203 protein-coding genes and 1 pseudogene (1 of these 204 cut by a window edge) are annotated in these 224,167 nt (G+C 73.1%); 95 read left to right on the top strand and 109 right to left on the bottom strand.

Annotated elements, in window-relative coordinates; genetic code table 11:
- The 3 genes from ABD343_RS18545 to ABD343_RS18555 all read left to right on the top strand — a co-directional run.
- Window positions 1-639: bacterioferritin-associated ferredoxin (locus ABD343_RS18545; protein WP_344529527.1), on the top strand; the 639-nt coding region annotated here is incomplete at its 5' end.
- Window positions 639-1,577 carry a dihydrodipicolinate synthase family protein gene (locus ABD343_RS18550; protein ID WP_344529529.1) on the top strand — a complete coding sequence of 313 codons (939 nt, stop codon included), beginning with the start codon at window positions 639-641 and terminating at the stop codon, window positions 1,575-1,577. The genes ABD343_RS18545 and ABD343_RS18550, both read left to right, overlap by 1 nt.
- Entirely contained in the window at window positions 1,577-2,578 is a 1,002-nt protein-coding gene (locus ABD343_RS18555; RefSeq protein WP_344529531.1) for a proline racemase family protein, read from the top strand. The genes ABD343_RS18550 and ABD343_RS18555 overlap by 1 nt, the downstream gene beginning before the upstream one ends.
- Here the strand turns inward: ABD343_RS18555 and ABD343_RS18560 are convergent.
- Entirely contained in the window at window positions 2,530-2,955 is a 426-nt protein-coding gene (locus ABD343_RS18560) for a winged helix-turn-helix transcriptional regulator (RefSeq protein ID WP_344529533.1), read from the bottom strand. The two genes, ABD343_RS18555 and ABD343_RS18560, sit on opposite strands and share 49 nt — an antisense overlap.
- A gap of 98 nt (window positions 2,956-3,053) precedes the next feature.
- Here ABD343_RS18560 and ABD343_RS18565 point away from each other — a divergent pair, with 98 nt between their 5' ends.
- A complete protein-coding gene (locus ABD343_RS18565) occupies window positions 3,054-3,461 on the top strand; it encodes a RidA family protein (protein ID WP_344529535.1) in 408 nt (135 codons plus the stop codon).
- A gap of 12 nt (window positions 3,462-3,473) precedes the next feature.
- On the opposite strand, the gene ABD343_RS18570 is transcribed toward ABD343_RS18565, so the two are convergent.
- The 5 genes from ABD343_RS18570 to ABD343_RS18590 form a co-directional block, all read right to left on the bottom strand.
- Window positions 3,474-5,633 (bottom strand): MGH1-like glycoside hydrolase domain-containing protein, encoded by a 2,160-nt coding sequence (locus tag ABD343_RS18570; protein ID WP_344529537.1) that lies wholly within the window; start codon window positions 5,631-5,633, stop codon window positions 3,474-3,476.
- 323 nt (window positions 5,634-5,956) lie between these two features.
- A complete protein-coding gene (locus ABD343_RS18575) occupies window positions 5,957-7,963 on the bottom strand; it encodes a beta-galactosidase (protein ID WP_344529539.1) in 2,007 nt (668 codons plus the stop codon).
- Between the two features lie 2 nt (window positions 7,964-7,965).
- Entirely contained in the window at window positions 7,966-8,829 is an 864-nt protein-coding gene (locus ABD343_RS18580) for a carbohydrate ABC transporter permease (protein ID WP_344529541.1), read from the bottom strand.
- Window positions 8,826-9,752 (bottom strand): carbohydrate ABC transporter permease, encoded by a 927-nt coding sequence (locus tag ABD343_RS18585; RefSeq protein WP_344529543.1) that lies wholly within the window; start codon window positions 9,750-9,752, stop codon window positions 8,826-8,828. The genes ABD343_RS18580 and ABD343_RS18585 overlap by 4 nt, the downstream gene beginning before the upstream one ends.
- 11 nt (window positions 9,753-9,763) lie before the next feature.
- Complete coding sequence (locus ABD343_RS18590; protein WP_344529545.1) at window positions 9,764-11,092, bottom strand: ABC transporter substrate-binding protein; 1,329 nt, start codon at window positions 11,090-11,092, stop codon at window positions 9,764-9,766.
- A 144-nt stretch (window positions 11,093-11,236) separates the two neighbouring features.
- Here ABD343_RS18590 and gcvPA point away from each other — a divergent pair, with 144 nt between their 5' ends.
- From gcvPA to ABD343_RS18615, 5 genes are all read left to right on the top strand, one after another.
- On the top strand, window positions 11,237-12,613 hold the full coding sequence (gene gcvPA, locus ABD343_RS18595; RefSeq protein ID WP_344529547.1) for an aminomethyl-transferring glycine dehydrogenase subunit GcvPA: 1,377 nt from the start codon (window positions 11,237-11,239) through the stop codon (window positions 12,611-12,613).
- The gene (gene gcvPB / locus ABD343_RS18600) at window positions 12,610-14,214 is read left to right on the top strand and encodes an aminomethyl-transferring glycine dehydrogenase subunit GcvPB (protein WP_344529549.1); all 1,605 of its coding nucleotides are present in this window, start codon (window positions 12,610-12,612) and stop codon (window positions 14,212-14,214) included. Before gcvPA ends, gcvPB begins: the two co-directional genes overlap by 4 nt.
- A complete protein-coding gene (locus ABD343_RS18605) occupies window positions 14,211-15,596 on the top strand; it encodes an ATP-NAD kinase family protein (RefSeq protein ID WP_344529551.1) in 1,386 nt (461 codons plus the stop codon). The genes gcvPB and ABD343_RS18605 overlap by 4 nt, the downstream gene beginning before the upstream one ends.
- 8 nt (window positions 15,597-15,604) lie before the next feature.
- On the top strand, window positions 15,605-16,351 hold the full coding sequence (locus tag ABD343_RS18610; protein ID WP_344529553.1) for an SDR family NAD(P)-dependent oxidoreductase: 747 nt from the start codon (window positions 15,605-15,607) through the stop codon (window positions 16,349-16,351).
- A 75-nt stretch (window positions 16,352-16,426) separates the two neighbouring features.
- The gene (locus ABD343_RS18615) at window positions 16,427-17,086 is read left to right on the top strand and encodes a GntR family transcriptional regulator (protein ID WP_344529555.1); all 660 of its coding nucleotides are present in this window, start codon (window positions 16,427-16,429) and stop codon (window positions 17,084-17,086) included.
- A gap of 113 nt (window positions 17,087-17,199) precedes the next feature.
- Here the strand turns inward: ABD343_RS18615 and ABD343_RS18620 are convergent, their stop codons facing one another.
- A complete protein-coding gene (locus ABD343_RS18620; RefSeq protein ID WP_344529557.1) occupies window positions 17,200-17,628 on the bottom strand; it encodes a hypothetical protein in 429 nt (142 codons plus the stop codon).
- 107 nt (window positions 17,629-17,735) lie between these two features.
- Here ABD343_RS18620 and ABD343_RS18625 point away from each other — a divergent pair, with 107 nt between their 5' ends.
- Complete coding sequence (locus ABD343_RS18625) at window positions 17,736-18,545, top strand: class I SAM-dependent methyltransferase (protein ID WP_344529559.1); 810 nt, start codon at window positions 17,736-17,738, stop codon at window positions 18,543-18,545.
- 85 nt (window positions 18,546-18,630) lie between these two features.
- On the opposite strand, the gene ABD343_RS18630 is transcribed toward ABD343_RS18625, so the two are convergent.
- Both ABD343_RS18630 and ABD343_RS18635 read right to left on the bottom strand, forming a co-directional pair.
- A complete protein-coding gene (locus tag ABD343_RS18630; RefSeq protein ID WP_344529560.1) occupies window positions 18,631-19,596 on the bottom strand; it encodes a M28 family metallopeptidase in 966 nt (321 codons plus the stop codon).
- An 11-nt stretch (window positions 19,597-19,607) separates the two neighbouring features.
- Window positions 19,608-21,173: a M4 family metallopeptidase gene (locus ABD343_RS18635; protein WP_344529962.1), complete on the bottom strand. Its 1,566-nt coding sequence runs from the start codon at window positions 21,171-21,173 to the stop codon at window positions 19,608-19,610.
- A 280-nt stretch (window positions 21,174-21,453) separates the two neighbouring features.
- Here ABD343_RS18635 and ABD343_RS18640 point away from each other — a divergent pair, with 280 nt between their 5' ends.
- Window positions 21,454-22,635: an acyl-CoA dehydrogenase family protein gene (locus ABD343_RS18640; RefSeq protein ID WP_344529561.1), complete on the top strand. Its 1,182-nt coding sequence runs from the start codon at window positions 21,454-21,456 to the stop codon at window positions 22,633-22,635.
- Between the two features lie 199 nt (window positions 22,636-22,834).
- On the opposite strand, the gene ABD343_RS18645 is transcribed toward ABD343_RS18640, so the two are convergent.
- From ABD343_RS18645 to ABD343_RS18675, 7 genes are all read right to left on the bottom strand, one after another.
- Window positions 22,835-25,645 (bottom strand): condensation domain-containing protein, encoded by a 2,811-nt coding sequence (locus ABD343_RS18645; RefSeq protein WP_344529563.1) that lies wholly within the window; start codon window positions 25,643-25,645, stop codon window positions 22,835-22,837.
- Complete coding sequence (locus tag ABD343_RS18650; RefSeq protein WP_344529564.1) at window positions 25,642-27,543, bottom strand: amino acid adenylation domain-containing protein; 1,902 nt, start codon at window positions 27,541-27,543, stop codon at window positions 25,642-25,644. The genes ABD343_RS18645 and ABD343_RS18650 overlap by 4 nt, the downstream gene beginning before the upstream one ends.
- The gene (locus ABD343_RS18655) at window positions 27,540-29,465 is read right to left on the bottom strand and encodes an amino acid adenylation domain-containing protein (protein ID WP_344529566.1); all 1,926 of its coding nucleotides are present in this window, start codon (window positions 29,463-29,465) and stop codon (window positions 27,540-27,542) included. The genes ABD343_RS18650 and ABD343_RS18655 overlap by 4 nt, the downstream gene beginning before the upstream one ends.
- A gap of 51 nt (window positions 29,466-29,516) precedes the next feature.
- Window positions 29,517-30,686, bottom strand: a complete 1,170-nt coding sequence (locus ABD343_RS18660; protein WP_344529568.1) for an acyl-CoA dehydrogenase family protein — start codon at window positions 30,684-30,686, stop codon at window positions 29,517-29,519.
- Entirely contained in the window at window positions 30,683-33,880 is a 3,198-nt protein-coding gene (locus ABD343_RS18665) for a non-ribosomal peptide synthetase (RefSeq protein ID WP_344529570.1), read from the bottom strand. Before ABD343_RS18665 ends, ABD343_RS18660 begins: the two co-directional genes overlap by 4 nt.
- A 70-nt stretch (window positions 33,881-33,950) precedes the next feature.
- Complete coding sequence (locus ABD343_RS18670) at window positions 33,951-35,291, bottom strand: non-ribosomal peptide synthetase (protein ID WP_344529572.1); 1,341 nt, start codon at window positions 35,289-35,291, stop codon at window positions 33,951-33,953.
- Window positions 35,292-35,376: 85 nt separating this feature from the next.
- Window positions 35,377-36,786, bottom strand: a complete 1,410-nt coding sequence (locus ABD343_RS18675) for an MFS transporter (RefSeq protein ID WP_344529574.1) — start codon at window positions 36,784-36,786, stop codon at window positions 35,377-35,379.
- Between the two features lie 366 nt (window positions 36,787-37,152).
- Here ABD343_RS18675 and ABD343_RS18680 point away from each other — a divergent pair, with 366 nt between their 5' ends.
- From ABD343_RS18680 to ABD343_RS18705, 6 genes are all read left to right on the top strand, one after another.
- On the top strand, window positions 37,153-38,127 hold the full coding sequence (locus ABD343_RS18680) for an acetylxylan esterase (RefSeq protein WP_344529964.1): 975 nt from the start codon (window positions 37,153-37,155) through the stop codon (window positions 38,125-38,127).
- Between the two features lie 54 nt (window positions 38,128-38,181).
- A complete protein-coding gene (locus ABD343_RS18685; RefSeq protein WP_344529576.1) occupies window positions 38,182-38,307 on the top strand; it encodes a hypothetical protein in 126 nt (41 codons plus the stop codon).
- 263 nt (window positions 38,308-38,570) lie between these two features.
- The gene (locus ABD343_RS18690) at window positions 38,571-39,089 is read left to right on the top strand and encodes a cysteine dioxygenase (protein ID WP_344529578.1); all 519 of its coding nucleotides are present in this window, start codon (window positions 38,571-38,573) and stop codon (window positions 39,087-39,089) included.
- Window position 39,090: 1 nt separating this feature from the next.
- Window positions 39,091-39,465, top strand: a complete 375-nt coding sequence (locus ABD343_RS18695; RefSeq protein WP_344529580.1) for a rhodanese-like domain-containing protein — start codon at window positions 39,091-39,093, stop codon at window positions 39,463-39,465.
- Window positions 39,466-39,487: 22 nt separating this feature from the next.
- Window positions 39,488-40,696 carry a hypothetical protein gene (locus ABD343_RS18700; protein ID WP_344529582.1) on the top strand — a complete coding sequence of 403 codons (1,209 nt, stop codon included), beginning with the start codon at window positions 39,488-39,490 and terminating at the stop codon, window positions 40,694-40,696.
- 58 nt (window positions 40,697-40,754) lie between these two features.
- Window positions 40,755-41,477, top strand: coding sequence for a hypothetical protein (locus ABD343_RS18705; protein WP_344529584.1), 723 nt, complete (start codon window positions 40,755-40,757; stop codon window positions 41,475-41,477).
- Window positions 41,478-41,657: 180 nt separating this feature from the next.
- Here ABD343_RS18705 and ABD343_RS18710 read toward each other — a convergent pair whose 3' ends face one another.
- The 15 genes from ABD343_RS18710 to ABD343_RS18785 all read right to left on the bottom strand — a co-directional run bounded on the left by ABD343_RS18710 (window position 41,658) and on the right by ABD343_RS18785 (window position 58,298).
- On the bottom strand, window positions 41,658-42,470 hold the full coding sequence (locus tag ABD343_RS18710; RefSeq protein ID WP_344529586.1) for an SAM-dependent methyltransferase: 813 nt from the start codon (window positions 42,468-42,470) through the stop codon (window positions 41,658-41,660).
- Window positions 42,471-43,256: 786 nt separating this feature from the next.
- Entirely contained in the window at window positions 43,257-44,060 is an 804-nt protein-coding gene (locus ABD343_RS18720; protein ID WP_344529588.1) for an SAM-dependent methyltransferase, read from the bottom strand.
- Window positions 44,061-44,126: 66 nt separating this feature from the next.
- Window positions 44,127-44,936, bottom strand: coding sequence for a maleylpyruvate isomerase family mycothiol-dependent enzyme (locus tag ABD343_RS18725; protein ID WP_344529589.1), 810 nt, complete (start codon window positions 44,934-44,936; stop codon window positions 44,127-44,129).
- 42 nt (window positions 44,937-44,978) lie between these two features.
- Window positions 44,979-45,356: a hydroxyphenylacetyl-CoA thioesterase PaaI gene (gene paaI / locus ABD343_RS18730; protein ID WP_344529591.1), complete on the bottom strand. Its 378-nt coding sequence runs from the start codon at window positions 45,354-45,356 to the stop codon at window positions 44,979-44,981.
- Between the two features lie 72 nt (window positions 45,357-45,428).
- On the bottom strand, window positions 45,429-48,170 hold the full coding sequence (locus ABD343_RS18735; RefSeq protein WP_344529593.1) for a glycoside hydrolase family 38 N-terminal domain-containing protein: 2,742 nt from the start codon (window positions 48,168-48,170) through the stop codon (window positions 45,429-45,431).
- Window positions 48,167-49,312, bottom strand: a complete 1,146-nt coding sequence (locus ABD343_RS18740; protein ID WP_344529595.1) for a Gfo/Idh/MocA family protein — start codon at window positions 49,310-49,312, stop codon at window positions 48,167-48,169. Before ABD343_RS18740 ends, ABD343_RS18735 begins: the two co-directional genes overlap by 4 nt.
- Window positions 49,309-50,217 (bottom strand): TIM barrel protein, encoded by a 909-nt coding sequence (locus ABD343_RS18745; RefSeq protein ID WP_344529597.1) that lies wholly within the window; start codon window positions 50,215-50,217, stop codon window positions 49,309-49,311. Before ABD343_RS18745 ends, ABD343_RS18740 begins: the two co-directional genes overlap by 4 nt.
- Window positions 50,218-50,534: 317 nt before the next feature.
- The gene (locus ABD343_RS18750; protein WP_344529599.1) at window positions 50,535-51,755 is read right to left on the bottom strand and encodes a CehA/McbA family metallohydrolase; all 1,221 of its coding nucleotides are present in this window, start codon (window positions 51,753-51,755) and stop codon (window positions 50,535-50,537) included.
- Entirely contained in the window at window positions 51,752-52,831 is a 1,080-nt protein-coding gene (locus tag ABD343_RS18755; protein ID WP_344529601.1) for an ABC transporter ATP-binding protein, read from the bottom strand. Before ABD343_RS18755 ends, ABD343_RS18750 begins: the two co-directional genes overlap by 4 nt.
- Complete coding sequence (locus ABD343_RS18760) at window positions 52,831-53,667, bottom strand: carbohydrate ABC transporter permease (RefSeq protein ID WP_344529603.1); 837 nt, start codon at window positions 53,665-53,667, stop codon at window positions 52,831-52,833. The genes ABD343_RS18755 and ABD343_RS18760 overlap by 1 nt, the downstream gene beginning before the upstream one ends.
- Entirely contained in the window at window positions 53,664-54,680 is a 1,017-nt protein-coding gene (locus ABD343_RS18765; protein WP_344529605.1) for a carbohydrate ABC transporter permease, read from the bottom strand. Before ABD343_RS18765 ends, ABD343_RS18760 begins: the two co-directional genes overlap by 4 nt.
- Entirely contained in the window at window positions 54,655-56,058 is a 1,404-nt protein-coding gene (locus ABD343_RS18770) for an extracellular solute-binding protein (RefSeq protein WP_344529607.1), read from the bottom strand. Before ABD343_RS18770 ends, ABD343_RS18765 begins: the two co-directional genes overlap by 26 nt.
- 150 nt (window positions 56,059-56,208) lie before the next feature.
- Window positions 56,209-56,388, bottom strand: coding sequence for a DUF397 domain-containing protein (locus ABD343_RS18775; protein WP_344529609.1), 180 nt, complete (start codon window positions 56,386-56,388; stop codon window positions 56,209-56,211).
- Window positions 56,385-57,161: a helix-turn-helix domain-containing protein gene (locus ABD343_RS18780; protein WP_344529611.1), complete on the bottom strand. Its 777-nt coding sequence runs from the start codon at window positions 57,159-57,161 to the stop codon at window positions 56,385-56,387. Before ABD343_RS18780 ends, ABD343_RS18775 begins: the two co-directional genes overlap by 4 nt.
- A gap of 216 nt (window positions 57,162-57,377) precedes the next feature.
- A complete protein-coding gene (locus ABD343_RS18785) occupies window positions 57,378-58,298 on the bottom strand; it encodes a LysR family transcriptional regulator (protein WP_344529613.1) in 921 nt (306 codons plus the stop codon).
- Between the two features lie 114 nt (window positions 58,299-58,412).
- On the opposite strand from ABD343_RS18785, the gene ABD343_RS18790 reads away from it, so the two are divergent.
- Window positions 58,413-59,348, top strand: a complete 936-nt coding sequence (locus ABD343_RS18790) for a dihydrodipicolinate synthase family protein (protein ID WP_344529615.1) — start codon at window positions 58,413-58,415, stop codon at window positions 59,346-59,348.
- 426 nt (window positions 59,349-59,774) lie between these two features.
- On the opposite strand, the gene ABD343_RS18795 is transcribed toward ABD343_RS18790, so the two are convergent.
- Window positions 59,775-61,310, bottom strand: coding sequence for an alpha/beta hydrolase (locus ABD343_RS18795; protein ID WP_344529617.1), 1,536 nt, complete (start codon window positions 61,308-61,310; stop codon window positions 59,775-59,777).
- A 224-nt stretch (window positions 61,311-61,534) separates the two neighbouring features.
- On the opposite strand from ABD343_RS18795, the gene ABD343_RS18800 reads away from it, so the two are divergent.
- The 5 genes from ABD343_RS18800 to ABD343_RS18820 all read left to right on the top strand — a co-directional run bounded on the left by ABD343_RS18800 (window position 61,535) and on the right by ABD343_RS18820 (window position 65,243).
- On the top strand, window positions 61,535-62,368 hold the full coding sequence (locus ABD343_RS18800) for a helix-turn-helix domain-containing protein (RefSeq protein WP_344529966.1): 834 nt from the start codon (window positions 61,535-61,537) through the stop codon (window positions 62,366-62,368).
- Window positions 62,365-62,643 (top strand): DUF397 domain-containing protein, encoded by a 279-nt coding sequence (locus tag ABD343_RS18805; RefSeq protein WP_344529619.1) that lies wholly within the window; start codon window positions 62,365-62,367, stop codon window positions 62,641-62,643. Before ABD343_RS18800 ends, ABD343_RS18805 begins: the two co-directional genes overlap by 4 nt.
- 67 nt (window positions 62,644-62,710) lie before the next feature.
- A complete protein-coding gene (locus ABD343_RS18810; RefSeq protein ID WP_425578225.1) occupies window positions 62,711-62,884 on the top strand; it encodes a hypothetical protein in 174 nt (57 codons plus the stop codon).
- Window positions 62,885-63,001: 117 nt separating this feature from the next.
- Window positions 63,002-63,289: an SAM-dependent methyltransferase gene (locus tag ABD343_RS18815; RefSeq protein WP_344529970.1), complete on the top strand. Its 288-nt coding sequence runs from the start codon at window positions 63,002-63,004 to the stop codon at window positions 63,287-63,289.
- A 124-nt stretch (window positions 63,290-63,413) separates the two neighbouring features.
- A complete protein-coding gene (locus ABD343_RS18820) occupies window positions 63,414-65,243 on the top strand; it encodes a bifunctional metallophosphatase/5'-nucleotidase (protein ID WP_344529621.1) in 1,830 nt (609 codons plus the stop codon).
- Here ABD343_RS18820 and ABD343_RS18825 read toward each other — a convergent pair.
- Window positions 65,230-65,874, bottom strand: a complete 645-nt coding sequence (locus ABD343_RS18825; RefSeq protein ID WP_344529623.1) for a TetR family transcriptional regulator — start codon at window positions 65,872-65,874, stop codon at window positions 65,230-65,232. The two genes, ABD343_RS18820 and ABD343_RS18825, sit on opposite strands and share 14 nt — an antisense overlap.
- Before the next feature lie 109 nt (window positions 65,875-65,983).
- Between ABD343_RS18825 and ABD343_RS18830 the strand changes: the two genes are divergently transcribed.
- Window positions 65,984-67,423, top strand: coding sequence for a DHA2 family efflux MFS transporter permease subunit (locus tag ABD343_RS18830; protein ID WP_344529625.1), 1,440 nt, complete (start codon window positions 65,984-65,986; stop codon window positions 67,421-67,423).
- Between the two features lie 131 nt (window positions 67,424-67,554).
- Here ABD343_RS18830 and ABD343_RS18835 read toward each other — a convergent pair whose 3' ends face one another.
- Window positions 67,555-68,343, bottom strand: a complete 789-nt coding sequence (locus tag ABD343_RS18835) for an SAM-dependent methyltransferase (RefSeq protein WP_344529627.1) — start codon at window positions 68,341-68,343, stop codon at window positions 67,555-67,557.
- A gap of 197 nt (window positions 68,344-68,540) precedes the next feature.
- Between ABD343_RS18835 and ABD343_RS18840 the strand changes: the two genes are divergently transcribed.
- The 3 genes from ABD343_RS18840 to ABD343_RS18850 all read left to right on the top strand — a co-directional run bounded on the left by ABD343_RS18840 (window position 68,541) and on the right by ABD343_RS18850 (window position 71,458).
- On the top strand, window positions 68,541-69,578 hold the full coding sequence (locus ABD343_RS18840; RefSeq protein WP_344529629.1) for a baeRF2 domain-containing protein: 1,038 nt from the start codon (window positions 68,541-68,543) through the stop codon (window positions 69,576-69,578).
- A gap of 63 nt (window positions 69,579-69,641) precedes the next feature.
- Entirely contained in the window at window positions 69,642-69,974 is a 333-nt protein-coding gene (locus ABD343_RS18845) for a DEAD/DEAH box helicase (protein ID WP_344529631.1), read from the top strand.
- Between the two features lie 83 nt (window positions 69,975-70,057).
- Window positions 70,058-71,458, top strand: a complete 1,401-nt coding sequence (locus tag ABD343_RS18850) for an NADP-dependent succinic semialdehyde dehydrogenase (RefSeq protein WP_344529633.1) — start codon at window positions 70,058-70,060, stop codon at window positions 71,456-71,458.
- Here the strand turns inward: ABD343_RS18850 and ABD343_RS18855 are convergent.
- Window positions 71,424-72,152, bottom strand: coding sequence for a 2OG-Fe(II) oxygenase family protein (locus ABD343_RS18855; RefSeq protein ID WP_344529635.1), 729 nt, complete (start codon window positions 72,150-72,152; stop codon window positions 71,424-71,426). The genes ABD343_RS18850 and ABD343_RS18855 overlap by 35 nt on opposite strands.
- A 329-nt stretch (window positions 72,153-72,481) precedes the next feature.
- On the opposite strand from ABD343_RS18855, the gene ABD343_RS18860 reads away from it, so the two are divergent.
- Complete coding sequence (locus tag ABD343_RS18860; protein ID WP_344529637.1) at window positions 72,482-73,771, top strand: cytochrome P450; 1,290 nt, start codon at window positions 72,482-72,484, stop codon at window positions 73,769-73,771.
- A 19-nt stretch (window positions 73,772-73,790) separates the two neighbouring features.
- Here ABD343_RS18860 and otr(A) read toward each other — a convergent pair whose 3' ends face one another.
- The 3 genes from otr(A) to ABD343_RS18875 form a co-directional block, all read right to left on the bottom strand.
- The gene (gene otr(A) / locus ABD343_RS18865; protein ID WP_344529639.1) at window positions 73,791-75,692 is read right to left on the bottom strand and encodes a tetracycline resistance ribosomal protection protein Otr(A); all 1,902 of its coding nucleotides are present in this window, start codon (window positions 75,690-75,692) and stop codon (window positions 73,791-73,793) included.
- A gap of 301 nt (window positions 75,693-75,993) precedes the next feature.
- Window positions 75,994-77,178: a sensor histidine kinase gene (locus tag ABD343_RS18870; RefSeq protein WP_344529641.1), complete on the bottom strand. Its 1,185-nt coding sequence runs from the start codon at window positions 77,176-77,178 to the stop codon at window positions 75,994-75,996.
- 58 nt (window positions 77,179-77,236) lie between these two features.
- On the bottom strand, window positions 77,237-77,890 hold the full coding sequence (locus ABD343_RS18875) for a response regulator transcription factor (RefSeq protein ID WP_344529643.1): 654 nt from the start codon (window positions 77,888-77,890) through the stop codon (window positions 77,237-77,239).
- A gap of 86 nt (window positions 77,891-77,976) precedes the next feature.
- On the opposite strand from ABD343_RS18875, the gene ABD343_RS18880 reads away from it, so the two are divergent.
- Genes ABD343_RS18880 through ABD343_RS18895 form a run of 4 tightly spaced genes read left to right on the top strand, consistent with a single transcriptional unit; the run spans window position 77,977 to window position 81,717 of the window.
- Window positions 77,977-78,567 carry a hypothetical protein gene (locus tag ABD343_RS18880; protein WP_344529645.1) on the top strand — a complete coding sequence of 197 codons (591 nt, stop codon included), beginning with the start codon at window positions 77,977-77,979 and terminating at the stop codon, window positions 78,565-78,567.
- The gene (locus ABD343_RS18885) at window positions 78,564-79,811 is read left to right on the top strand and encodes a peptidoglycan-binding protein (RefSeq protein ID WP_344529647.1); all 1,248 of its coding nucleotides are present in this window, start codon (window positions 78,564-78,566) and stop codon (window positions 79,809-79,811) included. Before ABD343_RS18880 ends, ABD343_RS18885 begins: the two co-directional genes overlap by 4 nt.
- The gene (locus ABD343_RS18890) at window positions 79,808-80,524 is read left to right on the top strand and encodes an ABC transporter ATP-binding protein (protein ID WP_344529649.1); all 717 of its coding nucleotides are present in this window, start codon (window positions 79,808-79,810) and stop codon (window positions 80,522-80,524) included. The genes ABD343_RS18885 and ABD343_RS18890 overlap by 4 nt, the downstream gene beginning before the upstream one ends.
- 20 nt (window positions 80,525-80,544) lie before the next feature.
- Window positions 80,545-81,717, top strand: a complete 1,173-nt coding sequence (locus ABD343_RS18895) for an ABC transporter permease (RefSeq protein WP_344529971.1) — start codon at window positions 80,545-80,547, stop codon at window positions 81,715-81,717.
- 43 nt (window positions 81,718-81,760) lie between these two features.
- On the opposite strand, the gene ABD343_RS18900 is transcribed toward ABD343_RS18895, so the two are convergent.
- Together ABD343_RS18900 and ABD343_RS18905 are read right to left on the bottom strand one after the other, a co-directional pair.
- Window positions 81,761-82,990, bottom strand: coding sequence for a serine hydrolase domain-containing protein (locus ABD343_RS18900; RefSeq protein WP_344529651.1), 1,230 nt, complete (start codon window positions 82,988-82,990; stop codon window positions 81,761-81,763).
- A gap of 236 nt (window positions 82,991-83,226) precedes the next feature.
- Window positions 83,227-85,881 (bottom strand): PA14 domain-containing protein, encoded by a 2,655-nt coding sequence (locus ABD343_RS18905; protein WP_344529653.1) that lies wholly within the window; start codon window positions 85,879-85,881, stop codon window positions 83,227-83,229.
- A gap of 164 nt (window positions 85,882-86,045) precedes the next feature.
- Here ABD343_RS18905 and ABD343_RS18910 point away from each other — a divergent pair, with 164 nt between their 5' ends.
- From ABD343_RS18910 to ABD343_RS18930, 5 genes are all read left to right on the top strand, one after another.
- Complete coding sequence (locus ABD343_RS18910) at window positions 86,046-87,065, top strand: LacI family DNA-binding transcriptional regulator (RefSeq protein ID WP_344529654.1); 1,020 nt, start codon at window positions 86,046-86,048, stop codon at window positions 87,063-87,065.
- Between the two features lie 104 nt (window positions 87,066-87,169).
- Window positions 87,170-88,255, top strand: a complete 1,086-nt coding sequence (locus tag ABD343_RS18915) for an ABC transporter substrate-binding protein (RefSeq protein WP_344529656.1) — start codon at window positions 87,170-87,172, stop codon at window positions 88,253-88,255.
- Window positions 88,255-89,817, top strand: coding sequence for a sugar ABC transporter ATP-binding protein (locus ABD343_RS18920; protein WP_344529658.1), 1,563 nt, complete (start codon window positions 88,255-88,257; stop codon window positions 89,815-89,817). The genes ABD343_RS18915 and ABD343_RS18920 overlap by 1 nt, the downstream gene beginning before the upstream one ends.
- Window positions 89,810-90,778, top strand: coding sequence for an ABC transporter permease (locus tag ABD343_RS18925; RefSeq protein ID WP_344529659.1), 969 nt, complete (start codon window positions 89,810-89,812; stop codon window positions 90,776-90,778). The genes ABD343_RS18920 and ABD343_RS18925 overlap by 8 nt, the downstream gene beginning before the upstream one ends.
- Complete coding sequence (locus ABD343_RS18930; protein ID WP_425578214.1) at window positions 90,775-91,863, top strand: ABC transporter permease; 1,089 nt, start codon at window positions 90,775-90,777, stop codon at window positions 91,861-91,863. Before ABD343_RS18925 ends, ABD343_RS18930 begins: the two co-directional genes overlap by 4 nt.
- Here the strand turns inward: ABD343_RS18930 and ABD343_RS18935 are convergent.
- Both ABD343_RS18935 and ABD343_RS18940 read right to left on the bottom strand, forming a co-directional pair.
- Window positions 91,796-92,893: a M23 family metallopeptidase gene (locus tag ABD343_RS18935; protein WP_344529661.1), complete on the bottom strand. Its 1,098-nt coding sequence runs from the start codon at window positions 92,891-92,893 to the stop codon at window positions 91,796-91,798. The two genes, ABD343_RS18930 and ABD343_RS18935, sit on opposite strands and share 68 nt — an antisense overlap.
- 150 nt (window positions 92,894-93,043) lie before the next feature.
- Window positions 93,044-93,625: a rhodanese-like domain-containing protein gene (locus ABD343_RS18940; protein ID WP_344529663.1), complete on the bottom strand. Its 582-nt coding sequence runs from the start codon at window positions 93,623-93,625 to the stop codon at window positions 93,044-93,046.
- A 98-nt stretch (window positions 93,626-93,723) separates the two neighbouring features.
- Here ABD343_RS18940 and ABD343_RS18945 point away from each other — a divergent pair, with 98 nt between their 5' ends.
- Window positions 93,724-94,011 (top strand): metal-sensitive transcriptional regulator, encoded by a 288-nt coding sequence (locus tag ABD343_RS18945; RefSeq protein WP_344529665.1) that lies wholly within the window; start codon window positions 93,724-93,726, stop codon window positions 94,009-94,011.
- A 140-nt stretch (window positions 94,012-94,151) separates the two neighbouring features.
- On the opposite strand, the gene ABD343_RS18950 is transcribed toward ABD343_RS18945, so the two are convergent.
- The gene (locus ABD343_RS18950) at window positions 94,152-94,943 is read right to left on the bottom strand and encodes a sulfite exporter TauE/SafE family protein (protein ID WP_344529667.1); all 792 of its coding nucleotides are present in this window, start codon (window positions 94,941-94,943) and stop codon (window positions 94,152-94,154) included.
- The gene (locus tag ABD343_RS18955) at window positions 94,940-96,319 is read right to left on the bottom strand and encodes an MBL fold metallo-hydrolase (RefSeq protein WP_344529669.1); all 1,380 of its coding nucleotides are present in this window, start codon (window positions 96,317-96,319) and stop codon (window positions 94,940-94,942) included. The genes ABD343_RS18950 and ABD343_RS18955 overlap by 4 nt, the downstream gene beginning before the upstream one ends.
- A 190-nt stretch (window positions 96,320-96,509) precedes the next feature.
- Here ABD343_RS18955 and ABD343_RS18960 point away from each other — a divergent pair, with 190 nt between their 5' ends.
- From ABD343_RS18960 to ABD343_RS18975, 4 genes are all read left to right on the top strand, one after another.
- Window positions 96,510-97,292, top strand: a complete 783-nt coding sequence (locus ABD343_RS18960; protein ID WP_344529671.1) for a sulfite exporter TauE/SafE family protein — start codon at window positions 96,510-96,512, stop codon at window positions 97,290-97,292.
- A gap of 75 nt (window positions 97,293-97,367) precedes the next feature.
- Window positions 97,368-97,718 (top strand): hypothetical protein, encoded by a 351-nt coding sequence (locus ABD343_RS18965; RefSeq protein WP_344529673.1) that lies wholly within the window; start codon window positions 97,368-97,370, stop codon window positions 97,716-97,718.
- A gap of 39 nt (window positions 97,719-97,757) precedes the next feature.
- Window positions 97,758-98,483 carry a bleomycin resistance protein gene (locus ABD343_RS18970; RefSeq protein ID WP_344529675.1) on the top strand — a complete coding sequence of 242 codons (726 nt, stop codon included), beginning with the start codon at window positions 97,758-97,760 and terminating at the stop codon, window positions 98,481-98,483.
- Window positions 98,484-98,526: 43 nt separating this feature from the next.
- Entirely contained in the window at window positions 98,527-99,411 is an 885-nt protein-coding gene (locus ABD343_RS18975; protein WP_344529677.1) for an LLM class flavin-dependent oxidoreductase, read from the top strand.
- 324 nt (window positions 99,412-99,735) lie between these two features.
- On the opposite strand, the gene ABD343_RS18980 is transcribed toward ABD343_RS18975, so the two are convergent.
- The 3 genes from ABD343_RS18980 to ABD343_RS18990 are packed head-to-tail and all read right to left on the bottom strand — an operon-like array spanning window position 99,736 to window position 102,517.
- The gene (locus tag ABD343_RS18980) at window positions 99,736-100,314 is read right to left on the bottom strand and encodes a hypothetical protein (RefSeq protein WP_344529678.1); all 579 of its coding nucleotides are present in this window, start codon (window positions 100,312-100,314) and stop codon (window positions 99,736-99,738) included.
- Between the two features lie 12 nt (window positions 100,315-100,326).
- Window positions 100,327-100,902 (bottom strand): TerD family protein, encoded by a 576-nt coding sequence (locus ABD343_RS18985; protein WP_344529679.1) that lies wholly within the window; start codon window positions 100,900-100,902, stop codon window positions 100,327-100,329.
- Between the two features lie 55 nt (window positions 100,903-100,957).
- Complete coding sequence (locus tag ABD343_RS18990) at window positions 100,958-102,517, bottom strand: MFS transporter (RefSeq protein ID WP_344529681.1); 1,560 nt, start codon at window positions 102,515-102,517, stop codon at window positions 100,958-100,960.
- 219 nt (window positions 102,518-102,736) lie between these two features.
- Between ABD343_RS18990 and ABD343_RS18995 the strand changes: the two genes are divergently transcribed.
- The 5 genes from ABD343_RS18995 (at window position 102,737) to ABD343_RS19015 (ending at window position 108,435) form a co-directional block, all read left to right on the top strand.
- Window positions 102,737-104,038: an ABC transporter substrate-binding protein gene (locus tag ABD343_RS18995; RefSeq protein WP_344529683.1), complete on the top strand. Its 1,302-nt coding sequence runs from the start codon at window positions 102,737-102,739 to the stop codon at window positions 104,036-104,038.
- Window positions 104,038-104,991, top strand: coding sequence for a carbohydrate ABC transporter permease (locus tag ABD343_RS19000; RefSeq protein WP_344529685.1), 954 nt, complete (start codon window positions 104,038-104,040; stop codon window positions 104,989-104,991). Before ABD343_RS18995 ends, ABD343_RS19000 begins: the two co-directional genes overlap by 1 nt.
- A gap of 13 nt (window positions 104,992-105,004) precedes the next feature.
- Window positions 105,005-105,880 (top strand): carbohydrate ABC transporter permease, encoded by an 876-nt coding sequence (locus ABD343_RS19005; RefSeq protein ID WP_344529687.1) that lies wholly within the window; start codon window positions 105,005-105,007, stop codon window positions 105,878-105,880.
- Entirely contained in the window at window positions 105,877-107,319 is a 1,443-nt protein-coding gene (locus tag ABD343_RS19010; RefSeq protein ID WP_344529689.1) for an arylsulfatase, read from the top strand. Before ABD343_RS19005 ends, ABD343_RS19010 begins: the two co-directional genes overlap by 4 nt.
- Before the next feature lie 90 nt (window positions 107,320-107,409).
- Window positions 107,410-108,435 carry an oxidoreductase gene (locus ABD343_RS19015; protein WP_344529691.1) on the top strand — a complete coding sequence of 342 codons (1,026 nt, stop codon included), beginning with the start codon at window positions 107,410-107,412 and terminating at the stop codon, window positions 108,433-108,435.
- 183 nt (window positions 108,436-108,618) lie between these two features.
- Here the strand turns inward: ABD343_RS19015 and ABD343_RS19020 are convergent, their stop codons facing one another.
- The 13 genes from ABD343_RS19020 to ABD343_RS19080 form a co-directional block, all read right to left on the bottom strand.
- Complete coding sequence (locus tag ABD343_RS19020) at window positions 108,619-109,653, bottom strand: BTAD domain-containing putative transcriptional regulator (RefSeq protein WP_344529693.1); 1,035 nt, start codon at window positions 109,651-109,653, stop codon at window positions 108,619-108,621.
- A gap of 312 nt (window positions 109,654-109,965) precedes the next feature.
- The gene (locus tag ABD343_RS19025; protein ID WP_344529695.1) at window positions 109,966-110,340 is read right to left on the bottom strand and encodes a DUF6479 family protein; all 375 of its coding nucleotides are present in this window, start codon (window positions 110,338-110,340) and stop codon (window positions 109,966-109,968) included.
- Window positions 110,341-110,410: 70 nt separating this feature from the next.
- Window positions 110,411-110,692: a gas vesicle protein K gene (locus ABD343_RS19030; protein ID WP_344529697.1), complete on the bottom strand. Its 282-nt coding sequence runs from the start codon at window positions 110,690-110,692 to the stop codon at window positions 110,411-110,413.
- A gap of 5 nt (window positions 110,693-110,697) precedes the next feature.
- On the bottom strand, window positions 110,698-110,880 hold the full coding sequence (locus ABD343_RS19035) for a gas vesicle protein (RefSeq protein WP_344529699.1): 183 nt from the start codon (window positions 110,878-110,880) through the stop codon (window positions 110,698-110,700).
- Entirely contained in the window at window positions 110,877-111,719 is an 843-nt protein-coding gene (locus ABD343_RS19040) for a GvpL/GvpF family gas vesicle protein (protein ID WP_344529701.1), read from the bottom strand. Before ABD343_RS19040 ends, ABD343_RS19035 begins: the two co-directional genes overlap by 4 nt.
- The gene (locus tag ABD343_RS19045; protein WP_344529703.1) at window positions 111,709-112,026 is read right to left on the bottom strand and encodes a gas vesicle protein; all 318 of its coding nucleotides are present in this window, start codon (window positions 112,024-112,026) and stop codon (window positions 111,709-111,711) included. The genes ABD343_RS19040 and ABD343_RS19045 overlap by 11 nt, the downstream gene beginning before the upstream one ends.
- Entirely contained in the window at window positions 112,023-112,889 is an 867-nt protein-coding gene (locus ABD343_RS19050; protein WP_344529704.1) for an SRPBCC family protein, read from the bottom strand. The genes ABD343_RS19045 and ABD343_RS19050 overlap by 4 nt, the downstream gene beginning before the upstream one ends.
- Window positions 112,882-113,451 (bottom strand): DNA primase, encoded by a 570-nt coding sequence (locus ABD343_RS19055; RefSeq protein ID WP_344529706.1) that lies wholly within the window; start codon window positions 113,449-113,451, stop codon window positions 112,882-112,884. Before ABD343_RS19055 ends, ABD343_RS19050 begins: the two co-directional genes overlap by 8 nt.
- Window positions 113,448-113,684, bottom strand: a complete 237-nt coding sequence (locus tag ABD343_RS19060; RefSeq protein ID WP_344529708.1) for a gas vesicle protein GvpG — start codon at window positions 113,682-113,684, stop codon at window positions 113,448-113,450. Before ABD343_RS19060 ends, ABD343_RS19055 begins: the two co-directional genes overlap by 4 nt.
- Before the next feature lie 18 nt (window positions 113,685-113,702).
- Complete coding sequence (locus tag ABD343_RS19065) at window positions 113,703-114,413, bottom strand: GvpL/GvpF family gas vesicle protein (protein ID WP_344529710.1); 711 nt, start codon at window positions 114,411-114,413, stop codon at window positions 113,703-113,705.
- A complete protein-coding gene (locus tag ABD343_RS19070) occupies window positions 114,410-114,820 on the bottom strand; it encodes a gas vesicle structural protein GvpA (RefSeq protein ID WP_344529712.1) in 411 nt (136 codons plus the stop codon). Before ABD343_RS19070 ends, ABD343_RS19065 begins: the two co-directional genes overlap by 4 nt.
- A 118-nt stretch (window positions 114,821-114,938) precedes the next feature.
- Window positions 114,939-117,044 carry a catalase gene (locus tag ABD343_RS19075; RefSeq protein ID WP_344529975.1) on the bottom strand — a complete coding sequence of 702 codons (2,106 nt, stop codon included), beginning with the start codon at window positions 117,042-117,044 and terminating at the stop codon, window positions 114,939-114,941.
- A 29-nt stretch (window positions 117,045-117,073) separates the two neighbouring features.
- Entirely contained in the window at window positions 117,074-117,583 is a 510-nt protein-coding gene (locus ABD343_RS19080) for a hemerythrin domain-containing protein (RefSeq protein WP_344529714.1), read from the bottom strand.
- 343 nt (window positions 117,584-117,926) lie between these two features.
- Between ABD343_RS19080 and ABD343_RS19085 the strand changes: the two genes are divergently transcribed.
- Window positions 117,927-118,109 (top strand): hypothetical protein, encoded by a 183-nt coding sequence (locus ABD343_RS19085; RefSeq protein ID WP_344529716.1) that lies wholly within the window; start codon window positions 117,927-117,929, stop codon window positions 118,107-118,109.
- Between the two features lie 123 nt (window positions 118,110-118,232).
- Here ABD343_RS19085 and ABD343_RS19090 read toward each other — a convergent pair whose 3' ends face one another.
- Entirely contained in the window at window positions 118,233-118,622 is a 390-nt protein-coding gene (locus tag ABD343_RS19090; protein WP_344529718.1) for a DUF2267 domain-containing protein, read from the bottom strand.
- A gap of 121 nt (window positions 118,623-118,743) precedes the next feature.
- Here ABD343_RS19090 and ABD343_RS19095 point away from each other — a divergent pair, with 121 nt between their 5' ends.
- On the top strand, window positions 118,744-119,055 hold the full coding sequence (locus ABD343_RS19095) for a gas vesicle protein GvpO (RefSeq protein WP_344529720.1): 312 nt from the start codon (window positions 118,744-118,746) through the stop codon (window positions 119,053-119,055).
- Here ABD343_RS19095 and ABD343_RS19100 read toward each other — a convergent pair.
- Entirely contained in the window at window positions 119,016-120,278 is a 1,263-nt protein-coding gene (locus ABD343_RS19100; RefSeq protein WP_344529722.1) for an FUSC family protein, read from the bottom strand. The genes ABD343_RS19095 and ABD343_RS19100 overlap by 40 nt on opposite strands.
- Before the next feature lie 187 nt (window positions 120,279-120,465).
- Here ABD343_RS19100 and ABD343_RS19105 point away from each other — a divergent pair, with 187 nt between their 5' ends.
- The 3 genes from ABD343_RS19105 (at window position 120,466) to ABD343_RS19115 (ending at window position 122,080) form a co-directional block, all read left to right on the top strand.
- Window positions 120,466-121,011 carry a hypothetical protein gene (locus tag ABD343_RS19105; RefSeq protein ID WP_344529724.1) on the top strand — a complete coding sequence of 182 codons (546 nt, stop codon included), beginning with the start codon at window positions 120,466-120,468 and terminating at the stop codon, window positions 121,009-121,011.
- A gap of 474 nt (window positions 121,012-121,485) precedes the next feature.
- Window positions 121,486-121,659 (top strand): hypothetical protein, encoded by a 174-nt coding sequence (locus tag ABD343_RS19110; protein ID WP_344529726.1) that lies wholly within the window; start codon window positions 121,486-121,488, stop codon window positions 121,657-121,659.
- Window positions 121,660-121,675: 16 nt separating this feature from the next.
- Complete coding sequence (locus ABD343_RS19115; protein ID WP_344529728.1) at window positions 121,676-122,080, top strand: RNA-binding S4 domain-containing protein; 405 nt, start codon at window positions 121,676-121,678, stop codon at window positions 122,078-122,080.
- Between the two features lie 13 nt (window positions 122,081-122,093).
- Here ABD343_RS19115 and ABD343_RS19120 read toward each other — a convergent pair whose 3' ends face one another.
- Together ABD343_RS19120 and ABD343_RS19125 are read right to left on the bottom strand one after the other, a co-directional pair.
- Complete coding sequence (locus ABD343_RS19120; protein WP_344529730.1) at window positions 122,094-122,417, bottom strand: L-rhamnose mutarotase; 324 nt, start codon at window positions 122,415-122,417, stop codon at window positions 122,094-122,096.
- An 87-nt stretch (window positions 122,418-122,504) separates the two neighbouring features.
- Window positions 122,505-123,215 carry a response regulator gene (locus ABD343_RS19125; protein ID WP_344529976.1) on the bottom strand — a complete coding sequence of 237 codons (711 nt, stop codon included), beginning with the start codon at window positions 123,213-123,215 and terminating at the stop codon, window positions 122,505-122,507.
- A 301-nt stretch (window positions 123,216-123,516) separates the two neighbouring features.
- Between ABD343_RS19125 and ABD343_RS19130 the strand changes: the two genes are divergently transcribed.
- On the top strand, window positions 123,517-125,277 hold the full coding sequence (locus ABD343_RS19130; protein ID WP_344529732.1) for a GAF domain-containing sensor histidine kinase: 1,761 nt from the start codon (window positions 123,517-123,519) through the stop codon (window positions 125,275-125,277).
- Window positions 125,278-125,538: 261 nt separating this feature from the next.
- On the opposite strand, the gene ABD343_RS19135 is transcribed toward ABD343_RS19130, so the two are convergent.
- Window positions 125,539-126,129, bottom strand: coding sequence for an Rv1733c family protein (locus ABD343_RS19135; protein WP_344529734.1), 591 nt, complete (start codon window positions 126,127-126,129; stop codon window positions 125,539-125,541).
- Between the two features lie 339 nt (window positions 126,130-126,468).
- On the opposite strand from ABD343_RS19135, the gene ABD343_RS19140 reads away from it, so the two are divergent.
- The 3 genes from ABD343_RS19140 (at window position 126,469) to ABD343_RS19150 (ending at window position 131,139) form a co-directional block, all read left to right on the top strand.
- Window positions 126,469-128,442: a M4 family metallopeptidase gene (locus tag ABD343_RS19140; protein WP_344529978.1), complete on the top strand. Its 1,974-nt coding sequence runs from the start codon at window positions 126,469-126,471 to the stop codon at window positions 128,440-128,442.
- Window positions 128,443-128,599: 157 nt separating this feature from the next.
- Complete coding sequence (locus tag ABD343_RS19145; RefSeq protein WP_344529735.1) at window positions 128,600-129,538, top strand: hypothetical protein; 939 nt, start codon at window positions 128,600-128,602, stop codon at window positions 129,536-129,538.
- A gap of 65 nt (window positions 129,539-129,603) precedes the next feature.
- On the top strand, window positions 129,604-131,139 hold the full coding sequence (locus tag ABD343_RS19150) for an APC family permease (protein WP_344529737.1): 1,536 nt from the start codon (window positions 129,604-129,606) through the stop codon (window positions 131,137-131,139).
- A 24-nt stretch (window positions 131,140-131,163) separates the two neighbouring features.
- On the opposite strand, the gene ABD343_RS19155 is transcribed toward ABD343_RS19150, so the two are convergent.
- From ABD343_RS19155 to ABD343_RS19165, 3 genes are read right to left on the bottom strand one after another with little or no spacing between them, the layout of a single operon-like run.
- Window positions 131,164-132,231 carry a sulfotransferase gene (locus ABD343_RS19155; protein ID WP_344529739.1) on the bottom strand — a complete coding sequence of 356 codons (1,068 nt, stop codon included), beginning with the start codon at window positions 132,229-132,231 and terminating at the stop codon, window positions 131,164-131,166.
- A gap of 17 nt (window positions 132,232-132,248) precedes the next feature.
- Window positions 132,249-132,872 carry a mycothiol-dependent nitroreductase Rv2466c family protein gene (locus tag ABD343_RS19160; protein ID WP_344529741.1) on the bottom strand — a complete coding sequence of 208 codons (624 nt, stop codon included), beginning with the start codon at window positions 132,870-132,872 and terminating at the stop codon, window positions 132,249-132,251.
- A 7-nt stretch (window positions 132,873-132,879) separates the two neighbouring features.
- A complete protein-coding gene (locus ABD343_RS19165) occupies window positions 132,880-134,535 on the bottom strand; it encodes an FAD-binding dehydrogenase (RefSeq protein WP_344529743.1) in 1,656 nt (551 codons plus the stop codon).
- 96 nt (window positions 134,536-134,631) lie between these two features.
- Here ABD343_RS19165 and ABD343_RS19170 point away from each other — a divergent pair, with 96 nt between their 5' ends.
- Genes ABD343_RS19170 through ABD343_RS19190 form a run of 5 tightly spaced genes read left to right on the top strand, consistent with a single transcriptional unit; the run spans window position 134,632 to window position 137,414 of the window.
- Entirely contained in the window at window positions 134,632-135,177 is a 546-nt protein-coding gene (locus ABD343_RS19170; protein ID WP_425578215.1) for an NUDIX domain-containing protein, read from the top strand.
- Window positions 135,178-135,186: 9 nt separating this feature from the next.
- Window positions 135,187-135,585: a YidH family protein gene (locus ABD343_RS19175; protein WP_344529747.1), complete on the top strand. Its 399-nt coding sequence runs from the start codon at window positions 135,187-135,189 to the stop codon at window positions 135,583-135,585.
- Window positions 135,582-135,920 carry a DUF202 domain-containing protein gene (locus ABD343_RS19180; protein ID WP_344529749.1) on the top strand — a complete coding sequence of 113 codons (339 nt, stop codon included), beginning with the start codon at window positions 135,582-135,584 and terminating at the stop codon, window positions 135,918-135,920. Before ABD343_RS19175 ends, ABD343_RS19180 begins: the two co-directional genes overlap by 4 nt.
- 29 nt (window positions 135,921-135,949) lie before the next feature.
- Window positions 135,950-136,459: a gluconokinase gene (locus tag ABD343_RS19185; protein WP_344529751.1), complete on the top strand. Its 510-nt coding sequence runs from the start codon at window positions 135,950-135,952 to the stop codon at window positions 136,457-136,459.
- Window positions 136,452-137,414, top strand: coding sequence for an MBL fold metallo-hydrolase (locus ABD343_RS19190; protein WP_344529753.1), 963 nt, complete (start codon window positions 136,452-136,454; stop codon window positions 137,412-137,414). Before ABD343_RS19185 ends, ABD343_RS19190 begins: the two co-directional genes overlap by 8 nt.
- Before the next feature lie 12 nt (window positions 137,415-137,426).
- Here the strand turns inward: ABD343_RS19190 and ABD343_RS19195 are convergent, their stop codons facing one another.
- Window positions 137,427-138,290: a polysaccharide deacetylase family protein gene (locus tag ABD343_RS19195; RefSeq protein ID WP_344529755.1), complete on the bottom strand. Its 864-nt coding sequence runs from the start codon at window positions 138,288-138,290 to the stop codon at window positions 137,427-137,429.
- Between the two features lie 136 nt (window positions 138,291-138,426).
- Window positions 138,427-139,647 carry a Cmx/CmrA family chloramphenicol efflux MFS transporter gene (locus ABD343_RS19200; protein WP_344529757.1) on the bottom strand — a complete coding sequence of 407 codons (1,221 nt, stop codon included), beginning with the start codon at window positions 139,645-139,647 and terminating at the stop codon, window positions 138,427-138,429.
- A 405-nt stretch (window positions 139,648-140,052) separates the two neighbouring features.
- On the opposite strand from ABD343_RS19200, the gene ABD343_RS19205 reads away from it, so the two are divergent.
- The 3 genes from ABD343_RS19205 to ABD343_RS19215 all read left to right on the top strand — a co-directional run bounded on the left by ABD343_RS19205 (window position 140,053) and on the right by ABD343_RS19215 (window position 142,799).
- Entirely contained in the window at window positions 140,053-141,090 is a 1,038-nt protein-coding gene (locus tag ABD343_RS19205) for a phosphotransferase family protein (protein WP_344529759.1), read from the top strand.
- Between the two features lie 3 nt (window positions 141,091-141,093).
- A complete protein-coding gene (locus ABD343_RS19210; protein ID WP_344529761.1) occupies window positions 141,094-142,308 on the top strand; it encodes an acyl-CoA dehydrogenase family protein in 1,215 nt (404 codons plus the stop codon).
- Window positions 142,309-142,436: 128 nt separating this feature from the next.
- Entirely contained in the window at window positions 142,437-142,799 is a 363-nt protein-coding gene (locus ABD343_RS19215) for a YbjQ family protein (RefSeq protein WP_344529763.1), read from the top strand.
- A gap of 98 nt (window positions 142,800-142,897) precedes the next feature.
- Here ABD343_RS19215 and ABD343_RS19220 read toward each other — a convergent pair whose 3' ends face one another.
- The 4 genes from ABD343_RS19220 to ABD343_RS19235 all read right to left on the bottom strand — a co-directional run bounded on the left by ABD343_RS19220 (window position 142,898) and on the right by ABD343_RS19235 (window position 147,146).
- Window positions 142,898-143,878 carry an NADPH:quinone oxidoreductase family protein gene (locus ABD343_RS19220; RefSeq protein ID WP_344529765.1) on the bottom strand — a complete coding sequence of 327 codons (981 nt, stop codon included), beginning with the start codon at window positions 143,876-143,878 and terminating at the stop codon, window positions 142,898-142,900.
- 47 nt (window positions 143,879-143,925) lie between these two features.
- Window positions 143,926-144,633: a TetR/AcrR family transcriptional regulator gene (locus ABD343_RS19225; protein WP_344529767.1), complete on the bottom strand. Its 708-nt coding sequence runs from the start codon at window positions 144,631-144,633 to the stop codon at window positions 143,926-143,928.
- 66 nt (window positions 144,634-144,699) lie between these two features.
- Window positions 144,700-146,370, bottom strand: coding sequence for a class I adenylate-forming enzyme family protein (locus ABD343_RS19230; RefSeq protein ID WP_344529769.1), 1,671 nt, complete (start codon window positions 146,368-146,370; stop codon window positions 144,700-144,702).
- A complete protein-coding gene (locus ABD343_RS19235) occupies window positions 146,367-147,146 on the bottom strand; it encodes an SDR family oxidoreductase (RefSeq protein WP_344529771.1) in 780 nt (259 codons plus the stop codon). The genes ABD343_RS19230 and ABD343_RS19235 overlap by 4 nt, the downstream gene beginning before the upstream one ends.
- A 374-nt stretch (window positions 147,147-147,520) precedes the next feature.
- Here ABD343_RS19235 and ABD343_RS19240 point away from each other — a divergent pair, with 374 nt between their 5' ends.
- From ABD343_RS19240 to ABD343_RS19250, 3 genes are all read left to right on the top strand, one after another.
- Window positions 147,521-148,042 (top strand): hypothetical protein, encoded by a 522-nt coding sequence (locus tag ABD343_RS19240; RefSeq protein ID WP_344529773.1) that lies wholly within the window; start codon window positions 147,521-147,523, stop codon window positions 148,040-148,042.
- A 67-nt stretch (window positions 148,043-148,109) separates the two neighbouring features.
- Entirely contained in the window at window positions 148,110-149,564 is a 1,455-nt protein-coding gene (locus ABD343_RS19245) for an amidase (protein WP_344529775.1), read from the top strand.
- 141 nt (window positions 149,565-149,705) lie between these two features.
- Entirely contained in the window at window positions 149,706-150,170 is a 465-nt protein-coding gene (locus ABD343_RS19250) for a MaoC family dehydratase (protein WP_344529777.1), read from the top strand.
- On the opposite strand, the gene ABD343_RS19255 is transcribed toward ABD343_RS19250, so the two are convergent.
- The 6 genes from ABD343_RS19255 to ABD343_RS19280 form a co-directional block, all read right to left on the bottom strand.
- Window positions 150,151-150,783, bottom strand: coding sequence for a TetR/AcrR family transcriptional regulator (locus ABD343_RS19255; RefSeq protein WP_344529779.1), 633 nt, complete (start codon window positions 150,781-150,783; stop codon window positions 150,151-150,153). The genes ABD343_RS19250 and ABD343_RS19255 overlap by 20 nt on opposite strands.
- 39 nt (window positions 150,784-150,822) lie before the next feature.
- Window positions 150,823-151,341 (bottom strand): proline dehydrogenase, encoded by a 519-nt coding sequence (locus tag ABD343_RS19260; protein ID WP_344529781.1) that lies wholly within the window; start codon window positions 151,339-151,341, stop codon window positions 150,823-150,825.
- Between the two features lie 171 nt (window positions 151,342-151,512).
- Window positions 151,513-152,016 carry a GNAT family N-acetyltransferase gene (locus ABD343_RS19265; RefSeq protein WP_344529783.1) on the bottom strand — a complete coding sequence of 168 codons (504 nt, stop codon included), beginning with the start codon at window positions 152,014-152,016 and terminating at the stop codon, window positions 151,513-151,515.
- 6 nt (window positions 152,017-152,022) lie between these two features.
- The gene (locus ABD343_RS19270; RefSeq protein ID WP_344529785.1) at window positions 152,023-153,117 is read right to left on the bottom strand and encodes a Zn-dependent alcohol dehydrogenase; all 1,095 of its coding nucleotides are present in this window, start codon (window positions 153,115-153,117) and stop codon (window positions 152,023-152,025) included.
- 54 nt (window positions 153,118-153,171) lie between these two features.
- Window positions 153,172-154,599 (bottom strand): aldehyde dehydrogenase family protein, encoded by a 1,428-nt coding sequence (locus tag ABD343_RS19275; RefSeq protein ID WP_344529787.1) that lies wholly within the window; start codon window positions 154,597-154,599, stop codon window positions 153,172-153,174.
- Between the two features lie 61 nt (window positions 154,600-154,660).
- Entirely contained in the window at window positions 154,661-156,169 is a 1,509-nt protein-coding gene (locus ABD343_RS19280) for a CitMHS family transporter (RefSeq protein WP_344529789.1), read from the bottom strand.
- Window positions 156,170-156,450: 281 nt separating this feature from the next.
- Between ABD343_RS19280 and hmgA the strand changes: the two genes are divergently transcribed.
- Together hmgA and ABD343_RS19290 are read left to right on the top strand one after the other, a co-directional pair.
- Window positions 156,451-157,773 carry a homogentisate 1,2-dioxygenase gene (hmgA, locus tag ABD343_RS19285; RefSeq protein WP_425578216.1) on the top strand — a complete coding sequence of 441 codons (1,323 nt, stop codon included), beginning with the start codon at window positions 156,451-156,453 and terminating at the stop codon, window positions 157,771-157,773.
- A gap of 32 nt (window positions 157,774-157,805) precedes the next feature.
- Window positions 157,806-158,564 carry a GntR family transcriptional regulator gene (locus ABD343_RS19290; RefSeq protein WP_344529793.1) on the top strand — a complete coding sequence of 253 codons (759 nt, stop codon included), beginning with the start codon at window positions 157,806-157,808 and terminating at the stop codon, window positions 158,562-158,564.
- Window positions 158,565-158,636: 72 nt separating this feature from the next.
- Here the strand turns inward: ABD343_RS19290 and ABD343_RS19295 are convergent, their stop codons facing one another.
- A complete protein-coding gene (locus ABD343_RS19295) occupies window positions 158,637-158,906 on the bottom strand; it encodes a hypothetical protein (RefSeq protein ID WP_344529795.1) in 270 nt (89 codons plus the stop codon).
- A gap of 174 nt (window positions 158,907-159,080) precedes the next feature.
- Here ABD343_RS19295 and ABD343_RS19300 point away from each other — a divergent pair, with 174 nt between their 5' ends.
- From ABD343_RS19300 to ABD343_RS19330, 7 genes and pseudogenes are all read left to right on the top strand, one after another.
- The gene (locus ABD343_RS19300; RefSeq protein WP_344529797.1) at window positions 159,081-160,802 is read left to right on the top strand and encodes a serine/threonine-protein kinase; all 1,722 of its coding nucleotides are present in this window, start codon (window positions 159,081-159,083) and stop codon (window positions 160,800-160,802) included.
- A 49-nt stretch (window positions 160,803-160,851) separates the two neighbouring features.
- Window positions 160,852-161,241 carry a hypothetical protein gene (locus ABD343_RS19305; RefSeq protein WP_344529799.1) on the top strand — a complete coding sequence of 130 codons (390 nt, stop codon included), beginning with the start codon at window positions 160,852-160,854 and terminating at the stop codon, window positions 161,239-161,241.
- A 1-nt stretch (window position 161,242) separates the two neighbouring features.
- Complete coding sequence (locus ABD343_RS19310) at window positions 161,243-162,352, top strand: GNAT family N-acetyltransferase (protein ID WP_344529801.1); 1,110 nt, start codon at window positions 161,243-161,245, stop codon at window positions 162,350-162,352.
- Window positions 162,353-162,676: 324 nt separating this feature from the next.
- Window positions 162,677-163,579: a glycosyltransferase family 2 protein gene (locus tag ABD343_RS19315; protein ID WP_344529803.1), complete on the top strand. Its 903-nt coding sequence runs from the start codon at window positions 162,677-162,679 to the stop codon at window positions 163,577-163,579.
- Window positions 163,580-163,629: 50 nt separating this feature from the next.
- Window positions 163,630-164,529: pseudogene (locus tag ABD343_RS19320) on the top strand (glycosyltransferase family 2 protein); the annotation flags it as partial.
- Window positions 164,530-164,667: 138 nt separating this feature from the next.
- On the top strand, window positions 164,668-165,447 hold the full coding sequence (locus ABD343_RS19325; protein WP_344529980.1) for a polysaccharide deacetylase family protein: 780 nt from the start codon (window positions 164,668-164,670) through the stop codon (window positions 165,445-165,447).
- Window positions 165,448-165,472: 25 nt separating this feature from the next.
- Window positions 165,473-169,111 carry a lipopolysaccharide biosynthesis protein gene (locus tag ABD343_RS19330; RefSeq protein WP_425578217.1) on the top strand — a complete coding sequence of 1,213 codons (3,639 nt, stop codon included), beginning with the start codon at window positions 165,473-165,475 and terminating at the stop codon, window positions 169,109-169,111.
- A gap of 179 nt (window positions 169,112-169,290) precedes the next feature.
- Here ABD343_RS19330 and ABD343_RS19335 read toward each other — a convergent pair whose 3' ends face one another.
- On the bottom strand, window positions 169,291-170,694 hold the full coding sequence (locus ABD343_RS19335) for a xylan 1,4-beta-xylosidase (RefSeq protein WP_425578218.1): 1,404 nt from the start codon (window positions 170,692-170,694) through the stop codon (window positions 169,291-169,293).
- A 102-nt stretch (window positions 170,695-170,796) separates the two neighbouring features.
- Between ABD343_RS19335 and ABD343_RS19340 the strand changes: the two genes are divergently transcribed.
- The gene (locus ABD343_RS19340) at window positions 170,797-171,948 is read left to right on the top strand and encodes a DUF5925 domain-containing protein (protein ID WP_344529807.1); all 1,152 of its coding nucleotides are present in this window, start codon (window positions 170,797-170,799) and stop codon (window positions 171,946-171,948) included.
- Window positions 171,949-171,954: 6 nt separating this feature from the next.
- Here ABD343_RS19340 and ABD343_RS19345 read toward each other — a convergent pair whose 3' ends face one another.
- Window positions 171,955-172,368 (bottom strand): nuclear transport factor 2 family protein, encoded by a 414-nt coding sequence (locus ABD343_RS19345; protein WP_344529808.1) that lies wholly within the window; start codon window positions 172,366-172,368, stop codon window positions 171,955-171,957.
- A gap of 87 nt (window positions 172,369-172,455) precedes the next feature.
- Between ABD343_RS19345 and ABD343_RS19350 the strand changes: the two genes are divergently transcribed.
- Window positions 172,456-173,274 carry a helix-turn-helix transcriptional regulator gene (locus ABD343_RS19350; RefSeq protein WP_344529810.1) on the top strand — a complete coding sequence of 273 codons (819 nt, stop codon included), beginning with the start codon at window positions 172,456-172,458 and terminating at the stop codon, window positions 173,272-173,274.
- On the opposite strand, the gene ABD343_RS19355 is transcribed toward ABD343_RS19350, so the two are convergent.
- The 5 genes from ABD343_RS19355 to ABD343_RS19375 are packed head-to-tail and all read right to left on the bottom strand — an operon-like array spanning window position 173,175 to window position 181,144.
- Window positions 173,175-174,428, bottom strand: a complete 1,254-nt coding sequence (locus ABD343_RS19355) for a nitrate/nitrite transporter (protein ID WP_425578219.1) — start codon at window positions 174,426-174,428, stop codon at window positions 173,175-173,177. The genes ABD343_RS19350 and ABD343_RS19355 overlap by 100 nt on opposite strands.
- Window positions 174,410-175,126 carry a respiratory nitrate reductase subunit gamma gene (gene narI / locus ABD343_RS19360; protein WP_344529812.1) on the bottom strand — a complete coding sequence of 239 codons (717 nt, stop codon included), beginning with the start codon at window positions 175,124-175,126 and terminating at the stop codon, window positions 174,410-174,412. Before narI ends, ABD343_RS19355 begins: the two co-directional genes overlap by 19 nt.
- Window positions 175,123-175,740: a nitrate reductase molybdenum cofactor assembly chaperone gene (gene narJ / locus ABD343_RS19365; RefSeq protein ID WP_344529814.1), complete on the bottom strand. Its 618-nt coding sequence runs from the start codon at window positions 175,738-175,740 to the stop codon at window positions 175,123-175,125. Before narJ ends, narI begins: the two co-directional genes overlap by 4 nt.
- On the bottom strand, window positions 175,737-177,410 hold the full coding sequence (gene narH, locus ABD343_RS19370) for a nitrate reductase subunit beta (RefSeq protein WP_344529816.1): 1,674 nt from the start codon (window positions 177,408-177,410) through the stop codon (window positions 175,737-175,739). Before narH ends, narJ begins: the two co-directional genes overlap by 4 nt.
- A complete protein-coding gene (locus ABD343_RS19375) occupies window positions 177,410-181,144 on the bottom strand; it encodes a nitrate reductase subunit alpha (RefSeq protein WP_344529818.1) in 3,735 nt (1,244 codons plus the stop codon). Before ABD343_RS19375 ends, narH begins: the two co-directional genes overlap by 1 nt.
- 279 nt (window positions 181,145-181,423) lie before the next feature.
- Here ABD343_RS19375 and ABD343_RS19380 point away from each other — a divergent pair, with 279 nt between their 5' ends.
- Window positions 181,424-182,155: an SAVMC3_10250 family protein gene (locus tag ABD343_RS19380; protein ID WP_344529820.1), complete on the top strand. Its 732-nt coding sequence runs from the start codon at window positions 181,424-181,426 to the stop codon at window positions 182,153-182,155.
- Here ABD343_RS19380 and ABD343_RS19385 read toward each other — a convergent pair.
- Entirely contained in the window at window positions 182,147-182,524 is a 378-nt protein-coding gene (locus ABD343_RS19385) for a GntR family transcriptional regulator (protein ID WP_344529822.1), read from the bottom strand. The two genes, ABD343_RS19380 and ABD343_RS19385, sit on opposite strands and share 9 nt — an antisense overlap.
- Before the next feature lie 78 nt (window positions 182,525-182,602).
- Here ABD343_RS19385 and ABD343_RS19390 point away from each other — a divergent pair, with 78 nt between their 5' ends.
- The gene (locus ABD343_RS19390; protein ID WP_344529824.1) at window positions 182,603-183,541 is read left to right on the top strand and encodes a GNAT family N-acetyltransferase; all 939 of its coding nucleotides are present in this window, start codon (window positions 182,603-182,605) and stop codon (window positions 183,539-183,541) included.
- 60 nt (window positions 183,542-183,601) lie between these two features.
- Here ABD343_RS19390 and ABD343_RS19395 read toward each other — a convergent pair whose 3' ends face one another.
- Window positions 183,602-184,798: a MarP family serine protease gene (locus ABD343_RS19395; RefSeq protein WP_344529826.1), complete on the bottom strand. Its 1,197-nt coding sequence runs from the start codon at window positions 184,796-184,798 to the stop codon at window positions 183,602-183,604.
- A 274-nt stretch (window positions 184,799-185,072) separates the two neighbouring features.
- Here ABD343_RS19395 and ABD343_RS19400 point away from each other — a divergent pair, with 274 nt between their 5' ends.
- From ABD343_RS19400 to ABD343_RS19410, 3 genes are all read left to right on the top strand, one after another.
- The gene (locus ABD343_RS19400) at window positions 185,073-185,648 is read left to right on the top strand and encodes a DoxX family protein (RefSeq protein ID WP_344529828.1); all 576 of its coding nucleotides are present in this window, start codon (window positions 185,073-185,075) and stop codon (window positions 185,646-185,648) included.
- 304 nt (window positions 185,649-185,952) lie between these two features.
- On the top strand, window positions 185,953-186,900 hold the full coding sequence (locus ABD343_RS19405; RefSeq protein ID WP_344529830.1) for a lytic polysaccharide monooxygenase: 948 nt from the start codon (window positions 185,953-185,955) through the stop codon (window positions 186,898-186,900).
- Window positions 186,901-187,009: 109 nt separating this feature from the next.
- Window positions 187,010-187,660, top strand: coding sequence for a pyridoxamine 5'-phosphate oxidase family protein (locus tag ABD343_RS19410; protein ID WP_344529832.1), 651 nt, complete (start codon window positions 187,010-187,012; stop codon window positions 187,658-187,660).
- A 13-nt stretch (window positions 187,661-187,673) separates the two neighbouring features.
- On the opposite strand, the gene ABD343_RS19415 is transcribed toward ABD343_RS19410, so the two are convergent.
- Together ABD343_RS19415 and ABD343_RS19420 are read right to left on the bottom strand one after the other, a co-directional pair.
- Window positions 187,674-188,534: an esterase/lipase family protein gene (locus tag ABD343_RS19415; protein WP_344529834.1), complete on the bottom strand. Its 861-nt coding sequence runs from the start codon at window positions 188,532-188,534 to the stop codon at window positions 187,674-187,676.
- An 88-nt stretch (window positions 188,535-188,622) separates the two neighbouring features.
- A complete protein-coding gene (locus ABD343_RS19420) occupies window positions 188,623-189,570 on the bottom strand; it encodes a hypothetical protein (protein WP_344529836.1) in 948 nt (315 codons plus the stop codon).
- 194 nt (window positions 189,571-189,764) lie between these two features.
- On the opposite strand from ABD343_RS19420, the gene ABD343_RS19425 reads away from it, so the two are divergent.
- The 4 genes from ABD343_RS19425 (at window position 189,765) to ABD343_RS19440 (ending at window position 194,618) form a co-directional block, all read left to right on the top strand.
- Window positions 189,765-190,079 (top strand): heavy-metal-associated domain-containing protein, encoded by a 315-nt coding sequence (locus ABD343_RS19425; protein ID WP_344529838.1) that lies wholly within the window; start codon window positions 189,765-189,767, stop codon window positions 190,077-190,079.
- Window positions 190,080-190,174: 95 nt separating this feature from the next.
- Window positions 190,175-192,454 carry a heavy metal translocating P-type ATPase gene (locus ABD343_RS19430; protein WP_344529840.1) on the top strand — a complete coding sequence of 760 codons (2,280 nt, stop codon included), beginning with the start codon at window positions 190,175-190,177 and terminating at the stop codon, window positions 192,452-192,454.
- A gap of 226 nt (window positions 192,455-192,680) precedes the next feature.
- Window positions 192,681-193,727: a S66 family peptidase gene (locus tag ABD343_RS19435; protein WP_344529842.1), complete on the top strand. Its 1,047-nt coding sequence runs from the start codon at window positions 192,681-192,683 to the stop codon at window positions 193,725-193,727.
- A 54-nt stretch (window positions 193,728-193,781) separates the two neighbouring features.
- Window positions 193,782-194,618, top strand: coding sequence for a maleylpyruvate isomerase family mycothiol-dependent enzyme (locus ABD343_RS19440; protein ID WP_344529986.1), 837 nt, complete (start codon window positions 193,782-193,784; stop codon window positions 194,616-194,618).
- On the opposite strand, the gene ABD343_RS19445 is transcribed toward ABD343_RS19440, so the two are convergent.
- On the bottom strand, window positions 194,608-195,498 hold the full coding sequence (locus ABD343_RS19445) for an NmrA/HSCARG family protein (protein WP_344529844.1): 891 nt from the start codon (window positions 195,496-195,498) through the stop codon (window positions 194,608-194,610). The two genes, ABD343_RS19440 and ABD343_RS19445, sit on opposite strands and share 11 nt — an antisense overlap.
- Before the next feature lie 57 nt (window positions 195,499-195,555).
- Here ABD343_RS19445 and ABD343_RS19450 point away from each other — a divergent pair, with 57 nt between their 5' ends.
- On the top strand, window positions 195,556-196,134 hold the full coding sequence (locus tag ABD343_RS19450; RefSeq protein ID WP_344529846.1) for a TetR/AcrR family transcriptional regulator: 579 nt from the start codon (window positions 195,556-195,558) through the stop codon (window positions 196,132-196,134).
- 44 nt (window positions 196,135-196,178) lie between these two features.
- On the opposite strand, the gene ABD343_RS19455 is transcribed toward ABD343_RS19450, so the two are convergent.
- The 3 genes from ABD343_RS19455 to ABD343_RS19465 all read right to left on the bottom strand — a co-directional run bounded on the left by ABD343_RS19455 (window position 196,179) and on the right by ABD343_RS19465 (window position 201,910).
- Window positions 196,179-197,177, bottom strand: coding sequence for a DNA polymerase Y family protein (locus tag ABD343_RS19455; RefSeq protein WP_344529848.1), 999 nt, complete (start codon window positions 197,175-197,177; stop codon window positions 196,179-196,181).
- A complete protein-coding gene (locus ABD343_RS19460; protein WP_344529850.1) occupies window positions 197,174-200,617 on the bottom strand; it encodes a DNA polymerase III subunit alpha in 3,444 nt (1,147 codons plus the stop codon). The genes ABD343_RS19455 and ABD343_RS19460 overlap by 4 nt, the downstream gene beginning before the upstream one ends.
- A 522-nt stretch (window positions 200,618-201,139) precedes the next feature.
- Window positions 201,140-201,910 (bottom strand): SDR family NAD(P)-dependent oxidoreductase, encoded by a 771-nt coding sequence (locus tag ABD343_RS19465; RefSeq protein ID WP_344529852.1) that lies wholly within the window; start codon window positions 201,908-201,910, stop codon window positions 201,140-201,142.
- A gap of 128 nt (window positions 201,911-202,038) precedes the next feature.
- Here ABD343_RS19465 and ABD343_RS19470 point away from each other — a divergent pair, with 128 nt between their 5' ends.
- Window positions 202,039-202,671 carry a TetR family transcriptional regulator gene (locus ABD343_RS19470; RefSeq protein WP_344529854.1) on the top strand — a complete coding sequence of 211 codons (633 nt, stop codon included), beginning with the start codon at window positions 202,039-202,041 and terminating at the stop codon, window positions 202,669-202,671.
- A 224-nt stretch (window positions 202,672-202,895) separates the two neighbouring features.
- Window positions 202,896-203,921 carry an aspartate-semialdehyde dehydrogenase gene (locus tag ABD343_RS19475; RefSeq protein ID WP_344529856.1) on the top strand — a complete coding sequence of 342 codons (1,026 nt, stop codon included), beginning with the start codon at window positions 202,896-202,898 and terminating at the stop codon, window positions 203,919-203,921.
- A 113-nt stretch (window positions 203,922-204,034) separates the two neighbouring features.
- Here the strand turns inward: ABD343_RS19475 and ABD343_RS19480 are convergent, their stop codons facing one another.
- From ABD343_RS19480 to ABD343_RS19500, 5 genes are all read right to left on the bottom strand, one after another.
- Window positions 204,035-205,105, bottom strand: a complete 1,071-nt coding sequence (locus ABD343_RS19480; RefSeq protein ID WP_344529858.1) for a S1 family peptidase — start codon at window positions 205,103-205,105, stop codon at window positions 204,035-204,037.
- Window positions 205,106-205,557: 452 nt separating this feature from the next.
- The gene (locus tag ABD343_RS19485; protein WP_425578220.1) at window positions 205,558-206,634 is read right to left on the bottom strand and encodes a S1 family peptidase; all 1,077 of its coding nucleotides are present in this window, start codon (window positions 206,632-206,634) and stop codon (window positions 205,558-205,560) included.
- 294 nt (window positions 206,635-206,928) lie between these two features.
- Window positions 206,929-207,951, bottom strand: coding sequence for a slipin family protein (locus ABD343_RS19490; protein ID WP_344529860.1), 1,023 nt, complete (start codon window positions 207,949-207,951; stop codon window positions 206,929-206,931).
- 151 nt (window positions 207,952-208,102) lie between these two features.
- Complete coding sequence (locus tag ABD343_RS19495) at window positions 208,103-209,014, bottom strand: S1 family peptidase (protein WP_344529862.1); 912 nt, start codon at window positions 209,012-209,014, stop codon at window positions 208,103-208,105.
- A 168-nt stretch (window positions 209,015-209,182) separates the two neighbouring features.
- Window positions 209,183-210,022, bottom strand: coding sequence for a DUF1684 domain-containing protein (locus ABD343_RS19500; protein WP_344529864.1), 840 nt, complete (start codon window positions 210,020-210,022; stop codon window positions 209,183-209,185).
- A gap of 267 nt (window positions 210,023-210,289) precedes the next feature.
- Between ABD343_RS19500 and ABD343_RS19505 the strand changes: the two genes are divergently transcribed.
- Entirely contained in the window at window positions 210,290-210,745 is a 456-nt protein-coding gene (locus ABD343_RS19505; RefSeq protein ID WP_344529866.1) for a cell division protein SepF, read from the top strand.
- Window positions 210,746-210,799: 54 nt separating this feature from the next.
- Here ABD343_RS19505 and ABD343_RS19510 read toward each other — a convergent pair whose 3' ends face one another.
- Both ABD343_RS19510 and ABD343_RS19515 read right to left on the bottom strand, forming a co-directional pair.
- Complete coding sequence (locus ABD343_RS19510; protein ID WP_344529868.1) at window positions 210,800-211,984, bottom strand: acyl-CoA dehydrogenase family protein; 1,185 nt, start codon at window positions 211,982-211,984, stop codon at window positions 210,800-210,802.
- A gap of 107 nt (window positions 211,985-212,091) precedes the next feature.
- Entirely contained in the window at window positions 212,092-213,705 is a 1,614-nt protein-coding gene (locus ABD343_RS19515; protein WP_344529870.1) for an MFS transporter, read from the bottom strand.
- Window positions 213,706-213,891: 186 nt separating this feature from the next.
- Between ABD343_RS19515 and ABD343_RS19520 the strand changes: the two genes are divergently transcribed.
- A complete protein-coding gene (locus tag ABD343_RS19520) occupies window positions 213,892-215,049 on the top strand; it encodes a hypothetical protein (protein ID WP_425578221.1) in 1,158 nt (385 codons plus the stop codon).
- A gap of 240 nt (window positions 215,050-215,289) precedes the next feature.
- Window positions 215,290-216,159 (top strand): phosphatase PAP2 family protein, encoded by an 870-nt coding sequence (locus ABD343_RS19525; RefSeq protein ID WP_344529874.1) that lies wholly within the window; start codon window positions 215,290-215,292, stop codon window positions 216,157-216,159.
- Between the two features lie 84 nt (window positions 216,160-216,243).
- Here the strand turns inward: ABD343_RS19525 and ABD343_RS19530 are convergent, their stop codons facing one another.
- Window positions 216,244-216,459, bottom strand: a complete 216-nt coding sequence (locus tag ABD343_RS19530) for an I78 family peptidase inhibitor (protein ID WP_344529876.1) — start codon at window positions 216,457-216,459, stop codon at window positions 216,244-216,246.
- A gap of 348 nt (window positions 216,460-216,807) precedes the next feature.
- Between ABD343_RS19530 and ctaD the strand changes: the two genes are divergently transcribed.
- Window positions 216,808-218,505: an aa3-type cytochrome oxidase subunit I gene (ctaD, locus tag ABD343_RS19535; RefSeq protein WP_344529877.1), complete on the top strand. Its 1,698-nt coding sequence runs from the start codon at window positions 216,808-216,810 to the stop codon at window positions 218,503-218,505.
- Here the strand turns inward: ctaD and ABD343_RS19540 are convergent.
- From ABD343_RS19540 to ABD343_RS19560, 5 genes are all read right to left on the bottom strand, one after another.
- Window positions 218,450-219,424: a helix-turn-helix transcriptional regulator gene (locus ABD343_RS19540; RefSeq protein ID WP_344529879.1), complete on the bottom strand. Its 975-nt coding sequence runs from the start codon at window positions 219,422-219,424 to the stop codon at window positions 218,450-218,452. The two genes, ctaD and ABD343_RS19540, sit on opposite strands and share 56 nt — an antisense overlap.
- Window positions 219,425-219,512: 88 nt before the next feature.
- Window positions 219,513-220,673 (bottom strand): hypothetical protein, encoded by a 1,161-nt coding sequence (locus ABD343_RS19545; RefSeq protein WP_344529881.1) that lies wholly within the window; start codon window positions 220,671-220,673, stop codon window positions 219,513-219,515.
- Entirely contained in the window at window positions 220,670-221,926 is a 1,257-nt protein-coding gene (locus ABD343_RS19550) for a glycosyltransferase family 4 protein (protein WP_344529883.1), read from the bottom strand. Before ABD343_RS19550 ends, ABD343_RS19545 begins: the two co-directional genes overlap by 4 nt.
- A gap of 202 nt (window positions 221,927-222,128) precedes the next feature.
- Window positions 222,129-223,460: an ABC transporter substrate-binding protein gene (locus ABD343_RS19555; RefSeq protein ID WP_344529885.1), complete on the bottom strand. Its 1,332-nt coding sequence runs from the start codon at window positions 223,458-223,460 to the stop codon at window positions 222,129-222,131.
- Window positions 223,435-223,983: an MTB12 C-terminal domain-containing protein gene (locus ABD343_RS19560; protein ID WP_344529887.1), complete on the bottom strand. Its 549-nt coding sequence runs from the start codon at window positions 223,981-223,983 to the stop codon at window positions 223,435-223,437. The genes ABD343_RS19555 and ABD343_RS19560 overlap by 26 nt, the downstream gene beginning before the upstream one ends.
- A 142-nt stretch (window positions 223,984-224,125) precedes the next feature.
- Between ABD343_RS19560 and ABD343_RS19565 the strand changes: the two genes are divergently transcribed.
- On the top strand, window positions 224,126-224,167 hold the start of the coding sequence (locus tag ABD343_RS19565; protein ID WP_344529889.1) for a hypothetical protein. Its footprint extends 486 nt past the window's final position; 42 of the gene's 528 nt are visible here — the first part of the coding sequence; its start codon is at window positions 224,126-224,128; its stop codon lies off the right edge, out of view.

A 224,167-nucleotide genomic window follows, 5' to 3' on the forward strand; every position in this document is an offset into this window, starting at 1 on the left:
TGGCGCGCGGGCGGCGGCGACCCGGCGGCCCGCGTGCTGGGCCCGCTGCGCCGCGCCCGCGCCCAGGCGCGCGCCTTCGCGGCCCGCCTGGCCCGCGCCCACCCCGTCGGCCCGGGCTGGTCCGGCGACGCGGGCTGGCTGCGGGACGGGACGGTGGTGTGCCGCTGCGAGGGGACGACGTACGGGGCGCTGCGCGCCGCCGCCGCCGACCCCGCCACGGGCGACCCGCGCGTCACCAAGCTCGTCACCCGGGCGGGCCTCGGCCCCTGCCAGGGGCGGGTGTGCGGCGCGACGGTGGCGGAGCTGACAACCCGCCTCACGCCCCCGGCCACGGGCATGGGCGGGGGACGCCCCGGCCACGCCGGCGCGACGGCCGTACAGGGAACTCCCGCCCCCGGACCGGACGGCCGCCCCGACCACCCGGCGCCGGAAACGGACGTCGGGACGGCGGCCGTGCCCGGAAATCCCGTGCCCGGGGCCGATGGGCAGGACGGATTCGCCGCGTACCGGCGGCCGGTCGCGCAGCCCATTCGGTTGGGGGAGCTGGCCCGTGAACCCGAGGCCGTACCCGAGTCCGTACCCGAGGCCGTACCCGAGTCCGGCCCGTCGTACGGGCCTTCACCTGAGGAGAGTGCCTGATGCAGAGCAATTCGCTGGGCGGCGTGGTCGTCGCCACCCCGCTCCCCTACCACCCCGACCCCGCGGCGCCCGCCGGACTCGCGGTCGATCACGAACGGTTCGCCGAGCACTGCCGCTGGCTGGTGGAGAACGGCTGCGCGGGCGTGGGCCCCAACGGCTCGCTGGGCGAGTACTCGTCGCTGACCGACGAGGAGCGGCGCGCCGTGGGCCGTACCGCGATCGAGGCGGTCCGGGGCACGGGCGACGGGACCGGCACGGTCGTCCTCGGCGTGCACGGGGTGGGCTGGCACCAGGCCGTGCGCTGGGCGGAGGCCGCCGCCGAGGACGGCGCGGACGGCGTGCTGTGCCTGCCGCCGACCCTGTACCGGGCCAACAGGGGCGAGATCGTGGCGCATTACGAGCGCGTCGCGGCGGTCGGCCTGCCGGTGATGGCGTACAACAACCCGCTCGACACCAAGGTCGATCTCACCCCCGACCTGCTGGCCGAGCTGGCGCAGATCGACAACGTCGTCGCGGTCAAGGAGTTCTCCGGGGACGTCCGCCGCGTCCTGGAGATCCGCGAGAAGGCCCCGGACCTGGCCGTGATCAGCGGCGCGGACGACGTGGTGCTGGAGAGCCTGCTGATGGGCGCGACGGGCTGGTTCGCCGGGTTCCCGAACGTCTTCCCGGCGGAGTCCGCCCGGCTCTACGAGCTGGCCACGGCGGGGCGCCTCGCGGAGGCCCGCGCGCTGTACGAGCCGCTGGTGGCGGCGTTCCGCTGGGACTCGCGCACGGAGTTCGTGCAGGCGATCAAGCTGGGCATGGAGCTGGTCGGCCGGTACGGCGGCCCGTGCCGGCCGCCGCGCGGCCCGCTCGTCCCGGACCACCGCGAGCAGGTCGAGGCCGCGATGAAGCAGGCGATCGCCAGCCTGCGCGAAGGACGGGAGGTGGGCGACTGATGCGCTCCGTACGGACGCTGAGCGCCGTCGACTCGCACACCGAGGGCATGCCGACACGGGTGATCACCGGCGGCCTCGCCCCGATCCCGGGCGCGACGGCGGCCGAGCGCCGCCGGTACGCGGTCGAGCACCTCGACGGGCTGCGCCGCTTCCTCGTGGACGAGCCGCGCGGCCACCCCGCGATGAGCGGCGCCCTCCTCCAGCCGCCGCTGCGCGAGGACGCCGACTGGGGCGTGGTCTACGTCGAGGTCAGCGGCTTCCTCCCGATGTGCGGGCACGGCACGATCGGCGTGGCGACGGTGCTCGTGGAGACGGGCATGGTCGAGGTCCGCGAGCCCGAGACCGTGGTGCGGCTCGACACCCCGGCGGGGCTGGTGGAGGCCCGGGTGGCCGTGCGCGACGGGGTCGCGGAGCAGGTGACGCTGCGCAACGTCGACGCGTTCGCGCTGGAGCTGGACGCGGTCGTCCAGGTCCCGGGCCTGGGCGACGTCCGTTACGACATGGCGTACGGCGGCAACTTCTACGCGATCACCGAACTCGCGGACCTGGGCCTGCCGTTCGACCGCGCCCGCAAGGACGACATCCTGCGCGCGGGCCTCGCGCTGATGGACGCCGTCAACGAGCGGAACCGGCCGGTGCACCCCGCCGATCCGGCGATCGGCGGCTGCAAGCACGTCCAGTTCCTGGCGCCCGGCTCCACCGCGAAGCACTCGCGGAACGCGATGGCGATCCACCCGGGCTGGTTCGACCGCTCGCCCTGCGGCACGGGCACGTCCGCGCGCATGGCCCAGTTGCACACGCGCGGCGAGCTGGGGCTGGGCGAGGAGTTCGTGAACGAGTCGTTCATCGGTACGAGGTTCACGGGGCGGCTGGTGGACACGGCCGAGGTGGCCGGTCTCCCGGCGGTCGTCCCCGAGTTCTCGGGCCGCGCGTGGATCACGGCCACGGCCAACTATCTGCTGGACCCGCGCGACCCGTTCCCCGAGGGCTTCGTGCTGTAACGGCCGCGGGCGGCCTCGATGTCGGCCAGATAGCGGTGGGTCCAGGCGCACATGGCGTCCACCGTCGCCCGCAGGCCCCGCCCCGGTTCGGTCAGGGTGTACTCGACCCGGGGCGGGACGGTGGGGTGGACGGTCCGCTCGACGAGGCCGTTGTGCTCCAGCATCCGCAGGTTCTGGGTGAGCATCTTGTGGCTGATGCCCTCGATGGCGTCGCGCACCTCGCCGAAGCGCAGGGTGCGCTCGCCCAGCGTCTCGATGATCAGGAACGCCCACTTGTTCGCGACGTCCGAGAAGATCTCCCGCGCCAGGGAGTCGGCCCGCGTCAGATCGGCCTCGTCCACCGCGCCCGTACCGTCCTTGACCTGCTTGGTCACCATGAGGTTCCCCAGTCACCGAAAAGTGCGTTCTTCCATGTCAGCGCACACTCTCCTACGGTTCCCGAGTAACCACAAGTGACTACGAACGAGGGAACCGTATGTCCATCACCCTGGTGAACCCCGAGGGGCTGCCGGAGGTCGGCGCCTACCGTCAGGTGGCGGTCGCGAGCGGCTCGCGCCTGGTCTTCGTCGCCGGGCAGGTCTCCTGGGACGCCGACGGCGTCACCGTCGGCGAGGGAGACCTGGCGGCGCAGGTCGAGCAGTGCTATCTCAACGTCGCGACCGCCCTGGCCGGGGTCGGGGGCACCTTCGACGACGTGGTGAAGCTGACCGTCCACGTCGTCGACTGGACCCCCGACAAGATGCCGCAGTTCATGGACGGCGTCTCCCGCGCCGCCGCGAAGCTGGGCACCTCCCCGGTCCCGCCGGGCACCCTGCTGGGCGCCGCGGCGCTCGACGTGCCCGAGCATCTGGTCGAGATCGAGGCCACGGCGGTCCTGGACTGACGCCCCGCAGGGCTACAGCAGGGGCAGGAGCAGCGCCGCCGACCAGGAGAAGTTGGCGGCGTTGAGGCCCTTGCCCGTCGTCGGGTCGTAGTTCTCGCGGATCGGGTCCTTCGTGGAGCCCACGCCCGTCGCGTCGATGAGCCGCGACATCAGCTCCCGCGCGTCGCGCCCGTAGCCGTAGCGGCGCAGGCCCTCCGCCGCGTAGTACGCCTGGTCGAGCCAGACCGGGCCCCGCCAGTACTTGGTGGGGGCGAAGTACGGCGAGCTCTTCGCGACCGTCGGGAACGGCACCTTCGTGGCGAACTCGTCCGGGGAGACGAGGAGTTTCCGCGCCTGCCGGGCCTGGTATCGGCTCGCGGTGCCCGTCCACAGCGCGATCGCGCCCTCGATGCCCCGGCCGCGCGCGGTGAGCCGCTCGCCGCCGAGCGAGGTGTCATAGAACCAGCCGGTCTTCGGGTCGTACATCGTCTCCCGTACGGCGCGGTGGGTCTTCGCCGCGCGAGTACGCCAGGACGCGGCCTCCCTGCCGTGCCCCGAGGCGGCGGCGATCTTGGCCAGGTGGTCCTGGTCGGCGGCGAGATAGGCGTTGAGGTCGACGGACTCCTGGTTGACGGAGAAGCCGAGCTTCTTCCCGTCCGGGCCGGTGTTCTCCAGGGCCTTGGTGCCGAGTGCGGCGTCGAAGCGGGGCGCGTTGTCCATGCCGCTCTCCCAGGCCGCCGCCAGCCGGGCGTCCTCGGGCGTCTTGTTCGCGGGGTCGATCGTCGCGCCGTACTCGGCGAGGCCGTCGCGGTCGTGGTCCCGGTTGCGGTACCACCACTCCTGGTACGCGGTCAGCTTCGGGTACATCTCGCGCAGGAACGCGCGGTCGCCCGTCTGCCGGTAGACCTCCCACACCGCCCAGGCGGCGAGCGGCGGCTTGGAGTTGCGCTCGTTCCAGTTGCCGCCGTCGCGCGCGGCGTCGTTGTAGAACACGGCGTCGGGCACCATGCCCGCGTCCTGCGGCCGGTCCTTGTCACCGGGGCGCACCTGGTGGTCGAACATCGAACGGATCTGGTCCTTCGCCAGCCCCGGCGCGAAGCGCGCCGTGCCCACGGCCTGCTTCCAGGAGTCCCAGGCCCAGAAGCCGCCCGCGAACCACTTGTCCGAGACGGACGGCGTCACGCCGTCGTGGCGCAGCATCCCGGCGGCGCTCCGCCAGTTGGAGATCAGCGTCTCCACGGACTTCACCGCGAGGCGGCGCCGGTCGGCGGGGACGCCGCGCGTCGCCTTCCGCACGTAGCCGTCCCAGCGCTCCTCGCCGCGCGCCGTGACCTCAGCGGGCCGGTGCAGCGCCCGCGCCGCCCGCGCCTTCTCCCGCTGCCGCTCGGCGCGGGTGAAGGTGTACGACTCGGTCCAGTCGAGGGACGCGTGCCCGCCCGGGCGTACGCGCAGGGGCCGTTCGAGGTCCGTGCGGTACGAGTCCTTCTCGACGGACGTCCGTACGGGCTCGGCGTGCCGGACCTCGAAACGTTCGGTGCCGTCGGTGAGGTAGTCCCAGGTCTCGCGCACGCGGGCGAAGTCGACGCCGACGCCGGTGTCCGTGGCCTTGAGGGACGGCGCGTCCCGCATCGGCTTCTTCGCCGGCCGCAGCAGCTTGCCGCTCCAGCCGGCGCGGAGGGTGCGGGCGCTGTGCCCTGTGTTGGTGACGCGGGCCCGGACGAGGGCGGTGCGGTCGGTGGCGTACCGCAGGTCGAGGGTGAGGCGGAGGCCGCCGTCGAGCCGGTAGCTCTGCCGCAGTACGCCGGGCAGGCCCGTGAACTCCGGCTTGCCGCCTGCCGCGAGGTCCAGGGGCTTCCCGTCCTCGGTGAGCCGGAGCCGGCTGAACGCGTCGCTCAGCCACCACGGGTACTCCTGCGCGATGTAGAGGGGCCCGCTGAACCCTCCCCAGCTCTCCTTCTTCTTCTCGTCGGGCAGGGCGTAGGCGTGCCAGGCCCCTTGGTCGGCGAAGACGTTGACGGGGTTGCCGTCGTCTTCTTCCTTGCCGCCGGGGTGGGCGGTCTCCGGGACGCCGCGCATGTCGAGCACGTCGCCGTACGACGGTGGCTTGACCGCCGGGTTCGCCGTTGCCGTGGCCGGCGCCAGTAGTGCGGCGACGGCCGCGACGACGACGCAGGCGGTGAGGGCACGTCTCATGTCGAGTGGTTCACCTTTCGTTACGGTGACTTGACGCAGGGGGCTTGCCCCTCCAGGGGCACGGGGCTGTATTCGATGTGCGGCTCCGCCGCGTGGGCGCACAGCCTGTCGGCCTGAGGGGCGCGGGGAACTGCGCGACAAGCCACGGCGCAGCCGCAGCCTGCGAAGCACAGCCCGGGGCACCCCGAACCCAGCCCCCGTCGCGGGGCACCCGGCGAAGAGGGCTGCGCTTGCCGGCCCTGCTCCCCCGAGCTCTTCGAGCAGGGGGTATCCCCCATGGCAGACCTCCCAAGCGCAGCGGGGAGAAGCGGGGGCAAGCCCTGTCAGGGTTGGCCAAAAGCGTGGCGGATTACTGCTGCTCCTGATGGGGGGAGGGAAAGGGAGGGACCCGTGGGGTCGCCGGAGACGAGGTCCGTACCCGGCGGCACCGGCACGGAGACGGCACCCTCTCCATGGTTGAGGAGAAAGAGGTACGCGGCGTCCGGCCCCCGGCGGACCGTCGCCTCCACGCCCACGGGGAGCCCGGGGGCGACGGGGCGGACGCCGGACTCCGCCAGCACCGGGTCCAGGACGGCCCCGATCGCGGGTCCCAGGTGGCAGCTCACGTACCAGGCCCGGCCCCGCCGGGTGACCGCCGGGAGCCCCTTCAGTTCCCCGGCCGCGTACTCCGCGACCGTCTCGACGTCGTCCACCGGCTCCAGCCACTCGCTCCACCGCGTGGCCTCCGCCTCCCCGTCCGGGAGGCGGACCGGCACCGACTCCTCGTCCGGGATCGGCCACCACTCGTCCACCGCCACGCCCAACAGCTCCCGCAACGGGCCCGGCGCGCCCCCGGGATGGACGTGGTCGTGCTCGTCCACGACGCCGCTGAAGCCGCCGCAGACCAGGTGGCCGCCGTCGGACACGAACCGTTCGAGCAGCGCCGCGTGCTCGGCCCGGAGCACATACAGATTGGGGGCGAGCAGAACTCGGTAGGCGTCCAGCGAAGCGCCGGGGTGGACGAAATCGACGGTGACGTTCCGCTCCCACAGCGCCGCGTACCAGTCGGCGAGCAGCTCGCGCCAGCGCATCCGCGCGGAGGGGTGGTCGTCCAGTTCGAGGGCCCACCAGGAATCCCAGTCGAGGAGGATGCCGACCCCGGCGCTCGCGCGCGAGCCCGCCAGCTCGCCCAGCCGGGACAGCTCGGCGCCGAAGCGCACGGTCTCGCGCCAGCCGCGCGAGGCCGTGCCCCGGTGGGGCAGCAGCGCGCTGTGGTACTTCTCGGCCCCGGCGACGGAGGCCCGCCACTGGAAGTACATGATCCCGTCGGCGCCCCGGGCGAGCGCCTGGAGGGACCAGAGGCGTTGCAGTCCGGGGCGTTTGGGGACGTTGACCTCGCGCCAGCTCACGGCCGACGGCGCCTGCTCCATCAGCAGCCAGGGCCTGCCGCCCTTGAGGGAGCGCATCAGGTCGTAGTTGAGGGCTGCGTTGACGTGGGCGCGGGGGTCGGCGGGGTCGGGGTAGGCGTCGTCGGAGACGAGGTCCTCCTCGGCCGCCCACGTCCAGTAGTCCAGGGCCTTGAACATCGACATGAAGTTGGTCGTCACCGGAGTGCCCGGCGCGAGTTCGTCCAGGACCGCCTTCTCGTTCCGGTAGCACTCCAGGAGCGCGTCGGAGGAGAAGCGGCGCCAGTCGAGGTTCTGGGTCGGGTTGACGGGGCCCGGCGCGGCGCGCGGCGGCTCGATCTCGTCGAACGAGCCGTACCGCTGGGCCCAGAAGGCGGTGCCCCAGGCGTGGTTGAGGGCCTCGACGGTGCCGTACCGCGCACGCAGCCAGCGGCGGAAGTCGGCGGCGGACTCCTCGCAGAAGCACTCGGTGACGTGGTCGCCGTACTCGTTGTGGATGTGCCAGAGGGCTACGGCGGGGTGGCCGGCGTACCGTTCGGCGAGCTTCCTGGTCAGTTCGGCGGCTGCCGACCGGTAGGCGGGCGATGAGGGACAGTAGTGCTGCCGGGAGCCGAACTCCAGGCGTACGCCCTCGGCGGTGACCGGCAGGATCTCCGGGTGGGCGCGCACGAGCCAGGCGGGCGGCGAGGCGGTGGCCGTGGCGAGGTCGGCGGCGATGCCGTGCTCGTGGAGGAGGGCGAGGAGCCGGTCGAGCCAGGCGAAGTCCCACTCCCCCGGGCCCGGCCGGAGGCGGGCCCAGGAGAAGACGCCGAGGGTGATCATGGTGACCCCGGCCTCGCGCATGAGCGCGGCGTCCTCGGCCCAGACGGACTCGGGCCACTGCTCGGGGTTCCAGTCACCCCCGTAGAGCAGCCCGGGGACGCGGGTCAGGGTGTCGGAGTGCATGGTCATCCTTTCAGTGCGCCGCCGAGCAGCCCGGCCACGAACTGCCGCTGGAAGAGCAGGAAGACGATCATCAGCGGGAGCGTGGCGAGGAGCGAGCCGAGCATCAGCCCGGAGTAGTCGACGCGGGAGAGTCCGGTGAGGGTGTTGAGGGCGACGGGGACGGTGTACTTGTCCTCGGTGTTGAGCATGAGCAGGGGCCAGATGAAGCTGTTCCACTGCGTCATGAACGTGAAGATGACGAGCGCGCCCAACTGCGGCCGTACGCAGGGCAGGACGACCGTGTAGAACGTGCGCAGCTCGCCGGAGCCGTCGATGCGCGCGGATTCCAGCAGCTCGTCGGGGAAGTCGAGGAAGCCCTGGCGCATCAGCAGGATCCCGAAGGAGTTGGCCAGGAACGGGATGATGATCGCCTGGTAGGTGTTCACCCAGCCGAGGCTGGCCATCATCTGGAAGAGCGGGACCAGCAGCACCTGGAGCGGGATCATCATCGTGCCGAGGATCGCGCCGAGCAGCAGCCCCCGGCCCCGGAAGCGGAACTTGGCCAGCCCGTAGCCGCACATCGCGGAGATCAGCGAGCTGAGCACCGTGTGGACGACGGCGATGCCGAGGCTGTTGAGCATCACGCGCCCGAAGCCGACCGAGTCCTGGAGCCGCTGGAGGTTCTGCAGGAGTTCGCCGCCGGGGAGGAAGGGCGGCGGGGAGTGGAAGAGGTCGCCGGTCTTGTGGGTGGAGGCGACGGCCATCCAGAGGAACGGGATCAGGCTGATGACGCCGCCCACCAGCAGCACGAGCCGCAGCAGCCAGCGGCCCGCCGTGGCGGGGTTCAGCAGGGCGGCCTGCCGGGGGGCCGTACGGGGCGCGCTCATCGCTTGCGCTCCCTTCCGAAGAAGCGGAACTGGAGGAAGGAGATCACCGCGATGACGGCGACCACGACCCAGGCGATGGCGGCGGCGTAGCCGAAGTCCATCTGCTGGAAGCCGACCTTGTAGAGGTAGAGGACCGGGGTGAGGGTGGCGTCGTCGGGGCCGCCGCGGGTGAGGGTGTAGTTCTCGTCGAAGAGCTGGAGCGTGCCGATCGTCGAGGTGATCACGCAGAAGAGGATCACGGGCCGGAGCTGCGGGAAGATCACCTTGGTGTACGTGGTGAACGTGCCCGCGCCGTCGATCGCCGCGGCCTCGTGCTGCTCGCGGCCGATGGACTGGAGCCCGGCGAGCAGGATGACGGCGTTGTAGCCGACCCAGCGCCAGGTCATGGAGCCGATGAGGGAGATCCGGGCCCAGGTGGGGTCGTTGAGCCAGTCGACGGGGGCGAGGCCGAGCGCGTCGGCGGCCTGGTTGACGAGGCCGCCGTCGGTCTTGAGGAGCACCTGGAAGACGACGGCGTAGGCGACGAGCGTGGTGACGGCGGGCAGGAAGTAGACCGCGCGCCAGGTGCCGCGGAAGCGCAGCCAGGACTGGTTGAGCAGCACGGCGAGGATCAGCGCGAGCCCGATCATCAGCGGGACCTGGACGACCAGGATGAGCCCGGTGTTGACCATGGAGTCGAGGAACGAGGGGTCCTGGAACATCCGCGTGTACTGGTCGAGCCCGACCCAGGTGGTCTTGCCGTTCTCGGTGCTGGTGAAGCTCTGGTAGAAGCTGGCGCCCAGCGGATAGGCGAAGAAGACGGTGAACAGGACGGTCGCGGGCCCGGTGAAGAGCCAGTGGGTGAGCCGGGGCCTGCGCCGCCCCGCGGTGGCGGCCCGGTCGGGGGCACGGACGGCGGGTGCCGTCGGGGTCTGTACGGCCATGGCGGGGCGCCCTATCCCGCGACGGTCTCGCGGCCGGTGGCGCCCGCGAGCTGCTCGGCGGAGTCCCGGAGCTGCCGCTTCGGGTCGTTGCCGCGCAGCACCGCGCCGGTGAGGGCCTTCTGCGCGATGTCCCCGGCCTTGGCGCCGTCCTTGTTGTACTCGACGGGCGGGATGTGCGGCGCGAGGTCGGCGAAGACCTTCCAGGCGCGCTGCCCGCCGTAGTAGGCCTGGGGCGCGTTCAGGTACGGGTCCTTCAGGGCCGGGAGGTAGGCGGGGAAGAGCCCCTCGCGCTTGAGCATGGACACCTGGTTGTCCTTGTCGGTGAGAAGGAATTTGATGAAGGCCCAGGCCAGGCGGGGGTTCTTGCTCTGGGCCGGGATGCAGAGCGTGGAGCCGCCCTGGTTGGACGTACGGGCGCCGCCGGGCTCGAAGGCGGGCAGCGGGACGACGCCGAACTTGCCCTTCAGCTCGGGCATCTCGGCGGTGAGCGTGCCGCTCCACCAGGCGGCGGTCGGCAGCGTCGCCGACTTGCCCTCCTTGGTGGCGGTGACCTGGCCGTCCCAGCCGCGCTCCCAGCGGATCAGGCCCCGGTCGCCGATGGCCTTGAGGAGTTCGAGGGCGCGGACGGCCTCGGGGGTGGCGAGCGCGACCTTGCCGCCCTTGAAGTGGCGCTGGCCCTGCTGCTGGAGCAGGCAGGCGAAGAACGAGTCCTCCGCCGGGTCCATGATCAGCAGCTTGACGCCGGTCTTCTTCTTGAGGGCGACGCCGGCCTTCACGTAGTCGTCCCAGGTCTTGAGGGACGCGGCGTCGACCCCGGCCTTCTCGAAGAGGTCCCGGCGGTAGTAGAGCGCCAGCGGGCCGATGTCCCAGGGCAGCGCGAAGACCCGGCCCTCCTCGGAGGTGACCGTCTGCCACGCCGCCCGGTCGAAGTCGCCGGTGAACGGCTTCACCAGCGGCGTCAGATCGTGCATCCCCTGCGGGAAGTTGCCGATGTAGCCGGGCATCTTGGGGCCGTCGACGGTGACGACGTCGGCGAGCCCGGTGTCGGCACGCAGGCCCACGGTCATCTTGTCCGCGGCGTTCTCGTAGCCGATGTCGACCACGCTGATCCGCGTGCCCGGGTTCCGGGCCGTGAACTTCTTGGCCAGCCGGGTCAGCGCGACGGCCGCCGAGTCCCAGGACCACACGGTGATCGCGCCCTTGACGGGCGTCGTCGCCCCCGGCGCGAGCCGCACGGCCTCCCGGTTGGTGACGCCGCCCGTGGCGCATCCCGTGACGGCGGAGAGGGCCGCCGCGCCCGTTCCCGCGAGCAGTGCTCTGCGGGTCAATTCTCTGCGCACTCTTGCCTCCTGCGGCCACAGCGCTTAATTCTGTATACAGAACACGGAATACGGACCCTGTGCGTCAAGGGGCGTGCACGGAGCAACTTCCGCGACAGCCACCCCCGATCCCCCGACCAGCCCGTTCACCACGGAAGGCGGCCCATGACCGCGACTCCCCCACCGGCCCACCCGTACATCCCGAACTCCGCGCCCGACGTGAAGCGGGCCATGCTCGACGCCGTCGGCGCCAAGAGCGTCGAGGACTTCTACGCCGACATCCCCGCCTCGCTCCGCCTCGACCGCCCCCTCGGCCTGCCCGCGCCGCTGCGCTCCGAGGCCGCCCTCGTCCGGCACATGGACGGGCTGCTGGCGGGCGGCCGTTCGGCCCGCGACACGCTCTCCTTCCTCGGCGCGGGGTGCTACGCGCACCATGTCCCCGCCGTCGTGGACGAGGTCGTGAACCGCAGCGAGTTCCTGACGGCCTACGCGGGCGAGCCCTACGAGGACCACGGCCGCTTCCAGGCCATGTGGGAGTACCAGTCGCTGATGGCCGAGCTGCTGGAGGCCGAGGTCGTCAACGTGCCCGTGTACGACGGCTTCCAGGCCGCCGGCACCGCGCTGCGCATGGCCGGGCGCGTCACCGGGCGCCGCCGGGTGCTCGCCGTCTCCGACACCTCGCCCGACAAGCTCTCCAAGGTCGTGGACTACGTCCGCCCCGAGCACGAGGTCACCCTCGTCCCGCCGCGCGCCGACGGCCGCGCGGACCTCGACGCCGTACGGGCCGCGCTCGCGGCGGGCGACGTGGCGGCGGTGTGGGCCGAGGCCCCCGCGTACTCGGGCCTGGTCGACGAGGGCCTGCCCGAGCTGGCCGGACTCGCCCACGGGGCGGGCGCGCTGTACGTCGTCGCCTGCAACCCCGCCTCGCTGGGCGTCCTCGCGCCGCCCTCCGCTTACGGCGCGGACATCGCCTGCGGCGACATCCAGCCCCTCGGCGTCCACATGAGCTTCGGCGGCGGCAACGCCGGGTTCCTCGCCACGCAGGACGACGAGAAGCTCGTCGCCGAGTTCCCCACCCGCCTCTTCGGGCTGGTGCCCACGGCCGTCGAGGGCGAGTACGGCTTCGGGGACGTCGCCTTCGAGCGGACCTCGTTCGCGGTACGCGAGGAGGGCCGCGAGTGGGTCGGCACCGCCGCCGCGCTGCACGGCATCGGCGCCGGGGTCTACCTCGCGCTGATGGGCCCGCACGGGATGCGGGAGCTGGGCGACACGATCCTCGCCCGTACCGCGTACGCCAAGCGGCGGCTCGCGGACGTACCCGGCGTCGAGATCCCGCACGCCGACGCCACGCACTTCGCCGACTTCCCCGTCCGCTTCACCGGCTCCCGCACCGCCGAGGAGGTGGGCGCGGCGCTGCTGGAGCGCGGCATCTTCGGCGGCGCCGTCCGGAGCGAGCGCGAGGCCCTGTACTGCGTCACCGAGCTGACGACCGCCGCCGACATCGACCTGCTCGCCGACACGCTGAAGGAGACCGTCCAGTGAGCGCCCGTACTACCGGGGCAGACCCCACCGTCGAGGACGCGCGGATCGCGCCCAAGCCCGTGCTGCGCCGGTTCCATCAGGCGCGCTGGGACGAGAAGCTGATCTTCGAGCTGGGTACGCCCGGCGAGCGCGGCGTCTCCGTGCCCGCGCCCGAGCCCGAGGTCGTCGCGGCCGTCGGCGACCCGGCCGCCGCGCTCCCGGACGCGCTGCGCCGTACGAGCCCGCCCGCGCTGCCCGAGCTGGGCCAGCAGCAGGTGCTGCGGCACTATCTGCGGCTCTCGCAGGAGAACCTGGGCGCCGATCTCAACATCGATGTCGGCCAGGGCACCTGCACCATGAAGTACAGCCCGAAGGTGAACGACACCTTCACCCGCGACCCGCGCGTCGCCGAGGCGCACCCCCTCCAGGACGAGTCCACCGTGCAGGGGCTGCTGGAGATCATGTACCGGCTGGAGGGGCTGCTGAAGGAGATCTCCGGCATGGACCGGGTCTCCCTCCAGCCGGCCGCCGGCTCCTCCGCGATCTGGTCCAACGTCGCGATGATCCGCGCCTACTTCGAGGCCCGGGGAGAAGGCGAGCAGCGCGACGAGGTCATCACCTCCTCCTTCTCGCACCCCTCCAACGCGGCCTGCGCCAAGACCGCCGGGTACAAGGTCATCACCCTGCCGCCGGACGCCGACGGCTACCCCGACATCGAGGCCCTGCGCGCGGCCGTCGGCCCGCGCACGGCGGCGCTCCTCATCACCAACCCCGAGGACACGGGGATCTACAACCCCCGCATCGAGGAGTTCGTCCGCCTCGTCCACGAGGCGGGCGGCCTGTGCGCGTACGACCAGGCCAACGCGAACGGCATCCTCGGCATCACCCGCGCCCGCGAGGCCGGGTTCGACCTGTGCCACTTCAACCTGCACAAGACGTTCTCGACCCCGCACGCCTGCGGCGGCCCGGCGGCGGGCGCCTGCGGGGTGACGGAGGCGCTGGCGCCGTATCTGCCGAGCCCGACCGTCGAGTTCGACGGCGAGCGGTACCGGCTGGAGCGCGACCGCCCGGAATCGGTCGGCTCCGTCCGCCCGTTCTACGGCGTCGTCCCGAACCTCGTCCGCGCCTACGCCTGGATCATGTCGCTCGGCGCGGAGGGCCTGCGCGAGGCGGCCGAGATCGCCGTCCTCAACAACAACTACCTGCTGTCGAAGATCCGGGAGATACGCGGCGTCTCCGTGCCGTACGCGGAGGGCCGCCCGCGCGTCGAGCAGGTCCGCTACTCGTGGGAGCAGCTCCACGAGGACACCGGGGTGCACAGCGAGGAGATCGGCCTGCGCGCCGCCGACTTCGGCACCCACTACTGGACCAGCCACCACCCCTACGTGGTGCCCGAGCCGATGACGCTGGAGCCGACCGAGTCGTACTCGCGGGCCGACCTCGACGAGTACGCGGCGATCCTCACGGAGGTCGCGCGCGAGGCGTACGAGGAGACGGAGGTCGTCCGTACGGCCCCGCACCGCTCGACCATCCACCGCACGAAGGAGGAGACGCTGGAGTCCGCCGCGACCTGGGCGGTCACCTGGCGCGCGTACCGCCGCAAGATCCTGGGCGACGCGTGACCCCGTTCCGTATCGGGCTCGTGGTCAACCCGGTCGCCGGACTCGGCGGCCGGGTCGGCCTCAAGGGCAGCGACGGCGCGGACGTGCAGGAGCGGGCGCGTGCCCTGGGCGCCGTCCCGCGCGCGGGCGAGCGCGCGTCCGCCGCGCTGACCGAACTCCGCGCGCGCGGCGTCGAGTTCGAGCTGCTGACGGTCCAGGGGCCGATGGGGGCCGGGGCGGCGGCGGACGCGGGGGTACGGTGCGTGACCCTCCACTCCCTGCGAGGCGGCACAGCCGCCTCCGGCGCGGACCGCGACCAGCGCGAATCGGCCCGACCCGGCGCGGGCGGCAGCTTGCGGGACGTGGCCGGGACCGGTCGAAGCGCCGCCGGGTCCGCTCCGCACGGCGCGGCGGGCGCCGCGCTCCGCGGGCGCGCGTGCGCGACCTCCGCTCGTGACACCGTCGCGGCGGTCCGCGCGCTGCGGGCGGCGGGAGTGCGGCTTCTGCTCTTCGCCGGGGGCGACGGGACGGCGCGGGACGTGCACGACGCGCTGGGCGGCGACACCTCGGACCTGCCGGTGCTCGGCATCCCCACGGGCGTCAAGATGCACTCGGCGGTCTTCGCCGTGAACCCCCGTGCCGCCGGGGAGGTCGCGGCGGCGTACGTCCGTGACGCGGGCGGCGTACGGCTGCGCCGGGCCGAGGTCATGGACCGGGACGAGGCGGCACTCCGGGAGGGGCGGGTCACGGCCCGGCTGCACGGCTGGCTGACCGTCCCGTTCGTTCCGGCGCGTGTGCAGCAGCGGAAGACGGGCAGCTCGGCCGTGGACCCGGAGGCGGTCGGGGGCCTCGCCGCTGAGCTGGCGGAGCGGGTGGCGCCCCCGGGGAGGGGCTGCCCCTCCCCCGACGTCGCGGGCCGCGAGCCCATCGTGGCCGGGCGCGCAGTTCCCCGCGCCCCTTCGGGGCGCCTCCCTGCGGGGCTCGTTCTCGGGCCCGGCACCACCACGCAGGGCATCGCCGCCGCGCTCGGCGCCGACGTGTCGCCCACCGGCGTCAACGTCCTCGCCCTGTACGGGCGTTCGGCGATCGTCGTCGCCCATGACGCGACCGGCGACGAGCTGCTGAAGCTCGTCGAGGGCCGGGCGGTCCTCATCGTCCTCTCCCCCATCGGAGGCCAGGGCTTCCTCCTCGGGCGGGGGAACCAGCAGATCGGTCCCGAGCTGATCCGGGCCGTGGGGCTCGAGCGGCTCGTCCTCGTCGCCACCGAGGGCAAGCTCGCCGCGCTCGGCGGCAGGCCCCTGCTCCTCGACAGCGGGGACGCGGCGCTCGACGCCGCGCTCACCGGGTACCGGCCCGTGCTCACGGGACGCGGGACCAGCACCATGTACCGCATCACGACCTAGGAGTGTTCATGATCGACCTCACCGGCAAGCGCGCGATCGTCACGGGCGCGGCCTCCGGCATCGGGCGGGCGACCGCCGCCGTCCTCTCCGAGCTGGGCGCGTCCGTCGTGCTCGCCGACCTCGACGCCGAGAAGGGGGAGGAGGCGGCGAAGGAGACGGGCGGGACGTTCGTACGCTGCGACGTGTCGCGGCGCGAGGACTGCGAGGCGGCCGTCGCCACCGCCGTGGAGCGGTTCGGCGGCGTGGACGTGCTGTTCAACAACGCGGGGATCATCCGCCGCTCGACCGTCCTGGAGATCACCGAGGAGGACTGGGACCTGGTGATGGCGGTGAACATCAAGTCGGTCCTGCTCCTCAGCCGCCTGGTGATACCCCACATGACCGCGAACGGCGGGGGCAGCATCATCAACGCGGGTTCGGGCTGGGGCATCAAGGGCGGCGGGCAGGCCGTCTCGTACTGCGCGTCGAAGGGCGCGGTCGTGAACATGACCCGGGCCATGGCCATCGACCACGGCCCGGAGAAGATCAGGGTGAACTGCGTCTGCCCCGGCGACACGGCGACGGGCATGCTGGCGGACGAGGCGGCGCAGCTCGGCGAGAGCGCGGACGCGTTCTACGACGACGCGGCCGACCGCCCCCTGGGACGTATCGGGCAGCCCCGCGACATCGCCCAGACCGTGGCATTCCTCGCGAGCGACGCCTCGGCGTTCGTGAGCGGCGCCGTCATCGCCGTGGACGGCGCGGGAACCGCCTGAGAGAGCAGATAATCGAGGCGTCGTGGCGGGAACCGCCCCACGCGGGACCGACCAACCGAGAAGGGGAAGCGTCAGATGGGTATCGAGCGGCGGCCGCTGCGCGAGCAGGTGAAGGACGAGATCCTGGAATTGCTCGGGCAGGGCCGGCTCGACACCGGCGAGCCGATCAACGAGATCCAGCTCGCCGAGGAGGTCGGCGTGAGCCGTACGCCGCTGCGCGAGGCGCTGATCTCCCTCGAACGGGAGGGGATCATCACCAGCGAGCGCGGCAAGGGCTTCCGCTTCGCCCCGATCGGGGCGCGCGAGCTGCGGGACGTGACGGCGATCCTGATCTCGCTGGAGTCGCTGGCCCTGGAGCTGTCGTCGCCGGAGCACCTGGCGTCGATCGCGCCCAGGCTGCTGGAGGAGGCCCGCGCCTTCTCGGCCCCGCAGGCCCCGCACGGCACCATCGAGCGGTACGACGACGCCTGGCACGACCTGCTGCTGTCCGGCTGCCGCAACACCCGGCTGATGGACATGATCAGCTCGCTGAAGCTGACGGTGCACCGCTACGAACGGGTCCTGATCGCCGACGAGGAGATCCTCCAGCGGGCCGCCGAGGAGCACGAGCTGATCGCCCAGCACCTCCTCGACGGCCGCCTGGAGGACGCCGTCGCCGCGCTCAAGGCCAACTGGACGAGCGGCATGAACCGCATCCTGGAGCGGCTGGAGAGCGACCAGGAGCGGGAGGTGTAGAAGCCGCCGGCGTGGTACTCGCTCCGGCGGACCGCCGCGGCGGCCGGCGACGGGTCACCGGGCTCTCACCCGCTCACCGGGACGTCGCTCCCGAACGGCCGCCGCGGCTCGCCTCACACCGGGACGAGCGCGACCGCGCCCGGGAGGAGCGTGACCTGCTGCGGCGTCCAGCAGTCCGACTGTTCGGTCGCCATGTCGGTGCCGCAGGTGGCGCAGACGAGGTTGGGGCCGTCGCAGCCGTCGAGCCCGCAGCAGCCGTTGCGCCGCCCCCTGCCGGGGTGGAGGCGGACGCCCCGGACGTCGGCGCGGGCCAGCACGACGCCCGCGAGCCCGGCGGGAAGCCGGACGGTGCCCGTGGCGCGCGGCTCGCGCGGCGGGTCGAGCGCGAAGACGCCGGGCCCCACGCGCGGCGGGCACTCCTCCTCACCGTCGGGGCGGGAGTACGGCACGGGCGCGTCGTCGACGTCCGGCAGCCGCACCTCGCGCACGGGCCCGGTCACCTCGCCCTGGCAGCGGACGCAGCGGAAGACGTGGACGGTCATGGCCCCATCCTCGCCGCGCCGCCGCGGGCACGCACCCCGTTTCCGCCCTGCGCGATCGCGGGCCCCGCGATCTTCCCCGTACGGGCGGGAGCGCGGATCGTGGCCGTATGACAGTGGGATTCGCGGGATTCGCGGGCGAGGTGGCGGAGTTCTACGCACGGTTCCGGCGGGGCTATCCGCCGGAGGTCTTCGACGCGCTGCGGGACGTCTTCGCGCTGACGGAGCGCGACGCCGCGCTCGACCTGGGGTGCGGCACGGGGCAGCTCGCGGTGCCGCTCGCGGGGCTCGTCGGGACGGTCGTCGGCATGGACCCCGAGCCGGACATGCTGCGGCTGGCGCGGGAGACGGCCGCCGCGCGCGGCGTGGACAACGCGGTGTGGGCGCTGGGCTCGGACGCCGACGTGCCCGCGCTGGGCGCGCTGCTGGGCGGGCCCGGCGGGCGGCAACTGGCGGTGGCGACGGTCGGGCAGGCGCTGCACTGGATGCGGCACGAGGAGCTGTTCCGGGCGCTGCTCCCGCTGCTGCGGCCCGGCGGCGGCGTCGCGGTGGTCGCCAACGGGGCGCCGCTCTGGCTCCAGGACAGCGACTGGTCGCGGGCGTTGAAGGGCGTGCTGGAGGAGCACTTCCGCACGGAGCTGAAGGCGTCGTGCGGCACGGGGCCCGAGGACCGCGCGCGGTACGCGGCGGCGCTGGAGGACGCGGGGTACGGCGGCGTGCGGGAGACGGTGACGGAGTACCGGGCCCCGCTGACGTTCGAGGAGATCGTCGGCGGGGTGTGGTCCGCGGTCCCCGCGTCCGCGCTGCCGCCGCCCGAGGGGCGCGCGGCGTTCGCGGAACGCCTCCGGGCGGCGCTGCCCGCCGGGGAGGGGTTCACCGAGGACGTCCGGCTCTCGGTGCTGCTCGCGCACGCGCCGTAGGCGTCCGGGAAAGGGGACGGGCCCATGCCGCGGGTGGCGGCACGGGCCCGTCGTCACGCGTCAGTGCACGGGGCCGCTGCTTCGGCTACTTCGACAGCTCCCAGACGGACTTGGCGATCGCGTCGGCGTTGGTGTTCAGCGCCTTCTCGTCGATGTTCTCCGTCGTGTCGCACGTGGAGTGGTAGCACGGGTCGAAGGCCTCGCCCGCCTTGCCGCCCCACTTGTCGGCCTGCTCCTGGGACTTGGTCTCCTCCGCGCCGGAGAAGATGCCCCCGTTGGCGATGCCCGCCTCGGAGAACGCGGCGTGGTCGGAGCGGCCGTTGATGTCCTGCGGCTCGGCCTCGACCTTGCCCTCCTTGAGGGAGGCGGTCAGGGAGTCCTGGATGGCCTTGGAGCCCTCGGGCTCCTTCGCGCTGTCGTAGACGAAGTAGCCCGGGTTCGGGGAACCGGTCATGTCGAAGTTCAGGTAGCCGGAGATCTTCGACTTCTCGTCGTCGGACAGGCCCTTGACGTAGGCGGAGCTGCCCAGCAGGCCCAGCTCCTCGCCGCCCCACCAGGCGAAGCGGAGGTGCTTGCCCGGCTCGTACTTGCCCTCGGAGACCGCGAGCGCGGTCTGGAGGAGCGTCGCGGAGCCGCTGCCGTTGTCGTTGATGCCGGGGCCTTCCTCGACGCTGTCGAGGTGGGCGCCCGCCATCACGGTCTTGGCCTCGTCGCCGCCCTTCCAGTCGGCGACGAGGTTGTAGCCCTTCGCCCCTTGGCCGTCGAACTCCTCGACCTTGGTGGTGAAGCCGGCGGCGTCCAGCTCCTTCTTGATGTAGTCGATGGACGCCTTGTAGCCCTCGGAGCCGTGGGCCCGGTGGCCGCCGTTCGCCTCGGCGATCTTCTGCAGCTCGGAGAGGTGCCCCTGCACCTTCTCCACCGGGATGTCCGGCGCCTCGGCGCGCGGCTGGGACGGCGCCGTGGTGGCGGTGGCCTGCGCGATGCCCAGCCCGCCCGCGGCGAGCCCGAGGGCCGCGGCGGAGGCCAGGGATATGCGGGTGCGCTTCTTCATCCGGACCTCCGCTACTTGACGTTGACGCCGGTCCAGGCGGCGGCGACCGCCTTGGACTCGGTGCTGTCCTTGCCGAACAGGTCGTCGGCGGCCTTGAGGGTCGCCGTGCGCGCGTCCTTGTAGTCGGTGGTGGAGGTCATGTACGCGGTGAGCGCCTTGTACCAGATCTTGGCGGCCTTGTCCCGGCCGATGCCCTTGACCTTGCTGCCGTCCTTGGTCGGGCTGTCGTACTCCACGTCGCCGATCTTCTTCTTCCCGCTGCCCTCGGACAGGAGGTAGAAGAAGTGGTTGGCGATGCCCGAGGAGTAGTGGACGTCGACGTTGCCCGCGTCCTCGGACCAGTAGTCGAGCGACTGCTTGTCCTTGCTGGGCTTGTCCATGTAGCGCAGCGGGGAGCCGTCGCCGTTGATGTCGATCTGCTCGCCGATGAGGTAGTCGCCCGCGTCCTTCTTGTTCTTCGCGGTGAACTCGACGTCGGTGGCGAAGATATCGGACGTGGCCTCGTTCAGGCCGCCGGACTCGCCCTCGTAGTTGAGGTTCGCGGTGGCGGAGGTGACGCCGTGCGACATCTCGTGGGCCGCGACGTCGAGCGAGGTGAGCGGCTTCTTGTCGCCCTCGCCGTCGCCGTAGGTCATGGCGAAGGAGGCGTCGTCCCAGAAGGCGTTGACGTAGCCCTTGCCGTAGTGGACGCGGGAGAGGGCGCCCTTGCCGTCGTCCTTGATGCCGTTCCGCTTGTGGACGCTCTTGTAGTAGTCCCAGGTGGTCTCGGCACCGTAGTGGGCGTCGACGGCGGCCGTCTGGCGCTTGCCGCCCCACTTGTTGTCCTCGTCGGTGAAGGGCTCGCCCTTGCCGGTGTCGTCTTCCTTGTTGCCGAGGTCGGTGGTCTGGCCCTTGCCGCGCTCGCTGTCCGTGAGGGTGTAGCCGTTGCCCTCCTTGGTGGTGGTGAGCTTGACGTCGCCGCTGTACTGGCTGGCGCCGGTGCCCTCCTCCGCGGCGGCCTTCGTCCGCGCGGCAGCGGCGGCGGCCTTCTTGGACTGCCCGGCCGTCAGGAAGCCGCGGTTCTCCTCCAGCGACGCCAGCTTCTTGCCGGACTCGGCGTCGGTGATCACGTGCAGCTCGCTGGGCGTGCCGTCCTTCTGGGTGCCGTGGACGACGGTGCGCAGCGCCAGGCGCGGCTTGCCCTCCGAGGCCCAGACGATACGGGTGGACTTGCCCGCCTTCGCCCCGGTCACCTTCTCGGACTTGGCGGCGGCGAGGGCGGTGGCGTCGGCGCCCTCGGTCGCGTCCTCGGCGGCGACGGTGGTCTTGACGGCGATGCGGTGGTCGCTCGCCTTGGTGGTGGTGACCTTGCCGGACGGGGCGCGATGGACGATCAGGTCGCCGCCCACAACGGGCATTCCGGCGTAGGTGCGGTCGTACCGGGTGTGCGTGGTGCCGTCGGCGTCCTTGATGACGTCGCGCTTGACGAGCTTCTCCTTGGCGCCGAGCCCGGCGGCCTGAGCGGCCGAGACCTGGGTGTCCGCGCCCTTGTCCTCGCCGGCCATCGCCGAGCCGGTCTCGACGGCGGCGACGACCATGGCGGCGAGCGCCACGAGCGCCCCGCCGCGCAGCGCGTTCTTGCGCGCCGTGCTCTTCCCGGATATGTGGGAGTTGCCTCGCACTTGGTACTCCTTGCATTTTTGTGGGGGGTCTCGGGACAAATGAATCCGCCCCGAACGCGTGTGCAAGATCCTGCCAGTGGGCCGCACGAGGGTGGAGAGGCGCAAGAGAAGCGTTACCGCACCTTAATGAAGTAACGTCCCGTGAGATCGAATTGATTGAATTCGGAACGTTTCACATTACAAGGAGGGCCCCAGCATGGCGATTTCGGCCGGGATACATGTCAGCCCGGAATTCCCCGCTACGCTTCAGCGGATCGATGCGCTCGGCCCGGAACTCGACGCGAACGCGCCCGCCGCCGAGGAACTCGGCCGGCTCCCCGAGGACACCGCCCGGGCCCTCCTGGACGCCGGACTCATCCGCGCCGAACTGCCCGGGAACCTCGGCGGCCACGAGTTCTCGCCGCGCCAGCTCATCGAGACCGTGGAGCGCCTCAGCCGGTACGACGCCACCGCCGGCTGGACCGTGATGGCGCTCCAGCTCATGACGGCCAGCACCGCGGCCTACCTCGGCCCCGTCGCCGCGGCCGACCTCTTCCCCGACGTCCCGAACGGGGACCACGCGCTGCTCGCGGGACACGGCACGCGCCCGGGCAGGGCCGTCCCGGTGGAGGGCGGCTTCCTGGTCAGCGGCGAGTGGCAGTTCGCCTCCGGCATGGCGCACGCCACCCACATCCACAGCGCGATCCAGGTCGAGGGCAGCGGCGAACTGCGGATCCTCGCGATGCCGAAGTCGCGGGTGGAGCTGGTCGAGAACTGGGACGTCCTCGGACTGCGGGCGACCTACAGCATCGACTACCGCTGCACCGACGTGTTCGTACCGGAGACGCACACCTACGTCGGCACCACGACGAACCCGCCCAACGGCGGCGCGATGTACCGCATCGGGCTGGTCAACATGGCCGCGATCGGCCACACCGGCTGGGCGCTCGGCGTCGGACGGCGCCTGCTCGACGAGATGCGGAACGTGGCCGCGGCCAGGACCGGCAGCCGCAACGCCCCCGTCGACACCGCGCACTTCCACGCGGAGTACGCGACCGCGGAGGCCCGCCTCCGCTCGGCGCGGGCATGGGTACGGGAGGTGTGGGAGGGGGTCGAGGCCACCCTGGACGCGGGCGGCTCGCTGAGCGCCGAGCAGGACACCCTGATCCGGCTGGCGCTCAACCACACGACGTGGACCGTGCAGGACGTGGGGCAGATGGTGCACCGCTGGGCGGGCTCGGCGGCGATCCGGCGCGGCCCGATCGACCGCTACCTGCGCGATCTCGCGACCGGGACCCAGCACATCACCTCCGGCCCCGTCGTCCTGCAGAACTGCGGCAAATGGCTCAGCGGCGCCTTGCCGGGGGCCCGCTGGGAATTCCTCGACCTGATCCCCTGACCCCCCCCGGTCAGAGGGCACGCCCATGCCGCTAAGGGGCGCGGGGAACTGCGCGCCCAGCCACGACGCTCGCGCGGCCCGCGACGCACCTGTTGGGGCAGCCTCTGCCCGGTGCTGGGTCCGGGCTGCCCCAACGGTGCGTCGCAGGCCGCGCGTTCGTACCAACTGGGCGCGCAGTTCCCCGCGCCCCTTTGGGGCGCTACTCAGCGCGCAGCATTGTCGCGAGCGTTGAGCGCCAGTCCTCTCCTGGGCGTTCGGCCAGTTCGGCCGCGAGCTCGGCGGCAGGCGTGAAGCGGTGCCGGTGCCGCGGGTCGGGCTCGCCCTCCAGCGGGGTCACGCTCACTGCCGCCCCGTCCCCCGTGAGCCGCGCCAGCTCGTCCACGAACTCGGCCCACGCGACGTGTCCCCCGACCGCGTCCAGCACCCCGTCGGCGGGCCGCTCCACACAGCGCGCCACGGCGCGGGCCAGCGCGGCGGCGTGGACCCAGGGCGTGCCGTACCAGCCGTCCGCCGGGTCCGGCAGCGCGAGCGGCGTCCCGGAGCGTACGGCCTGGTACAGCTCCCCCGTCGCCCCCCACTGGAGCTGCGCCCGGAACCTGTCGTGCGGGCCCCACACGATGGGTGCCCGGACCGCGCTGCCGCCGCCCCTGCCGTCCGCGCCCGCCGCCTCGGCGAGCATCCGCTCGCAGTCCCGCTTGGCGCGGCCGTACGCGCTGAGCGGCGCCTCCGGCTCGCCGTGCGCGTCCGTGCTGCTCACGAAGACGAACGGGCCCCGGCGCCAGCCGTCCAGCAGGGCCCGCATGGCGGCGCGGTCCGCCTCGTGGTCGGTGAAGGTGCACGCCGCGTGGACGATCGCGTCGGCGCCCTCGGCGGCCCGGCGCAGCCCGTCGGGGTCCCGGAGATCGCCCTCGACGACCTCGGCGCCCGGCTCCGCCAGATGCGCCGACTCGGGCCGCGCCAGGGCCCGTACGGCGTAGCCGCGCGCCGCCAGCTCGCGGACGGCGAAGGCGCCGACGCCGCCCGTGGCCCCGGTGACGAGGACGGTACGCGTGCCCTGCGCGGTGCCCGTGCCCGTGGCCGTGGCCCTCGCGCCGGACGCCGACTCGCGGGCGCGGGCACGCGCGTCGAGCAGCGTGGCGAGCGCGCGCGGCGTGCGGTGCTCCATCACGTCGAGCCCGGTGAGCGGCAGCCGCAGCCGCTCGCGGAGCCGTTCGGCGAGCTGGACCGCGAGCAGCGAGTGCCCGCCGAGGAGGAAGAAGTCGGCGTCCGGGCCGGGCTCGTCGCCCAGCGTCTCCCCGAACGCGGTGAGCACCGCACGCGCGCGGACCCCGGCGAACGGCGCCCGCGCGCCCGTGCCCGCCGGTGCCGCGAGGCCCGGGAGCCGCGCGGTGTCCACCTCGCCGCCGTCCGTGCGGGGCAGCGCGTCGACCAGCGTCACCCGCCCGGGCACGAGTGCGGCGTCCAGCCGGGCCCGCAGGTCCGCGCGGAGCGCCGTCGGCGAGGCGCCGCGCACCGGGCCCCGGGGGTCGGGCACCGCGAAGGCGAGGGGCGGCAGCCCCTCGCGCTCCACGAGCAGCGCCTCCGCGATCTCGGGGCGCTCCCGCAGCAGCGCGAGCGCCGGGTGCGGGGGCGCGGCGCCGGGCCGTTCCAGGGCGAGCCGCCCCGTTCCGGCCGCCGCGCGCAGCGTGCCGGCGAAGGCGTCGAGCAGCCGCCGCGCGGCCTCGCCGCCGAGCCGCGCCGCCTCGTACTGCACCAGGCAGCGGGCGCCGTCCGGGGTCTCCTCGACGCAGAGCGACAGGCCGAACTTGGCGGTGCCCAGGTCCACTTCGACCGGTTCGCCGCGGGTGCCGGGGAGGCCGAGCGTGGCGGGCTCGGACAGCAGGTCGGCGGTGACGTTCAGCAGCGGGTTGCCCTTGCTGTCGCGCGCGGCGCCGCCCAGCCGCTCCACGATCATGTCGAAGGGCACGTCCCGGTGGCCGAGCGCCTCCAGCAGCGCGTCCCGCACCAGGCCGACGAGCGCGTCGAGGTCCCCGGCGCCGCCGGTGTGGACGCGCAGCGGGAGAGTGTTGACGCAGAGCCCCACGAGGTCGCGGGTGCGGGCGCCGTCCCGGTGGTCGGCGGCGCAGCCGATCACCAGGTCCTCGTGGCCCGTGGTGCGCAGCAGCGCGGCGTACGCGGCGGCCAGGACGACGGCGAACGGCGTGGTCCGGTGCCGGACGCCCGTGGCGCGCAGCCCGTCGAGCGCGCCCTCGGGCAGGGGCGCGCGCAACACCCGTACGCCCTCGGCGGGTTCGTCCGCCGCCGGGGGCGGCAGCGGCACGGGGCGGGCGCCCGCGAGCTTCGTCAGCCAGTGTTCGAGCCCGGCCTCCAGCTCGGGGACGCGGGCCTGCTCGCGGCGCGCGAAGTCGGCGTACCGGGGCACGTCGGCGGGCAGCGCGGGCGTACGCCCCTCGCGCTCGGCGCCGTACAGCTCGGCCAGCTCCCGGCCCAGCACGCCCAGCGACGTGCCGTCCACCGCGATGTGATGGAACGTCAGCAGCACGGTGTGGTCCTCGGGCCCGTGCCGTACGACGAGGGTGCGCGGGAGCGGGCCCGCCGCCAGGTCGAAGGGGCGCGCGGCCTCCTCGCGCAGCGTCCGCGTGGCGGGCCAGGGCTCCTCCACGAGGCGGGGCGCGGGCGGCTCCGCGTCCACGACGTGCTGGCGGGGCTCCCCCTCGTGCTCCGCGTACCGGGTGCGCAGCACCTCGTGGCGGCGGGTCAGCGCGGCGACCGCACGGCCGAGCGCGGGCACGTCCAGCGGGCCGCGCAGCCGGGTGGCGAACGGCACGTGGTAGGTCGTGCCGTCCTCGCCGAGGCGGTCCATCAGCCACATCCGCCGCTGCGCGTACGAGAGGGGCGCGGGCCCTTCCCCGGCGGCGGCCCGTGCGCCGGGCCCGCCCCGGTCGGCGCGGCGGCGCCGGGCGCGGCGGAGCAGCTCCTCCTCGCGGGAGGCGTCCTGTGCGGTGGTCATCGTCCCGCCCCCTCGGGCACGGTGAGCGGGCCGGAGCCGTCCGGCCCGTCCGTCCCCTCCGGCTCCTCCGTCTCGGCGGCGAGGGCCCGCTGGAGCAGCCCGGCCTGGTCGGCGACCGTCGGCGCCGCGAAGAAGTCGGCCAGCGACAGCTCGACGTCCAGGTCCTCGCGGAGGTCCTCCACCACGGCCAGGGCGAGCAGGGAGTGCCCGCCCAGCGCGACGAAGTCGGCCTCGGGCGTGGTCACGGGCTCGCCCAGCGCCCGCGCCCAGGCCTCGGCCACGACCTCCTGGAGCGGCGAGAGCGCGCCGGGAGCGGCCGGGGAAGGGGCGGCTGAGGCCGCGTCGGAGGCGACGGGCTGCTCGGCGAGGGCCCTGCGGTCGACCTTGCCGGTGCCGGTGAGCGGCAGCGCGTCCACCGTGAACCAGGCGTTCGGCACCATGTGCGGCGGCAGTTCGGCCCCCAGGTGCGCGCGCAGCTCGTCGGGGAAGGGCGGGACAGTGCCGTCCTCGGGCACGACGAACGCGGACAGCCGCGCGTCGTCCGGCGTGGGACGGCGTACGACCACGGCGGCGTCGGCGACCCGCGCGTGCCGCCGCAGCGCGTGCTCGATCTCGCCGGGCTCGATGCGGTAGCCCCGCACCTTCACCTGGTCGTCGGCCCGCCCGTGGAAGCGCAGCACGCCGTCGGGGCCCCGGGAGGCGAGGTCGCCGGTGCGGTAGAGCCGCCCCCCGGCCCCGGTCTCGTCCCCGTCGTCGAGGAAGCGCTCGGCGGTCAGCTCCGGCTGGCCCAGGTAGCCGACGGCGACGCGCGGCCCCCCGATCCACAGCTCGCCCGTCTCCCCCTCCGGCACGGGCGTGCCGTCCTCGCCGAGCAGGCGTGCCTCGGCGCCCGCGACGGGGCGGCCGATGGGCACGGGCCCGTCGCAGTCGGCGTCCGTGACCCGGTGGGCGGTGGCGAACGTCGTGGTCTCCGTCGGCCCGTACCCGTTGACCAGCTCCAGCCACGGGTGCGCCCGCAGCACTGTACGGGCGTGCCGCGCCGACATGGCCTCGCCGCCGACGACCACCGTGCGCAGCAGCCCGAACAGCGGCGAGCGGCGGTCGGCGAGTTGGTGGAAGAGCGCGGTGGTGAGGAACGCGACGGTGGCGCCGAGGCGTTCCGCGTCGCGCGCGAGGCCGTCCATCGAGAGCCGGTCGGCGGTGGAGACGGCGACGGCCGCCCCGTTCGCCAGCGCGACCCACGCCTCGAACGGCGAGGCGTCGAAGGCGAGCGGCGAGTGGAACAGCACCCGGTCCCTCGGGGTGACCGTGAGGAACTCCGGCTCGCTGACGAGCCCGGCGATCCCGCGCCGGGTGAGCCCGACGGCCTTCGGCTTGCCGGTGGAGCCGGAGGTGTACATCACGTACGCGAGCGCGTCGGGGTCCGCGGGCTCCGGCGGCGCCTCCCCGGCGTCCGACGCGGACGCCTCGGCGGAGGCGTGCGGTTCCCAGCCCTCGGGGAGGACGAAGGACTGCTCGTCCGGGATGCCCAGTTCCTCCAGCGGGCCCTTCTCGCCCAGGGTCAGGGCGGCTCCGGCGCCCGCGAGCATGGCGCGCAGGCGCGTCGCCGGATAGCCGGGGTCGAGCGGCACGTAGTGGCCGCCCGCCCACCAGACGGCGAGCTGGGCGACGACCGTACGGGCGGCGTGCGGCAGCAGCAGCCCCACGGCGCTGCCCTCGCGCACGCCCCGCTCGCGCAGCTCCCCGGCGAGGGCGCGCGCGGAGGCCGCCAACTGGCCGTAGGTGAGCGCGGTCGTGCCGTCGAGCACGGCCAGCGCGTCGGGCGTACGGCGCGCGTGCGCGGCGACGCGCGCGGGCAACGAGGGCGCGGGGGCCCGGTCCCGGTTCCTGGTGGTCATGACTTTCCTCCCTGCTGGGCGTGCTTCTTGTCGACCAGCGCGGCCAGTGCCCGCAGGTCGGGCTGGCGCAGCAGCTCGGGCGCGCGCAGCCGGACCCCGCAGCGCTCCTCCAGCACGGCCAGCAGCCGCGCGGCGAGCAGCGAGGTGCCGCCGGATTCCATGAAGTTGTCGTCGAGGGCGAGGGCCGGGGTCTCCAGCAGCTCGCGGCAGACGGCGAGGACGAGCCCCTCGGTGCCGTCCGCTTCTTCCTCCGCCGCCGGGGCGTGGGCGGCCGTCTCCTCGGCGGCGAGCAGCGCGGTGCGGTCCACCTTGCCGTTGGCGTCGAGCGGGAAGGTGTCGACGAAGCGGACGACGGCCGGGACGGCCTGCTCGGGCAGCCACTCGCGGACGCCGCTCAGCAGTTCGGCGACATCCACGGCCGTGCCCTCCGCCTCCACGAACGCGACGAGCGCCTTGCCCGACGCCGACTCGCGCGCGGCCACGGTGGTACGGCGTACGCGCGGGTCGCGCTCGAAGGCGGCCTCGACCTCGGCGAGTTCGACACGTACGCCGCTGATCTTGACCTGGCTGTCGAGCCGGCCCAGGAACTCCAGGACGCCGTCCTCCCGCATCCGCACCCGGTCCCCCGTCCGGTAGACGCGGTCGGTCCCGGTCACGCCGGGCGGCGGGGTGACGAAACGGCGCGCGGTCAGCTCGGCGTCGGCGTAGCCGAGCGCGAGCAGTCCGCCGCCGATCCGGAGTTCGCCGGGCTCGCCCCGGGGCACGGCGCGGCCCTCGTCGTCGGTCACGCACACGAGCGCGCCGCCGACGGGCGCGCCGATCGGGGGCGGCTGGGCGGTGTCGCCGGCGCCCGGGTCCTTGCCGTCCGTGTCCTCGGCGCGCGCGTCGAGGGCGTGGACGGTGGTCATGACGGTGGCCTCGGCGGGCCCGTACGCGTTGTGCACCCGCGCCGTGACGTCGGCGCCCGGCCAGGCGCGCAGCCGGTCGCCGCCGACCGTGAGGTGGCGCAGCGCGGGGAGTGCGGGCCAGGGCCGGGCGAGGACCAGTTCGGCCAGCGGCGTGGGCAGCACGGCGGCGGTGACCCCGGCCGCGCGCCACCAGTCGGTGAGCGCCTCGGGGTCCCAGCGCACCTCCTCCGGCGGGACGCTCAGCGCGGCGCCGGTCGTCAGCGCCGTCCACAGCTCCTTGAGGTGCGGGTCGAAGGCGACGCCGACGAGCAGGCTGTGCCGCTCGCCGGGGCCCGCGCCGACGTACGCGCCGTACCAGGCGGTCAGCGCGGCCAGCGACGCGCCGCCCACGGCGACGGCCTTGGGCTCGCCCGTCGAGCCGGACGTCAGTACGACGTAGTGCGTGCCGTCCGGCAGGGCGGCCCCGCTCTCCTCCGTACGGGCGCCGAGCGCGGCCACCGCGCGCGGCGCGGCGTTGGCGCCGCCCTCGGGGAGCGGAAGCGGAAGGTGCTCGCGGCCGTCGTCGGCGGGCAGCAGCGCGGGGTCGCCGACGAGGCAGCGCACGCCGAGCCGTTCGGTGACGACCGCGAGCCGCCGGGCCCCGGGGCGCGGCCCGAGCGGCAGATAGACGGCGCCGAGCCGGGCCACGGCGAGGGCCGTGGCCACGAGCGCGGCCGAGCGGTCGAGGCAGACGGCCACGACGTCGCCGGGCCGGACGTGCGGGCGCAGCGCGTCGGCCGTACGGCTCGCGTGGGCGTCGATCTCCCCGTAGGACCAGGTGAGTTCGCCGTCCTCGACGGCGGGGGCGGCGGGGGTCTCCCGGACCCACCGTGCGTACCTGTCCAGGACGTCGCCGTCCTGGGCCCCGGGATGCGGGGCGGTGTGCGCGACGCTCGGCGTCGCGGATCCGGATGCGGGTGCGGATGTCTGTGATGTCTGTGGTGTCTGCGCGTGCAGTACAGCGGAGTCGTTCATGTCTCCTCGGTGGTTCACGTCGTGTGGAGGAACGCGGCGCGCGGCCCCGCGTCAGCCCAGGCCCATCGAGCGGGCGATGATCACCTTCTGGATCTCGGACGTGCCCTCGATGACCGTCATCATCCGGACGTACCGGTACAGGAATTCGAGCGGATGGCCGCGGACCCAGCCCGTCGCGCCGTGGACGCGCAGGGCGCGGTCCACGACGCGGACCGCCGTCTCGGACGAGGTCAGCTTCGCGAGGGCCGCGTTCTCCGGGGACTCGGTCCCGACGTCGACCAGCCGCGCGCAGGCCAGCGTCAGGAGCTTCGCGGCCTCGATCTCCGCGCGGGAGCTGACGAGGTGCTCCTGGACGTGCTGGTAGGCGCCGATGCGCTCGCCGAAGGCGCGGCGCTCGCGGGCGTACTCGACGCCCTGGGACAGCGCGTACTCGGCGATGCCGTCGCACATCGCGGCGACGACCAGGCGCCCCCGCGAGAGGTTGTCCATGCCGTTGCCCAGCGCGTTGCCGACGCCCGCCTCGCCGCCGATCACGGCGTCGGCCGGGACGCGGGCCTCGTCGAGGAGGACCTCGAAGACGGGCTCGCCGGACATGCCGTCGTAGCGCTGGCCGAGGCGCAGCCCGGGGTTGGCCGCCTCGACCACGAAGGCCGTCGGCTGGCCGTCCACGGCGGCGATGACGAGCGTGAAGTCGGCCTTGTCGGCGCCGCTGACGAAGGTCTTGCGGCCCCGCAGCACCCACTCGCCCGACCCGGTGTCGCGTGTGGCGGTCGTCGTGAGGCTGAACGCGTCGGAGCCGGCCTGCGGTTCGGTCAGGGCCAGGCAGCGCGAGGCCTCGCCCCGTACGAGCGGCAGCAGGTAGCGCTCGATCTGCTCGGGCGTGCCGTTGCGCAGCAGCGGGCTGGGCCCGTCGGATCCGGCCAGCGCGTAGGGCGCGAGGGGGCAGCCGCTGCGGCCCGCCGCGTGGTGCAGCAGGACGACCGCCGTGAACGGCATGCCGGAGCCGCCCAGCTCCTCGGGGTAGTCGCCCGCGTAGAAGCCGAGCGCTGCCGAGCGGGAGCGGGCGTACGCGCGCATGTCGTCCGGCGGCAGGTCGCCGCTCTCGGGGATCTCGGCGGCGAGCGGGACGAGTTCCCTGCGGATGAACGACTCGAAGGAGCCGACCAGTTCGCGGTGCTCGTCCTCCAGGACGGACGAAGGCGTGCTCATGCCCGTGCTCATGCGCGTGCCCCTTCCAGCGCGGCGGCCTGCTCGGCCAGTACGGGGTTCTGGAACAGCAGCCGCAGCGGCGGGCGGTGGCCCGTGCGCTCCTCCAGCCAGGCGGCGAGCTGCGCGGCGAGCAGCGAGTGCCCGCCCGCCTGGAAGAAGTGCGAGGCCGGGGTGAAGTCGCCGTGGCCCAGCACCTCGCGCCAGCCCTCGGCGAGCAGCGCGACGGCCGGGTCGGCGTCCTTCAGCCAGGCGGCGTCGTCGCCGGAGGCCCGGTCGGCGGACTCCTCGATGCCCTCGGGGAGTTCGGCGGCCGTACGGGCGAGCGCGGCGCGGTCCGGTTTGCCGCCGCGCAGGGTCGGCATCTCCTTGAGCGCGACCCACCGCGCGGGCACGAGCGGCGCGGGCAGGCGCCCGGAGAGGGCCTGGTGCAGCGCGAGCTGGTCCGGCTCCTCGTCGGACTCCAGGAACCCGGTGAGCCGGGGCCCGCCCTCGGCGTCGGGCTCGTGCACGACCGCGCACAGGGTCCCGGCGACGGTCGCGGCGGCGGCCTCGATCTCCTCCAGCTCGATGCGGTAGCCGCGCAGCTTGACCTGGTTGTCGCGGCGCCCGAGGAAGCAGACCCGGCCCGCGGTGTCGCGGTATCCGAGGTCGCCGGTGAGGTAGGCGCGGGCGCCGCCGAGCGCGTCGACGGTCACGAAGCGGGCCGCGGTGGCCTCCGGGTTGCCCAGGTAGCCGTCGGCCAGCGCGGTGCCGGTGACGGCGAGTTCGCCGACGGCCCCGGCGGGCAGCGGGCGCAGCCCGGCGTCGAGGACGTGGACCCGGGTGCCCGGCAGTTCGGTGCCGAGCGGCACCTCGCCGCCGCCGTTCAGCTCGTCGGCGGTGACCTCCTGGACGGTGCTCGTGACGGTGGCCTCGGTGAGCCCGTAGGCGTTGAGCACGGTCGTGCCCGCTTCGGCGCAGGCGTCGAGGAGGGGGCGCAGCGAGGAGACGGGCAGTCGCTCGCCGCCGAGTACCAGCAGGCGCGGCTTCCAGCGCCCGTCGCGCAGCGCCTCGCCCAGTTCGTCGCGCACGGCGAGGAGGTAGCTCGTGGGCAGGTTGGCGACGGTGATCCGGCGCGCGGCGAGGACGGCGGTCAGCTCCGCGCCGGTGGGCACCTCGCGCTGCGGCGCGACGAGGCAGGCCCCGGCGTACAGCGAGGGCAGCACCTCTTCGAGGGCCACGTCGAACGAGGGCTGCGCGAAGAGCAGCACGCGGTCCTCGGTGCCCAGCGCGTACCGCTCGGCGATCGCGCGGACGTAGCGGGCGAGGGCGTCGCGGCCGACGACGACGGGCTTGGGCAGTCCGGTGGAGCCCGAGGTGTGGATGACGTACGCGGCGTGCGCCAGCTCCGGCACCGGGTCCGCCGCGGCCCTCGGAAACGCGGGCCCGTCGAGCAGCGCCAGCGGCAGCCCCTCGGCGGGCAGCGCGAGGGCGCTCTCGCGGGTGGTGAGGACCAGCGCGGGCCGGAGCCGTCCGAGGAGGGCCTCCAGGCGCCCGCGCGGGTCGTTGGGCGAGAGCGGGCAGTGCGCGGCGCCGACGCGGAGGCAGGCGAGGAGCGCGACGACGGAGTCCTCGCCGCGCGGCAGGACGGCGGCGACGGGCTGGCCCGGGCCGACGCCCGCGGCGCGCAGCCGCCCGGCCAGCTCCTCGACGCGCTGGTCGAGCTGTCCGTGGGTGAGCGTGCGGGGCCCGCTGACGAACGCGGGCGCGGCGTCGTCGTGCCGGCCGAGGGGGTCCAGGATGCCGGTGACGTCGAGCGGCCCGGCCTCCTCCCCGGTCGCGGTCGCGGTGCCGGTGTCCTCCGGCGCGGTGCCGGTCGTCCCCGGCCCGGTGCCGGTCGGCTCCGGGGCGAGGGCCGCGAGCGGGGCGGCGGGCGCGTCGAGGTAGGCGCGCAGCAGGCCGAGGAAGCGGGCGGCGAGGAGCCGCGCCGTGTCCTCCGTGAACAGGTCGCGGTCGTAGTCCCACACGAGCGTCATCCCGGCGGCGCCGCCGCGCGGGCCGATGACCCGGCGGTCGTCGGGGATGAGCACGAGGTCGAGGTCGAAGCGGGTGGTGCCGGTGTTGAAGCCCTCGAAGAGGGAGACCTCCAGGCCCGGCACGTCGATCTCCGGCAGCCGCGCGTCGTGGGCGCTGAACATCACGCTGAACAGCGGGTTGTCGGCGCCGCTGGTGTGCAGGCCGAGGGCGCGGGTCAGCTCCTGCACGGGCACGTCCTGGTGCGGCAGGGAGCGGAAGAGGGAGTCGGTGACCTCGTCCACGGCCTCGACGGCCTCGGACTCCGCGTCCAGGCGCAGCCGCAGCGGGATGGTGTTGACGAACATCCCGACGGTGTCCTCGTACCCCTCGGGCCGGTTGCCGACGGCGGTGCCGACGACGAGGTCGGCGCGCCCGCTGTGGCGGCGCAGCAGCTCGGTGAAGAGGGTCAGCAGCGTGGAGAACGGGGTGTGCCCGCTCTGCTTGCCGTGCGCGCGCAGCTTCTCGGCGAGGTCGGCGCCGATGGCCTGGCGGAGCTGGCCGCCCGCGTGCCGCCTGCGCACGCCGGGGCGCGCGAGGCCGGGCAGCGGGACGTCGAACGCGGCGTCGCCCAGCTCCCGTTCCCAGTACGCGAGGCTCGCGGCGCGCCGCGCGGGGTCGGCGGAGGCCCGCGCGTGCTCCTCGTACGAGGGCGCCTCGGGCAGCTCCAGGGTCTCGCCGAGCACGCGGGCCCGGTAGGCGGCGAAGAGGTCGTGCAGCAGGATCGCGAACGACCGGCCGTCGTGCACGAGATGGTGCTCGACGTGGACGAGGCGGTGGTGGCCCTCGCCGAGCCGGACGAGGCACCAGCGCAGCAGCGGCGCCTCGAAGGTGTCGAGGGGCGCCTCGGCCTCGGCGCGCAGCACGTCGTCGAACGCGCCCTCCGGATCGGTCTCCCCGGTCAGGTCCAGGGTGCGGAAGCGGGGCGCGCAGTCCTCGCGGACGCGCTGCGCGGGCACCTGGCCCTCGCGGGCGACGAGTTCGAGGCGCAGGCCCGGGTGGCGGTCCAGCGCGAAGCCCAGCGCGTGGCGCAGCGCGTCCTCGTCGAGCGTCCCCCACAGGTCGACGGTCGCGGTGAAGTTGTACGCACGGCTGCCGGGCAGCATCTCCTCGTGCAGCCAGACGATCTCCTGCGACGGAGACAGTCCGAACATGGTTCCTCCCATGGATGGTGGTCGTGCGGTGGGCGAGCGGCGGCCGGCGTGCGGGCCGGAGCCGCGGGGTTCACCCGGCATGTGGTCCCAGGTGCGCGTGGAGCGCGGTGATCAGCAGGTCGAAGGCGGCTTCGGCGCGCGCGTCCGGCAGGGCTCCCCTGTCCCAGGCCATACGGACGAGCAGGTCGGTCCCGTAGGAGACGGCGACGGTGAACGGCGCCTGGAGCGGGCGCCCGTCGATGTGGATCTCGCGGCCCTCGGCGTCGCCGAGCCGCAGCGGCGGGCGGCGGTGCAGGTCCTCGAAGGTCAGCAGCCCGTCGAGGCTCCCGGTCCAGGGCACTCCGGCGGCGCGCACGGCCCGTACGACCTCGTCGTAGGGCGCGTCGGCGTGGTCGAGGTCGTCCCACCAGGTGGTGGCGGCCTCGTCGGCGGCGGCCGGTGAGGCGTCGCGGCGGGGCACGGCGGGGTGGACGACGGTGTTGAGGAAGCAGCCGAGCACGGGTGCGGCCTTCGCGGGCCGCCCGCCCCACGGGTAGCCGAGGAGCGGCACGTGCTCCTCGCCGGACAGGGCGCGGGCGGCGATGCCGCAGGCGTCGAGGAGCGCGGGGAACGCGACGGCGCGGGCGTGCCCCGGGGGCAGCGCGAGCCGCGCCCGTACGGCCCCGGCGGGGCGCACGGTGTCCGGCACGAACGCGGCACGCCCCGTGACCCGCCCCAGGTCGAGGCGGCGCGTCCAGTACGCCAGGGCCTCGGGCGCCGACGCGCGGCGCTCGGCCTCCAGTTGGAGGGCGACGGCCTCGGCGTACGCGGCGGCGTCGGCCTCGGCGCGCGCGGCGGGCACGTCCCCCGGGCCGAGGCGGTGGCGGTAGGCGTCGGCGAGGTCGGCGGAGAGCTGGCCGAGCGACTGCTCGTCGCAGACGGCGTGGTCGAGGGCGAGGGCGAGGATCTCCATCGGCCCCTCGCCGTCCGTCTCCGCCGCGCTCGCGTCGGTGAGCAACAGCCGCATGGGCGGCCCGTCGGCGGGCCACGCGGCGAGCGCGCGGCGCAGCGCGTCGGCCGCGCCCTCGCCGGGCCGCGGCATGACGCGGCTCACCTCCGCCCCGGGCGCCCCCAGCCGCTGCACGGGCACGCCCCGTACGACATGCGCACGGGTGCGCAGCGCCGGGTGCGCGGCGGCCAGGTACCCGGCGGCCTCGCGCAGCCGCTCCGGGTCGACGGAGCCGCGCGGGAACGCGAAGAACAGCGGTACGAGATCGGGACGGCGTCCCGCGTCCAGGTACCGGGCGACCACGAACCGCCGCTGCGCGCCCGTCACGGGCAGCAGCCCGTCGGGGTCGCCCGTGGTTTCGGCGGCCCTGCGGTATCTGTCGAGGTACTGCGCGGTGATGCAGTCATCGGTGCTGGTGTGCACGTCGGCCCTTCTCTCGCGCCGTTCCACGGCGCGTGGTTGGCGCGGCACCGTGGGGGGCACCGCGTCGTTCGAGGACAGGAGGAGTTCAGCGCCCCCGCGCGGCTCCGCGCCCCTCGGGACCGGGGCGGAGGGTGGTGTCGTGTTCGGCGTCGCGGTCGTCTCGGCGACCGGCCTCGCGCCCGCCGGGGGCGGGCGATCCGTGGTCCGGGTCCCCCGGGGCGTCCGGGGTCTCCGGGGCGTCCGGCGCCTGCGGGGCGTCCGGGACGTTGCGGAGCGGGAGGAGTGGCAGCGGTACGAGGAGGAAGCCGGCGGCGCAGACCCAGAGGGCCGTACGGGGGCCCGCCGCCGAGGCGAGCGTGCCGCCGACGAGGGCGCCGAGCGGCATGGTGCCCCAGACCATGAAGCGGAGCGTGGCGTTCATCCGGCCGAGCAGGGCCTCGGGGCAGACGGCCTGCCGGTAGCTGACCTGGGCGACGTTGTAGACGACGGCCCCGAAGTAGACCGCGCCGGACGCGAGGGCGAACCAGACGGCGCCGTACCCCTTGCCGGACAGCGGCCAGAGCACCGCGAACGGGCCCGTGACCACCGGCGCGAGCCAGATCAGCCGGACCTGCCCGCACCGGCGGGCGAGCCGTCCGGCGCAGGCCGCGCCGAGGAGCCCGCCGACGGCGGAGGCCGAGAGCGTGAGGCCGACGGCGCCCGCGGGCAGGTCGAGGACGCGGACCAGGAAGACGGTCTGCACGGCGGTCTGCAGCGCGGCGAAGAAGTTGGCGATCCCCGTCGTGGCCGCGATCAGCCGCAGCACGGGGTGCCGCAGCACGAACGCGAGCCCCTCCTTGACCTGCGCGCCGAGCGAGACGCCCGGCTCGGGCTCGGGCGGCGCCTCCTCCCGCGCGCGGATCCGGCGCAGGAAGAACGCCGAGACGAGATAGCTGAGGGCGTCGACGAGCAGGGCGAGCGGCGCGCCGAGCGCCTGGACGAGGCCGCCGCCGAGCCCGGGACCTGCGACCTGCGCGGCCGAACGGGCGCTCTCCAGCGCCCCGTTGCCCGCGACGAGCCGCGAACGGGGCAGCAGCCAGGGCAGATAGCTCTGGTAGGCGACGTCGAAGAAGACGGTGGCGAAGCCGGTGACGAGCGCGACCGCGTAGAGCTGCGCCATGGTGAGCACGCCGCAGACGGCGGCCAGCGGCACGCTGCCCATGGCGACGGCGCGCACCACATCGGCACGCAGCAGGACGGGCAGCTTGCGGGCGCGGTCCACCCACGCCCCGGCGGGCAGCCCGATGAGCAGGAACGCGACCGTCTCGACCGCGGTGAGCAGGCCCACCTCGAAGGCGGTGGCGTCGAGTTGGAGGGTGGCGATGAGAGGCAGCGCCACGAGCGTGACGTGGGTGCCGACGTGACTGACGGCGGCCGCGTGGAAGAGCTGCCGGAAGTCGTGCTGTGCGAGGACCCCGCCGCCGGGAGGCGGGCCGGGTCTGTGGGACGTCGTCACGAGGGCTCCCACCGCGGGGCGGTGCCGGGCCGTACCGCTGCCGGACTCGCCTGCCCTAGGAGCCTTAAGGGCGATATTTCGCCATTGCTTAACCGTGAACTGTGGTTCACCGTGCGGTTCTCCCCCCATAACCCGGGACCGGCACTCTTGATGGTTGTCCGATATTCGGTCCCCGGTGTCCGATTGGACGCTCCAAACCCTCCTAGAATGAAGGGCAGTTACGCAACGGTTGCCCGCTGTGATTTATGCAACGTCCTTGTGTAATTAGTAAAAACCTCAATCATGCCTGTCGCGTACATGCCGCACGGGCGCGGTCAGAATGTGGTCCAGCACGCCGCCCCGCCCCCGCGCGAAAGGCACGTCTCCATGGGCCACTTCGACCTGCCGCTCGACCAGCTCCGCGCCTACCGCCCCGCGATATCCGAGCCGGACGACTTCGACGCGTTCTGGCAGAAGACCCTCACCGAGACCCGCGCCCACGACCCGGCGGTCACCTTCGCGCCGTACGAGACGCCCCTGACCGGGGTCCGCACCTGGGACGTGACGTTCGCCGGGTTCGGCGGGCACCCCGTCAAGGGCTGGTTCACCGCGCCCGCCGACGCGACGGGCCCCCTCCCCCTCGTCGTCCAGTACCACGGCTACGGCGGCGGACGCGGCCTCCCGCACACCTGGGGCCTGTGGCCGCTGGCCGGGTACGCGCACTTCGTGATGGACGTACGGGGCCAGGGCAGCGGCGGCGACCTGGGCCACACCCCCGACCCCGTCGGCTCGGGCCCCTCCTCCCCCGGCTTCATGACGCGGGGCGTCGAGGACCCGGAGACGTACTTCTACCGGCGCGTCCACGCCGACGCCGTACGCGGCCTGGAGGCGGCCCGTACGCACGAACTCGCCGACCCCGCACGGACCGTGGTCCTCGGCGGCAGCCAGGGCGGCGGCATCTCCCTCGCGGTGGGCGCCCTCGTCCCCGGCCTCGCCGCCACCTGCGTCGACGTCCCCTTCCTCTGCCACTTCGAGCGCGCCCTGTCGATCGCCGAGACGGGACCGTTCCCCGAACTGGTCCGCTATCTGCGGATGCACAGGGGCGCCGAGGAGAACGTGCTGCGCACCCTCTCCTACTTCGACGGCGCCGCCTTCGCCGCCCGCGCCACAGCGCCCGCCCTCTTCTCCGTGGCCCTCATGGACACCACGTGCCCGCCCTCGACGGTCTTCGCCGCGTACAACGCCTACGCGGGCACCGACAAGCGCATCGAGATCTACCCGTACAACACCCACGAGGGCGGCGGGGTCCACCAGGAGGCAGTCCAACTGGACTGGGTACGCAAGATGTTGAGCACAACCTAGGCCAAAGCCTCACCCCGCTGGGTAGCGTGAGCCGCCCGAGGGAGGGGATCACGCATGGGGTTCCTGGCGAAGTACGGCGGCGGGGGCTCGGTGGAGGGCGGCTGGCTCACGGCGCTGATCGTCGCCGCCGTCCTGGTGGCAGCCCTGGTGGGGCTGTACCTCTACTCGAAGAAGGAGTAGGCATCACGGCCCGCCGCCCCTCCGCGTCCCCGGCGCGGCGTCTCGGAGGGTGAGAGGGCATTTGCGCCGGGGGGCGGGGGCTGTCAATCTTGCTGCCATGCCCACCGGCCAGCGCTTCTTCGTACGGCACCACGTGGACCTCGTCCGCGTGGCCAGCGCGCTGTGTCCTCGCGGCCGTCGCCCCTGACGGTCGCGCCCGGTGTCTGCCGCGGGCGCGGCTCTCCCTTCCGCACCGCCCGCCGTACGACACCGAACGAGGTCCCATGCCCACACGGCTCGGCGCCGTCGCGCCCGCGACCGCGCCCGCAACCGCCCCTGCCCTGACCCCCGTCCTCTCCCCCGCCCGGCTCGCCCGGACCGCCCGCTCCTTCGCCGCGCGCCCGGACCTGTGGCGCCCCCGGGTCCGCTTCGGCGCCGAGGAGCGCTGGCACGCCCGGCTGGAGCAGACCCCGGAGTACGAGGTCTGGCTGCTGACCTGGCTGCCGGGGCAGGGCACCGAGATCCACGACCACGGGGGCGCCTCGGGCGCGTTCACCGTGGTCGAGGGCGTGCTCACCGAGCGGTCCTTCCGCCTCGGGCCGCCCGCCGCGCACGCGAGGGAGCTGCGCGAGGGCGCCGTCCGCTCCTTCGGGCCCCGCTACGTCCACGAGGTGGGCAACAGGGGCACCGTGCCCGCCGTGAGCGTGCACGCGTACGCGCCCGTGCTCGCCACGATGTCGTACTACCGCGAGACGGCCGGCGGCCGGATCGCGCTCGACCGCACCGACCCGGTGGAGGACTGAGATGGGGATCGACTCGCTGCTCGCCCAGGTGCGCGGCACCCTGGAGCGCGTGGAGCCGCACGAGGCCGCCGCCGAGGCGGCCGGAGGCGCGTATCTGGTGGACACCAGGCCGGAGTTCCAGCGCCGCGCCTCCGGGACGATCCCGGGCGCGCTGCTGGTCGAGCGCAACCACCTGGAGTGGCGCTGCGACCCGTCCAGCGAGGGCGCGCTGCCCGAGGCGACGGACAAGGGGGTGCGCTGGATCGTGCTCTGCGACGAGGGCTACGCGTCGTCCCTGGCCGCCGCCTCCCTCCGTACGCTCGGCCTCGACGCCACCGATCTCGTCGGCGGCTTCCAGGCCTGGCGGAGAGCGGGACTCCCGGTGACTCCCCCGTAGGCGGGTGGGCGAGAATCGGCGGATGGTGATGACACGGACCCGGTACGCGTCGGCGCCCGTCGTGGACGGGCTCCCGCTGCTGGACGAGCCCGGGTTCTGGGCGGCGTATCTCGCGGACCTCGCCGGGGAGTTCGCGCCGGACGCCTTCGGCGCCGACCCCGCCGACGCGGGGGACGCGCTGGAGCGGCTGGACGACCCGGCGGCCTGGCCGGTGTTCACGGTGCCGCTCGACGGCGGCGGCGCGATCCTGGCCCACCGGAACAACGGCGAGGAGCACAGCACCACCGACCACGTCCTCGCCCTCCCGGACCGGGACACGTGGCTGGCCCTCGCCGCCGACGACCAGGACCGCGTCGGGCCCGGCCTGTGCTGGCCGGAACTCGACGCGGTGCGCCGCCCGCCGGAGTCCGCCACGGCCGGTGTCCTCGACCCGCACGACCGGCTGCTGCTCCTGCTCCCCGTGCTCGGCGACACCGCGGCGCCCGCCTCGCGCGAGGCCGTCGCGGCGGTCGCCGCGGCGCTCGTGGCGCGCGGCGCCCCGGGGGAGAGCGTCGAGGCCCTGGCCCAGCAGCTCCTCGGCGGCCACCCGATGTGGGGCGCGGCCCCATGGACGTACGACGCGGACGGCGCGAGCTGGATCTGCGGGGGCGGGCTCAGCCCGCGCGGGGAACCGCTGGGCGCGTTCCTGAGCTGGCGGCGCCATCTCGTCCAGCACGATTACGGGATGGGCGCGCTGCTCTGGTGGATGTGGGCGCCCTCGGCGCGCGAGATCGCCGAGACGTACGCGGAGGTCGAGGTCGTCGCCGACCCGGCCTCCCGTGGGCTGGACGGCCTGGACGAGGTCAGGATCGACGACCCGGGCCAGGATCCCGCGCTGACGAGCTTCCGCGCCCGGCGCGCCGCGCAGCGCGGCCACCCCGCCTTCGGCGCCCTCGCGGGGCGCGAACGGGTCTGGCTGCGCCGGCGCGAGGAGGACGCCGGGCCCGAGGACCCGTCGTACCTGCTGGAGCTGGGCCCGGACGGCCGCTGGCTGCGCCAGGTGGAAGTGGCGCCCGACGGCACGTCCGTACGCTCGACGTCCGACGACTGGCCGATCAACCCGCCCTGCGACCTCTACGACCCGGAGCTGGCCGAGAGCGCGATCCCGGCCGAGACCTTCGAGGAGGCGTGGCGCCGGGCGCGCCCGGAGAGCGACGGCGAAACCGGGGACGGCGCGGCCGCGTCCCCGTGACGTAAGGACTCGTGAGTGACGGACGACGGATGACGGACGACGGTGGAAGGGGAAGCGCGTGGCCGACCTGGTGGTGCTCGGGGAGGACGGGCCGTGGCAGCGGCTGCCGCCGGAGGCCGTGCTCGCGGCGAAGGAGGCGGGGCTCGACGACGCGCCGTACGTCTTCGCGATCCGCGGCCTCTCCCCGGACACGGTCCACCGGGTCCTCGCGCACGAGCACGGGCTGGTGCGCCAGGACCACGGCAAGCAGCCGCAGGTCTTCCGCTGGGACGCCGTCATGCGCACCCGGGAGAGCGTCGTCGACCACTACCGGACGGAGTCGGGCGTCCGCCGTTACAGCCAGACCCGGTTCTCCTTCACCCTCACCCGCGAGGACGGCGCCAAGGTGAAGATCGCCGGGAGCGACCACCGCGAGGCGTCCGCCTCGGCGCCGTTCGGCGGGCCCGCGAGCGCGACGGTCCAGAACCACCGCTACTTCGAGTTCGGGAAGTCCGCCTGCGCCGGAGTCGCCCGCGCCCAGCTCCCCGGCGCCCTCGCCACGCTGGAGCGGGGCGACGAGGTCGCGTTCGGCCCCGTCCGCCTCACCCGTGACGGGCTGCGCCGCAGGCTCCGCCGCCCCGTCGCGTGGGACGGCCTCACGGTGGAGGTGGACGGCGGCTGGATCACCCTCCGGGACCGCGAGGGCCGCACGGCGTTCAAGGAATCCGTGGCCGACGTCCCCAACAGCACCCTGTTCCGCACCCTGCTCACCCGCCTCGCCCGCCCCGACGCCCAGGGCTAGGGCCCTTCTGATGGATCAGGCTGGATCAGGGAGCGTCGTCCTGTGACTTCGTATCCAAGGCGGAGGAAGGCGACAACGCGGAGCGTTGGCAACTGACGACAACGCCGGAGACGGAGTTGCAGGACGACGCGAGCCCAGCCTGATCCATCAGAAGGGCCCTAGGCCGAAGCCGGGCCGAGGCTAGCTCTTGCGGGCCACCGCGCCGTACATCGCGATGTCGCGGTCGTCGACCGTCTCGTCGTCCGGGGACGGGCGCCAGCGGTGGACCTGGACGACGCCGGGCTCGACGAGGTCGAGGCCGTCGAAGAACGCGGCGGCCTCGGGACGGGTCCGCAGCGTCATCGGCATGCCGGCCTGCGCGTACTGCTCGGCGACGCGGCCCACGCCCTCGGGGTCGAAGTCGGCGGTGGCGACCGTCGCGGCCAGGTAGCTCCCGGCGGGGAGGGGGTCGAGCAGGCGGTGGATCAGCCCGTGGTCGTCGTCGGACGGGTGGATGAAGTGCAGCATCCCGATGACCAGGAGCGCGACGGGCTCGTCCAGGCTCAGCGTCTCGCGGAAGGCGGGCGAGCCGAGGATGGCGTCGGGGTCGCGCATGTCGGCGTCGACGTAGGTGGTGCGGCCCTCGGGCGTGCTGCCGAGGAGGGCCTCGGCGTAGGTGAGGACGATGGGGTCGTTGTCGACGTAGACGACGCGGGAGGAGGGCTCGGCCTCCTGCACGACCTGGTGGAGGTTGGGGCTGGTGGGGAGGCCGGTGCCGATGTCGAGGAACTGCCGGATGCCCTTCTCGCGGGCGAGGAAGCGCCCGGCCCGGTGCATGAACGCCCTGTTGGCGCGCATGTGGACCGGCAGCGCGGGCCACACCTCCACCATGGCGTCCCCGGCGGCCCGGTCGACCTCGTAGTGGCTCTTGCCGCGCAGGATGTAGTCGTAGACGCGCGCCGAGTGCGCCTCGCCGGTGTTGATCTCCTCCGGGGAGTAGCCCGATTCCCTCATCTGTGCACCAACCGTTCTGTTGTTCTCGTGCCAACAGCCTACGGCCGCACGCCACTTGCGGAACGCCGGGGGTCGCCAGGACGACCGCCCGGACCAGGAGATTCGCCGTGGTGCCGGGGAGGATCCGGAAGAACCGCCGCGCGCCGTGGCCGGGCTCTGCCCGTGGGGAGGGCAGGCACCGGCACGGGACGCTCAGGAGGCGAGAGCCTCGGCGAGCGTCCCGGCGAGCACGGCCGGGCGGGCCGCGAACGGGCTGTGCCCGCCCGGAAGGGTGCGTACGGTGAACGGCGCGGCGCACGAAGGTGCGGGGGGATCCGCCCCCAGCGTTCCGGAGTCACGGTGACCGGCGTCGCCGGGATCGCGAGCGGCAGATCGGGGCTCAGAGCGGCACGCCAGCGGTCGAACAGCGGGGACTTCTCGGTCGCCAGGCCGGGCTGCCCGGGGAGGAGGTAGCCGGCGGTGCTCGCCGGGCTCCGCCGCGCGGGCGCGACGGTTCAAGGCTCCTGGGCTTGCCCCATAAGGGGCGCGGGGAACTGCGCGCCCAGCCATGCCGCGGGCGCACCCCGCGAAGCACAGCCCGGGGCACCCCGAACCCGGCTCTCACGCGCGGGGCACCCGGCACAGGGGGCTGCGCTTGCCGGCCCTGCTCCCCCGAGCTCTTCGAGCAGGGGGTACCCCCAAGTGGCAGACCTCCCAAGCGCAGCGGGGAGAAGCAGGGCGTGCCCCCTCAGGGGGCGCACCTGCCAAGTGCAGCGGGAGGGAGAAGTGCGGTGACGCCCCGCGGGGTTACGGCTTGCGGGCGATGCCGCCGTAGGCGTCCACCAGGGCCGTGGGCGTGTCGGCGGAGGGGCGCCACGTGGGGCAGGGGACGACGCCGGGTTCGACGAGTTCGAGGCCCTCGAAGAAGCCCTCCATCTGCGCGGGTGTGCGCAGATGGTAGAGGACTTCGCCGTCGTCGTTGTGCCGGTCCTGCGCGGCCTGCAGCTCGGCGTTGGTGGCCGTACCGTCGCAGACGAGCAGGAAGCTGCCGGACGGCAGCGGCTTGAGGAGGCTGCCGACGATCGCGCGGGCCTCCTCGTATTCGGCGACGTGGCCGAGGATGCCGCTGAGGATCAGCGCGACGGGCTGGGTGAAGTCGAGGATGCCCGCGGCGTGTTCGAGGATGGTGTCCGGGTCGCGCAGGTCCGCGTGGACGTAGTCGGTGACGCCGTCGGGGTGGCTGGTCAGCAGCGCGTGGGCGTGGACGAGGACGAGCGGGTCGTTGTCGACGTAGACGATCCGGGAGGTCGGCGCCGCGCGCTGGGCGACCTCGTGCGTGTTGTCGAACGTGGGCAGCCCGGTGCCGACGTCGAGGAACTGCCGTACGCCCGCCTCGGCCGCGAGATGGTGGATGCCGCGGGAGAGGAAGGCACGGAAGGCGCGGGCGTTGTCGACGATGGCCGGAAACGCCTCCTGGAAGCGCTCGCCCGCCTCGCGGTCGGCCTCGTAGTGGTCCTTGCCGCCGAGCCAGTAGTTCCATATCCGCGCCGAGTGCGGCACGGAGCTGTTGATGGAGACCTGCTGCTCGGGGTGGATCGGCTCATCTGCCATGGGAACTCCGCGCCTCGTGCCTGATGTTGTGCGTGCTGCCACACAACTTAACCAACGTCACAGGAATCACACAGGCGGTACGAGCGTGAAGTACCGCTCGAACAGGCTGGGGTCGCCCGTCATCGTCAGGCGCCGCGCGGGCGTCCGGTGCCAGAGGAAGAGCGCCAGCTCCGAGGCGGTGCCGCTCAGTTCGGCGCCGGGTGCGGGCGCCGTCTCCTCCGGCCCGGTGTGCAGGCGTACCTCGTCGTCCTCGAAGCGCACGGTCCACACCTCGGGCCCGTCGGAGCGGCGGAAGCGGTAGCACTCGCCGGAGCCGGGCGGGACCTCGCGGGCGACGCGCCGCCGGGGCGCCATCACCTCGAACGTCTGGGTGACGGCGTCGGCGGCCAGCTCCGCGTCGAGCGGCGCGGGCGCCTCGACGGCGCACTGCGCGTCCCAGCGGTGCACGGCCGCCTCGATGGCCTGCATCCGGCGCCAGAAGCCGACGCTCTGCTCCCGCGACCACGTCCACGCCTTCTGGGCCGGGTCCCGCTCGCGCAGCAGCGCGACCAGCGTCTCGGCGCCCTCCGCGAACCAGGTGAGCAGCGCCGGGGGCACCGGCCCCCGGTTCGGCGCCGACTCGGGCACGGGCCAGCCCTCCAGGCCGTCGGGCAGGTCGTAGAGCCGGAGGTCGTCCGGCTCCGGGGGCTCCAGGAGCCGGTCCCGTACGACGCGGCCCACGTAGCGGTGCACCCCGCCCAGGTGCCCCATGAGGTCGGACACGCTCCAGCCGGGGCAGGAGGGCACCAGGGGCGCGCCGTCACCTCCCTCGGCGGCACGGGCGACGGCGGCCTGGAAGTCCACGAGCTCGCGGTGCATGTGCGCGACGTAGTCCATGGGCCGACGATGTCACTCCCCCGGCACCGTGGATACCCGCTCTCACGTCAAGGTCCGGCTCCTGCCGCGGAACTCGGCGATGACCTCCTCGCCGCGCACGACCGTGACGTCGTAGACGCCGCTGCGGCCGTAGGTGACGCGCTCGGTGGCCGTCGCGTGCAGCACGTCGCCCTCGCGGGCGGGCGCGACGAAGGTGATGTCGGCCCCGGCGGCGACGGTCACGGGCCCGTGGCTGTTGCAGGCGCAGGCGAACGCGGTGTCGGCGAACAGGAAGAGATAGCCGCCGTGCGCGATGCCGTGCCCGTTGACCATCGCGGCGGTGACCGCCATCCGGAGGGTCGCCGTGCCCTCGTCACAGGTGAGCAGCTCTATCCCGAGCGAGCGGGAGGCATGGTCGGCGGCGAACATCGTCTCTGTCATGAGGGACTCAGTAATCCAGCACGTGTGTTCGCCTGTCAAGGCCACGCCTCCCGCTGCCAAGCGGCGTCCGACTCACCGTTCGAGCTGGAACGTGGCGATCTCCCAGGGGCGCAGTTCCGCCGTCGCGGTGCCGTCCCTGACGTCCACGGGCTCGCCCCGGGCGCCCAGCAGGTCGCAGCGGGCCGCGGCGGTCAGGCCGGGGAGGGCGAGGCGGACGGCGGTGGGGCGGGGGGTGAGGGCGACGACGCGGGTCTCCAGGCGGCCCTCGCGTTCGCGGAGCGAGGAGAGGACGACGCCGTCGCCGGTGACGCGCAGGCCCTCCGCGCCGCCCGGCAGTGGGGTGGCGGCGGGGGCGGAGCCGGGCAGCGTGGCCGGCGGGTGGCGGAAGGTCTCGGCGGCGCCGTGGACATCCGCCTCGTGCCACTCCCCCGCGTACGGGAACAGGGCGAACGTGACCTCGCGCAGCCCCCGGCACTGGGCCTGCGGGGTGGCGAACTCGCCGCCCGCGGGCTCGTCGCGCCAGACATGCCGGTTGCGGGACATCTGGCCCGTCGGCCGGAGCAGGGTGAGGGCCAGCTCGGTGCCGTCGCCGACGAGTTCGTACTCGGTGGCGTGCTCCAGCAGGACGGCCGCGCCGCCCGCCGCGACGAACGCGGAGGCCGGGAACGTCGGCAGCGGCTCCTCGCCGAAGCCGCCCTCGGAGGTCAGCCCGCGCGCGGCGACCGCGAACTGGCCCTCGCCGTACGAGGTCTCCGCGCGGCGCGGCAGCGGCACGTGGAGCCGGACGCGGTGGTCGTCGCTGCGGTTGTCGAAGGCGACGGCGAGCCGCACGAAGCGCTCTCCGGCGCGGAGTTCGACGCGCGTGGTGACGGTCGTCGGCTCGGTCCCGCGAGTGCGGCCGTCGGCGCTGAAGTCGCCCGCCTGCGGCCAGTCGTAGCGCCGCTCGATCTCGTACGCCGCGAGCAGCGGGCCCTCGGCGACGCGCCGCACGGTGACCTCGGTGGGCGTGTCCACGAGCACGTCGTGCGCGGGCGGCGCGTAGTTGTACGTGTCGCCCAGGTCGCCGCCGTCCACGATCCGGCCCGCGCCGGTGAGCGCGGTGCCGTCGGGCGTACGGGCGGCGAACGTGCCGTCCTCGGCGATCTCCACCGTGAGCAGCCCGTTGGCGAGGGTGCCGTCGGCGGCGTGCGCGGGGTGCTCCGGCCCGGGGGCCTCGCCCGCGGCGGCGCGTACGGCGGTGTGGCCCAGCGCCGGGGCCTCCACGAGGGCGGCGACGCGCTGCCGGGGCTCGGCCTCGATCACCACCCGCCACTCCCCTTCCGCACCCGCGAGCGCGGTCCTCACCTCGGCGACGTCGAAGCGGAGTTCGCTGCGGCGCGCGACGGTGAAGCGCAGCTCGCGCGCGTCGGTGTCCACGGTCCAGCCGGTGACCTCCCGGCCGTACAGCTCGATGCCGTGCACGCGGGCCAGGACCGTGGGCAGCCGGTCGGCGGGGACGGTGTCGTCGCCGAGGAGGGTGGGCGCGGAGGAGAGGTGCTGCGCGGGGTACGTCCGTCCGGCGGCGTCGGTCAGGTGGAGGGGCCCGTCGTCCGGGGCGCCCGCGACGTCCAGTTCGACCAGCGCCGTCCGGGTGTCCGGCGTCGGGTTCATGACGAGGTGCGCGTCGTGCGGGACGCGGGCGGCGAGCTGCTCGGCGGTCATGTCGCGGACGGCGAGGCCCAGTTGCTCGGCCTCGGCGATGCGGGCGGCGACCTGCTGGGCCGTCTCGTCGCAGCCGCAGCCGGTGACGGAGTCGTGGCAGGAGACCTCGATCAGCCGGTGCCAGGCCATGTCGAGGAAGCGGCGGGCCGGGGCGTCGAGCCAGAGGGAGGAGAGAGGCTCGGCGTACCGCTCGACGGCGCGCTCGGCGCGGGCCATGGCCTGCTTGAGCGGGGCGCGCACGGAGAAGACGCCGGGGAGGATGTTCGCGCGGGCGTGGCTGCGGAGTTCGCCGGTGATCGCGCGCAGGCCCTCGGTCGTCGTGGGCTGCTCGGCGAAGTACTCGGCCATGGTCGCGAGCCGCATCGTGACGCCGTTCCCGTCCTGCCGCGCGTTGTGCCGCGCGTTGTGCCGCTCCAGCAGGTCGGCCAGGTCGGCGGCGGGCGCGGTGTGGTCGGAGCCGTACATCGCGAGGATCGGCGAGCCGTCCGGGCGCCAGGCACGCAGCTTCGCGGCGACGGCGGCGGCACGCTCGTCCACCTGGTCGGGGTCGTCGAAGAGCCCGGCGGCGCTGCCGTATCCCCCGGCCGCGAGGTATTCCGTGCGGACGGCGGTGCCGTCGGGCGCCGTCCAGGCGAAGACGTGGCTGTCCACCTCGGCGGGCACGCCGCGCCACACGCAGGCGTGCTCGATCCCGGCGCCGCGCAGGATCTGCGGCATCTGCGCGGTGTGGCCGAACATGTCGGGGAGGTAGCCGACGCGCATCGCGCCGCCCATGTCCTCGCTGCGGCGCAGCCCGAGTTCGAGATTGCGGACGATGTTCTCGCCGGAGCAGAGGAACTCGTCCAGCAGGATCTGCCAGGGCCCGACGGCCAGGCGGCCCTCCTTGACGAGCGCGGTGAGCCGCTCGCGCTGCTCGGGCCGCACCTCCAGGTAGTCGTCGACGGCGACGGCCTGCCCGTCCAGGGTGAAGCGCTGGCGCGGGTCGTTCTCCATCCGCTCCAGCACCTCGTCCAGCAGCCCGATGAGCTGGAGCCGGAACTGCTGGAAGGGCAGATACCACTCGCGGTCCCAGTGGGTGTGCGGGACGATGACGAGTTCGTCGGGGGTGTTCATGCTGTTGCGGCCTCTCCTTCGCAGGGGAGCTGGTGCTGGGCGGCGAAACGGGCGACGGCCCGCTGAGCCGTGGTCAGATCCTCGGTGGCCCCGGCGACGCCCGTACGCGGCGGGGCGCCCTCGGTGACCATGGCATGGAAGGCGACGAGCTCCTCCTCGAACGCCTCGGTGACGGACCGGAACGCGGTACGGGACTCGGTGCCGCCGTCGTTCGCGGCGGCGGTGAGCACGGTCGGGGCGTTCATCAGGTACGGGGAGGGGAAGGCGAGTTCGAGCGTGCCGCCCTCGTGGTGGACGGCGAACGTCTCCCGGTAGGCGGCGTGCCCCGGCAGGTAGTGCCAGCGCGCGCTGTACCGGGCGCGGCTCCCGGGGAGTGACCCGGTCAGCTCGACGGAGCCGGGATCGGTGTCCTCGGGCCACATCGCGGCGAGATCCACGGTCGCCGGGGAGCCGGTCGTCATGCGGAGCAGCGACAGGTCGTGGCAGAGGGAGCCGTTGACGATGTGGAAGAGCGAACGGGCGCGGGCCGGAGCCTCCTCGCCGAGCGCGGCGTCGGTGAGCGCGGCGTCGCGGGCGCGCAGGGCGGCGAGCGCGGCACCGTCCACGTCCTCGGGCGGGGCCGGAAGGTGCGCGAACGCGAGCTGGTCCGGACCCGTCGGGTGCAGCACGCACACCTCGACCGACCGTACGGTCGCGGGGCCGCCCGCCTCCTCCAGGAGCCGCGCGAGGCGGGCGGCGGCCGGGTCGTACTGCTTCATATGGCCGACCATCAGGCGGGGTCCGCGCCCCTGGTCCCGCTCGGCGGCGTCCACGCGTTCGGCCTCGGCGCGGGTGAACGCGAGCGGCTTCTCGCACAGCACCGCGTACCCGGCGCGCAGCGCGGCCTCGGCGTCGGCGCCGTGCGAGCCGGAGGTGAGCAGCAGCACCGCGTCGAAGCCGCCCGCGTCGAGCAGTTCCGGGACGGTGGCGTGCCGTCGCCCTTCGGGAACGCCGTACCTCTCGCCCAGTTCCGTCCGTGCGGTGGGCGAGAGGTCACAGAGCGCGGCGATCTCGAACAGGTCGCGGCGGCGCTCCAGCAGCGGCAGATGCGCGGTACGGGCGATCGCGCCCAGCCCCGCGACGGCGACACGCAGCAGGGTCACAGCCCCTCCCCGCGCAGGAACTTGCGGTTGGCCCGCTGGTCGGCGGCGATCCGCGCCAGGTCCTGGCCGGTGGGGAGAGCGTCCTGCTCGACGACGAGCCAGCCGCGGTAGCCGTGGGCCCGCAGCGCTTCGAGGAACCCGGCGAAGTCGACCTCGCCCTCTCCGAGCGCGCGGAAGCCGCCCTCGCCGACGACGCGCCACAGGTCGCCGCCCTCCTCGCGCACGCGGGCGTGCGCGGCACGGTCGGCGTCCTTCAGGTGGACCTGCCTGATGCGCGGCCCGAACTCCCGTACGACCGCGACGGGGTCGCCGCCGGCGAGCCACCAGTGCCCGGTGTCGAGGCAGAGCGAGACGTCCGTCAGCTCCAGCAGCCGCCGGGTCTCCTCCGGGGTCTCGACGGCGGTCCCGAGGTGGTGGTGGAAGACCGGTTCGAGGCCGCGTGCGCGGCAGCGGTCGGCAGCACGCTGCACGTCGGCGGCGAACGCCGCCCACTCCTCTTCCTTGAGCTGAAGCTCCGGGTCCACGGGCACGCCGGGCGCGGCGAAGCGTGCCGGGTCGGCGGGGCAGGCGAGGGTGGGGCGTGGCGCGAACGCGGGGTCGTCGACGGGCACGGCCGCGAAGACGTCCAGCGCGGCGTCCAGCCCGTGCAGGTCCTCGGCGAACCCTTCCGGGTCCCCGTACCGCAGATCCACCCACCCTCCGGCCAGCCCCTGCCCGTACCTCTTGAGCCGCGCGCTCAGCTCCTCCCCCGCCCCCAGGTACCCCAGGGGCCCGGAGTCGGTCCCCTCATACCCGCTCGCCTCGAACCCCTCCAACAGTGCGTCTGGGCCTACGGGGGCCTTGTCGGGGGCGTAGATCCCGTACGACACGGGGGCGTTGGCGATCCGGATGTTGCGAGCTGTCATGTTTCCCTTCCGATGGCTCAACGAACGTCATCCCGTCCAGCCCTTGCGGGGCACGCCCCGCTCCTCCCCCCACTGTGCTTGGGAGGTCTGCGCGAAGGCGCAGGGCTGGCAAGCGCAGCCCTCTTCGCCGGGTGCGCGGACATGAGGGCTGGGTTCGGGGTGCCCCGGGCTGTGCATTGCAGGCCGCGGCTGCGCCGTGGCTTGTCGCGCAGTTCTCCGCGCCCTTGAAGGGGCAAGCCCCGGAGTTCCGTTGGGCTTGGGGGGGCTCGCGCCCCTGGAGGGGCGCGAGCCGTTGTTTCGGTTGCCCTCTGGGGAGGTTAGGCGCATAGGGCGATCACTTCGCAGGTGTGCGTCTCCAGACGGTGGAGGCCCTCGCCGCCGGGGAGCCAGGTGCGGGGGTCACGGATCACCGCACGGGAGCCGTCCGGTCGGACGAGGACCGTGCCCTCCGCTCCGAGGGCGAGCAACTCATCGGCGTACCGCAACAGGAGCGGCGCGTCGGGCCCGGCCGAGATCGCCGTACGGCCCGCCCGCAGGCCGGACAGGAGCGCGCCCTCTTCCGCCAGTACCCATGTCGTGGGCGCGCCGGGCGGCCGGCCCTGTTCCGGCGTGTGGAAGTCGCTGCCGCCGAGCGGGATCACGTCGGGGCGCCAGGCCCCGGCCCACGCGAGGGGCGCCCCGTGACGGCGGTCCGTCCAGGTGTGGTGCCAGATCTCCGCGTGCCGGGGCCTACGGTCGCCGAACGGCAGTTCCCAGGCGCAGTCGTCGGCCAGGGGGTGGTTGACGGAGAGGAAGCCGCCTGCCGACTCGGCCTGGGACAGCCACGCGCCCGCGCCCGTACGGAAGTCGATCCAGCCCGTGTCGCCGAAGACGTTCGCGTGGCCGAGATCGGTCGTGACCTCCTGACCGGGGAGGAGGGTGATGCCCTGGCGGGCACCGGCCGCCGGGAGCCAGGGGTGGTGGCTGACGGTGTTGTGGTCGGTGACGGCGAGGAAGTCGAGACCCTCGCCCGCCGCGCGGCGCGCGAGCGCGTCGAGGGTCAGCGAGCCGTCGCTGTGCTCGGTGTGGGCGTGGAGGTCGCCCGCGTACCAGCGCATGCCGTCCGCGGCGGGCAGATCACGGCGCGGTCGCCGCCCGTCGCGCGGGAGCGGGTCGGGCAGGACGGGCGTGGGCGACGGCGGCGTACGGCCGGACGTACGGGCCCGGACCTCGTACCCGAGCCCGTCCGGCGGCACCCGGTGGAGGCGGAGCAGGACCTGCCAGGTGCCGGGGGCGAGGGGCCCCGGCAGATAGCCGGGCGTGGCCCACTCCTCCGTCACCGTGAACCGGTCGCGCGCCCCGCCCGACCAGCCCCGGAACTCGCCCTCGGGGCCGAGGAGTCCGAGGTCGAGGACGCCGCCCGCCCCACGGGCGTACGCCAGGGTGACGTGCAGGGCCGCCGTGCCCGGCGGTACGTCCACGGGGAGGCCGCGCAGCACGTTCTCCGCGCGGTCCTCCATCGTCCAGGCGCCCCGGTGCGCCGTCTCTCCCACCGTCATCCGGCCGTCACCAGGTTCCCGTCCCGGTAGAGCAGGGCGCGGTCCGCGCGGGGCAGGGCATGGCCCTGGCCGCCGATGACCGGCTCGTGGTCCTCGTCCACGACGACCTGCACGCTGGTGCCGCCCTCGCACTCCAGCGTGACGAGCTGGGCGCTGCCCAGATTCTCCACGACGGAGACGGTGCCCTCCAGGGCGCCGGGCGCGGGCTCGTCGGTCCAGCGCAGGTACTCGGGCCGGATGCCGTAGACGACCTTCTCGCCGTCCTCGACGGAGGACGCGGCCTCCTCGGGTACGGGCAGTTCGGCGCCGCAGACCCGGACGGTCGCGTCGCCCGTCGTCTCGCCGTCGAGCAGGTTCATGGGCGTGGAGCCGATGAACGAGGCCACGAAGGTGCTCGCCGGGCGGCGGAAGACCTCCGTCGGCGTGCCGACCTGGCGCAGTTCGCCGCCCTCCATGACGGCGATGCGGTCGGCCATGGCGAGGGCCTCGGCCTGGTCGTGAGTGACGAAGACCGTCGTCACGCCGAGTTCGCGCTGGAGCTTCTTGAGGAACGTACGGGCTTCCAGCCGCATCCGCGCGTCGAGGTTGGAGAGCGGCTCGTCGAAGAGGAAGACCTTCGGGTGGCAGGCCATGGCGCGGGCGAGGGCGGCGCGCTGCTGCTGGCCGCCGGAGAGCTGCCCGGGGCGGCGCTCGGCGAGGTGGCCGAGGCCGAGTTCCTCCGCCGTCTCCTGGGCCTTCCTGGCGCGTTCGGCCTTGCCGACCTTCTTGATCTTCAGGGGGTAGGCGATGTTCTCGTTGACGGTCATGTGCGGGAAGAGGGCGTAGTCCTGGAAGACCATCGCGATGTCCCGCTCGCCGGGCTGGAGGGCGGTCACGTCGCGGTCGCCGATGCGGATGGTGCCGCCGCTGGCGGCCTCCAGGCCCGCGATGGTGCGCAGCAGGGTGGACTTGCCGCAGCCGGAGGGGCCGAGGAGCGCGAAGAACTCGCCGTCCTTCACGGTCAGTCCCAGGTCGTTGAGCGCCCGCACGCCGCCGGGGTAGACCTTGGCGAGCCGGTCGAGGGTGATGTCTGCCATCAGGCCTTGATCCCTCCGTGGAAGCGGAATCCGTAGCGGCGGCTGACGAAGAGGAACATCAGCACGACCGGCAGGGAGTAGAGCAGCGAGAACGTGGAGATGAGTGCCAGGTCGGGCTGGCCGCCCTCGGTGTAGAAGGTGTACATGACCACGGCGGCCGGGGACTTGTCGGGCGAGCGCAGGAGCAGGAACGGAATGAGGAAGTTGCCCCACACCTGCGCCACGGACCACACGCCGACCGTCGCCAGGCCCGGCCGTACGACCGGGACGACGACGTCCTTCATCACGCGCAGCGGCGAGGCGCCGAAGACCCGCGCCGACTCCTCGTAGGAGCGCGGCGTGGTGTCCATGAAGTCCTTGAGGATGAAGATCGCGGCGGGCAGCAGTCCGCCGGTGAGGACGAGGATCACGCCGAGGTAGGAGTCGACGAGGTTCAGCTCTGCGGCGAGCAGGAAGATCGGCACCATCGCGGCCGTGCCGGTGACGATGGAGGAGAGCAGCAGCAGCGCGTAGAGCAGCCCGTCCCGTCCCCGGATACGCACGCGGCTGAGCGCGTACGCGGCGAGCGCCGAGAGGCCGACGACGAGGACCGCGCTGCCCACGGCGAGGATCACGGAGCTGGCCAGGGAGTTGACGGCGTTGGGGTTGTCCCACAGCCGTCGGAAGTTGTCGAGCGTGAACTCCGGGACCGAGGCCGTGATGCCGGGGTGCTTGTCGAAGGGCGCGCTGGCGAGCCAGAGCAGCGGCAGCGCGAAGAAGGCGAGCGCGAGGGCGACGAGGACGTAGGCGCCGACGCCGCGCAGCAGGGCGCGTACGGGGTCCGACGAGTGCGTCATGCCGCCTCCTCCTCCGGAGCCCGCGACTCGCCCGGGCTCTTCGCGGTCTTCCGGGACTTCTTCTTCTGGCCCAGCAGCCGCAGGTAGACCACGGCCACGACCAGGTTGATCAGCAGCATGAGGAAGGAGATCGCCGCGCCGTAGCCCAACTGGCCGCTGCCGAGCGCCGTCTTGTAGATGAAGACGGGCAGCGTCTCGGTCTTGCCGTCGGGGCCGCCCGCGGTGATGAGGAACGGCGTGAAGTCGTTGAACGTCCACAGGCTGATCAGCAGCAGATTGGTCAGCACATGCCCGCGGATGCGGGGGAAGACGACGTCGCGGAGGATCTGCCAGCCGTTGGCCCCGGCGAGCCGCGCGGTCTCCAGGTGGGAGGCGGGGACGTTCCCGAGCGCGGCGGCGTAGAGCATCATCGAGAAGGCGCTGCCGCGCCAGACGTTGTAGATGATGATCGACAGCATCGGGTGGTCGAGCAGCCAGGCGGTGCCGGGCGTGCGCAGCAGCTCGTTGAGCGTGCCCCCGTCACGGTCGAGGAACGCGATCCACAGGAACGCGACGACCGAGCTGGGCAGGATCCACGAGAGCATGACCAGCGCTTCGAGCAGGCCCTTGACCCAGCCCTTGCGGTCGCGCATCCACCAGGCGAGCGCGAAGCCGAGGCCCGCCTGGCCGATGACGGCGGAGCCGAGGACGAACAGCAGGGTGAGCCAGAGCGAGTCGAGGAAGCCGCTGTCGCCGAGCGCCTTGGTGACGTTGTCGAGCCCGACGAAGCTGGGGTCGATCGCGGGGATGCCGGTGAGCCGGTAGTCGGTCGCGCCCAGGTAGAGCGTCCAGACGGCGGGCAGCACCAGGAACAGCGCGATCAGGATCAGCGCGGGCGCGACGAATCCGGCGGCGCGGCGCCTGCCGAGCCCGGCCGCGTCGCGCTCGGGCGCGACGGGGAGTTCCGCCGCCTCCGGCTCCTCCTGCCCCTCCCCCGGTGTTCTCGCCTCAGCCGACGATGTGGTCGCTGCCACCGAGCACCTCCTCCAGCTCCTTGCCGTAGACGGCCGCTGCCTGCTTGGGGTCCTTGCCGGAGACGACCTGCGCGGTGGCCTCCTGGAGGGCGAGCGAGATCTCCGGGTACGCGGCGAGCCCCGGCCGGAACGTGGTCACCGGGAGGGCCTTGTCGGCGGCGAACCGCAGCATGGGGTCCTTGTCGAGGACCTCGTCGTTGACGTCGTCCCGCTCGGTGATCTGCGCACGGTCGCCGAGCCGGGCCCGCAGCGCGGGCGCCGAGTGCAGCATGGCGAGCAGCTCGAAGGCCTGCTCGGGGTGGCGCGTGTGGGGGTTGAGGACGTGGACGGCGCCGCCGGAGAGGCTGACGAAGTCCCGTCCGCCGATGCCCTCGCCTCGGGCGCGGGCGGGGAAGAGCGCGTATCCGACATCGTTGTCACGCGTCTTCATCGGGGAGGTCCCGGTCTTCGGGGCGAGCACGTCGCGCCAGAAGTAGTCGCCCTCGGCGAGGATGCCGAGCTTCCCCGAGGCGAACTGCTCGAAGGACTTGTCGCGCCCCTTGGCCTCCTGCTGGAGCCTGGGGTCGCCGAGGCCCTTCCCGTACACGTCGCGGTAGAAGCCGAGGACGGCGCGGAGTTCGGGGGTGTCGCCGTACCAGCGCTCGCCCTTGTTGACGTGTCCGCCGGCGCCCGCGAGCAGGGGCAGCACGCCCTGCATGGTGGTCGCCTCGCCCATGGGCGTACCGGCGTTGATCTGGAGCGGCGTGACGCCGTCGATCCGCTTCAGCTTCCGGGCGGCGTCGAGGACGTCCTGCCAGCTCTCCGGCTGCCAGTCGCCCGGCAGTCCGGCCCTGCGGAAGAGCGGCTTGTGGTAGAAGAGCACGCGCGCGTCGGTGCCCGCGGGGATGCCGTAGAGCTTCTCCTCGAAGCGGGCGAGCGAGCGGACCCGCTTGCTGATCTGCCGCCAGCCCTCCCACCGTTCGGCCGTCGTCCCCGCGACCTCGAACAGCGGCTTGATGTACCGGGCCTGCGCGAACTCCCCGACCCAGATGCCGTCCAGCGACATGATGTCGGGCCCGGCCTGCGCCTTGAGGTCGAGCGCGAGCTTCGTCTTGTACTGCTCGTCGTCCACGCCGCTGGGCACGAACTCCACCCGTACGCGGACGCCCTTGGCCCGCTGCGCCTTGACGAAGCGGGGGATCACCCAGTCCTCGATCCAGTCCGCCTCGTCGGCGTTCTTGCCGCCCGAGACGGCGTTGGTGGCGACGGTCAGTGAGATCTCCCCGTCGCCCCCCTCGTCCCCGCGCGGATCCAACGGCGTCCCGCACCCGGCGAGCACCGCGGATCCGGCCCCGAAGACGGCAGCGGACAACGTGGTCCGCCGCGCGATGGCTCCCATCCGGCCCCTCCTTGCGCCAGAGATCGTGCGGAGAGGTTGACACGCGGACGGGATGACGTAAAGAGCTGTTGTCCTTACATTTGCATCACGGCCGGTGCCGGACCGGGGCCGGTGCCCCGCCGGAGTGGGAGCCGCTCCCCGTACGGGTATTTACGGGGCCTTGGTATGGTCCAGGAAGTTCGCCCAGGCCTCCTGGGAAACCGTCAGAATTCCCCTGCCGTGGTCCTTGGTGTCTCGGACGAGGACGACCGGAAAACTGTCCGCCACCTCGACGCACGTATTGTCACTCGACGCGCTGTGACTGGACTTGTGCCAGTTCGGCTCGTTCACGGGTAGTGCTCCTCTAGTACCTGCCGAATCAGGGCCGCCGACGTCGAGGGATCCAACGCGTTGGCCTGCAGCCGATCGTAGAGCGCCGAGTATCGCGCAACCTCCTCCGGCTCCTCCATGTATTTGCCGGAGTGGATTCCTTCGGTGTACGCGACCTTCTCGCCGTTGCGGAACGAGAGGAGTGTCATGCTTCCGCCCAGAACGGCGGGGTCGGTGTTCGCGAAAGGCAGCATTTGAACGTGGACGCGTTCAAACGACCCGACTTCCAGCAGCCGGAGCAACTGCGCGCGCATCACGCCCGGTCCGCCGATGACGTTCCGGATGGCGGCCTCGCCGAGGACGATCCACAGCCACGGCGGCCGCTCCTGGTCGAGCACCGACTGCCGCTCCATCCGGGCCCTCAGGGCGGAATCGACGTCCCGCTCGTGCAGCACCTGACCTGCGGAGAGCATCGCCCTGGCGTACTCCTCCGTCTGGAGGAGCCCCGGGACGGCCTGCCCGCACTCGTGGATCGCGCTCGCCTCCGCCTGCCTCCGCAGGAACGTCGAGGCCCAGTCCTCGTACGGCTGCTGTTCCAGAAAGGGGAGCAGTTCCAGAAGCTGGCCTTCCGCCTGGAGCGCCTCGTCGAGTGCCGCCGCCATCACGGGGGTCGGCGGGTCGGTGCCCAGCTCGATCTTCGCTATGCGCGTGTTCGACGCGTGAACCGTGAATCCGAGTTCCGCCTGCGTCCATCCCCTGGCCTCCCGGAGGCGCCGCACCTTGGAGCCCAGCAAGGAGGCGACGGACGCGGTCGGATCGAGCTTTCGCGGCGCTGGCATAAGCCCCAAGCCCCAATTCCCGGTATCAGCATTCAAACAGTCGCTACTGGTGAGCGTAGAGCCCACCTCCGAAGCTGGTAACCGGTACGACGCGGACACGGGATCCGGGACGCGCTGGAGGGGAGGCGTTCCGGATCCCGCCCCCGGCCGCCGGGCTCGCGCGGGACGCCGTCAGGAGCGAGCCGGGCCGGGGCGCTCCGGAGGCTGAGGCCGGGCGGCCCGCTTCAGGGCCGTGGTGAAGGCCGCGACCGCCGGGTGACGGCCGCCGCCGCTGCGGTACGCGACGGAGATCCGGCGGCGCAGCGGCACCGGCGTCAGCCGCACCTCCTCCGGCAGGTCGATCACGCCCAGGCGGGGCACGAGCGCGACGCCCTGGCCCGCGGCGACGAGCGCGAGAACCGTCGGGTACTCGTCCACGAAGTGCCGCACGCGGGGGCGGAATCCGGCCGCCTCGCAGGCCCGTACGGCCATCGAGTGGCACAGCGTGCCCCGCTTGCCCATGATCCAGGACGCGTCGCGGCGGGCGAGCAGCGGATCGCGCCCCGGCGGCGGGGGCGTACGGTCCAGCTCGGCCAGATAGACCTGCTCCTCCATCACCGCCTCGGTCTCCAGACCCGGCAGGGGATCGCCGGGCACGAGGTCGTACTCGTGCACCAGCACCACGTCCAGGTCCCCGGCGCGCAGGGCCTCGGGGACGTCGGCGGCGTCGACCTCCTCGACCGTGGGCTCCAGGTCGGGCCAGACCCGGGCGAGGGTCGTCAGCGCGGCGGGCAGCAGCGCACGGGCCGCCGTCGGGAACGCGCCGATGAGCAGCGGCCCCGCCAGGCCCTCGCGGGTGGCGGCGAGTTCGGCGGAGGCCCGCTCCAGCCGTTCGAGCAGCGCCTCGGCGTGCCGGGCGAGGCCCTCGCCCGCGGGCGTGAGCGTCACGCGGCGCCCGGTGCGCTCCAGGAGGGGCACACCGGCCTCGCGTTCCAGCACCGCGAGCTGCTGCGAGACGGCGGACGGGGAGAACGCGAGCGCCTCGGCGACGGCGGCGATGGTGCCGCGCAGGGCCAGCTCGCGCAGCAGGCGCAGGCGTCGTATGTCGAGCATCGGCCCAGCGTACGGCCGTGACGCGGCCCCGCGCTCCCGAGCATCGGTTCTTCTTACGCTCGGCCGTGGAAACGTGAACTGGACCCGGACAGCGGGCGGCGGCACGCTTCCCGTATGACGACTTCGGCACCGCTGGGGCCTCCCGAAGGCATCCACGTCCCCCTCATCACCCCGTTCACCGACGACGACCGCGTGGCCGTGGACGCGCTCGCCGCCCTCGCGCGCTCCCTCCTCGACGCGGGCGCGGCCGGCCTGGTGGCGCTCGGCACCACGGGCGAGCCGTCCGTGCTGTCCGCCGCCGAGCGGCGCGCGGTCGTCGAGGTGTGCGCCGAGGTGTGCCGCGAGCGCGGCGCCACGCTCACGGTCGGCGTCGGGTCGAACGACACGCGGGGCACGGCGGAGGAGCTGCGCGCGCTGCGGGAGTCCACGCCGGAGGCGGGGTTCGCGCTGGTGCCCGTGCCGCCGTACACGCGGCCGTCGCAGGACGGCGTCGTCGCCCACTTCACCCACCTGTCCGCGCACAGCCCGGTGCCGCTGCTCGTGTACGACATCCCGTACCGCACCGGGCTCGCCCTCGCCCCCGCCACGCTGCGGCGGCTCGCCGCGCTGCCCATGGTGGCCGGGACCAAGCGCGCCGTCGGCTCGCTCGACGCGACGAGCGTGGACCTGCTGGCCGATCCGCCGCCGGACTTCACGGTGCTGGGCGGCGACGATCTGTACGCCTCGCCGATGATGGCGCTCGGCGCGGCGGGCGGCATCCTCGCCTCCGCGCACCTGTGCACCGGGCTGTGGGCCGGGCTGGCCGCCGCGTGGCGGGACGGCGACGCCGTACGGGCGCGGGCGGCGGGCCGCCTCCTCACGCCGCTCGCCGCCGCGCTGTTCGCCGAGCCGAATCCTGCGGTGGCCAAGGCCGTACTCCACGCGCGGGGTCTCATCCCTACCCCGGCGGTCCGGCTCCCCCTCCTCCCGGCGAGCCCCGGCGCGACGGCCTCCGCGCTGGAGCGGCTCGCCGCAGCGGAGTCCGTCCACATCCCGGCGCACCTCGGCTGAACGAACTCCTCCGGATGAGAAGGCGCCCCGTTAGTCGCGCGGGCGCGCGGCGACAAGACTCCGGGGCCTGCCCCTCCAGGGGCGCGGGGCTGTCTTCAATGTGCGGCTCCGCCGCGCGGGCGCGGGCGCGCGGTGCAGGGCTTTGGGGCTTGCCCCTTTAGGGGCGCGGGGAACTGCGCGACCGGCCACGACGCGCCCGCAGCCCGCGAAGCACACAGCGGGGCAGCCCCTGCGCGGCCCCCTAGCGCGCGCACCCGGCGAAGAGGGCTGCGCTTGCCAACCCTGCTCCCCCGAGCTCTTCGAGCAGGGGGTACCCCCAGTGGCAGACTTCCCAAGCTTCGCGGAGGCGAGAAGCAGAGGCCTGCTCCGTCGGGGGCGCGCAGACTTCCCAAGCTTCGCGGGGGGAGAGAGAAGCAGACGTACCCGTCAGTCCTTCTCGCAGGAGGGGTTTGTCGAGGGGAGGCGGCCTGTGGCCAGGTAGGCATTGACATGGTGGTCGACGCACGCGTTGCCGTACAGCCCGTAGACACCGTGGACGCGGGCGTCGAGCGTGAGGAGGCGGGAGCGCGGCATCGCATGGTGGAGGCCGACGCCGTTGGCGTAGGTCGTGCGGGGGTCACCCGTGGCCTGGACGATGAGGCCCGGCACATCGTTCCCGGCCCGCACCGGCCGCTCGACCGGCTCGTTCGGCCAAAAGGCACACGGGCTCGTCGCGTTGAAGACGGGCCCGAAGAGCGGGGCGCGGCCCCTGCTCTCCTCGACGTTGCGCCGGTACCAGGACAGGTCGCGCGGCGCGGCGCCGTCGCCGCAGATGAGGGCGAGCTGGAGGGAGTTCTGGATGTCGGACTCCTCGTCCGGCGGCCCGAACGCGTACCGCAGGTCCTCCGTCGGCTCGACGTCCCGCCCGCGCGCGGCGTCGTACAGCAGACGTACGTTCTTCGCGGCGTTCGCGAACTCGCGGTCGTCGGAGAGAAGCGTGGCCAGGGCGAGCGGCACCTTCTGGCCGTCGGCGGTGTACGGGCCGACCCGGAACGGCTCGCGCGCGGCCTGCCGGGCGATGCCCTCGACGGTGGCGCGCACCTTCGCGGCCGTACGGCCGAGGCCGTACTCAGCATGACGGCGCGCGGTCCACGCCGACCAGGCGCCCAGCATCTCCTCGTTCGCGACGTCCGGGTCGCGGAAGGCCTGGACGTGCCACCTGCGCGGGTCTATCGCGCTGTCGAGCAGCAGCCGGTCGACGCGCGAGGGGAACATGCGCGCGTAGGCGGCACCGAGGTAGGTGCCGTACGAGATCCCGAAGTACGAGGTCTTCCGCTCCCCCAGCACGGCACGCAGCACGTCCATGTCGCGGGCGGTGTTGCGGGTGGTGAAGTGCCGCAGGTACGGCACCTCGCGGCCGTAGACGCGCTGGCAGCTCCGTACGAGTTCGCGCTGGGTGCGGGCGTGGGCGCGGAATCCGGCCCCGTCGTACCCGGCCGAGCGCAGCCAGTGGCCGCTGGTGCGGCAGCGCAGCGGGCTGCTGCGGCCGACGCCGCGCGGGTCCATGCCGATCAGGTCGAAGCGGGCGGCGAGCTTCTCGCCCATCGCGGGCTCGTCCATGAGCGGCATGTCGAGGGAGATGCCGCCGGGGCCGCCGGAGTTGTGCATCAGGAGGCCGATGCGGTGCGCGGTGTCCTTGGCCTTGATGCGGGAGAAGCCGAGGGTGAGGGTGCGGCCGTCCGGGTCGCGGTAGTCGAGCGGCACCTCGATGGTGGCGCAGCGGGCACCGGCCTCGTCGAGTTCTTTGTGCCCGCACTTCTCCCAGCGCGGGTTCTGCTCGGTGAAGCGCTGGAGGGAACGGTCAGGGGGCGCGTCGGCGCGCGCGGCGGGGCCCGGAAGGACGGCGAACGCGGCGGCGACGGCGAGCGCCCCGGCGACCGCGGCCCTGCCCACGCTGATGGTCCTGGTCATGGTCCTGGTCATGAGCCACCAGGCTCCCGGGAACCGGCCCCGGCCACCATCCGGCCGGCCCCCGGCGAAGGGTAGAGCCAACTGGGTGGCGTGAAATTTTCACTCGGCGATCTTCACCCTGTCGTCGTCATCAATTCCCTGGCACACTCTGGGCTTTGAGTGACAGTCAGGGAGGTGACGTTCTCGTGGGGCGTCCGGTCCAGTCCGGTCCCGGCAGCACTCCGTCCGTGCTGCGCATGGTCCTCGCCAAGCGTCTGCGGGAGCGGCGCGAGCAGGCGGGGGTGTCGCAGGAGGAGGCCGCCGAGGCGCTCGACGTGAGCTTCGCGACCGTATGGCGGATGGAGGGCGCCAAGACGAGCCTGCGCACGCTCTATCTGAAGGAGCTGCTGCGCCACTACGAGGCCTCGGACGACGAGATCGAGGAGTTCGTCCGGCTCGCCAAGCAGGCCGAGGAGCCGGGGTGGTGGAACGCGTTCCGGGAGGCGCTGCCCGACTGGTTCGGGGTCTATCTGAGCCTGGAGACCGAGGCGCGGATGATCGCCGCGTACGAGCCGCACTACGTGTCGGGGCTCGTGCAGACCGAGGAGTACGCGCGGGCGACGCTCCGCGTCGGCTTCCCGCACGAGTCGGAGGAGCAGCTCGACCGGCGCGTGGAGCTGCGGCTGCGGCGGCAGCGGGTCCTGGAGCGCGAGAACCCGCCCACGCTGTGGCTGGTCCTCGACGAGACGGCGCTGCGCCGCGTGGTCGGCGGGCCCGAGGTGATGCGGCGGCAGATCGACGCGCTGCTGGACGCCATGGACCGCGAGCATGTCGCGCTGCGCGTCGTCCCCTTCTCCGTCGGCCCGCACCCGGGCACGGGCGGGCACTACAGCTATCTCCGGTTCGCGGAGCCGGAGATCCCCGACACGGTCTACGTCGAGAGCCTCTCCAGCGCCCAGTACTTCCAGGAGCGGTCCGACATCGAGCCGTATCTGGACGCCCACACCACCATGGCGGCAATGGCGTCCGAGGCCCTGCCGGACCTCCGGCAATGGCTGCACCACCTGCGCAAGGAGTACGAGAACGCATGACGCCGCACGTGACGAACGGCATGCCCGCCGAGGCCCTCGGCCGTACGGGCTGGCACAAGCCCTGGAGCGGGCCCAACGGCGGCACCTGTCTGGAGGTCAAGAGGCTGCCGGGGCGCCGGGTGGCGCTGCGTCAGTCCGCCGACGCGGCGAGCCCGGCCCTGATCTGCCCGCTGGACGGCTTCGCCGCGTTCATCGAGGCCGTGAAGGACGGCCAGGCCGACTTCCTGCTCACCCCGCCGTCCACGCCGACGGCCTCGGCCGAAGGCGCACGATGACGAGTTCCGGCCCCGCCCCCGTATAGACACCGGCCGCCCGCACGGCGCCCGGGTCTACGACTTCCTGCTGGGCGGCAAGACCTGGTTCGCGGTCGACGAGGCGGCGGGCACCGACCTGCTCTCGGTACTGCCGACCGCGCGCGTCACGCACGCGTGTCGCCGAGGTGTGCGGGCGCCCCGCAAAGCACAGGGATTGCGCCCCGAAGGGGCGCGGGGAACTGCGCGCCCAGCCACCATGTAGGCAGAGCCCGCGATCCACGTACAGGGGCAGCCCCTACCCGGCACCAACCCTCGCGGTACGTGGACGACGCCCCCGTACAGAACGTCAAGCGGCCCGCCGGGAGCATCGCCGTACGAGATCGTCGAGCGGCTGCGGGACGCGTTGCCGCCCGGGAGATTCCTGGCCCTCTCCCACTGCACCGCGGACTTCGACGCGGAGGCGATGGAGCGGGCCGTGCGCGTGTACCACGAGCGGGGGATGCGGACGCAGGTGCGCGACGGGGATCAGGTGCGGCGGTTCTTCGGGGACTTCGAGCTGATCGAGCCGGGCCTGGTGATGCCGCACGAGTGGCGGCCCGGCCCGGAATCGGCGGTGCTGACCCCGGCCGAGTCGTCGTTCTACGCGGGGGTCGCCCGCAAGGCGTGAGGCGTGGTCCGGGATCCACTCCTGCGAGTGGATCTCGGGGCTTTCGACGGTCGCAGGTGCGGTCGGCGGGCGATTTCTCCGTACGCTCCGCCCGCACTCTTCTGTCGACCGTGAAAGGACTCCCGTGCACGGAGCCTCACCACGCCCCCGTTCCCGGCGCGGCCTCGCCGCCCTCGGGATCGGCGCGGCGTTCGCTCTCGTCCCCGCCCTCACCCCGGCCGCGGCGTCGCCCGCCGCGCCCGCGGCATCCGCCGCGCCGGGCGACGGCCGGGCGACGCCCGTCCAACTCCTCGCCGTCAACGACCTGCACGGCAATCTCGACGCGGTGGAGGGCCCCGCGGGCAGCGTCACCCGCACCGGGTCCGACGGCAAGCCGGAGACGGTGCAGGCCGGCGGCGTGCCGCGGCTCGCCACGCTGCTCGACCGCTCGCGCGCCGACGCGCGCGCGAAGTCCCGCGCCACGCAGTCCCTGACGGTCGCCGCCGGGGACATGATCGGCGGCAGCCCGCTGCTGTCGGCGGCGTTCCACGACGAGCCGACCGTCGAGGCGCTGGAGACGATGGGGCTCGACGTGTCCTCCGTCGGCAACCACGAGTTCGACGAGGGCCCGGACGAGCTGCTGCGCATGCGGCGCGGCGGCTGCCACCCCAAGGACGGCTGCGCGGTGGAGGGGAAGCGGTACGACGGCACGTCCTTCCCGTATCTCGCGGCGAACGTGCACCGGAAGAAGGACCCGGCGGACAAGCCGCTGCTGCCGCCGTACTGGGTGAAGAAGCTGCCGAACGGCGAGCGGATCGGCTTCATCGGCCTCACGACGAAGGACACCCCGAGCGCCGTGTCCCGCTCGATGACCGAGGACCTCTCCTTCGAGGACGAGGTCCGCACCATCGACCGTTACGCGGAGGCCCTCGACCGCAGGGGCGTCAAGGCCGTCGTCACGCTGCTGCACGAGGGCGGCGACCGCGCGGGCAAGGAGTACGACGCGGACTGCGACGCGAAGGGCCCGGCCAGCGAACTGACGGGCCGGATCAAGGGCATCGCGAGCAAGGCCAGCCCGAAGGTGGACCTCTTCGTCAGCGGGCACTCGCACGAGCCGTACGTGTGCACGGTGAAGGACCCGGCGGGGCAGCCCCGCAAGGTCACGCAGGCCGCGTCGTTCGGCCGGACGTACACCGATCTGCGGCTCTCGCTGGACCGGGAGGGCGAGGTCGTCCGCCGTTCCGTCTCGGCCCGCAACCATGTCGTCACCCGCGACACCCCGGCGCACCCGGCCGTCTCGCGGGTGGTGGAGAAGTGGCGCGACCGCTCGGCGAAGCTGGCGAACGAGCCGGTCGGCCATGTCGCCGCGGACATCCCGGGGCGCGGCTCGGACGCGCTGGAGACGCCGCTCGGCGACGTGCTCACCGACGGCCAGGTGGAGGCCACGCGCGGGGCGGGGGCCGATCTCGCGCTGCTCAACTGGGGCGGCATGCGCGCCGACCTGGTCCACAAGGCCTCGGGGCAGGAGGGCGACGGGGTCGTGACGTACGGCGAGGCCTTCCAGGTGCAGCCCTTCGACAACCCCCTGGTCACCATGACGCTCACCGGTGAGCAGCTCGTCCAGGTGCTGCGCGAGCAGTTCTCGGGCGAGAACGAGAACTCGACGTACCCGCAGGTGCTCCAGCTCTCCGACGCGCTGCGCTACGAGGCGGACCTCTCCCGCAAGGGCGCCGCCCGGCTGCTGGACGGCACGGTGCGCGTCAAGGGGAAGCCGGTGGACCCGAACGGGAAGTACCGGGTCACGGTGAACGACTTCCTGGCCCAGGGCGGCAACGGCTTCCCGACGCTGCGCGAGGGCACCGAGCGGGTGAACTCCGGGCGCGACCTGGGGGCGTTCGTGGACTACCTCAAGAAGAACACCTCGCCGACGCGGCCGCTCGCCCGTCCCGAGGCGAACCGGATCACCTTCCGCTGACCCCCGCGTCACGCGCGGGACGTACGTCACGCGAGGAGCCCGTCCCGCCCGGCACCCGGGCGGGGCGGGCTCCGTACGTGGGGGCCTCCGCGGCGGGCAGGCCGCGCAGCATCGTGTCGAGGAAGACGTCGAAGCGGACCGGCGCGTCGCCGAGCAGCCGCTGCTCCTGGGCGCCGAGCCAGGTGACGAGCGAGGTCCCGAAGACGTACCAGCTCTGCTCGGCGGCCTCCGGCTCCGCGCCGCCCGCGGCGAACGCGGAGACGACGGCGTCCCGCATCTTCCCGAAGCCCCGGGTGTGGCGGTGGGGGCGGGACACCCGGGTCGCGTAGCCGGGGCAGGCGAGGAACTCGTCGTGCGCGGCCCAGGAGAGCCGGGCCAGCCACTCGCGCCAGTTCTCCGGGGTGGGCGGGTCCCCGGGGACGATGCGGTCGATCATCGTCTCGCTGATCAGGTCGATGACGCCCTCGCGGCCCTTCACCCAGCGGTAGAGCGCCGAGTGCGCCACACCCAGGCGCCCGGCCAGCTCCCGCATCGAGAGGGACTCCAGATCGCCGGAGGCGAGCGCCGCCTCGACGATCGCCTCGCGGCTCAGCCGCGCGGGCGGACCGGGGCGTTTGCCGGGACCAGACATGACCCGGACTTTACCCGGGCGCGGCAGTGACCACCGGTCTCTATTGAGTTAGGCTCACCTTACTTCGCTCGTGCTCCGAGCGTGTCCGAGACCGGGAGAGAGGTGTGCCGTGCCCGCGGAAGCGACGGGAACGAGGACAGGGGCCGAGCGCGTTCGGCGCGGGGCCGCCGGGGGCGTCTCCTCTTCGGCGCCGCCCGGGCTGCTGCTCCTGCTGGCGTGCGGGGCGATGTTCCTCGTCGTCCTCGACGCGACGATCGTCTCCGTCGCCCTCCCCGCCATCGGGGCCGAACTCGGCCTCGCCGGGGGCGCGCTGGGCTGGGTGGTGAACGCGTACACCCTCACCTTCGCGGGCTTCCTCCTCCTCGGCGGGCGCCTCGCCGACCTGTACGGGACCCGCGCCGTGCTCGTCTCGGGGCTCGCGGTCTTCACCCTCGCGAACCTCTGGTCGGGCGCCGCCGGGGACCCCGCGCAGCTCGTCGTGGCCCGCGCGGTCCAGGGCGTCGGCGGCGCGCTGCTGATGCCCGCCACGCTCACCGTCGTCCACCAGGCGTACGCGGATCCCGTGCGGCGCACCCGGGCGCTGGGGCTGTGGAGCATGGTCGGCGCGGTCGGCGCCGCCGCCGGGACGGTCGCGGGCGGGATCCTCACCGACGCGCTCGGCTGGCGCTGGGTGTTCTGGGTGAAGGTCCCGGTCGGCCTCGCGGTGGCCCTCGGCGGCTGGGCGGTGCTGCCGAGGCGCGCCCCGGGTGCCGGATCCGGTCCGCGCCGCCCGGTGGACGTCGTCGGGGCGCTGCTCGTGACGGCCGGGCTCGCGGCGCTCGTCTACGGCGTGGTCACGGTCCGTACGCCCGGCGCGCTCGGCACGGCCCTGGGCGCCCTCGCGGGGGCCGTGGTGCTGCTCGCCGTCTTCGTGCTGCACCAGGGGCGCTGGACGCGGTCCCCGCTGATGCCGCTGCGGATCTTCACGTACCGCGCGGTGAGCAGCGCGAACGTGGTCATCTTCGGGCTCGGCGTCGCGTATCTGGCCAGCCCCGTGCTGCTCGCGCTCTACCTCCAGCGGATCCTGCGCTACAGCCCCACACAGGCCGGATTCGCCTTCCTGCCCGCCGCGTTCGCGGTGATGCTCGGCGCGCAGGCGGCCGGGCGGCTCACCCCGCGCTGGGGCCCGCGCCGCGCGGCGGTCGCCGGGACGGCGGTCACGGCGGCGGGCTTCCTCTGGCTCGCCCTGGCCGACGCGCACAGCGCGTTCGTCCCGGACATCGCGCTGCCGTCGGTGGTCTTCGGCCTGGGCGCCGGCTTCACGTTCACGCCGCTGACGGTCGCGGCCACGGGCGGCGTCGATCCCTCCCTGACCGGCCTCGCCTCGGGCCTCCTCAACACCACCCGGCAGGTCGCCACGGCCCTCGGCATCGCCCTGCTCTCGACACTCGCGGACGGCGTGGGCGGCGCGGGCGGCTACCAGCTCGCGTTCCTGGTCTCGGGCGCGACGGTGGCCCTGTCATCGCTGACGGCCCTGCTCTGGATGCCGCGCCACACAGGCTCCGCCTAGGGGCGCGGGGAACTGCGCGACAAACCACGGCGAGACCCGCACCCTGCAACGCACCGCAAGGGGCACCCCCTCAACAGCCCACCGGGAACGGCACGAAGCACCGAGGCCGAGGGCAAGGCACGCGGGAGCTCCTACGGCTTGCGGGCCACCGCCCCGAAGTCGTCTATCAGCGGCGGTTCCCCGAAGGGCGAAGGCTCCGGGCGCCAGCGGGAGACGGAGACGAGGCCGGGGTCCAGCATCTCCAAGCCGTCGAAGAAACGGGCGAGTTCGGCGGGGGAACGGTTGACGCGCGGGTTGTCGCCCGCCTCGTTCCACTGCCGGATCATCTCGCGCATCGCCGCCGGGTCCACGACCTCCGTGTCGTCGCACAGCACCAGGAAGCTGCCCGGGGCCAGCGGGGCGAGGAGCCGTCCCACCAGGTCGTACGCGCTGTCGTCGGTGATGTGCGCGGTGATGCCGAGGAGGATCAGCGCGACGGGCTCCGCGAGGTCCAGCGTCCCCGCCGCGCCCTCCAGGATCGCCTCCGGGGCCCGCAGATCGGCTTCCAGATACTGGGTGACGCCCTCGGGCGTGCTGGTCAGCAGGGCACGGGCGTGGGTCAGGACGAGAGGGTCGTGGTCGACGTAGACGATCCGCGCGTCGGGCGCGACGCGCTGGGCGACCTCGTGGGTGTTGTCGACGGTGGGCAGGCCCGTGCCGACGTCGAGGAACTGCCGTACGCCGTGCTCCTCCGCGAGGCAGCGCACCGCGCGGCAGAGGAACGCGCGCTGGACGCGGGCGATGTCGACGATGTGGGGGTTGGCGGCGGCGATCTCGTCGCCGACGAGGCGGTCCACCGCGTAGTTGTCCCGGCCGCCGAGCCAGTGGTTCCAGATGCGCGCCGAGTGCGGCACCGAGCTGTCGATCCCGCCCGTTTCCATCCCCGCCCCTCCTCGCCGTAGGTATGACCGCACACACCGTAGCCCCCTGGTTCAGCGGGGCACTATCGGGTAACCGGGCGGGACGAGGTCATGGTGTCCCGGCGTGGCGCGGGCCGCGCGGGGCCGGGACACTGGGGGGTGTGACCGCCGCCCCCGAGGGGGCGGGCCCGAACGACCCGTATGGATTGGGGCAGGTCATGGACTTGAGCGCACTGAAACGCGTCTACGCCCGCGAGGGCCCCTTCGCCACCGTGTATCTGGAAGGACGCTCGCCCGGCGAGGACGCGGAGAAGCAGACCCGGCTCCGCTGGCGGGCGCTGCGCGAGCGGCTGGAGCGCGAGCGCGCCCCCGTCGCGGCGCTGGACGCCGCCGAGGAGGCCCTCTCCCGTACGCGTCCCGGCGAGGAGCAGACCTCCGGCCGGACGCTGGTGACCACGGCGGACGGCACGGTCGCCTTCGACGCCGCCTGGGACGCGGCGCTCGGCCGGGGCGACGCGGCGCACTGGGACCCGCTGCCGGTGCTCGGCCCGTTCGTCCGCGAGGCGGCCCGCGCGGTGCGCGTGCTGCTGGTCGTCGCCGACCAGGAGTCCGCGCGCCTGCACCACCTGGTGGTCGCCGAGGAGCACGAGCCGGCGGAGCTGGCGCGCGGGAGCGTCGAGGGCAGCGCCGTGGAGAGCCCGCACCATGTGCGGGAGGGCGGGCTGTCGCACCGCCGTATCCAGCGCCGCGCCGACGAGGCCGTCGCGCAGAACGCGAAGGAGGCCGCCGAGGCCGTCGGCGAGCACCTGCACCGGTTCGCGCCGGACGTGCTGGTCCTCGCGGGCGCGGTCCAGGGCCGCACGGCGCTGCGCGAGCGGCTTCCCGCCGAGGCCGGCGAACTGCTGGTGGAGACCGGCAGGGGCGGCGACGAGCCGGGCTCCTGGGAGGCGCTCTGCGACGAGGTCCTGCGGATCGCGGGCGAGCACAGCGCCCGTACAGCGGAGGACGCCGCGGCGCGGCTGTCCGAGGGCCTGGCGCACGAGCGCGGGGTCAGCGGCCACACCGGCACGCTGCACGCCGTCGAGGTGGGCGCGCTGGAGACGCTGCTGTTCGAGGACGGCGCCGCGGCGAAGAACGAGGGGGAACTGCTGCGGTCGGCGGCACGGACCGACGCGTCGTTCGCCCTGGTCCCCGCCGGGACGGGCGTCGAGGACGGCGTCGCCGGGGTCCTGCGGTTCGCGCCGATCCCCATGTGACGGCCCGGGTCCGCGCCCGGCGCGGGCGCCGCCGACGGCATCACAGATCCGAGGAGCGGAACGATGTCGAAGCACGAACACAGGGAGAAGAGGGAACGCGGGGGGACGAGGGAACGCGGGGCGCACGGCGAGCGCCGCCCGCAGCAGCCCCACGACCCGAACGTACGGAGCGAGCACGGCGGCATGCCGCTGCGGCCCGACGACGACGCGCTGGCCCGCAGGGCCGAGGCCGAGCGCGCCGCCGCGGGCCTCGGTCCCGCGGGCCGGGCCCGCGACCAGGTGCCGCCCGCCGCGGACGCGGCCCCGTCCGGCCGCGCCGGGGACGAGCTGGGACCCGACCAGTTGAAGGCCCGGCGCGGCAGGCGGCCGTATCCCCCGACCCGTTACGAGCCCTGACCACGCGCGACCCGCGCGGCCCGGCAACCCGCGACCCGCGACCCGCGACCCGCGACCCGCAATCAGCTACTGGAGGTTCCGCCATGCCCATCGCCACGGTGAACCCCGCGGACGGCAAGACGCTGCGCACGTTCGACCCCCTCTCCGACGAGGAGATCGAACGGCGCCTCGCCGCCGCCGACGCGGCGTTCCGCACCTACCGCACGACCGGCTTCGAGGAGCGGGCGCGGCTGCTGAACGCGGCCGCGGACAAGCTGGAGCGCGAGGCCGACGACATCGCGCGCACCATGACCACCGAGATGGGCAAGCCCCTCGCCGCCGCGAAGGCCGAGGCGGCGAAGTGCGTGAAGGCGATGCGCTGGTACGCCGCGCACGCCGAGCGGCTGCTCGCCGACGAGCGTCCCGACGAGGACGACGTACGGGACTCGGGCGCCGAGTCCGCGAAGGTCCACTACCGGCCGCTGGGCCCGGTGCTCGCGGTGATGCCGTGGAACTTCCCGCTGTGGCAGGTCGTGCGGTTCGCCGCGCCCGCGCTGATGGCGGGCAACGTGGGCCTGCTCAAGCACGCCTCGAACGTGCCGCAGACCGCGCTGTATCTGGAGGACCTGTTCCGCTCGGCGGGCTTCCCCGAGGGCTGCTTCCAGACGCTGCTCGTGCCCTCCGGCGCGATCGAGGGCATCCTGCGCGACGACCGCGTGGTCGCCGCCACCCTGACGGGAAGCGAACCCGCGGGCCGGTCGGTGGCGTCCATCGCCGGGGACGAGATCAAGCCGACCGTCCTGGAGCTGGGCGGCAGCGACCCGTACCTCGTCATGCCCTCGGCCGACGTCGACGCGGCGGCCCGTACGGCGGTCACGGCGCGGGTGCAGAACAACGGCCAGTCGTGCATCGCCGCCAAGCGGTTCATCGTCCACGAGGACGTCTACGAGGAGTTCGCCGGGAAGTTCACCGACGGGATGCGGGCGCTGCGCGTCGGCGACCCGATGGAGGACTCCACGGACGTGGGCCCGCTCTCCAGCGAGCAGGGCCGCGCCGACCTGGAGGAGCTGGTCGACGACGCGCTGCGCAAGGGCGCCGAACCGCTGTGCGGCGCGCAGCGTCCCGAGGGCTTCGACCACGGCTGGTACTACGCGCCGACCGTGCTGACCGACGTGACCGACACGATGCGCATCCATCGCGAGGAGGCGTTCGGCCCGGTCGCCACGCTCTACCGGGTCCCGGACCTGGACGCGGCGGTGGAGCTGGCCAACGACACGCCCTTCGGGCTGAGTTCGAACCTCTGGACACACGACGAGTCCGATGTCGAGCGCTGCGTCCGCGACCTGGAGGCGGGCGGCGTCTTCGTCAACGGCATGACCGCCTCCCACCCGGCCCTCCCCTTCGGCGGCGTCAAGCGCTCCGGCTACGGCCGCGAGCTGGCCGCCGAGGGCATCCGCGCGTTCTGCAACGTCACGACGGTCTGGCGGGGCCCGGCCCGGCACTGACCGGCTCCTCCCGCAGCTCCGGGTAGATCTCCCCCGTGTAGTCGCCCGCGATCTGGCGCATGGGGCCGGCGGCGTGGGATTCGGGCCGGAAATGCCACCAGTTGACGGTGACCGTCAGCCGTAGCCCGCCGTCGGCCCCGCCCGGGGGATGCGGGGCGTCCTTCCCCAGCACGTCCTCACGGCTCGCGACGGCGTGCCACCGCGTGCCCGGGAACATGGCGAACATATTGGCCCGGGGAAAGACGAATTCCCGGTCGGGCGCCGCGAGGTCCGGCTCTCCGGTGAAGACCGTCAGCGCGCCGTCGTCGACCGAGGTCAGATAGAAGACGCTGCTCAGCAGCGGGTTCTCGAACTCGCCGGTGGCGGGATTCCGGCCCACGTCGTGGTGCGCGCCGAAGGCGAAATTGGCGCTGTAGGGCGGGGCGAGCCGGCCCAGCCACCATTCGGTGCCCGCCAGGCCGGCCTCCACGGAAGCCGGGACGAGGGGCCGGAGAGCGGCGTCGATCACTTTCTCCACGGCATTCCCGGGCGCGCTCTCCTTCGCGTACCAGAATGTCGTGTGGTACGAACTCGCCCCGTCGAGCCGCTCGGGTTCCGTGGCCCTTTCCACGGCGTTTCTGAGCCGGTCCGCCTCGCCGTCCGGGAGTACCTCGTCGACGGTTCTGATCAACGTGGCGCCGGTGATCCAATTCATGGAACCCCTTCCAGGCATGACTTCCCGTGCTCAACTTCCGTTTCAGAACGCAGTGTTGACCGCACGTATGCCTTTGGGCAAGACTCTCACCGTCCCTCTCATCTGCCCCAAAAGGGCAACGGATAAGGAGGTTTGTCATGGCCAAGCGCACGTACTTCGCCATCGCGCACAAGCTCGGCTTCGTTCAGAAGGGCGTCAGCGGGTACTACCCGTGGCCCTGGGCCGAGAAGAAGTGACGTAGGACCTCTTTGCCGTCGGGCTGGTTCGCGCGCGGGCCGGCCCGACGATCTGCGCCGGGCGGAACGGGAGCGGAACGGGAGAGGCGACGTATGAGCGGCGGCACGAACACCGAGGCGGAAGCGGACGGCGCACAGCGGACACGGCGGCCCCCGTCGACCGGCCACTCACCCGCCCGCATGGTGGAGGCGTACGAGCGCGACCGCCTCACCCATCTGCGCACGGCCGTCGAGCGGCACGGCCCGGTGGTCGAACTCTCCCCCGGCACCGTGCTCGTGACCGACCCGGAAGCCGCCCACGACGTGCTGCGGCGCACCAACACGGACTTCCTGACCGCCGCCAACCTCATGCTGGAGGACATGGAGACCCGGAAAGGGGATCCGGTCCTCGAAGAGTGGATGGACGGGCGGCGGCGCATGCAGGCCGCCATGGCCACCGATCTGTTCACCGACCACCGGCGGTGGCTCGCGGAACAGACCCGCGAACTCGCCGCCCGCTGGGCCCGGCAGGGCGAGGTCCGTACCGCTGTCGACGATCTGGAGCGCATGATGGGGCGCTCCTTCGTCCGCTTCTGGTTCGGCACCCGCACCGTGCCGCAGATCTCCGACGCGGTGAGCACGCTGCTCAAGGCCCTCCTGCCGATCGTGGCGAGCCCCTTCCGGTTCCCCGCGCCCGTCCGCAAGGTGATGCCGCGCTACGCCCGCGCGCACCGGGCCAGACGCCGCCTCGTGGACGGCATCCGCGAGGCCGTCGCGGCCCCCGGCACCGGAGGCCTGGTCGACAAGCTGGTCGCGGCCGGGACGCCGCACGAGCTGCTGGTCCGCATGCTCGTCTCCAACGGCATCGCCTCCTACGGCGTCCCGGCGGCGGCCCTGTCCTGGTCGATGACCGAGCTGGCCCGCCATCCGGACGTCGCCGGGGAGACCGCCGAGGCCGTACGGGCCCTCGGCCGCGACGACGAGGCGCCCGACGAGGTGCGCCACGTCCTCGACGAGTCGCTGCGGCTGTGGCCGCCCACCTGGCTGCTGTTCCGCAACGCGCGCGGCGAGCAGAGCTGCGGCGAGTGGCGGCTGCCCGCCGACTGCGCCGTCATGGTCTCCCCGTACGTCATCCACCGCACGGCGGACTGCTACGAGGACCCCGACGTCTTCCGCCCGGCGCGCTGGCGCGACCTGACCCCGGAACGCGGGGCGTTCCTCCCCTTCGGGGCGGGCCCCCGCATGTGCGTGGGGGCCCGGCTGGCGCGCGCCGAACTGGAGACCGTACTGGCCCAGTTGACGGCCGGTCTCGACCTCGGCCTGCCCGGCCCGCACCCCCCGAAGCCGGACGTCCAGCGCATCATGACCCCGACGGACCCGGTCTTCACGGCGCGCCGCCGCTGACGGGCGGCCCTGTCCCGGTTCAGGGCTCCTCCCCCGCCCGTACCGGGCGGTCGCCCGAGGGGTGGGAGAGCCAGACCCCCTCGCCGCGCGTGAGGCCCGGGAGGGCGAGTTCCGCGTCCCGTACGCGCCGGGAGGGGAGCGAGCCCGTGAGGATCCAGTGCGTCTCGCCGCCCGCCGTGTCCGTCAGCTCCGCGCCGAGCGCGGTGAGGCGGGAGGTGACGGGCGCGAGCGCGTCGAGGGGGATCTCGGCCTCGAAGGCGTGGCAGGGCTCGTGGACGCGGGTGCCCGCGCGGGCCAGGGCGCGGGCGAGGACGCGCCGGGTGACGCCGCGGAAGTCGCCCGCGGTGCTCACCGGGGAGGCGTAGCCCGACCGTACGAGCGTCACCCGGCAGTCGGTCACCGGCCAGCCGTGCGGGCCCTCGTCGAGCGCGGCGTGCACCGTGTCCTCGATGGCCTGGTGGAACGCCCGGGGCAGCGCCCCGAGTTCGGTCTCGTACGCGAAGGCCCGGCCGGTGCCGCGCACCCCCGGTCCGACGCGCAGCCCGACCGTCGCCCACAGCCCCGTATGGTCGTGGCGCTGGATCTCCTCGTACGCCTCGCCCGTGCCGGAGGGGCGTTCCAGGCAGACCGTGCGGCTGGGCGCGAACGCGGCCTCGATGCCGTGCGCGTCGGCGAGCGTGGCGGCGAGGACCTGCTTCTGCACCTCGCCGTACAGAAGCAGCGAGGTGCCGCCGCCCGGCGCGGGCCGCGCGTGGATCAGCGGGTCCTGCGCGGCGAGCGAGAGCAGCGCGGCGCGCAGCCGCGCCCCCTGCTCCGGGTCCTTCGGGGTGACGACGGTCTCCAGGGTGGGCGGCGCGAAGCGCGCGGCACGGTCGCCGGGTTCGCCCAGCCGGTCCCCGACGCGGAGGCCGGGCACCCCGCGCAGCACGCCGATGCCGCCCGCGCGCAGTGTCCGCGCAGCGCCGTCGCCCGGGCCCCCGACGACGTCCAGCGCGGTGACGCGGCCCGGCACCCGGCTCGTCCGCCCGTCGGGCTCCCGGCGCAGGAAGGCCAGGCGCCGCCGGGGCGCCACCTCGCCCTCGTACAGCCGCAGATACGCGCCCTCGGGCCGCACCGCGAAGACCGTGCCGCGCGGCGGAGCCGAGGCGTCGCCCGGGACGCCCGGAACGCCCGGCCCACGCGGGACGAGCCGGGTGAGCGCCTCGACGAGCGCGCCCACGCCCTCGCCGCTGAGCGCGGAGCCCTGCAGGACGGGATGCGCCGAGCCGTCTGCGGTACGGGCGGCGAGCGCGGCGCGCAGCTCGTCCGCGCCGGGCGGCGGCCCGTCGACGACGCGCGCGAGCACCTCGTCGTCGGCCTCGGCCAGCGCCTCCGCCGTACGGCCGTCGAGCGGCAGCGGGACGGCGCGCGCCCCGGGCGTCCCCACATCGTGCACCTCGGTCAGCGGCACCGGGCACGGCGTCAGCCGGCGGCGGATCTCGGCCAGGAGCGCGTCGTCGCGGGCGCCCGCGCGGTCGATCTTGTTGAGGAAGAGCAGGGTGGGCAGCCGCATCCTGCGCAGTGTCCGCATCAGCACACGGGTCTGCGCCTGGACGCCCTCCACGGAGGAGAGCAGCAGGACGGCGCCGTCGAGCACCTCCAGGGCGCGCTCGACCTCGGCGATGAAGTCCGAGTGGCCGGGGGTGTCGATCAGGTTGACCTGGACGTCGCCCACGGTGAAGGAGGCGACGGCGGAGCGGATGGTGATGCCGCGCTGCCGCTCGATCTCCCCCGTGTCCGTACGGGTGTCGCCCGCGTCGACGCTGCCGAGGCGGTCGATGACGCCCGTGTCGAAGAGGAGCCGCTCGGTGAGGCTGGTCTTCCCCGCGTCAACGTGCGCGAGGATCCCGATGTTCAGGGTGGTGGAAGGGCTGGAGTGCATGGGAGGCCGTGTCCTCGAAAACTGTCGTCCGGCTGGTGAGCTGGGAAGTTCCGAGGCTTCGGCGCATCGCGGGGGCACTCCTGAGGGTGGACGTCGGGTGGGCCTCGCGGAAACGCGAGACGGCCCCCCATCCTCCCCACCCCGCTCCTCCGCGCAACCGAATTTCTCCGGCCCGGAGAGGAGGGACCGAGCACGGGGCGCACCCCGCGCAAGGGAAGCAGGCCCCAAAGGGGCGCGGGGAACTGCGCGCCCGGCCACGACGCGGGCCGCAGCCGACAACGCACCCGCCAGGGGCACCCCCTTAGTCAGCCGTACGAGAGAACGCGACCGTCACCGCGAGCCCACCCTCAGGCCCCGGCACCGCCCGGACCCGCGCCCCGTGGGCCCGGGCTATCGCCGCGACGATGGAGAGGCCCAGTCCATGCCCCTCGGGGGCGGCGGCGCGGGACTCGTCCAGTCGCTGGAACGGTTGGAAGAGGGCCGGGATCCGCTGGGCCGGAATGGCCGGACCGCTGTTCGCGACGTGGAGCAGGGCATTCCCCTCCGAGGTCCCCGTATGCACGTGGATCCAGCCGTCCGGCGGGGTGTACCGGCGGGCGTTCTCGACGAGGTTGGCGGCGAGCCGTGCGACGAGGTCCGCGTCCCCGTACGTACGAGCACGGGCCAGGCCCGTACCCACGGCGGGGCCGGGCGCCAGGCCCCGCAGCACCTCGCCGGTGACCTCGGCGAGGTCGAGCGGCGCGCGGCGGTCCAGGTCGAGGCCCCGCTCGCCGCTGGCCAGCGTGAGGAGGGCCTCGATGAGCCGCTCCTGGCTCTCCCCCGCCGCCAGGACGCGCCCGCAGACCTCGCGCAGCGCCCGGACGTCGGGGTCGGGTTCGGCGAGGGCGACCTCGATCGTGGCGCGCTGGAGGGTGAGGGGGGTGCGCAGCTCGTGCGAGGCGTTGGCGACGAAGCGGCGCTGGGCCTCGAACGCCGCGTCGAGACGGGCCAGCAGGCCGTCGAACGTGTCGCCGAGGTCCTTCAGTTCGTCGGCGGGCCCGGAGACCGCCAGCCGCTCGTGGAGGTTGCGCTCGGAGATGCTGCGGGCCTTGTCCGCCATGAGCCGTACGGGCCGCAGCACGCGTCCGGCGACGAGCCAGCCCAGCGCCACCGAGAGCGCCGTCATGCAGGCGAGCGCGATGCCGGACTGGGTCAGCAGGGAGCGCAGCGCGGCGTGGTGCTGCTCGGTCGCGATGTGCTGGATCTGGCCGAGGAACGCGTCCGTCGGTATGTCCGTCGCCCCCGGCACGTCTCCCCCGCCGGGGCTTCCGCCGACGCCTCCTCCGGAGCCCTCGCCGGGGCGGCGTGCGGAGATCTTGGTGGCCTTGTTCGCCGGGCTGCGGGCGACCAGGAAGTACGTGAAGCCCAGCAGGGCCATGCCGGAGACGAGGAAGAGGGACCCGTAGAGCAGCGTGAGCCGCATCCGCGCCGACCAGCGGTGCCACACCCGGGGTCCCGGCGCCCCCCGGCCCCGCGCCCCCGGTTCCGGCGGCGCGGGCGCGGGCTCAGATGCGGTAGCCCGCATGGGGCACCGTCTCGATCACGGGCGGCTCGCCCAGCTTGCGGCGGAGCCTGCTGACGGTGACCTTCACCGTGTTGGTGAACGGGTCGGCGGCCTGGTCCCAGGCGCGCTCCAGCAGCTCCTCGGAGGAGACGACGGCGCCCTGCGCGGCCAGCAGCAGCTCCAGCACGGCCAGTTCCTTCGGCGACAGGTCGAGCCGCCGCCCGCCGCGCCGGGCCACCCGCTGCGCGGGGATCACGCTGAGGTCGCCCCGGGTGAGGACGGGCGGCACGGCGGGCTGAGTGCGCCGCGCCAGCGCCCGTACGCGCGCGATCAGCTCGGCGAAGGCGAACGGCTTCGCGAGATAGTCGTCCGCGCCCAGGCCGAGCCCGTCGACGCGGTCGGCGATGGTGGACGCGGCGGTGAGCATGAGGACCCGCGCCCGCGCCCCGTTCCTGGCCAGCTCCGCGCAGACCGTGTCGCCGTGCACCCGGGGCAGGTCGCGGTCGAGCACGATCACGTCGTAGTCGTGCACGGCCGCCTCTTCCAGGGCCTGTTCGCCGTCGAAGGCGAGATCGACCGCCATGCCGTCCCGGCGCAGGCCCGTGGCCACCGTCTCGGCCAGTTCCCTGTGGTCCTCCACGATCAGCACACGCATGCGCTCAGCGTGCCGAAGAGGGCATAACAGCGGCGTAACAGCGGACGTTCCCGCCGTGTAACCCTCCGGCGCGTAGAAATCCCGGCATGGTGAACCCAACGAGGCGGCACGGCCTCCTGACTTCCGTGCCCGCGGCGGCCGTTCTGCTGGCCGGCGCGCTGCTCACCGGCTGCTCCGGGGACTCCTCGGCCTCCGACTCCTCCGATTCCGCGGCCTCCTCCGGCTCCGGGGGCGGCGACAAGGGCTCGTCGGCCGACTCCCCCTTCGACAAGGCGCTCGCGTACTCGGAGTGCATGCGCAAGAACGGCGTCCCCGACTTCCCCGACCCCAAGCGCGGCGAGGACGGCGGGGTCCAGTTGCAGGGCGTCAAGCCCAAGGGGAACGAGGCCGGGTTCGAGAAGGCCGAGCGCGCGTGCCGCGACAAGCAGCCCCAGATGGGCGGCGGCAAGGGCGGCAAGCCGCTCGACTCGCAGAAGGTCGCCGACTGGGCGGAGTGCATGCGCGAGAACGGCCTCAAGGACTTCCCCGACCCCGAGATCAACGGGGGCGCGATGGAGCTGGACTTCACGGGGACGGACATCAGGCCGCAGGAGTCCGCGTTCCAGAGCGCCCGGAAGAAGTGCCAGAGCAAGTGGCCCGGCGGCGGCATGATGATCAAGGGTGGCGGGCCCCGGTGAGCGAGGACATCGACGGGGCCGGGCTCCCGGCCGTACCGGAGGAGTGGGACGCGCCCGTCGAACAGGCGCCGCCGGACGGGGGTCGGCGGCGACGGCCATGGCGCACCCCGCTCGTCCTGCTGACGGCGGTGGCCGTGGCCGGCGCGGCGGGCTGGGCGGCGACGGGCGCGCTCGGCGGGGACAGCGGCGCGTCCACCCCGGACACGTCCCCCGCGGCGGGCGGCACGACCGAGGTCGCCCGCACGACCCTCACCCGTACGGAGACGGTCGAGGGCACTCTCGGCTACGGCAAGGAGACCACCGTGCGGAACACGGCGGGCGGCGGAGGGGACGCGAACGCCAAGGGAGGCGGCAAGGCCGACGGGAACGGCATCGTCACCTGGCTCCCCGCCGAGGGCGACACGCTCAAGCGCGGCGACACCGTCTACGGCGTGGACGGGAGCAAGGTCCCGCTGCTGTACGGCGCGACGCCGTTCTACCGGACCCTGAAGCCGGGCAGCGAGGGCGACGACGTGAAGACACTGGAGAAGAACCTCGCCGCGCTCGGCTACACCGGCTTCACCGTGGACGACGACTACACCTCCGGTACGGCCGAGGCCGTCCGCGACTGGCAGGAGGACCTGGGCCAGGAGGAGACGGGCCAGGCCGGACCGGGTGACGCCGTGGTGGCCGACGGGGCGCGCCGGGTGATGGGCCTGAAGACCTCGCCCGGCGGCCCGGCCGACGGGGAGATGCTGACCTGGACGGGCACGGAACGGGTGGTGACCGTCGCGCTGGAGGCCCAGTTCGAGGACCTGGTCCAGGACGGCACCAAGGCCACCGTGCGGCTGCCCGACGGGGCCTCGACTGAGGCCGAGGTCACCGATATCGGCACGGCGGGCGGCTCGTCGGAGGCGGACCAGGGCGCGGGCTCCGGCTCGTCCGGCGGCGACGAGGGCGGCGAGGGGGAGGACGAGGAGTCCACGCTCCCCGTCGAGCTGAAGGTAGCCAGCCAGAAGAAGCTGGGCCGCTACCAGGCGGCGGCCGTCGACGTGGACCTCAAGGCCGAGACGCGCGAGGACGTGCTCGCCGTGCCGGTCAACGCGCTGACGGCGCGGGCGGGCGGCGGCTACGCGCTGGAGGTCAGGACCCGCGGCGGCCGTACGGAACGCCGTCCCGTCGAGCTGGGCATGTTCGCCGACGGCAAGGTCGAGGTCTCCGGCAAGGGCATCACGGAGGGGCTGACCGTGGGGGTGCCCGAGTGAGCGCGCGGAACGGGCCGGTGGTCGAACTCTCCGGCGTCTCGCAGCGGTACGGGGACGTCGTCGCGCTCGACGCGGCCGACCTGGTGGTGCGGCGCGGCGAACTCCTCGCCATCGTCGGCCCGTCGGGCTCGGGCAAGTCCACGCTGCTCAACATCATGGGCACCCTCAGCCGACCCACCTCGGGCACGGTGCGCGTGGACGGGCACGACGTCGGGAAGCTCAGCGACCGCGAGGTGTCGGCGCTGCGCGCGGACACGGTCGGCTTCGTCTTCCAGCAGTTCCACCTCGCCCCCGGCGTCCCCGCGCTCGACAGCGTCGCCGACGGGCTGCTCTACACCGGCACCCCGCGCGGCGAACGCCGCAGGCTCGCCGAGCTGGCGCTGCGCCGGGTCGGCCTCGGCCACCGGCTGCGGCACGAGCCGCACCAGCTCTCCGGCGGCGAGAAGCAGCGCGTGGCCCTCGCCCGGGCCGTCCTGGGCGACCCGCCGCTGCTGCTGGCCGACGAGCCGACGGGCGCGCTGGACTCCCGTTCGGGCGCGACAGTGCTGCGGCTGCTGCACGAACTGCACGGCGCGGGCACGACGGTCGTGGTGATCACCCACGACCGGGACATCGCCGCCTCGCTGCCGCGCGAGGTGCGGCTGCGGGACGGCCGTATCGAGCACGACTCGGCGGCGGGCCGGCGGGCACTGGCCGCGGAGGCGGTCCGGTGAGCGCCCCGAAGCCCGCCCGTATGCGCCCGTCGGACGTGCTGCGGGTGGGCGGTTCGGGGCTGCGCGCGCGGCCGATGCGGGTGTTCCTCTCCGCGCTGGGCATCGCGATCGGCATCGCCGCGATGGTCGGGGTCGTCGGGATCTCCACGTCCAGCACGGAGGACCTCGACCGCCGCCTGGACGCGCTCGGGACCAATCTGCTGACGGTCACGCCGGGCCAGGCGTTCGACGGCAAGGCCGCCCATCTCCCGGAGAAGGCCGTCGGGATGGTCGGCGCCCTGCCCTCCGTCGAGTCGGTCTCGGCCGTGGGGAAGACCGAGGCGAAGATCTACCGCAGCGACCGCGTCCCCGAGGAGGAGACGGGCGGGCTCAACGTGTACGCGGCCCGGACCGATCTGCCCAGGACGCTCGGCTCGCGGGTGGTGGACGGCCGCTGGCTCAACGCCGCCTCGTCCCGCTACCCGTCCGTCGTCCTCGGCGCCCGGGCCGCCGAACAGCTCGGGATCAGCGAGGCGGGCCCGGACGTGCAGGTCTGGCTCGGGGACCGCTGGTTCACCGTCGTCGGCCTGCTCGGCCACAACGAGCTGGCCGCCGACATGGACTCGGCCGCGCTGGTGGGCTGGCACGCGGCCGAGGAGCTGCTCGGCTTCGACGGCTACGCCACGACCGTCCACGCCCGCGCCGAGGAGTCCCGCGTCGAGGAGGCGCAGTCCCTGCTGGGCGCCACCGCCAACCCGGAGAACCCCAGCGAGGTCAACGTCTCCCGCCCCTCCGACGCGCTCGCCGCGAAGGAGGCCACGGACGACACGCTCGGCGGTCTGCTGCTCGGGCTCGGCGCGGTGGCGCTCCTCGTCGGCGGCGTCGGCGTCGCCAACACGATGGTGATCTCGGTGCTGGAACGCCGCGCGGAGATCGGCCTGCGCCGCTCGCAGGGCGCCACACGCGGCCAGATCCGCACCCAGTTCGTCTGCGAGTCCCAGCTCCTGTCGGGGCTGGGCGGCGTGGGCGGGGTCCTGCTCGGCATCGCGGTCACGGCCGCGTACGCCGCGTACCAGGGCTGGCCGTCGGTCGTCCCGCCCTGGACCATGGCGGGCGCGGTCGGCGCCACCCTGGTGATCGGCGGCCTGGCGGGCCTCTACCCGGCGGTGCGAGCCGCCCGCCTCCCCCCGACGGAGGCCCTGACGGCGGCCTAGGCGGGTGCCGGGCGAGGAGTTCCCCGCCCGGCTTCCGCCGGCCCTACCGGTGCGCCTTCGGGGAGCGGCTCTCGCAGAGTGCCGTACGGACGGCGGACGTCAGGTCCTTGTCCTGGGCGTCCGTCTCGCCCGGGTAGAGGTTCACGAGGCCCGTCGCCCGCCTGCCGTCGACGGTCACGGCGCCCAGGGTCTGATAGCCGGGGACACCGCCGTCAGCTCCCCAGGAGAGGCCGCCGCAGGGCAGGGGGTGGCTCTCCAGGCCGAGTCCGTAGGCTCCGCCCTCCCCGTCGCCGGTCGGACGGGTCTTCATGAGCTGACGCTGTTCGGCGGGGCGGAGCAGCTCGCCGTGCACGAGCGCGTCCAGGAAGCGGTTGAAGTCGGCGCCGGTGGAGATCATGGAGCCGGACGGGCCCAGGACCGTGGGGTTGAGCGCGGTGATGTCCTTGAGGGGCGCGTCCTTGCCCGTCCGGGCGTAGCCGCGCGGATGCGGACCGCGGATCCCGGAGCTGTCGCCCGGGACGGACGTGCGGCGCAGGCCGAGCGGTTCGATGACGCGCCGCCGGATCTCGTGACCGTACGTGTGCCCGGTGACGCGCTCGACGAGCAGGCCCGCCAGCACGTAATTCGTGTTGGAGTACTCCCACTCGGTCCCCGGCTCGAAGCCTGGCCGGTAGCGCAGCGCGCGCTTCACGAGGCCGCGGGCCTCGTAGTGGGCCAGCGGGTTCTTGAGGACGTCCTCCGTCTCGATGGAGTTGAGGTAGTCGGGGAGCCCGCTGGTCTGCTGGAGGACCTGACGGACCGTGATCTTCCGTCCGTCGTTGCCGTGGCCGCGGATGAGGCCGGGGAGATAGCGCTCCACCGGCGCGTCGATGGACATGCGGCCCTCGCCCACCAGTTGGAGCACGACGGTCGCCACGAACGGCTTGGTCATGCTGCCGATCCGGAAGCGGCTGTCCGCGCGCATCGGCGCCCTTGTCCTCACGTTCGCGACGCCGCTGGTCAGCACCTTGCTGCCGGAGCGGTCCCGGAGGGCTACGAGCGCGCCGGGGCCGCCGTCCCTCGTGGTCATCCGGTGCAGGAGCGCGCGGGTCCGCGGGTGGCCGGCGGTGGGGCGCGCGGCGTCGGCGTACGTCCCGGTGGAACTGCTGGTGGAGTTGCCGGTGGAACTGCTGGTGGAGTGCGCCGAGGTGTCGTCGCTCCTCGCGCACGCCGTGACACCGGCCGCCGTGGCCAGTGCGAGCAGCGCGCCGAGCGCGCGTCGGTAGGGGGTCATGCGGGCGTCCTCGTCGTGAGTGCCGTCAGGGTCCGGCGCCGCACTCATCGTGTCCGGGACACGGGGCGCGGCGTGAGGGGGCGATCACCCGGATCGGGGGTGGGGGCAGCCCCAGGAGCCGCGGGACGGCGGCGGCCGTACGGGCGTACGCGGCACCACGCGGCCCGCGCGGTCCGGGTGGACCGCACGGGCCGTCAGCAGAGGGCGTCGGGTCAGGTCAGATCTGGTCGGTCAGGTCAGGTCCCGCAGGGCAGCGTCCCGTCGGCCGCGCCCTTGATCAGGGCCTCGTGGGCGGACTTCAGCCGGTCGGCGTCGGGCTTGAGCACCTTCCTGTCGTACGTCATGAGCCCGTTCAGCTCGCCCTCCAGATCGGAGATCTGCGTATAGACGGCACCGCTGCTCCCCCGGCAGGCCGCGAAGCGCTCGACCTCCTTCAGCTTGGCGAGGTACTCGTCCGTGAACTTCTCCTTCTCGACGCCCACATACGTGTGCCGTACGGGCCACGCGTGGCCGGGGACGGCGAGGCCGAGGCCGCCGTACTCGCCGCTGACCAGTGCCCGTCGCCCGTCGGCGTCGGGGAGCTGCGCGCTGGGGTAGCCGTGCGCGTCGGAGATGTCGCCGTTCTTGCCGTCCACGGCCCCGCAGCAGTTGTGGCCGCTCATGTTGTTGACGAGGCGGGAGGGGTCGAGACCCTTCGCGTAGTCGGCGATGCGGGCCTGGTCGTACTGGCCCCAGCCCTCGTTGAAGGTGACCCACATGATGACCGAGGGGTGGCTGTCGTGCTGCTGGATCATCTCCTTCATCTCGTGCTCGTACTGCGCGCGGGCCGCCGCGTCGGGCTTGCGGTCGGAGCGCATCGAGGGCATGTCCTGCCAGACCAGCAGTCCGAGCCGGTCGGCGTGGTAGAACCACCGGTCCGGTTCGACCTTGATGTGCTTGCGCACGGAGTTGAAGCCGAGCTTCTTGTGCATGCGCAGGTCGTACGAGAGCGCGTCGTCCGTCGGCGCGGTGTGCAGCCCGTCGGGCCAGAAGCCCTGGTCGAGCGTGGCCATGGAGAAGACGGGCTTGCCGTTGAGGACCATGCGCTGCTTGCCGTCGAGCGTCTTGACGGCGATCTCGCGCATGCCGAAGTAGCTCTCGACGGTGTCGGCGGCGCGGGTGCCCTTCCCCACCGTGACCTTGAGCGTGTAGAGGTGCGGGTCGTCCGGTGACCACAGGCGCGGCTTCGGCACGGGCACGTCGAACGCGGCGCTGCCGGAGCCCGTGGCGCGTCCGACCTCCTTCTTGCCGTCGTACGCGACGGCCGTGACGGGCACGCCGTCGCCGACGCCGCGCGCGCTGACCGCGACCTTCTCGCCCTTGATGTCGGGCGTGGTCTTCACGTCGGTGGTGTGCTCGGCGGCGACGGGCTCCATCCAGACGGTCTGCCAGATGCCGGAGGACGGGGTGTACCAGATGCCCTCGGGGTCGAGCCGCTGCTTGCCGACGGGTGGGTTGGGGCCGTCGGGGCTGTCGGTGGGGTCGTGGACGCCGACGACGAGTTCCTGGTCGCGGCCCGGCTTGAGCGCGTCGGTGACGTCGGCGGTGAAGCGGTCGTAGCCGCCCTTGTGCTCGGCGACCCGCTTGCCGTTGACGTAGACGGTGGCCTGCCAGTCGACGGCGTCGAAGTTGAGCCGCAGCCGCTTGCCGGAGCCGACCTTCCAGTCCTTGGGGACGGTGAACGTCCGCTTGTACCACATGCGTTCCTCGTGCCGCTCCACTCCGGAGAGCTTCGACTCGACCGGGTACGGGACGAGGATCTTCTCCTTCAGCCGCTTCCCCTTGCCGAGAGGCGGCCGCTCGCCCTTCTCGGCGCCCGCGAACTGCCAGGTGCCGTTGAGGTTCTTCCACTTGTCGCGCTTGAGCTGCGGGCGCGGGTACTCGGGCCGCGCGTTGCCGGGGCCGACGTCCTTGGCCCAGGGGGTGGTGAGCTGGTACGTGGAGCGGTTGTCGCCCGAGGTCCAGAAGTCGCCGACGGCCTTGCCGTCCTCGCCGGTCAGCCCGCCCTCTCCGTCGTACCGCACATCGGCCGTACCGCCCTGGCCGACGACGGGTTCCTTGAGAGCGACGAGCAGCCGGGAGCTGTCGCGCGGGTCGCGGCGCACGTCGCCCAGCGGCCACTCGGCGCCGCCGATGACCGCGCGGAAGTGGTCGCGGAAGCGGGCGGGGTCGGGGGCCCGGAGGTCCTGGCCGAAGCCGAGTTCGAGGGTGCGGCCGGACTTGGCGACGTGGACGGCGGTGGCGCCGTCGTAGTCGAAGCCGTCGGGGAGCGTGAACGCCGACTGCGGGACGGCGGTCTTCTCACCGCCGGGCGGGGTCCAGCGCAGGTGGAGGTTGGAGCCGCCGTAGTGCTCGAAGTACTCGACCTTGATGTCGTAGGCCCGCCCGGCCTCCAGGGTGACGGGGTCGGAGGTCTGCTCCTTGTCCCAGTCGTCGACCCAGTGGTCGATCACGGGCTTGCCGTCGATCCAGAGCCGGAAGCCGTTGTCGCCGGTGAGGTGGAAGGTGTGGGCTCCGGACTTCTCCGGGGTGAGCTTGCCGGTCCAGCGGACGGTGGCGTCGTCGGCCTGGCCGGTGCGCTCCTTGAGGCGGGGCTCCAGGTCGTTGAAGTCGAGGGAGGGGTCGAAGGCGGTGGCCTTGAGGGTGCCGAAGTCGAAGGCGCCGGGGGCCGACTGGGTCCAGTACTCGCCCTTGAGGCCGTGCGCGGCGGACGCGGCGGGCCGGTCCTCCGGGGGCTCGGCGGCCGAGGCGGAGGGCGTGGGCGGTCCCGCGCCGAGCGCGGTGACCAGGAGTGCGAGGAGGGCGAAGGCGGCGGTCACGGCCGCCGCGGGCCAGGTGGAAGCGCGTCTCACGGAACCTCCAGGAGAGGGTGTGCAAGAGGCGGATACGACTCTGCCCTTGTGGGAGATCCATCTTGTATAACGTTGGAAACAAGGGCAGTTGGCATGACAGCACGGCCGCCGCACCCTGTCCAGGTGCGTGACAGCAGAGGGCAAAGAGAACCTAAGGAGCGCAGGTGAGGGTGAGTCTCAAGGACGTCGCGGAGCGTGCCGGGGTCTCGATCAAGACCGTGTCCAACGTCGTGAACAACTACCCGCACATCACGCCGACGACCCGCGCGAAGGTGCAGCGGGCCATCGACGACCTGGGGTACCGCCCGAACCTGACGGCCCGCCACCTGCGCAAGGGCCGCACCGGCATCCTCGCCCTGGCCGTCCCCGAGCTGGGCAACCCGTACTTCGCGGAGCTGGCAGGGGACGTGATCGACGCCGCCGCCGAGCACGACTACACGGTGCTGCTCGACCACACCCAGGGCCGCAGGGAGCGCGAACTCCTCGTGACCCAGGGCTTCCGGGCCCGCGTCATCGACGGCCTGATCCTCAACCCGCTGGAGCTGGAGCCCGAGGACCTCGCGGTCCGTACGGACGACGCGCCGCTGGTCCTGATCGGCGAGCGGCGCTACGACCTGCCGTACGACCACATCGCGATCGACAACATCGCGGCGGCCAGGGCGGCGGTGCGCCACCTGCTCGACCTGGGGCGGCGCCGTATCGCGTTCCTCGGCGCGCGGGGCGACCGGCCCAGCCAGCCCGCGCATCTGCGGCTGCTGGGCTGGCAGGCGGAGCTGGCCGCCTCCGGCGTCCCGGCGGACGAGTCGCTGGTGGCGCCGGTCGAGGGCTGGGACCGGGCGGACGGCGCGGCGGCGATGGCGGCGCTGCTGGACGCGGGGGCGCGGCCCGACGCGGTGTTCGCGTACAACGACCTGATCGCGATCGGCGCGATGCGGGCGATGTCGGAGCGGGGCCTGCGCGTCCCGGAGGACATCGCGGTCGTCGGCTTCGACGATCTGACGGAGGGGCGGTACGGCGCGGTGACGCTCACCACCGTCTCGCCGGACAAGCGGGCCATCGCCAGGCTCGCGGTCGAGTCCCTGGTCAGCGCCATCGCGGGGGGCCGGCGGGACGAGGAGCGCACGCCCCGCGAGCTGCAGCCGGGGTTCGCTCTGGTGGAGCGGGAGAGCACCCTGGGCGCCTGAGCGCGCGAACTCCCTTCGGCGCAGGGGTATTTACACGCGGTATTCCAACGATGTAAAAACCCCAGCGGACGCTAGAGGAGACGCCGGCACACCTGGGGTAGCCCATGAATGCGCACAGATCTCTCAGAACCCTCGCTGTCACCACACTCGTCGCCACTCTCTCGCTCTCCCTCGGCTGTGCCAAGTCCGAGGACGACAAGGACGCCTCGGACGGCAAGGGCACATCGTCCGACGGGGCCGGTGAGCAGGTCGCCGCCGAGCCCACGAAGGGCGCGAAGACCTGCACGCTCAAGAAGTACGGCGGGAAGGAGACCGACCTCGCGAAGGCGACCGTCGGCTTCTCCCAGTCGGAGAAGGAAGCGAACCCGTTCCGTATCGCGGAGACCGCCTCGATCAAGGCCGAGGCCGAGAAGCGCGGGGTCAAGCTGCTGACGGCCAACGCGCAGTCGCAGTTCTCCAAGCAGATCAGCGATGTGCAGGACCTGATCTCCAAGGGCGCCGACCTGCTGGTCATCGCGCCGCTGAACTCCGACGGCTGGGAGCCCGTGCTCAAGCGGGCCGCGGCCAAGAAGATCCCGATCGTCACCGTCGACCGGCAGATCAACGCCGAGCCCTGCGAGGACTACGTGAGCTTCATCGGCTCCGACTTCGTCCAGCAGGGCCGCCGCGCGGCCGACCAGATGATCGAGGCCACGGGCGGCAAGGGCCAGGTCGCCATCCTGCTCGGCACGCCGGGCAACAACGTCACGACCGAGCGCACCAAGGGCTTCACCGAGCGGATCAAGGAGAAGGCCCCGAAGCTCAAGGTCGTCTTCAAGCAGACCGGCGAGTTCGCGCGGGAGAAGGGCCAGCAGGTCACCGAGCAGCTCATCCAGTCCAAGCCCGGCATCGACGGGATCTACGCGGAGAACGACGAGATGGGCCTCGGCGCGGTCAACGCCCTCAAGGGCGCGGGCAAGAAGCCGGGCGAGGTCAAGATCGTGACCGTGGACGGCACGAAGAACGCCGTCCAGGGCATCGTCGACAAGTGGATCCACGGCGTCGTCGAGTCCAATCCGCGCTTCGGCCCGCTCGCCTTCCAGGCCCTGGAGGACTTCGGCAAGGGGAAGAAGGTCGGCGAGGACATCGTCATCAAGGACAGCGCGTACACGGCGGCCAACGCCGAGCGGGACCTCGACAAGGCGTACTGATGGAGACCGTCGAGGTATCCGCCGCCGCCCTGGCCGTGCGCGGGCTCACCAAGCGTTTCCCCGGCGTCCTCGCCCTGGACGGCGTCGACTTCACCCTGGAGTCCGGCCAGGTGCACGCGCTCATCGGCGAGAACGGCGCCGGGAAATCCACCCTGATCAAGGTGCTGACCGGGGTGTACGCGCCGGACGCGGGCGAGGTCCTGCACCGGGGCACGCCCGTGGAGTTCGGCACGCCGCTCGCCGCGCTGCGCGCCGGGATCTCCACGATCCACCAGGAGGTGGGCCTCGTCCCGCTGATGAGCGTGGCCCGCAATCTGTTCCTCGGCCGGGAGCCCCGCAACCGGCTCGGGCTGATCGACTTCTCCCGGATGCACCGCGAGACGGAGGAGACGCTGCGCGGGTACGGCGTCCGTACGGACCCGCGGCGCCCGCTGGGGGAACTCGGCGTCGGTGCCCAGCAGATGGTGGCGCTCGCGCGCGCCGTCTCCGTCGACGCGAATGTGGTGATCATGGACGAGCCGACCTCGTCCCTCGAACCCCGCGAGGTCGAGACGCTGTTCGGGGTGATCCGCTCACTGCGCGAGCGGGGCGTGGCGGTGGTGTACGTGAGCCACCGGCTGGACGAGCTGTACGCGGTGTGCGACACGGTGACCGTGCTGCGCGACGGCCGCCTCGTGCACACGGGCCCGCTCGCGGGCCTGGAGCGGCTCCGGCTCGTCTCGCTGATGCTGGGCCGCGAGATGGGCGAGGTGCGCGCCGAGGGCACTACGAAGTTCGGCGGCGAGCACGAGGCCACCTCCCGCGAGCCGGTGCTGCGTGCCGAAGGGCTCGCCGTGCCGCGCCAGTTGCGTGACGTCTCCTTCGAGGTGCGCCCCGGGGAGGTCGTCGGGCTCGGCGGGCTGCTGGGCTCGGGGCGCACGGAGACGGTGAAGGCGGTGGCGGGCGCGCTGCCGCTGGGCGCCGGGCGCGTGACGGTCGCGGGCACGCCGCTGCGCACGGGCTCGCCGCCCGCGGCGATCCGGGCCGGGGTCTCGCTGCTGCCCGAGGACCGCAAGAGCGAGGGCATCGTGCCGGGCCTGTCCGTACGGGAGAACATCGCGCTGGCGGTGCTGCCCCGGCTCTCGCGGGCGGGGCTGGTGTCGGAGGCGCGGATCGACTCCGTCGTGGCGACGTTCATGGAGCGGCTGCGGATCAAGGCGTCCTCGCCGCACCAGAAGGCGGGCGAACTCTCGGGCGGCAACCAGCAGAAGGTGCTCCTCGCGCGCTGGCTGGCCGCCGAGCCGAAGGTGCTGCTGCTGGACGAGCCGACGCGCGGCATCGACGTCGGCGCCAAGGCCGAGGTGCAGCGTCTGGTGGACGAGCTGGCGGAGGACGGGCTGGGCGTGGTGCTGATCTCCTCCGACCTGGAGGAGCTGATCGAGGGTTCGGACCGGGTCGTCGTGCTGCGGGACGGCGCGGTCGTCGGCGAGCTGACAGGAGAGCAGGTGACCGAGGACCGGCTGCTGGAGACCATCGCGGAGGCGGGAACGGCCGGTGCGCCCGGGGAGGACGCCCATGGCTGAGGTCGCGGCCCCCCGGGGGCGTACGGGCGTCGACCGCGCCGCCGTCACGCGCTGGCTCCAGGCGTACGGGGTCTACGCGGGTGTCGCCGTGCTGCTGGTCTTCAACATCGCGTTCACCGAGCACTTCCTCTCCGCGGCGAACTTCCGCACGCAGGCCGTGCAGGTCGCGCCGATCCTGATCGTCGCGCTCGGCATGGCCCTGGCGATCGGCTCCGAGGGCATCGACCTGTCGGTCGGCTCGGTGATGGCCCTCTCGACCTCGCTGGTGGCGCTCTATCTGGGGTACGGCCCGTGGATCGCGCTCCTCGCCGCGGTGATCGGCGGCGCGGCGGCCGGGCTCGTCAACGGCTCGCTGATCGCGTACATCGGCATCCAGCCGATCGTCGCGACGCTCGCGCTGATGGTCGGCGGGCGGGGCCTGGCACTGGTGCTGGTCCCGCAGTTGGAGGACGTGCGCGACGACGGGATGCGGACGCTGGGCTCGGGCGATCTGCTGGGCGTGCCGTACCCGGCGCTGATCGCGCTCGCGCTGGTGCTGGTGACGGCGTTCGTGGTGCGACGCACCACGTTCGGCAGGCAGCTCCTCGCGATCGGCGACAGCCGTCCGGCGGCGCGGCTCGCGGGGCTTCCGGTACGGCGGGTGCTGATCCTCGTCTACGTCTGCTCGGGCGTGCTCGCCGCGCTCGCCGGGTTCCTGGCCACGGCCCGCCTCCAGGCCAGCGACCCCACCTCGCTGGGGAATCTGATGGAGCTGTCCGCGATCACCGCCGTGGTGGTCGGCGGCACGCCGCTGAGCGGCGGCCGGGTGCGGATCGGCGGCACGGTCGCGGGCGCGGTGCTCATCCAGTTGCTGACGGCCACGCTCATCAAGCACGACCTGCCGCCCTCGTGGACGCAGATCGCGCAGGCCGTCGTCATCGTGCTGGCGGTCTGCGCGGCACGCGAGAGGGGGAAGCGGTGACGGTGACGAACGCCCCTGAACGTACGGAGAGTTCCGGCCCTGACGCCTCCGGCGCCTCGGTCGCGGGCGCCGGTCCCGGCGGCGCCGGGCGGTTCGCGGCGCTCGCGCAGCGGCACGGGGCGCTGGTCGCGCTGGTCGTGCTGTCGCTGGTGGCCTCGTTCTCGTTCGACTCGTTCGCGACGGGCGGCAATCTGGAGAACATGGCCGTCTCCTCGGCGTTCCTCGCGATCGTCGCGCTGGGGATGACGTTCGTGATCGTGTCGGGCGGCATCGATCTGTCGGTCGGCTCGGTCTTCGCGCTCGGCGGGGTGCTGGCCGCGTGGGGATCGCGGCACGGGACGCTCGTCGCGCTGCTGCTGCCGCTGCTGGTGTGCGGGGCTATCGGGCTGGTCAACGGGGTGCTGATCGCCCGCGTCCGGCTCGCCCCGTTCATCGTCACGCTCGCCTCGATGCTCGGCGCCCGCGGCATCATGCTCAACATCACGGACGAGGGCGCCGACACCTTCCTCGTGCCCGAGGACGCCTTCCTGGCCGACCTGGGGCGGGGCTCGCTGCTGGGCGTGGGCGTGCCCGTGTGGATCACGGTGGCGCTCTTCGCGCTGGGCGGGGTGCTGCTGCGCCGCACGCTCTTCGGGCAGCACGTCTACGCGGTCGGCGGCAGCGGGGCCGACGGGTACACAGCGTCGCTGATGGGCGTCTCGGTGGTCCGTACGAAGGTCGGGGTCTACGTCCTGTCGGGGCTGCTCGCGGGCCTCGCCGGGGCGCTGAACGCGGCGTGGCTGACCTCGGGCGTGACGATCCTGGGCCAGGGCATGGAGCTGGAGGCGATCTCGGCGGTCGTCATCGGCGGCACGCTGCTGACCGGCGGCATGGGCTTCGTCAGCGGCTCGCTGGTGGGCGTGCTGCTGCTGAAGGTGATCCAGAACGTCATCAACCAGATCGGCTCGCTCGACTCCGCGTACCAGCAGGTGGTCAGCGGCGCGTTCCTGATCGTGGTGGTCGTCGCGCAGGCCGGGCTCAGAGTTCCACGCCGCGTGCGCGCAACCAGGGAACGGGCGCGACGTCCGAACCCAGGCCCGGGGTGACCCGCGCCTCGAAGTGCAGGTGCGGTCCGGTGGAGTTGCCGGTGTTGCCGGAGAGGCCGATGCGCTCTCCGGCCCGCACCTGGCGGCCCCGCTCGGTCTGGATCGCGGACAGGTGCGCGTACTGCGAGTAGTAGCCGTCGCGGTGGCGGATGACGATCTGGTTGCCGAAGGCGTCGCCGCAGCTCGTGACGGCCACGGTGCCCGCGCCGACGGCCCGTACGGGCGTGCCGGTCTCCACGGCGAAGTCCTGCCCGGTGTGCCCCCGCGACCAGCGGGCGCCGGAGGAGCGGTATCCGGCGGAGAGCGTGTAGGCGGACCGCTCGACGGGGGCCGTCCAGCGGCCGCCGCCGCCCAGGGCCCGGGAGCCGTCCTGGGTGCCGCCGCCTCCCCGCTTCCCGTCGCCCTTCCCCGGCGCGCAGGCGCGGGCCGGGCGGTTGACGGGCGTGGCGGCCCGGGCGCTGCGGGCCAGCACCAGGCGGCGTTCGATGGCGTTCTTGGCCGCGGCCTCGCGCCGGGTGGTGGCCTCCAGGCGTTTCAGGACGGCGCGGGCGCGGGCCCGTTTACGTACGAGCTGGCGCTGGACCGTACGGGTCGAGCCGAGGAGCCGGTTGACGGCGTGGTCGGCCTGGCGCTGGGCGCGCAGCCGTTCGAGCAGGTCCTCGGGCGAACGGGTCATGACCATGCGGGCGCCCGGCGACCAGGCGCCGGTGCGGTACTGGCTGCGGGCGATGCCGCCGATCCGGAACCGCAGGACGTGCAGCCGGCGCTCGCCCCGGCTGACGGCACGACGGCTGCGGGTCACCGCGGCGCGCTGCGCCGAGGTCCGCTTACGGGCCTTCTCGAACCGCTTGGTGGCCCGCGCCGCGTCCCGGTACAGCGCGTCCACGCGGGCCGAGACCCGCTTCCTGGCCTCCCCGGGGCCGGGCTCGCAGGGCGCGCCGGCGGCACCGTCGGGAACGGCGAGGAGCGCGAGGCTGAGCAGCGCGGCGGCCGGGACCGCGGCGAATCGCTTGCGTACGGGCTGACTCATGGGGCGATGGTCCGCCGCACGCCCCCGGAAGAGGCCGTGCGGCGGTCCGGCACGCCGTGCGCCGTGCGCCGATCGACGCAGCGGGCCGCCCGGAAGCGGGATGTTTCCGGGGCCCGGGCGTGTCGCGCTCCCCGTACGGGCCGGGAACGGTCAGGCGTCGCGCGCGAGCCGGTCGAGGACCGGGCTCAGCTCGCAGGCGGCCCCACGGTTGTACGGCAGCTTGGCGAGGACCGCCGCCAGGCCGCAGGAGTCGGACACGGCCGAGTAGACCAGTCCGGCGCCGATTCCGGCGGAGAGCAGCCGGGCCCGGGGGAACGCGAGCCCCGCGCCGAGCCCGAGCAGCACCAGCGAACCGGCGGCGAGCCGCACCTGACGCTCCATCGGCCAGCGCGGGCGCGCCCCCTCGGGCAGCGCGGGCCGGTCGAGCGGGTGCCCGGCGTCGGCCCAGCCCCTGGTGCCGCCCTCGACCGAGGCGGCGGCGATCCCGGCCTCGCGCAGGGTGCGGGAGGCGGTGAGCGAGCGGTTGCCGGAGGCGCAGACGAGGGCGAGCGGGCCGCGCGCGGCGGCGAGCCGCAGGGTGTCCTCGGCCTCGTCGAGCCGGTCCAGCGGGATGTTGTGGGCGCCCGGCACATGGCCTCCGGCGTACTCGCCGGGCGTACGGACGTCGATGAGGGTCAGCTCGGCGCGGCGCGCGCGCAGCTCGTCGACGGTGAGCGTGGTGTCGTCGCTCATGGGGCGGGTCCTTCCGGTGCGGGGAGGTACGATACCCCCCAGGGTATAGAATCGGAGTTCCGGACGAGCACGGTCCGGACGGGAACGGGGTGAGGGCGATGGATTTCACACTGGCCGCCGAGGAGATGAAGGCGGTGCTCAACCGGCTGCGGAGGGCCCAGGGCCAGATCGCGGGCGTGATCAAGATGATCGAGGAGGGCAGGCCCTGCGACGAGGTCGTCACCCAGCTCGCCGCCGCCTCCCGCGCCCTGGACCGCGCGGGCTTCGCCATCATCGCCACGGGCCTGGAGCACTGTATGACGGAGGCCGAGGGGGAGGGCGAGACCGGCATGGACCGCGAACAGATGCGGGCCCGCCTGGAAAAACTCTTCCTCTCCCTGGCCTGACCCTCCCCTGCGGGGCCCCGCCGCACCACGAGGGCTGAACCCGGGCTGCCCCCCGCGCTGCTTCGCAGGGTGCGGCTGCGTCGTGGCTTGTCGCGCAGTTCCCCGCGCCCCTTACGGGGCACTCCTGCTGAGGCCTCGCGTCAGGTTGCGGTCAGGGTCCATGTCGCCTCGGCCAGCATGGCCGTCGCCACCGCCAGGAGGAGCCAGGCGAACACCCGGCGCAGCACCGTCCCCGGCACCCGCGTCGCGAGGCGTTTGCCGTCCCAGGCTCCCAGGATCGCCGCACCCGCGAAGGGCGCGAGGACGGCCCAGTCGAGACCCGAGGCTCCGCCCGCGCGGCCGGACAGGCCCGAGAGGGCGTTCGCGGCGACGACCAGGAGGCTGGTGCCCGCCGCCTCGGCCATCGGGAAGGCGAGGAGCCCGGCGAGCGCGGGGACGGCGAGGAAGCCGCCGCCCACGCCGAGCAGCCCCGTGAGGCCGCCGAGCCCCGCCCCGGCACCGACGACCCTCGGCCACCGGCGCCCCGCGCCCGTGCCCGCGTCCGTACGGACGGCCGGGGGCTCTTCGTCCGGCACGCGGAGCATGCGCCGGGCCGCGAGGGCCGCGACGAGGGCGAAGGCCGCCGAGAGCAGTACGCCGGGGATGTGGGCGGAGAGCAGGCCCGCCGCGAGCGCCGGGGGCATTCCGGCGGCGGCGAAGAGGAGGCCCGCGCGCCAGCGGACCGTCCCCGCGCGGGCGTGCGCGAGGAGGCCGCCCAGCGAGCTGAGCGCGACGACGAACAGGGCCGCCGTCGCCGCGTCCCGCGGGCCGAAGCCCAGCAGATGGACGAGCACGGGCACGGCGAGGATGCCGCCGCCCGCGCCCAGCCCGCCCAGCGCGAGCCCGACGAGGGCGCCCGCCACGAGGGCGAGGACCAGGGTCAGCGCCGTCACGCCCCCGGCACCGTGACCAGCTCCGCCGCGTGCGCCGCGTCGAAGGTGTCGTCGACGGCGACGACGTCGCGCCCTGCCGCGTCGAGGAACGAAGCGGCCATGGCGGCGCGCATGCCGCCCGCGCAGTGCACCCACACCGTGCCCTCGGGCACGTCGGCCAGCCGCTGCGGGAGCTGGTGCAGGGGAATGTGCGTGGAGCCGCGCACCCAGCCCTCGCCGCGCTCGATGTCGCGCCGTACGTCGAGGACGACCGGCGGCGCGCCGCCCTCCCGGGCGTGAGCACGGGCGCGGGCGAGCGCGGCGAAGTCGGCGCGTGGGAAGGAGCGCGGCGCGTCGCCGTCCCTCAGCCAGCCCTCCCACGGCCCCGTCGCCGCTGCCGCCGGGCGGTCGATGCCGACGCGGGCCAGCTCGCGCTGGGCCGCGGCGATCTCCTCGGCCGTCTCCGCGAGCAGCGTGACGGGCTTGCCCCAGGGGATGAGCCAGGCCAGATACGTGGCGAGGCCGCCGTCGAAGTTCAGGGCGCCCGCGAGGTGGCCGTCCGCGAAGGCCGTACGGCTGCGCAGGTCCACCACCCACTCCCCCGCCGCGAGCCGCTCGGCCAGCTCGGCCGCGTCGGCCGCGCGGGGCGGGGTGAGGTCGATCGGCGCGGGGCCAGCGCCGTTCACGGGGCCCATGTGCGCGTAGTACGCGGGCACGTCGTCGAGGCCCGCGAGGAGTTCCGCGACGAAGGTGTCGACGTCCTTGGTGAGCGCCAGGTTCCGGCCGCGCTCGGCGCCGATGGTGGCCGCCTCGCCGTCGCCGCCGCCGCTCTGAGTGGAGGCGCAGAAGCTGCCGAATCCGTGCGTGGGCAGGACCCGGACCGCGTCCGGCAGCTCGGCCAGGCGGTGCGCCGAGGCGTGCTGGGCGCGCGCGAGGTCCTCGGTCAGCCGGGGCTCGACGAGGTCGGGGCGGCCGACGGTGCCGAGCAGCAGGGAGCCGCCGGTGAAGGCCGCGACGGGGACGCCCGCGTCGTGCAGCACGTACGCCGTGTGGTGCGGGGTGTGGCCGGGGGTGGCGACGGCGCGCAGGGTGAGGCCCTCGTCGACGTCCAGCTCGTCGCCGTCCTCGACCGGCGTGCGGGCGTAGGAGACCCGGGCCCCGGCCGGGACGGCGTAGTCGGCGCCGGTGAGGCGGGCCAGCTCCAGGCCGCCGCTCACGTAGTCGTTGTGCACATGGGTCTCGACGACCCGGGCTATCCGCACGCCGCGCCGCGCGGCGGCCTCCAGCACCCGGTCGATGTCGCGCGGCGGGTCGACGGCCACGGCCCGGGCGGGGCCCGCGACCAGATAGGAGCGGTTCCCCAGGGACTCGGTCGCCAGGGTCTCCACGACGTACATGCCTCTCCTCCTCACTCGTCCCCCGAAACGGACTGATACGAGGAATACCCACGGGGGTATCCCCTCTCCTCAGCACCATATACCCCCACCCGTATTTCCGAATCCCCGCCTCCGCCCCCGCCGGGTACCGCGCGGCGGGATACCGAACCCGGTGGACATGCCTGGTCAGGGCTTCCATAGGGTCGCGATCATGGCTGACATATCCCTGACCACGGTCCTCGTGCTCTGCCTCGCCGCCGGGGCGGCGGGCTGGGTGGACGCCGTGGTGGGCGGCGGGGGCCTCGTCCTGCTCCCCGCCCTGATGCTCGGGCTCCCGGGCAGCACCCCCGCCGCGTACGCGCTCGGCACCAACAAGGCCGTCGCGATCGTCGGTACGACGGGCGCCGCCGCGACGTACGTCCGCAAGACCCCCGTCGATGTGCGGGTCGCCGTGCGGATCGGCCTCGCCGCGCTCGCCGGCTCCTCGGGCGGCGCCTTCCTCGCCGCCGGAATGAGCACGGCGGTGCTCAAGCCCGTGGTGCTGGTGGTGCTGCTCGGCGTCGCGGCGTTCGTGATCCTCCGCCCCGACTTCGGCACCGCGCCCGCCGCCGGTCCCGTGGGGCCGCGCCGCGTGCTCGCCGCGATCGGCCTCGCGGGCCTCGGGATCGGCTTCTACGACGGGCTCGTCGGCCCCGGCACGGGCACCTTCCTGGTCCTCGCGCTGACGGCGGTGCTCCACCTCGACCTGGTGACGGCCTCGGCCACCGCGAAGATCGTGAACGTCTGCACCAACGTGGGGGCGCTCGCCACCTTCGCCTGGCAGGGCACCGTCCTGTGGCAACTGGCCCTCCCCCTCGCGGCGTTCAACCTCGCGGGCGGCATGCTCGGCGCCCGTACGGCGCTCAAGAAGGGCAGCGGATTCGTGCGCGGCGTCCTGCTCGTCTCGGTCCTCGGCCTGGTCGCGACGCTCGCGTACGAGCAGTGGCTGAGCTGAGGCGCCCGGCCGCCGCCGGAGGCGGCGATCCCCCGAGACGGGAACCGACACCGCCGGATGATCGTCAAGCAGAACATGCCCTCTGCACTCATTCTCGGATTCGACCCGCACGCCGTGCCCGGTATGGACGGGGACGCCATGCGCGCGGTCCTGGACAAGGAACTGGCCCGTTTCGCCGACCACGGCATCCACGCCTCCACGGCACTGATCGCGCCGGACGCGTCGGCCAAGTCCGTGATCGTCGCGGCGCTGTCCGAACGGGACTGGGACGTCGTCGTCATCGGGGGCGGGATCCGCAAGCCCGAACCCGTGCTGACGCTCTTCGAGCAGATCGTGAACCTGGTCCGGCAACATGCGCCGGGGGCCGCCATCGCGTTCAACACCGGCATCGACGACAGCGTCGAGGCCGCCGAGCGGTGGCTGTGAGGACCCCTACAGCTATTCAAGTTTGACTAGACTCGGGGCATGGCCGAGACAACCATCCCGATCCTGCCGTGCCGGACCCTGGCGCCCGTGCTCGACTTCTACACGGCGCTCGGGTTCGAGGTGACCTTCCAGCAGAAGAGCCCCAACCCGTTCGCCGTGGTCGAACGCGGCGGCGTCCAGCTCCAGTTCTTCGCCATGAAGCGGTACGAACCGGCGGAGTCGTACAGCACCTGCTACGTGACGACCGACGAGGTCGATGTCCTGTACGCCGCCTTCCGCGCCGGGCTCAAGGCCGCGTACGGCCGTGTCCCCACCCGCGGGCTGCCCCGCCTCGGGCCGCTCAAGGACATGTCGTACGGCATGCGGCAGTTCCTGATGACCGACCCCGGCGGCAACTGCGTCCGCGTGGGCCAGCCGATCAGCGACGACCTCCGCCACCGGCCCGCGCCCGAGGAGACGTTCGCGCGCGCCCTGCACCACGCCGTCAACTTCGCCGACTCCAAGGACGACCCGTCGGCGGCGGCGAAGATCCTCGACCGGGCGCTCGCGACGGAGGACGAACGGCCCACGCCGGTCCAGCTCCTGCGGCTCCTCACGATGCGCGCCGACGTCGCCGGGCGGCTGGACGACGAGGCGACCGCAGCGGACGCGCTGGAGCGCGCGGCGGCCGTGCCCCTCACCGAGGCCGAACGTGCGGAGGCCGCGGACGACCTCGCGCGACTCGCGGAGCTCGCGGAACCCGCGGAGCTGCCGGGCGAACGGTGAAAACGGCTTTGCCGCGTGTCCGTTCGTGGGCTGGAATGGGCGGATGACCGCTCTTGGTGCCGTGTTCCGGCCACAGTCGCCCCCGGAGAAACTGCGCAGCGTCGTCCGCACCGCGGAGGAGGCGGGCCTCGAAGAGCTGTGGCTCTGGGAGGACTGCTTCCTGGAGAGCGGCATCGCCAGCGCCTCCGCCGCGCTCGCCTGGAGCGAGCGGCTGCGCGTCGGCGTCGGCCTGCTCCCCGTCCCGCTGCGCAACGCCGCGCTGACCACGATGGAGGCCGCGACCCTGCACCGGCTCTTCCCCGGGCGCGCGCGGCTCGGCGTCGGGCACGGCGTCCAGGACTGGATGGGCCAGGTCGGCGCGCGCGCCGAGTCGCCCATGACGCTGCTGCGCGAGCACCTGGTCGCGATGCGGGCCCTGCTGCGCGGCGAACGCGTCACCGTCGACGGGCGGTACGTGAAGCTCGACGGCGTCGCGCTCGACTGGCCCCCCGCCACGGACCCGGCGCCGCCCGCCGTCCTCTCCGGCGCGCGCGGGCCCCGCTCCCTGCGGCTGAGCGGCGAGGTCGCGGACGGCACGGTGCTGGACGCCAGCACGACGGTGGAGGGGGTACGGGCCGCGCGCGCCCTCATCGACGAGGGCCGCACCCGCGCGGGCCGCACGGAGCCGCACAGCGTAACGGTCTACGTCCTCGCGGCCACGGGCCCCGGAGCGGGGCGGCGGCTCGCCGCGGAGCTGGACCGCGAGGGCCTCGCGCCGGGCGCTGCGCCGGGCGTCGCCGGAAACGCCGGGGACGTCGCCGCCGCTGTCCGCCGGTACGCGGATGCCGGGGCCGACACGGTCGTCCTCCAGTCCACCGCCGACGACGAAGACCCCGACGCCTTCGTCCGCTTCACCGCGCAGGAGGTCCGCCCCCTGCTTCAGAGCTAAGGCGCGCGAGGAACCGCGCCCGCAGTCCGCGACGCGCCCTCCGGGGCGGCCCGAACCCAGCGCCGCGGACGCCAGTGCCGCCCAGGGGCGCGGGGAACTGCGCGCCCAACCAACGCGCACCCGCAGCCTGCAACGCGCCCTCCGGGGCACCCCGGAATCAGCGCCGGGCAGGGGCTGCCACGACTGGCGCGTCGCGGAGCGCGCGTGCGTCCTGGCTGGGCGCGCAGTTCCCCGCGCCCCTGAATGTGCCCGGCACAGCCGACTGGTCCCCGCGCCCCCGAACGGGTTGCCCGGCGCAGCCGCCACCTCGCACGGCGCGAGGGGTCAATCCGTGGGGTCGGGGGTGTCGAGGTGGGCGTCCAGGAAAGGGAGGATGCCCTGGTGGAGAAGCGCCGTGCGCCACGCTTCGCGGGCGCGCTCGACGGGCGGCGGGGCACCCGTACGGCGGGCCGCCGTCACGAACAGGGCGAGGACCCCCACGCCCGCCGCCGCGCCCGCGACCGCCGCGCACACCCAGCCCGCCGTGGTCAGCGAGCCGCCGAGCCCCGTGCGGGAGCCCGCCGCGCCGAGGACGCCGCCGAGCAGCAGCAGGATGACGGCGGCGCAGGCGGCGACCGCGGGGACCAGCACCCCGAGGGCGGCCAGCAGGCCGCGGCGGCGCCCCCGGCGCGGGGGCCGCGCCGCCGCGCGGGCGCGCGTGTACGCGGCGTACTCCTCGGCGGCGGAAGCCATGATCCGGTCGGCTTCCTCGCGCGCCCGCGCCCGCAGCAGCGCGGGCGCGGGTCCGGCGCCGCCGCGCCGCGCGAGGGCCGTACGGACGCGCTCCGTGCTCATCGCCTGCTGGAGCGCCCGTTCGAAGTCCGGTCGGTCGCGGTCCTGGAGACGGAGAGAGCTGAGGCTCACGCGTCCCCCGGGTCAGACGTTGACGCCGAAGTCCTGGGCGATGCCCGCGAGTCCGGAGGCGTAGCCCTGGCCGACCGCGCGGAACTTCCACTCGCCGCCGTGCCGGTACAGCTCGCCGAAGACCATGGCGGTCTCGGTGGCGGCGTCCTCCGAGAGGTCGTAGCGGGCCAGTTCGGCGCCGCCGGCCTGGTTGACGACGCGGATGAACGCGTTGCTGACCTGGCCGAAGTTCTGGCCGCGGCTCTCGGCGTCGTGGATCGAGACCGGGAAGACGATCCGCTCGACGTCGGCCGGGACGGCGGCGAGGTCGACCTTCACCGACTCGTCGTCACCCTCGCCCTCGCCGGTGAGGTTGTCGCCGGTGTGCTCGACCGATCCGTCCGGGCTCTTCAGGTTGTTGTAGAACACGAAGTGCTGGTCGGAGACGACCTTTCCGGACGCGTTGCAGAGCAGCGCGCTGGCGTCCAGGTCGTAGTCCGCGCCGGTCGTCGTGCGGACGTCCCAGCCGAGGCCGACGAGGACCGCGGTGAGCCCCGGCGCCTCCTTGCTGAGCGATACGTTGCCGCCTTTGGCGAGTGAAACTCCCACGGTCCCCTCCTGGGTCTCGGTTGCCCGGACCCTTAAATCTACATGACTGTAGAAGTTACTCGGAGGCGCCCCGTGCGGGCCGGAGCATGAGCCAGGCCTGGACAGCGGCCAGCACCAGCAGCACCGCGCCCGCCGCGCCGGTGATCTGGATGCCCCTGCCGAACGCGTCGCGTGCCGCGTCCGCGAGCGCCTGCCCCGGGGCGCCGCCGAGGCCGCCCGCCGCGTGCAGCGCGCTGCCGAGCGTCTCCCGGGCGCCGTCCATCGCCCCGTCGGGGACGCCCGGCACCGGGTCGAGGCTCGTGCGGTAGACCGAGGAGAGCAGGCTGCCGAGGAGGGCGATGCCCATCGCGCCGCCCAGCTCGATCGCGGTCTCGGAGACGGCGGAGGCGGCTCCCGCGCGCTCGGGCGGCACCGTGTCGAGCACGATGCTGTTCGTCAGCGTCATGGCGGTGGAGGCGCCCAGGCTGGTGAGGACGAAGGCGCCCGTGACCACAGCCGCGCCGTTCCCCATCGGCAGCAGCGTCAGGGACGCGTACCCCACCGCGATGACCGCGAGCCCGCCGGAGATCAGCCGCTGGACGCCCACCCGCTGGGCCGCGGCGGCGGCGAAGAAGCCGGCGGCGACGGCGGCCACGGCGCCCGGCAGCAGCAGGAGCCCGCCGCGGAGCGGCGTGAGGCCCTCGGAGAGCTGGAGGAACTGCGGGAGGAAGAAGAGGGATCCGGCCATCACGAAGACGACCAGGATGTTGGTGCCGATGGCGGCCGAGAAGCGCCGGATGGCGAACAGCGAGACGTCGATCAGCGGGTCGGTGAGCCGCCGCTGACGCCGTACGAACACGGCGCCGAACGCGAGCCCCACCAGCACGAACGGCACGGCCTCCAGCTCGTCCCCGTGCGCGAAGGACTTGACCCCGTAGACGAACGGGATCACCGCGAGCAGCGTCAGCGCCGCGCTCGGCAGGTCGAACTTCCCCGGCGCGGGGTCGCGGGTCTCGGGCACCAGCAGCGGCAGCGCGAGCAGCGCGACGGCGACCAGCGGCAGGTTGATCAGGAAGACCGAGCCCCACCAGAAGTGCTCCAGCAGCACCCCGCCGACGACCGGTCCGAGGGCGGATCCGGCACTGAAGGCCGAGCCCCAGGCGGCGATGGCGATCAGCCGCTGTTTCTCGTCCTGGAACATGTTGCGCAGCAGCGAGAGCGTCGAGGGCATCAGCGTCGCGCCCGCGACGCCGAGCAGGACGCGGGCCGCGATCAGCGCGGCGGCGCTCGGCGCGTAGGCGGCGAGGAGCGAGGCGAGGCCGAAACCCGCGCAGCCCGCCATCAGCAGCTTGCGGCGGCCGATACGGTCGCCGAGGGTGCCCATGGTGACGAGGAGCCCGGCGAGCACGAACGAGTAGATGTCCACCAGCCACAGCAACTGGGTGCTGGACGGCGCGAGGTCCTCGCTCAGCGCGGGCACGGCGAAGCCGAGGACCGTGAGGTCGACGGAGATCAGCAGGACGGGCAGCGTGAGGACGACGAGGCCGATCCACTCCTTCGCGCCCGCGCGCCCGGGGCCGTCCCGCTCCCGGTTGATCTGCTCCTCGCTCACGGCGGCCTGACTGTCCTCTCCCATGTGACGTGCCCTTTCCCTCTTTGTCGGCATGATGTGTACGACAGTACGTAACGGGGGGACGCGTCGCGAACGGATATCCGGTCCCCGCGCGGGGCCCCGCGCCCCACGCGTACTTGGACTCGCTCAGCGTGGTCCTGGACTTCTGCTCAGGTGCCTTGACCAGGGGGCGGAACGGCGAGATCAATGTCCCTGACCGCCCGTTCCCCGGAAGGAAACCGCATGCAGCACACCGGACTTCGCACCGTCGCGGCAGCCGCAGCGGCCGCCGCCGTCCTCACCACTCTCACCGGCTGCGGGTCCGACGGCGGGTCCGGGTCGAAGAAACTGACGTACTGGTCGATGTGGACCGAGAACGAGCCGCAGGCGGCCGTCCTCAAGTCCGCGATCAAGGACTTCACCGAGGACACCGGCGTCAAGGTCGACGTCCAGTGGCAGGGCCGCACCGTCATGGAGAAGCTCGCCCCGACGCTCACCACCGGCAAGGTCCCGGACCTGGTCGACCAGTCCGACGACAAGCTGTACCCGACGCTCGTACGGTCGGGCCGGGCCAAGGACCTCTCCGGGGTCTTCGACAGGCCCGCGACGGGCGAGAAGGGCAAGCTGTCGTCCAAGCTCAAGATGAGCTACATGGACTACCTCCGCAAGCAGCCGGACGGTGGCCGGAAATGGCTGGTGCCGTACGAGGTCACCGCCGTGAACCTCTGGTACGACGGCGCGGACGAGGACCTCAAGTCGCCGCCGGAGACCTGGGACGAACTGCTCGACGTGTGCGGGGAGCTGAAGAGGAAGGACCGCGCCTGCATCTCCGCCGACGGCGACCAGCCCGTCTACATCGGCTGGTGGCTCGACTACCTCGCCGACCGGATAGGCGGCGACGGCGTGATGAAAAGGGCCATCACCGACGAGAGCGGCAAGGGCTGGGACGACCCCGCCGTCAAGGAGGCGGCCGAGAAGGTCCGCGAGCTGGTCGACAAGGGCTATCTCCTCAAGGGTTACGACGCAAGCAAGTACCCCGAGCAGCAGAACCGCTGGTCCGAGGGGAAGGCCGCGTTCAATCTCAACGGCTCCTGGCTGCCCACGGAGACCGGGAAGTTCGCGAGGAAGGGCTTCGAGCCGAAGGCCGCGCCCTTCCCCTCCGCCGTCGCCGACAAGGGCGGCAAGCGGAACGCCACGGACGTACGCCTCTTCGGCTTCGCGGTGCCCAAGCAGGCCAAGAACGCGGCGGCGGCCGAGAAGTTCATCTCCTACTTCCTCGCGAAGAAGCGCCTCGCGGGCATCGCGAGCAAGGCCGGGAACATCACGCCGCGCCCCGACATCGAGGCGCCCGCGATCCTCAAGGACGTCAAGGAGCAGATGGAGTCGACGCCCTCGCGCGAGCAGATGCCGGGCTCGGTGACCGACTGGACGGACAAGGTCTTCTACCCCGCCTACAAGGAGCTGTTCTTCGGCAAGGCGAGCCCCGACCAGTTCGTCGCGAAGATCAAGAAGCTGCACACGGCGTACGCGAAGGCGCACCGCTGATGGCCGTCCTGACGGCCGGGCGCCGGGAGGCCGGGCCCCCGGCACTGGCGAAGCAGCGCGAGACGCCGCTCGCGCTCAAGCGGCGGCGGCTGTTCTGGCCGTTCGTCGGCCCGGCCCTGGCCTTCCTCGCGGTCTTCTACATCGGCCCGCTGGGCTTCGGGATCTGGACCAGCTTCCACAAGTGGGACGGCTACTCCCCCATGGAGTGGAACGGCCTCGGCAGCTACCGGGCGCTGGTCGACGACCCGTTCTTCCGTACGTCGATGCTGAACACCTTCAAGATCCTGGTGTTCGTCGGGCTCGCCGTCTTCGTGCTGGCCTTCGCGCTGACGATGGTGCTGCGCGAGATGGCGGGCCGGAAGTTCGTCCGCGCGGTGATCTTCTTCCCGCACATCGTGAACGCCATGGTCTTCGGCGTCCTCGCGGGCTTCCTCTTCAACCCCGGCGGGATGGTGAACACGGCCCTCTCCTCGCTCGGCGTCGACGACCCGCCCAAGTGGCTCGGCAGCGACAACGTCTTCGTCCTCATCATGGCGACGATGGTGTGCACCTCCACCGGCTTCTACGTGGCCATCATCATGGCCGCCGTCGACAACATCCCCGCCTACCTCTACGAGGACGCGGAGCTGGCCGGTGCCGGGGCCTTCCGCAAGTTCTGGCACATCACGCTGCCGCTGAGCTGGGACGTGGTCTCCGTCTGCGCGGTGCTGTGGACGATCAGCTCGGTGAAGGTCTTCGAGCTGGTCCTCGTCTTCGGCGGCACCTTCACCACCAACGGGCCGCCGATCGAGACCTGGACCAGCGCGCTCTATATCTACCGCAACGCGTTCACCGGCACGGACATCCCGCAGTTCGGGGTGGTCTGCGCCGCGGGCATCACCAGCCTCGTGCTGGTGGCCGTCTTCACCGCCCTGCTGCGCCGCCTGATGCGCCGCGACCCCGTCGAGTTCTGAGGAGGACCGCGCTGTGGCGACCACGACAACGCCCGTACGGGAGAGGCCCGTACGCGCGCGGGCGCGGACGAACCCCGTGCGTGCCGTCGGCATCGGGCTGATCTGGCTCTTCGTCGGGCTGAGCCTGCTCCTGCTGCTGTGGATGGTGCTGACCTCGCTGCGCGGCTCCCGGGAGATCTTCGCCGACCCCTGGGGGCTGCCCGACCCGTTCCGCCTCTCGAACTACACCACCGCCTTCGACTCCGGCTTCGGCCGTGCCGCGTTCAACAGCGTGCTGGTCAGCGGCTCGGCGGCGCTCGTGTCCGTCGTGCTGGCCGCGCCCGCCGCGTACGCCCTCAGCCGCCGGCTGAACCGGATGGCGGGGCCGCTGACGCTGCTGTTCATCCTCGGCCTCGGGGTGCCGGGCCAGGTGCTGCTGATCCCCGTGTTCTTCATGCTGAGCGAGGTGAGCATGGTGGACACGCTGCCGGGCCTGTTCCTGGTCTATGTGGGCATCGCGATGCCGTTCACCGTCTTCCTCCTCACCGGCTTCTTCCGCTCGCTGCCCGGTGAGCTGGAGGAGGCGGCGGCGCTGGACGGGGCCTCGCCCGCGCGGACGTTCTGGCAGATCGTGCTGCCGCTCGCCCGCTCCGGGCTGATCACCGCGTTCATCCTCCAGCTCATCAACAACTGGAACGAGACGCTCTTCGCGCTCGCCCTGATGCAGAGCAACGACAACTTCACGCTGCCCCTCGTCCTGGCCCGCTTCATCGGCGAGCAGCAGTACAAGGGCGCCGACTGGGGCGGGATGTTCGCGGGGCTGTGCCTGATCGTGGCGCCGATGCTGATCATGTACGCGTGGCTGTCGCGCCGCATCATCACCGGGATGACGCTGGGGATCGGCAAGTGAGCGCCCCGGCGGCGTCCGCGCGGAACGTGGTGCTGATCTGCGTGGACCAGTGGCGCGGCGACTGCCTGTCGGCCGAGGGCCACGGCGTCGTACGCACCCCGTACCTCGACGCGTTCGCCGCGCGCGGCACCCGCTACCGCCGCGCCTACTCCGCGACCCCGACCTGTGTACCGGCCCGCGCCGCGCTGCACACCGGGCTCTCGCAGACCTCGCACGGCCGCGTCGGCTACGAGGACGGGGTGCCCTGGACGTACGGCACGACGCTGGCGGGCGCCTTCCGGGACGCGGGGTACCAGACCAAGTGCGTCGGCAAGATGCACGTCCACCCGGAACGGGCCCGGCTCGGCTTCGACGACGTCGAACTCCACGACGGCTACCTGCACTTCAGCCGCGACCGGCGCCGCGACCCGCGCCAGTACGACGACTATCTGGCCTGGCTCTCCGACCAGGACGGCGTACGGGCCGCCGAGGACTACGCGGACCACGGCCTGGACTGCAACTCGTGCGTGGCCCGCCCCTGGGACAAGGCCGAACGCCTGCACCCCACCAACTGGGCCACCACGCGCGCCGCCGACTTCCTCTACCGCCGCGACACCACGGCCCCGTTCTTCCTCTTCCTCTCCTACCACCGTCCGCACCCGCCGTACGACCCGCCCGCCTGGGCCTTCGAGCAGTACCTCGCGGCGCCGCCCGGAGCGCCGCCCGCCGGGGACTGGGAGGAGGACTACGCTCCGTGGCGGCGGGACGGCGTCCACGACGCCTTCGTCGGGCACATGGACCCGGCGACCCGGCACCGTGCCCGCGCGGGCTACTACGGCCACATGGCGCACCTGGACCAGCAGATCCACCGCTTCCTCCAGACGCTGGCCGAGTTCGGGCTCGCGGAGGACACGGTCGTCGCGTTCGTCTCGGACCACGGCGAGATGCTGGGCGAGCACGGGCTGTGGCGGAAGGGCTACCCGTACGAGGGATCGGCGCGCGTCCCCTTCCTCCTCGCCGGGCCCGGTGTGCCGGAGGGGCGGGTGAGCGACGCTGTGGTCGAGCTGCGCGACGTGATGCCGACCCTCCTCGACGCCGCGGGCCTCGCCGTCCCGGAGGCCGTCGAGGGGCACAGCGTCCTCGCCGGGGAGCCCGTACGGGAGTGGCTGCACGGCGAGCACGTGCTGCTGGGCCAGTCCCTCCAGTGGCTGACGGACGGCCACGAGAAGTACGTGTGGATGTCGGGCACCGGCACCGAGCACCTCTTCGACCTGGACGAGGACCCCGGTGAGCTGCGCGATCTCGCGCGGGACGGCGGGGAACGCCTGGCCCGCTGGCGGGCGCGGCTCGTCTCCGCGCTCGACGGGCGGCCGGAGGGGTTCGTCGCGGACGGGCGGCTGGTGCCGGGGCGGCCGGTGGACCCGGTGCTGCCGTCGCTGCGCGGCGCGGGCGGCCCGTAGCCGACCGGGCGCCCTGGGCCGCCTCCGGTCACCTTTCCCGGACGGGTTCCGTCGACGTCGTGACAGACCCGCTCACGAGGGGACGGAACCATGACCGCACCGGACGTTCTACTGGACCAGCCCCTGTTGCGCCCGCTCGCGCTGGGCGCGCTGCGGCTCCCCAACCGGGTGGTGATGGCCCCGCTGACCCGGGCCCGCGCCACCAACCCCGGCCTGCTGCCCACGGAGCTGCACGCCGCGTACTACGCCCAGCGCGCGAGCGCCGGGCTGATCGTCTCCGAGGGCGTGTGGGTCGGCGAGGACGCCATCGCCTTCCCCCACGTGCCCGGCCTCTTCACGGACGGGCAGACGGCCGCCTGGCGCCGGGTCACCGGCCTCGTACGGGCGCTCGGCGGCCGTATCGCCGCGCAGCTCTGGCACGCCGGGTCCGCGGCGCCCGGGGAGATGTCCGGCACGGACATCGCGGCCCTCGTCGGGGCGTACGCCTCGGCCGCCGCGCGGGCGCGCGACGCCGGGTTCGACGGGGTCGAGATCGCCGCGGGCGGCGTCTATCCGCTGGCCCGCTTCCTCAACGCCCGCCTCAACTCCCGTACCGACGCCTACGCTCCGGGCGGCGGCCGTCCGCTGCTGGACGTCGCCGACGCGGTGTGCGAGGCGTGGGACGGGGAGCGGCGCGTCGGCGTACGGCTCTCGCCGTACTGGTCCTGGCGCGACCAGCCCCACGCGGAGGGCCCGTGCCCCTGGATACCGGACGAGGCCCATCTGGCCCGCGTCGACGGGGTCGTGGAGGCCCTCGCGCGGCGCCCGCTGGCGTACCTGCATCTGCGGGGCCCCGCGCCCGGGCCGGACGAGGCGGCGGTCGCGCGCTACCGGCGGCTGTACGACGGGCCGCTGATCGCCAACCACGGCTTCGACGGGGCGAGCGGCGCCGCGCTGATCGCCACCGGCACCGCCGACGCCGTCTCCTACGCCCGCCACTTCATCGCCAACCCGGACCTCGTGAGCCGCCTCGCGCTGGACGCTCCGCTGGCCTCCAGCGACCGCGCCACGCATTACACGGGCGGCGCCCGAGGGTACGTCGACCACCCCCTGTGGACGCCCGCGGGCCCGAACTAGCCGGTCAGGGCTGCCCCGCCGACGCGCAGTTCCCCGCGTCGCTGACGGGGAGGCGCCCCGAAGCTCGCCCCGGGGGGGGGCGGCTTCAGGGGCGCGGGGAACCGCGCGACCGGCCACAACGCTCCCGCAGCCCGGAACGCACATGGCGGGGCAGCCCCTGCCCGGCACTGCCGCAGGGGCACCTCAGGCGGTACCCCGAAGAACGGCGAGCTGCGCAGCCCGCAGCTCGGGGCCCGGCTCGATGCCGAACTGGCCCCGCAGCGTCCGGTCGATCCGGCCGAACAGATCGAGCGCCTCGACCCGCCGCCCGTCCTCCGCCAGCGCGAGCATGAGCCGCGCGTGCAGCCCCTCGTGCAGGGGATGCTGGCGCACGAGCGGACGCAACTGGTCCACGGCGCGCTCGTGGTCGCCGGAGACCTCGGCGAGCTGGGCGAACCGCAGCGCCGCCGTGACCTGCCGCTGGGCGAGGCCGATCGCGCGCGGATGCTCGCGCAGCCGCGCGGAGCAGCCGCCCAGCACCGGCCCCGACCACAGCCCGAGCGCGTCGGCGAGGAGCCGGGCCTCGCGTGCGGGGTCGCCCGTGGCGCGGACCGTCTCCGCCTCGGCCATCAGCTCGCCGAACTGGAGGAGGTCCAACTGCGCCGCGTCGATGCGCAGTTCGTATCCCGCGTGGCGGCGCTCGATGCGGGGCAGGCCCGTGCCCGCGTCCTGATGCTTCGCCAGCAGCGAGCGCAGCCGGGACACATAGGTATGGATGAGCTGGTTGAACGAGCCCGGCGGATGCTCGCCCCACAGGGTCTCGACGATCTCGGCGTGCGTCACGCTCTGGTTGGCGTGCAGCGCCAGGAGGCCGAGAAGGCTCTGCTGCATGGGCGTGCCCGCGTTGAGCGGGACGCCCGCGCGGGCCGCGCCGAGCGGGCCGAGCACCCGCAGCAGGAAGCGGTCCTCAGCCCCGTCGGGCCCCGGGCGCTCGGCGGTGCGCACCGCGCCGTGGTCCAGGAGACCCGGCGCCTGGAGCGTGGCCGCCAGCCGCTCCATGGACCGCGCCCGGGGCACCCGGACGCGGCCGCGTTCGATCTCCCGGAGGGTGCGCAGGCTGACCCCGGACCGCGCGGCGAGCACGCGCTGGCTCAGCCGCGCCCTGTCCCGCGCGGTGCGGACCGCTTCCCCGAGTTCGGTGGTTGTCTCGCATGGTTGTGCCCTGTCCCCGTGCTCCATCAGCGTCCTTCGATCCGTGAGCCTGATGTGTGTGATGAACCAGAGCTGGTCCACGGAGCTACTCTGCGCATATTCCACACGTTGCACATGTTTTCCGGAAGAGGCAGCTCACTCATCAAGGCCGCGTCCAGCACACACGGCCCGCACGGCGGCCCCGACACCCTTCCGGGCGCGAAATTCCCTGCGTAGGGGCGGTGTTCGCGGAATGCCCACGGAGCACGGTCGCGCAGCGGGCCGCGCGGGCCGACTCCAGCAAGTGGGACATACAAGGACTTCCCAGACGCTTTGCAGTTGCGATTTCCCGGTGTTCGCTCAGCCGGGCCCACCACTGCCGAACGATCCACTCCGCCCCGGTGTCCAACGGCGCCGTCCCCGGTGCTCCGAACCGTCCGTTGCGGAACCGTAGTCCCGCACTCCCTCGTGCGGGAGCCGGCGCCTGCCGTCGCGCGGCATCTCGTCCGGCACCCGTGCCTCCTCGACGTCGCCGACGGGCCCCGAGTCGGGCAGCCGCGGCTGGGATCCGGGCCCGGGCGGCGTGGGTTCGCGCCGCCGGATCCTGATGCCCAGCCACACCGCGCCGATCAGCGCGACGACGACGGCGAGACCGAGTACGAACGGCACCGCGCCGATCAGCAGATGCCGCATCACCGCCTGGTCGAGCACGGCCTCCGTCGCTTGCGCGTCCATGTGCTCACCCTCCGTCCCACGGCTCCGCCGTGGCTCGCGGTCAGTGCACCCTGCGCCCTGCGGCGCCGGTTCAGGATCCGGCGGGCGGCAGGAGAGGGCCCAGCGGGCCCAGGTCGAGGTTGAGGTCCTCCGGGGAGAGGCCGAAGCGGGTGCGCAGCAGCGTCATCCGGTCCTCCAGCAGCATCAGGGTCATCCCGATGCGCTCCTCCTGTTCCTCCGTCAGCTCGCCCGTGTCCACGCGGCGCAGCGCCTGGCGCTCCATGAGCTGCCGCAGCAGCTCGACGACGGTGAGGATCAGGGAAGCCAGGTCGCGTTCGAGGGTGTCGGGGTCGAACTCCACGCGGCGGGTCACGGCGGTCACTCCTCCCAGGGCGACGGGACGCGCTCGTTCACGGAGCTGATGAGCGCGCGCAGGTCGACGCGGACCAGGTCGACGTCGGCGATGCTCAGCGTGAGGCTGCCGGTGACGACGACCCCGGTGCCGATCAGCCGGTCCAGCAGGTCGACCAGCGCGATCTCGCGCTGCTGGAGCGCGGTCATGTGGGCTCCGGCACGCCGGCCCCGTCCCCGGACGCGTCGGCGTCATCGGAGGTGTCACCCGCGGCGTCGGCGGGGGCGTCCGCGGTCTCCGCCGCGAACGAGTACGGGGCCCAGGGTCCCGTGACCTCCACGCGGACGTCCGGCTCTGACGCCGCGAGCCGTTCGAGCAGCTCCAGGAACGCCTCGCTGCGGGCGCCCGGCACGAGATACGAGGCGTTGAGCAGGTTCCGCCCGGAGGCACCGGAGAGCTTCGGGTTCTGCGGCCGGTGCAGCCGTACGTCCTCGGCGTCCCGGGCGAGCGCCGCGTGGAGCGCGTCGGCGAGCCGCTCGGCGTCCGCCAGCGCGCTCTCGCGGGCGGTGACCTGGCTCCTGCGGCGGCGCAGATAGTCGCGCCCGCTCACCGGCGCCGACGCCGACGGCTCGGGCGGCGGCTCCTCGGGGCGCTCGGTGGAGACCTTCACGCCCCACTCCACACGTCCCTCCAGCCGGTCCAGCGTGCGCCGGAAGCGCGGGCCGCCGTCGGCGAGCATGCGCCGTACGCCCTCGTCGTCGCGGTAGACGGTGCCGAGGCGGAGCGGCAGCGGGCAGGTGAGCCGGGTCAGCGCGTCGACCACGGCCTGATGGGCGCGCGCCGTGCCGGAGAGCCAGTCCAGGTCCTCCAGGTGCGCGCGCAGCGGTTCCTCGGCGAAGTCGGCCTCGGGCACCAGGCTGATGACCGCCTGCAGACCGTCGTGCAGCAGGGTGTGCGGCACGGTGCCGTCCACCCCCCGCAGTTCGGCGGGGAGCGGCTCGTCGAACGGGCGGGTGACGGCGTAGACGTAACGCAGCTCAGCGCTCACGGGGGCTCGCCTCCTCCAGCTCCTCGACGCGGTGCCGCAGCCGTTCGTTCTCCTTGGACAGCTCGCGGCGGCGGGCGCTCGAACTGAGTGCCGGGTCCTCCTCCCACCAGTCGATGCCCATCTCCTTCGCCTTGTCGACGGAGGCCACGATGAGGCGCAGCTTGATGGTGAGCAGCTCGATGTCGAGCAGGTTGATGCGGATGTCGCCCGCGATGACCACGCCCTTGTCGAGCACCCGCTCCAGGATGTCCGCGAGGTTGGAGCCGTTGCGCTCGTACGGCTCGGGCAGTCGGCTCGGGGTCGTCATGCGCGGCTCTCCTCGGTCTCCGCCCCCTCCGGTTCTTCCTCCGCGGACGACTCCTCCTGCTCCTCCTCCTGCTCCTGCTCGTCCTTCTGCTCGTCCTTCTGCTCGTCCTCCTGCTCCTCCGTCGCGCCCCGCAGGGTCACGTGGCGGGCGTAGTGCTTGAGGTCGAGGCGGGCGCGGCGGCCCTGGGCGCGCCAGATGTTGCCCGTCTTCTCGAACAGCCCCTTGGGGTAGTACTCGATGACGAGCAGCACCCGGGTCAGGTTCTCGCCGAGCGCGTGGAAGGTGACGGCGCCCTTGGTGGTGCCCTTGGCGCCCTCGGAGGTCCACGCGACGCGCTCCTGGTCGGACTCGTCGGTGATCCGGGCCTTCCAGCTCCGGGTGGACCAGAAGATCTTGAGCTTCCAGTCGGACGTGGTCCCGTCGGCGACGGCCACGTCCTGGACGCCGCGGGCGAAGGTGCTGAACTCCTCGTAGCGCGTCCACTGTTCGTACGCCTCGCGCAGGGGCACGCCCACGTCGACCTGCTCCATGATGACGGTCGGCTTCCTGCCGCCGCCCGCACCCTTGCCGCCCTTCGAGGCCATGCCCTTGACCAGGCCGACCGCCGTGTCCTTGAGGCGGGAGGCGCCGATCTCCAGGGCACCCCGCACGGGGCCCTTGCCCTGGAGGGTCTTGCGCCCGCTGTCGAGGGCGAGCTTCGCGAAGCCCGGGCTGCGGCCCTCGGCCACGTCGTCGAGCTTCGAGGTGGTCGAGCCCAGCTTGCGGCCGAGCCCCACGAGCAGCCGTTCGGCCTCGGCCGTCATCAGGCCCTGGAACTCGGACCTGAGCCGGTCCGTCGGCGCTCCGTTCCTGTGGTCAGCCATCGCCGCGCCCGCCCTTCTTCGCCGTGCCCGCCTTGGCGGGCGCCTTCTTGGCGGCCTTCTTCGCGGTGCCGGTGGTCTTCCTCGCGGTGCTCTTCGAGGCGTTCTTCGCGGTGCCGGAAGCGCTCTTCGAGGTGTTCTTCGAGGCGTTCTTCGAGGCGTTCTTCGCCGAGCCGGCCGTGTCCTTCGCCGTGCTCTTCGCCGTGTCCGCGCCCTCCTTCGCCTTCGACGACGCCAGCTCGCCCGCGTGGGCGACGCGGTCGCGCACGTCCAGGGTGCGTGCGTGCACCCGGTCGGCGAGGTTGTTGATCTGGCGGTCGACGAGCGCGCCCGCCGCGGCCCTGCCGGTGCCCCGCAGGTCCTCGCGGAGCTGGTCGCCCAACTCCTTGAACTGCGGGTTCTTCTCCAGCAGATCGGTGGCCAGGCGCCCGATGTCACGCGGGTTCAGCTTCATCCTTCTGCCGGCCACCATGGTGCCGACGGCGAAGGCGAGCTTCGCCTTCTTCGTACGGCCGAGGACGTATCCGCCGCCCACGGCCAGTCCCAGTGCGAGCCTGTTGTTCACGTCAGTGGTCCCCAGTCCTCCAGGCGTGCGAGCAGTTCGTCCTCACGCCGGTCGAATTCGTCCTCGTCGATCTCGCCCGCCTCCAACTGATCCGTGAGGTGGGCGAGTTCGCGCTGCACGGTGGCCGGGTCGCGGTACTGGCGCTCGGCCTCGGCCTGGACCTGCCGCAGCACCCACGCCGTGCCGCGTACGGGCGCGGCGGGGAGCAGCAGCAGTTCCTTCAGCAGTCCCATGTGCGGTGCACCCGGGCGTCAGCCGACGAAGCTGTACGGCGGCAGCGGGCCGCTCACGCGCAGCTCCAGGTGGGGCTGGGCCTTCTGGAACTCGTCGAGCGCGGCGACGAACCGCTGGGCGGCGTCCCGGTCCACGAGGAACGAGTCGTTCGCGAGCCATCCCGTGCTCTCGGGGCCGGGGCTGACGTCGTTCGCGAGGGGTTCGAGGGCCTCGCGCAGCAGGTGTGCGTCCTCGGCCTCGCGTTCCTTGACGGCGCCCGCCACCTGCTCGCCGAAGCGCAGTCGTTCGTCGTAGGTGCCGCCGCCCGCGGCGCGGTTGGCCTCGCTCGCGGCGCGCAGCGCCGGGTTGTCGGCCATGACGCGGTGCAGCACGGCCTCCTCGTCATGGGTGGCCTTGACGTTGTACTCGACGGTGTTCTCCAGCGCGTCGAGCCGCTCCCTGAAGTGGTCCGCGCGCTCGGCGAGGACCTCGGAGACGGCGCCGTCGTCGTCGGAGACGCTGCCGAACCGCATGGGCAGCACGGTCTGTGCGGCGCCCGCGTGGCCCAGCACGGTCTGGTGGGCGAGCAGTTCCCTGCGCTTGGGGGTCAGTTCCTCGGGCGCGTCGCTGACGATCGCCGCGAGGCCGGACTCCTCCACGGCCCTCACCGGGCGCTGTCCCACGCCGGTCAGCTCCGCGGGGAACTTCGTCCCGGAGGCGCGTGTGATGCCGTAGACGTACGTGCTCACTCGCTGTCTCCCTTCTTCCTGCGGGACCGTCCTGCGGTCTCCTCCTCGCGCTGGCTCTCCTCACGGGCCTGGCGGTAGGCGTCGGAGACGGTCTGGGCCGCGCCGCTGAGCGCGCCCTTGGTCTTGCCCCGCGAGCCGGACTCGGTGATCTCGCCGACCATCTCGGGCAGTCCGGGGCTCTTGTTCCGGCCGGACTCCAGGTCGAGCCGGTTGGCGGCCTCGGCGAACCGCAGATAGGTGTCGACGCTGGCCACGACGACCCGGACGTCGATCTTCAGGATCTCGATGCCGACGAGCGAGACGCGGACGAACGCGTCGATGACCAGTCCCCGGTCGAGGACGAGTTCGAGCACGTCGTACAGATTGCCGGTGCCACCGCCTTGCTGTGCTGCCGGAGCGACAGTCATGGGGCACGGCCCTCCTTCGTTGTGGATGATGCGGAACGGTTCGGTTTCTTACCCTTCACGCTGAAGGTCCCGGGTATCCCGTTACGGCCTGGTCAAACGGCGGGCGGCCGGGCCCAGTTCAGTCGCGGGCCTGCGGCCTGTCCCGGTGCCGGTGGGCGGCGAGGGCCTCGCTGAAGGCCCGGGTGAAGTCGCCCGAGACCGGGCCCTCGGTCCGCTCGGAGACCACGCCGTGGTCGGCGACGGCCTCGCCGGGCCCCTCGGCGAGGCGCAGTCCGGGCGCCTCCAGCGCCTCCAGCGCGGCGACCCCGGAGCCGGAGGCGGCGACGGGCTTGCCGTGCCGGTAGGCGTCCCGGACGAAGCGCAGCACGGCGCCGTTCGGCTGGGCCGACGGCGCGTCGGGGCCGGGGCCGCCGGGGACGTACACCGCGTCGTAGAGCACGGAGGCGACGGTCATCAGGGAGCGGTCCACGGCCTGCGGCTCGCCGTCGCGCCCGGCGATCGTCCCGTCGCGCGGGGCGAGGGCCTCGACGACGGCGCCCTGCGCGGCGAGCACGTCCCGTACGGAGACGACCTGTTCGGCGTCCACGCCGTCGTCGACCAGGACCGCGACCTTGCGGGTGCGGATCGAGCCGTCGCCGGGCGCGTTCTCCAGGCTGAGCGCGGGCGACACCTGCTTGTGCGTCGCGGCCTCGTCGGCCGGGGGCGCGGGCACGCCGACGCCGGTGGCGACGGCGGAGGCCAGGGCGTGGTCCACGCCGTTCAGCTCGCCGACGACGCGTTCGCGGACGCTGACGGCGCCGACCTTGCCCAACTCGAAGCGGAAGGCGTCCACGATGTGCTGCTTCTCCCAGGCGCTCGCGCTGTGCCAGAAGAGCGCGGCCTGGCTGTGGTGGTCGCGGAACGAGGCGCTGCGGGCGCGGACCTTCGCGCCGTCCACCCGGGTCGCGTGGTGCGCGAAGGCCGCGCCCTCGGGCCCGCCGACGGCCGGGCAGCCGCCGCCGAGGGAGTTCTTCGTGTAGCTGGTGCCGCGGTGGATCGCTGTCTGGTGGAAGCCGTCGCGCTGGTCGGTGGAGACGGGCGCGAGGGGCCGGTTGACGGGGAGCTGCGCGAAGTTGGACCCGCCGAGCCGCAGGAGCTGGGTGTCCAGGTACGAGAAGAGGCGGGCCTGGAGCAGCGGGTCGTCGGTGAAGTCGATCCCGGGCACGATATTGGCCGTGTGGAAGGCGACCTGCTCGGTCTCGGCGAAGAAATTGTCGGGGTTGCGGTCCAGGACCATCCGGCCGACCGGGCGGACGGGCACCCGCTCCTCCGGGATGAGCTTCGTGGCGTCGAGCAGGTCGAAGTCGAAGGCGAACTCGTCGGTCTCCGGCACGAGCTGCACCCCCAGCTCGTACTCCGGGTACTCGCCCGCCTCGATGGCCTCCCACAGGTCGCGCCGGTTGAAGTCGGGGTCGCGGCCCTGGCACTCCTGGGCCTCGTCCCACACCAGCGAGTGCGTGCCGAGCCGGGGCGTCCAGTGGAACTTGACGAACGTGCCGCGCCCGTCGGCGTCCACCAGGCGGAAGGTGTGCACGCCGAAGCCCGGCATCATCCGGTAACTGCGCGGGATCGCGCGGTCGGACATCAGCCACATGACCGCGTGCAGCGTCTCGGGCTGGAGCGAGACGAAGTCCCACAGGGTGTCGTGCGCGGAGGCGCCGGTGGGGATCTCGTTGTGCGGCTCGGGCTTGAGGGCGTGCACGAAGTCGGGGAACTTGATGCCGTCCTGGATGAAGAAGACGGGGAAGTTGTTCCCGACGAGGTCGAAGTTCCCCTCCGACGTGTAGAACTTCGTGGCGAACCCCCGGACGTCCCGCACCGTGTCCGCCGAGCCGCGCGGGCCCTGCACGGTGGAGAAGCGCACGAAGACGGGAGTGTGCACGGAGGGGTCCTGGAGGAACGCGGCCCGGGTGAAGGAGGCGCAGGACTCGTACGGGTAGAAGTAGCCGTACGCGCCCGCGCCGCGCGCGTGCACCACGCGCTCCGGGATCCGCTCGTGGTCGAAGTGGGTCAGCTTCTCGCGGAAGTGGAAGTCCTCCATCAGCGTCGGGCCCCGCTCCCCGGCCGTGAGCGCGTCGTCCGTGTGGTCGACGGCGGTGCCCTGGTCGGTGGTGAGCGGGACCTCGGCGGGGTCCACCGCCCGGAAGTCGTCGTTCTGCCGCTGTTTCCTGTCCTTGCCGTGCATGGGCGTGGCGTCCGTTCCCTTCGCTTCGCTCACATCAGGTGCGTACGGCCGGTGAGCCAGGCGCGTACGCGGTCCGCGAGCCCGGCGCGCGGGCCCGTGGCCCCGGCGCCCGGGTCCATGGCCCTGGCGCCCAGCTCGGCCCGTTCGCCGGGGGTGAGGGCCGCGCGCAGCCGGGGGAAGACCTCGTTCTCCTCCTCCACCACGTGCTCCTGGACCTGGCGCATCAGCGTGGCGACGTCGCGCGCGAACGCGGTGTCCGTGGGGTCGGCGCCGTCGAGCGCGTCGATCGTCCGCCCGACCTCGGCGTGTTCCGCGAGCTCCCGCGCGGCGATCTCGTCGCCGTCGGGCAGCACGCGCCGGACCACGGGGTACAGGTGCTCCTCCTCGGCCGCGGAGTGCCGCTCCAGCCCGGCCACCACGAGGTCCACCAGTTCGCGCCGGCGCACGGGGTCGCGGCTCGCCTCGAACGCGGCGAACATCCGCTCCGTCTCGCGGTGGTCGCCGACCAGCAGCTCCAGCACGTCCTGCTTGTGCGCCATGACGCCTCCTCGGCCTCTCGGAAGCCCCGGCGGGGGTCCGTGGAGGACGCCCCGCCGGGTCCAGGGGAGAACCCACCGGGTAACCCGGGCGCGGACGGCGAAACGGCGCGCGGCACGGCGCCGGTCCCCGGCGCCGTTTGGCCCGGGGAGCGGCGGCTACCCGGGCGGCATGCGAACCGCCGGAGCAGGCGCGGGAGGGAGCCGAGGGCGCCGATTTCGGCCGGCTTTATGGCGATCGGATAGGCAAGAGGCAGCGGGGATTCTTCGACTCCCACCGCGACAAGGTGCCGCCACGGCCGCGCGACGGCGGCCGTGGGGCCGCGAGTTGAGAAGGTGAGTACAGGTGCAGGACAGCGACATCACGACGGTCGCGCGCGAGACCTCTCCGCCACCCGGCGGACGGGTCCTCGTCGTCACGGCCCGGAGGACGTGGCCGCGCCGTACGGACGGCCCGATGAGCTACGGGCCGTACCGCCCGGCCGACGAGAACGACCCGGAGGCGCACATCTTCCGCGGCGAGGACTGAGCCGGGGAGAAGGCACAGACGGCATACGACGAGAACGACCGAGCACGGAGGAGGGGCACGGCACCGGCCGTGCCCCTCCTCCGTGCGCCCGCCCGGGCCGTGCCGCCCGGGCGGTGCCGCCGCTCACGCCAGCTCGGGGTGGCCGAACAGCGGTGCGTAGCCGCTGGGCAACTGGCTGATGAGCTTGTTCAGCTCACCGCCGGTCACCGTGTCCCGCACGGCGCCGCAGACCGCCTCCGCCTGCCGCCGGGCGATGTCCGCGTTCTCCGCCCCGGTCGCCTCCCGCACCCGTTCCAGGAACTCGGCCCCGGTCCAGGTCTCCGCCCCTCCCCCGGTGTGGGTGAGCGGAGCCGTCAGCTCGTCGGGGAGCTGGGCGGCGAGATGGCGCGCGGAGTTCGCCTGGAGCCGGGTGCCGAGCAGCACGGCGACGGCCTCGGTGACCCGCGCGGCTTCCTCGTTGTCGGCGCAGGAGGCCTGCTCCCGCACCTGTGCCAGGAATTCTCCGTAAGTCATCTGCGCTGTTCCTCCCTCGCGGTTGTGCTGCCTCCCGCGGTACCCCTCGCACCCGGGTTCACTCCGTACGAACGGGGGCACCCGGCAGGTTCGTACGCGCAGCCGAGGAGAGGGGACACGGATGAGCGGCGAGCGGCAGAGCGGCGGGAGCCGGAAGAAGGAGCGCCCGGACACGGCGGAGCTGCTCCGCTCGGCCTGCGGCACCTTCGCCGAGCTGACCGGGCTGGAGCCCGAGTCGGTCATCTCGTTCGCCCCGGTGGAGGACGGCGGCTGGACCCTCCGGGTCGAGGCCGTCGAGCTGAGCCGGGTCCCCGACACCATGAGCCTGCTGGGCCTGTACGAGCTGACGCTGGACGGCGACGGCCGCCTCACCGGGTACAGCCGCCAGGAGCGCTACGAGCGCGGCCGCGCCGACCCCCGCCCCCGCTCGTAGCCCTCCACCTCGCTCTCCTCCGTGCTCGCCTCCGCCTCCTCCGTGCTCGCCTCCGCGCTCGCCTCCTCGCAGTCCTCCTGCGGCAGCGTCCGTTCGCGCAGGTGCGTGGTGAGGCGGTGGGCGATCAGCAGCCAGGAGCCGAAGAGCGCGGTCGTCTCGGGGTCGTCCGACATGCGCTGGGGCAGCTCGGTGCGCAGCCGCCGGTAGGTGGCCTCGGCCGCGTGCACCGCCTCGGTGAGTTCGCGGCGGGCCTCGGCCGCCTCGCCCCCGGATCCCCCGGCGCCCTCGACGACCATGCGGCGGTAGGCGCCGAGCGCGGTGGCGACCTGGCGGAGCATCTCGGCGTACGGGCCGGTGACCCCGGAGTCGGGCACGGCCCGGTCGCGCCGCTCCTCATGGGTCTGCACCACGAGCCGCCCGAGGTCGATGACGTGGTCGGCGACCTTGTCGAGGGTGACCAGCACCTCGGCCGAGACCGTCTCCAGCCGCCCGATCCGGTCCCGGTGGGCCCGTACGGGGTGGAAGCGGCGGCTCTCCTGGCTCCATTCGAGGGCCGACCGCACGCCCCGCACCAGGGAGGGGAGCCGCCGGGCGCGCGCGTACCAGCGGTGCGCCCGCTCGCCGTCCCACGTGTCGTCCACACCGTCGGCGATGGCGAGGAGGATCTCCTCGGCCTCGCAGGCCACGCCGCGTACGGCCTCCCGGGTGCTGCGCAGATACTTGGGCGGCCGGACGAACGCGTTGACGCAGACCCCGACGGCGGCCCCCGCGAGCGCCGCTCCCGCCCGCTCCCCCGCGCCGGCCAGGGTGACCTCGGGCGAGGCGAGGGTGAACAGCCCGGCCGTCGCGCCGTAGATGCCCTGCGTGCCGAGCCGGGGCCAGTTGCCGAGGAGCAGCGTGACGGGGAGGACCACGGCCATGGCCGCCATCCGGTCGTCCAGCGTGCGCATCACCAGCGTGGCCAGCAGCGTGCCGACGAGGATGGCCGCGGTCTGCTGGCCCGCGTGGGCGAGGGAGCGGTAGACGGTCGACTGGACGAGGACGATCGCGACCCAGGGCGCCATGAGGGCGAGGGTGCTGTCGAGCACGAGGCTCGCGCCCGTCCAGGCGACGAGGGCGGCGAACGCGGCCTTCAGCGACTGGAACACCAGGTCGCGCTCGCGCCCCGGCCCCGTCGCGGCCGCACGCGCGGAACGGCCGATCCCCCGTGCTTCGCCCGACACGGCCCGTGCCACCGCCCTCGCTCGAACCATGGCGCTACAAGTGCCACGGGGAGGCCGGTCCTATGCGGGCTCCGGCGCGCGGGCCCGTACCGCGTTCGCCGACGCGTTCTCGGCGCCCCGGATGAATCCCGTCAACGCTCCGTCAGAACGGGGCCGGAGCGCGCGGCCTGTCCGTAGGGTCCGGCGTATGGGACACAACGGACAGGCCGCGCCCGCGCGCCGGGCGCGGGACGAGCGCTGGGCGGCGGAGCTGCGCTGGGTGTCGGCGGGCACGGCGTTCCTGCTGGCCACGCTGCTCGCAGCGGACTCCGTCTACGGCCGTCTCACCTGGCAGCGCGGCGCCCTGTGGGCGGGGCTCGCGGCGCTGCTCTTCGTGGTGCTCGTGCCGCCCCGGGTCACGGCGGGCGCGGGCTGGCTCGCCTCGCGCGGCGTGCTGGGCGAGCGACGGGTGCGCACCGACCGGCTGGTGGCGCTCCACTGGCCGGAACTGCGGGGCGGGACGGCGCGCCCGGTCGTCCTGCGCGACGAGGACGGCGCCAGGCTGGAGCTGGACGTCCGGGTCCTGACCTCCGCGCCCGCCGTATGGCTCCTGCTGGAGGAGGGCGCCCGCGCCTCCCTCCGCCACGGCACCCTGCTCCAGGGCGCCCACACGCTGGAGCACCTCGCGCTGCGCGTGGAGGAGGAGACGGCCCGCGCCGTCTTCCACGCCTCGGGCCTCTCGGACGCGCTGTAGAGCTGCCTCCATCCCACAGGGGCCCGCCGGGCCCGCGCGTCAGGCCCGGTCCGCGCGGCGCGCGCGGTAGGCGCGCTGACGGCAGGCCCGGGAGCAGTACGTACGAGGCCGCCCCCGCGCGGCGCGCGGCACCGGGCCCGCGCAGCAGGGGCAGCGCGCCGGGACCGGGACCACTGCCGGGACCGGCGCCGGGATTCCGTCACGCTGCGGCCGGTCCCCGGAGGGAGTTCCGTCACGCGCGCGTTCCGCGCCGTCCTCGGCACCATCGACGCGGGCATCCGCGACCGGGGGTTCGCGGTCCCGGAGCAGCGGCCCGCGCCCGCCGTCCCGACCGGGCACGTCCGCGACTTCGGCGGCACCCTGGACCTGGCGCGCCACGGCATCACGTCCCTCGTCTGGTGCACCGGCTTCGGCCCCGACTACCGGTTCCTGCCGGACCGGCTCCTCGGCCCCGACGGGGCGCCCCTCCAGCGGATGGGCCTGCTCGGGGCGGCCCCCGGGCTGTACTACGCGGGGCTCCCGGACGGGGACTCGCTCGCGCCCGTCGCCATCGGGGCCGGCGTCGGGAACGGGCGCTTCATCGCGCGCCAGATCCACCTCGACCACCATCTGCGGTCCGGCTCCCCGGCCCCCCTCACCGCCGTATGAGACGTACAGTCGGGACATGACGGCAGACGGGACGCCCGCCGGGGAGAGCGCGGGCAGCGTTCGGGTGGACAGTTGGATCTGGTCCGTGCGGCTGACCAAGACCCGCTCGCAGGCCGCGACGGCGGCCCGCGCGGGACACGTGCGGGTCAACGGGGACAGGGTGAAGGCTGCGCACCCGCTCAAGGCCGGGGACGAGGTGCGGCTGCGGCACGCGGGGCGCGAGCGGATCGTCGTCGTCCGCCGCCTGATCAAGAAGCGGGTGGGCGCCCCCGTGGCGGTGGAGTGCTATGTGGACAACAGCCCGCCGCCGCCCCCGCGCGAGGACGCCCTCGCGGTGCCGGTGCGCGACCGGGGCGCCGGGCGTCCCACCAAGCGGGACCGGCGCGAGATGGAGCGGCTGAGGCAGCAGCCCCGCCCGTAGCGGGCCCCCGCCCTCACTCCATCAGGAAGACCCGCTCCAGCGGAGTCCACCACTCGCCCTCGCCCGCCTCGGGGACGGGCTCCTGGCAGGGGTCGGTGAGCTTCCACCACTCCTGGGTGGCGGGGTCGGCGGCTATCGCCGCGAGGTCGGCGTCGAGGTCGTCGCCGTGGTACTCGAAGTAGCTGAAGAGCCGGTCGCCGAGGAGATGGATCGAGTAGTTGGCGATGTGGCTGGCGCGGAGCCGCGCGAGCACCGGTTCCGGCACCTCGCGGTGCAACTCCCGGTATTCGTCGAGCTTCTCGGGACGGACCCTGATCACCTGCGCGACGCGCCGCATGCGTTCTCCCTGACCGGTCGGGGGCGGACGCGTGGCAGCGTACTCGCGGAGGGCGCCGTCCTGACAGCGCTTGCCACCGCTCGGTCCTCAGTCCTCCGTCTCCCTCAGCCGCTCGGCGATCACGGCGGCCTGGACGCGGCGGCCCACGCCGAGCTTGGAGAGGATCGACGAGATGCGGTTCTTCACGGTCTTCTCGGCCAGGAAGAGCCGCTCGCCTATCTGCCGGTTGGTCAGCCCCTCGCCGATCAGCTCCAGCACCTCGCGCTCGCGCGGCGAGAGCCGCGCCAGCTCGGGCGGCGCCGACTGCCGCTCGCGGGCGCGGATGCGGGACATGACGCGGGCGGTGGCCTGCGGGTCCAGCAGCGAGGTGCCGTTGGCGACGGTACGGATCGCGGTCAGCAGGTCGGCGCCCTTGATCTGCTTGAGGACGTAGCCCGCGGCGCCCGCCAGGATCGCGTCGAACAGCGCCTCGTCGTCGTCGAAGGACGTCAGCATCAGGCAGACCAGCTCCGGCATCCGTGCCTTCAGCTCACGGCACACCTCGATACCGGCCTGGTCCCCGTTCTGGTCCGAGCCGCCGAGCCGGACGTCCAGCACCGCGACCTGGGGCCGCAGCGCGGGCGCACGGGCCAGGGCCTGGCGCGCGTCGGCGGCGTCACCGACGACCGTCATGTCGGGCTCCGCATCCAGCAGGTCCCTCAGACCTCTGCGGACGACCTCGTGGTCGTCGAGCAGGAAGACACGAATGGGAACTTCCGGATCGGGGTCGGGATCGCGGTCACGGTGAGCGTCGCGGATGTCGGTATCCGGCACTGCAGCCCTCCTCTGATCGGCGGTCACAGGGTGCGCCATGGAAGCCCTTTCGCGTAAGGGCCGTTCGGCACCCCCGCCGGAGTACGGGTGCCCGGGACGCGCCGCCTCCCGGAGCGGACCGGGGGCGTACGGGAGCGGGCCCGGGCGCGCCGGGGCGCGTCGCGGCGGCCCCGGAGCGGGGCCAATTCCGGTGAAGTGTCTGCGGTGGCAGGGTGGTTGCGAAGTACACTGCGGTCCCGGGGAGCGCGGAACCGGGGCCGGTGCCCGGTCGCCGTACGGAGGTCGCATGACGGACTCTGCGGACCACAACCAGCAAGGGATGTACGGGGGCGGACTGCCCCATTTCCGGCTGGACGAGCTGCTGGAGGAGCTGCAGATCCGCCTGGACGCGGTCCGTACGACGCAGGACCGCATGCACAGCCTCCTCGAAGCGGTGCTCAGCGTCGGCCGCGAGCTGGACCTCGCGCAGGTGCTGCGCCGCATCGTGCAGGCGGCCCTGGCGCTGACCAACGCGGAGTACGGGGCGCTGGGCATCATCGGCGAGGGCGGCAGGCTCACCGACTTCCTGCCGGAGGGCATCGACGAGGAGACCGCGGCCCGTATCGGCCCGCTCCCCGAGGGCCACGGCGTCCTCGGCGAGATGATCCGCCACCCCGAGCCGCTGCGCCTCGCGGACCTCACCAAGCACCCGGCGAGCCAGGGCTTCCCCGACCACCACCCGCCCATGCGCTCGTTCCTCGGGGTGCCGGTCCGGGTGCGCGACGAGGTGTTCGGGAATCTCTACCTGACGGAGAAGCGCGGCGGCGCCCACTTCGACGCGGACGACGAGGCGGTCGTGACCACGCTCGCCGTCGCGGCGGGCGTCGCGGTGGACAACGCGCGGCTGTACGCGGACAGCAGGCGCCGCGAGCAGTGGCTGGAAGCGCTCGGCATGATCACGCGTACGCTGCTCAGCGGGGCCTCCTCGGGCGAGGTCCTGCGGCTCATCGCCTGGCGCGCGCTGGAGGTCGCCCAGGCCGACTCGGCGTGCGTGCTGCTCCCCGACCCCGGCGCGGAGTCGCTGCGCGTGGACGTGGCGGTGGGCGAGCTGTCCAAGGAACTCGCGGGCCTGGCCGTGCCGTTCGAGAACACGCTGCCGGGGCTGGCGGCGAGGACCGGCGAGGCGGCCGTCACCGCGGACATCAGGAACGATCCCCGCACCCACGCCTTCTCCGGCCTGCAGAGCACGCACGGCCCGACCGTGGCCGTCCCGCTGCTGGCCCAGAAGCAGGCGCCGGGCGCGCTGCGCCTGAGCCGCCGGATAGGGCGGCGACCGTTCGCCCAGACCGAGGTCGAGCTGATCTCCGACTTCGCCGCGCAGGCGGCGCTCGCCCTCGAACTGGCCCAGCACCGCTCGGAGTCCGAGCAGCTCGCGCTGCTGCACGACCGCGACCGTATCGCCCGCGACCTGCACGACCTGGCGATTCAGCGGCTGTTCGCGACGGGGATGACGCTGCAGAGCGCGGGCCGGCTGATCGACCGTCCGGAGGCGGCCGAGCGGGTGGAGCGCGCGGTGGACGACCTCGACGAGACGATCAGGATCATCCGCTCGACGATCTTCGCGCTGCGCTCCTCGGGCGAGGGCCGCGGCGACTCCGGCACGAGCCTGCGCCGCACCATGGCCAAGACGGTCAGCGACTCGGCGGAGACCCTCGGCTTCATGCCCGCGCTCCGCATGGAGGGGCCGGTCGACACGAACGTGACGCAGCGCGCGGCCGAGCAGGTGACGGCGGTGCTCGGCGAGGCCCTCAGCAACGTGGTGCGGCACGCACACGCGCGCCGGGTCGAGGTCTCGCTCACCGTCGACGACGACATCGAGCTGGAGGTCGCCGACGACGGCGTCGGCATCGGCGACAGCCCCCAGACGGGCGGCCTGGCCAACATGCGCTCCCGCGCCGAACTCCTGGGCGGCACGCTGCTCGTGGAGCCCGCGCCCCACCTTGCCCGCGACGCCGGCACCAAGGGCACCCACATCCTCTGGCGCGTGCCCCTCCCCGGGGAGGAATGACCCCTCCTTGCCGTCCCCCTTCATCTCAGGGCTGGGCAGGGGCTGCCCCACCTGTCCTCCCCCAAGCTCTTCGAGCAGGGAGGTGCCCCCAAGGCTGCGGGCCGTGGATGGTTACTCGCGCAGTTCCCCGCGCCCCTGAGGCCTCAGGGGCGCGGGGAACTGCGCGACAAGCCACGAAGCAGTCGCAGTCTGCAACGCACGGGACGGGGCAGCCCCTGCCCAGCCCTGAGACGAGGGGGCAACCATGATCCGGCAGGCGGACTACGTCAGACCGCTGCCGCTCGTCCAGCGGGGCCCCGTCTCGGACCAGGCACGGTCCCACGCCGCGAGGCGAGCCCGGTTCCAGCGGGCCCGGAGGAGCGCCAGGACCGTCAGGACGAGCAGGCACCAGAGGGTGACCGCGACCGCGGCGAGCATCGCCGCGCCCGTCACGGACTCGGCGGGGCCCGGGGGTTCGCGGACGATACGGCCGCGCGCGTCGGTCCAGACGGTGACCCTGTCCCCGGCCCGCTCACCGGCAGGGACGCGCGCGTGCCCCGTGTGCCGGGTGCCGTCGCGGGCCGTCCAGCGGACCTTGCCGCGCACCGTGTTGTCGGTGCTGCCGCTGTTCGACCAGGCCGCGGGGGGCGCGTCGCGGAGCAGGACCGCGCCGACCGGGCTCGCCTCCGCCCTGCGCTCCTCGAAGAGACGCGTCGTCGCGCCGTGGACGAGCCAACCGCCGGCCGCGCCGCCGCACACCATGAGGGCGAGCGCCAGCAGCACCGCCCACGCCTCCACGACGTCCGTCCTGCGCCGCAGCGCGTTCCGCCGCCACCGCCACAGCCGTCGCCGCCCCGCCCTGGCCTCGCCCATGTACGCCCCCCTGCGTGCCCTCCGCGCTCCCGTGTCCATTTCCCCTCCGCAACGTGACATCGCCTGAGGCCAGGAGCGAGGGCCGATCGGGCCAGCCTGGCCCGCTCCGGGCCCCGTCCGTTAAACGAACGCGGGGCCGGTGTAAACGGACGCAATCCGGCCAAGTTCTTGTCAGGGGAATGACACAGAGAGGCACCGGTGCCATTCTTCAGCTCGCCGAGGCGCCGCGCCCCCACGCCCCACACCCGCCGCGCCGGAGCAGTTCGATCGCACCGTCCCCCCACGCGTACTCAGCTCCACCTGTTCTGCCCTGTCTCGCAGAAGGAGTTCAGCGTGCGTATGCGTTCCAACCCTCGAAGACGAGCCACCGTCGGCGGTGCGCTCATCGCCGTCGCCGCCCTGGTGGGCGTCGGCATCCAGAGCGGCACCGCCAACGCGGGCCCCGACGCGGCGAAGGGCCCCGACGCGGCGAAGCCCGACGCCGGGGAACTGCCCGTCAAGCTCTCCCCCACGCAGCGGGCCGGCCTGCTCCAGGACGCCGCGGACACCCGCGCGGCGACCGCCAGGTCGCTCAAGCTCGGATCGCAGGAACAGCTCAAGCCGCGTGACGTCATCAAGAACGCCGACGGCTCCGTGCACACCCGCTACGAGCGGACGTACGACGGACTGCCGGTCCTCGGCGGCGACCTGGTCGTCCACGAGACCAAGGGCGGGAAGATCGAGAGCGTCGACCGGGCCACCAAGGGCACGATCGACGTCGCCACCACCAAGGCCGCCAAGAAGGCCCCCGCCGTCAAGAAGGCGGCCAAGGAGCCCCGCAAGGTGATCTGGGCCGCCGGGAAGAGCGCGCCCGTGCTGGCCTGGGAGACCGTGGCGGGCGGCAAGCAGAAGGACGGTACGCCCAACGAGCTGCACACCATCACGGACGCGAAGACGGGCAAGAAGCTCTTCTCGTACCAGGGCGTGCACAACGGCACCGGCAACAGCCAGTACAGCGGCAAGGTGAACCTCGACACCACCAGCTCCGGCGGCCAGTACACGCTCAACGACGGCGTGCGCGGCAACCACAAGACGTACAACCTCAACCGCGGCACCTCCGGCACCGGCACGCTCTTCACCGACGCCGACGACACCTGGGGCGACGGCACACCGTCCAACGCCCAGACCGCGGGCGTCGACGCGCACTACGGCGCGGCCCTCACCTGGGACTACTACAAGAACGTGCACGGCCGCTCCGGCATCAGGGGCGACGGCGTCGGCGCGTACTCCCGGGTCCACTACGGCAACAATTACGTGAACGCCTTCTGGCAGGACTCCTGCTTCTGCATGACCTACGGCGACGGCCAGAACAACCAGAGGCCGCTCACCTCCATCGACGTGGCGGCTCACGAGATGACCCACGGCGTCACCTCCCACACCGCCAAGCTGGTCTACAGCGGCGAGTCCGGCGGCCTGAACGAGGCGACCTCCGACATCTTCGCCGCGGCCGTCGAGTTCAACGCCGACAACCCCAACGACGTCGGCGACTACTTCGTCGGCGAGAAGATCGACATCCGGGGCAACGGCACTCCGCTGCGCTACATGGACAAGCCCAGCAAGGACGGCGCGTCCAAGGACAACTGGTACTCGGGCATCGGCAACGTCGACGTGCACTACTCGTCCGGCGTCGCCAACCACTTCTTCTACCTCCTGTCCGAGGGCAGCGGCGCCAAGGTCATCAACGGCGTGCAGTACGACTCGCCCACGTACGACAACAAGCCGGTCACCGGCATCGGCCGGGCGAGCGCCGAGAAGATCTGGTTCAAGGCCCTGGCCGAGAAGATGCACTCCAGGACGGACTACGCGGACGCGCGCCGCGCCACCCTGGAGGCCGCGGCCGACCTCTTCGGCCAGACCAGCGCGCAGTACGACGCGGTCGCCCACGCCTGGGCCGCCGTCAACGTCGGCTCCCGTCCCGGCCCGGGCGAGCCCGGCGGCGAGAACGAGAACACCGACGACTTCCAGATCCCGGACCCCGGCACCGTCGAGTCGCCGATCGCCGTCACGCGCGACGGCAACGCGCCGAGCACCCTCAAGGCCACCGTCGACATCGTGCACACCTACCGCGGCGACCTGCGCATCGACCTCGTCGCACCGGACGGCACGGCATACCGGGTGAAGAACTCCAGCGCCTACGACTCGGCCGACAACGTCAAGGCCACCTACACGGTCAACGCGTCGTCCGAGAAGGCGAGCGGCACCTGGAAGCTCCGCGTCACGGACGTCTACTCGTCGGACTCCGGCTACATCAACAGTTGGAAGCTGACCTTCTGAGCGCCTGAGGCGCTCCCCGGCACAGCCTGAACCTTCCCACGCAACGCGCCCCGGACGTGCGGCACTCCGCCGTCCGGGGCGCGTTCCCGTCCGGCCGAAAGGCGCCCCCGGCCGCCCTTGACGCGCACCTGCCGGTCCGGTTGGGTGATCGCTGACCATGACACCTCCACCACCTCCACCCCCTCCCTCCCCGTTCCGCCGCCTCGGCCACGGCCGCAGGATCGACCCCGCGCTGGACGACGAGGCCTTACGCACGGCCCGCGACGCGCTCGCGCAGGGCCACTGGACCGAGGCGCGCGGCCTGCTCCTCGCCACCGGCGAGGACCGCGACCGGCGCGGGCACCGGTGCACGGTCCTGGCGGCGGCCCCGGCGGCGGAGTCGTGGGCCCGCGAGTGGCGGCTGACGGAGCCGGACAGCGCCGACGCGGCCGTCCTCCTCGCCTGCGCCACGGCGTTACGGGCCGCGCGCGGCAAACGCCCCCCGGACGCGGCCCGCGAGGCCGTCGCCACCGCCGTCCGGGCCGCGCCCGCCGATCCGACGCCCTGGCTCGCGCTGCTCCTCCTCTTCCGCGCGACGGCCTCGCCCGACGACTGCCGTTACGCCTTCGAGGAGTTACGGGCCCGGCACCCCGAGCACCACCACGCACACCATCTGATGGCGGCGGTCCTCGCCGAAAAGGGCCCGGACGTCTACGAGTTCGCCGCGTCGGCCGCCGAGAGCGCCCCGGCCGACTCCCCGCTCGCCCTCCTCCCCGTCGTCGCCCACGCCGAGCGCCACCGGGTCCTCGCCGCGGCCCGTGAGACGGCCCCCGACCCCACCGCTTCCGGCCACTGGAGGGACCGGCAGGCCCAGCTCTACGTGCGGGCCGCGTTCAACTGGTGGCTGGAGTGGGGCGCCGAGGACCACGGGCCCCGTCGGCTGCACGACCTCAACTTCCTCGCCCACGCGAAGTTCCACGAGGGCCGCATGGCCGAGGCCGCCGCGCTCTTCCAGCGCATCGGCCCCTACGTCACGCCGGAGCCCTGGTCGTACGCGGGAGACGACCCCCGGAAGGCGTTCCGCGCGGCGCACCGCACCTCCCTCGGCGCCGTCTGACCCCGCCCACGCACCCCAGGACACGCACCTCAGGCCACGCATCCCAGGAGAGGACGTCCCCCGTCATGTCCACGGTCGGCCAAGGCCCCAGCGGCACACAGGAGATCAGCACCTACAAGGGCCAGGACCGGGCGCTGCGCGCGGGCCGCCTGGGCACCGCGGGGCTGCTGATGTCGGTCCTCGCGGCCACCGCTCCCCTGATGACGGTCGCGGGCGTGATGTCCACGACGTACGCGGTCATGGGGATCACGGGGCTGCCGCTGCTGTTCGTCATCCTCGGCGTGATCATGGCGCTGTTCGGCATCGGATACGCCGAGATGAGCCGCCATGTGCACAACGCGGGCGCGTTCTACGCCTATATCTCGCGCGGGCTCGGCGGGCTCGCCGGCTCGGCCGCCGCGTATGTGGCGCTCGTCGCGTACAGCGCCCTCCAGGTCGGCGTCTACGGCATCTTCGGCTTCGAGGTCGCCGGGCTGCTCGACAAGTTCTTCGACGTCACGGTCGCCTGGTGGATCCCCGCGCTGGCGGCGCTCGCGGTGACGGCCGTGCTCGGCGCGCTGAAGATCGACCTGAACGTCAGGGTCGTCGGGCTGGTGCTGATCCTGGAGGTGCTGTTCGTCCTGATCATCGACGTGGCCTACGGCGCCGACCCGGGCGCCCAGGGCCTCTCGCTCGACGCCTTCGACCCCGGCTCCGTCTCCGGCGCGGGGCTGGGCACCGCGCTCTGCTTCACCGTGGCCGCGTTCCTGGGCTTCGAGCAGGCGCCGGTGTACGCGGAGGAGACCGACAGGCCGCAGACCGTGGTGCGGCGCGTGATGTTCCTCGCGGTCGGCATCATCGCCGTCTTCTACGCGCTGACCGCCTGGCTGATCGGCGTCGCCGCGGGCCCGGACCACGTGGTGGAGAAGGCCCGCGAGGAGAGTTCGGCGCTGATCTTCGCGCTCGCCGAGCCGCGGCTCGGCACCGCGTTCACCGATGTGCTGCACATCCTCTTCGTGACCGGCGCGTTCGGCTGCATGCTGGCCTTCCACAACGTGGTGTCGCGGTACGCCTTCGCCATGGGCCGCGAGGGCCTGCTGCCCCGCGCGGTCGGCCGCGCCTCGGCGGGCACGGGCGCGCCCGCCTACGGCTCGCTGGTGCAGACGGCCGTCTCGGTCGTCGTGGTGGCCGCCTTCCTCATCAGCGACGACAAGCCGGACGGCGACCCCACGGCACCCGTGCTGCACCTCTTCACCTGGATGGGCAACCTCGGCGCGCTCGGCGTGATCCTGCTGATGGCCGCCACCTCCGTCGCCGTCATCGCCTTCTTCGTCCGGCGGGGCGCCGCGCGTGCCCAGGCGTGGCGGCTGGCGTGCTCGGGCCTGGCGACGGTGGCGCTCGCCGTCGTCTTCGTCTACGCGGTCAAGGACTTCGACGTGCTGCTCGGCGCCGACCCCGACTCCGCGCTGGCCTGGGTGCTGCCGGGCGTCGTGGGCGCCGCCGCCGTGACGGGCGTGGCGGTGGGCCTGTACCTGCGCGCCCGGCGCCCCGGTGACTACGCCCGTATCGGGCTGGGCAACGAGGCGTTCCAGTTGGAGAAGGCGGCGTCCGAGGGGCGTTAGGCGTCCGGGGGCGTCCGAGGGGCGTCAGGGCGCGTCACCCGCCGCGAGGCGGAGCGCCTCCTCGCCGGGGGCGCACACGGCGCGCAGCTCCGCCAGCTCGTCCGGCGGGAGCCGCAGCGCCGTGCCGACGCGCGAGGAGTCCAGCGTCGCGGCGCCCGCCTCCAGCCACTCCCCCGGCGCCCCGACGCCCAGGAACGCGGCGAGCCGGGCGAGTTCACGCCGGGGCTCGGCGAGCAGCTCCTCGTACACCAGTGTCGTACGCGCCCGCGCCGGGACCGCCCCGAGGTGGCCCACGCCCTCGGCGATCAGCTCGGACCACAGCGCGCCGAACCGCGCGACGGGCATCTCCCTGTCGCGGACGAGAGCGGGGTCGAACCGGTCGGCGAGCAACGCGGTCAGGTGCGGGGGCGCCTTCGCCACGCGCTCCTCGGTCAGTTGGGACAGGTCGTCCACGCCGCACACCTCGGCCAGCTCCCGCAGTTGGGTGATCAGCCGGTACCCGGGGTGGCGGCTCATGGAGACGGCGCAGTCGGGCCCGTCGCGGTACAGGTGCACGAAGCGGGCGTACGGGAAGGCCCGCCGCAGCTCGGGGAGCCGGTTCAGCGAGTATCCCGAGCGCTCGACGGCGGCCCTGCTGCCGGGGCCCAGCGTGGTGAACAGCGCCTCCCAGTGCCGCGGCCCGGGCCGTACGGGCCAGCGCGTGACCTCGGGCTCCAGGGTGTCCAGCAGCGTGTCGGGGTCGTCCGTCAGATGCGGGAGGACCATGAGGCAGACGGCGGGGATGCCGGTCGTATCGGCGGAGTAGCGGACGCCGGTGAGCCGGTTGTAGAGGAACTCCGGCAGCGGGGTGCCGCTGCGGATCATCCGGTCGAAGAAGGGCGTGGGCCGGGTCAGCCAGTGCCAGAACTCCTCGCCGGGCACCGGCTCTTCGCCCAGGGTGTCGGCGAGCATCGTGCCGGCCAGCAGCTCGTTGAGGCTGAGGAGGTCCGGGTGGAGCCGCAGCACGCGGGAGAGCGCCGTGGACCCGGAGCGGCCGGTGCCGACGACGAAGGTCAGGGGCATCACGCCGGGGGGCGTTTCCGTGAGGTCCATGCGTCGCTCCTCATGTCTCACTCGGCGAAGTCGGGCGGCACCGGCGCGCGGCGCAGCTCGTGGAACTCCGGTACGCGCGCCACCAGCAGCGCCCCGTCCCAGAGCCTGCCCGCAGCCTCCCCGCGCGGGGCGGGCGAGACACACGGCCCGAAGACGCCCGCGACGCGCCCGGTCCCGTCCGGCCCCTCCACCGCGAGGACCGGCGTCCCCACATCCGTGCCGACGAGCGCGACGCCCGCCTCGTGCGAGGCGCGGAGGGCCGCGTCGTACGAGTCGGTCCACGCGGCGTCCGCCAGCGCGCGCGGCAGCCCCGCCCCGGCGAGCGCGTCCGGGAGGGCCCGGCCCCAGTCCCAGTCGCCGCCGAGGTGGAGGCGGGTGCCGAAGGAGGTGAGGAACGCGCCCAGCGCCTCGCTCCCGTGCTCCTCGCGCACCGCGGCGCACACCCGCACCGGCATCCGCAGATACCCCTCCGGATCGCCCTCGGGGTCGGTCTCCCTGCCCTCGTTGAGGAGGGTGAGGCTCATGACGTGCCACTCGATCCGCACCGGGCGCACCCGGGCCACCTCGCGCAGCCAGCGGGAGGTGATCCAGGTGTACGGGCAGGACGGATCGAACCAGAAGTGCGCCGTCACCCGGTTCATGGCCCGCTCAGCCCACCGCCTGGGCCGCCGCCCGCCCGGCCGCCCGCCCGGAGAAGAGGCAGCCGCCGAGGAACGTGCCCTCCAGCGAGCGGTACCCGTGCACGCCTCCGCCGCCGAACCCGGCGGCTTCCCCCGCCGCGTACAGCCCCGGCACCGGTTCGCCGCCCTCGGCCAGCACGCGCGAGGACAGGTCGGTCTCCAGCCCGCCGAGGGACTTGCGGGTGAGGATGTTCAGCCGTACGGCGATGAGCGGCCCGGCGGCCGGGTCGAGCAGGCGGTGCGGCGGGGCGACGCGGATGAGCCGGTCGCCGAGGAAGGCGCGGGCCCCGCGCATGGCGGTGACCTGGAGGTCCTTGGTGAAGGGGTTGCGGATCTCGCGGTCCCTGGCCAGCACCTCGCGGCGCAGCGCGTCGCCGTCGATGAGCTTGTCGCCCGTCAGCTCGTTCATCCGCCGGGCGAGGGTGCCGAGGTCGCGCTCGACGAGGAAGTCGGCGCCGTGGTCGAGGAACGCCTGTACGGGGCCGGGGGCGCCGCCGCGCGCGCGGCCCAGCACGTCCCGCACGTTACGGCCGGTCAAGTCGGGGTTCTGCTCGGAGCCCGAGAGCGCGAACTCCTTCTCGATGATCTTCCGGCTGAGAAGGAACCAGGTGTAGCCGTACCCCGTTCGCATGATGTGCTCCAGGGTGCCCAGGGTGTCGAAGCCCGGGAAGAGGGGTACGGGCAGCCGTTTTCCGGTCGCGTCCAGCCAGAGGGACGAGGGGCCGGGCAGGATGCGGATGCCGTGCAGCGGCCAGATGGGGTTCCAGTTCTCGATGCCCTCGGTGTAGTGCCACATCCGGTCGCGGTTGATGACGCGGCCGCCCGCGCGCTCGGCGACGCCGAGCATCAGCCCGTCGACGTGCGCGGGCACCCCGGAGAGCAGCCTCGTAGGCGGAGTGCCCATCCGCTCGGGCCAGTTGGCCCGCACCAGCTCGTGGTTGCCGCCGATGCCGCCCGAGGTCACGACGACGGCCTGGCCGCGCAGCTCGAAGGAGCCCTGGACCTCGCGGCTGCTCGCCTCGCCGCGCGGCACGTCGCTGGGCACCAGGACCTCGCCGGTGATGGTGTCGAGGGCGCCGCCCGTGCGCGCCAGGCCCGTGACGCGGTGCCGGAAGCGCAGCTCGACCCGGCCCCGCGCGACCCCGGCCCGCACCCGCCGCTCGAAGGGTTCGACGACGCCGGGGCCCGTGCCCCAGGTGATGTGGAAGCGGGGCACCGAGTTGCCGTGGCCCCGCGCGTCGTAGCCGCCGCGCTCGGCCCAGTTGACGACGGGGAAGATCTTCAGGCCCTGCGCGCGCAGCCAGGACCGCTTCTCGCCCGCCGCGAAGTCGACGTACGCCTCGGCCCAGCGGCGCGGCCAGTGGTCCTCGTCCCGGTCGAAGCCCGCCGTGCCCTGCCAGTCCTGCCAGGCCAGCTCGCGGCTGTCGCGGATGCGCAGCCTGCGCTGCTCGGGCGAGTTGACGAAGAAGAGCCCGCCGAACGACCAGTGCGCCTGACCGCCCAGCGACTGCTCGGGCTCCTGGTCGAGCAGGATCACCCGCCGTCCGGCCTCGGCCAGTTCGGCGGTGGCCGCGAGCCCGGCGAGGCCCGCTCCGATCACGATCACATCGGCGTCGTACGCCATGCGCTGCGCCCACCCTTCGTCCGGCGACACGTCTGGTGACCGGAGAGTAACCCCCGCTCCAGGCCACCGGCACCCCCTCGGCGGCGGAGTGTTTGGATGGAGGGCATGACGGAAGAGGCAGGGCCGGGACGGCAGGCGGACGAGGTGCTGGACATCGTGGACGCCGAGGACCGGGTCGTCGGACGGCGCCCGCGCGGCGAGGTGTACGCGCGGGGCCTGCGCCACCGCAGCACGGCGATCCAGGTGCGGGACGCCGGGGGCCGGATCTTCGTGCACCGGCGCACCCCGACCAAGCTGATCTTTCCCTCGATGTACGACGTGGTCGTGGGCGGCGTCGTCGGCGCGGGCGAGGAGTACGACGCGGCGGCGCTGCGCGAGGCCGAGGAGGAGCTGGGCGTCAGCGGCCTGCCGCGGCCCGAGCGGCGGCTGAAGTTTCTCTTCGGGACGGCCGAGCACTCGTGGTTCGTCACCGTCTACGAGGTGGTGTGCACCCTGCCCGTGCATCCGCAGGCCGAGGAGGTCGCCTGGTGGGACTGGATGGCCCCGGACGAGCTGGAGCGGGCGCTTCCCGGCTGGGACGTCGTGCCCGACGGCCTGGAGTGCCACCGACGCCTCCGGCGCCTGCGCGAGGCGCGGACGTAGGCTCGGAGCATGATCCACCGGTTCACCGCGACCCTCCGCCTCTGGTTCGCGCCCCAGCTCATCAAGGCGGAGGGCACGACCCCCGACTACCGCTTCTCGCTCGCGAACGAACGTACGTTCCTCGCGTGGGTCCGTACGGCGCTCGCGCTCGTCGCGGGCGGCATCGCGGTCGACCAATTCCTGACGGGGCTGCGGTGGGGCGTCCGCACGACCATCGCCGTCGTCCTGCTGGCCGGCGCCGCGGCCTGCGCGTTCCGCGCGGTGAACCACTGGCTGCGCTGCGAGCGCGCGATGCGGCGCGGCGAGGACCTGCCCACCTCGCGCTTCCCCGTCCTGCTCGCCACGGGCACGGCGGTGGCGGCGCTGGCGGTGATCGTGGTGGTGGCGTTCGGCTGGGCGGGCAGGTGACCACGCCGCCGGAGACGGAGGGCCCGGCCCGCCCGTTGCGCGACCCGGGGGCCCAGCCGGAGCGCACCCGCCTGGCCTGGCGCCGCACGACGCTGACGTACGTCGTCTCGGTCGGCCTCGCCCTCCGCACGGTCGTCGCGGGCGACACCGGGGCGCTCGCCCTCACGGGCGTCGCCCTCGCGGCGCTGTCCTGGTTGGCGTTCCTGGCCGTGGCCCATCGCCGTATCCAGGAGCTGGGCACCCGGGAGACCCCGCGCGCCCTGCGCGTCGGAGAGATGAGAGCGACCCTGGCCTGCGTACTGCTGCTGGTCGCCGTGGGAGTGATGCTGCTTTGAAGCCTGCCGCGAGGCCGCTGGTGGTCGTGATGGGTGTGTCGGGAAGCGGGAAGAGCACGATCGGGGAGCGGCTCGCCGCCCGGCTCGGGCTGCCGTTCGAGGACGCGGACGACTTCCATCCGCCGGAGAACGTCCGGAAGATGTCGGCCGGACAGCCGCTCGACGACGCGGACCGCGCCCCCTGGCTGGCGGCGATGGCCGACTGGCTGAGTGAGCGTGTCCGGTCGGACGAGGGCGCGGTGCTGGTCTGCTCGGCGCTCAAGCAGCGCTACCGCGACCGGCTGCGCCGGGCCTCCCCCGCGCTCTTCTTCCTCCATCTCGACGGCTCGGAGGAGCTGATCGCGGAGCGGCTGCGCGGCCGTAAGGGCCACTTCATGCCCGCGAGCCTGCTCCGCTCCCAGTTCGAGGCGCTGGAGCGGCTCCAGGAGGACGAGCGCGGCGCCGCCGTGCCGGTCGACGGAACCCCGGAGGAGACCGAGGAGGCGGCAGCGGCGGCCTTGAAACGCGCGGGATCCGGGCAGCATCAGTCGCATGACTGACGCCCCCGAAGCCGTCCAGGACGCCGCGTCCGACGCCCCGTTCCGCCGCGAGGTCGCCCCCGGCGTGCACGCCTACGTCCAGCCGCACGGCGGCTGGTGCCTCAACAACGCGGGGTGGGTGACCGACGGGACGACCACGCTCCTCGTCGACACCGCCGCCACTGAGCGCCGCACCCTGGCGCTGCGCGAGGCGCTGCTCGCGTCCGGGGCGCCGCTGCCGCGCCTCGTCGTCAACACGCACCACCACGGCGACCACACCTACGGCAATGCCCTGTTCACCGCGGAGCCGCCCGGCGCGACCGTCATCGGCCACGCCTCCTGCCGCGCCGGGGTGCTGAGCGCGGGACGGCAGCTCCACGCCCTGTGGCCCGACGTCGACTTCGGCGAGATCGTGATCACCCCGCCCACGCTGACGTACGAGGGCGAACTGACGCTCCATGTCGGCGGGACCGAGGGCCGTCTTTTCCACCCCGGCGTCTCCCACACGACGGGCGACACCGTGGTGTGGCTGCCGGAGCGGGGCGTCGTCTTCACCGGCGACCTGATCTTCCACGGCGGTACGCCCTTCGTCCTGATGGGCTCCCTCACCGGCTCCCTCCGCACCCTGGACCGGCTGCGCGCGCTCGGCGCGCACACGGTGGTCCCGGGCCACGGTCCGCCGGCGGGGCCCGAGGTGTACGACGAGGTCGAGCGCTATCTGCGGTACGTGGACGGGCTGGCCCGCGACGCGCACTCCCGCGGCCTCTCCGCGCTGGAGGCGGCCCGCGAGGCGGACCTCGGCGACTTCGCCGCGCTCCCCGAACGCGAGCGCCTGGTCGCCAACCTCCGCCGCGCCCTCGCCGAGCGCGCCGGGGCGCCGGAGGGCACCCCGGTCGACGTCCCCGCGGCGTTCGCCGACATGGCCGAGATGAACGGCGGCGCCCCGGTACCGTGCCCGGCGGCGGTGGGCCCTTAGGGCCTCACCGCCTCACCCCTGGGCCGTACGGGCGTAGTGCTCGGCGATCTCGTCGCTGGTGGTGAGCCAGACCCCGGGGTGCTGGGCGATGTGCTCCAGCGCCCTGTCCAGATAGCGGTGCCGGAAGGGCTGGTTGATGACGAACGGGTGCAGCACCAGCGACATCACCCGCCCGCTGTCCACCGACTCCTCGTGGAGCTGGGCGAGCTGGTCCTTGACGATCTGGAGGAAGTCGGGCCCGCTGAGGCTCTTGCCGACGAACATCTGCACGTCGTTGATCTCGATCGAGTACGGCACGCTCAGCATCCCCGGCACGTTGAGCCGGTACGGCTGGTCGTCGTTGGCCCAGTCCAGCACGTAGCTCAGGCCCAGTTCGGCGAGAAGCTCCGGCGTCCGGAAGGTCTCTGTCAGGGCGGGGCCGAGCCAGCCGCGGGGCCTGCGCCCGGTGGCCCTCTCGATCGTCCCGACCACCTCGGCGAGATAGGCGCGCTCCTCGTCGACGGTCATGCCGGCCTGGAGGATCGAATTGTTCTTGCCGTGCGCGGCCCAGACCCAGTCGCGTTCCAGCCCCGCGCGGACGATCTGCGGATAGCGCTCGGCGACATCGGAGTTGAGCATCACGCTGGCGCGCAGCCCGTGCCGGTCGAGGCTCTCGATGAGCCGCCAGATCCCGACGCGGGGGCCGTAGTCGCGCCAGCCGTAGTTGAGCGGGTCGGGGGCCAGGTTCCGGGTGTCGGCGAAGAGACTCGTGGAGGGGCGGTCGATCTGGTAGTGCTCGACGTTGACCGCGACGTAGAACGCGACCCGGGCGCCGCCCGGCCAGTGGAGCGGCGCGCGTTCGGTGATGGGGCTGTAGTCGAAGAGCTGGTTGTCCATGGGAGTTGACCTCTCGTCCACTGATGGCGGCTGTCGTGCCCGCGTCCCCATCCTCGAACCTTCACATCAGTGAGAAGGTCAACGCGGGCACCCGGGGGCCGGAGGTGATCCGGCCCACAGATGCCCGCGTACCCCGTCACGCGAGGGGCGCCGCCTTCTCCGATTCCGGCGCCCCCGCGACGGCCCCCGTACGGCCCCGGCGGCGGGCCGTGGCCAGGGCGAGCGCGACGACCGCGAGCGCCGCCAGCATCAGGGCCGCACTCACCCATGCCGGGGCGCGGTGGCCGAGCCCGCCGAGCCCGGCGAATCCGCCGAGGGCGGCGCCGCCGAGCCAGGGCCCGAGGGTGGCGCCGACGTTGAACGCGGCGGTGGCGTAGCCGCCCGAGAGCGTCGGCGCCGCCTCGGCCTGCCGCAGGGCCCGCGTGATCAGCGCGGGCCCGGTGCCGAACGCGAGCATGCCCTGGACGAAGACGAGCGGCAGGACCACCGCCGCGCTGCCCGCGCCGAGCGCGAGCGCCGTCCAGCCGACGGTGAGGGCCACCATGCCCGCGACCATCAGCCCGACGGGGCGCGCGTCGATGATCCGTCCGCCGACCGTGACGCCCACGAACGAGCCGACGCCGAAGAGCGCGAGCACGCCGGGCACCCAGCTCTCGGCAAGGCCGGTGACCTCCGTGACGAGCGTCGCGAGATAGGTGAACGTGCAGAACGTGGCGCCCTGCACCAGCGCCATCATCAGCAGCGTGAGCAGCAGCGGACGCTGTCCGAGCACCCGCAGTTCGTCACGGGCGCCCACCCGCGTCGGCGCCGGGCGCCCGCCCGGGATCGCCCGCGCGAGCGCGAGGACGGCGGGCAGCGAGACGAGCGCGACGGCCCAGAAGGCGGCGCGCCAGCCGAACTCCCCGCCGAGTACGGCCCCGGCCGGTACGCCCGCCACGCAGGCGATCGTCACGCCGCCGACCACCACGGAGGTGGCCCGCGCCTTGTGCCGGTCGTCGACCATGCCGACGGCGGTGGTCATGGCGACGGCCCAGAAACCGGCGTTGGCGAGCGCGGCGAGCACCCGGGTCGCCAGCAGCACCGCGTAGTTCGGGGTGAGGGCGCCGAGGACGTGGACCGCGACGAAGACGCCGAGGAAGACCAGCAGCGCGCTGCGGCGCGGCCAGTTCCGGCTGAAGAGCGCCATCAGGGGCGCTCCGACCGCCATCCCGACGGCGAATCCGGAGGTCAGCAGCCCCGCGGCGCCGAGCGAGACGCCGAGGTCCTCCGCGATGCCGGGCACCAGCCCGGCGAGCATGAACTCCGACGTGCCCTGGGCGAAGACGGCCAGCCCAAGAACGTAGACGGCAAATGGCATGAAAAAGCTCCATGAAGGGAGAAAGTGACAGAAAAGAGCGCGCGGGCGTGCGGCACTGGGGCAGGGGGAAGCGGAAGAGACGCCGAACGGAAGAGAGGTCGAACGTCAGAACACGCCGGAAGGCGTCAGAGACAGCCCGCGAGAAGGAGGCGGTCCGGCAAGGGCGGACGGCGGTCGCGCGTCAACAGCGCCTACTGGCTGCTGACTACTGGAGCGGCGACAGCGGATCAGCCACCGGACGACCGGTGGCTAGCGTTGGCTCGCTTCGGGGCTGGACATGGGCGTGACGGTAACACCCGCACAGGCCCCGACTCCACCCCGTTCTTCCGGATCCGGACGGCCTCTGGACTCCATACCGACTAGTCGGCATGATCAGTACGACCGACGCAGAGGAGCGCGCACACGATGAGCGAAGCAGACAGCGAAGCGACCCACCCGCCGGGGCTGGACCTCGACCGGCTCGCCGGGCATCTGGCGCGGGAGCGCCCCGGACTCGTCCAGGGGCCGCTGAGCGCCGAGGTCGTCCAGGGAGGCCGTTCCAACCTGACGTACCGGGTGACGGACGGGACGTCCCGGTGGGTCGTACGGCGTCCGCCGCTCGGCCATGTCCTCGCCACCGCCCACGACATGGGGCGCGAGCACCGGGTGATCAGCGCCCTGCGCGACACCCCCGTGCCCGTGCCGGGCACGGTGCTGCTGTGCGAGGACCCCGAGGTGATCGGCGCGCCGTTCTACGTGATGGAGCATGTGGACGGGACGCCCTACCGTACGGCGGAGGAGCTGGCGCCGCTCGGCCCGGAGCGGACCCGCCAGGTGGTGCTGGCGCTGCCCGACACGCTCGTCGCCCTGCACGCGGTGGACCCGGAGGGCGTGGGGCTCGGGGACTTCGGGCGCCCCGAGGGCTTCCTGGAGCGGCAGCTCAGGCGCTGGAACAAGCAGTTGGAGGCCTCGCGCAGCCGCGACCTGGCCGGGATCGACGAACTGCGCGCGGCGCTGGGCGAGAAGCTGCCCGCCTCGCCCCGGCCCACGGTCGTGCACGGCGACTTCCGGCTCGACAACGTCCTGGTGGACGGAAGGGACCGGGTCACGGCCGTACTCGACTGGGAGATGTCCACCCTGGGCGATCCGCTGACCGATCTCGGCCTGCTGGCCATGTACAGCGAGGGGCTCGACGTGCCCGGCTCGCCGATCAGCACCACCAGCCACGCGCCGGGCCACCCGGACGGGGCCGAGCTGATCGAGCGGTACGCACGGCTCTCGGGCCGGGACGTGTCCCGTATCCACTGGTACACGGCGTTCGCCTACTTCAAGCTGGCGGTGATCCTGGAGGGCATCCACTACCGCTTCACGCTCGGCCAGACCGTCGGCGCGGGCTTCGACCGGATAGGCGACCTCGTCCCGGTCTTCATCGACAACGGACTCACCACGCTCCGGAAGGGCTGAGAGATGGACTTCGCCTTCGACACCCGTACCGAGGAACTGCGCGAGCAGCTCCGGTCGTTCATGCGCGAGCACGTCCATCCGGCGGAGGCGCTCGCCGACGAGCAGCGGGGGGCGCAGGACTCGCCGTGGCGCACGCCCCCGGTCGTCGAGGAGCTGAAGGCCACCGCGCGCAAGCTGGGCCTGTGGAACCTCTTCCTGCCCGACCCGAGTTACGGCGCGGGGCTCACCAACCTCCAGTACGCGCCCCTGGCGGAGATCACCGGGCACAGCCCCCGGCTGGCGCCCACCGCGCTCAACTGCGCGGCGCCGGACACGGGGAACATGGAGGTCCTCACCGAGTTCGGCACGCCCGAGCAGCGCAGGGAGTGGCTGGAGCCGCTGCTGTCCGGCGAGATCCGTTCGGCCTTCGCGATGACCGAGCCCGACGTGGCCTCCTCGGACGCCACGAACATCGGCACGCTCATCCGGCGCGACGGCGACGACTACGTGATCAGCGGCCGTAAGTGGTACATCTCGGGCGCGATGAACCCCGAGTGCAAGATCTTCATCGTGATGGGCAAGACCGCCCCGGACGGCGAGGACGTGCGCCGCCAGCAGTCGATGATCCTCGTCCCGCGCGACACCCCGGGCGTCGAGGTCCGCCGCGCGATGCGGGTGTACGGGTACGAGGACCACTGGCACGGGGGCCACGCCGAGGTCGTCTTCCACGACGCGCGAGTGCCCGCGCGGAACCTGGTCGGCGAGGAGGGCGGCGGCTTCGCCATCGCCCAGGCCCGGCTGGGACCGGGCCGCATCCACCACTGCATGCGGCTGATCGGCATGGCCGAGCGCGCCATCGAGCTGATGTGCCGCCGCGCGCTGGACCGTACGGCCTTCGGCAAGCCCCTGGCCCGGCAGGGCCAGGTCCACGAGTGGATCGCGGACGCCCGGGTCCAGGTCGAGCAGCTCCGGCTGCTGGTGCTGAAGACGGCCTGGCTGATGGACACGGTGGGGAACAAGGGCGCGCACACCGAGATCCAGTCCATCAAGATCGCGACACCGCGGGCGGTGGTGGACATCCTCGACCGCGCGGTGCAGCTCCACGGCGCGGGCGGCGTGAGCCAGGACTTCCCGCTGGCCGAGCTGTGGGCCGCGGCCCGCACCCTGCGCCTGGCCGACGGCCCGGACGAGGTCCACCAGCGCTCGCTGGCGCGGCGGGAGCTGCGGCGGTACGCCTAGCCGGTCGGCGCACGCAGGCCGGTCGGTACGCCTAGGCCGACCGGTCAGGGATTCCCTGGCCGGGTGGCCAGGGAATTCTGGCCGGTCAGCAGATGCCGGGGCTGATCGCCGCGCATACGGTCGAAGGCATGGAAGATTTCGGCGGCGGCCAGACCGCTCAGCAGGACGTGCTCGTGGTGACGACGAACGACGTGCCCGGTTTCCGGGTGCAGCAGGTGATCGGCGAGGTCTTCGGCCTCACGGTGCGCTCGCGGCACCTGGGCAGCCAGATCGGCGCGGGCATCAAGTCGGTGTTCGGCGGCGAGCTGAAGGGCCTCACGAAGACCCTGGTGGAGTCGCGGAACGAGGCGATGGAGCGCATGATCGAGCAGGCCCGCGTCCGGGGGGCCAACGCGGTGCTGGCGATGCGGTATGACGTGAGCGAGGCCGAGGACGTCGGCTCCGAGGTGTGTGCGTACGGCACGGCGGTGATATTGAGCCGCGAGCCGTAAGCGGTGCCGCCCGCCGCCGGACCCGGCGTCGGATCCGGCGCCGGTGGACGGCACCGCTGACGGGCGGCACCGCCGGCGGACGGCGGACGGCGAAGCCGTCAGGGCAGGACGGTTACCCGTCCCGTCGTCACCCCGTCGAAGACCCGCTGGACGGCGTCCGCGGCGTCCTCCAGCCCTACCCTTTCGCTGACCAGCGGCTTGATCGCGCCGCTGTCCGCGAGCTTCGTCAGCTCCTCGTGGCAGGACCGGATCGCGGCGGGCTCCTTGGTGGCGTAGAGGCCCCAGTGCAGCCCGAGAATGGAGTAGTTCTTGATCAGTGCGTGATTGAGCCCCGGCGTCGGCACGGCGCCGCTGGCGAAGCCCACGACGACGATGCGGCCCTCGAAGGCGACGCACTTGACGGACTTGGCATAGGCGTCGCCGCCGACCGGGTCGTAGACGACATCGGCGCCGCGTCCGCCGGTGGCGTCCTTGACGGAGGCGACGATGTCGTCGGAGCGACGGTCGATCACGACGTCGCAGCCGAGCGAGCGGGCGGTCTCGGCCTTGGCCGTCCCGCCGACGACACCGATCACGGTCGCACCGGCGGCCTTGCCGAGCTGGACGGCGGCGCTGCCCACTCCCCCGGCGGCGGCGTGCACCAGCAGCGTCTCGCCGGGCTGGAGGCGGGCGCGGCGGTGCAGACCGAACCAGCCGGTCTGGTAGCCGATGTGCAGGGCCGCGGCCTCCGCGTCGTCGAGGGACTCGGGGGCGGGCAGGGCGCTGTCCGCGCGGACGACGGTCCGCTCGGCGAAGCCGCCGCTCGGCAGCACGGGCTGGGCCAGCACCCGGGTGCCCGCCTCGGGGCCGCTGTCCCCGCCCCGAGCGAGGACCTCGCCGCAGAGTTCGACGCCGGGAGTGAACGGGAGAGGAGGACGGATCTGGTATTCGCCGCGGCAGAGCAGCGCGTCGGGGTAGTTGATGTTGGCGGCGCGGACCCGCACGAGGAGTTCGCCGGGGCCCGGTTCGGGCTCGGTTATCTCCTCCAGCCGCATCACGTCGCGCGGTTCACCGTTCGTGTGGACGCGCCAAGCCTTCACTGGTTCTCCCTACCTCTCGCTCTTCGTTCACGGGCGCTCGGGGCCGCTCAGGGGCGCAGCGCGCGCAGCAGGAGATCGGCGAGATGGTCGGCGACCTCCTGTGGCGTGAGCTTCCCGTCGGGCCGGTACCAGCTACTCAGGTGGTGCACCGAACCGAAGTGGTAGTCCACCACCAGGTCAGCGGGGGTGACCGTGCTGAACACCCCGCTCTGCTGGCCCTCTTCGACGAGCGCCCGGAACCGTTCGTGGTACCTCCGCCGCTCCGCGCGCACCTGCTTCTGCTTCTCCGGGGAGAGCTGGTGCATGGAGCGGAAGAAAATCATGGCGTCGTCGAGGTTGTCGATGGTGGTGACGACGACGTCGGCGGCGGCCGCGCGCAGCCGCTGCTCGACGGGGGCCTCGTCCTCGGCGAGCAGGTCGAGCCGTTCCTGCTGGAGGCGGAGCAGCCGCCCGTAGATCTCGTGGAGGAGGTCGTCCTTGGAGCCGAAGTAGTGGTAGAGAGCGCCCTTGGTGACGCCCGCGGCTTCCACGATCTCCTGGACGGACGTGCGGTCGTAGCCCTGCTCGGCGAAGAGGCGGGTGGCGGCGGCCAGCAGCCGTTGGGGGACGGGCGCCGCGGCGCCGTTCGCCCCCTGCTGCCCTTGCTGCCCCTGCTGTCCGTGCTGCTTGGGCGACCGGGACTGCCGGGGCTGTGGCGGCTGTGGGGTCGTTCTCTCTGCTCCGGCCGTGCCGGTTCTCGTGTCGGCCCTGGTCATGGCCGTCACCTGCCTCTCGTTCATGCGCTCGCTCGCGCGGCCTCCGGGCGCCCTGTCCCGCGCTGTCTACGGACGGGAACGCAGCTCCCGCCGCAGGATCTTCCCACTGGCGGTCTTGGGGAGTTCGGCCAGGATCTCGACCGCGCGGGGGTACTTGTACGCGGCGAGGGCCGCCTCGCAGTGGGACCGCAGCTCGTCCGGGGTGGCGTCGGCGCCGGGCCGCAGGCTGACGTAGGCCTTGACGGTCTCGCCCCGGTAATCGTCGGCGACGCCGACGACGGCGGCCTCGCGCACGGCCGGGTGGCCGTAGAGCACGTCCTCGACCTCGCGCGGCCAGACCTTGAAGCCCGAGGCGTTGATCATGTCCTTCTTGCGGTCGACGACGTAGAGCCAGCCGTCGCGGTCCATGAAGCCGATGTCGCCGGTGTGCAGTTCGCCGCCGGGCAGGGCCGCCTCGGTGTCCTCGGGGCGCCGCCAGTAGCCGGGCACGACCTGCGGGCCGCGCACCGCTATCTCGCCCTGCTCGCCGAACGGCACGGCCTCGCCTGTCTCGTCCAGGATCCGCACCACCGTGTCGGGCCCCGGCACCCCGACGGCCAGCGTGCCGGACACCGGGTCCACCGGCGCCTCCCGGCCCGGCGGGACGGAGGCGCAGGGGGCGGTGCACTCGGTGAGGCCGTAGCCGTTCCCGATGTACGGGCCGAAGGCGGCACGGAACTTCTCCACGAGCGCGGGCGGCAGCGGCGCCCCGCCAGAGGAGACGTGGCGGAAGGAGGCGAAGTGGTCGCGGGTGGCGGCCGGATGGGCGGCCAGCGCCATGAAGGCCGTCGCCGGGCCGACGGTGTGGACGGGCCGGTGCTCCAGGAAGGCATCGAGCACGACGCCCGCCTCGAAGCGGTGGGTGAGCGCCAAGGTGCCCCGGTTGACCAGGCAGGAGGCGAGCTGGACGACCATCCCGGTGATGTGGAAGAGCGGGGCGAGCGCGAAGACGCAGGAGCCTTCGGGGAATCCGAGGCCGACGCGCTGCCGCTCCGCGTTGAACGCGATGTTCGCGTGGGTGTTCCGCGCGCCCTTCGGGGTGCCGCTGGTGCCGGAGGTGTAGCTGATCAGGGCCGTGTCGGCGCCGGCCGGCTCGCGCCCCTCGGGAGCCGGCCCGCCCCGCCGGGCGGCCTCCAGCAGGTCCTCCGCGTCCGTCCCGGGGCCGGCGGCGCGGGAGAAGCCGAGCACGCGCGGGTCGTTCCGCGTCTGGAGGTCCAGCTCGCAGGCGGTCAGCACGGTCCGTACGGGCGAGCGCGCAGCCGTCCCGCGCAGATACGCCTCCCAGGCGCGGTCCGAGCAGATCAGCGCGGCGGCCCCGGAGTCCTCCAGGGCGTGCGCGACCTCGCGGTCCTTGTACATCGGGTTGAGCGGCACGACCGTCGCGCCCGCCTTCCAGGCGCCGAGGAGGGCGAGGACGAAGTGCGGGGAGTTCTGGAGCATGATCGCGACGCGGTCGCCGCGTGCCACGCCGCGGGACGCGAGGTGCGCGGCGACGCCGTCGGAGAGGGCGTCGGCCTCGGCGTAGGAGAGCCGTCCGTCGAAGTAGGCGAGCGCCGTGCGCTCCGGCACCGCGCGGGCCGCGTCGCGGAAGGCGTGCAGCACCGTCTCGGGCGGGGTGACGGGCCCGCGCTGCGCGGCGTTGAGCTGCGCGAGCCAGGGCTTGTCCTCGTACCGCGTGCCGTCCTTCTGCCCCGTCATCGGCCGCCCTCCTCCGCGAGCCGGGCGTCCACTTTCTGCTGGAGGTGGTTCATGCCCGTCAGCCAGCGGTCGGGCTCGGCGGCCCGGGTCGCGTAGTAGCGGGCGGTGTCCGGGTGCGGGGTGACCAGGAACCGCCCCTCCGTGATCGCCGCGAGCAGCGCGTCCGCGACGGCCTCCGGCTCGATCGCGCCCGGCGCGAGCACGACGTCGCCGGTGGTGCCCGTGGCGCTCAGCATGGCGGTGCGCACGCCCTCGGGGCATATCGCGTGCACGTCGATGCCCCGGTGCCGGTAGGTGACCGAGAGCCACTCGGCGAAGGAGAACGCGGCGTGCTTGGTGACGCTGTAGGGCGCGGAGCCGACCATGGTCAGCAGCCCGGCCGCCGAGACCGTCGCGACGAACCGCCCGCTCCCCCGCTCCAGCCACTCCGGGACCAGCTCTCGCGCGGCCCGTACGTGCGCCATCACGTTGAGGTCCCAGGACGCGTCCCAGGCGGCGTCGGGGGCCTCGGGGCCGCCCTCGGTGGCGGAGCCCGCGTTGGCGCAGAAGACGTCGACCGTGCCGCCGAGCGCGGCGCGGGCCGGTGCGACGACGGACGAGGCGTCCCCGGGCACGGCCACACCGCCGATCTCGGCGGCGACGGCCGCGGCTCTGGCGGCGTCGAGATCGTTCACGGCCACCCGCGCGCCCCCGGCGGCGAACCGGCGGGCGAGCGCGGCGCCGATTCCCTGGCCCGCGCCCGTGACGACGACCGTCCTGCCTCGCACCGCGTCCATTCCGGAGCCCTCCTCGTCGCTTCGCCGGCCGCCCTCGCGACCGACTGCCGTCGCGGCAGACTAACCAGTCGGTATGTGCCGTGGGAACCCCTGGTCGGGCCCTGCACGTTGGAGGAGGTACGCCGTACGGACCGGGCATGTGGGGCCGGTGACGCGGGCGCGCGGCGCATCCCATGTGTGACGCGCGCGCCTCACGTGGCCCCGTGCGGCGGGTGGTGCGAGCAATTGTCCCGAACAGGAATAGATGCCGTGATGAGGGGTATTCCGCCACGCCATAGCACGCAGCAACACGCCGCAAGGGAGTGGGATCCAAAGCGCGGGTCGGTACGTCACATCCCCGACGACTCGGGTCCTCTCCGCCGGAGGTGGGATGATTGGCCGGTTTCAGAGCTCTCGCCCAGCAAGTCCGTGATCCCGAGAGGGAGCCGTCCCAGCGTCGGCAGGCTCTCCGCAAATGTCTCGAACGCTTCGCGCCGTACGGCCACCGGGCCACCTGGCAGCACCTGTGCGCGAGCGCGGGCATCCACCCCGACGACCGCGAGCCCGACCCCTCGCTGCTCGTCGCGGCCCTGGAGGAGCTGGAGGAGGCCCGCGCGGTCTGGCTTGCCTACGAGTCGGAGGTCGCGGCCCGGCGCAGACGGGAGAAGCGCGAAGGAATCAGACAGCCGACCGCCCTCGACGCCTGGCACAGCCTGACCTGGGGCGGCCGTTCGCTGCTCCGCTGCGACCCCGCGCAGCCCCCGACGCCGCGCCTGGCCGAGGTGCTGCGCCGAATGATCCGCTCCATGGACGCCCAGGAGGAGCGCGAAGCGCGCCAGGGGCGGCCCAACGGGCGGGCCGCGCGCGCGAGTTCCGCCCGGCGCCGCGCCTATCGCGGCACCGTGGTGCCCTCCTGACCCCGATGCGAGGATGCGCCGTACCACCCGCCAGCCCCGTGCGGGGCACGACCGGACGGACGGTGCCATGTCCTCACTGCACGATCTCACCGCGACCGAACAGGCGGCGGCGATACGGGCGGGCACACTCTCGCCCGTGGAGCTGACCGCCCACTACCTGGAGCGGACCGACCGGCTCGACGCGGAGCTGGGGGCGTATCTGACCGTCACGCCCGAGCTGGCCCGCAAGCAGGCGTCCGACGCCGAGGCCGAGGCGATGGCCGCGCGCCGCGCGGGGCGCGCGGACGCACTGCCGCCGCTGCACGGGGTCCCGGTGCCGGTGAAGGACCTCAACCACGTCGCGGGCGTACGCACGACCATGGGGTCGGCCGCCTTCTCCGGCCATGTGCCGGACCGCGACGACCATGTGGCCGCGCGGCTGCGCGCGGGCGGCAGCCCGATGATCGCGAAGAGCAACACACCCGAATTCGGGATTCCGTGCTACACCGAGAACCTGCTGGCGCCGCCCGCGCGCACGCCCTGGGACCTCGCACGCTCGGCGGGCGGGTCCAGCGGCGGTGCCGCCGCCGCGGTGGCCGGTGGCCTGGCGCCGGTCGCGCACGCCAGCGACGGCGGCGGGTCGGTCCGCATCCCCGCCTCGGCCTGCGGCCTGGTCGGGGTCAAGCCGAGCCGTGGCCGGGTGAGTTCGGGCCCCGCGCAGCACGACGTGGCCGGACTGGCGACGTCCGGCCCGCTCGCCCGTACGGTCGCGGACGCGGCGACGCTGCTGGACGTGCTCGCGGGCCGGATGCCCGGCGATCCGTACACGGCGCCGCCGCTCGCCGACGGGGACACCTTCGCGGCGTGGGCCGACCCGGCGCGGGTGCCGGGCAGGCTGCGGGTCCTCGCGCTGGCGGGCACGCCCGTACCGGAGATCGCGCCGCACCCGGAGTGCGCGGCGGCGGCGCGCGGCACCGCCGAGCTGCTGCGGGACCTCGGCCACGAGGTGGAGGAGGCGGAGCTTCCGGCCGACGACTCGATGCGGGCCGCGTTCAGCACCGTATGGGCCGTGCGCGCGGCCTCCCGCCCGGTGCCGGAGGAGTGCGAGGGGTTGCTGACGCCGCTGACCCGGTTCATCCGGGAGCGGGGGCGCGCGATACCGGCGCCGGATTTCGTACGGGCGCTCTCCACCTTCCGGTCGGTCGCGCAGCTTCTGGCCGACACCCTGCTCGCGCCCGGCACCGGGTACGACGTGATCCTGTCCCCCACGCTCGCGCAGCCCCCGATGGCGGTCGGCGCGCTGCGGGACGACGAGGACCCGGCGGGCGAGTTCGAGCGGTTCGCACGGTTCACCCCGTTCACTCCGCTCTACAACGCGACGGGCCAGCCCGCCGTCTCCCTTCCGCTGCACTGGACGGACGAGGGCCTGCCGATCGGGGTGATGCTCGGCGGGCGGCACGGCGAGGAGGGCCCGCTCCTCGCGCTGTCCGCGCAGTTGGAGGAGGCCAGGCCGTGGCGGAACCGCAGGCCCGCGATGTGGTGACGACGGGGCGGAACCGGTCGGTACCGGTCCGGGCAGGGCTGGCGCGGGGGCGGTGCGGGTGGCATGCTGAACGCGACGTGACTGAGCAATCGCTTATTAGGTGTGCGCGTACGGGACGCGCGAGCGCGGGAGGTTGTACGCATGACTGAGCCCCGGGTCTTCACCTCGGCCGCCGAACTCACGGCGGCGGTCGGCCAGGAGCTGGGCACCAGCGGCTGGCTGGAGATCGATCAGAAGCGGATCGACCTCTTCGCCGACGCGACCGGTGACCACCAGTGGATCCACGTCGATCCGGAGCGGGCCGCCGACGGGCCGTTCGGCTCGACCATCGCGCACGGCTATCTGACGCTCTCCCTGCTGCCCTCCCTGGTGCCGCAGGTGATGCGCGTGGAGGGCATGCGGATGGGCGTCAACTACGGGGTGAACAAGGTCCGTTTCCCCGCGCCCGTGCCCGTCGGCTCCCGGCTGCGCGGCCGCGTCGAGCTGACCGAGGTCACCGAGACGAAGGACGGCGGCGTGCAGATCGCGGCCAAGGTGACGGTCGAGCGCGAGGGCGGCGACCGGCCGGTCTGCGTCGCGGAGAGCCTCAGCCGCTACTACTGGTGACCTCGGAGGGCGCGTGGCCCGCCATGCGCAGGGCGAGTTCGGCGTAGAGCACGCCGAGCTCGTCCGGCGACTTGCGGCCGTCGGGGCTGAACCAGCGGGCGACGTCGATGCAGAGCGACATCATCGCCAGCGTCGTCCCCCGCAGGTCCGTGACGGCGAACTCGCCCGTCTCGGTGCCGTCCCGCAGCACCCCGCGCAGGATCTCCTCGCTGCGGCGGCGGAGCGTCACGATCTCGGCGAGGTGCGGCTCGCTCAGCGCGGCCAGTTCGTACTGCACGACCCGCGCCGTGGTGTGGTGCTCCGCGTGCCAGCGGGTGAACGCGCGCACGGCGCTCGCCAGCCGCTCCGCCGCCGTACGGTCGCCCGAGGTGGCCTCCTCCAGGACCCGCACCGAGCTCTCGTGGCCGACGCGGCTGATCTGGTGGAGCAGCTCTTCCTTCGTCTTGTAGTGGATGTAGAGCGCGGCCGGGCTCATGCCCGCGCGGCCCGCGATGTCGCGGGTCGTCGTGGCGTGGAACCCCCGCTCGGCGAACGCCTCCACCGCGCCCAGCAGCAGCCGCCGCGCGGCGTCGGGCGTCACATCGCCGAAGGACTCGTCGGACTCAACCGTCATCCCGTCACCCTATCCCGCGAGTGAGCGTCCGCTTAGTCCTCAATGCGTGCTGCCGATGGTTCTGCGGGCCGCGAGACGGAAGTCCTTGACCGCTTCGTAGAGCGCGCGTTCGCGCTCGGCCGCGAGGGCCGCGTCCTCGGGCTTGCGGGAGGCGTCTCCCGCGTGGGCGTTCGTGACCATCGCGCGCATGACCTCGGAGAGGCTGCTGGAGGCCCGGGTGACGCGTTCGGCGACCTCCGCGAGGGGCGCCGGGCCCTCCAGGATCACGACCTCCGCGGCGCGGTGGACCTCGCGGGCCAGGCCGATGAAGCGGTGCACTCTGTCGTCGACCTCGGCCAGGTCGGGTTCGTCCGCGCGCAGCGCGTCGAGGACGGCGTCCATGGCGATGTCGCGGTCGTGCAGTGCGCTGAGATAACCGGCGTAGGCGTCGCGGCGGTGCTGCCGGCGCCACTGCTCGTGCTGCGCCCGGGCCTGCGCCCGGCTGCTGACCATCGCGGCGCCGAGCGTGGCCAGGGAACCGACGGCGGCGCCCAGCAGGGCGGCGAGACCAGCGTCCATGTGCTCAGTGTGCCGGGCACTCCCGGCGGGCGGGACTCGGCGAAGGCACGGAGGCGCGAAGGCGCGAAGGCACGAAGGCACGAAGGCACGAAGGCACGAAGGGGGCGCGGAGGCGCTCCCCGTCGCGAACCGGGCGGCCCGCGCCGGTACGACGACGCCGGCTCAGGGCCCCTACGTGTCGTCCTCCGGGAACGCGATCTCGTAATACCGCACCCGCTCGTCCTCGCCCACGTACCGCATGCCCGCCGCCAGCATCACCCGTTGCGAGGCGACGTTGCCGAGGTCGGCGTCGCCCTTCACGAGCGAGAGGCCGCACTCGCGCGCGAAACGGATCAGGCCACGCAGCGCCTCGGTGGCGTACCCCTTGCCGCGCTCGGAGGTGATCAGTCCGTATCCGATGGTGACCGTGCCGTCGGCGTCCGGCAGGCGGTTGAAGCCGGTGCCGCCGATGGCGAGGCCGTCCGCACGGCGGCGTATCTCGTACCCCCCGAACGGCCGCGGGTCGCCCGTGGTCCGGCAGGCCTGCACGAACGCGGTCGCGCCCTCGACGTCGGCGGCGGACGGATACCCGGGTGCCCAGCGGTCCCCCTCCGCGGGCTTGCCCGCGGCCACGCGCTCCGCCTCGGCCGGTGTCAGGGGATGGAGCACGAGCCGTTCGGTCAGCAGATCGTCCATGACCGCTCAGAATACGATCAACGAGCGCCCTCCCCGCCCGGAACGCATCGCCTCGAACGCGCCGCCCACCTCGTCCAGCGCGATCCGCTCGGTGACCAGCGCGCCCAGGTCCAGCCGCCCCTCGCGCACATGCCCGGCGAGCAGCGGCAGATCGCGGGCCGGGTCGCAGTTCCCGTAGACACAGCCGCTGAGCGTGCGCGCGAAGTGGAACACCTCCAGCGCGGAGAACGAGACCCGCTCGTCCTTGCTCCCGATGCCCACGACCGTCGTCCGGCCGCCGCGCCGCGTGGAGTCCCAGGCCGCCCGTATCGTCTCGGCGCGGCCCACGCACTCGACGGCCACGTCGGCGCCGCGCCGCCCCTCGGTCACCGCGCGCACCGCCTTCGCCGTGGCGGACGGCTCGGCGCCCGCGACGACGAAGTCCGTCGCCCCCGCCGCGCGCGCCAGCTCCTCCTTCTTCTCCGACACGTCCACGGCGACGACGCGGCCGGCCCCTGCCAGCCGTGCCGACTGGAGGGTGGCGAGCCCGACGCCGCCCACGCCGAAGACGGCCACCGACTCGCCGGGACGCACACGGGCGCTGTGGTGGACCGCGCCGTACCCCGTGAGGACCGCGCAACCCAGCAGCGCCGCGTCCTCCAGCGGAACGCCCTCGGGCAGCGGCAGCACGGCACGCGCGGGCACCACGGTCTCCTCGGCGAACGCGGCGACGCTCAGCCCCGGATACAGCTCGTCCCCACTGCGCGTACGCGCATAGGGCACCGTCGTCGCCGCGTTGGCCTCCGTGCAGAGCCAGGGCTCGGCCAGCTCGGCGCAGAAGTGGCAGGAGCCGCAGGACGGCGCCCAGTTGAGCACCACACGGTCGCCGGGCAGCACTCCCGTGACGCCCTCCCCCACGGAGAGCACGGTGCCCGCGCCCTCATGGCCGAGGACGGCGGGGACGGGCTGGCGCAGGGTGCCGTTGGAGAGCGACAGGTCGGAGTGGCAGACCCCGGCCGCGGCGAGCCGCACCCGCACCTGGCCGGGGCCGGGCTCGGGCAGTTCGATCGAGGAGACGACGAGCGGCGCCGAGACGGCCGAGAGGACGGCAGCGCGGATCATGGCTGAACTCCTTGGGGAGAGCCCGGAGCGGACACCGGGAGAGGAGAGGAAGGGTCAGAACTGGAGCGACTTCGTCTGCAGATACTCCTCCAGGCCGTGCGAGCCCAGCTCCCGGCCGACCCCGGACCGCTTGTACCCCCCGAAGGGCGCGAGGGGGTTGAACCGGCCACCGTTGACATCCACCTGGCCGCTCTCCATGCGGCGGGCGAAGGCTACGGCCTCTTCCTCGTCGTCGGACCACACGGCGCCCGCGAGGCCGTACTCCGTGCCGTTGGCGATGCGCAGGGCCTCTTCCGCGTCCTCGTACTTCAGGACCGACAGCACGGGGCCGAAGATCTCCTCGCGCGCGACGGTCATCGCGGGGGTCACATCGGCGAGGACGGTCGCGCTGACGTAATGCCCCGCCTCGTGGCCCTCGGGGACCTCCGGGGGCGTGGCGCCGCCGGCGACGATCCGCGCGCCCTCCTTCTCGCCCAGCTCGATGTACCCGGTGACGCGCTCGCGCTGCTTGGCATTGACCACGGGGCCCAGGCGGGTGCCCTCCTCACGGGGGTCACCCGGCACGTACTTCGCGGCGGCCTCGGCGGCGAGGCGCACCGCCTCCTCATAGCGCTCGGCGTCGACGAGCATGCGCGTCCAGGCGCTGCAGGTCTGGCCGGAGTTCGACATCACATTGGCCACGCCGATCTTGACGGCCTTCGTCAGGTCGGCGCCGGGCAGGATGACGTTCGCCGACTTGCCGCCGAGCTCCAGGGCGACGCGCTTGACGCCGCCGCCCGCCAGCGCGCCGATCTTCCGGCCGACGGCGGTCGAGCCGGTGAACGAGACGAGGTCGACGTCCTCGTGCTCGGCGAGCGCCTGTCCGGCGACCGGGCCGAGTCCCGTCACGAGATTGAACACCCCGGCGGGGATGCCCGCCTCCCGCACCGCCTCCGCGAAGAGCTGCGCGACGAGCGGGGTGTCCTCGGCGGGCTTCAGCACCATCGTGCAGCCCGCGGCGAGGGCGGGGGCCGCCTTGGCGACGATCTGGTGCAGCGGATAATTCCACGGCGTGATCGCCCCGACGACGCCCACGGGCTCGCGCAGCACGCGCGAATTGCCGACTCTCTCCTCGAAGGCGAACCCGGCGGCCAACTCCGCGTAACTCCCGCAGACCAGCACCGGCACGGCCGCGTGCACCTTGCGCGAGAGCGTGACCGGCGAGCCCAGCTCCGCGGTGACCAGATCCGCGATCTCCCCGGCCCGCGCCTCCAGCACGTCCCGCAACGCGCCGAGCAGCGCGGCGCGCTCGGCTGGCGGCGTGGCGGCCCAGCCGGGGAGCGCGGCCCGCGCGGCCTTCACGGCCGCGTCCACGTCCTCGGGTCCGCCCGCGGGGACGGTCGCGAGGACCGACCCGTCCGCGGGATTCAGGACCTCGATGGTCTCCCCGCTCCTGGCTTCCCGCCACGCTCCGCCGATGAACATCCCGTCGTGTGCCTTCATGACGCTCAACCTAGTTCAGGGAAAGCCGCGGCGCTCCCCCTGTGGATAACCCCTCCGAGGCTCACAGGATCCCGAACAGCAGCCCCGCCGCCAGCACCACCAGGGCCGTCAGCGCCGCCCACTTCACCGTGAAGCGCGTGTGGTCGCCGAACTCCACCTTGGCCATGCCCACCAGCACGTACACCGCCGGGACCAGCGGGCTCGACATGTGCAGGGCCTGTCCCGTGAGCGAGGCGCGGGCGATCTCCGCCGACGACACACCGTGCGCGGCGCCCGCCTCCGCCAGGATCGGGACGATGCCGAAATAGAAGCCGTCGTTCGACATGAAGTACGTGAACGGGATGCTCAGGACGCCCGTCACGATCGTCATGTAGGGCCCCAGACCGTCCGGGAGCGCGTCCACGAGGGACCGGGCCATCTCGTCGACCATGCCGCTCTCGGTGAGGACGCCGGTGAAGACGGCGGCGGCGAAGACCATTCCGGAGACGTTGAGGACGTTGTCGGCGTGGGCGGCGATCCGGGCCTTCTGGTCCTTCATGTTCGGGAAGTTGACCGTGAGCGCGAGGGCGGCGCCGAGGAGGAAGAGCACCGGGATCGGCAGCGTCTGCATGATCAGCAGGACGAGCAGCGTGACCGTCAGCGCGGCGTTGAACCAGAGGAGCCTGGGGCGCAGCGTCGCACGGTTCGGGTCGAGTCCGATGAGGTCCGAGTCGGCGTCCGCGTCGGCATCGGCACGGCCGGAGGCACCCGCATCGGCATCGGCATCGGCGCCGTCGGAGGCGCCCGCACCCGCCGGGCCCGTCGGCTTGTCGAGCGCGCCGGTGCCCGTACCAGTGCCCGCACCCGCACCCGTGCCCGTACCGGCACCGCCCCCGGACCCGGCCCTCGCGAGCACCGTCTCCTGCTCGCGCTGCTCCTCCTCGTGCCTGCCCTCGCCGTCCCGGTCCAGCGTCAGCGTCCCGAGCCGCTTGCGCTCGCGCAGGCCCAGCACCCAGGCCAGGCAGAAGACGAAGAGCAGGCCGACGGCGAGGGCGGGGATCATCGGGACGAAGATCTCGCTCGGGTCGAGCTTCAGCGCGGAGGCGGCGCGGGCGGTGGGACCGCCCCAGGGAACCGTGTTCATGACGCCGTTCGCCGTGGCGGCGACGCCGGTCATGATCAGCACGCTCATCTTCAGCCTGCGGTAGAGCGGCAGCATCGCGGAGACGGTGATCATGAACGTGGTCGAGCCGTCGCCGTCGAGCGAGACGATCGCGGCGAGCACGGCCGTGCCGACCACGACCCGCATCGGGTCCGCCTTGCAGAAGCGCAGGATGCCCCGGACGATCGGGTCGAAGAGGCCGACGTCGATCATCACGCCGAAGTAGATGATGGCGAACATCAGCATCGCGGCCGTGGGCGCGAGGTCCCCGATGCCCTTGAGGACGTAGTCCCCGAGGCTTGTCGCCTGGCCCGCGAGCACGCAGAAGACGGCGGGGATCAGCACCAGTGCCGCCATCGGCGACATGCGCTTCGTCATGATCAGCGTCAGAAATGTCGCAATCATCACGAAGCCGAGAATTGTCAGCATACGGGTTCCTCTGCGTTCGCCCTTGAACGGTCGTGAACGGGTCGTGAAGCGTCGCTCTCCCTCGCCGGGCGCGGGACCCGGGGGCGGAATCTGGATGACCGTAGGCGCCCGCCGACACCCGCCACAAGATGTGCAGCCGTGAACACTAAGGACAAAAGTCCAGCTCAGCGAGGTGCGGCGACGAACCCGCCGCCTGGTTCGTTGACGGGGGCACCAAGGATTCCTATGGTCCTGCACAGGAATCCCTCGCACAGGAATCCCTCACACGGCGGGAGTTGGCGTTGACCGAGCAGGCACGCAAGACGGCGGAGGGCCTCACATACCTCTCCGGATTCGGGAACGAGCACAGCAGCGAGGCCGTACCGGGCGCGCTGCCGCTGGGGCGGAACTCGCCGCAGCGCGCCCCCCTGGGGCTCTACGCGGAGCAGCTCAGCGGCTCGGCGTTCACCGAGCCCCGGGCGCACAACCGCCGCTCGTGGCTCTACCGCATCCGCCCCTCCGCCGCCCACCCCCGCTTCGTACGCGCGGACAACGGGTCGCTGCGCACCGCGCCCTTCTCCGAGGCCGAGCCCGACCCCAACAGGCTGCGCTGGGGCCCGCTGCCCGAGCCCCCCGAGGGCACCGACTTCCTCGCCGGGCTCTGGACGCTCGGCGGCAACGGCGACGCCGCGCAGCGCTCCGGGATGGCCGTACACCTGTACGCGGCCAACGCCGCCATGCGCGACCGGGTGTTCAGCGACGCGGACGGCGAGCTGCTGATCGTGCCCGAGCACGGCGGGCTGCTGCTGCGCACGGAGTTCGGGCTGCTGCGCGCCGAGCCGGGCCATGTGGCGCTGATCCCGCGCGGCGTCCGCTTCCGCGTCGAGCCGCTGGAGGAGTACGCGCGCGGGTACGTCTGCGAGAACTACGGCGCCCCGTTCCGCCTCCCCGACCTGGGCCCGATCGGCGCCAACGGGCTGGCCAACGCGCGGGACTTCCTCGCGCCGACCGCGGCGTACGAGGACGAGGACCGGCCGGTCGAGGTCGTGAACAAGTTCTGCGGCAATCTCTGGAAGGCCACCTACGACCACTCGCCGCTCGACGTGGTCGCCTGGCACGGCAACCACGTGCCGTACGTCTACGATCTGCGGCGTTTCAACGTCCTGGGCAGCATCAGCTACGACCACCCGGACCCCTCGATCTTCACCGTGCTCACCTCGCCCTCGGACACCCCGGGCCTGGCGGGCGTGGACTTCGTGGTGTTCGCGCCGCGCTGGCTGGTGGGCGAGGACACCTTCCGGCCGCCGTACTTCCACCGGAACGTGATGAGCGAGTACATGGGCCTGATCGAGGGCGCCTACGACGCGAAGACCGGCGGCGAGGGGGGCTTCGTCCCGGGCGGCGGCTCGCTGCACAACATGATGTCGGCGCACGGCCCCGACCAGGAGACGTTCGACAAGGCCAGCGCCGCCGAGCTGCGCCCGCAGAAGATCGACGACGGGCTCGCCTTCATGTTCGAGACCCGCTGGCCCGTGGTGCCGACGGCACAGGCGCTCGCGGGCAGCCACCTCCAGGCCGACTACGACAGCGTGTGGCAGGGCCTGGAGCGCCACTTCCGGGCCTGACCGGCCCGGCCGCACCTGATTTCATCGGAGCCATGACCGACTTCGCGCCCGACTCCCTCGCGCTCAACCGCAAGCTGCCCCTGTGGTACCAGGTCTCCCAGTCCCTCCGGGCGTCCATACTCGGACGCTCGCCGGACTCACCGCTGCGGCTGCCCACGGAGGAGAAGCTCGCCACGCACTACGGGGTCAGCGTGCTGACCATGCGTCAGGCCCTCAAGGAGCTGGAGTCCGAGGGCCTGATCAGCCGTCACCGGCGACGCGGCACCTTCATCGAGCCGGAGGCGCGCCGGGCACGGCCCGTACGGCTGCTGGGCTCCGTCGACACGATCGTCGCCCAGCAGTCGGGGGACCGCACGACGCTGCTGGGGCACGGCACGGAGCCCGTGCCGGCGGAGCTGGCCGAGCACTTTCCGGGGCTGACGGAGGTCATGGCGTACCGCAGGCTGCGCCAGGACCGGGAGAGCGGCGAGCCCACGAACTGGGCGGTGAATCTGATCCATCCGCGGATCGCGGAGCGGCTCGACCCCGCCGATCTGCGGCGGGGCTGGCCGATGACCAAGGTGCTGCGGGACGGGGTGGGGGTGCGGATCAGCAGGATCACGGACACCGTCGAGGCGCGGCTCGCCGACCCGGAGACGGCCCGACTGCTGGAGGTGCCGCTGCTGAGCCCGATCCTGCACTACACGGGTGTGACGTACGACGACATGGGGCAGGTCGTGGATGTCGTACGCATCCACTACCGGGGCGACCGCTTCTCGTTCTCGGTCACGCTGGAGAACGTCACCAGCTAGCCGCGGTCAGCGCGCCCACAGCACGCTGAAACGGCCGCCAGGACAGTCCCCTCGCAGTCCAGGCGGCCCGGTTCAGCCGCGCCCGCCGAAGAGCGAGCGGCGCAGCTTGCGCAGCGGCGCGAAGAGCGAGACCCGTGCGCTCCGCTTGCGCGACCCACTGCGTGTGGTCGTGTCGCGCTGCGTGATCTCACGCATCAGCGTCGTCGCTTCCTCCGTCTCCACCTGCGGGACCGCCGGCCCCGCGAGCACGGAGAGATGCCGGTCGAGCCGCGAACTGGTCGCGCTCGTCCCGCATTTGATCGCAGGCACTCGCGCCCTGCTGCTCATTGTTATCTGTTCCATGACACTCCCCACCCGTACGAGGGCACCCGGCCCGGGCAGAGTAACCCTAACTCCCGACTCCGACACGCGTGTATCCCGGTCACAGGATTCACCTGCCCCACAAGCCGGTTGACGAACACCGTACGAGCGCTCAGCATCCGTAGAAGACCCCGGAATCGGGTCAAGGGGGACACAATGAGCGCAGACCGCGTCCTCGCCGGACGATACCGGCTCCTGGGCGAGCTGGGCCGGGGCGGGATGGGCCGCGTCTGGCGGGCGTACGACGAGACGCTGCGGCGCGAGGTGGCGGTCAAGGAGGTGCGCGCCCCCGAGGGCATGGAGGAGCGCGACGTCCGCCAGCTCTACACCCGGCTGGAGCGTGAGGGCTGGGCCGCGGGCCGTATCGCGCACCGCAACGTCGTCACGGTCTACGACGTGGTGAGCGAGGAGGGCCGCCCCTGGATCGTGATGGAGCTCATACGCGGACTGTCGCTCGACGAGGTGCTCGACGCCGAGGGGCCGTTGGCACCGGAGCGCGCGGCGGCGATCGGCGCGGACATACTGGGCGCGCTGCGCGCCGCGCACTCCGCCTCCGTGCTCCACCGCGATGTAAAACCGGGGAACGTTCTGCTTGCGAACGACGGGCGGACCGTGCTCACCGACTTCGGGATCGCGCTCATCGAGGGCAGCTCGGCACTCACGCTCACCGGGGAGCTCGTGGGCTCGCCGGAATATCTCGCTCCGGAACGCGCGCTGGGCCGCCCGCCGGGCGCCGCCTCCGATCTGTGGTCGCTGGGCGTGCTGCTCTACGCCGCGGTCGAGGGCGGCACGCCCTTCCGCCGCGACACGGCGCTCAGCACGCTGCGGGCCATCGTGGACGAGGAGTTGCCTCCGCCCCGCCGCGCCGGGCCCCTCACGCCCGTACTGGACGGGCTGCTGCGCAAGGATCCCGCGGAGCGGCTCTCCGCCGAGGAGACGGCGGAGATGCTCGCCGCGATCGCGGCCGGGGGCGCCCCGCGCACCGCCCAGCACGCCGCTGCCGCCCCGCCCGTCTACACCCCCACCGTCAGCGCGGACCAGGGGCACTACGCCTCGGCGCCGACCCAGGCGGCCACGCCCTCGGCCGGGACGGGGAGCTACGGCCCGCCGCCCGCCGGAGGCGAGGACCGCCGGAAGCGCGGCACGGTCTGGCTCGCGGTGCTCGCCGCTGTCGCGGCGATCCTGGCCGGAGCCCTCTTCTACGCGTACGCGGGCCCGGACGGCTCCGAAGGCGGCGACGGGGGCGGTGCCTCGGACAACGGCGGGAAGACCGGAGGCGCCGACGGGGGCACGGATGACGGGAAGGACACAGGCGGGGACAGCGGAGGCGGGAGCGACGGAGGGAACGGAGGTGAAGAACACACGGCGTCCACCGGCGGAGACAGCGGGAGCCCCGACGGAGGCGACGGCGGACACGAGGACGGCGGGAGCGACGGGAACGGAAACGGAGGCGGCGGCAAACCGCCCCAGAAGGTCACCGTCACCCTGCACGCCGTCCGCGACAGCTATGAGGGCGCCTGCCCTCCCCCGCAGGCCGAGGCCCCGTACTTCACCGGGTCGATCACCGTCACGAAGCTGCCGACGAAGGTCGAGTACCGCTGGTACACCGGGAGCGGGAAGTCCTCGGACCCCGGCTGGAAGACGCTCACCTATCCGGCGGGTGGCGCGAAACAGCGCACCGTGAACCACACCGAGACGGCCTACGAACCGGGCGGCGCCCGCAGCGACTGGATCTCGCTGGAGGTCCGCGCGCCGCAGCAAGCGGAATCCGGTCACGTGAAGTTCACCATCACGTGCGAGGCCGGTTCCTCACCCACCGTCTATCAGTCACAGTCCCGGCAGACGCTTGACGCCCTGACGCGGGCTACGTCAGATTGAATAGGCGTAACCTGCGCTTCAGGGGGCATTCCGGGGGGACCGGCCGCCAATGCAGACGATTCACAGATCACGCGTCAGAAGCGACTCCGTTCCGGCGCTGGCCGGGGCCGCCGTGGGGGTCGGTGGGGTCGGTGCGGCGTTGGCCCTGGTGGACGTGGACTCGGTGCTGCGGGCTCCGTTGACGCTCTTCTTCCTCCTCGCGGCGCCCGCGGGGGCGCTGGCCGCCCTGCTGCCCCGGCTCGATCCGCTCAGCCGCACCGTCGTCGCCGTCATCGGCGCGCTCGCCGTGGACCTGCTCGTCGGGCAGGCCATGATCGCGCTGCACGTGTGGTCGGCGCGCGGCGGCGTCGCCGTCGTCGCGGCGCTGAGCACCGCCCTGCTGCTCCTCTCCCTCGCCCGCGGCCGCACCGCCCAGGGCCGCGAAAGACAGGAAGCCTGACGTGGACATCGCAGTGTGCCGCCCCGGAGAACTCAGCGCCGCCGACCGGGCGGCCTGGTCGTCGCTCCAGGCCAAGGCGCACCTGCACGGTTCACCTCAGCTCGCGAACCCGTTCCTCTCCCCCGAGTTCACCCTCGCGCTCGGCCGCTGCCGCCCGGGGGCGCGGATCGCGGTCGTGCGGGACGGGGACGGGGAACCGGCGGCGTTCTTCCCGTACCAGCGCACGTCGCTCGGCGTCGGGCGGGCCATCGGGCTCGGGATCTCCGACTGCCAGGGCATCGTCCACCGGCCCGGTTTCACCTGGGACCCGAGGGAACTGCTGCGTGCGTGCGGTCTGGCCGTCTGGGAGTTCGACCACCTGGCCGAGGGGCAGCCGGGATTCGACCGGGGGATCACGGGCGCCTTCGCCTCACCCGTGATCGGACTCGACCAGGGCTTCGATGCCTATCTGGGCGAACTCCGCACCCGTTCGCCCAAGTTCACGCGCACCACGCTCTACAAGGAGCGCAAGCTGGGCCGCAGGGTCGGCGAGGTGCGGTACGTACACGACGAGCGCGACCCCGCGGCCCTGCGCACGCTGATGGCGTGGAAGTCCGCGCAGTACCGGCGCACGGGGCGCAGCGACCGCTTCGCGCACGCCTGGATCGTCCGCCTCGCACAGCACCTCTTCCACTCGCGCTCCGACCGCTTCGCCGGACAGCTCTCGGTGCTCTACGCCGGGGACCGGCCGGTGGCCGCGCACTTCGGGCTGCGCTCGGACAGGGTGCACACCTGCTGGTTCCCCGCGTACGACCCGGCGTTCGCGCGCTACTCGCCGGGGATCGTGATGCACCTGCGGATGGCGGAGGCGGCGGCGCGCGAGGGCGTCGCGTACGTGGATCTGGGGCGGGGCCAGAAGGAGTACAAGGACCTGCTCAAGACCCGCGATCTCACCGTCTACGAGGGCTGGGTGACGCGCCGTCACCCGGTGGCGCTCGGACACCGGGCGCACCGCGCACCCGTCCGCGCGCTGCGCAACGCGGTACAGACGAGGCCCGAACTCTTCGCGCCCGCCGACCGGTTGCTCAAGGCGGCGGGCACAATCCGCACGGCACGGACACACCGGAGATAGCGGAGGTGATGCCCTGAGTCATGGCATTGCGGGAATCGCGTCCCAGGCCTTGCTCATGACTCCAATGTGTCAATACCGTCGTACATCCACCCGCATCACCCCACTCCGGTGGGGACGCAAGCGGCGGCTCCAGGGGAGGGCGCAGCCGTCACGGGCGGAGGGTGCGGGGCGCGGTAGGGGGGTGCCGTCTCGGACGGGCCGCGCGGGAAGTGACGAATAAGCCAGCGCTCCGCGGAGGGCGGAGCAGCAACCCCCCTTTCGAACCGGACACATTGCCGGACCGCTCAGGCGCGTGCGGTCCACCGGACGAGAGGGAACAGACTCATGGCATCAGTGGTGCGGCCGTTAGCCGACAGCACGCAGAAAGACAGCCAGCAGGCGCAACAGACCCAGCAGCAGACGCAACCGGCACAGCAGGCACAGCAGCAGACGCAACCGGCACAGCAGGCACAGCAGCAGACGCAACCGGAGCAGACGTACCGGCCCGTCTCGTCCCACCTGGCGATCGCCCCGCCCGTGAGCGTGGTGATCCCGGCGATGAACGAGGCGGAGAACCTGCCGTACGTCTTCAAGTCGCTGCCCGACTGGATCCACGAGGTCGTCCTCGTGGACGGCAACTCCACGGACGGCACCGTCGCCGTCGCGCGCGAGCTGCGGCCCGACGTGAAGGTCGTCGAGCAGCGGGGCAGGGGCAAGGGCGACGCCCTGATCAGCGGCTTCGCCGCCAGCACCGGCGAGATCGTGGTGATGGTCGACGCCGACGGCTCGGCGGACGGCGCGGAGATCGTCAGCTATGTCTCCGCGCTCGTGGGCGGCGCCGACTTCGCCAAGGGCTCCCGCTTCGCGAACGGGGGCGGCACGGACGACATGACGCCGGTCAGAAAGCTCGGCAACCGCGTCCTGACCACCCTTGTCAACCGCAAGTTCGGCGCCCGCTACACCGACCTGTGCTACGGATACAACGCCTTCTGGCGGCACTGCCTGGACGACATCGACCTCGACTGCGCGGGCTTCGAGGTCGAGACCCTGATGAACATCCGGATCGTCCGCGCCGGACTGCGCGTCCAGGAGATACCCAGCCACGAGTACGAGCGCATCCACGGCACCAGCAACCTGCGCGCCGTGCGCGACGGGATGCGGGTGCTGCGCGTCATCCTGCGCGAGCACGGCGGCAGGCGGTACAGGCCGGAGAGGGCCCCGGCCGCCGGCCTCCGGGAGGCTTCGTGAGCCGGGGCCCCTCGCCGTCGGCGCCGGAGCCCACGGTCCCGGTCTCCGTCGTGATCTGTGCCTACACCGAGGACCGCTGGGGCGACACGCTCGCCGCGGTGGCCTCGGTGCGGGCGCAGTCGTACCCTGCGCGCGAGACGCTGCTCGTCGTCGACCACAACGCGACGCTGCTGCGGCGGCTCGACGCGCGCTTCGCCGGGACGAGGGAGGTGCGGGTGCTCGCCAACGCGGGCCCCCGCGGCCTCTCCTCCGGCCGCAACACCGGGATCGCCGCATCGAGCGGCGAGGTCATCGCGTTCCTCGACGACGACGCCGTGGCCGAACGGGACTGGCTGCGCCGCTTCGTGGCGGCCTACGCCGACCCGCGCGTCCTGGCCGTCGGCGGCCGTACGGAACCGGTGTGGGCGTCGGGACGGCGCCCCGCCTGGTTCCCCGAGGAGTTCGACTGGGCCGTCGGCTGCATGTACCGCGGCCATCCGCGCGGCCTGGTGCCGGTGCGCAACGTCCTCGGCGGCAACGCCTCGTTCCGGCGCCGCGCCTTCGAGCTGGCGGGCGACTTCGCGACGGGCATCGGCCGCGACGGCACCCGGCTGCCGCTGGGCTGCGAGGAGACGGAGCTGTGCATCCGCCTGCGGCGTGCCGCGCCGGACGACGCGCTGCTGCTGATCGACGACCGCGCGATCATCCACCACCGCGTCCCGGCGGACCGCGAGCGGCTCGCGTACCTGCGGACGCGCGCCTACGCGGAGGGCCTCTCCAAGGCCACGGTCGCGCGGCTCGCGGGAGCACAGGACGGCCTGTCCACCGAACGCGCGTACGCGACGCGGGCGTTGCCGCTCGGGGTCGCGCGGGGCCTGCGTGACGCCCTGCTGCTCCGCGCGGGCGGCGCGGGCCGCGCGGGCGCGATCGTCCTGGGCGCGGGCGCGGCGGCGTGGGGCTACGCCAGGGGCCGTCTCTCCCCCGCGCTCCCGGAGGAGACCGCCCCCGAAGGAGCCCCCGAGGCGGCACCGGAACGGCCCCGGGGCGCCGTATCCGGAGCCGGAGCCGGGCCCGCACCGGAGGCCGTACCCGTGCCCGTGCCCGTACTGATGTACCACGCGGTCGGCGATGACCCCGCGAAGGCGACGCGGGCCCTGTCCGTGACGCCGAAGGCGTTCGCCGAGCAGATGGAGTTCCTGGAGGACGGCGGGTTCACGCCGCTCACCACGGCGGAGCTGGGCGCGCTGTGGCGGGCGGGGAAGGCCGCCCCGGAACGGGCCGTGCTGATCACGTTCGACGACGGGTACGAGGGCGTGCACCGGCATGCCCTGCCCGTCCTCACCAAGCACGCCTTCGCCGCCGGTCTCTTCGTCTCCACCGGCTGGCTGCCGGGGCCGCACCACGCGGGCGGCGCGCTGGACACCATGCTCACCTGGGAACAGGTGCGCGAACTGGCCGGGGCCGGGCTGGAGATCGGCGGGCACAGCCATACGCACCCGCAGATGGACCAGCTCTCCGACGAGGCGCTGCGGTACGAGATCGCGCACTGCCGCGAGCTGCTCGCGCAGGAGACGGGGACGGCCCCGGTGTCGTTCGCCTATCCGTTCGGGTACTCCAGCAGGCGGGTACGGCAAGCCGTGCGGGACGGCGGCTTCCAGCAGTCGCTCGCCGTCAACAACGCGCTGGCCAGCACCCGGCAGAGCCCGTTCGCGCTGACGCGGCTCACGGTGCGGCGCACCACCGGCATCGAGGAGTTCGCGCGGCTCGTGGAGGGCCGGGCGATCGGCCGTACGTTCGCGCGCGACCGGGTGCTGGGCAAGGGTTACGCGGTGGTCCGGCGCACGCGCCGCGCGCTCCGCGCCGCGGACGTCGTGAGTCGTGAGTCGTGAGTCGTGAAGGGAGAGCGCGGACCACGTGACTGACACCACCACCTCGGCACGCACGGTCCCCGGCCCCACCGGGCAGGGGCCGTCCGCCGGGGGCGAGGGACCCGCCGGGGGCGGCGGGAAGGGCGGCGGCAGCCAGCTCTTCCGCAACGCCTACGCGCTGATGCTCAACACCGGCATCTCCGCCGTGCTGGGCCTCGGCTACTGGGTGGTCGCGGCCCGCTACTACTCGGAGGACGCGGTCGGCCAGGGCTCGGCGGCCATCGCCGCGATGAAGTTCCTCGCGGGCCTCACGGCCGTCACCCTGATCGGGGCGCTGGCCCGCTTCATCCCGGTGGCGGGGCGGACGACGGGACGGCTGATCCTGCGTACGTACACGGCGAGTTCGGCCGTCGTCGCGTGCGCCGCGCTCGTCTTCCTGCTGACGCTGGACTGGTGGGGTCCCTCGTACGGCTTCCTGCACGGGCCGCTGCCCGGCCTCGGCTTCGTCCTGGCGGTGGTCGCCTGGTCGCTGCTGACGCTCCAGGACGGGGTGCTGACCGGGCTGCGCAGCGCGAAGTGGGTGCCGGTCGGCAACACCGTCTTCTCGACGGTCAAGCTGATCCTGCTGGTCGCGCTGGCCGCGGCGATCCCCACGAGCGGGGTGTTCGTCTCGTGGGGGCTGGCGATCGGGCTGTCCACGATTCCGCTCGGCTGGCTGGTCTTCCGGCGGCTGGTGCCCCGGCACGTCGAGGCCACCAGGGAGACGGCCAGGCCCGCCGGTTACCGCGAGATGGGCCGCTTCCTGGCGGGCGACTACACGGGCGCGCTCTTCTCCCTCGCGGTGGTCTATCTCGTCCCGGTGATCGTCGCCTCGCAGGTCAGCTCCACCGACAACGCGTACTTCTACATCACCACCACCATCGGCGGCACGATCAATCTGCTCGCGATCAACATGGGCGCCTCGCTCACCGTCGAGGGCTCGCACAGTCCCGCGCGGATCGCCGACAACTGCCGGGCGGCGCTGCGCCGTATGGCCCGCATCATGCTGCCCGTGTGCGGCGGGCTGTTCCTCTTCGCGCCGCAGATCCTCGGCGTCTTCGGCAAGGGATACACGGACGCGGCGACGCCGCTGCTGCGGTTCTACGCGGTGGGCGCGGTACTGCGCGTCGTCATCGAGACGTACTACGCGGTGCTGCGCGCCCAGAGCCGCACCTCCGGGCTGGCATGGCTCCAGGGCCTGCTGTGCCTGCTGGTCCTCGGCCTGACCGTCGCGCTGCTGCCGCCGATGGGACTGACGGGCGCGGGCCTGGCCGAGACGGGCAGCCTCACGCTCGTCGCGCTGATCGCCGGATGGAAGCTGCGCGGCATCCTCAAGGCGCATCCGCCCGCCAGGAACCGCGCGGCGGCGGCCGACGGCGACCTGTCGGACCTGGCGGCGGACGGCGACGACGGACGGAACCGCGAGCGCGAGCACGGGCTCGGGCACGGCCTCGGGCACGGGCACGGGCACGGCGGCGGTACGGACGGGAGGAACGGGCCGAGCTGGGCGCGGGACGAGGACGAGGACGAGCCGACGCTGCATCTGCGCGCCGACCTCGAACACCTGGAGCGGCACCCGAGCGTGACCCCGCCGCGCGGCACGCCGCTGCCCGACGCCCCCGGGCTGTTCCCGCGGGAGCGGTTCGCCTGGCTCGGCCGTCCCGTGACCACGCTGTGGATGCTGCTCGCGCTCGCCGTCGCGCTGTACTGGCTGCCGCTGACCGGCATGGGCGAGCCCGATCTGGAGGCGATGGGCGGCCTCGGCCTCGTCTCGGTGCTGCCGGGGGCCACGCTGCTCGGCGCGGCGCTGCTGGTCTGCGTCTTCGCCGCCGCGCTGTGGACCGCGCGGCAGCACCGGCTGCTGCTCGTCGTCACGCTGCTGGTCACGGTCGTCTCGCTGCACGCGGTGCCCGCCGTGCTGGAGGACGCGCCGCGCTTCCCGACGGCGTGGCAGCACCTGGGATTCCTGGACCACATCACCCGTACGGGTACGGCCGTGCCCGACCTCGACGCGCGGTGGAGCTGGCCCGGGTTCTTCGCGGGCGCCGCGTTCCTCGCGCAGGCGTGCGGGGTGGAGGACCTGACGGGCCTGATCCGCTGGTGGCCCACGCTGATCCAGCTCGCGTACCTCGCGCCGCTGGTCCTGCTGCTGCGGGCCGTGCGCGCGGGCTGGCGGGCCAAGTGGTGCGCCCTGTGGTTCTTCGCGCTCGCGGGCTGGGTCGGGCAGGACTACTTCTCGCCGCAGGGCTTCACGTTCCTGTTCTACCTGCTGTTCGTGGCGCTGCTGCTGGTGTGGTTCCGCGAGCCCCGGGTGCTGCGCGGCAAGCGCGAGCCGGGCGAGGCCGAGCCGCCGCGCTGGACGTCACGGGCCGAGCGCGGGGTGCTGCTGGCCGTGCTGCTCGCGCTGTTTCTCGCCTCGGTCGCGGGCCATCAGCTCACCCCGTTCGTGATGCTGGGCGTGCTCATCGGGCTGGTGTTCGTGCGCCGTACGGTGCTGTACGGGCTGCCGCTGCTGTGCGCCGTGCTGCTCTCCGTGTGGATCGGCTTCCTGGCCGAGCCGTACTGGTCGGGGCATTTCGACGAGCTGTTCGGCGGGGTCGGCGGCGTCGGCGGCAACGTCTCCTCGTCGGTCTCCGGGCGCATCGAGGGCGGCAGCGAGACGCACAAACTCGTGCTGTACGCGCGGGTCGCGCTGGCGGGCGGCACGCTGGCGCTGGCCGCGTGCGGGGTGCTGCGGCGGCTGCGCGCCGGGCTCTCGGACCGGGCGCTGATCGTCCTGACGGCGCTGCCCTTCCTCGCCTTCGGCGCGCAGTCGTACGGCGGCGAGATCGCGCTGCGCGTCTTCCTGTTCGCGGCGCCCGGCGCGTGCGTGCTGGCGGCGCTCGCGCTGTTCCCGCGCCCGCACGCGCGCCGCCCGCACTGGCTCGCGGGCGTCGCTACGCTGCTCGCCGGGCTCACCCTGATGATGGGCTTCCTCGTCGCACGCTGGGGCAACGAGCCGTTCGAGCGCGTACGGGGCGGCGAGGTCGCGGCCATGGAGTACGTGTACGCGCACGACAAGCCGACCGTCCGCGTGCTGTGGCCCACCAACGACACCGTCAACAACGTGACCCCCGCGATGCCGTGGGGCTCCCGCGACATGGAACGCGTCGAGTACGTGCCCACGCTCGCGCCGCTCACCGCGCGCAAGGCCCCGGCCCTCGTCGAGGCCCTGCGCGAGGCGGGCCCCCATTCCTATCTCATGCTCAACGAGGGCCAGTCCACCGCCCTCCACTTCGACGCGGGCTACCCCGAGAAGTGGCGGGAGCGGATGAGTGCGGCGCTGGACGAGCGGAAGGAGCTGCGGCGGGTCTTCTCCAACGAGGACGCGGTCCTGTACGAGCTTCGGTCGAAGTCGCCGGCCAAGGCTGAACGTCCTGATCCTGGTCCCGTCGGACCGAGCATCACTTGGACCTCTTGGTCGGTGATGGGGGGTCTGGCGGCGGTGGTGCTGCTCGTGTTGTTGACCTCGCGAGAGGTGGTACGAGTTGTCGCGGCGCCCTCTGAACGAAAGCTGGCCTGGCTCCAAAGCACGTTCTGGTTCAGCCTGCCTCTGATGCTCCTCTTGTCAGCCTCGCTCCTCCAACGCTTCCTCACCATGAAGTGACCCCGCGGAGGGGGCTGAATACGGGGTGCCCCGAGCTGTGCTTCGCGGGCTGCGGCTGCGCCGTGGCTGGTCGCGCAGTTCCCCGCGCCCCTAGTTGGCAAGCCCCGTGGCGTCGTGACCCGGCGCGCCCGCGCGGCGGAGCCGCAGATCGGACGCAGCCTCGCGCCCCTGAAGGGGGCTCAGCGGTTGAGCCATTTCACTTCGTAGCCCTTCATGTCGAAGGTGCGGCCCGCGACTTTGGCCTCGATGGGGTTCGGGGAGGTGTTGACGACGAGGGCCGTGTCCTTGTCGGCCAGCACTCGGACGTTGGGGAGGTCGTTCTTCGCGACGCGGACGGGGGTGAAGTCCGTGCGCCCCGGAGGGAATTCGCGGGAGAAGCGGGCGAGGAGCCGGAGCATGGGGAGTTCGGTGCCGCCGTCCCGCAGCCGGGTGCTGCGCCACAGGCACCCCGCACAGGCCGCGCCCTTGTTCTGCGGGTTCCAGTAGAAGCCCGCCGAGGCCCCGCTCCGGGCGAGGGCGATCAGGGCCGAGGCCTGGACGGCGGTGCGGTGCGGCTCGCTCCAGCCGTCCCGTTCGTCCTTCGCGTCGCCGACCTCGACGTACCACTCGGCCCACCAGACCGGCAGCCGGGTCTCCTTCCGTACCCACCGCGTCACGGCCGCCAGTTTGTCCGTCGCGCCGAACTCGTCCGGCAGCAGACGGTCGTCCCGCGTGTAGCTGGAGCCGTCGACGACGGCGAAGTCGGCGCCCTTCTTGTGCTTGTTCCAGTACGAGACCGCGTCGAGGGAGCGCTGGTCGAGCGCTCCCCAGGGGCCGCGCACCGAGGACGCGTACTGGCTGGCCTTGCCGACGCTGTCCATGACCGTGTACGGGCCGCCGACCAGGTTGTCCTTGTCCGCCTTCTTCAGCTCGTCGTGGACCAGGTTGTAGAGGCGGGTGTAGGACGCGGCGTCCCAGCGCTGCGCCGCGTCGTCGTAGAAGCCCTTCATCTCGTTCCAGACGAGGAAGTGCCGCACCTCGGGGTAGCGGCGGGCGATCTTGCCCGCGAGCGCCGCGAAGTCATCGAAGTGCCGGGGCGAGGGCGCCGTCTCCAGCTCGGACCAGTCGGTGGAGCCCGCGCGTCCGCCGTCCTTCATCCAGTCGGGCGCGCAGCACAGCGTGATGACGGGCGTGCCGCCGCTCCTGCGGACCGTCTCGACGCGCTTGTCCAGGGCCTCGAAGTCGTACTTCCCGGGGGACGGTTCGGGGTTGTCCGCGCCCCAGCCCATGATGTGCTGGTTCTGCGGGAGGCGGGTGGCGGAGAGGAGCTTCGCGGCGCGGTCCTTGGCGGCGTCCTCGCCCTCGTCGGCGCTGACCTGGGTGTGGGTGAAGCCCCAGCCGACGTCGGCGTCGGGGTGGCCGCGGGGCGGGGTCGGCGTCCCGTAGACCCCCGCGTCGCCGCCCTTGCCCTCGTCACCGTCCCACGGCGGGGGGCCGAACGCGGCGAGCACCAGCCCCAGCGCGACGATCCCGGCTCCGAGCAGGCCTGCCAGCCGCCATCGCGCGACGTTCATCGCCGCGCGTCCCCCAGTGTGCCGCCCCATGCGTCCCACCCCGCGTCTCAGCGTACGGTCGTCACGCCCGGTTTGGGAGGTTCCCCCGAAACCCGGGTGCGTACGCTGGTTCCATGCCGGATCATGGCCGGCATGTGTTCCGAGCTCCGCCCCGACGACAGGAGTGACGTCCTGGCTTCCGAGACCCCCCGGGCGACCCGCCCCGAGCTGACCCTGCCCCCGCGGCTGACCATCGACGACAGCGACTCGACCGGCGACGTCATCGACGCGCTGTTCCTCGGCCGTTTCACGACGGGCGAGCAGCCCTACTCCCGCAGCCACACCGTGGACCGCGTCAAGAAGGGCCGCACCCTGCTGCCACCGGGTGCGCACATCCTGCGCGAGGCCCGTGACGACAATTCGGGCGCGGTGCTCGCCGAGGGCGAGGGCTGGACGGTGCGGGTCTCGCGCTGGAGCCAGGGCGCGGAGGTCACGGTCACGGCGGTCAGCGACGAGCTGGCGGAGCAGCGGCTGAAGCAGGCCGTCGAGGACGCGGAGGACGAGCCGGAGCCCCAGGAGGACGAGGTGTCCATGGGGTTCTGGTACCACTCGCCCATGCGCGGCCCCCGGCGCACGACCCGCACGATCAGCGCGGGCACCTGGGAGGAGGTCCGGCCCAACTACACGACGCGGGTCGCCTCCGCGATGGACGAGCTGATGAAGGTCACCCCGGACGAGATCTCGGGCCGCCTGCTCCTGCTCCACGGGCCGCCCGGCACGGGCAAGACGTCGGCGCTGCGGACCCTGGCGCGCTCGTGGAGCGACTGGTGCCAGGTGGACTGCGTCCTGGACCCCGAGCACCTGTTCAACAACATCGGCTATCTCATGGACATCGCCATCGGCGCGGACGACTCCGACTCGGAGTCCAAGCGGTGGCGGCTGCTCCTGCTGGAGGACTGCGACGAGCTGATCCGCGGCGAGGCGAAGTACGCGGCGGGCCAGGCGCTCTCCCGGCTGCTGAACCTGACGGACGGCCTGCTGGGCCAGGGGCGGAACGTGCTGGTGGGCGTGACGACGAACGAGGACCTGGAGCGGCTGCACCCCGCGGTCGTCCGGCCCGGGCGCTGTCTCGCCCGTATCGAGGTGGGCCCCCTCAGCCGCGAGGAGGCCACCTCGTGGCTCGGCACGGACGAGGGTGTGGGGCGCGAGGGGGCGACCCTGGCCGAGCTCTTCGCCCTGCGGAAGGGGAAGAGCCCGGCGTCGGTCCCGGCGCAGGAGAAGGCCGGGGCAGGGCTGTACCTGTAGGGGGCGTTACGGGCGGGTGGCGGGCTCCGGCTCCCACCACCGCAGGTGGGCCGCGGCCTCGGCCACCGGCTCGATGATCTCCCACGCCTCGGCGACGAGCCCGTCCTCGAACCGCCAGAGGTCGACGACCGCGATCTCCGGCCCGCCGTCGGGCAGCGAGCGCCGCGTGTGGATCATGACGTACGGGCCGTCGGCCAGCAGGTGCCGGATCTCGACCCGCATGGCGGCGAGCGGGACGAGGGCGGCACGTATGGCCGCGAGCCACTCCTCCTTGGTCCGGGCGGTGGAGTCGGGCCTGTGGTGGAGGAAGCCGTCGCTCAGCAGCGGGGCGAGGGTGTCGGTGCCGCCGGTCTCCAGGAGCTGCGCGAGCCCTCTCTGGACCAGTTCCTTGTTCTGTTCAGCCGTGGTTTCGGTGGTCATGCGGCGAGTGTCGGCCGGTCGGGTCGGAGCTGTCGATGAACTGCCGTTTCATGGCGCCCGTCCCGGCGGGGCCGTACTCTCCGGCGCGTGGACACCGTCGGAGAGTTGTTGCGGCAGTGGCGGCAGCGGCGCAGGCTCAGCCAGCTCGATCTGGCGCTCGCCGCCGATGTCTCGGCCCGTCACGTCAGCCTGGTCGAGACCGGCAAGTCCCGTCCCAGCGCGGAGATGGTGCTCCGGCTGGCGGCCCAGCTCGACGTGCCGCTGCGCGAGCGCAACCGGCTGCTGCTGGCCGCGGGCTTCGCACCCCGGTACGAGGAACGCCCGCTCGACGGCGACGCGCTGGGCGCCGCCAGGGACGCGGTCGCCCGGGTGCTCCGCGCCCACGAGCCGTATCCGGCGGTGGTGATCGACCGGCGGTGGAACGTCGTGATGACCAACCGCTCCGTCGATCCGTTCTTCGCGGACGTCGATCCGGAGCTGCTGCGGCCTCCGGTGAACATGGTGCGGCTGGGGCTGGATCCGCGCGGCTTCGCGTCCCGGCTCGTCAACCTGGCCGACGTGCGCGCGGTGTTCCGCGCCCGCCTCTCGCGCAGCCTCGCCGCCGCGCCCGACCCCGGGCTGACCGCGCTCTACGAGGAGCTGCTGGCGCCCGGGGACGAGGAGACGGCGGACGTGTCCGTGGAATCCGATGTGGTGCTGCCGATGGTCTTCCGGATGGGCGGACGCGAGCTGCGCCTCTTCTCGACGATCACCACGTTCGGCACCCCGATGGACATCACGCTGGACGAGGTCGCGATCGAGTCGTACTACCCGGCGGACGAGGAGACCGCGTCCTGGTTCTCGGCCCCCGCGTCCGCACCCGCGTCCGCACTCGCGTCCGCGCCCCGCATCCGGCCGAACGAGTAGACGCATCCGGCGAGCGCCAGCATGGCCAGCAGCATGTAGCCGATGGCGTAGGAGTCCTTGGCGCTGTAGATCGCGCCCATGACGATCGGCGGGACGAAGCCGCCGAGGCCGCCGACCGCGCCCACGATGCCGGTGACGCTGCCCACCCGGGCCTGCGGCGTCACCTGGGAGACGAGCGCGAAGACGCTGCCGCTGGTGGTGCCGAGCCCGGCGGCCATCACGAGCAGGCAGACCGTGCCGACGGGGTAGAGCCCGGGGTCGAAGGCCTGGAAGACGGCGAAGAGCGCGACGACGCCCAGCGCCCAGGCCGTGACCACCGCCGGGTGGATCCGGTCGGAGAGCGAGCCGCCGATCGGCCGGAAGATCACCGTGACGAGCGCGAACCCGGCGGCCTTGGTGCCCGCGTCGGTGGGGCTCAGCTCGTACCAGGTCTTCAGGTACGTCGGCAGGTAGACGCCGAACGCGACGACGCCGCCGAAGCCGATGGCGTAGAGCGCGGACAGCTCCCAGGTGACGCGCAGCTCCCCGGCCTGGGCGAGCCGTCGGCCGAGCGAGGTCGTGGGGACCGTGCGGTCGGGGTGGTCGCTGAGCAGCAGGTAGCCGAGGACCGCGAAGGCGGCGAGGGCGATCGCGACGACGAGGAACGGGAGGTTCTCGCCGTGCTTGTAGATGCGCGGCGTGAAGAAGCCGGAGAGGGCGACACCGCCCATGCCCATGCCGAAGACGCCGAGCGCGAGGCCCCGGCGTGCGGGCGGGAACCAGGAGTTGACGAGCGGGATGCCGATGGCGAACGTCGTGCCGCCGAGGCCGAGGAAGAAGCCGACGATCAGCAGCCCGGCGAACGAGTCCTTGACGACGGTGAGCAGCAGCACGGGCACGATGGTGAGCGCGGTGACGAGGGGGAACATCAGCCGCGCGCCGTAGCGGTCGGTGAGCGCGCCCGCCGGGATCCGGCCGAGGGAGCCGACGAGGACGGGCACGGCCACCATCACGGACTGCGCGAAGGAGCTGATGCCGATGTCCTCGGCGAAGTCCCCGGCCAGGGGCGCGACGAGGTTCCAGGCCCAGAAGGTCAGCGCGAAGCCGACCGTGGCCATGACCAGGTTCCGGTACGCGGCCGAGGAGGAGGTGCTGGTCACTGGATGCGCTCCCATCCCCGGCGTTCGGGGCGGGCGGCGAGCTGCCGCCGGTCCCGGCTGCGGTAGACGATGTACGGGCGGAACAGGTACTGGACCGGCGCGCTGAAGATGTGGATCAGCCTGCTGAAGGGGATCAGGGCGATCAGCGCGAAGCCGACGACGACGTGGATCTGGTAGAGCACGGGCACGTCGGCCATCAGCGCGGAGTCGGGCTGGAGGGTGAAGACGCCGCGCAGCCAGGGCGCGATGGTGGCCCGGTAGTCGTAGCCCTCGCCGGTGGCGTGCGAGAGCTTGGCCCACATGCCCAGCACGATCGCGCCGAGCAGCACGAGGTACATCAGCTTGTCGTTGGCGGTGGTGGCGCGGAAGACGGGGCCCGCGGTGCGGCGCCGGTAGATCAGCAGCGCGATGCCGAGGACCGTGGCGACGCCGGCGACGGTCCCGGTCCAGAGCGACAGCAGGTGGTACGTGTGCTCGCTGACGCCGAGCCCGTCGGTCCAGGACGCGGGGATGAAGAGCCCGACGAGGTGCCCGGCGAGGACGAAGAGGATGCCGTAGTGGAAGAGCGGCGAGGCGATGCGGAGCAGCTTGGACTCGTAGAGCTGCGAGGAGCGGGTGGTCCAGCCGAACTTGTCGTAGCGGTAGCGCCAGACGGTGCCCGCGATCAGCAGTGCGATCACGACGTAGGGCAGGGCGCTCCAGAGGGCGGTCATCGGGGTACTCCCGTGGTTTCCGGTACGTGGGGGCCGAACGGCTCCAGGCCGACGTCCTCGCGCGGGGGCCCGCCGCGCGCCATCGCCCGCGCGGCGGCACGGTCCTTGGGCGAGGCGCCGGGCAGCGTGGCGCAGACGGCCGCCAGCACGGCGGCGTACGGGGTCTCGCAGTCGGCGAGGGAGAGGCGGAGCAGTTCGAGGGCCGGGCGGTGGCGCCGCAGCAGGGTGTCGGTGCCCGCGCGGGCGGAGAACTCCAGCACGGCGGGGAGGAAGTCGGGCAGTTCGTCGCCGTCGGCGAAGTCGAGGCCGTGGGCGCGGTAGGTCTCCTTGAGGCGGACCAGGGACATGCCGCGGCGGCGGGTGTCGCCGTCCGTCCACCAGGTGAGGTAGAGGCTGCGGCGGTTCTTGAAGTCGAAGACCCGCACGTAGTGCGCGGCGAGTTCGGCGCGCGGGGTGGCCTCGGCGTGGTCGAGGAAGCCGCGCAGCAGCCGTACGGGCCTGCCGCGCAGCCCGGCGGTCGCCTCGCGCAGCAGCGGGAGGTCGTCGTGGAAGGAGGCGTCGGGGTAGGTCAGGCAGCACGCGGCGGCCTGGTGGAGGACGGCGTGGCGGCTCACCGTTCGTCACCCCGTTCCGGGAAGAGTCCGTCGGGGCGGCCGTTGCCGTCCCAGTTGAGGAGGTTCACGCGGCCCTTGCCGGGCGGGGAGGCCGCGGGCTCGTCGGCGGACTGGCGTTCGCGCAGTGCGTGGAAGTTCTCGACGGCGACGGGAGTCTCGTCCCCGGAGCCCTCGCCCAGGGGGCCGTTGCCGCCCATGCCGGGGCCGCCGTCGAAGTCGAGGCTGCACGCGTCGGGGAGCGCGGACTCCTCCAGCCGCCGCGCGTCGCCCACGGCGGCGGTCGGGATCACGTACCGGTCCTCGTACTTGGCGAGGGCCAGCAGCCGGTACATCTCCTCGATCTCCAGGCCCTCGGGGTCCCCGGATCCGGCCGCGGGGCCGCCGAGGTTGACGTTCCGCATGTGGGCGCGCATGGCGGCGAGCTTCTCCAGCGCGGCCCGCACGGGCCCCGTGTCCCCGGCCGTGAAGAGTTCGGCCAGGTATTCGAGGGGGATGCGCAGGGTGTCGATGGCGCCGAAGAGGTTGTCCGCGTCCTCGCCGTCGTGCCCGCTCTCGGTGAGCGCGTCGACGACCGGGGAGAGCGGCGGGACGTACCAGACCATCGGCATGGTGCGGTACTCGGGATGGAGCGGCAGCGCGACCCTGTACTTGCTGATCAGGGCGTGGACGGGCGAGCGGCGGGCCGCCTCGATCCAGTCGTGCGGGATGCCGGAGCGCTCGGCGTCGCGCCGCACCTGGGGGTCCTCGGGGTCGAGGAAGACGCCGAGCTGCGCCTCGTAGAGGTCCTGGTCGTCGGGGGTGGAGGCGGCTTCGAGGACCTTGTCGGGGTCGTAGAGCATCACGCCGAGGTAGCGCAGCCGTCCGACGCAGGTCTCGGAGCAGACGGTGGGCATGCCGACTTCGAGGCGCGGGTAGCACAGCGTGCACTTCTCGGCCTTGCCGGTCTTGTGGTTGAAGTAGACCTTCTTGTACGGGCAGCCGCTCACGCACATCCGCCAGCCCCGGCACCTGTCCTGGTCGACGAGGACGATGCCGTCCTCGCTGCGCTTGTACATCGCGCCGGAGGGGCAGCTCGCCACGCAGGACGGGTTGAGGCAGTGCTCGCAGATGCGCGGCAGGTAGAACATGAAGGTCTGCTCGAACGCGAACTTCACCTTTTCGGATGCTGTTTCGCGCAGCTTGGCGACGACGGGGTCCTGATCGCCGTGCTCGGGCATGCCGCCGAGGTCGTCGTCCCAGTTGGCGCTCCACTCGATCTTCATGGGCTTGCCGGAGAGCAGCGAATGGGGCCGGGCGACGGGGATGTCGTCGCCGAGTGGGGCATCGGTGAGGTTCTTGTAGTCGTACGTCCAGGGTTCGTAGTAGTCCTTGATGCCGGGCATCTTGGGGTTGGAGAAGATCGTGGCGAGCTTCTTGAACCGGCCGCCGGCCTTGAGCTTGAGCCGCCCGCGCCTGTTCAGCTCCCAGCCGCCGCGCCAGGTCTCCTGGTCCTCGTAGCGGCGGGGGTAGCCCTGCCCGGGGCGGGTCTCGACGTTGTTGAACCAGACGTACTCGACGCCGCCGCGGTTGGTCCACGCCTGCTTGCAGGTGACCGAACAGGTGTGGCAGCCGATGCACTTGTCGAGGTTCATGACCATGGCGATCTGCGCCATCACGCGCCGCCCGGCCATCAGTACGTCACCTCCGCCTCGCGGCGCCGGATGACGGTGACCTCGTCGCGCTGGTTGCCGGTCGGCCCCAGGTAGTTGAAGGCCCAGGAGAACTGGGCGTAGCCGCCGATGAGATGGCTGGGCTTGAGGATGAGCCGGGTCAGCGAGTTGTGGAGCCCGCCGCGCTTGCCGGTGGTCTCGGTCTTGGGGACGTCGACGGTGCGGTCCTGCGCGTGGTGCATATAGACGGTGCCGTGCGGCATGCGGTGGGAGACGACGGCGCGGGCGGCGACGACGCCGTTGCGGTTGACGGCCTCGATCCAGTCGTTGTCGCGGACGCCGATCGATCCGGCGTCCTGCGGCGACATCCAGATCGTGGGCCCGCCGCGGGAGAGGGAGAGCATGAAGAGGTTGTCCTGGTACTCGGAGTGGATGGACCACTTGTTGTGCGGGGTGAGGTAGCGGACGGTCACCTCGCGTTCCCCGTCGGGTCCGAGGCGTGGCTCGCCGAAGAGCTTGTTCATGTCGAGCGGCGGCCGGTAGACGGGCAGTTGCTCGCCGAGTTCGGCCATCCAGTCGTGGTCCACGAAGAAGTGCTGGCGGCCGGTGAGGGTGTGCCAGGGCTTGAGGTGCTCGGTGTTGAGGGTGAACGCGGTGTAGCGCCGCCCGCCCGCCTCGCTGCCGGACCACTCGGGCGAGGTGATGACCGGGACGGGGGCCGCCTGGGTGTCCTCGTACGTGACACGCTTGCCCTCGTGCTCGGCGGCGAGGTGCGCCATCTCCTGGCCCGTGCGGGCCTCCAGGGTGTGGAAGCCCTGGGTGGCGAGGCGCCCGTTGGTGGTGCCGGAGAGGGCGAGGATGGCGTTGGCGGCCTTGACGGCGGTGTCGAGAAGGGGCCTGCCGTCGGCCGGTCCGCCGCGCTGGGTGCCGTTGCGGGCGCGCAGGGCCGCGACCTCCTCGTCGGGGCGGAGCGCGATGCCCTTGGCGGGCAGCCCGAGTTCCTCGACGAGCGGGCCGAGGGCGGCCATCTTGTCGGCGACGGCCGTGTAGTCCCGCTCGACGACGGTGAGCGCGGGCATCGTCTTTCCGGGCACGGGCTCGCACTCCCCCGCGCGCCAGTCGAGCAGCACGCCGCCGGGCTGCGCGGTCTCGCCGGGGGTGTCGTGCTGGAGCGGGGTGGCGACCAGGTCGCGGCGGGTGCCGAGGTGGTCGCGGGCCAGTCCGCTGAAGCGGCGGGCGATGGCGTGGAACGCGTCGAAGTCGGAGCGGGCCTGCCAGGGCGGGTCCACGGCGGGGCTGAACGCGTGCACGTACGGATGCATGTCCGTGCTGGACAGGTCGTGCTTCTCGTACCAGGTGGCCGCCGGGAGCACCACGTCCGACATCAGCGTGGAGGACGTCATCCGGAAGTCGAGGGAGAGCAGCAGGTCGAGCTTCCCCTCGGGCCCCTTGTGGTGCCAGACCACGTCGCGGGGCCGGAGCTCCTCGGGCGCCTCCTCGGAGCGTACGGCGGAGTCGGTGCCGAGCAGGTGCCGCTGGAAGTACTCGGCGCCCTTGGCGGAGGAGCCCAGCAGGTTGGCCCGCCAGAGGGTCAGGACGCGCGGCCAGTTGGCGGGCGCGTCCGGGTCCTCGCAGGCGAAGCCGAGCTTGCCGGAGCGGAGTTGCTCGACCGCGTACGCCGCGGGGTCCTGCCCCTCCGCCGCCGCCTCGTCGGTGAGGTCCAGCGGGTTGCGGTCGAAGGTCGGGTAGGACGGCATCCACCCGGCGCGGGTGGCGGCGGCCAGGCAGTCGGCGCCGGTCATGCCCCGGAACCGGCCCTCGCCGAGCGGGGAGGAGAGGACATCGGCGGTGAAGCGGTCGTAGCGCCACTGGTCGGTGTTGAGGAACCAGTAGGCGGTGCCGATCATCTGGCGGGGCGGCCGCGACCAGTCGTTGGCGGAGGCCAGCGTGGCCCAGCCGGTGGACGGGCGGCACTTCTCCTGGCCGACGTAGTGCGCCCAGCCGCCGCCGTTGCGGCCCTGGCAGCCGGTGAGCTGGAGCAGCGCGAGGAACGCCCGGTAGATCGTCTCGGAGTGGAACCAGTGGTTCGTCCCGGCGCCCATGAGGATCATGCAGCGGCCCCGGGACTCCTCGGCCGTACGCCCGAACTCCCGCGCGATCCGCACGGCCTTCGCCGCCGGCACGGACGTCAGTGTCTCCTGCCAGGCGGGGGTGCCGGGCGCCGACGCGTCCTCGTACCCCTCGGGCCAGCTCCCGGGCAGGCCCTCGCGGCCCACGCCGTACTGGGCGAGGAGCAGGTCGTGGACGGTGGTGACGAGGCGCCCGGCGATCTTCCGTGCGGGCACCCCGCGCCGTACGGCCGCTCCCCCGCCCTGGCCGTGCGCGGGCCCGTCGGCATCGAAGCGGGGCAGCAGGACCTCGGTGGGTACGGAAGTGGTGTCCTCGTACAGGGACAGCCGGGGGCGTACGCCGTCGAGGTCCAGGTTCCAGCGGCCCTTTCCGCCCTCGGTCCAGCGGAAGCCGAGCGAGCCGTTGGGGACCACGGGCAGGCCCGTCGCGTCGTCCAGGGCCACGGTCTTCCACTCCGCGCCCTCACCGTCCTCACCGCCCTCGCTCCCCTCGCCCAGGTCGGCGGCGCGCAGGAACTTGCCGGGCACATGGGCCCCGTCCTTCTCCTCCAGCGTGACGAGGAAGGGCAGGTCGGTGAACTGCCGTACGTACTCGTCGAAGAAGGGCACGGTCCGCTCGACGAAGAACTCGCGCAGCAGCACATGCCCCATCGCGAGCGCGAGCGCCCCGTCGGTGCCGGGGTGGGGGTGCAGCCACTCGTCGGCGAACTTGGCGTTGTCGGCGTAGTCGGGCGCGACCACCACGACCTTCTGGCCCCGGTACCGTGCCTCGGCCATCCAGTGCGCGTCGGGCGTCCGGGTCACGGGGACGTTCGAGCCCCACATCATCAGATACGCCGCGTCCCACCAGTCCCCCGACTCCGGGACGTCCGTCTGGTCGCCGAAGACCTGCGGGGAGGCGACGGGCAGGTCGGCGTACCAGTCGTAGAACGACAGCATCGGCGCGCCGATCAGCGACATGAAACGGGCGCCGGAGGCGTGGGACACCATCGACATCGCGGGGATCGGCGAGAACCCGGCGACGCGGTCGGGGCCGCGCGTGGCGATCGTGTGGACGTGCGCGGCGGCGACGATCTCGACGGCCTCTTCCCAGCTCGCGCGCACCAGCCCGCCCTTGCCGCGTGCCTTCTGGTACGTGCGGCGCAGCTCCGGGTCGGCCTGGATCGAGGCCCACGCCTCGACGGGGTCGCGCAGCCGCCGCTTGGCCTCGCGGTACATCTCCAGCAGCACGCCGCGCACGTACGGGTAGCGCACGCGGGTCGGCGAGTAGGTGTACCAGGAGAAGGCGGCGCCGCGCGGGCAGCCGCGCGGCTCGTACTCGGGCCGGTCGGGGCCGACGGAGGGGTAGTCGGTCTCCTGCGTCTCCCAGGTGATGATGCCGTCCTTGACGTACACCTTCCAGCGGCAGGAGCCCGTGCAGTTCACGCCGTGCGTGGAGCGGACGACCTTGTCGTGGCTCCAGCGGTCCCGGTAGAAGACGTCGCCCTCGCGGCCGCCCTCCTTGGTGACCGTGCGCAGATCGGGCGAGACGACGCCGCTCGTGAAGAACCTTCCCGTCCGCAGCAGCAGTTGACTCGCCGCACCGTCGAGGCCTGGCCTTGTCCTGCGGGAACTGGGGGCTGTCACGGGCTGCTCCTCGGGACTACGGGGCTGCGCACCAGCTAAGGCGGCGGGGTCGGCGGACGCGCGCGGAGCACGTCCGTACGAGTGACCCTCCCTGGTCGGACCGGGTGCGGCCGAGGGCCGGCCCGTCCATGGCCCGAGGGCCGACCGGCCCCCCTCGCAAGGGCGTTCCGGCTCTGACGGACGGGCCTAGGATGACGGTTGGCGTTCGGCTCTTCGGGTGTCCGGCTCTTCGGATGTCCGGCTCTTCGGATGTCCGGCTCTTCGGGTGAAGGAGAAACGATGCGGGAGGTCGTCTACCTCTCCGACCGCAAGCTGCGGCAGTTCCTGCCGATACGGGGAAGGCGGTGGCCGCGGGCGAGCAGGGTCAACGTCACCACGCCGGTCGGCGGCGCCGAGGTCGAGCGGGCCGCGACCGACGCCGAGGCCGAGCGGCTCAAGCGGCTCGGCAAGGTGGTCGCCGAGATCCGGAGCAGGGCCAGGACTCCCGGGGACCCCGAGGTGCGGGCCGGGCACTGGGTCGAGTTCGAGGCCCCGCTCCACCAGCTCACGCCCCGCGAGTTCGCGGGCACGCTGCTGTTCCTGTCGCTCGCGGGCACGGACGGGCCGAGGCTGCTGCTGCACGGTTCGGCCGCGCATCTGACGAACGCGATCCCGCAGCCGGTCGACGGCCCGGCGGACGAGACGGTGGTCACCGCGCACGACGGCTTCAGCAACGGCCCGATGTTCATCACCAGGGTCGTCCAGGCGTCCCCCGGCCGGGCGCTGCTGTCCGACCTGGAGGGCCGCCCGTCGGCCACGGACGAGGAGCCGGAGCCCGGGTTCTCGCCGCTGCCGGAGGCGGTCGGCGAGCTGGTGAGGACGCTGGACCGGCAGGCGTACCCGGAGACGGCGACGCGGATGCGCGGCTTCGCGCGCGTCTCCGCCGACCCGCTGACCGACCCGGACACCGGCGCGACGTACCTGGTCGCGAGCCCCCTGTTGGTGGAGTACGCGGCCGAGGGCTCAGTCTGAGTCCGCGCCGTAGACCGCGCGCAGCGCCGTGACCGCCGTGCGCAGCGCGGCCTCCTGGTCGAGGCCCAGGCGGTGGGCGCGGAGGGCGAAGGTGTGGGCGGCGTCGGCCGCCTCCCGTTCGGCCGCGTCGCCCGCGGAGGCGATGAACGTGCCGTTGCGGCCACGCGTCTCGATCACCCCGTCGGACTCCAGCGCGCGGTACGCCTTCGCGACGGTGTTCGCCGCGAGGCCCAGCTCTTCCGCGAGTCCGCGGACCGTCGGCAGCTTGTAGCCCGTGGGCAGCGACCCGGCGCGCGCCTGCTCCGCGATCTGCGCGCGGACCTGTTCGTAGGGCGCCTGGGGAGCCGACGCATCGATGACGACCTTCATGCGGGTGATTCTCCCCCGCGCCGCGCCGGGCGGAAAACGGGAGACGGGGCCGGGCCGTTGCCCGTAACGTCCGGGCGCATGACTGTGACGAGACCGGCCGTGCGTCCCTTCCGGCCGGAGGACGCGGGGGCCGTGACGGCGATCCGGCGCGCGGCCGAGCCCTATCTGGTGACCACGGTCGAGGCCCTGCTGTGGAAGGTGGCCTCGTCCCCGGCCTCGCAGCGGCTGCGCCTGCTGGTCGCCGAGGCCCCGGGCGGCACGCTGCTGGGCTGCGCGGACACGGGGCTCGTGGCCGGGAGCGCCCGGCGCGGCGAGGGGTTCCTCCACGCGGCCGTCCCGCCGGACCACAGGGGGCGCGGCGTGGGTGCCGCGCTGGTCACGGCGGGCGAGGCACGTCTCGCGGAGATCGGCGCCGTACGGGCGCACGCCTGGGTACGGGACGAGCCGCGCGCGAGGGCGTTCGCCGAGCGCAGGGGGTACGCGCGCCGCCGCGCGGCCCGCTTCCTCGGCCTCGACCTGGTCCGTGCCGCGCTGCCGCCGCTGCCCGCTCCGCTGCCGCCGGGCGTCACGCTGCGCACGGCGGCGGACTTCGGCGAGGACCTGCGCCCGCTGTACGAGGCGGACCTGGAGTGCTCCGCCGACGAGCCCGGCGGGGCCGGGGCGGGCGCGATGCCGTACGAGGACTGGCTGCGGCTCAACTGGCGGCGGCCCGACTTCGACCCGGCGCTGACGAGCGTGGCGCTGTCCGGCGACGAGGTCGCGGCGTACAGCGTGGCGCAGACGGACGGCCGGGAGCGGTACTGGTCGGGGATGACCGGCACCCGCCGGGCGTTCCGGGGGCGCGGGCTGGCCCGGCTCGCCAAGCTGGACTCGCTGCTCCGCGCCCGCGCGGCCGGGTTCCGGCACGCCTTCACGGGCAACGACGCGACGAACGCCCCGATGCTGGCGGTGAACCGGGGCTTCGGCTACACGCCGGCGGCCGGGCAGTGGCGGTGCGTCAAGGTCCTGAGCGGCTGAGGGGCCGGGGCGCCCCGGCTACCGGCTGGGCCGACGTCCCGGCCCCGGCGCCCGGCTGGGCTACAGCGCCGACCTGTTGCCCGTGTCCACCGGCGCCGTCGCCTGTGCGCCGCGCCGCGCCTGGTCGCGGACCTGGTCGGCGGTCAGTGCGTATCCCGTCCCCGCGTCGCTCGTGGAGCGGGCGAAGATCAGGCCGTAGACCTTGCCGTCGGTGGTGAGCAGGGGGCCGCCGGAGTTGCCGGGGCGGACCTTGGAGCGCAGCGCGTAGATGTCGCGGGTGGTCAGCTCGTCCCCGTAGATGTCCTGGCCTCTGGCGCGGGTGCGCTCGGCGACGGCGGCGGCGCGCAGGTCCAGGCCGCCGTTCTCCGGGTATCCCGCGACCACACCCTGGTCGCCTCGGGTGGCGTCGCCCGCGAACGGCAGCGCGGGCGCGGTCAGGCCGGGCACGGCGAGCACCGCGACATCGGTCTCGGAGTCGAAGACGACGACCCGCGCCTCGTACTGACGTCCGGTGCCGCCGACGCGGACGGTGGGCTCGTCGACACCGGCGACGACGTGGGCGTTGGTCATCACGCGCTCGCGTGCGTAGACGAAGCCGCTGCCCTCCTGGCCCTGCTGGCCGCCCTCGACGTCGGCGACGCCCTCGACCTTGACGGTGCTGCGCTGGGCCGCCGAGGTCGCCGCCGAGGTGACCGCGTCGCCCGAGGGCTCGGGGGCCTCGCCGCCCGGCTCGCTCTGGAACGGGTCGTAGACCTGCGGGAACCCGGCGGTGGTGAGCGCGCTCGTGGCGCGGTTGAACCAGGTGGCGGCCTGGTCGGGCATCCGGTCGTGGACGCCCTCCAGCACGGCGGAGCCCCTTATGGCCTGGTTGAGCGCGGGCGAGGGGGAGGCCGCCAGGGCGCTGCCCGCCATCCAGCCGAAGACGAGCACCGCGATCACGTTGACGACCGCGCCGCCGACGCCGTCCGCCCAGCGCACCGGGCCCCAGCTCAGCTTCTGGCGCAGCAGCCAGGCAAGGCGGTCGGCGAGGGCGTGCCCGGCGAGCGCGGGCACCAGGACGGTGAGCAGTGCGACGACGGTCGACTCCGTGGTGCCCGTCTCGACCAGGTCGAGCGTGAAGGGCAGGATCCACACGCCGAGCACGGCGCCGCCGATGAACCCGGCGAACGCGACGAGCCCGGCGACCAGGCCGCGCCGGAAACCGGAGACGGCGAAAGCCACGACGGCCAGAAGGATCAGGAGATCCAGCAGATTCACACGATCCCCCGCTTTCGCCCTACTGTCGTACGTTCCGGCCACAGGGCCGTTCGGGGGAGAAAACGCGCGGGCACTCCTCGCCGGTTCCGTCTGTGACAGAACGCACGCGAACCGTTGTGCAGGTCCAGACCAATCGCTACGGTCGGCACAAGGTTCAACCAAGTCCCCGCACCGGCTCCAGGCGAAAACCGTCCCTTTCACCCCCGGCGTCCCGCCCGCAACCCCCCAGAGCGCCACGCGCGCGGGCCGCACCGACACAGGGAGCCCGACTCGAATGAACTCCCCCGACGTCACTCTCAGCGACTCTCCCACCTCTCCGCACACCCCCCGCTCGCGCGCCGCCGCACCACCGGCGGCCGACAGCAGCACCGGTCTGGACACCGGGCTGCTGGTCATCCGGCTCGTGGTCGGCCTGTCCCTGGCCGCCCACGGCACGCAGAAGCTCTTCGGCTGGTTCGACGGCAACGGGCTCGACGGCACCGAGCAGTTCTTCGCCTCGGTCGGCTATCCCTCCGCCGGTGCCATGGCCGTCGTCGCCGGGCTCACCGAGGCGCTCGGCGGGCTCGGCCTCGCGCTGGGCCTGCTCACCCCGCTCGCCGGTGCCGCGGTGCTCGGCACCATGATCAACGCGATCGCGGTCACCTGGGACGACGGCTACCTCTCGCCGGACGGCTTCGAGTACGCCTTCGTGCTCGCCGCTGCCGCGGGGGCTCTCGCCCTGACAGGGCCGGGCCGGTACGCGGTCGACCGCGCGTTGCCGGTGCTGCGTGAACACCGGGTCAGCCATGGGGTGTTCGCCGTGACCTTGGCCGCCGTCACGGCGACCGTGGTCCTCTTGATGCGCTCGTAGCCCCTACGAGGAGCAGGCCCCTGCCCACTCGCCGGTGCTGGGCAGGGGCTGCCCGTGCTCGTGCGTCGCAGGCTGCGGATATCCCGTGGCTTGTCGCGCAGTTCCCCGCGCCCCTGACGGGCCGCTCCGGGCGGCGATCCTATTCGGCGCTTAGGCGGAGATTAAGCAAGCCCTAAGGATCGGCGGGATCGCTCTTCCGCGAAGGAAACGGTCGCTCGGCGTGGCTAACGTGCGGGAGCACCGGGCCGGATCCGCTCCGTCCGGAACCCCCCATGCCCTGCCCCGTCGAGAAGGAGACCCCCCAATGACCGTTCGCCGCAAGGCCGCAGGGATCGCCGCGCTGGGCTTCGCCCCGCTGGCCGTCACCACGGCGCTCGCCACCCCGGCCGCTGCGCACGGATCGATGCAGGACCCGGTCAGCCGCGTGTCCGCCTGCTTCGCCGAGGGGCCCGAGAGCCCGCAGTCCGCCGCGTGCAAGGCCGCCGTCAAGGCGAGCGGCACGCAGGCGTTCTACGACTGGAACGAGGTCAACATCCCGGACGCCGCCGGGAAGCACCAGCAGATCATCCCGGACGGGAAGCTGTGCAGCGCGGGCCGCGACAAGTACAAGGGCCTCGACCTGCCGCGCAAGGACTGGCCCGCGACGAAGATGAAGGCGGGCAAGCACACCTTCAAGTACAAGGCGACGGCCCCGCACAAGGGCTCGTTCGACCTCTACATCACCAAGGACAGCTACGACCCGTCGAAGCCGCTGAAGTGGTCCGACCTGGAGGCGAAGCCGTTCGCCACGGTCAAGGACCCGAAGCTCGTCAACGGCAGCTACGTCTTCGACGGGACCGTCCCGAAGAAGTCGGGCCGCCACCTGATCTACAGCACCTGGCAGCGCTCCGACAGCCCCGAGGCGTTCTACACCTGCTCGGACGTGACCTTCGGCGGCAAGAACGCCGCCGCCACCCCCGCGACCGCGCCGGAGCAGCCGAGCGACGCGCAGATCGACAAGGGCATGGAGAAGTCGACCGTGGACCACAACGGACACGGCGGCGACGGACACGGTGAGCACGCGAACCACGAGAAGGCCCAGGGTTCCGAGGCCAACGCGCCGAAGCCGAACGGCGGTTCGGAGAAGCTGGCCGAGACCGGTGGCGACGACAACACCGCGCCCCTCGCGATGGGCGGCGCGGCCGTCGTCGCCCTCGGCGGCGCCGTCGTGATCGCCTCGGCCCGCCGCCGCGCGGCGAAGGCCCGCGGCTGACGCCCGTTCCGCGGAAGGCTCCGCCGCCCCGCGCCCCCTTTCCTTCACCTCGGGGGCGCGGGGCGGCGGCGTACGATCAGGCGTACGAGCGACGAGAGGCGGGCCGCACATGTCGGAGCGGGCACAGGACGCGCTGGCCGGAGCAGTCGAGGTCACCAGCGAGGCGGAGCTGCGCGAGCTGATCGGCGAGCCGAACCGGCGTGCGCGGGAGAAGGAGCGCGCCTCGCTGCATCCGCTGGACCGCGAGTGGCTGGCCCACTCCCCGTTCTGCCTCGTCGCCACCTCGGCGCCCGACGGCTCCTGCGACGTCTCCCCGAAGGGCGACCCGCCCGGCTTCACCAAGGTGCTGGACGACACGACGATCGCGCTGCCCGAACGGCCGGGCAACAAGCGGGCCGACGGCTTCCGTAACATCCTGGGCAATCCGCACGTCGGACTGATCTACTTCCTGCCCGGGCGCGGCGACACGCTCCGCATCAACGGCCGGGCCCGGCTGCTGCGCGAGGCCCCGTTCTTCGACGACATGGTCGTCCGCCGCAACCGCCCCGGGCTGGCGCTGGTGGTCGAGATCGAGGAGGTCTTCCACCACTGCTCGAAGGCGTTCCTGCGCTCGCGCGCCTGGGAGCCGGAGACCTGGACGCCGGACGCGGTGCCCTCCCGCGCCCGGCTGGCCAAGGCCCTCGACCGCCCCGGGGACTCGCTGGAGTTCCTGGAGGAGTACTACGGCGCGAAGTACGCCGAGCAGATCTACCGGGACTGACCCCGGCACCGGTTCACGACAGGCACTTCGTCGGGGTCGCGTGCGCCGGGTCCAGGGCGTTGGCGGTCTCGTGGAACGCCATGCGGTCGGCGAGCCCGATGGCCAGGTGCTCGGAGATGTTGACCGGGCACAGGTCCTGGAGCAGCACGTTCTTGACGTTCGGCCCGTTCAGGAACTGGGACTTGTACGGGGTCACGACCTCGTCGTATTTCGTGGCGATGACCGTGTAGTTCACGCCGGGCACGGTGTCGCCGCCCTCGTTGAGGCGCTTGAGGAAGTCGGAGCCCTCCTTCTGCTGGAGCAGCGAGGGGCCGATCTCGTCCACGACGTCGCCGATGGGCGGGAACTGGTCGGCGAGCTTCGCGAGTCCGCTGAGGCTGGTGCCGTGGTTGCTGGGCGCGATGCCGACGAGCGCGTTGACCTTGGCGGCGCCGCCGTGGAACTTGAGGTACTGGCGGGGCATCATCCCGCCCTGCGAGTGGCCGACGAGATCGACCTCGCGGGTGCCGGTGGCGGCGAGCACCTTGTCGACGTAGGCGTCGAGCTGCTTCGCGGACTCCTCGATGGGGCCGAGCCCGTGGAAGAAGGGCTTGCCCGGCAACTGCCCGTAGTCCAGGGAGAAGACGCAGTAGCCGCGCTTGACCAGGTACGGGGCGAGGCCGAGCCAGTTGTCGACGGAGTTGCCGAACGTGCCGTGGACGAGCACGACGGGGCGGGGGTGCGCGGCGGAGGGCTCGCAGTCGTAGTCGTTCCAGCCGCTGCTGTCGGCCTGTGCGGCCGTCGCGGACGGGGCGGTGAAGGGGAGGAAGGACACCGCGACCGCCGCCGCCACGGCGGTCGCGGGTCTGCGTACGCGTTCCAGTGACAGCTTCATGGTGCGTCTCCTCGCGGACGACGTTATTGAATCGCTGTCAACTTACGCACGAGTAAGGAAGTTGGCCATACTCCGGACCGCGCGGAGTTCAGTGCCCGTGGCCGCCGGAACCCTCACCCTCGTGACTGCTCCCGGCCTTCGCCGTGCCGCCCGCGCCGACGGTGAAGGCCGCCGTGCGGACCTCGTCGCCGTGCTTGAAGTCGAGGAAGAGGCGGTAGCCGCCCTCGGTCGGCGCCGTGGCCATGAACGAGACGCGCGAGCCCGAGGCGCCGCTGGGGTGGACGTGCAGATAGCCGAGGTCGCCCGCGCGGAGCGCGACCAGGTGCCCGGAGGCGCCGAGATAGGGCTGGAGGCCGCCGGAGACGGGCTTGCCGTCCTTGGTCACGTTCAGCGTGAGTTTCCGTTCCTGGCCGGCCTTGAGTGTGCCGTCGAGCTTCACGCGGTACCCGTCCTCGACGGTGACGGTGCGGGAGGGCTCCGGGAGCGCCTCGGGCTCGTACTCGCCACGGACGGCGAGATCGGCGCCGAGGGTGAGGCCCTCGTCGGCGCCGCGCGGCACGAAGTCGGCGAACAGCCGGTAGTCGCCGCTGCGCGGCAGCTCGGTGCGCGCGCTCCACTCCCCGCTCTTGTCGCGCTCGGGGTGGAGATGGCGGTACGTGCCGAGGTCGCGGGAGGCGAGGACGAGGTGCAGCTCCTTCGTCTGCTCCTTCTCGTACGCCTTCAGGGCGCGGCCCTTCGCGTCGCGCACGGTGAAGCGGAGCTTCTCCTTCTCGCCCGCGGAGACGCGCGGGGTCCGCAGATCGAGCCGGTACCCCCCGTCGGAGACCTGCAGGCCGCCGGGTGGTTCGGCCGCGCCCTTCCCCTCCCCCTTCTCTCCCCCGGCCCTCTCGGAGTCCTTCTTCCCCGCGTGCGTGTCGTGAGCCTCCGCCTTCGGCTCCTGGTCGACCGGCTCCGCGGCCGTCCCTATGCCGTACGCCCCCGCGAAGGCGGCGGCGAGCGCGACGGCGAAGGCGGTGACCTTGCCCGTGGTGTTCATGGTGGCTCCCTTCGGCAGCTCCGCCCCGTGCGGGCCGCCACACCAGGTAACCATACCCCCTAGGGGTATAAATTCAAGCGGGGGCGAGGCTTGCGTCGAATAGGGGGCGGGGGTATACATGGAAGGGCGCTGGAGATACCCCCCAAGGGTATCGACCGGTCGCCTGATCCGTTCAGTTCCAGAGAGGAAATCCCATGTCGGAAACGACCACGGCCACGACCACCGCCTCGACGGGCTCCTGCTGCACCCCCGACGGAAGCTGCCACTCCGCGGACACGGGCGCGGCCCCCGCCGAGGGCGTGACCGCCGTCTACCGGGTGTCCGGCATGACCTGCGGCCACTGCGTCTCCACCATCTCCCGGGTCCTCGGCGCGCTGCCCGGCGTCACCGGCGTCCAGGTCGATCTCGCCGCCGGCGAGGTCACCGTCACCGCCGGCGCCGAGCCGGACGAGAAGGCCGTGGCCGCCGCGCTCGACGAGGAGGGTTACGAGCTGACCGGCCGGGCCTGACCGGGGAGGGGCGGGGGCCGTCGCCCCGGCCCCCGCCCCTCCCTCGCCCCCTTTTCCCTGATACACATGCGAATGCCTGAGCACGAGGAGCAGTGATGACCGTCACCACCCCCGAGAACACCGAGGTCGAACTCGCCATTGGTGGCATGACCTGCGCCTCGTGCGCCAACCGCATCGAGAAGAAGCTGAACCGGATGGAGGGCGTCACCGCCACCGTCAACTACGCCACCGAGAAGGCCAAGGTCAGCTTCGAGGGCGGCGTCGGGGTGGACGACCTGATCGCCACGGTCGAGGCCACCGGATACACCGCGGAGCCGCCCGCTCCCGCGCGTACGGAGACCGACGGCGCGGCGGGCGGCGGCGGGAGCGAGGCCGAGGACGCCAAGGACGCCGAGCTGGCGACGCTGCGCCAGCGGCTGATCGGCTCGCTGCTCCTCTCCGTCCCCGTGATCGCGATGGCGATGGCCCCCGCCCTCCAGTTCGAGTACTGGCAGTGGCTCTCCCTCACGCTGGCCGCGCCCGTGGTGGTCTGGGGCGCCTGGCCCTTCCACCGCGCCGCCTGGACCAACGCGCGGCACGGCGCCGCCACCATGGACACCCTGATCTCGGTCGGCACCTCGGCCGCGATGCTCTGGTCACTGTGGGCGCTGTTCTTCGGCACGGCGGGCGAGCCCGGCATGACCCACCCCTTCGAGCTGTCCATCGCGCGGACCGACGGCGCGGGCAACATCTATCTGGAAGCCGCGGCGGGCGTGACCACGTTCATCCTGGCCGGGCGGTACTTCGAGGCCCGCTCCAAGCGGAAGGCGGGCGCCGCGCTCAAGGCCCTCCTCGAACTGGGCGCCAAGGAAGTCACGGTGCTGCGCGACGGCCGCGAGGTCCTGATCCGCACCGAGGAGCTGGCGGTCGGCGACCGCTTCGTCGTCCGCCCCGGCGAGAAGATCGCCACCGACGGCACGGTCGTCGAGGGCAGCTCCGCCGTGGACGCCTCCATGCTCACCGGCGAGTCCGTGCCGGTGGAGGTCGGCGAGGGCGACGCGGTCACGGGCGCGACGCTCAACGCGGGCGGACGGCTCGTGGTCGAGGCCACCCGGGTCGGCGCCGACACCCAGCTCGCGCGGATGGCCAAGCTGGTCGAGGACGCGCAGAACGGCAAGGCGGCGGCCCAGCGGCTCGCCGACCGCATCTCCGGGGTCTTCGTGCCCGTGGTGATCGGACTCGCGCTGGCGACGCTCGGCTTCTGGCTGGGCAACGGCGCGGGGCTGACCGCCGCGTTCACCGCCGCCGTGGCCGTGCTGATCATCGCCTGCCCCTGCGCCCTGGGCCTGGCCACGCCGACCGCGCTGATGGTCGGCACCGGTCGCGGCGCCCAGCTCGGCATCCTGATCAAGGGGCCCGAGGTGCTGGAGAACACCCGCAAGGCCGACACCATCGTGCTCGACAAGACCGGCACCGTCACCACCGGCACCATGACCCTGCTCGACGTGCACACCGCCGGGGGCACCTCCGAGGAGGAGGTCCTGAGGCTCGCGGGCGCGCTGGAGAACGCCTCCGAGCACCCCATCGCCCAGGCCGTCGCCAAGGGCGCGGCCGAGAAGTACGGTCCCCTGCCCACCCCCGAGGACTTCGCGAACGTCCCCGGGCTCGGCGTCCAGGGCGTCGTCGAGGGCCACGCGGTGCTGGTCGGCCGGGAGAAGCTGCTCGCGGAGTGGGCGATGGAACTCCCGGAGGAGCTGGCCGAGGCCAAGCTGGCCGCCGAGAAGGCCGGGCGTACGGCCATCGCGGTCGCCTGGGACGGCGAGGCCCGCGCCGTGCTGGAGGTCGCCGACGCGGTCAAGCCCACCAGCGCCGAGGCCATCGAACGGCTGCGCGGCCTGGGCCTGCGGCCCGTGCTGCTGACCGGCGACAACCGGGCCGTGGCCGAGACGGTCGCCGCCGAGGTCGGCATCGGGCCCGAGGACGTGATCGCCGAGGTCATGCCCGAGGACAAGGTCAGCGTCGTCAAGAAGCTCCAGGACGAGGGCCGTTCGGTGGCCATGGTCGGCGACGGCGTCAACGACGCGGCGGCGCTCGCCCAGGCCGACCTCGGCCTGGCGATGGGCACCGGCACCGACGCGGCCATAGAGGCGGGCGACCTCACGCTGGTGAGGGGCGACCTGCGCGCGGCGGCGGACGCCATCCGCCTCTCCCGCAGGACGCTGGGCACCATCAAGTCCAACCTCTTCTGGGCCTTCGCCTACAACGTCGCGGCACTGCCCCTGGCGGCGGCGGGCCTGCTCAACCCGATGATCGCGGGGGCCGCGATGGCCTTCTCCTCGGTCTTCGTCGTCGGCAACAGCCTCCGCCTGCGAGGTTTCCAGGCCGCGGTCAACTGATCGTCTCCCTCGCAAGGGTGGGTCCCGGGGCTCGGCCCCTGGGGCCCCCCTTTGCTTTTCCTCCTGGCACTGCCCGAAAGAGCTGCACCCGGGCTGCCCCCGCGCGTGCCCGGCAGGCTGCCGCGTCGCCGTGGCCGGGCGCGCAGTTCCCCGCGCTCCTTACGGGGCGCCGGCGGACCCGGAAAATCACTCCCCTGCCCCGGCCCTCCCCGTCTACCGTCGGCGGATGACCGCTCTCTCGTATCCGCCCAAACCCGCCCCCGGCGACCGCGTCGCCGTCGTCTCCCCCTCGTCCGGCCTCGCGGGGGTCCTGCCGCGCCCGTACGAGCTGGGGCTGCGGCGGCTGCGGGAGGAGTTCGGGCTGGAGCCGGTGGAGTATCCGGCGACCCGGAAGCCGGACGCGACGCCGCGCGAGCGCGCCGCCGATCTGCACGCCGCGTTCGCCGATCCCTCCGTGAAGGCCGTCATGGCCACGCTCGGCGGCGACGACCAGCTCACGGTGCTGCCCTTCCTGGACCGGGAGCTGCTGCGGGCCCATCCCAAGCCCTTCTTCGGTTACAGCGACAACACCAACCTGCTGCTCCTCCTCCGCAACCTCGGCATCGTCGGCTTCCACGGGGCCTCCGTGATGACCGAGCTGGGCCGCCCGTACGCCATGCATCCGCTGACCGCCGACTCGCTGCGCGCGGCCCTGTTCACCCCCGGGCCCTACGAGCTGCGGGCCGCCGAGCGGTACCGGGACGTGGACCGGCCCTGGGACGACCCCGCGACCTTCGAGGCCGAGCCGCCCACCGAGCCCTGCGGCGGCTGGCGTTGGCACGGCCCCGCGCGCGCCGTCGAGGGCGCCTCCTGGGGCGGGAACCTGGAGACGCTCTCCGGACTGCTGATGGCGGACCGCGAGATCGAGCCGGACCCCGCCGCGTACGAGGGCCGGGTGCTGTTCCTGGAGACCTCCGAGGAGCTGCCCAGCGCCCACGACGTGTCCCGCGTCCTGCGCGCGATGGGCGAGCGCGGCATGCTGGCCCGCTTCGGCGCGCTGCTGATGGGCCGCCCCAAGGCCTGGTTCTTCGACCGCCCCAACGGCCCGGAGGAGAAGCGCCGTTACGCCGAGGAGCAGCGCGCCGCCGTGCTGCGCGCGCTGGAGACGTACGCCCCGGAGACGGTCGCCGTCCTCGACGTCGACCTCGGCCACACCGACCCGCAGCAGGTGATCCCGTACGGCGGCACGGTGCGCGTGGACGCGCCGGAGCGGCGGATCACCGTGACGTACTGAACCGACGTACCGAAGCGATGTACTGAAGCGACATGCCGAGAGCGAGCGATGACGATGAAGGACCTCTCCCGTCTCGGCCCGCCGATCGACGCGGGCCCCCTCTTCGCACCCGAGCACGCGGCGCTGATGGCCACCCTGCGCGCGCTCCGGCCCGAGGAGTGGCGCGCGGAGGCCGTGCCGGGCTGGACCGTGCGCGACGTGGCCGCGCATCTGCTCGGCGACTTCTACGGGCGACTCGCCCGCGACCGCGACGGGCACCAGGAGGGCCCGGCGCCCGAGCCCGGCGAGGCGCTGGAGGCGTTCATCCACCGGATCAACCAGGAGTGGGTCGACGCGCACGCCCGGGTCTCCCCCGCCTCCCTCACCGACGCGCTGGAGACGGCGGGCGCCCAGGTCGCGCGGTTCTTCGAGGCGGCGGACCCGGACGCGCCCTCGCTGGGCGTCTCCTGGGCGGGCGCGGACCCGGCGCCGATGTGGCTGGACCGGGCCCGCGACCTCACCGAGTTCTGGACCCACCGCCAGCAGATCCGGCACGCGACGGGCCGGGGCACCGACGAGGAACCGCACACTCTCTCCGTCGTCCTGGACACCTTCTTCCGCGCCCTCCCCCACACCCTCCGCGCCACCTCCGCGCCCCCGGGCACCCGGATCCGGGTGACGGTGCCGGGCCCGGCGGGCGGTACCTGGAACGCCACCGCTGATGACAGCGGATGGACGCTGGCCGCACCGCCCACGGACGACCCCGCAGCGCGCGTCGAGCTGGACGCCGGGACCGCCTGGCGGCTGTGCACCCGCGGCATCGAGCCCGCCGAGGCCCGGGCCCGCGCCCGTACGGACGGCGACCCGCGCCTCACCACAGCCGTCTGCGAGATCGTCTCGATCATCCGCTGAGCGCCGCGAACCTTCCCGGTCCTCCCTCCCGCAGCCAGGTGCGGAAGTCCTTCAGGGCGGGGAGCAGCCGCCGGAGCATCGGGATGTCGGCCCGCCAGCCGCCTGCGCCGTTCGCGAAGTCGTAGGCCGGAGGGCCGTCGGGGTCGCCGTCGGCCAGGTCCTCGCGGGAGACCGGTCGGTAGCGCACGTCCCGGCCCGTCGCCTCGCCGATGGCGGCGGCGACCCGCGGCATCGTCAGCTCGTCCCCGGCCAGTTCGAGCGCACGCCCCACATAGTGGTCGGGGTCGGCGAGGGCGAGCGCGGCGAACGCGCCGATGTCGTCGGCGGCGATGAGCTGGACGGGCGTCCCCGGTTCGAAGACGCCGGACAGCACCCCGTCCCGCCCCACGCCGTGGCGCGGATCCGCCTGGTTCTCCATGAAGCGGACCGGCCGCAGCACGGTCGCGGGCAGTCCGAGCGCGGCGATGCGGCGCTCGATCCGCCACTTGGTCTCCCAGCGCCGGATGCCCGGGTCACGCTCGGCGCCCCCGACCGAGGCATAGACGAGGTGCCGGACACCGGCCTCCGCCGCCGCCTCGGCCACCCGCGTCCCCAGCCGGACCTCGTCGTCGGCGGTGAAGTCCGGCGGCACGCCGGGCGTGCCCGTGGTGGGCTGGACGCTGAAGGCGCCGTACGCGCCCCGCAGTGCGCGGTCCAGCGACGGGCGGTCGCCCATGTCGCCGCGCGCCAGCTCGGCGCCCGCCGCCTCCAGCGCCCGGGCGGCCGGGGCCGCCGGGTCCCGGACCAGCGCCCGGACGTGCCATCCGGCGGCGAGCAGATGCCGGGCGGTGGCGCCGCCCTGCTGTCCGGTGGCGCCGGTCACCAGCACGGTCGTGGTCATGAGCCCCTCCTCACAAGTGGGGAGTTTCCCCACTTCCCCGTTGGTAGTATCCGGGGAGTGTCCCCACTTGGCAACCAGCGGCCCCTCCGCGCCGACGCCCGCCGCAACGTCGAACTGCTGCTCGCCGCCGCCCGTACGGTCTTCACCGAGCAGGGCGTCGACGCGCCGCTGGACGAGGTCGCCCGCCGGGCCGGCGTCGGCAACGCGACGCTCTACCGCCGCTTCCCCACCCGGCAGGCGCTCCTGGAAGCGCTGTACGAGGACCGGATCGCCGCGCTGTGCGCGCGGGCTCGGGAGCTGGCCGAGGACGCGGAGACGCCTCCCGCCGAGGCCCTCGACGCATGGCTCCGGGAGCTGGTGCGGCACGGCAGCTCCGAGCGGGGACTGACCGCGACACTCGCGGCGACGCTGCCCGGAGGGCCCGGACGCGCGTGCGGGGAGCGAGTCCTGGAGGCCGCCTCGCCGCTCCTGGCACAGGCCCGGCGCGCCGGTGCCGTGCGCCCGGACGTCACCATGCCCCAACTGCTCCGGCTGGTGAGCGCCGTCGCCCACGCCACCGAGGGCGAGCCCGACGCGCGGCGCCAGGCCGACCACCTGCTGTCCGTGATCATGGACGGTCTGCGGCACGGCACGTAGGCACTCGGACTCACGGGCTCACGGGCTCACGGGCCTCACAGACCTCACGCCGCGATCGCCCCCACGGCCCCCGCCGGATACGCAGCCATCGCGCCGAACCTGACGCGGGCCCGGTCCGCCGCCTCCTCCGCGCGGCGGGCCCGGTCCTCGCGGGGGTCGAAGGAGAGCTGGCGGGCGGCGAGTTCGGCCGCCGTGAGGTCCTCGGCGCGCAGGGCGACGGCCCGTACGCGGGCACGCTGGAGGCCGAGCGCGTCGTGCAGCGCGTAGGCGGCGTGCGTCAGCGCGGGGGTGTGCGCCGTCGGCTCGGGCAGCCGGCGCGTACGCGTCGTGGTCGTGCGGTCGGCGTAGCGGACGGTGAGGCTCAGCCCGCGCGCGACCTGCCGTCCGGTCCGCATCCGGAAGCCCAGCTCGTCGGCGAGTGTGAGCAGCGCCCGCCGCCGCTGCTCCGCGTCCAGCTCGTCGTGGCCGAAGCGGTGTTCGGCGCTCGCCGAGCGCGCCGGGGCCGAGGGGACGACCCGCGACGTGTCGTCCCCGCGCGCCCGTTCCGCCAGCCGTCGGGCCGTCGAGGCGCCGAGGATCCGCTGGAGCGTGGCGGGCGGCGCGGCGGCGAGGCGCCCGACGCTGTCCAGCCCGTACGAGCAGAGCGTGCGGGCGGTCGCGGGGCCGACCCCGTGCAGCGCGGCGACGGGCTTGCGGTCGAGGAAGCGCGCGGTGTCCTCGGCGCGCACCTCCCGTACGCCCCCGGGCTCCCCGTCGTGCGCGGCCATCCGCGCGAGCAGCGGGTTGGGGCCGACGCCGATGGTGCACTCCGTCCCGTAGCGGGCCGCCGCGCGCAGCCGTACGAGGCGGGCGAGCCCGGCGGCGTCCTGCCGGAAGTAGCGCAGCGCGCCCCGGACGTCGGCGAGCGCGGCGTCGGGCGGGAGGGCCTGGACGACGGGGGTGAAGTCGGCGAGCAGGGCGAGCAGTTCCCGGTACGTCTCCTCGTCCGGGCCGCCGAAGTGGACGTAGAGCACGGCGGGTCCGCTGGAGACGGAGCCGGTCATCCCGCGCTCCCCGGGCTGGAGTGCCACATCTTGCGGACGCCCTTGGCGGTGTCCTCGCCGGGGGTGCGCAGATCGGCCCAGGCGTTCATGCGGACGCCGGGCGCGACCTCGACGGTGCGGCTGCCCGGGCCCTCCCCCGCCGATTCCGGCGGCGCCGCCGCGAGGCGTTCGGTGACCGCGTCGAGGCCGCCGGTGCGGCGCAGTTCGACCAGTTCGGCCAGGTTCCAGGCGGCGGAGCCGACGACGCTGAGGCTGCGCGGGCCGCGCCGCTGCACCACGCCGCGCACCAGCAGCAGCCAGGAGTGGAAGACGGTGTGGGCGCAGGCCGCGTGCGAATCCTCGAAGAAGGCGCAGTCGACGAGACCCGTGCCGTCGTCCAGCGTCGTGAAGATGACGCGCTTGCCGGAGGGGATCGGCGGCGTCTGGGTGGCGGCCTTGGCGCCCGCGACCAGCACGGTCTCGCCGTGCCGGGCCTCGCGCAGCGTACGGGCCGAGTGCGCGCCCAGCTCCCGCAGGAAGTCGTGGTGGTCGCTCATCAGGTGCCGGGAGGCGTCCAGCCCGAGGACGCCGATCTCGGCGCCGAGCCGCTCGTCGGAGTCCATGTCGGGCAGGTGGGCGGGCTCTGCGCGGTCGGCGGGGCCCGACTCGCCCAGCGCGAGCTGGCCCTCGCGCGCGCCCGACGCGCGCTGGGCGCGGTGCAGTTCGGCGATGTGCAGCAGCAGGTCGCGCCGGTTGCCGCCGGGCGCGAAGGCGTCCAGCGCGCCGACCCGCGCGAGACCCTCGGCGACGGGGCGGGGCGGGCGGGCCCGGCGCCAGAGGTCGGCGAGCGAGCCGTAGGGCTGTCCGGCCTCGATGCGCGCGGCGTCCGCCTCGCTGATGCCCTGCACCTCGGAGAGGGCCAGGCGCAGGCCCCACAGCCCAGAATCAGACTCCAGTTCGATCCGATAGGACGCGGAGGACCGGTTCACGTCCAGCGGCAGCACCGGCACCCCGCGCCGCCGCGCGTCCGCCAGCAGCAGCCGCTTCGGGTACATCCCCGGGTCGTGCTCCAGCAGCCCCGCGTAGAACGCCGCCGGGTGGTGCGCCTTCAGCCACGCCGACTGGTAGGTGGGCACGGCGAAGGCGACCGCGTGCGCCTTGCAGAAGCCGTACGAGCCGAAGGACTCGACGATCTCCCAGGTCGCGGCGATCACGTCGGGCGCATAGCCGCGCCGTTCCGCCTCCGTGCCGAACCAGGCGCGGACCCGGGCCCGCCCCTCCTCGTCCTTCAGCACGCGCCGCGCCTCGTCGGCCTTGCCCCGGTCGCAGCCGGTCATCACCGCGAGGATCCTGATCACCTGCTCGTGGAAGATCGCCACCCCGTGCGTCTCGCGCAGCACCGGCTCCAGGTCCGGGTGCGGATAGCGCGCGGCCCGCCGCCCGTGCCGCGACTCGATGAACGGGCGCACCATGTCGCCGCCGACGGGCCCGGGGCGGAAGAGCGAGATGTCGACGACGAGGTCGTGGAAGTTCTCCGGCTGGAGCCGCCCCAGCAGGTCGCGCTGGCCCGGCGACTCGATCTGGAAGCAGCCCAGCGTCTCGGAGGAGCGGATCAGCTCGTACGTCTCCGGGTCGCCCTCCGGCACCGCGTCCAGGCCGACGCGCTCGCCGCTCCCGCGCTCGACCTCGTCCAGCGCGTACGCCATGGCCGACTGCATCCGCACGCCCAGCACGTCGAGCTTGAGCAGCCCCAGGTCCTCGACGTCCTCCTTGTCGAACTGGGACATCGCGAAGCCCTCCCCGCTCGTCGGCACCACGGGCGTACGGGCGCGCAGCGAGGCGTCCGAGAGCAGCACCCCGCACGGGTGCATGGCCACACCGCGCGGCAGCCCGTCCAGCCCCTCGACCAGGTCCCAGAAGCGCGGCCCGTGAGTCTCCTCCCGTACGTCCCTCAGCTCCGGCAGCTCGGCGAGCGCGGCGCGCGCGTCCTTCGCCCTGATGTGCGGGAACGCCTTGGCGAGCCGGTCGGTCTCGGCCGGGTCCATGCCGAGCGCGGCGCCCACGTCGCGGATCGCGTGCCGCACCCGGTAGGTCTCGGGCATGGCGACGGTGGCGACCCGCTCCTCGCCGAACCGGTCGAAGATCGCGCGGTAGACCTCCAGCCGGCGGGCCGACTCGACGTCGATGTCGATGTCCGGGAGCGCCGCCCTGCGCGGCGAGAGGAAGCGCTCCATCAGCAGCCCGTGCGCGACGGGATCGGCCTGCGCGACGCCCAGCAGATGGACGACGAAGGACCCGGCGCCCGAGCCGCGCGCCGCGACCCTGATCCCCAGCTCCTTCACGTCCTGGACGACGCGCGCGACGGTGAGGAAGTACGAGGAGAAGCCCAGCTCCTCGATGATCCCCAGCTCGTGCTCCAGGCGCCGCCAGCGCCGCCCGTCGCGCTCGTACCGGCGGGCGACCATCCCGGCGGCGCAGCGCGAGCGCAGCTCGCGCGCGGCGGTGCGCCCGGCCGTGCCGGTCAGCCAGGGCTCGGGGAAGTGGACGCTGCCGATGCCGAGGTCGTCGCCCTGGTCCACGCGGCACGCGGCGGCGGTCTCCTGGGTGAGGTCGAGCAGCCGGTGCGCGGTGTTCCGCCGGTATCCGGCGGCCTCCGCGGCCCGTTCGGCGACGGCGGCCATCTCCGCCGGGCCCTTCAGCCAGCGCTCGCCGCTGTCGAGCCCCCGGCGCGGATCGATGGGGACGAGGCGGCGGGCGGCGTCCAGCACGTCGGCGACGGGGCCCTGGCCCGGGTCGGCGTAGCGCACGGCGTTGGTGAGTACGGGCTTGACGCCCTCCTGCGCGGCGAGGCCCAGGGCGCGCGCCGCCTCGCGCAGCGGCCCGGAGCCGTCGACGGCGAGGCGCAGGTCGTCGCCGAACACGTCCCGCCACGCGGTCAGCAGCCGGGCCGCGCGGTCGGGCCGCCCGGCGGCGAGCGCGCGGCCCACGTCGGAACCGGCGCCGAGCAGCACGGTCAGCCCGTCCCCGTGGGCCTCGGCCCACGGCAGCAGCGGGCGCTCGCCCTCCCGCCCGACGCCCTCCCGCCCGGCGTGCGCGGCGGTCACCATCCGGCACAGCTCGGCCCAGCCGCGGGCGCCGTCCCGGGCGAGGAAGACGGCGCGCTGTGCCGATTCATCGACAAAAGCCCCGCCCCGTACCGGCGTACGCCTGCGCCGCACGGTCCCGTCCCCGCGCCGCTCCTCCGGCTGCCCGACGGCCAGCTCCACGCCGTACACCGGGCGCACCCCGGCCCGCGCGCTCGCCTTGGCGAAGCGCACGGCACCCGCGAGGGTGTCCCGGTCCGTCAGCGCGACCGCCTCCATCCCCCGCTCGGCCGCCCGCTCGGCGAGCGTCTCGGGGTGCGAGGCGCCGTACCGCGCGGAGAAGCCGGAGGCGACGTGCAGGTGCACAAAACCGGCCACCGGTCGTCAGCACCTCCCGCCACGTCAGCCCCCTCCCGTTCTCTGAGGACCACCATAAACCAGCCATCGAACTTTTATTCGAATGGCGGGGCGGGAGCGTCCCGGCTCACAGCTCCCGGCGGAAGACCACGCGGTCCAGCGACGGGCCGTCGTAGTCGGCGACCGGGGCCGAGGCGGTGAAGCCCATCGCCTCGTGGAAGGCGATCGAGCGGGTGTTGACCGGGGAGGTGATGGCCTTGACGGCCGTACGGCCGTCCTCGCGGGCCCGGGCGAAGAAGCGCTCGTACAGGTCGCGGGCGAGCCTGTGGGGGCGCCGGGATCAGGCGTACCCTCTGCCGCGGCTTCCGGGAAGGGGCTGCCCCGACCTGCGCGTCGCGGACTGCGGCTGCTTCGCCGTTGCCCGCGCAGTTCCCCGCGCCCCTTCAGGGCGCTCAGGACGCGCCAAGCCACAGCGCGCCCGCGGTCCGCGACGAGACCTCAAGGGGCGAGACCTCGAGGGCCCCTGCCCGGAACGCGGTCGGCTCACATGTGCGTACCGCCGTCGATCCGCAGCTCGGTGCCGGTGATGAACGCGCCGTCGTCGGAGGCGAGCATGGCGATGGCGCCCGCGACGGTCTCGGGCCCGGCGAAGCCCTTGCCGAGGGCCGGGGTCAGCTTGGCGATCAGGCCGTAGTCCGTGTCGTCCGGCAGCCCCGGGTTGTGCGTCATGCCGGAGGCGATGGAGCCGGGCGCGACGCAGACCGCGCGCAGGCCCTGCTTGCTGTACTCGGACGCGATGGCGTGCGTGAAGGACTGGATGCCGCCCTTGGTCGCGGCGTACGCCGCCATGTAGGGGTGCGCGAAGCTCGCCGAGGTCGAGCTGAAGTTCACGATCACGCCCGCGCCGGTGGCGAGCAGCGCGGGCAGCGCCTGGCGGGTCACCAGGAAGGTCCCGGTGAGATTGACGCCGAGTATCCGGTTCCAGAAGTCGAGGGTCATGGTCTCGGTGTGCGCGGAGTCCAGGATCCCCGCGGCGTTGACCAGGACGTCCAGGCCGCCGAGGCCCTCGATGGCGCCGCCGACCGCGTCCCGCACGGACGCCTCGTCCGCGATGTCCACGGTGACCGCGGTGAGGCGGCCGTCGGTCCCCGCCGCGACGGCGGCCTCGCGGGTCTTCTCCAGGCCCGGCTCGGCGATGTCGGCGGCGACGACGGTGCCGCCCTCGTCCAGCAGCCGCGCCACGGTGGCCTGGCCGATGCCGGATCCGCCGCCGGTGACGAGGACGCGGCGGCCTTCGAAGCGAGGGAGTGTCATGGGTGGTGCTCCTTTTCCGGGAGGTCTGTGCCCCGAGGGTTCACCGTCCACCGTACGCCTGGATGGCACAACGTGCCACGATGGCGCAGTACGCAGGCTTGCCTCTCCCCTGACGTACGCTGTCCCCTATGTCCGCACGTGCTCCTCACGGCCCCACCCTCACCGAGCGGCGCAAGGCCGAGACCGAGTGGGAGATCGCCCGCTGCGCCGCCGACCTGTTCGCCGAGCACGGCGCCGCAGGTGTCACGGCCGAGGACATCGCGCGCGCCGCCGGGGTCTCGCTGCGCACCTTCTACCGGTACTTCCGCACCAAGGAGGAGGCCGTCACCCCGCTCCTCGCGGGCGGCGTCCGGCGCTGGCTGAAGGACCTCGCCGCCGCGCCCGGCGAGCTGCCGGTCACCGAGGCCCTGGAGCGGGCCGTCCGCAGGGCGCTCACCCCCGAGGGCGAGGCGGAGGCCGAGGCCCTCCACCGCACCCGCGGACTGCTGCGCGCCGTGCCGGGCGACCCGGGCCTGCGCTCGGTCTGGCACCGCGTCCACGCCACCACCGAGGAGTCGCTCGTCCCGGTGCTGACGGCGCTGGCCCGCGAGGACACCGACCCCCTGGACGTACGGCTGCTCGCCGCCGCGGCGAACTCCGCGATGCGGATCTCCGTGGAGACCTGGGCCGCCACGGATGACGACACCACGAACGCCCCCGCGGAAACGGCCGTCCGGTGCCTGCGAAAACTGACGGCGGGCCTGAACGTCCCTCGCGCCTAAGAAGAAGGGGGCGCCCTCCAGGGGCGCGGGGAACTGCGCGGGCAACCACAACGCGACCGCACGACCGCACCCTGCATCGCGCCGCACGGGGCATCCCGTGATCAGCCCTCATGTGACCGAAGTCAAAGAATTGGCCCCCCGTGCGAGGGACCAGGCAGGGTAGAGGGGCACATGGACAAGCGCACAGGCACAGCGCAGCGCACAGGCATCAGTGAAGGAGCCCCATGAAGATCGGGATCGTCGGAGCCACGGGTCAGGTCGGCAGCGTGATGCGCGAGATTCTGGCCGAGCGGGAATTCCCGGTCGACGAGCTGCGGCTGTTCGCCTCGGCGCGTTCCGCCGGGCGGGCCCTGCCCTGGAAGGACGGCGAGGTGACCGTCGAGGACGCGGCCACCGCCGACTACTCCGGGCTGGACATCGTCCTGTTCTCCGCGGGCGGCGCGACCTCGAAGGCCCTCGCCGAGAAGGTCGCCGCCCAGGGCCCCGTCGTGATCGACAACTCCTCGGCCTGGCGGATGGACCCCGAGGTGCCGCTGGTCGTCTCCGAGGTGAACCCGGACGCGGCCCGCAACCGCCCCAAGGGCATCATCGCCAACCCGAACTGCACCACCATGGCCGCGATGCCGGTGCTGCGCCCGCTGCACGACGAGGCGGGGCTGACGGCCCTGGTCGTCGCCACCTACCAGGCGGTCTCCGGCAGCGGCCTCGCCGGCGTCGCCGAGCTGGACGGCCAGGTGCGCAAGGCCGTCGAGGGCGACGCGGCGCGGCTGGCCTTCGACGGGGACGCCGTCGACTTCCCGGAGCCGGACAAGTTCAAGCGCCCCATCGCCTTCAACGCGCTGCCGCTCGCGGGCTCGATCGTCGACGACGGGCTGGACGAGACGGACGAGGAGCAGAAGCTCCGCAACGAGAGCCGCAAGATCCTCGACATTCCCGGCCTCAAGGTCTCCGGCACCTGCGTGCGCGTGCCCGTCTTCACCGGCCACTCCCTCCAGGTCAACGCCCGCTTCGCGCGCCCGCTCAGCCCCGGGCGCGCCCGTGAGCTGCTCGGCTCGGCGCCGGGCGTGGAGCTGTCCGACATCCCGACCCCGCTCCAGGCGGCGGGCAAGGACGCGAGCTACGTCGGCCGTATCCGCGGCGACGAGACCGCGGAGAACGGCCTCGCGCTGTTCCTCTCCAACGACAACCTCCGCAAGGGCGCGGCGCTGAACGCCGTGCAGATCGCGGAGCTGGTCGCGGCCGAGAAGTGACCGCCGCTCCCTGAGCGGAGCGCGGCGCACACGGAACCCCCGGACGGTGTCCGGGGGTTCCGCTGTGTGGGGGGTTGTCGCTCGGTCCGCGCAGGACCGGCCGACCGGTCGGGTCAGCCGATCTGGGCGCCCAGGGCGTCCAGCGCGGTGGTCGCGGGCTGGAAGTAGGTCTCGCCGCCCGAGGAGCAGTCGCCGCTGCCGCCGGAGGTCACGCCGAGCGCCTTGTCCTCGGCGAAGAGCGAGCCGCCGCTGTCACCGGGCTCGGCGCAGACGTCGGTCTGGATCAGCCCGTCGACGGTGCCCTCCGGGTAGGAGACGGAGGCGTCGACGGCCTTGACCGTGCCGTCGTGGAGCTGCGTGGTGCTGCCGCTCCGCTGCACCTTCTGGCCGACCTCGGCCTCGGCCGCGCCCGAGATCTTCTGGGTGCTGCCGTTGTAGAGGTTGACCTCGCTCGGGTGCTCGGTCTCGCCGGAGTACATGGCGATGCCGTAGTCGGCGCCCGGGAACTTGCCGTCGCCGCTCTCGGCGATGGCCTCCCCGCCCTCCTTGTCCGACCAGCTCTTGATCGCGGTGGTGCAGTGGCCCGCCGTCAGGAAGCCGGCCTTGCCGTCCTTCGTGACGTTGAAGCCCAGCGAGCAGCGGCCGCCGTCGCCCCAGATCGCGTCGCCACCGGCGATCTTGGTGGTGAACTTGCCCGCGGTCTGCTTCAGTTCGGCCTTGCCGCCCTGGGCCTTGATCTGCTTCTTGAGCTGGGCGAGCTTCGCGCCCTTCACGGTCTTGTCGGCGGTGACGACGACCTTGTTGGTCTTCACGTCGACCGCGCGGGCGGTGCCCGTGACGTCCTTCTCGGTGAGGGCGTCCTTGACCGTGCCGAGCTGCGCCAGGGTGTGCTCGACGACCCGGGCCTTGGCGCCCGCCGCCTCGGCCTTGGCCTTGGCGTCGTCGTCGGTCACGTTCACGACGAGCTGCTTGGCCTTGGCGTCGTAGTACGCGCCCGCGTCGCCCTTGAGGTCCTTCTGGAGCGAGGTGGCCAGCTTGGAGGCCGAGGCGGACGACAGGCTCTTCGGAGTGGGGGAGTCCTCAGAGGCGTTGGCCGTGGTGATGGTGAGGGTTCCGGCGGCGAGGGCCGCGACGGCCGCACCCGCGATGGCGACGCGCCGCTTGGATATCTTGTGCTCTCTCAACTCTTTACCTCCTGTGGGGGGTTGGGCCCGGCAGAGGGTGGAAGACCGGTCCCGGAGGAAGTACGGACACACACTTCATTCCCAAGAAGAAGTCGCGTCCATGCCAACTCGTGGCGCCGAGTATTGCGAGAACGTCGGTTAACACACAACCCCCCAGATCGCGTCATCCGCCCCGGGACTCCCTCCCCGCCCCGCACGCCGCATCCGCAACTCCCCGCGCACGTCGTGCCGTCGCGCGTTCCCGGTCGGACACGCGGGGCGACGCCGTGTGCTCCCCACGTAAGGAGTACACCTGTCCGGATAACGTCCCTCCGGTACCGGAACACGGAACCGGCGCGGAAACCGGCGCGGAACCACGACACGGAACCCCCGGACGGTGTCCGGGGGTTCCGCGCGGTGGGGGGTTGACGTGCTGGGGAGCCTCGCGCCTCGCGGTTACGGGCGCCTCGCGGTTACGGGATGGACGCCCCGTAGGCCTCCAGGGCCGGGCCGACGGGCTGGAAGAAGGTCTGGCCGCCGGACGAGCAGTTGCCGCTGCCGCCCGAGGTGAGACCCAGCGCCTGGTCACCGGCGAAGAGTGCGCCGCCGCTGTCGCCGGGCTCGGCGCAGACGTTGGTCTGGATCGTGCCGCGGACGGTGCCCTCGGCGTAGTCGACGTCCACGTTCAGCGCCTCGACCGTGCCGTCGTGGACCTGGGTGGTGCTGCCGCTGCGCTGTACCTGCTGCCCGACCGTGGCCTCGCCGGCGCCCGTGATCTCCTGGGTGCTGCCGTTGTAGAGGTCGACCGCGCTCGGGTGGTCGGTGTCGGCGGTGTACATCGCCAGGCCGTGGTCGCTGCCCGGGAAGGTGCCGCCCTGGGTGGCCGCGATCTCGCCGCCGCCCTGCGATTCGGACCAGCTCTGGACGATGTTCGTGCAGTGACCGGCCGTCAGGAAGCCCGGCTGGCCGTTGACGGTGACGTTGAAGCCGAGGGAGCAGCGCGCCCCCGAGCCCCAGATGGCGTCGCCGCCCGCGATCTTGGTGCTGAACTCGCCCTTGACCTGCTTGAGCACGGCCTTGCCGTCCTGGGCCGCGACCTGCTTCTTGAGCTTGGCCAGCCTCTCGCCCTTGACCGTCGAGTCGGCGGTGACCAGGACCTTGTTGCTCCTGGTGTCCACGCCGCGCGAGGTGCCGACCGTGCGCTCCTCGCCCAGCGCGGCCTTGGCCTTCTTGAGCTGGCCCATCGAGTGGTCGACGAGTCTGGCCCTGGCGCCCGCCGCCTCGGCCTTGGCCTTGCCGTCCGCGTCCGTCACGTTCACGACGAGCTGCTTCGCCTTCGCGTCGTAGTACGCGCCCGCGTCGCCCTTGATGTCGCCCGTGAGCGTGGGGGCGAGCTCGGACGCCGCCTTGGCCGACAGGGTTCTGGCCGTGGGGGCCGTCTGGTCGGCGCTGGCGTTCGTGGCGAGGGTGAGCGTCCCGGCGGTGAGGGCGGCGATGCCCGTACCCGCGATCAGGACCCGCCGCTTGGATATGCCTCGGTGCTTACTCAACTCGGAACCTCCAGTGGGGGGTGGGGGACCGCCCGAGGGCAGTGGGCCCGGAGGAAGTACGACATGGGCCCCTTACCCGTGAGGAAGTCGCGTCCATGCCAACTTGTGACGCTGAGTATCGCGAGAACGCTTGTTAACCCACAAGGTGCAGTTCGCGTCATCCGCAAGGGACTTGGCGATCTCTTTACCGGATCACTCCCGGCCGTGCCCCCGCACGTCGGGTCCCCGCGCGCACACGGACAGCGACCCCACGCCCCCGGGACGTAGGGAATAGACCTGTCCGGTTATCGCCCCTCAGCCCTCGGATTCCGGCCGGGCGCGCGGCTCTTCCGCCGCCCGCTCCCCCGTCCTCAGCTCGCCGAGCACCTCTTCCGGCAGCTCGGCGGGCGCGGGCTTCCCGGGCTCCACGGCGGCGTCCGGCCCGCCCAGCTCGGCCTCCTCGTCGAACGCGGCGATCCTGTCGAGGTCGGCCTCCTCCTCGACGTCGAGGTCCAGGTCGATCTCGCCGTCGCGCGGCGCCTCCGCCGCACTGCCTGCCGTACGCCCGCGGGAGCCGCCCCCGCCGTCCTCCCGCGCGCCCTCCAGGAAGCGGAGCAGCTCGACGGGGAAGGGCAGCACCAGCGTGGAGTTCTTCTCCGTGGCGACCGAGGCCACGGTCTGGAGCAGCCGGAGCTGGAGCGCGGCGGGCGAGGCGGACATCCGCTCGGCGGCCTGCGCGAGCTTCTTCGAGGCCATCAGCTCCGCGTCGGCGTTGATCAGCCGGGCCCGCCGGTCGCGGTGCGCCTCGGCCTGGCGCGCCATCGAGCGCTTCATCGTCTCCGGCAGCGAGACGTCCTTGATCTCGACGCGGTCGACCGTGACGCCCCAGTCGACGGCCGGGCTGTCGATCATCAGCTCCAGGCCCTGGTTGAGCTTCTCCCGGTTGGAGAGGAGGTCGTCCAGCTCGCTCTTGCCGATGATGGAGCGCAGCGAGGTCTGCGCCATCTGCGCGACCGCGAAGCGGTAGTCCTCGACCCGCACGATCGCCTGGGCGGGGTCGACGACACGGAAATAGACCACGGCGTCCACCCGCACGGTGACGTTGTCCCGGGTGATGCCCTCCTGGGCGGGGACCGGCAGCGTCACGATCTGCATGTTGACCTTCTGGAGCCGCTCGACCGCCGGGACGATCATCGTGAAGCCGGGCTCCTTGACCGTCGACTTGAGGCGTCCCAGGCGGAAGACCAGACCCCGCTCGTACTGCCTGACCACGCGTGCCGCCGCCATCACGTACACGGCTCCCGCGGACAGCGCCGCTACCACCAGCTCCACGACCATGACGGCCTCCTGCCGACCCGGGAAACCCGGGCCATTCGGGAGATTCAGGTGAGTAATTCCACGGTAGCTCCGCACGGAGACCACAGTCGATACCCCGGCGGGGCCCTGCCAGGGCTCCGCCGGGGTACGGTGCGCGAGGAGCGGCGTACGGTCAGTAGACGCTGACGTTGTACGCGCGCAGGGCCTCGGTGACCGGCTGGAAGAAGGTCGTCCCGCCGGAGGAGCAGTTGCCGCTGCCGCCCGAGGTCAGGCCGAGCGCGGTGCCGCCCGAGTAGAGCGGTCCGCCGCTGTCGCCGGGCTCGGCGCAGACGGTGGTGCGGATCATGCCGTAGACGATGTCACCGCCGCCGTAGTTCACCGTGGCGTTCAGCGCGGTGACCCGGCCGCTGTGCGTGCCGGTGGTGCTGCCGCGCCGGGTGACGTTCTGGCCGACCGTGGGGTCGGCGGCACGCGTGATGTCCACGCTCCCGACGGTGCCGGGGTGCGAGACGCTGGAGCTGTAGCGCACGAGCCCGTAGTCGTTGCCGGGGAAGCTCGATCCGGCGGTGGGGCCGATGAGGGTGGTGCGCCCGGAGTTGGTGTACCAGTTGCCCGCGCCGTCGGTGCAGTGCCCGGCGGTCACGAAGTAGTACGTGCTGCCGCTGCGGACGTTGAACCCGGCGGAGCAGCGCCAGCTCGACGCGTAGATCGCGTCGCCGCCCGAGAGGTACCTCTTGAACGTGCCCTTGGTGCGCTCGATGTCCAGGGCGCCGGCGCTGCCACCCGCCGCGCGCTCGATCTTCGCCAGGTCGGCGTCCGAGACCCTGTTGTCGGCCGTGACGACGAGGCGGTCGGTCTTCTTGTCGATGTGCCATGCCGTACCCGCGACGTCGGCCTTCAGCACGGCCTCGGAGGCCGCGCGGAGCTGGCTCGCGGTGTAGGCGTGGGGGGACGGAGCTTCTGCGGACGCCGTCGCGGGCACCATCAGCGCCCCGGCGGCGGCCATTCCGGAGGCGACGGCGATCAGCCGCGCGCGTCTCCCTCGTAATCCACTACTGCGGGGGGTAGTGCGCTTGATCCTCACTTTTCCTCCCGATCAGGGAAATCAAAGCGTGCTCCTGACAAACGCTGCATGGAGTATTCGCAGTGAAATTCCGGACGCGCAAGTGCATCTTTCGGACGGATGCCGTCCCTTTCACGTCAGATCGGCCCCCCGGCGCATGCCCGGCCTCAGCCGTCGCTCAGGTTGCGCTCACGTTCCGCTCACGTTCCGCTCCCCCGCCGGTACGTCGAACGGCAGCCTGTTGCCCGGCGGCGGGAAGGGGCAGAGGAAGTTGTCCGTGAAGGCGCACGGCGGCAGCGTCGTCCTGTTGAAGTCGACGGTCACCGCGTTCCCCGCGCGGGGTGCCCCGGTGCGCAGGAAGCGGAACGGGTAGCTCGTCCTGCCGCTCGTGCCGTCGGCCAGCACCGCCCAGAGCCCGCCGCCCGCGACCACCGCGACCTGGAGCCTGTGCTCGCCACCGCCGGGTTCGGTGAAGATCAGGTGCCCGGCGAGCCCCAGCCCCCGCTCCCTCCCGTCCGCGTTCCCGACGAGGACGCTGCGCTCCCCCTCCTCGTACGCCCTGAAGGCCCCGGGGCGCACCCACGCGGGGTCGTACGGGAAGGCGTCGATGCCCTGGAAGGCGCGCCGGGAGGGGGCCTCGGGGTCGAACACCCGCACCACCCACTGCCCCTCACGCCGCATCAGGACCAGCCGCCGCGGCCCGTAGGAGACCCGGGAGGCGCCCGGGTCGCCCTCGTCGTCCTCACCCAGCCGGACCTCGCCCGCCAGCAACTCGTCGTCCACCGCCAGCCCGTCCGCGACACCGGCCTCCAGCAGGACCGATTCCCCGTCCGCCGACTCCGCCCAGCGGCCCGGGAGTCCGGCGATCGCGCCGTCCTCGGCCTCCGCGATCCAGCGTGTGCCGGTCACCGACAGCGGCCCGTACGGCGCCGCGACGGCGGCCGCGCGCTTCTCTCTCCAGCGCTCCCATTCCCGCCGCAGGTCCCCCGCGTCCGGCCCGTCGTTCGCTTCCGCGCGCTCAGTGCTCATGGTGATCAACTTACGGCGGGCCTCACCCGTCTGTCCGCCGGGGCCACCCGTCCGGACGGATGGGACAAAAGCGGACGATCTGTCACTCCGTCAGCTTTCCTACTGGACAAGAGCCCTGATCGAGCGCCATATGTTCTGCACCAGAACCGTCACGAATCACGGTCTGAACGGGTATCCGCTTGGCGCATCATCAGCATCATGGACGACCATAGGAGTTGCGGACGCTGACGAAACAGTGGGACCCCGCGCAGAGGAGAGGAGGCGTCCATGGGATCGGTGCGCAAGGCGAGTGCCTGGCTGGGCCTCGTCGACGACAGCGAGATGCGTTACTACGACGACTACGCAGACGGACCGACCGAGGGACCCGAGCCCGGAGACGCCGCGCGCGAGGAGTGGGTCACGGACCCCCGCGTGCAGGTGACGGCGGAGGCCGCGCAGGACCAGGGCACCAGAATCGCCACTGTCACCCCGGACGGTTTCCGGGACGCGCGCGGCATCGGCGAGCTGTTCCGCGACGGCGTACCCGTGATCGTCAACCTCACGGCGATGGAGTCCGCCGACGCCAAGCGCGTCGTCGACTTCGCCGCGGGGCTGACCTTCGGCCTCCGCGGTTCCATCGACCGGGTGGCGACGCGGGTCTTCCTGCTGACCCCTCCGGAGTACAAGATCGTGAGTGGTGAGGAGCGCCGCGCCACCGAGGGCGGCTTCTTCAACCAGAGCTGAGCCGGTGGGGAAGGGGGCGGCCCCCTTCCCCACCGGTTCGGCGCTCGGATGTGCCTAGCCCCTGAAGGCGTCCAGGCCGGTGAGGGCCTTGCCCAGGATGAGCTGGTGCATCTCGACGGTGCCCTCGTAGGTGAGCACCGATTCCAGGTTCGTCGCGTGCCGCATGACCGGGTATTCGAGCGAGATCCCGTTGGCCCCCAGCACCGTGCGGGCCGTGCGGCAGATCTCGATGGCCTCGCGCACGTTGTTCAGCTTGCCGAAGCTGATCTGCTCCGGCCGGACCGTCCCCGCGTCCACACGCAGGCCCAGATGGTGCGCGAGCAGGATGCCCTTGTGCAGCTCGACCGCCATGTCCGCGAGCTTCGCCTGCGTGAGCTGGAAACCGCCGAGCGGCTTGCCGAACTGCTCGCGCGAGGTCGCGTAGTCGAGCGCCGTCTCGAAGCACGTACGGGCCGCGCCCATCGCGCCCCACACGATCCCGTAGCGCGCGTGGCTCAGACAGCTCAGCGGGCCGCGCAGCCCCGAGACCTCCGGCAGCACGGCGTCCTCGGGCAGCCGGACCTCGTCCATCACGAGTTCACTCGTGACGGACGCCCGCAGTGACCACTTATGGGTGATCTCCGGCGCCGAGAAGCCCGGGCTGTCCGTCGGCACGACGAAGCCCCGGATGCCGTCGTCCGTACGGGCCCAGACGACCGCGACCCCGGCGACCGAACCGTTGGTGATCCACATCTTGCGGCCGGTCAGCACCCAGTCGGTGCCGTCGCGCTTCGCGTACGTCCGCATCCCGGCCGGGTCCGAGCCGTGGTCCGGCTCGGTCAGCCCGAAGCAGCCGATGACCTCGCCGGAGGCCATGCGGGGCAGCCACTCCCGCTTCTGCTCCTCGCTGCCGAAGCGGTGGATCGCGTACATGGCCAGGGAACCCTGCACCGAGACGAGGGAACGGATACCCGAGTCGGCGGCCTCCAGCTCCAGGCAGGCCAGCCCGTACTGGACGGCGCTGGCGCCCGCGCAGCCGTACCCCTTCAGGGACATGCCGAGGGCGCCGATCCCGCCCAGCTCGCGGGCCAGCTCCCGGATGCCGGGCAGCTCGCCCTTCTCGTACCAGTCGGCGATGTGCGGCAGCACGCGGTCGGCCGCCCAGGAGCGCAGGGTGTCGCGGACCGCGCGGTCCTCGTCGCTCAGCAGATCGTCGATCCCCAGGGGATCACGCGGGTCGAACGGGGTCTTAGGGCTCATGAGCCGACGCTACGTTCGAGTAACTCCCCTGAACAAGGGTGAGCGCCCCGCAGGGGCGCGGGGAACTGCGCGAGCAACCACGAAGCACCCGCACACGCGGGACGGGATCAGGGGGCTGTCACAGAAGGCGCATCCCGGCGGGCCCGCTCCTTCGAAGGAGCGCACTCCATACGCCCCGGCAACCGCAGTGCGGCAAGAGCGCCCAGGAGCAGCAGCCCGGCACTGACGTACAACGTCACATGCAGGCCGTCCACGAACGCGGAACGCGCGGCCTCACGAAGGGCCGAGCCCTGTGGCCCGCCGAGCCGCGCAGCGACCTCGTACGCCTCCCCCAGCGAGTGGGAGGCGTCGGCGCTCGCAGCGCCGGGTACGCCGTGGACACCGCGCACCCCCGGCCCGTACGCGGCGTTCATCACGCTGCCGAGCAGGGCGATGCCGATGCCGGCGCCGAGCTGGTAGGCCGTCTCGCCGACGGCGGCGGCGCCGCCGGACTGTTCGGGTGGCGCCTCGCTCAGCATCGACTCGTAACAGCCGAAGAGCGTGGTCTCCAGGCCGAAGCCGAGCAGGACGAAGCCGCCGACCAGCACGGCCGGCTTGTCCTCCTGGCCCACTCCGGTCAGACACAGGACGGCCAGCGCGGTGACGAGGAAGCCGAGCGCGACCATCGTGCGCGGCCCCAGCAGCCGCAGCATCCGGGAGCCCGCGAGCCCTGCCGCGATCGCGGCGACGGAGAGCGGCAGCAGCCGCAGCCCGGTCTCCAGCGGGGAGAGCCCGAGGACGAGCTGGAGGTACTGGGCCGCCATCAGCGCGAGCCCGACCAGCGCCAGCACGGTGAGCACAATGCAGCCGACGGAGGTGCCGAAGGCCGCGCGGGTGAGCGTGCCGAAGTCGATCAGTGGGTGCGGGCGCCTGCGCTGACGGCGTACGAACAGGGCGATCAGCGTGACGCCCACCGCGAGCGGCATCAGCGTGCCGGGCGAGAGCAGCTCGCCGCTGCCCGCGCGCTTGACGCCGAAGATGACGCCGCACAGCCCAGCGGCGGCCATCAGCGCGCCGAGCACGTCCCAGGGCCCGTTCCGGTCGCTGACGGACTCGGGCAGCAGCCAGCGGCCGACGGGGAGGCTCGCGGCCATCAGCGGGATGTTGATCAGGAAGACCGAGCCCCACCAGAAGTGCTCCAGCAGCAGCCCGCCGACCAGCGGGCCCACGGCGGCCCCGACGGCGGCGACGGCGCTCCAGATGCCGACGGCGAGGGCGCGCTCGCGGCGGTCGGGGAAGACCTGGCGGAGGATCGAGAGCGTCGCGGGCATGATCATCGCGCCGCCGACGCCGAGCAGGGCGCGGGCCGCGATGAGAACCTCGGGCGAGTGCGCGTAGGCCGCGAGGGCCGAGGCGACGGCGAAGAGCGCGTATCCGAACAGCAGCACGCGCCGTCGCCCGACACGGTCGCCGAGGGTGCCGAAGAGGATCAGCAGCGAGGCGCACACGAGCGGATAGGCGTCGACGATCCAGAGGAGCTGGATGGATCCCGGACGCAGGTCCTCCGAGACGGCGGGCACCGCGACGTGCAGCACGGTGGCGTCGATGGCCACCAGCAGCAGGCTGGCGCAGAGGACGACGAGCACGGTCCAGCGATTGGCACTGCCCGCCGTGTGCGGGCCCGCTCTGTGTGCGGGGACGTCCGCCGCCTCTCGCGCTCCGGCCGTGGTCGTCCCGGACATCTACGCACCTCCTCTTGCTCTCGCACCCGCTGGGGCCATGGGGGGAAATGCCGCGGGGGGACCGTGGCGGCATACGGGCCCGGTACAGACGAGGGGCGAGTGGCCGTTAGCGTACGCGAGTCGGCGGAGTGCTCGCCGTGCCCCCGCCCGTCCGGGCAGCCTGACAGACGACCCATAATCTCCGCCGTGACCGATCTCTCCGCCCCGCCTTCCCTCCGCTCCTCTGCCCGACAACGGGCACGTGACACATGTGTGCGAGCGGCGCCCGCGCTGCTGGCGTACGCGGGGGTGAGGCTGCTGGGTGTGCTGGTGCTGGCGGCCTGGGCGGCGGCCTCGGGCAAGAGCGCGCACCAGTTGCTCTCCGCGCGCTGGGATTCGCTGTGGTACACGCGGGTCGCCGAGGGCTGGTACGGCTACACGGCGCGGCTGCCCGACGGCGGCACCCACTCCGACCTGGCCTTCTTCCCGCTGCTGCCCGCGCTGGAGCGGGGCCTGTCGGAGATCTCTCCGCTCTCCCCCGCCGACGCGGGGCTGCTGGTGAGCGGGATCTCGTCGCTCGCCGCCGCCTGGGCGCTCTTCCTGATCGGCGATCGGCTGTACGGGCGACGCGCGGGGATCTGCCTCGCGGTGGTCTGGGCGGCGCTGCCGGTCGGGATCGTGCAGTCGATGGCGTACAGCGAGTCGCTGTTCACCGCGCTGGCCGCCTGGTCGCTGTGGGCGGTGCTGGACCGGCGCTGGGTGACGGCGGGGGCGCTGGCCGCGTGCGCGGGGCTGACCCGGCCGGTGGGCGCCGCCGTGGTGGCGGCGGTCTGGCTGGCGGCGCTGGTGCCCTGCTGGCGGGAGCGGCGCCGCCCGGAGGGCCGCATGGTCCTCGGGCTGCTGCTCGCGCCGCTCGGCTGGTTCGCGTACTTCGCGTGGGTGGGGGTGCGCGAGGGGAGCGTGACCGGCTATCTCGACGTGCAGGGCGAGTGGGGCAACGGCTTCGACGGGGGCTGGGCGTTCCTCGGGTTCATCGGCGAGCACCTCGCGGGGAACGTGGCGGCCGGGCTCGGGCTGATCGCCGGGGTCGCGCTGGTGATCTGGCTGTACGTGCTGTGCCTGCGGCAGCGCCAGCCGCTGCCGCTGCTGGTCTACGCGGGGATCGTGCTGGTCCTCGCACTGTGCGCGAAGGGCTACTTCGGCTCGAAACCGCGGCTGATGATGCCCGCCTTCCCGCTGCTGCTGCCCGCGGCGGCCGCGCTGGCGAGGCTGCGCCCGGTGCGGGCGGGGCTGGCGCTGGGCGCGCTGGCGCTGGTTTCGGCCGTGTACGGCGCGTGGTGGCTGCACGGATCGGGGCCGCCGTAAGCGCGGGGCGGGGCTCCGCGTTAATGGCGGAATAGCGAAGCCCGGTCGGCTCCCGAGTGAAGTGTCTTCGTCACGCTCTTCGTCCGGACTTCACGACTGTCGCACCGGAAAGCGACCGCTCCGAATCAGCCGGTATAAACGGCGCCTAAGTCCGGAGCGTCGGCTATTGCACATCACATCGGCATCACGAAGACGCCGCCCTTGGCGGAAGCACTCTTCACTCGCGGTAATCTCGATTGAGTGCGTACCGACCGAATCTTCTCCCGGCTGGAGCAGGAGCCGCACAGGCCCTCCGCTCCGCCCCCGCGGATGAGCCGTGTCCGGCTGGGTCTGTTCAGCGCGACCTCCGTCTTCTACGTGGCGATCGTGGTCGCCGTGCTGGGCACGACGTGGCTCGTCCAGCTCGACTGGCAGGTCATGCTCTTCCGCCCGTACAAGCAGTGGCCGGAGTGGCACGGCGCGCTCGACGCGTTCGTCGTGATGGGGCAGCGCGCCCCGACGGCGGTGCTGGTCGCCTCCTGGCTGGGCTGGCGCTCCTGGCGGCAGCGGACGCTGCGTCCGCTGCTGGCGCTGGGCGTCTCGCTGCTGCTGCTGAACGTCACGGTCGGCGCCGTCAAGATCGGCCTGGGCCGCCTCGGCCCGCACTACGCGACGTCGGTCGGCTCCGCCGAGCTGTACGCGGGCGGGGATATATTCCCTTCGGGCCACACCGCCAACGCCGTCGTGACCTGGGGCATTCTCGCCTATCTCGCCACGACCCCGCGCGCCCGCCGGGTGCTGTCCGTGGTCGCGGGCGTCCTCACCCTCGGAGTCGGTGCCACCACCGTCTATCTCGGTACGCACTGGGTGAGCGACGTGCTGCTCGGCTGGGCCGCGGGGCTGCTGATCCTGCTGGGGCTGCCGTGGTGCGAGCCCGCCATCGCCCGCGCCGAGGCCCTGATCTTCGCGCTCCGCGAGCGGTTCGCGGCCGTGGGCCCGCCGCTCGCGCCCTCGCCCGCCTCGCGTCCCGTCCCCGCGCGCAAGCCCCTCGTCAAGCCGCGGGCGCTCCCCTCCCACCAGGAGCAGGCGAGCGAGAAGAGGACCCCCGACGCGGTCGCGTCGCGCTACTGACGACGGGACGGGCGGCACGACGGCCACCGGCGCCGGGGGCTCCGCGACCCGCGGGCGTCAGCCCTGGAAGGGCTGTCAGCGCTGTCAGCCCTTCCAGCAGCGCACCACCTCGCCGTCCTTCACGGCGAGGTTGAGGCGTCCCACCAGGAACTCCATCGTGATGATCGCGTCCGGCGCGAGCTGCCGCACGGTGGTCCAGCCGCGCTCGTACGCGCGCTGTTCGGCGTCCCCGGCGGGCAGTCCCACGTAGCTCTCGGTGTCGTCGGACGGGGACTGGGGAGTAGTGGATTCCGGTGCCATGACAGCAACCGTAGGCCCTGGGTCATACAGCCGGAAGTCCCGCCCGGTCGGCAGCCGAGTCACGCTTCTGTCACAACGCGCGTCACTCGTACGTGCCTTCTCCTCACGCGTATTAACCGGGATCCCGCATTTAAGATTCCGAATGTTCATGGAATTCGCGGGCACAAGAAGAAGTCCGCCTTAAGCAGATCCGAAATCCCGGCGAAGAGCGCCTTAACCCGCGGCAATTCGGCCACGCCGGCGGGATGCCGGAAGTTCTTCCGCACACACCCTCGCGCCCGCCCGCCCCCTGCCGCATCATGGCGTGAGCCCGGACGCACGGCACCGAACCGACGGCGAGGGGGCACGATGGCGACGCACACGGCCGAGGTCACGGCCGAGGGAGGCGGCGCCGCGCCGCGCCCCCGGCGTCCCGGACGGCTCGTCGTGGACTGGCTGACCACCACGGACCACAAGAAGATCGGCCATCTCTATCTCATCACCTCGTTCGTCTTCTTCCTGATCGGCGGGGTGCTGGCGCTGGGGATGCGCGCCGAGCTGGCGCGCCCGGGGCTGCAGCTCATGACGAACGAGCAGTTCAACCAGGCGTTCACGCTGCACGGCACGATCATGCTGCTGCTCTTCGCGACGCCGACGTTCGCGGGGTTCGCCAACGAGATCATGCCGTTGCAGATCGGTTCGCCCGACGTGGCGTTCCCGCGGCTGAACATGCTCTCGTACTGGCTGTTCCTCTTCGGCGGGCTCATCGTCGTCGGGAGCATGCTGACGCCGACGGGCCCGGCGTCCTTCGGCTGGTTCGCCTACGCGCCGCTGAACTCGGCGGTGCGCTCGCCCGGCATCGGCGCCGACATGTGGATCATGGGCCTGGCGCTCTCGGGCTTCGGGACGATCCTGGGCGCGGTGAACTTCCTGACGACGATCGTCGGGATGCGGGCGCCCGGCATGACGATGTTCCGGCTGCCGGTCTTCACCTGGAACACCCTCTTCACCTCGATCCTGATCCTGGTGGCGTTCCCGGTGCTGGCGGCCGCGCTGCTCTGTCTGGAGGCCGACCGGCGGTTCGGCTCGACGGTCTTCGCCGCGGAGAACGGGGGCGCGCTGCTGTGGCAGCACCTCTTCTGGTTCTTCGGGCATCCGGAGGTCTACATCATCGCGCTGCCGTTCTTCGGCATCGTCACGGAGATCATTCCGGTCTTCTCCCGGAAACCGATCTTCGGCTATGTGATGCTCGTCGGCGCCACGATGGCGATCACCGGCCTCTCGCTCGTGGTCTGGGCGCACCACATGTTCGCGACGGGCGCCGTGCTGCTGCCGTTCTTCGCTTTCATGTCGTTCCTGATCGCGGTGCCGACGGGCGTGAAGTTCTTCAACTGGATCGGCACGATGTGGCGGGGCTCGGTCTCGTTCGAGACGCCGATGCTGTGGTCCGTCGGCTTCCTGGTGAGCTTCCTCTTCGGCGGGCTCACCGGGGTGCTGCTGGCCTCGCCGCCGCTGGACTTCCACGTCACGGACTCGTACTTCGTGGTGGCGCACTTCCACTATGTCGTCTTCGGCACGGTCGTCTTCGCGACGTTCGCCGGATTCTACTACTGGTGGCCGAAGTTCACGGGCAAGATGCTCGACGAGCGGCTCGGGAAGATCCACTTCTGGACGCTCTTCGTGGGCTTCCACCTGACGTTCCTGGTGCAGCACTGGCTGGGCGTCGAGGGCATGCCCCGGCGGTACGCGGACTATCTCGACGCCGACGGCTTCACCGCGCTGAACACCCTCTCCTCCATCGGCGCCTTCCTGCTGGGCCTCTCCACGCTGCCGTTCCTCTACAACGTCTGGCGCACGCACAAATACGGGAAGCGGGTCGAGCTGGACGACCCGTGGGGCTACGGCCGTTCGCTGGAGTGGGCGACCTCCAGCCCGCCGCCCCGGCACAACTTCGTGACCCTGCCCCGCATCCGCTCCGAGTCCCCGGCCTTCGACCTGCACCACCCGGAGGTCACGGCGCTGGAGGCAGATCGAGAACGCGGGTCAGCCGGTCCCGCATCGCCCTGATCCGGTCCCGCAGCTCCTCCGGCTCGCGCACCTCGAAGTCGACGCCGAGCATGAGGAGGTAGACGACCATGCCCTCCAGCGAGGGCGCGCCCGCGTGCAGCAGGCAGGTCTCGTCGTCGACGGCCTCCAGGATGCCGGAGGAGAGCGAGACGTGCTCCGCGGCCCGCTCCATCGAGGTGTGCAGCAGCACCGTGGCCCGCTGCGGATAGGCGCGGAGGGCCACGCCCTCGGAGACCCACGCCGCCAGGTCCTCGGCGGGCGGCGTGCGCGGGGCGAAGCGCGGGCCGTGCGGCGGGGTGAGCGTGATGCGGTCGGCCCGGTACGTACGCCAGTCCTCGCGGTCCAGGTCCCAGCCGACCAGGTACCAGCGGCGGTGGGTGGTCACCAGCCGGTACGGCTCGACGGCACGCCGCGAGGGCGTCCCGTCGTGCGCGCGGTAGGTGAAGCGCAGCCGCTCGTGGTCGCGGCAGGCGTGCGCGAGGTCGGTGAGCAGCCCGGCCTCGACCGCGGGGCCCCAGTGCTCGCGCGTCATCGGCACCGTGAACTCGGTCAGCGCGCCGACCCGGCGGCGCAGCCGGTGCGGGAGCACCTGTTCGAGCTTGGCCAGGGCGCGCGCCGAGGACTCCTGGATGCCCTCGATGCCGCCGTTGGCCGAGCCGCGCAGGCCGACGGCGACCGCGACGGCCTCCTCGTCGTCCAGCAGCAGCGGCGGCAGCTCGGCACCCGCGCCCAACTGGTAACCGCCCGCCGTGCCGCTGGTGGAGTGCACGGGGTAGCCCAGCTCGCGCAGCCGGTCGACGTCGCGGCGCACGGTGCGCGGGCTGACGCGGAGCCGGTCGGCGAGATCGTTCCCCGACCACTCGCGGTGGGCTTGCAGCAGTGAGAGCAGGCGCAGCAGACGTGCCGAGGTCTCCAACATGCGGCAGAGTCTGGCACCCCTCGCGGACAGGTCACGTCCGCGATCCCCCGTTCCCCCGTTCCCCCGTTCCCCCTCGGTCCGGGCGGTCTCAGTACGGGTGGTCGACGCGGACGGCGAGGTCGTTGTTGAGCGTGTAGTACGGGGTGGCGGTCGCGGTCCTGCCCTCGGCCGGGGCGATCCCGGGGTCGAGGGGCTGCGCGGGATAGGTGAAGATCCGCTTCTTGTCGGGGACGTCGTCGAGGATCCGCGCGATCCGGACGGCCTCGGCGTCCTCCGCGGGCCGCAGCCACAGGTCCCACAGCGGATGCCCGGCCAGCCCGTGGTAGGGCAGCACGGCGGTGAACTCGGCTCCCTCGGCCGCCACCTCCGCCAGTACGGGCGCGGCTCCGCCGCCCCGCCGGGCACGGGCCTCCAGGCGGGCCGTCTCCGCCAGCTCCGCGCCGTAGAGCCGCCCGCACAGCACGAGTCCGCCGTCCATCACGCGCAGCGCCCCGGCCTCGGCGTGCGGCCAGCGCAGCCAGGAACGGACGCTGAGGTTCCCGTGCTTGGTGGCGTACGGGATGCGGACGCCGAGCCAGGTGCGGTCGGCGCGCGGGGTGCGGTCGACGAGCGAGCGCAGGTCGTTGACGCCGGGCACCAGGCGGCGCGGCTCCCCGCCGTCGAGCACCAGGAAGGCGTTCCAGCGGCCCTCCCCGAGCTGGACGGTGCTGGGCAGCGCGGCGCGCAGCGTGCCGGGGTCCTCCTCGACGGGGACGAGCGGCAGCCGCACCGTCTCGCTGACGCCCGACTTGCCGGGGCGGCTGCGCAGCAGCAACGCGGCGTCGGCGAGGTCGCCGGCCGGGCCCGGGGAGGCGGGCAGCCGCACGTCGAAGGTGAGCCCGCCCGCGATGTCGGCGGTGCAGTCGGCGCGGGGACCGCGCTGTGCGGGCTTCTTGGCGCGCCCGGCCGCGGCGCGCGGCTCGGCGTCCGTCGGCGCGGGGGCTCTGGCCCCGGCGGCCCGGGGCTCGGCGGCCCGGGGCTCGGGAGTCCGGGGCTCGGCGGCCCGGGGCTCGGGAGTCCGGGGCCCGGGGGCCCGCTCGGGAGTCCGGGCTTCGGTGGGCGGGGTCTCCGCTGTCGCGGACTCGGCTGCCGGGGGCTCCACGGCGGAGAATTCCATGGCTGAGGGCTCCGTGACGAGGGGTGTGGGTGGCGGGGTCGCGCGGCCCTTCGCGGTCGCCGCCATCGTGCTGCCGGTGCTGGTGGCGCTCACGCGCGTCCCCCCTGTAGTGCGGTGCGGTTGACGCCGTACAACGCGTCCTTGACCGCGTAGGCGCCGCCGAGGAGCGTGCCGCGCGTGCGGTGCAGGCCGCGGCTGCTCTTGGTCATGAGGTCCCGCATCAGCGCCTCGTAACGGGCGCCCACGCGGGCGGGGTCGAAGCGCTCGGAGTCGGCGAGCGCGGCCCGGCCCATGCGCTGGCGCAGCTCGTCGTCGTTGATGAGCTGGAGCAGCGCGTCGGCGACGGCGTCCTCGTCGCCCATGGGGACGAGCGTGCCGTCGACGCCGGAACGGATGATCTCGCCGGGGCCGTGCGGGCAGTCGGTGGCCACGACGGGCAGCCCGCAGCGCATGGCCTCCACGATGGTCATGCCGAACGACTCCAGGCTGGAGGTGACGGCCCCGATGGACCCCTTGGCCCACTCGGGCTCCAGCGGGTGCGCGGGGCCCATGAGATAGACGTGGTTGTAGAGGCCGAGGTCGTCGATGAGGGTGCGCAGGCCGTCGCGCTCCCGGCCGCCCCCGTAGATCCTCAGCTTCCAGTCGGGGCGGTCGACGACGACCTTGGAGAACGCCCGTATCAGCAGGTCGTACCGCTTGGCCGGGGCCAGGCGGCCCGCCGCCACGACCCACTTGCTGGTGCCGTCGGACGGGCTGATGCCGGGCGTCGGGACGCTGTTGGGCAGGGCCTCGATGCGGACGCCGGGGAGCCGGAGCTTGTTGCGGTAGTCGGCGGCGTCGGCCTCGGTGACGGTGGTCAGCGCGTCGAGCCGGGGGTAGACGCCGCGCAGCACGAGCTTGAGGCGGCGGGAGTGGGTGGCGAGCGTGAGGTGCTCCTGGCCGAGCCGCACCGGGCCGCGCCGGGTCTGCCGGGCCACGTGCACATTGAGCCCCGGCCTGGTACCGATGACGACGTCCGCCTCGGTGGTGCGCAGATGCTCCCCGATGAGCCGGTCGGTGAGCGCGCTGTACATGGGGTACTTCCCGTCCTCGGGCGGGAAGACCTCGGCCGGATGGGCGTGTTCGGCCCCGAGCCCGTCGCCGGCGCGTGCCGGTCTCCTGCGGGTGTCCACGAGCGAACGCAGCCGTACCCCGGGTCCCGGGTCGAAGACCGGGCGGTCGCGGTGCCGGAAGACCGAGACCACCTCGACGTCGTGATGCTCTGCCAGCGTGCGCGCCAGGTTGTAGGTGGTCCGGACGGTCCCCCCGATGGCGTACCCGTTGTGGAGCAAGAAAGAGATGTGCATTTTCTCCGAGTCCCACGGATCCTTGCGGACAGTCCCCCTCTGTCCGCCTGTCGCCTGCGTAGACCTTTTGGCCGTCGGCAGGGTTGGATGTCGCAGCCATCTTGTTTCACAAAAGTTCAAAAACGTACGCACATTGTGATCTCTCAAAGGGAACGTTTCCGATCACATGACCGTTCCCGATAGTCCCGAGCAGTTGGATGCGCTAGGGGCGGTAGCCGAGCTGGGGCACGGTGAAGCAGTTCCGGTCCATGTCGCCGCCCTGGCCGACCCATCCCTCCCTGTCCCGCCAGCGGGCCACGGAGAGACACGTACGTCGCGCTTCGGGCGGTTTCGACCGCTTCTCGAAGGATACGGGAAGCAACAGACCGCGTGCGGTATAGGGCTTGTCCCGCTCCATATACCGCTCGACGCACGCCCGCGTGAGCCGGTCGCCGCAGGAGCGCGCGGCGTCGCTGAACCACATCGCCGCCGCCCAGCCCTCCAACTGCCACTGCGAGAGCTGCTTCTTCCCCGCCTCCGTCCGCTTCATCGCGGCGCGGAAGGCGCGGACCTCGGGGTGCCGGGTGTCCGCGTAGTTGCGGCTGCTGCCCGTCGCCCAGAGCGCGTTGCGGCAGCGGGGCGAGTTCTTGTACTCGTCGGGGACCGCCGACGACCAGTTCTGCACGTTCGTGACCTTGGCGGTGAGCTTCACCTTCGCCTCGTCGATCGCCTCGCACAACTGGGCGTTGCCGTGCGTGTCCATCGCATCGAAGACCAGATCGACCTTCTGCGCCCGCAGATCGGCCGCGACCGCGCGGAAGTTCGGCAACGCGAAGTCGACCTGCTCGGTGACGACCTCGTACCCCTCCTTCTTCAGCCCCCGGCTCACCAGCCGCGCGTACGCCGCCGACGCCGACTGGTTGTACGAGACGACGGCCGCCCGGCGCGCGCCCTGCTCGCGCTTGAAGTAGCGGTAGACCTCGGTGCCGCCGTAGAGCCTGCCGTCCCAGCCGGGGTCGCCGCCGTCGCGCGGGGCGAGGCTGCCGTAGATCCCGTAGAGATGCGGATACGTGTCGTACGCGGGCCCGACCGGCTGGCCACCGATGTCCGGCACCCCCGCCTTCGCGACCTGCGGCGCCCCCGCGTAGTCCAGCGAGGCCCCCGCGACGAGCGCGAAGACCTTCTCCTTCCGGACCAGCCGCTGCACGCACTCGTTGCTGCCGACACCGCTGCCGCCGTCGTCGCAGGTGACGACCTCGACCTTACGGCCGCGCAGCCCGCCCCTCTCGTTCAGCCGGTCGAAGTAGGCGCGGGCCCCGTCGCGCGGCCCCGTGAAGGCCGAGCCGCCCACCGGGCTGGTCGCGCTGGTGATGATGCCGACCTTGACCGGCTCGGCCGTCCGCGGGCCCGGGTCCCGTCCGTCGCGCCGCTCGAAATCGCTCTCGGGCAGCCTGCTGCCGCACCCGGCGGCCAGCAGCACCGCCGCCACGACGGCGAGCGCGAGGGCGACGCGCCCGGCCCGCGCCCGGTCAGCAGCCCGGCGCCTTGGGGACATCGGTCCCGCTCATCTTCACCAGCGCGCAGAGCGTCTTGACGGAGACCTTCCAGGTGTCGTCCTGCTGGACGGCCGCGCCCTTGGCGTTGGGCAGCGCCGTGGCCTTCTTCAGCAGCAGCGTGTAGTCCACGTCGGCGTCGGAGGCGGACGTGAAGGTCACCTCGGTCACCTCGGCCTGGACCTGCTTGCCGCGCTCGTCGTTGTTGAAGGCCTCCAGGAGCAGCTTCATCTGCTCCCCGTTCTCCAGGTAGTCGGCCTTCTCCTCGTTGGAGACCTTGGGGTCGAAGAACTTCTCCCAGTTCTCCTTGACCTGCTTCTCCGCCTTCGCCGGGTCCTCCGGGGCCTCCGCCCCGGTGCCCTCGTCGTCGCCCCCGCCGCCCGTCTCCCCCTCGGAGGCGCTGCTCGACGCGGGCGGCGGCTTCGGCTCGGCCGCCCTGTCCTCGCTGTCGTCGCCGCACCCCGCCGTCCCGGCCCCCAGGACCAGGACCGCCGCCAGAACGGCGGCGCTTCCCCCTCGACCCATCTTCCTCACCGCCACGTGGAGTTGGTGTTCGTCCAGAAGTTGGTCTGCTCGGTCTGCCGTGCGCTTCCGCGGCCTTCTGCCGTCGGCTTCCTCACGGCATAGTGCCTTTCATCGTGTGCCAAGGACAGGCACAGGGGGTGGAATGCGGACGCTGATCTCACGCTGGGGCGGCTGGGGTTCCCTC

The sequence above is a fragment of the Streptomyces albiaxialis genome, assembly GCF_039530985.1.
Classification (GTDB): domain Bacteria; phylum Actinomycetota; class Actinomycetes; order Streptomycetales; family Streptomycetaceae; genus Streptomyces; species Streptomyces albiaxialis.

What these genes read in the sequence shown, in the direction of transcription:
- ABD343_RS18840 (WP_344529629.1), top strand. Translation starts at nt 68,541, where the DNA reads ATGGACTTGAGCGCACTGAAACGCGTCTACGCCCGCGAGGGCCCCTTC.
- ABD343_RS19560 (WP_344529887.1), bottom strand. Translation starts at nt 223,983, where the DNA reads ATGGGTCGAGGGGGAAGCGCCGCCGTTCTGGCGGCGGTCCTGGTCCTG.
- ABD343_RS19490 (WP_344529860.1), bottom strand. Translation starts at nt 207,951, where the DNA reads ATGGTCGTGGAGCTGGTGGTAGCGGCGCTGTCCGCGGGAGCCGTGTAC.
- ABD343_RS18915 (WP_344529656.1), top strand. Translation starts at nt 87,170, where the DNA reads ATGAATGCGCACAGATCTCTCAGAACCCTCGCTGTCACCACACTCGTC.
- ABD343_RS19280 (WP_344529789.1), bottom strand. Translation starts at nt 156,169, where the DNA reads ATGCTGACAATTCTCGGCTTCGTGATGATTGCGACATTTCTGACGCTG.
- ABD343_RS18945 (WP_344529665.1), top strand. Translation starts at nt 93,724, where the DNA reads ATGGATTTCACACTGGCCGCCGAGGAGATGAAGGCGGTGCTCAACCGG.
- ABD343_RS19160 (WP_344529741.1), bottom strand. Translation starts at nt 132,872, where the DNA reads ATGAACCGGGTGACGGCGCACTTCTGGTTCGATCCGTCCTGCCCGTAC.
- ABD343_RS19440 (WP_344529986.1), top strand. Translation starts at nt 193,782, where the DNA reads ATGAAGGACCTCTCCCGTCTCGGCCCGCCGATCGACGCGGGCCCCCTC.
- ABD343_RS18630 (WP_344529560.1), bottom strand. Translation starts at nt 19,596, where the DNA reads ATGAAGAAGCGCACCCGCATATCCCTGGCCTCCGCCGCGGCCCTCGGG.
- ABD343_RS18745 (WP_344529597.1), bottom strand. Translation starts at nt 50,217, where the DNA reads ATGACAGCTCGCAACATCCGGATCGCCAACGCCCCCGTGTCGTACGGG.
- ABD343_RS19345 (WP_344529808.1), bottom strand. Translation starts at nt 172,368, where the DNA reads ATGACCACCGAAACCACGGCTGAACAGAACAAGGAACTGGTCCAGAGA.
- ABD343_RS19225 (WP_344529767.1), bottom strand. Translation starts at nt 144,633, where the DNA reads ATGACCAGGGCCGACACGAGAACCGGCACGGCCGGAGCAGAGAGAACG.
- ABD343_RS18555 (WP_344529531.1), top strand. Translation starts at nt 1,577, where the DNA reads ATGCGCTCCGTACGGACGCTGAGCGCCGTCGACTCGCACACCGAGGGC.
- ABD343_RS18970 (WP_344529675.1), top strand. Translation starts at nt 97,758, where the DNA reads ATGGCCGAGACAACCATCCCGATCCTGCCGTGCCGGACCCTGGCGCCC.
- ABD343_RS18565 (WP_344529535.1), top strand. Translation starts at nt 3,054, where the DNA reads ATGTCCATCACCCTGGTGAACCCCGAGGGGCTGCCGGAGGTCGGCGCC.
- ABD343_RS18735 (WP_344529593.1), bottom strand. Translation starts at nt 48,170, where the DNA reads ATGAACACCCCCGACGAACTCGTCATCGTCCCGCACACCCACTGGGAC.
- ABD343_RS19475 (WP_344529856.1), top strand. Translation starts at nt 202,896, where the DNA reads ATGAAGATCGGGATCGTCGGAGCCACGGGTCAGGTCGGCAGCGTGATG.
- ABD343_RS18850 (WP_344529633.1), top strand. Translation starts at nt 70,058, where the DNA reads ATGCCCATCGCCACGGTGAACCCCGCGGACGGCAAGACGCTGCGCACG.
- ABD343_RS19335 (WP_425578218.1), bottom strand. Translation starts at nt 170,694, where the DNA reads ATGGGGCGGCACACTGGGGGACGCGCGGCGATGAACGTCGCGCGATGG.
- ABD343_RS19405 (WP_344529830.1), top strand. Translation starts at nt 185,953, where the DNA reads ATGACCGTTCGCCGCAAGGCCGCAGGGATCGCCGCGCTGGGCTTCGCC.
- ABD343_RS18795 (WP_344529617.1), bottom strand. Translation starts at nt 61,310, where the DNA reads ATGACCAGGACCATGACCAGGACCATCAGCGTGGGCAGGGCCGCGGTC.
- ABD343_RS19390 (WP_344529824.1), top strand. Translation starts at nt 182,603, where the DNA reads ATGACTGTGACGAGACCGGCCGTGCGTCCCTTCCGGCCGGAGGACGCG.
- ABD343_RS19060 (WP_344529708.1), bottom strand. Translation starts at nt 113,684, where the DNA reads ATGGGACTGCTGAAGGAACTGCTGCTGCTCCCCGCCGCGCCCGTACGC.
- ABD343_RS18665 (WP_344529570.1), bottom strand. Translation starts at nt 33,880, where the DNA reads ATGTTCGGACTGTCTCCGTCGCAGGAGATCGTCTGGCTGCACGAGGAG.
- ABD343_RS18615 (WP_344529555.1), top strand. Translation starts at nt 16,427, where the DNA reads ATGGGTATCGAGCGGCGGCCGCTGCGCGAGCAGGTGAAGGACGAGATC.
- ABD343_RS19185 (WP_344529751.1), top strand. Translation starts at nt 135,950, where the DNA reads ATGGGTGTGTCGGGAAGCGGGAAGAGCACGATCGGGGAGCGGCTCGCC.
- ABD343_RS18940 (WP_344529663.1), bottom strand. Translation starts at nt 93,625, where the DNA reads ATGAGCGACGACACCACGCTCACCGTCGACGAGCTGCGCGCGCGCCGC.
- ABD343_RS19540 (WP_344529879.1), bottom strand. Translation starts at nt 219,424, where the DNA reads ATGTTGGAGACCTCGGCACGTCTGCTGCGCCTGCTCTCACTGCTGCAA.
- ABD343_RS18835 (WP_344529627.1), bottom strand. Translation starts at nt 68,343, where the DNA reads ATGGAAACGGGCGGGATCGACAGCTCGGTGCCGCACTCGGCGCGCATC.
- ABD343_RS19400 (WP_344529828.1), top strand. Translation starts at nt 185,073, where the DNA reads ATGAACTCCCCCGACGTCACTCTCAGCGACTCTCCCACCTCTCCGCAC.
- ABD343_RS19295 (WP_344529795.1), bottom strand. Translation starts at nt 158,906, where the DNA reads ATGGAACAGATAACAATGAGCAGCAGGGCGCGAGTGCCTGCGATCAAA.
- ABD343_RS18760 (WP_344529603.1), bottom strand. Translation starts at nt 53,667, where the DNA reads ATGACGCACTCGTCGGACCCCGTACGCGCCCTGCTGCGCGGCGTCGGC.
- ABD343_RS18625 (WP_344529559.1), top strand. Translation starts at nt 17,736, where the DNA reads ATGACAGTGGGATTCGCGGGATTCGCGGGCGAGGTGGCGGAGTTCTAC.
- ABD343_RS18860 (WP_344529637.1), top strand. Translation starts at nt 72,482, where the DNA reads ATGAGCGGCGGCACGAACACCGAGGCGGAAGCGGACGGCGCACAGCGG.
- ABD343_RS19115 (WP_344529728.1), top strand. Translation starts at nt 121,676, where the DNA reads ATGACGGCAGACGGGACGCCCGCCGGGGAGAGCGCGGGCAGCGTTCGG.
- ABD343_RS19135 (WP_344529734.1), bottom strand. Translation starts at nt 126,129, where the DNA reads ATGGGCGAGGCCAGGGCGGGGCGGCGACGGCTGTGGCGGTGGCGGCGG.
- ABD343_RS18560 (WP_344529533.1), bottom strand. Translation starts at nt 2,955, where the DNA reads ATGGTGACCAAGCAGGTCAAGGACGGTACGGGCGCGGTGGACGAGGCC.
- ABD343_RS19550 (WP_344529883.1), bottom strand. Translation starts at nt 221,926, where the DNA reads ATGCACATCTCTTTCTTGCTCCACAACGGGTACGCCATCGGGGGGACC.
- ABD343_RS18685 (WP_344529576.1), top strand. Translation starts at nt 38,182, where the DNA reads ATGGGGTTCCTGGCGAAGTACGGCGGCGGGGGCTCGGTGGAGGGCGGC.
- ABD343_RS19170 (WP_425578215.1), top strand. Translation starts at nt 134,632, where the DNA reads ATGGAGGGCATGACGGAAGAGGCAGGGCCGGGACGGCAGGCGGACGAG.
- ABD343_RS18750 (WP_344529599.1), bottom strand. Translation starts at nt 51,755, where the DNA reads ATGACGGTGGGAGAGACGGCGCACCGGGGCGCCTGGACGATGGAGGAC.
- ABD343_RS18900 (WP_344529651.1), bottom strand. Translation starts at nt 82,990, where the DNA reads ATGACCCCCTACCGACGCGCGCTCGGCGCGCTGCTCGCACTGGCCACG.
- ABD343_RS18710 (WP_344529586.1), bottom strand. Translation starts at nt 42,470, where the DNA reads ATGAGGGAATCGGGCTACTCCCCGGAGGAGATCAACACCGGCGAGGCG.
- ABD343_RS18825 (WP_344529623.1), bottom strand. Translation starts at nt 65,874, where the DNA reads ATGTCTGGTCCCGGCAAACGCCCCGGTCCGCCCGCGCGGCTGAGCCGC.
- ABD343_RS19415 (WP_344529834.1), bottom strand. Translation starts at nt 188,534, where the DNA reads ATGAAGCTGTCACTGGAACGCGTACGCAGACCCGCGACCGCCGTGGCG.
- ABD343_RS18800 (WP_344529966.1), top strand. Translation starts at nt 61,535, where the DNA reads ATGGTCCTCGCCAAGCGTCTGCGGGAGCGGCGCGAGCAGGCGGGGGTG.
- ABD343_RS19500 (WP_344529864.1), bottom strand. Translation starts at nt 210,022, where the DNA reads ATGAGCACTGAGCGCGCGGAAGCGAACGACGGGCCGGACGCGGGGGAC.
- ABD343_RS18975 (WP_344529677.1), top strand. Translation starts at nt 98,527, where the DNA reads ATGACCGCTCTTGGTGCCGTGTTCCGGCCACAGTCGCCCCCGGAGAAA.
- ABD343_RS18755 (WP_344529601.1), bottom strand. Translation starts at nt 52,831, where the DNA reads ATGGCAGACATCACCCTCGACCGGCTCGCCAAGGTCTACCCCGGCGGC.
- ABD343_RS19355 (WP_425578219.1), bottom strand. Translation starts at nt 174,428, where the DNA reads ATGGGAGCGCATCCAGTGACCAGCACCTCCTCCTCGGCCGCGTACCGG.
- ABD343_RS19070 (WP_344529712.1), bottom strand. Translation starts at nt 114,820, where the DNA reads ATGACTGTCGCTCCGGCAGCACAGCAAGGCGGTGGCACCGGCAATCTG.
- ABD343_RS18875 (WP_344529643.1), bottom strand. Translation starts at nt 77,890, where the DNA reads ATGCGTGTGCTGATCGTGGAGGACCACAGGGAACTGGCCGAGACGGTG.
- ABD343_RS19430 (WP_344529840.1), top strand. Translation starts at nt 190,175, where the DNA reads ATGACCGTCACCACCCCCGAGAACACCGAGGTCGAACTCGCCATTGGT.
- ABD343_RS18955 (WP_344529669.1), bottom strand. Translation starts at nt 96,319, where the DNA reads ATGTACGTCGTGGAGACCCTGGCGACCGAGTCCCTGGGGAACCGCTCC.
- ABD343_RS18805 (WP_344529619.1), top strand. Translation starts at nt 62,365, where the DNA reads ATGACGCCGCACGTGACGAACGGCATGCCCGCCGAGGCCCTCGGCCGT.
- ABD343_RS18650 (WP_344529564.1), bottom strand. Translation starts at nt 27,543, where the DNA reads ATGACCACCAGGAACCGGGACCGGGCCCCCGCGCCCTCGTTGCCCGCG.
- ABD343_RS19425 (WP_344529838.1), top strand. Translation starts at nt 189,765, where the DNA reads ATGTCGGAAACGACCACGGCCACGACCACCGCCTCGACGGGCTCCTGC.
- ABD343_RS19385 (WP_344529822.1), bottom strand. Translation starts at nt 182,524, where the DNA reads ATGAAGGTCGTCATCGATGCGTCGGCTCCCCAGGCGCCCTACGAACAG.
- ABD343_RS19090 (WP_344529718.1), bottom strand. Translation starts at nt 118,622, where the DNA reads ATGACTTACGGAGAATTCCTGGCACAGGTGCGGGAGCAGGCCTCCTGC.
- ABD343_RS19465 (WP_344529852.1), bottom strand. Translation starts at nt 201,910, where the DNA reads ATGACACTCCCTCGCTTCGAAGGCCGCCGCGTCCTCGTCACCGGCGGC.
- ABD343_RS19530 (WP_344529876.1), bottom strand. Translation starts at nt 216,459, where the DNA reads ATGGCACCGGAATCCACTACTCCCCAGTCCCCGTCCGACGACACCGAG.
- ABD343_RS18570 (WP_344529537.1), bottom strand. Translation starts at nt 5,633, where the DNA reads ATGAGACGTGCCCTCACCGCCTGCGTCGTCGTCGCGGCCGTCGCCGCA.
- ABD343_RS18645 (WP_344529563.1), bottom strand. Translation starts at nt 25,645, where the DNA reads ATGACCACCGCACAGGACGCCTCCCGCGAGGAGGAGCTGCTCCGCCGC.
- ABD343_RS19470 (WP_344529854.1), top strand. Translation starts at nt 202,039, where the DNA reads ATGTCCGCACGTGCTCCTCACGGCCCCACCCTCACCGAGCGGCGCAAG.
- gcvPA (WP_344529547.1), top strand. Translation starts at nt 11,237, where the DNA reads ATGACCGCGACTCCCCCACCGGCCCACCCGTACATCCCGAACTCCGCG.
- ABD343_RS19120 (WP_344529730.1), bottom strand. Translation starts at nt 122,417, where the DNA reads ATGCGGCGCGTCGCGCAGGTGATCAGGGTCCGTCCCGAGAAGCTCGAC.
- ABD343_RS18695 (WP_344529580.1), top strand. Translation starts at nt 39,091, where the DNA reads ATGGGGATCGACTCGCTGCTCGCCCAGGTGCGCGGCACCCTGGAGCGC.
- ABD343_RS18790 (WP_344529615.1), top strand. Translation starts at nt 58,413, where the DNA reads ATGACGACTTCGGCACCGCTGGGGCCTCCCGAAGGCATCCACGTCCCC.
- ABD343_RS19255 (WP_344529779.1), bottom strand. Translation starts at nt 150,783, where the DNA reads ATGACGGTTGAGTCCGACGAGTCCTTCGGCGATGTGACGCCCGACGCC.
- ABD343_RS19305 (WP_344529799.1), top strand. Translation starts at nt 160,852, where the DNA reads ATGCAGACGATTCACAGATCACGCGTCAGAAGCGACTCCGTTCCGGCG.
- ABD343_RS19290 (WP_344529793.1), top strand. Translation starts at nt 157,806, where the DNA reads ATGACCGACTTCGCGCCCGACTCCCTCGCGCTCAACCGCAAGCTGCCC.
- ABD343_RS19250 (WP_344529777.1), top strand. Translation starts at nt 149,706, where the DNA reads ATGACTGAGCCCCGGGTCTTCACCTCGGCCGCCGAACTCACGGCGGCG.
- ABD343_RS19340 (WP_344529807.1), top strand. Translation starts at nt 170,797, where the DNA reads ATGTGTTCCGAGCTCCGCCCCGACGACAGGAGTGACGTCCTGGCTTCC.
- ABD343_RS18995 (WP_344529683.1), top strand. Translation starts at nt 102,737, where the DNA reads ATGCAGCACACCGGACTTCGCACCGTCGCGGCAGCCGCAGCGGCCGCC.
- ABD343_RS19510 (WP_344529868.1), bottom strand. Translation starts at nt 211,984, where the DNA reads ATGAGCCCTAAGACCCCGTTCGACCCGCGTGATCCCCTGGGGATCGAC.
- ABD343_RS18935 (WP_344529661.1), bottom strand. Translation starts at nt 92,893, where the DNA reads ATGAGTCAGCCCGTACGCAAGCGATTCGCCGCGGTCCCGGCCGCCGCG.
- ABD343_RS19190 (WP_344529753.1), top strand. Translation starts at nt 136,452, where the DNA reads ATGACTGACGCCCCCGAAGCCGTCCAGGACGCCGCGTCCGACGCCCCG.
- ABD343_RS18880 (WP_344529645.1), top strand. Translation starts at nt 77,977, where the DNA reads ATGGTGAACCCAACGAGGCGGCACGGCCTCCTGACTTCCGTGCCCGCG.
- ABD343_RS19095 (WP_344529720.1), top strand. Translation starts at nt 118,744, where the DNA reads ATGAGCGGCGAGCGGCAGAGCGGCGGGAGCCGGAAGAAGGAGCGCCCG.
- ABD343_RS18610 (WP_344529553.1), top strand. Translation starts at nt 15,605, where the DNA reads ATGATCGACCTCACCGGCAAGCGCGCGATCGTCACGGGCGCGGCCTCC.
- ABD343_RS19050 (WP_344529704.1), bottom strand. Translation starts at nt 112,889, where the DNA reads ATGGCTGACCACAGGAACGGAGCGCCGACGGACCGGCTCAGGTCCGAG.
- ABD343_RS19420 (WP_344529836.1), bottom strand. Translation starts at nt 189,570, where the DNA reads ATGAACACCACGGGCAAGGTCACCGCCTTCGCCGTCGCGCTCGCCGCC.
- ABD343_RS18960 (WP_344529671.1), top strand. Translation starts at nt 96,510, where the DNA reads ATGGCTGACATATCCCTGACCACGGTCCTCGTGCTCTGCCTCGCCGCC.
- ABD343_RS19260 (WP_344529781.1), bottom strand. Translation starts at nt 151,341, where the DNA reads ATGGACGCTGGTCTCGCCGCCCTGCTGGGCGCCGCCGTCGGTTCCCTG.
- ABD343_RS18845 (WP_344529631.1), top strand. Translation starts at nt 69,642, where the DNA reads ATGTCGAAGCACGAACACAGGGAGAAGAGGGAACGCGGGGGGACGAGG.
- ABD343_RS18895 (WP_344529971.1), top strand. Translation starts at nt 80,545, where the DNA reads ATGCGCCCGTCGGACGTGCTGCGGGTGGGCGGTTCGGGGCTGCGCGCG.
- ABD343_RS19150 (WP_344529737.1), top strand. Translation starts at nt 129,604, where the DNA reads ATGTCCACGGTCGGCCAAGGCCCCAGCGGCACACAGGAGATCAGCACC.
- ABD343_RS19445 (WP_344529844.1), bottom strand. Translation starts at nt 195,498, where the DNA reads ATGACCACGACCGTGCTGGTGACCGGCGCCACCGGACAGCAGGGCGGC.
- ABD343_RS19270 (WP_344529785.1), bottom strand. Translation starts at nt 153,117, where the DNA reads ATGATCCGCGCTGCCGTCCTCTCGGCCGTCTCGGCGCCGCTCGTCGTC.
- ABD343_RS19265 (WP_344529783.1), bottom strand. Translation starts at nt 152,016, where the DNA reads ATGGACGATCTGCTGACCGAACGGCTCGTGCTCCATCCCCTGACACCG.
- ABD343_RS19045 (WP_344529703.1), bottom strand. Translation starts at nt 112,026, where the DNA reads ATGACGACCCCGAGCCGACTGCCCGAGCCGTACGAGCGCAACGGCTCC.
- ABD343_RS18990 (WP_344529681.1), bottom strand. Translation starts at nt 102,517, where the DNA reads ATGGGAGAGGACAGTCAGGCCGCCGTGAGCGAGGAGCAGATCAACCGG.
- ABD343_RS18725 (WP_344529589.1), bottom strand. Translation starts at nt 44,936, where the DNA reads ATGGACTACGTCGCGCACATGCACCGCGAGCTCGTGGACTTCCAGGCC.
- ABD343_RS18690 (WP_344529578.1), top strand. Translation starts at nt 38,571, where the DNA reads ATGCCCACACGGCTCGGCGCCGTCGCGCCCGCGACCGCGCCCGCAACC.
- ABD343_RS18635 (WP_344529962.1), bottom strand. Translation starts at nt 21,173, where the DNA reads ATGGTCGTCGCCGCCGTCGAGACCGGCTCGGCGATGGCCGGCGAGGAC.
- ABD343_RS19515 (WP_344529870.1), bottom strand. Translation starts at nt 213,705, where the DNA reads ATGTCCGGGACGACCACGGCCGGAGCGCGAGAGGCGGCGGACGTCCCC.
- ABD343_RS18720 (WP_344529588.1), bottom strand. Translation starts at nt 44,060, where the DNA reads ATGGCAGATGAGCCGATCCACCCCGAGCAGCAGGTCTCCATCAACAGC.
- ABD343_RS18785 (WP_344529613.1), bottom strand. Translation starts at nt 58,298, where the DNA reads ATGCTCGACATACGACGCCTGCGCCTGCTGCGCGAGCTGGCCCTGCGC.
- ABD343_RS18655 (WP_344529566.1), bottom strand. Translation starts at nt 29,465, where the DNA reads ATGAACGACTCCGCTGTACTGCACGCGCAGACACCACAGACATCACAG.
- ABD343_RS18920 (WP_344529658.1), top strand. Translation starts at nt 88,255, where the DNA reads ATGGAGACCGTCGAGGTATCCGCCGCCGCCCTGGCCGTGCGCGGGCTC.
- ABD343_RS19455 (WP_344529848.1), bottom strand. Translation starts at nt 197,177, where the DNA reads ATGACCGGCTCCGTCTCCAGCGGACCCGCCGTGCTCTACGTCCACTTC.
- ABD343_RS19105 (WP_344529724.1), top strand. Translation starts at nt 120,466, where the DNA reads ATGGGACACAACGGACAGGCCGCGCCCGCGCGCCGGGCGCGGGACGAG.
- ABD343_RS19145 (WP_344529735.1), top strand. Translation starts at nt 128,600, where the DNA reads ATGACACCTCCACCACCTCCACCCCCTCCCTCCCCGTTCCGCCGCCTC.
- ABD343_RS18550 (WP_344529529.1), top strand. Translation starts at nt 639, where the DNA reads ATGCAGAGCAATTCGCTGGGCGGCGTGGTCGTCGCCACCCCGCTCCCC.
- ABD343_RS18965 (WP_344529673.1), top strand. Translation starts at nt 97,368, where the DNA reads ATGCCCTCTGCACTCATTCTCGGATTCGACCCGCACGCCGTGCCCGGT.
- ctaD (WP_344529877.1), top strand. Translation starts at nt 216,808, where the DNA reads ATGGCGACGCACACGGCCGAGGTCACGGCCGAGGGAGGCGGCGCCGCG.
- ABD343_RS19410 (WP_344529832.1), top strand. Translation starts at nt 187,010, where the DNA reads ATGTCGGAGCGGGCACAGGACGCGCTGGCCGGAGCAGTCGAGGTCACC.
- ABD343_RS18700 (WP_344529582.1), top strand. Translation starts at nt 39,488, where the DNA reads ATGGTGATGACACGGACCCGGTACGCGTCGGCGCCCGTCGTGGACGGG.
- ABD343_RS19245 (WP_344529775.1), top strand. Translation starts at nt 148,110, where the DNA reads ATGTCCTCACTGCACGATCTCACCGCGACCGAACAGGCGGCGGCGATA.
- narI (WP_344529812.1), bottom strand. Translation starts at nt 175,126, where the DNA reads ATGACCGCCCTCTGGAGCGCCCTGCCCTACGTCGTGATCGCACTGCTG.
- ABD343_RS19205 (WP_344529759.1), top strand. Translation starts at nt 140,053, where the DNA reads ATGAGCGAAGCAGACAGCGAAGCGACCCACCCGCCGGGGCTGGACCTC.
- ABD343_RS19315 (WP_344529803.1), top strand. Translation starts at nt 162,677, where the DNA reads ATGGCATCAGTGGTGCGGCCGTTAGCCGACAGCACGCAGAAAGACAGC.
- ABD343_RS19505 (WP_344529866.1), top strand. Translation starts at nt 210,290, where the DNA reads ATGGGATCGGTGCGCAAGGCGAGTGCCTGGCTGGGCCTCGTCGACGAC.
- ABD343_RS19230 (WP_344529769.1), bottom strand. Translation starts at nt 146,370, where the DNA reads ATGACGGGGCAGAAGGACGGCACGCGGTACGAGGACAAGCCCTGGCTC.
- ABD343_RS19075 (WP_344529975.1), bottom strand. Translation starts at nt 117,044, where the DNA reads ATGCACGGCAAGGACAGGAAACAGCGGCAGAACGACGACTTCCGGGCG.
- ABD343_RS18680 (WP_344529964.1), top strand. Translation starts at nt 37,153, where the DNA reads ATGGGCCACTTCGACCTGCCGCTCGACCAGCTCCGCGCCTACCGCCCC.
- ABD343_RS19080 (WP_344529714.1), bottom strand. Translation starts at nt 117,583, where the DNA reads ATGGCGCACAAGCAGGACGTGCTGGAGCTGCTGGTCGGCGACCACCGC.
- narH (WP_344529816.1), bottom strand. Translation starts at nt 177,410, where the DNA reads ATGGCCGGGCGGCGCGTGATGGCGCAGATCGCCATGGTCATGAACCTC.
- ABD343_RS19435 (WP_344529842.1), top strand. Translation starts at nt 192,681, where the DNA reads ATGACCGCTCTCTCGTATCCGCCCAAACCCGCCCCCGGCGACCGCGTC.
- ABD343_RS19195 (WP_344529755.1), bottom strand. Translation starts at nt 138,290, where the DNA reads ATGGACAACCAGCTCTTCGACTACAGCCCCATCACCGAACGCGCGCCG.
- paaI (WP_344529591.1), bottom strand. Translation starts at nt 45,356, where the DNA reads ATGACAGAGACGATGTTCGCCGCCGACCATGCCTCCCGCTCGCTCGGG.
- ABD343_RS18620 (WP_344529557.1), bottom strand. Translation starts at nt 17,628, where the DNA reads ATGACCGTCCACGTCTTCCGCTGCGTCCGCTGCCAGGGCGAGGTGACC.
- ABD343_RS18925 (WP_344529659.1), top strand. Translation starts at nt 89,810, where the DNA reads ATGGCTGAGGTCGCGGCCCCCCGGGGGCGTACGGGCGTCGACCGCGCC.
- ABD343_RS18640 (WP_344529561.1), top strand. Translation starts at nt 21,454, where the DNA reads ATGGCGATTTCGGCCGGGATACATGTCAGCCCGGAATTCCCCGCTACG.
- ABD343_RS19025 (WP_344529695.1), bottom strand. Translation starts at nt 110,340, where the DNA reads ATGGACGCGCAAGCGACGGAGGCCGTGCTCGACCAGGCGGTGATGCGG.
- ABD343_RS18855 (WP_344529635.1), bottom strand. Translation starts at nt 72,152, where the DNA reads ATGAATTGGATCACCGGCGCCACGTTGATCAGAACCGTCGACGAGGTA.
- ABD343_RS19235 (WP_344529771.1), bottom strand. Translation starts at nt 147,146, where the DNA reads ATGGACGCGGTGCGAGGCAGGACGGTCGTCGTCACGGGCGCGGGCCAG.
- ABD343_RS18580 (WP_344529541.1), bottom strand. Translation starts at nt 8,829, where the DNA reads ATGAGCGCGCCCCGTACGGCCCCCCGGCAGGCCGCCCTGCTGAACCCC.
- ABD343_RS19020 (WP_344529693.1), bottom strand. Translation starts at nt 109,653, where the DNA reads ATGGAGCACGGGGACAGGGCACAACCATGCGAGACAACCACCGAACTC.
- ABD343_RS18575 (WP_344529539.1), bottom strand. Translation starts at nt 7,963, where the DNA reads ATGCACTCCGACACCCTGACCCGCGTCCCCGGGCTGCTCTACGGGGGT.
- ABD343_RS18770 (WP_344529607.1), bottom strand. Translation starts at nt 56,058, where the DNA reads ATGGGAGCCATCGCGCGGCGGACCACGTTGTCCGCTGCCGTCTTCGGG.
- ABD343_RS19000 (WP_344529685.1), top strand. Translation starts at nt 104,038, where the DNA reads ATGGCCGTCCTGACGGCCGGGCGCCGGGAGGCCGGGCCCCCGGCACTG.
- ABD343_RS19210 (WP_344529761.1), top strand. Translation starts at nt 141,094, where the DNA reads ATGGACTTCGCCTTCGACACCCGTACCGAGGAACTGCGCGAGCAGCTC.
- ABD343_RS19275 (WP_344529787.1), bottom strand. Translation starts at nt 154,599, where the DNA reads ATGAAGGCACACGACGGGATGTTCATCGGCGGAGCGTGGCGGGAAGCC.
- ABD343_RS19140 (WP_344529978.1), top strand. Translation starts at nt 126,469, where the DNA reads ATGCGTTCCAACCCTCGAAGACGAGCCACCGTCGGCGGTGCGCTCATC.
- ABD343_RS19015 (WP_344529691.1), top strand. Translation starts at nt 107,410, where the DNA reads ATGACCGCACCGGACGTTCTACTGGACCAGCCCCTGTTGCGCCCGCTC.
- ABD343_RS19175 (WP_344529747.1), top strand. Translation starts at nt 135,187, where the DNA reads ATGATCCACCGGTTCACCGCGACCCTCCGCCTCTGGTTCGCGCCCCAG.
- ABD343_RS19555 (WP_344529885.1), bottom strand. Translation starts at nt 223,460, where the DNA reads ATGTCCCCAAGGCGCCGGGCTGCTGACCGGGCGCGGGCCGGGCGCGTC.
- ABD343_RS18585 (WP_344529543.1), bottom strand. Translation starts at nt 9,752, where the DNA reads ATGGCCGTACAGACCCCGACGGCACCCGCCGTCCGTGCCCCCGACCGG.
- ABD343_RS19165 (WP_344529743.1), bottom strand. Translation starts at nt 134,535, where the DNA reads ATGGCGTACGACGCCGATGTGATCGTGATCGGAGCGGGCCTCGCCGGG.
- ABD343_RS19130 (WP_344529732.1), top strand. Translation starts at nt 123,517, where the DNA reads ATGACGGACTCTGCGGACCACAACCAGCAAGGGATGTACGGGGGCGGA.
- ABD343_RS19215 (WP_344529763.1), top strand. Translation starts at nt 142,437, where the DNA reads ATGGAAGATTTCGGCGGCGGCCAGACCGCTCAGCAGGACGTGCTCGTG.
- ABD343_RS19200 (WP_344529757.1), bottom strand. Translation starts at nt 139,647, where the DNA reads ATGCCATTTGCCGTCTACGTTCTTGGGCTGGCCGTCTTCGCCCAGGGC.
- ABD343_RS19325 (WP_344529980.1), top strand. Translation starts at nt 164,668, where the DNA reads ATGTACCACGCGGTCGGCGATGACCCCGCGAAGGCGACGCGGGCCCTG.
- ABD343_RS19380 (WP_344529820.1), top strand. Translation starts at nt 181,424, where the DNA reads ATGCGGGAGGTCGTCTACCTCTCCGACCGCAAGCTGCGGCAGTTCCTG.
- ABD343_RS19155 (WP_344529739.1), bottom strand. Translation starts at nt 132,231, where the DNA reads ATGGACCTCACGGAAACGCCCCCCGGCGTGATGCCCCTGACCTTCGTC.
- ABD343_RS19035 (WP_344529699.1), bottom strand. Translation starts at nt 110,880, where the DNA reads ATGACCGCGCTCCAGCAGCGCGAGATCGCGCTGGTCGACCTGCTGGAC.
- ABD343_RS19300 (WP_344529797.1), top strand. Translation starts at nt 159,081, where the DNA reads ATGAGCGCAGACCGCGTCCTCGCCGGACGATACCGGCTCCTGGGCGAG.
- ABD343_RS18660 (WP_344529568.1), bottom strand. Translation starts at nt 30,686, where the DNA reads ATGAGCACGGGCATGAGCACGCCTTCGTCCGTCCTGGAGGACGAGCAC.
- ABD343_RS19110 (WP_344529726.1), top strand. Translation starts at nt 121,486, where the DNA reads ATGGGCCTGCTCGGGGCGGCCCCCGGGCTGTACTACGCGGGGCTCCCG.